The sequence below is a fragment of the Paenibacillus sp. NPDC056579 genome (assembly GCF_042793215.1).
Taxonomy (GTDB): domain Bacteria; phylum Bacillota; class Bacilli; order Paenibacillales; family NBRC-103111; genus Paenibacillus_S.
In genome coordinates, this window is sequence record NZ_JBHTVD010000005.1 from 70652 (window position 1) to 249450 (window position 178799).

Here is a 178799-nt window from a genome sequence, read left to right on the forward strand (position 1 = left end):
CGAACGGATCGTTCGTGCCCAAATGGACGGGCTTCGCGTTTATATTTATCGCCGCCTTCGATGCTACGAATTTGTTTTATGGCGGAAGCATATGGACGGCGCTGGATATTCCCCCATACTTTCAATTACTCTGGTATACATCCTCTACCTTGATTCTGATTTACTCGCAAGTATACCGTTTCCGCAAAGTATCGTCGCCGGCGCAGCGGCAGCAGACCAAGTGGGTCGTGTTCGGGGTGTCGGTAGGCGTGGTCGGATTTATCGTGCTAAGCATCATGTTCGATCCCAACCATAACGACGGTACCGCGCTGACCTACGTCTTCTTGAATGCACTGCTCAATATGTCCTTGACGGCCATTCCGTTAACGTTAACTTTGGCGGTTCTGAGGCACCGGCTGTGGGATATCGACCCGCTGGTCAAGCGGACGCTCGTTTATTTGGCGCTATCCGTCAGTGTGATAGCTCTCTATACGTTTGCCGTTCTGTATTTAAGCCGTTTGTTCCAGACCAAAGACAACTTCGTCGTCTCGCTTCTTGCCACGGCTGTCGTAGCGGTAGCGTTTGCTCCGCTCAAGGAATGGCTGCAGCGCTTCGTCAACCGATTGATGAAGGGGCGCCATGACGACCCTTACGCCGTACTGCTCGAGCTGGGCAGTCAGCTCGTTCAGCCTTTGGCGCCGGATGCAATGCTCGATGCGGTGGCCAAAACGGTCAAGGATGCGCTGAGGCTGCCGTACACGGGTATAGCGATCGGCGTAGGCGGCCAGGATACGCTGGTTGCTGCGGCAGGAGAGCCTGTCAATGAAATCATGCCATTCTCCATTATTCATCGCGGCAAAGAAATTGGAACCTTGCATTTGGCCAGCCGGTCGCCGGGCGAAGCTTTCTCGTCGGAGGACCTCAAATTTCTGGATGTGCTGCTGCACCAGGCCGGTCCGATTGTGGAAAATGTCAATATGACGCTAGGTATGAAGCTGCTGGCGCAGGATTTGCAGGAGTCGCGCGAACAGCTTGTGCTGGCGCGGGAGGAGGAACGCCGGCAAATCCGCAAAAACTTGCACGACGGCCTCGCCCCGAAGCTTGCTGCGCTTGCCCTGAATGCCGCAACGGCACAAAAGTATGTTGAGAAGGAGCCGGAGACGGCCATAGAAATGCTTACGGACCTGCGCAAGGTGATCCGCTCGACGGTAGATGAGATCCGGACGATGGTCCACGATTTGCGTCCGCCTACCTTGGATGAGCTCGGATTGATCAATGCGATCCAGGAAAGGATCGAGGAATTGACGAAGCCGGCCCGTCTGTTGGCCGATCAGGGAACGGCTGCGCTGCATGTGAAGCTGCTCGCCCCGCAGCCGCTGCCCGAGCTTCCGGCCGCCGTCGAAGTAGCGGCTTACCGGATCGTGACGGAGTCGCTGGTCAACGTCATCAAGCATGCCCAGGCGACATCCTGCACGGTTCGGCTCGACATCACGCCGTCCAGCCAGCTGATCGCCGAAGTGACGGACAACGGGTCGGGGCTGCATCCCCGGCCCCATCTCCAGCAAGCTTCAAACAAGGGCGGCATCGGCCTTGTATCGATCAAGGAGCGGGCCGCCGAGCTTGGGGGGCAGTGCACGATCGAGCGGATGGAGCAGGGGGGGACGCGGGTTTTGGCCATTATACCGCTGTAACATACGACAGCAGCAGCTGCTGGGCTGCAGGAAAAAGGAAAGGGGACATTCATTTGAACATATTAATAGCCGACGATCACCCTCTGTTCCGCAACGGGGTGCGGAATTTGCTCAAGACGACCGACGATCTTCACGTCGTGGGCGAAGCTTCTACGGGAGATGAAGCTTTGGAGCTGGCCGGAACGCTGCGTCCGGATTTGATTCTGATGGACATCCGGATGCCGGGGTTGAACGGGATTGAGGCCACCCGCCTGATCAAAGCGCAATATCCTCAGATCGAAGTGATCATTCTGACGATGTTCCGCGAGGACCAATCGGTGTTTACCGCCTTGCGGGCGGGCGCCAAAGGCTACGTGCTCAAGGATGCCGATGAGACGGAGCTGCTGCAGTCGATCCGGATGGTCGGCAGCGGCGGAGCGGTGTTCGGATCGGATATTGCTGAGCGGATGATGCACTACTTCTCCACGTCCAGAACGGTGATGGCCGATGACGATACCTTTTCCGAGCTGACGCGGAGGGAAATGGAAATATTGGAGCGGATCGCCGAAGGCGACAGCAACGCGCAAATCGCCGCCCGGCTGCATATTAGCGCCAAGACCGTGGCCAACTATGTATCGAATCTGTTGAACAAGCTTCAGGTGGAGGACCGCAATGCCGCCAAGCGGCTGCTGCAAAAATCGCGGGACGTGTAGAGAAGACTGTGCCTGAATGCTGTATGGCTTGTCGAAAGGCTGCGGGATTGAGAATACTGCAGATTTCGGAGGAGCTCCTTAGTGGTTGTTCGAATCCCTTGGTCAAGGGTGCGTAAATAAGCAGTTCATCGGAGCGGATGACAATCATCGGACAGGAAATCCGTTATTTCCTGGAATTCTCCTGCTTTTGGAGTGCGATCGGACATAGAGGTCGTTTTTTGCTATTTTTACCGGCGAACACAGTGTGTTTTGGCTACATTAAGGATCTGTAGTCCGATCACTCTGCAAATGGAGCGATGTTTGGTGAAATAACGGAACCACGGTCCGCATCGGATCCGCATGGATCTCATACGAACGCGGCAGGCGCGTTACTGAACCGGATTGGCTTGCTCGTGAGCCGATGCGATGACTTACAAAGCCGATATTCTCCAAAAGGGAATGATCGGCTTTATCATTAAAATAGGTTATTTCGGCAATGTTGCCAGCATGGGGTGAAATTCCGTTGTCATTATACCTGCAATAACAGCAGGGTCTTCAGCGATGAGCTGCGGGACTTGAGCCTCATTCTCAACTTCAATGATGGCAAGTCCATGCGGAGAGGCCGGATTTCGAACCGGTCCGAACACCAGAGCAATCCCCTGATTCTGCTTATCCGTCCAATAAGCGATGTGCTGCATCATGATGCTTCGTTCTTCATTGGTCATGTCCTGAGGAAAAGTTGTTCTTGGTGGTGTGGACCATAACATAAAGTGCATTTTTCCCGAAGGGTTAGAGATGCTTTCTGACACGGTGACTCCTCCATATTGTTAATTTGGTTTTTCCAACTTCACTTATTTCATAAATCCGACGAAGCCATCGAATCGAGATTGAGAGGAAGCCGCACCGTAACCTGGGTTCCTTCACCGGGAGTGCTTGTAATGCTGATCGTGCCCTTATGCGATTGTGCGATACGGCGAGCGATGGCGAGTCCGAGACCGCTGCCGCCCGAAGTGCGGCTTCGCGCCTGATCCACGCGGTAAAACCGGTCAAACAGACGCGGGATTTCCGATTTCTCGATGCCGATCCCCTGATCGATAACCTGCAGCTCCACAATTTCCGGATCGCGGGGATCGTGCTTAAGCGTAATGAGCACCGGCTTGTGGCTGTATTTGATGGCATTGTCCAGCAAGATGATGAGCAGCTGCTTTACTTTTTCCGGATCTCCGAACATCCGGTTGATCTCGAGCTGGTTGTCCAGCTGGATGTCCCGGTGAAACGTTCGCTTCAAGGAAGCGGCGGTTGTCCTGACGACGTCGCCAAGCTCGAAATGGATCCAGCCCTTGTTCGCCTCCGCCTCCAGATTGGCGACCGTGAGCAGGGACTGGGTCAAATTGCGAAGACGCGCCGCTTCGGATTGGATAGCCTCAATCGCCTCCTCGCGCAGAGCCGCATCGTTGCCTCCCCAACGCTGCAGCAAATTCGCATAGCTTTCGATCACGGTAAGCGGCGTTTTCAATTCATGGGAAGCGTCGGCAATGAACTGCTGCTGCCGGGTGAAGTTGTTCTCCAGCTTGCCGATCATTGTGTTGAACGTATGCGTCAGCCTCCACAGCTCGTCCTGATGCTTGGTAGGAGCGAGAACGAGCCGTTTGAAAATCCCGTTGCGCTCGATCGACTCCATAATTTGTACCAGCTCATGGATCGGACGGAGAATCACCTTAGCGAAATACATGCCTCCGATCACGGAAAGGAACGCGGCACAGGCGGTGGTGAACATCAGAACGGTTGTCAGGATCGTCAAATATTCGTTCAGCGTATCCAGCTTGCGGCCGATCTGCAGAACGCCGAGCGTTTCGTCCTCGGCGCCCATTACCGGCATTTGGATATACACGATGAGCGCCTCGCGCGTCCATAACGTTTTGGAGAATGTGCGGGTATCGAATACGGCGGGCAAGCTGTCCAGCTGTCCGGTGGAGTCAAGCTGAACGATGATATTGGACTTCGTATCGATCAGCCTTATAATCTCTTGGGGCAGCAGGAGAGGGCGAAGCCAGCTATCCCGGCCCCATAGCTCGGGACGAACAATATTCGGCTGGGACACTATCGTTTGGGCTGCATTCCATAAGAGCGTAATCTCGCTCTTGGTCGTTATTTTTACAACCATGTAATAGGTCAAAATGTTAAATAAAAAGAGCACCATCAAGATGGAGGAGGCGATCAGAAGCGATATTTTGGTCCGCAGCCTCATGTCTTCTGTTCGCTATCCTTGACGAGGTAGCCGACTCCCCGGAGCGTGTGGATCAGCTTGCTGGAGAAGCCTTTGTCCATCTTTTGCCGCAGGTTCCGGATGTAGACATCCACGACGTTCGTATCCCCAATGAAATCGTAGCCCCACACCTCGGAAACGATTTGCTCGCGGGAAAGCACTTCGCCCTGATGGCTGATCAAATAGAGTAGTAGATCGAACTCCTTCGGCGTGATGTCGATTTGCTGTCCTTCGCGCATCACTTGGCGGGTGCGAATGTTCATGGTCAAATCGTCGACGCGCACCTCTTCGTCCGACGAAGCGGCCACAGCTGCAGGCTGCTGGGCCATGCGCAGCAAATTGCGGATGCGTGCCAGCAGCTCCTCGATAGCAAAGGGCTTCGTAACGTAGTCGTTGGCTCCCAGATCGAGCCCGCTGACGCGGTCGGGCACGGCGTCTCGGGCCGTCAGCAGGATGACGGGCAGCATGATTCCGTGCTCACGCACCCGCCGCAGCACCTCCAGACCGCTCAATTCAGGGAGCATAATATCAAGCAGCATCAGATCCCATCCGCCGGCAATAGCCATTTCGAACGCTTCCCTGCCATTGCCTGCGTGCATTACGCCATATCCGTCATGCTCCAGCTCCAGCTGAAGAATACGTGCGATTTTGTCCTCGTCTTCCACTACAAAAATGGTGTGTTTCATGAAAACCCCCGGCTTATCATCGATAGCTTTAGTATGCGATGGCTGATCTGGAACTATGTGCCCTTAATGCCTTAACCGACCGTCCGGTTTGGTGCGACTCCAACGGCTGTAACAGAGCTTAGTCCAATTGTAATGAAATTGAAATCTGTTTTTCATCTGGGTTTAATGAAAGGTGCCTATAATAAACAGTGACCCCCTTTTCATATATATACATTTTAGACCCGAAACCACCGTTTGGTTTGCGGGTCTCTTTTTTTGCATCAGCTTCACTTCCGGTGGGGTTGTCAGTATAATCAGAGGGAAGAAAAGGAAAAGAAAGGGAGTACGCAGATGAAGACGCTGAACGATATCCATATTCGCGATCCGTTTATTGTTCCGGTTGAAATAGAGCGCAAATATTACTTATACGGGACGCCGGGGGCAACGGCCTGGTCGGGGCGGCCGGACGGCTTTGACGTCTATATTAGCGACGATTTAACGCAATGGGACGGACCTTATCCGGCTTTTCGCCCGGATACCGGCTTCTGGGCGGACCGCCATTATTGGGCGCCCGAGGTACACGAGTGGAGAGGGCGATACTATATGTTCGCCAGCTTCAAGTCGGAATCGCAATGCCGCGCAACGCAAATCTTGGTCTCGGACCGTCCTGCGGGCCCGTTCGAGCCGCATGGCGCCGGACCCGTGACGCCTCCCGAATGGGAGTGCCTGGACGGGACGCTGTACATAGATCGCGCCGGCGACCCATGGATCGTATTTTGTCGTGAGTGGCTGCAGGTGAAGGACGGGGAAATATGCGCTATGAGGCTATCCCCGGATTTGAAGGAGGCGGCGAGCGAGCCGTTTACGCTGTTCCGCGCTTCGCAAGCGCCATGGGTACGGCCGGCTAGGGGAGACGATACTTACGTGACGGACGGGCCTTATCTTTACACGTCCAAAACGGGCGATTTGCTGCTGCTGTGGTCGAGCTACGGGGAAGAAGGCTATGCCATGGGCATTGCAAGGTCGTTGAACGGCGACATTGAGGGGCCGTGGGTGCATGAGCAGGAGCCGGTGTACCGCAAGGATGGAGGCCACGGCATGCTGTTCCACGGGTTTCTTGGCGGCTTGCTCATGACGATTCATCAGCCTAATAAAAACCCGAACGAACGGCCGCATATTTTGGCTGTAGAGGATCGGGGAACGACGATAGCGATTGCCGCTCCCGCTGATTAGACTTGTCCCATCAGCCTTCTCGATTCCAGATACAGCACTTGAATGAATTTTTTTGCGTTGATGCGAACGGCGCTCGGGGAAGCTTCCTCGTGGTCCTCGATGTCGCGCATTTTTTTGCGGATTTCGGCCAAATCGAAAAACTTCGTTGCATACTGCTCGAATTTCGGGTTGGCGTAATCGATCAGGCCGAGCGTCGCCAAATGAATCAGCGACTGGTTAATAGCCCGTCGCACCCTTTGCTCGGAGGCTTTGATCTCTTTCTTCAAGTCAGCGGAAGCCGCGGCGGGTCCCAGCTTGGCTGCGGCCGCCCGATGGAATATTTCATTGAGCGGCGGGAAGCCTTGCTCGAGCCCGTTCTGCTGCTCATATTGGTATACGGATTCGAGGATATCAAGCAAATCCTTGCTGCCGCTTTCGCCGATCATGCCAAGCTCGGACAGCAAATAATTGCCCGCGGTCGAAATATCGTTCTTCCGGGGCGCCGGCTCCTTGCCGCCGCCAGGCTGCGGCATGCCGATGGAATTCAATGTCTGCTGGATGTTGCGGATCGATCGCTGCAGCATCATCCGTTCGGCAACCTTTTGCATGACAGCAATGACCTCCAGCCGGTTGACCGGCTTCGTTATGTAGTATTCGATCCCGAGCGAGTACGCCTCGCCGATCATCTCTTTGGATTCGACCTGGGAAATCATGATGATTTTCCCGTCGAAAGAGGGAGCCACGGCACGCACCGTCTCGATGCCGTCCCGGACGGGCATCAGCAAGTCGATCAGCAAAATATCCACCTGCTTGACGGCAAGCAGTGTAGGATCCACCTTACTGCCGTCATCCGCTTCTCCCACGACCTCGCCTATATCCGCGTCTTCGATAATTTGACCGAGCATCGAGCGAACCGCCGGATCGTCATCCGTAATAAAGCATCGCATGGATCGTTAATCTGCCTCCTTGGTTAAACTATGTATTGGGATATGCAGCGTGAATATCGTCCCTCGATCATCCTCCCCTGTTCGCAAATCTATCGTTCCCCCGAGCTGTTCCACCGCTTCTTTTACATAATAGAGACCGATCCCTGTAGACGGGTTGCCGGATGCGTCATATTTGGTCGTATAGCCGGGCTTGAATACAAGCTCACGCGCTTTCATCGGAATCCCCGGACCGCTGTCCTCAATCCGGAAGCCTACCCCATCCTTGGCCGGATAAACAAACAAGTCGATTTGTCCGGCGGAATCAATGGCTTCGACCGCATTGGCTACCAGATTATTAAGCAGCGACAGTGTGGTGTAAACGTGACAAGGAGGATACCTTCCTTGCATATGAAGCCCAAACTGTATGTCTTTGCCAAGCGACCGCGCATACTTGCGGTTCGTCGCCACAATCAGCTCCGCGAGAGCCTCCATCGGCATATAATCCGATAGCGTTTCATCCGTCATGAGATCGGACAATCCGGCGTAGATGCGCTGGTTGTCCTTTTTGATTTCGTGGACTTGTCCCGCGATGGAGAGCGCCTTTTGAGCATAGCTCCCATCGAGCGGAGGATGATGATTCTTTAACGATTGATACAGCTCATACGATTCCCGGGTAATCGATTCGGCGTTTTGCAGCGTTTTCTTCAGATGAATCGATTCCTCGTGCAGATGGGAAATAAGCAGAAGCATCTCTTCATTGCGCTGCCGCTGCAAGGCTTCGGAGGCCTGGGATTGGCGAAGCTCCAGCAGATTAATAAAGCCTACCACAACAAAGCTGCGAAAAAAAGCAATGATCAGGATCTGATTCAATATCGTCAGCGTAATCAGCCTGTCGGTCAGAGAGTAGCGGAAGAACAATTCCGTACACGAAGCGGCCATTTCCAGCACTACGCCGAGCAGTCCGACCTGGATAGGCCGGCTCTTGAATTTATGGATTTGCGTTAGCGCAAACGTGGCTGCATAGGTGACATAGTAGAAGAAAACAGGGCCGTGGTGCTGCAGCGAAGCGTACCAATCGAAGGATTCCTCCCACATCCAGTCGAGCGCAATTCGAAATACAACTACCGACAGGCCGGCCAGGAAGCCGGGGATCCATGGAGAAGGGCGGCGCATCCACAGCAAAAAGAAGAAGAAAACGGGCGGGCCGAGACTGAATCGGAAATCGTCGTAAAACGGGCGGAATTTCAACTCCCCTGCCAGCGGGATGACGATGATGATAAGAAGCAGAATGAACCGGTATTCTTTCAAAATGGATGCACCTCGGGTTTGACAATCTGTTGAGCAAAGGCCGTCTGCCGCCAACTTGTATTATCTCCATAATAGAACTTTCGCTATGTGTGACCCAAATCATTTACAAAAAGATAAAAGCGTTTTGTAGATTTTCGTAGAGTTTTGTAGGTCGCCATTTACAATGCTTTATACAAGTCATTCATCACTTATGCCGCTGGACATCCGGACCAAAAAGAAAGCGTTTTTACAAAATGAACCAAGGTGGGATGATACATGAAAAAGTTTGGACTCGCAATACAAATTGTTATCGGTCTTATTCTCGGTATTATAGTCGGCGCCATCTTTTATGGCAACCCGATGATCGGAACGTATTTGCAGCCGATCGGGGATATTTTCATCCGTTTGATCAAAATGATCGTAGTGCCTATCGTCATCGCTTCGCTGATCATCGGTGTCGCCGGGGTCGGGGACATCAAGAAGCTGGGCAAGCTGGGCGGCAAATCGATTTTGTATTTTGAGATTATTACAACCGTGGCTATTCTTCTCGGGCTCTTGGTCGCGAATATCGTTCACCCGGGCAAAGGTGTAGATATGACGCATCTGGTGAAATCGGACATCCAGCAATATGTCGATGCTGCCGATAAAGCTTCGCATTCCCACAGCTTTACCGACACGATCGTCAATATCGTTCCGAAAAATATTTTCGATGCATTCGCTAGAGGCGATATGCTTGCCGTGATTTTCTTCTCCGTCATGTTCGGCCTCGGGATTGCGGCCATCGGCGAGAAGGGCAAGCCTGTCCTGGCGTTTTTCCAAGGGACGGCGGACGCCATGTTCTGGGTTACGAATCAGATTATGAAATTCGCGCCGCTCGGCGTATTTGCTCTCATCGGGATTACGGTTTCGAAGTTTGGCGTAAGCTCCTTGATTCCGCTAGGAAAGCTGGTCGTTTCGGTGTACGGTGCCATGTTCGTGTTCGTGCTCGTCGTTCTCGGGTTCGTGGCCCGTATGTGTGGAACGCGTATCACGTCGATTATCTCGATTCTGAAGGATGAAATCATTCTTGCGTACTCCACAGCCAGCTCGGAGACGGTGCTGCCGAAAATTATGGAGAAAATGGAGAAGTTTGGCGTTCCTAAGGCGATTACTTCCTTTGTCATTCCTACGGGGTACTCGTTCAATCTGGACGGCTCCACGCTGTACCAGGCTATTGCGGCATTGTTCATCGCGCAAATGTACGGCATTGATATGCCGATCAGCGCTCAAATTACGCTTGTTCTCGTCTTGATGGTCACTTCGAAAGGCATCGCGGGCGTGCCTGGAGTATCGTTCGTCGTGCTGCTGGCGACACTCGGCTCCGTCGGGATTCCGGTGGAAGGTCTTGCCTTCATTGCCGGTATCGACCGCATTCTGGATATGGCGCGCACGGTGGTGAACGTCATCGGCAACTCTCTTGCTGCCGTTGTTATGGCGAAGTGGGAAGGCCAATACGATAAAAAAGAAGGCGAAGCCTACTTGCTTACGATCAAGCAAGCGAAGCAGGGTAGTAAAGTGGAAGCGGCGTAAAGCGTGCTGCAACCATCGGTTTGAGATTCATATTGGAAAAAAGCTGCCGGATCGATCCGCAGCTTTTTTTGTCGTTGAAGGGAGAAGGCTCACGGGTGGTTACAATGGTGTATAGTCGGTCTTTTCGACAAGCGATTGACCTTGCGGAGATAAAATCCATTGCAGCAGTGGGGCGACATTCGGGTTGCTGCTGCTAGTAGTAATTGCATAAAATTCCGCGGCAAGAGGATAATGTCCGTTTTGAATCGTGCTCCGATTCGGAGCGATCCCGTCAACCTCCAGCAGCCGTATTTCCCCTTGCTGAATCATTTGCGTAGCAAAGAACAGAAAGGAATACCCGATCGCCTGCTCGTAATTTCGGTAAACGGCAGTGCGATCGATAATTTCCCCCATCCCGGCTGCAATATCTTCTTTCGGAGGCGTCATCAGCGGCTTGTCCTCCATCCATCGCTGCAGCATCGATTGGCTGCCGCTATTTTCCGGACGCTGGAACGCACGGATTCGGCCGGGGCTGCCGCCAACCTCGCTCCAGTCCCGAATGTCCCCTGTATAGATGCCCTGCAGCTGGGCTTTGGACAGCCCCTGCACCGTATTGCGGGAATTGACGAAAAAGACGAACGCTTCGCGGCCGATAGGGGTCAGCTTCAGTTCGATGCCTTTGCTTCGCGCCGCTTCCAGCTGCTGCTTGGACGGCGCTGCGGCGAAAATCATATCGGCCTTTCCTTCCAGCAGATTGGAATAAGCGTCGGCCGTGGTGGTGCACATGACTTCGCTGTTCCGGAAATCGTATTCTTTTTCAGGGTATACGGCTCGTGCAAATGCAGCATAAAGGGGATACAGGGCGGTTGCGCCGTCCAGTCTAGGCATGTCGGCTGCTAGCATTAAGGTCGAGGGCTCATCCAAGGAGACGGCCTTCGTGTTGCTCCCGAAAGGCTGATAGACGCGAAGATCTACGCCTTGCTCGTTCACGGTTGCCAGGCTGTCGCGAACATACCGGTTATATTCATGTACCGAAACCGCCGATAAACCGGCGATAAGGCAGGTGACGAACAAGAGATTCGTCACTTTGGCTCTTACAAATGCAAACACCCACAGCACAATAAATACCGCCAGCGTACAAGCGGCTGCATCGGCAAACCGCAGGTAAAATCGTTGTCCAACCATCAGCAAAATAATAAAGCGGGCAAACACCCAACCGATAAACAAAAAGAAAAGCAGCAGTAAGCAGATCAACGACTTTTCCAGCACTAGCTTCCAGTTCATTCCCTATCCTCCCGAATCAAGCAGGCATTCAGCGGCTAAGCGCCCATAACATCAGTGTAATTCAGGATGGATTTTCCATATAGTACTAATTTTAAATAGTACTGCTGGTTACTGAAAATATTTTTACGAAAAAGTTTTAAATATTCCTTTACAGGAATATTCCCTTTAAGGTATATTATAAACATGAAAACGAAAACGGAGGAATGAATGATATGGCAGAGAGCAGCAATGCACTGAATGGCACGGTAGCGTCGGTACAGGATAGGGAGATTATCGTCAAGCGGCAGTTTCGTGCGCCTCGCGAGCTTGTATTTTCCGCTTGGACGGATCCGCAGCAGGTCCCGCATTGGTGGGGGCCGCAAGGGTTCACGATCACGATAAGTCACATGGACGTAAGACCGGGCGGCGTATGGAGCTATGTGATGCATGGTCCGGACGGAGTCGATTACGATAATAAAATCGTCTACATTGAAGTCGTAAGACCTGAACGGTTGGTTTACTCCCATGGCGACAATGAAGTAGAAGAGCAATTCCGCGTGACGGTAACGTTCGATGAGATGGGCGGCCAGACCGAGATCACGATGCGATCCATGTTCAAGTCGGCCGAGGAGCTGGAGAAGGTCGTCAGAGAGTATGGAGCGGTAGAGGGAGCGAAGCAAACGATGGAACGCCTTGCAGAACGTGTAGCTGTCATGGTTGGGCAGTAAGAAGACATTTAAACTATAAGGAGCGTGTGATTAATTATGAAAAAAACCGTTGTGTTCTACTATGTTTGTACCGTGTTGCTGTCGCTTGTTATGGGAGTCGGTTCCATCCCTAACATTATGTCCGCACCCGAAGCCGTTGTTTTATTCGAGCATCTTGGCTATCCTGCTTATCTTCTGCCCTTCTTGGGAGTCGCCAAATTGCTGGGTGTCATAGCCATTTGGATCCCAGGCTTTCCGCGGATTAAAGAATGGGCGTATGCCGGTCTGGCCTTTGATATGGCAGGTGCTATGTATTCAATTATCGCTGTAGGAGATCCAGCGAGCGGATATCTGACGTTCATTATCTTCTTCGCTATATTGGCAGGCTCTTACATTTGTCATCACCGGCTGGCTGCATTTAAAAGTCAAGCGAAGAAGCATTCGGAAGGAAACCGGATGAACGCGGAGTCGATTCAATCCGTATAATCGGATTCAGGATGCTATCTGGCATCTGCCGATAAAAAAGCCGCTTACTTCCATTGAGGGAGGTAAGCGGCTTTCTGCTTAGGTTATATAGCGCTTAGAGTGCGTCTGCGCTTTCCTTGAGCCAAGCATTGGCCAGAGCCATGGCGCCTCTCGCTGCGGCGGTCCCGGCCAGTGCATTCAGCATGACAAAGTCATGGATGATGCCCTGGAACCGGACCGCCGTCACTCTCACGCCGGCTTCGCGAAGCTTGTTGGCGTAAGCCTCCCCCTCATCGCGCAGAACATCGGCTTCCGCCGTAATGATTAGCGCCGGGGGGAGTCCGGCGAGCTGCTCTACGGAAGCGCGGAGAGGGGACGCCGTAATGTGTGACCGCTCTGCCGGATCGGTCGTGTACTGGTCCCAGAACCACTGCATGCCTTCGCGGCTCAAAAAGTATCCTTCCGCGAACTGCTTGTAAGATCCGGTATCGAACGAGGCGTCCGTTACCGGATAAAACAGCAATTGCTTATGGATCGCAGGCCCTCCGCGCTCCTTGGCCATCAGTGTGACGGCGGCAGTCATGTTGCCGCCGACGCTGTCTCCGGCGACCGTCAGTCTGGAAGGGTCGGCGCCGATTACCGGGCCGCGCTCGGCCACCCATTGGACGACGGCGTAAATCTCCTCGATAGCCGTCGGATACTTGCTCTCCGGGGATAGGCTATAGTTCGGGAAGACGACGGCGGACTGCGATCCGACGGCCAGCTCGCGGATCAGCCGGTCATGCGTGAGCGCGTTGCCGAATACCCAGCCCGCCCCATGGATGTAGACGATAACAGGCAGCGGGGCTGAGGCGTTTTTCGGTTTTACCATCGTTACCGGGACCGTCCCTCCAGGGCCACCAGGTATCGTGAGCTCGGTTATTTCCGCATCCGGCTTCGTAACCGGATCGGATTGCACTTCGTCTACCTTTTTGCGGCCTTTCTCGGGGCCGAGATCATACAGGTACGGGGGATTGGCCGCAGCCTCCACGAAGGCTTGCGCTTCCGGCTCCAGCCGGACTTTTTCATGGGACATCGGTATCGCTCCTTTCGGGTTTGGGCTATACTATGGTTTACCCGAAAGCTGAAGAGATATAACTCTGCTCCATGATTCGCATCCAACAACTGCTTGTATCGTTATGCGTTTATCCTTCCACAGGCATAGCAGGACCCTTCAAATCCAATTGATAAAAAGCAAGATCAAGCCATTGATCAAATTTGTATCCTGCTTTTTTATGACTCCGGAATATTCAAAGCCCAATTTTTCATGAAGCTTAATACTTTTCCCATTTGCAGCGTCGATTCCGGCAACTAATGTAGCGTATTCTCTGTCGGTAGCTATATGGATTAGCTCTTTTAGTAGCTTGGTTGCAATACCTTCATTTCTAATGGAGAAAGCTAAACCGAAGAGTCTATAAAACCGGATTCTAAATTTCCGCTTTTGAAATAGTTTCTAGTTGTTAGACACCATGTCATTTAGTACAAGCACGAGCATTCATTGGTTCATAAGATATCCTATCTTATTTTTAGGAGGAATCTTATGGCGGCCACAGTCAGGCAAGTATTATTTGAAATTGCTAGATTAAATACGAAATTGGCGGATGACGTACAGTTCAGAAAGAAATTTGAAGATATTATTGGCGATACGCAAACAGGCACCAACAAAAGAGTCCTGCAAATGAGAGCTCTGTTAAGATCAGCCGGCTTCAGATCACCGACTCGGGTACGGATATTTAATGATTTGGGAGAGACGCCAAGGGTTATCATTTCTTATGATGCCACCGACGTCCAGTTACAAACAGCCGTAACCCTTTCCTTTACGTTTCAATTGAACCCAGGACCATAAGGAAGATAGCGATAACGATGAACAAGGACGCCTAAAGGGTGTCCTTTTTGTTTTGAAAATTTCCATAAGAATTACATCCATCCGTATCCTGTAATGCGTTGACAGGACACTTCTTAGTGTCAATAATATGAGTAGGACGACATGCACTACATTGAGGATGATTGGAGAGGGTGGTATGGAGGACGATCAATCACAAGATATTTACGCCGCCGTCGCAGATCCAACTCGGCGTAAGCTGCTGCGTTTGCTGGCAGATGCGGGAGAGCTGCCTCTCAATGCATTAACGGTACATTTTCAGATGGGTCGTACTGCAGTTTCTAAGCATTTGACTATTCTTAAGGATGCCGGTCTCGTAACCAGCCAAAAGGTGGGAAGGGAAACGAGATATCGGCTGAATGCCGCTCCATTGAGAGAAATTGAGGATTGGTTATCGTTTTACAGGAAGTTTTGGATGGAAAGAATGCAACTTTTAAACCAGCTGTTACTGGAGGAGCAAGAATGAATCCGACCGTTCGGCATAACGCGGCTGCTGATTTGCCGGCAGCCGCTTCCTTATGATTTGCCGCTATCGAAGAATAGAGCCCAGCTGCTCCACCTCATGAACGATAAAAGTCGGATTCGCCTTATGCAGCTCGTCGAAGCTCCCATATCCGTAAGCGACTCCTATGGAGTCGATCCCCGTATTTTTCGCCCCGATGATGTCATGCTTTCTATCGCCTATCATAATAAAATCCTGCTTCTTATAGGAGCTCAGCTCATCCAGAATGTATTGAATGATTTCGGTCTTGGAGATTCTCGTACCATCGAGATGGCTGCCGACAACAAGATCAAAATAAGAATCGATATGGAAATATTGCAAAATCCGCTCCGCAAACACGGTAGGCTTCGAGGTGGCGACCGCGAGCCGCTTGCCCTCAGCCTTCAGCTGTGCCAACAGGGGTTCGATACCGGGGTACAGCTCGTTCTCAAACATGCCGGTTTCTTTGAATCGCTCTCTGTAATAATCAATGGCGAGCTTTGTCTTCTCATCATCAAATGCATAGACGGCCGAGAATGATTCCTGCAGCGGCGGGCCGATAAAGGGCTCAAGCCGATCCAGATCGGGCTCGACAACCCCTAGCTTTTCGAGGGCGTATTGAACGCTCCGGGTAATTCCTTCTTTGGGATCGGATAAGGTTCCGTCCAAGTCAAAGAGAATGATTTTGTACTTGTTCATTCGGCTTCCTCCACATTTCCTTGCTCCTTCATGCCGACAGCAAAGGTCTCAAAGCCTAAATGTAGGTAATAATCGGCTTTATCCTCCGTGCAAAACAGCTGAATATGAAGACGCGATTCCCGGCACTTGCTCACCAGTCCGCGAACGATGTCCGAGCCGATGCCCTGCCTCCGGTAATCGGGATGCACGGCGATCCCGCATAGTACGGCATTGATGACTCCATCTGAAATGACGCGCCCTGTCCCAATCAGCTTTTCATCGTCGTAAACATGGATCGCATACCAGCTTTGTTCTATGGCTTGGAACAGACGCTCTTTGGACAGCTGTAAAAATTCGTTCCACTGTACGGAATCATACAAATCGAACAAGGCTTGCGGCTCCGGGGCTAGCTCACTGAAGCGGTAATTCAAACGCGTCGCCTCCTGTTGGATTTTTCTTACAAGCATAGCAGTCCAAGGATTCTTGTACAACCGAAAATTATAATGAATTGTTCAAATGGGTATTGAATCATCATATGTTTTGTACTATATTGAAAATAGATATGATGAATTTATTATTTATGCATCGAAAATTGATTTGTGAAGAAGAGTTTGCAGGTGATGAAGCTGAGTAAAAAACTGACTTATGAAACCGTTTACGACCAAATCAAGCAAAACATCAAAGAAGGCGTTTGGAAGCAGGGAGAGCAGCTTCCGCCGTTGGAGCAGCTCTCCGCCGAGCTCGGTGTCGGCATTTCGTCCGTTCGCGAAGCGGTGCGAATTCTCGGCAAGCAAAAAATATTGCGCATCGAGCAGGGCAGAGGAACGTATGTGGACAACGAATTGTCCGATGCGCCGGCCAACCGGCTCGATTTCCTGGAGCGGGCAACGATGCTGCAGCTCACGGAAGCCCGGCTGATCGTCGAGCCGGAGCTAGCTGCGCTTGCCGCGGAGAAGGCTTCGGCCGAGGAGGCGCAAGCGATTCTGGAGGCGGCCGAGGCGATGAAGCGGAAAATCGAGAAGAAGCGCGATTTTCTGAAGGAAGATATGCTGTTTCACGAGCTTATCGCCAAAGCTTCTCACAACGAGATCATGTATCACATGCTTGACCGGATTGGCGATCTGCTGATAGACAGCAGACGGCAATCAATGAAGTGGGAGGGGATGGACGAGAAAGCGTCGTCCTACCATTTCCTGATCGCTAAGGCCATCATCGAGCGAAATCCGACGCAAGCGCGGACGCTGATGAAGTGTCATCTCGAAGATATGCTCACTGAATTCCGCAAAGGAGAGGATCATTCATGAAGATCAGATCAATGGAGTTGTTCAAGGTACCGCCGCGATGGCTGTTTCTGAAGGTGACGACGGACGACGGCATCGTCGGCTGGGGGGAGCCGATCGTCGAAGGGAAAGCCGATACGGTGCGTGCCGCCGTGGAGGAGATGAGCGAGTTTCTGATCGGCAGGGATCCGGGCCACATCGAAGACTTGTGGCAGGTGCTGTATCGCGGCGGCTTTTACCGCGGCGGGCCGATTTTGACCAGCGCCATATCGGGAATCGAGCAGGCGCTGTGGGACATCAAGGGCAAGAGCCTCGGCGTGCCTGTGTACGATTTGTTAGGCGGACCGGTGCGCGACAAGATGCGCGTCTACGCCTGGATCGGCGGAGACAAGCCATCTGATGTGGCTGAGTCCGCCAAGGAGAAGATCGCGCAGGGCTATACCGCGATCAAGATGAACGGCACCGCCGAGATGGAGTGGATCGACTCCTTCCAGAAGGTGGAGGAGGCGGTCGAGCGTTTGGCGGCGGTGCGCGAGGCGATCGGCAGCGGGCACGGCATCGGCGTCGATCTGCACGGCCGCGTCCATAAGACGATGGCCAAGGTGCTGATCAAGGAGATGGAGCCGTTCAAGCCGATGTTCATCGAAGAGCCGGTGCTCTCCGAGAACAATGAAGCGCTGCTCGAGATTACCAAAGGCTCGAGCGTACCTATAGCCACCGGCGAGCGGATGTACACGCGTTGGGACTTCAAGCGCCTCCTTACGCAGGGCGGCGTCGATATTATCCAGCCGGACTTAAGCCACGCCGGCGGCATCTGGGAAGTGCGCAAAATCGCCGCAATGGCTGAGACGTTCGACGTAGCTGTAGCCCCGCATTGCCCGCTCGGCCCGATAGCACTGGCCTCGTCGCTGCAGCTCGATTTCTGCACGCCGAACGCGTTTATCCAGGAGCAGAGCCTCGGCATCCATTATAATCAAGGCTCCGACCTGCTCGATTATTTGGCCGATCCTTCCGTGTTCGAATACGAGGCAGGCTTCGTCAAACGGCTGACCAAGCCTGGGCTGGGCATTGAGATCAATGAAGAGAAAGTGCGCGAGATGGCCGCTATAGGCCACCAATGGCGCAATCCGGTATGGCGTACGGTGGACGGCACCGTAACCGAATGGTGATAGGAAGCTCAATGGTAGTAAAGCAGCACGGTGGTAGGAACAGTGTGTAGTGGAGATAGAACAATAGTTGGTAATACGGCCAGGATGTAGATGGTGTTGAGTGACATTAGGGCTTGGATCGACACGTTGAGGCAGTGGAGTAGTAAGATAACAGAGTAACAGGGCATGAGGCAATAGTATGGTAATGAATAGCATATTCGTGTGGGAAGCAGGATATGTAATAGTATCCGATAGGTAGGAAGCTTTAGGTTAAGTTGATAGAGTAACACTAGGGTATTTAGAGTAACACATAGTAGGATGCAGCACGTAATGAGTTAGCAGATTGGTAGGGAGAAACATGAAAAGTTAATAGAGTAACAGGATGTACGGAGAGATACGTTTGGTAGAAGAGTAACGTAAGGCTATGAAGTAATTCGTAATGATAGTGGAGTAACATAAGGGCATAGATGCAATACGTATATGGTTACGGAGTAGCACAAGGTATGGAGCATTAAATAATGATAGTAGAGTAACATCAGGAGTTGTTGGGTAACACAGAATATGAGGCAGCATGTAGGTATGGAGAGACCCACTTCTAACGCGCACTGGATTCCAGTGCGCGGTTTTAGGTTGGTGATTATGACACATCGGACATGGGTTCCGCTATTTTGCCAAAATCACCACATTTGCCTACACGATCGGACAGGAAATCCGCTATTTTGCCAAATCTCCTCCGAATTTGCCCATTTTAGGGGCAAATAACGGATCCTGAGTCCGATCACCCATGCTTTTGGGGCTCAAAACGCTAAATAACGGATCTACGGTCCGCAAAGTTTCCCGTGAGGAAATCTACCCGCGAAGCAGCATGTTCCGAGCTATGCGCAAAGGCGGATCTCCTCTCGTGCCCGCCATCCCTCATTTCCGCCCACGCCCGCACCCGCGCTACCGCAGCATCCCCGAATGGATGAGATCGATATTCACATCGATCTCGGCCAACGAATCCTTTTCCAGCGTGAGCTGCTTTGCTTCGGTAAGCCTTTTCCAATCCTTGTAATGATCCAGGTACAGGGCATATTCCAATTGGAGCACGTCGGCACCCAAAGCAAGGCTTTTTTCAAAAGTGGTGCGGACTTCCTTCTTGACCGTCTCCTCGGCGAGCCGCTTTAGCATGGCTTCGTCGTTGAAGTTACCGACCATTTCGACGATGTTGCCCTTCATCGAAATACGAAGCGTATACCGCGGATGGCTGGAAGGATCGCTTACTCTGACCTGAACTGACGGGTTCTCCAGCGAAACGACGCCCAGCTTCTTATTCCGGTCTGTTACGAGCAGCGGAGAGCGGTTGGTTTGTCTTGTAACCCAACGCAGACCGTCGAGCTCGCCCATACTTAAATGGCCCTTGTATTTTTGCTCGCTCAGGAGGAGAGCTCCGTCGATCTCCATTTTGCCATGAGGTGACTTCAACTTGTACCACTGGTCCGGATTGATGGTTAACATCGGAAGGATCGCGGTCTTGGCAGGCTCCTTCAGGTCGGCCAGAAACGTCATATACTTAATCGGCGTAATGAACGATTTTTGCTTATAGCTGGCTTCGGGGGAATGAGATATGGTCTCGAGCGGCGACAGGTTGAAAAAAGCCTCCGATGTCAAAATATCCGGTATCGGCATCCGTGTTCCGAAAACCCACGGCGTTAAGCGGACTTCCCGGAAGCGGACAATGGCATCAACAAACGTGGAAAAGCCGTGCCGGATGGCCTCCTCACTAGTCAGGATCGTCGTGACATGACTCCAGATGATTTTTCGCTGAGCCGTGCTGTACAGCTCGTTCATGGCGATATTGAGCGTATCGCCTTCGCCCTTGCCGACCCAGACGGTCGCCGGAGTACGGGCTTGGGTTCCTTCTTGTTTTGCAATGGAGCCGAAGCTCATCATTTGCCCGTAGACGATAAATTTCGATTTTTGGTAATCGATACCGAGGGCGGTAATATAGTTGATTTTCTCCACACTGGTGGAATCCCAGCATCCGGTTGTAATCGTGATGATGCCAAGGAGGGCGATGCCCAGCTTGCATGCTGCTTTCATCTACGAATCTTTTCCTTCCCGCGTAGTATCTGTCGTATCGAGGATGGAGGGACGGCGTGTATCTTCCGACCGTGGTCTCGATGCAACGGCTGCGACGATTTCTTTGAGCGAACCGGGGGGCGATAACGGAGCCAGATACGGAACCCCGAACGATCGCAAGCCGGATAGGTAAACGACCGTAAAGAACATAGATAAGAAGTACCCGTACAAGCCAAGGACGGAGGAACACAGCAGAATGATCAGTCTCAAAATACTGACCGTTCCGCTGAGCGATTGGTTCACAAGCGTAAAGGTAGCTACGGCCGTCACGGATGACATAATGAGCATGGTAGGGGAAGCAAGTCCCGCACGGATGGCCGCATCGCCGATAATGAGTCCACCCACTACGGCTATCGTTTGTCCTACGGCTTTGGGAAGGCGGACGCCCGCTTCCCGGAATATTTCAAACAAGAACAGCATCAGCACGGCTTCCAACGGAGCGGAAGTAGGAAGACCGATGCGGGAGGTCGCGACGGTAGCGAGCAAAGGAAACGGTAGCTGCTCCATATTGTAGGTGCTGAGAGCGACCCAGAAGCCGGGTGTGAAGATGGCCACAAACAATCCGACCAGCCTTATCATTCTCTCAAAGCCAACGAAATAAAAGGTAAAGTGCAGGTCTTCCGGTGATTTGATTTGTTCCGTTAGGTTGGATGGAGCAATGAGCGCCATCGGAGAACCGTCCACCAGGATGGCGAACCGGCCCCGAATCAAGCTTTCCGCTACAAAATCCGGCCGGCCGATATAGTCGATTAGCGGGAACATGCTGAACGAGGAGTCGGATATGCCTTCCTCCAGCTCGGCACTGCTTAACAGCGCGTCGATATGTATGCCGTTAAGCCGTTTCCTTGCTTCCTGAATCGTATCCGGATTCGCGATATCGTTGATATACAGCAGGGAAACCCGCGTCCGGCTTCTCTTGCCGATCTCGAACATTTCATTGCACAGGGAAGGGGTGCGCAGCCGTTTGCGGATTAGCGCGATATTCGTCGACAGCTCTTCGGTAAAGGCGTCGCGCGGACCCTTCACCGAAATTTCCGTTGTCGATTCTTCAGGTGTCCGCTGCGGAATTTGCGGGATGTTAACCGAGTACATCAAGGAAAGCGACTCGAAGAACACAATAAGCTGACCGCTGAATAAACAGCTGTACAGACACGTATCAGTTCGGACGGACTGCATCTGAAGCGTAGCGGTTAATTCCGCGATATTTTCCTGCCAATCGTCCGACCGGTTCATATGATGATCCAGAATCGGCAAAGCCCACTCCATAAATTGTCTCGAGTCGATCATGCCGGTGCAGTAGATCAGCACAAGCTTCGGACACGATTCGTTCGCATACCGGTGCTCCACAATTTGAACGTCTCCGGATTTATCGAAAAAAGAACGCAGCATCTCCTCGTTCCAGTCGGACATGACCTGAGAAGGCTGCTTATCGTCAAAAGGCGTTCTGGTTTGCTGGTTCAGCCGATTGCGCATCCAACGGATAAGATTCATAGGTTGTTCCCTTTCGATTTGCTTTTTATGGATACTACGGCAAACAAGAGCAGCGAGCCGAGCAGCACGGCAATGAAAGTGGCGGCGTAATAGTGAGGAACGACGGTAAGATACTCCATGTCGTTAAAAGGCAGCATCCCGGCAATAAACAGGGCGGCACAAAGCAGATTGACGGTCAGAAAGCGTCTTTGCTTCGCCTCTATTTTCAGTACGTCCACAATTAAAAAAATCGATAAAGACACGCGCAGAAAGCTTCCGGACAACCATTGATAGATCGAAAAGAAATCGACATGCGCCACATAATCGCCGATTTGCACCAATCTCCACTGCTCATAAGCCGGATAGCGCAGCATGGCTGCTTGTTCCGGACCGAAGGAAGCGATAGACCCGATCAACGGGCCCATAGTCAGGCCGACCATTATTGCGAGCAGAATGAAATAGTGGATCCAGCGGACGCGCTGCTTCAGATGATGCTGCATAAACAAAATCATTATCAGCTCAATTAACCCTCCGCCCACATACAGCGCGCTTCTAACAATGGCGGACGGATCGTTCGTGAACAGCGGAAACAGCAGCACATACCGCTTATATTGAAAGTTGGCACCCATAACGAAGTAACCGAGCGCTATAACGAACGGCAGCAGCAGGCCGGCGGTAATGGCGATCGATTGGATGCCCTTGCGGGCTGTATAGCTGCATAGCAGCAGAAACCCTGCCACAATGACCAGCAGGGGGGTGTGAGGCAGATAGGTGACCTTGGTCCAGACGGTCGTTTCCTTCAAGGCGACGATAGCGATGGAAAATAAATATAGCGAAACGCCGCACTGCATAACAAGGGAAAACCACCGGCCGACATGGACCGTCAGCCAGTCGGCAAGATGCATTTGGTTGGTCCATTTGCCAATGGCGTACGGTATCCAGATCCAGGCGGTGAAGATGAGGAAGGCGGCGGCGACGCCAAGCCATGAGTCTCTTTTTGCCGTTTGCAGCAGCAAGGGAATCATGGTGACATGATTGGCCAGTCCGACCGTCATCATAAGGATGCAGGACATCTGAAGCACGGATATTTTATTGGAAAAGTTCATAATGGCAGGTCATCCCCCCGAATCCGACCTTATCAGTCATGTCCAAAAGGGGATGGTTTTAGACGGAGTATCTGCGTAAAGCGCGAAAGCGCAAGTGTGCGGGAGTACAGCCTTCTGAGGGGAGTATCAACGGTTCATTAAGCGCCGGATTTCGTTCAGAATCGTGCGGACCCCTTGCTCGATATCCTCTTTATTGACATTGCTAATATTCAGCCGGATTAAGCTTTCTGCAGGAACGCCGTCTAAGTAATAACCGTCAATCGATTCGATCCGAATACGCTGCTTCCTTAAGCGCTCCTTCAATGTGCTCATGGCAATAGGCGACTTCAGGACGATATGTGTATGCGCGCCTGTCGTAACCGGGGCGAACTCCATTGTGTCTGCGGACGCATGCAGGTGCAGCGCTTCGTTAAGCGTTAAGACCCGCTCTTTGTAAGTCGATTTGATCCTTTCCTTATGACGGTCGAACATCCCGCTCTTCAAATAAATTTCCAGCGCTGCCTGCGACAGCATGGAGCTGTCGATGTCGAGCAGCTTTTTGTGCTTGTTGAACGTCTCTTCCAGAATAGCAGGGATGACGGCAACGCCGACGCGCAGTCCGGGAAATAAAATTTTGGAGTAGCTCTTGAGATAGATGACGTGAGCCGAACGGTCATACGCGTAGATCGGGTCCGCTTTGGAATCGTCCTCCAGATCGGCCAAATAATCATCCTCGACGATGAACACATCGTAGGCTTCCGCCAAGGCGGCGATCGTTTTTTTCTCATAGGCGGAATACGACGTTCCGAGCGGGTTATGAAATCGCGGAACCGTATAGAAAAGCTTGATGGTGCCGGATTGGAACAGCCGCTCCAGCTCCGCCAAATCGATGCCTCGGGACGTTCTGCGGATGCCCACGGCAGGGATTTCGTAGGTCGTAAGAAGCTGGTTGAGCAAATGATATCCGGGCTGCTCGACGAGAACGGCGCTGCGTCCGTTAGGGAACGGCATGGACGCCAAAATCGCCAGCGCCTGCTGCACGCCTGATGTGATGCAAATGCGGTTCGTGCCGGGAAATACTTGATAATCGGCCAAATGCTTCGGCAGCATGCGAATGAGGGAGGGAAGGCCTCTCGGAGTTCCGTACTGGAACAGATCGTCTTTGTACATGTCGATGGCTTTATTGATGCAATGCTGAAAATCGATATAAGGAAACACGTTCGGATCGGGGGCGACCGATGCGAAATCAAGCATCGCTTCCGTCCCTTTGTCGTCCGCATGGCGGTCCTGCTTGACGACATAATAGCCGCTCTTAGGAATCGCGTAGATGATATGCTTGCGCTCCAGCTCGGCGTAAGCGCTAATGACGGTGCTTTTGCTGCAGCCGTACTGCTCCGCCAGTTCACGAATGGCCGGCAGCTTTTGGCCGTCTTTGAGCTCCCCGCGCCCGATACGCAATTCGATATCATGGATAAGCTGCGAATATTTATGCATACATGGCCTCCAGTCGCCTCTGTACCGGTACAGATCGCTTTAATTCCGATTGTTCGTAAGCCGCTCCTGACCTATAGTTAAGCTACCGGCCGGTAAATCTTAGCAGCTATCCGAATAGCGTTCAGGAGTGATTCGAATGAATGGTGAATCCAAAGGAAAAGCGTATGCAGCCGCTGTGCTGTACGCCCTCATTATAAGTTTCTCTTTTCTGTTTGTAAAACTGGCTTTGACCGTTTCCGAGCCTATGGATGCCATAGCGCACCGCTTTACCGTATCGTTCGTTGCCATTGGTATTCCTGTGCTGCTGGGATGGATCAAACTAAACATCGGTTGGAAGGACATCCTGCGCATTTTGCCGCTTTCTCTGCTCTATCCGGCGATGTTCTTCAGCCTTCAGGTGTTTGGGCTTCGCTACAGCTCCTCGTCAGAGGGCGGGATCATTCAAGCTACGGTGCCGATTTTCACCATGGTGCTGGCTTCTCTCTTCTTGAAGGAACGGTCCAATGGCTGGCAAAAGCTGTCCGTCGTTCTGTCCGTAGGAGGCGTGATGTACATCTTCCTGATGCAGGGAGCGTCGTTAGAGGGAAGCCACGTACAGGGCATCTCCCTGCTGCTGCTGTCGTGCGTGTCCTTTGCGGGCTATAGTGTGCTGGCCCGGCCTTTGAGCCGGCAATACAAGCCGATGGATTTGTCCTTTATTATGCTGACCATAGGCTTTCTGTTCTTCAACGGGGTTTCGCTCGTCAAGCACGGTCTGGAAGGCAGTATGGACAAATTCGTGGAGCCGCTCTCGAGCCCGCTGTTTATCGTTTCGGTGTTGTACCTGGGCATCTTCGCGGCACTGTTTACGACTTTGCTGCTGTCCTACGCGGTATCCAAGCTGGAGGCTTCCAAATTGAGCGTGTTCGGCAATCTGTCGACGCTGATCTCGATGGCAGCGGGAGTGGTCTTTTTGGATGAAACGCTGCACTATTATCATTGGATCGGTGCGGTAATGATCGTGGCAGGCGTACTGGGGGTCAACTTCCTGGATAATGCCGGTCAGAGAACGGAAATGAGCGTAAAGACCCGTAACAAGCCGCTGTCTTCGTAAATCATTCAATCATACGCCTTTTGCGGCTCACATATATTTATCTCATCTGAATTTACGTGGTGAGGTGAAAAGTATGGAAAAACCGCCCCGTGGTCCGCTTCCCTCCAGCTCGATACCGCAGCCTATTCGCAGCGACGGAGCAGGCTGGGTGGATAAAGGCCCGAGAGATATCATGAGGGATATGGAGAATCCCGACATGCTCGTCCCCCCGGTGACCGATGCGGGACTCATTCCGAACTTGCGATTCTCTTTTTCCGATACTCATATGACGCTGAATCAAGGCGGCTGGTCTCGAGAGGTTACCATCCGTGAAATGCCGATTGCAACTACGATGGCTGGCGTCAACATGGCCCTGACTCCCGGGGGAGTCCGCGAGCTGCATTGGCATCAGCAAGCGGAGTGGTCGTACATGCTGCTCGGTCATGCGAGAATAACCGCGGTCGATCAAAACGGGAAAAACTTCATTGCCGATGTCGGACCCGGCGATTTATGGTATTTCCCCCCGGGGATTCCTCACTCTATACAGGGGCTGGAGGATGGCTGTGAATTTTTGCTCGTGTTTGACGACGGACATTTCTCGGATTTGAATACGTTGTCGATATCGGATTGGTTTGCCCATACCCCCAAAGATGTGTTGTCGGCGAATTTCGGCGTTCCTATTGACGCGTTTGCCGGGATTCCGTCACAACAGGTTTATATTTATCAAGATAAAGTACCGGGTCCCATTGACACGCAAAAGGTGCAATCCCCCTACGGACCCATCCCGCTGAGCTTCAAGCATCAATTGCTTGCCCAAACCCCTATCAAAACGCCTGGCGGCAGTGTACGGATTGTCGACTCCGTCAATTTCCCGATTTCCAAGACCATAGCCGCCGCACTCGTTGAGATTGAACCCGGGGCCATGCGGGAGCTGCATTGGCATCCCAACAATGACGAATGGCAGTATTACCTTAGCGGGCAAGGCCGGATGACGGTCTTCTCGGGTAACGGCGCGGCAAGAACCTTCGATTACAGGGCGGGAGACGTCGGCTATGTGCCGTTTGCGTTCGGTCATTACATTCAGAATACCGGAACGGAGACGCTGTGGTTTCTCGAAATGTTCAAGAGCGACAGGTTCCAGGATGTATCGCTGAATCAATGGATGGCGCTCACTCCAACCGAGCTGGTACAGAGCAATTTGAATGTCGGGCCGGAGCTGCTTCATGCGTTGAGGAAGGAAAAATGGCCGGTCGTCAAATATCCCAGGTTCTCTTATTATCCCAAGTAACGGACTCCATGCTGGTAAAAATACCCTTGACATAAAAGTTAACTTCAGTTAATTTATTAATTGAAGTTAACTTTTTATTTTTCCACGAAAGGGTTTTGTCCGAATTGGAAGAACAACCGATTGCTTTGCGGGAGCTGAAGAAAGCCCGCGCCAAGCTTGCCCTCTATGAAGCCAGCCTTGAATTGATCGGGGAGAAGTCGTTTCGCGACGTGTACCTGGATGATATATGCCGGAAGGCGGAAGTGTCCAAGGTGACGTTTTTCAAGTTTTTCCGGCAGAAGGAGGACGTGCTCGTCTATTACATGAGAGTATGGCTTACGCTCCGGATCATCGAGCTGTCCGAGGAGCCGAAGCGGGGAATCGCGGCCGTAAGGCACTTGCTGCTTGCCGTAGCGGCAGAGGCGAAGAGGCGGTCCGGCTTGATGCTCAGCCTGATCAGCTTTTTGTCGGAAATGAGGATGCATCCGTGCATGCCGGAATTGAGCGAGGCGGAGATTTCTCTGCTGTTTCCCGAGCACAGACGGATCGGCCGTGAAGAGCCGAATTTGTTCCTGCTGTTTCAGCAGCTGGCGGAAGAAGCGGAAGCGGACGGGGAGCTGAGGGAAGGGATTACCTCCGAGACCGGAGCACAGCTGCTGCTCACGATTTTTTACGGCGGCTTTCTCACGGCTCATCTATACCAGTCGCAGGATGTGATGGAAGTGTACGAAGCCCACTTGCGTTTGTTGAGGCGGGACTAAGGCGGAGCTGCAGAGGGAGTTTGTAGACAAGCATTAGACGATAAAGGAGCGGGAAGACGTATGCCCCAGGTGATTCCGGGACGTTACATGGCCCAAAAGGATGGTTCGTTCGTCGTATTTATGATCGGGATGCGCATCAATAAGCTGTGGGCGGTTCACAAATGGCTGCCGGTCATGCAGGCGATGCCCAAGATGCTGAAGGAGCTGTACCAAAATCCCGATCTCGGTTTTTTATCGGCAAGCTATTTTATCTCATGGCGCGGTATTACAATCGTGCAGTACTGGAACTCCTTCGAGCAATTGGAGCATTACGCAAGAAAGGGTGCCATCCATATGAAGGCATGGCGGGAGTTTAACCAGAAGGTCGGCACGAGCGGCACGGTCGGCATTTACCACGAAACGTATATGATCGACGAAGGCAAGTACGAGTGCTTCTATAATAACATGCCCGTATTCGGACTGGCTCAGGCGGGCCGGCACGTTCCGGTAACCAAGAGGGCGGAGAGCGCGCGCGAGCGGCTTACCCATTCCCGGACCGGATCCGGAACTGGATCCGGAGCCGAAGCGGAGATGACATCAAAATAAAACACGCTCGAATAAAACCATTGACAACAAGATTCCGGTGTACAGCTCCGTATCCATCAAGAAAGAGCCGCTTCTTCAGGGAACATCCCTTAAGGAGCGGCTCTTTGTCCTGTCCGGACACTGATGCGAAAAGCTATGCCGGATAGGATATCAAGCTGACGGCCTGCGGCCTAACAGCAGGGTCACGACAAACAAGATCAGGAACAGCACGAACAGCACTTTGGCAATGCCCGCGGCTGCGGAAGCGATTCCCAGGAATCCGAAGACCCCGGCGATGATCGCGATGACCAGAAACAACAGTGCCCAGCTTAACATACGCCTCACCTCCCGGATTGGACCAATCGGTTTCACGTAAATTTAGCGATACGGTTTCAAGCTCCAGCTTCAGCTTACCAAATGCCTCCGGCAGGTCCGGAACGGTCGGACATGTACATCGGCGGCACGACGGTTTCATCGTTTCTTCGGAGATTTCTGCGGTAAGCTTCCTCGCGATCGTAGCGATCCGTGTCGTCATACCACGCCATCACGAGAATTTTACCCATGTCGAGCTCTTTCTCGAAATGATTGGACTCCGCTTCACTTAACCCAAGCGACTGCATTTTGGACCTTAGCTGGTCGCCCTTGGAACGGAACAAATTGGCAAAAGAGTTGGCGATACCTTCCTCATACAAGCCGACTTTGTTCGTGTTCATCAGATCGGCGAGACCTTCTGTCGTCTTGTCGTCATGGGCAAGCACGTAAATTTCCTCCAGCGCGTACCCTTCCCTTCGAAAGGCTCTGATTTCCTCAATCGCCTGCTCCTCTGTCATTACCAGTTTTACTTTGTTATCCATGGTAATCCCTCCTCAGAGTTATCGCGAGACGGCTTATCTCAATCGGTAAGCCCCCCGCTGATTTTGCGATGTTCCGCAAGCCGGATCGCCCCGGTGCTTGCTTAGAGTTCATCCAGTTGCTGGGACTGGCATGCTTCTTTTTAACCGTAACGGCGGGAGTTGAAACAAATCGCGGCTGTTTCAAACGGCCGGCCCAAGGTTACATAATTAAAGAATTACATTTATAATAGAGGATGGACACGCTTAAACATTAAGGGGATAAAGCCATGAACATTGTGATTGTGGACGACAATCCCGTCAATTTGATGGTGATTGAAAAAATATTGAAAAGCGTCGGCTATACGCATTTTATTAAGCTTCCCTCCGGACTGGAGCTGCTCGAGCTGCTGCATGCAGGAAGCGATGCGGTGCCTGAGGCGCCGATCGATCTCATTTTGCTCGATATGATGATGCCGGAGATGGACGGGCTGGAAACGTGCCGCCGCATTCAGGAGCACGAAAACTTAAGAGACATCCCGATTATCGTCGTTACGGCGATGGGCGATTCGAATTTGCTGGCGGAAGTGCTGGAAGCCGGAGCGAGCGACTACGTGATGAAGCCGGTCAATAAGGTCGAGCTGGTTGCACGGATCCGCGTCGCCCTGCGCCTGAAATACGAAAAGGACTGGCACAAGGAGAACGAAGCCCGCATCAAGAGCGAGCTGGAGCTGGCCAAACAGGTGCAGAGCAGTGTGCTGAGCCAGCCTATTGCCATGGATCGGCTGGATATTTGCGCTTCCTATCATCCTTCGTTCGAGCTCGCAGGCGATTTGTACTCATGGTACCGGATCGACGATCACCGTTACGGAATTATTTTGCTCGATATGATGGGACACGGTATTTCCTCCTCGCTTGTATGTATGTTCATCTCCTCGGTCATGCAGGACACCATCACCCGCTTCGTGTCGCCCGAGCTTGTCATTGCTGAGCTGAACCGCTATATGAATCAGCTGAACAACCGCAAGGACAACCCGATCAATTATTATTTCACGGCGATTTACCTGCTCATGGATACGTCGAACAGCACTATCGAGTATGTCAATGCCGGGCACCCTCCCGGATTGCTGTTTGAAGAAGGGAAGCCTGTCAAGCTGCTGGAAACCGGGAGCTGTGCCGTAGGCTTTTTCGAGCAGATGCATATTGAAAAAGAGCTGATCCAATATGAGCGCCCGATCCGGCTGTTTATGTTCACCGACGGTCTTCTGGAAGCGTTGGAGGAAGAGGGGCGCTGCGAAATGGACAAGCTGACGGGCTTTCTTGGGGCATCCCGTTCGGAGGAGAAGCTGGAAGCAATCGTAGAGCGGATCGTCCCGCCGGAGGTTTGGGACATGCAGGAAGACGATATTTGCATGGTCAGAGTGCAAGCAAGATAGAAGCAGGCGGGAGGAGACAAGAAGATGAAGATCAGAACCAAGCTGTTTCTTGGCTTCGGGACGCTGATGCTGTTAATGTTTATGCTGGCCGGCATCGGCATCAACCGGCTGGCGACGATAGATCAGAGCATGAAGGAAATATTCGACAACCGCTACATGAAAGTACAGCTCGCTTCGGAGCTGCGCAATAACATGACGGATTTGGCCAAGGTGATGGCCAATTTGCTGCTGAACGACAATCCTTCGGAAGTCGCCAAGCGAATGGAAGCGGTAAGGGCGACAAGCAGCAAGGTTACCAAGTCTTTGGAACAGATCCAAACCGAATTTAAAGGGATCAACGAGCAGCCGATCGTTGCGGATATAACCAATAAGGGCAGGAAATTTCTGGAGTACAAGGACGAAGTGACGAAGCTGTACGGAGCCGCCAAGCAAAATGATGCGTCGGAGCTTCGAAGCTCCGTAGGCGTGGCTGCGCAGGACGATTTCATGAATAGTATTAACGCCATGACCGACTATCAGGACAAGGCCATGAAGGAGGCGCTGCAGCAAGCTGAGGAAGAAAACTCGCGAACTTATGCGTATACAGCGGCATTGACGATCATAAGCCTCCTCCTAGGCATCGCGATTATGTTCTGGATTGTGCTGGGAGTGACCCGCGGGCTCGGGATGCTGTCGGGGATCATTGCGAATTTTGGGGCCGAGAAGGAGAATGGGAGCTGGCACGGCTCCTACCGGATCGATATTAAGACAACGGACGAGTTTGCCGACATCGCCCATATTTTCAACGAAATCGCGGAGGATCTGGAGGAATCGACGGCGAACGAGCGATCGTTAAGCAAGATGAATGCAGATCAGGCATGGATCGAGTCGAACATTTCGCACATTTCTACCGTCATGCAAGGGGCTCAACGGTACGACGAAATGGCGCAGGCCTTTATCGGGGAATTGTGCCGGATCGTCGGGGCCCAGAACGGAGCGGTATACGTTGCCGAATCGGATATGGAAGGCAAAACCGCAGTCAAGCAGCAGTACAAACTTAAAGGCGCCTATGCCCGTGCCGGAATGGCGGAATCGGCTCCGGCCGTTACGTTGGGTGAAGGGCTGATCGGCCAGTGCGCATTGGACGGCCAGCCTATCGACGTCAGGCAGGTGCCGGCTGATTATATCAAAATCAGCTCGGCTTTCGGCGAAATCGCTCCGCTGACATTAGCCATTCGCCCGGCGATTTCTTACGAAGAGGTGGTGGCGGTATTCGAAGTGGCTTCGCTCAAGCCATTCTCCGAATTAGAGCTGCAGCTGCTTGACCGCTTGAGCGATATCCTGGCGGTGACGATCCACCGCATCCGTGCCATGCTGCGCGTAGAGGAGCTGCTGCGCATTTCGCAGATGCTGACCGACGAGCTGCAAAGCCAGTCCGAGGAGCTGCTGACGCAGCAGGACGAGCTGAGAGCTTCCAACGAGAAGCTCGAGGAGCAGACCAAGGCGCTTCAGGTGTCTGAAGAGCTGCTGCAGCGCCAGCAGGAGGATCTGGAGCAGACCAACGAAGAGCTGCTGCGCAAAACGAGCCTGCTCGAGGAGCAGATCAAGGAGACCGAGGAGGTCAACCGGCAAATCGAGCAGGCTAAGGAAGCCCTTGAGAAGCAGGCGCTGGAGCTTGCTTTCGCTTCCAAATACAAGTCGGAGTTTTTGGCTAATATGTCGCATGAGCTGCGTACGCCTCTTAACAGCCTGCTCATATTGTCGCAGCTGCTGAAGGAGAACCGGGAAGGGAACTTGACCGCCAAGCAGGTGGAATATGCCGAGACGATATTTACTTCCGGTACCGATTTGCTGAAGCTGATCGACGATGTCCTCGATCTGGCCAAGGTCGAATCGGGGCGGATGGAGCTCCATACCGAGCATGTATTGGTCCGAGACATTATCGATTCGCTGCAAAAGTCGTTCATGCCGCTGGCGCGCAAGAAGCGGCTAGGTTTTGACATTCATATGGATGAAGCTGCGCCTTCGGAGCTGGTTACCGATAGCTTGCGGCTGCAGCAAATATTGAAAAACCTGCTCTCGAATGCGTTCAAATTTACCGCCCGAGGCAAGGTGGCGATACACGTCCGCCCTATGGCGGAAGACCCGTCGATGCTAAGCATTGCCATCGAGGATACGGGCATCGGCATTCCCCAGGACAAGCAGGCGATGATATTCGAGGCGTTCCAGCAAGCGGACGGAACGACAAGCCGCAATTACGGCGGGACCGGACTGGGGCTGTCGATCAGCCGTCAGCTGGCCGGACTGCTTGGCGGCTGCATCGAGCTGGAGAGCGCGGAAGGAGAGGGCAGCCGTTTTACGCTGTATTTGCCGATGACGCCGGACGCCTCATTGTATGGGGCGGCAAGACGGGAAGCGGCTCCGACAGTGGAAGCAATGGCGGAGACCATGATCCGTCAGCTGCAGCCGGAGAAGCCAGTGCCGGTCGAGTCACCGCAAACGCCATCGTGGACGGAGGAATCGCCGCAGCTGGCGGATGACCGCGATTCCATAGCCGAGAGCGATCGGGTGCTGCTGATCATTGAGGATGATGTCCATTTTGCGCAAATATTGATCGATACCGCGCGGGAACGGGGCTTTAAGACGATTGCCGCGCTTCAGGGCGATACGGGACTGCAGCTTGCGAAGGAATATAAGCCGGACGCCATCCTGCTCGATATTCAGCTACCCGTTATCGATGGCTGGTCGATTCTTGTTCACTTGAAAAACGACTCTAGCACGCGGCATATTCCTATCCACATCGTGTCGGTCGTCGATGAAATTCAGCAAGGCTTGTCGCTCGGGGCGATGGCGTATTTGCAGAAGCCTTCGAGCAAGGAAAGCCTTGAGCAGGCTTTTGTCCAGATCGAAGCGTTCCTGGATAAAGACTTCCGCAGGCTGCTGCTGGTCGGCAAGGACGAGCTGCAGCGCAACCGTCTGGTAGAGCTGATAGGGCACGACGATGTCCTGATCGTAAGCGCGGCGGACGGTCAGCAGGCTTGGAAGGAGCTGCAGGAGCAGCCTTTTGACTGTATGGTTATCGATATGGGGCCGACGGATTTGGCCGAATTCGAGCTGCTCGACCGGATTAAATCGGAGGAACGTCTGCGCCGGCTGCCGATCGTCATCTATACGGAGCACAAGTGGGAGCACAAAGAGAAGCTGCGGCTGAAGAAGTACGCGGAATCCATCATTATAAAAGATGTGAAATCGAAGGAGCGTCTGCTGGATGAGACGGCCATGTTCCTGCACAGAGTCGAAGAACATTTGCCGGAGGAAAAGCGCCGCATCCTTCAGAAGCTGCACAGCAAGGAAGAGGTGTTCGCCGGGAAACAGGTGCTCGTCGTCGACGATGACATCCGCAACGTCTTCGCCCTGTCGAATTTGCTGGAAAGCTACGACATGAAGGTTACGTTCGCGGAGACCGGCAAGCAGGCTATGGAACGCTTGGAGGAGAATCCGGACTTTGACCTTGTCCTTATGGATATTATGATGCCGGAAATGGACGGCTATGAAGCGATGCGCGCCATCCGCGGCAAGCCGGAGTTCGACCGGCTGCCGATCATCGCGTTGACGGCCAAAGCGATGAAGGACGACCGGGACAAATGCGTGCAGGCGGGGGCGTCCGATTATATAACGAAGCCGATCCATACGGAGCAGCTGTTATCGCTAATCCGCGTGTGGCTGTGTAAATAGCAGGTCAAGACGGTGTTGCAGGCAGAGAGGGGAATACATGTGGATTTTGACTTAGGAGTACCTGACATCAGAAGGCTTGGAGTCGGGTATTCCGATGATGAAACCGAGCGGGAACAAATCGAAATCGAGCTGCTGCTGGAGGGAATGTATCGTCTGTACGGCTACGATTTCCGCCATTACGCTTATCCGACGCTCCGCCGGCGCATATGGCACCGTATTTACGGGGAGCGGCTTGAGACCGTGTCCGAGCTCCAATCAAGAGTGCTTCATGACCGCAGCTGCATGGAGCGTCTCGTGTCCGACCTGGTCATCCATGTGACCGAAATGTTTCGCGATCCGGGCCTGTTCGCCTCATTCCGTAAGCACGTGGTGCCGGTGCTGCGGAATCTGCCTGCGATTCGCATATGGCATGCGGGGTGCTCAACGGGGGAGGAAGTGTACTCCATGGCGATCCTGCTGCATGAGGAGGGCTTGTACGAGCGGACAACCTTGTACGCTACCGATATGAACGAAGATGTGCTGGCCCGCGCGGAGCAGGGAATCTATCCGCTCACAAAAATGCGCGACTATACGAAGAACTATATACAAGCCGGCGGAACCGACGCCTTTTCCCGCTATTATACGACCAGCGAGGATGCGGCGGCGCTTCACCCGTTTTTACGCAAGAATATCGTATTTGCTCAGCACAATTTGGTAACGGATCGCTCGTTTAACCAGTTTCATATTATTTTGTGCCGCAACGTTCTGATTTACTTTAATTCAGAGCTGCAAAGCCGGGTGCACGATCTGATGTACGAGAGCTTGTACAAATCCGGAATTCTTGTGCTGGGCGACAAAGAGACGATTACTTTTACTAAGCATGCGCCGGAGTATGAAGCCGTGATCCCGCATGAGAAAATGTACCGGAAGATCAAATAGCAAGGATTCCATTCTGAACCAAAGGAGCACCGATAACAAGATGAAATGGAGAAACGTGTTATGAACGAAGCTGAAGCGATTCATATCATGCTTGTGGACGATCAGCCGGAAAATTTGTTGGCGCTCGAAGCGATGCTGGGCGATGAGCCTTACCGTCTGGTCAAGGCGAATTCGGGGGAGGAAGCGCTGCGGTGCCTGTTGACGCATGACTTCGCCGTTATCGTTATGGACGTGCAAATGCCGGGCATGGACGGGTTCGAAACCGCGCGTTGGATCAAGTCGCGAGAGAAGTCCAAGGCGGTCCCCATCATCTTTGTTACAGCGGCTTATCATGAGCAGGATCAATCGTTCACCGCCTACGAGGTCGGGGCTATCGATTATATGGTCAAGCCGGTGGTTCCGCATGTGTTCAAATCGAAGATCGCAGGGTTCGTCCATATTTATTTGACGCAGCAAAAGCTTCAGCAAAAGTCGGCGCTGCTACAGGAGCGGACCCGCGAGCTGCAGCTTGCCAAGGAGGAGGCGGAGCAGGCGGCTAGAGCCAAATCGGAATTTTTGGCCGTCATGAGCCACGAAATACGGACTCCGCTCAACGGCGTGCTGGCAATGGCCGATTTGCTTCTCGATACGGAGCTGGGAGCCGAGCAGCGAGAGTTTGCGGAGACGATCCGCAAGAGCGGGGCGTCCTTGATGATGGTTTTGAACGCGGTGCTCGATTTGTCCAAGATCGAATCGGGCAAAATGGCCATAGCCAAGGAGCTGTTCCATCTCCGCTCCTGTCTTGAGGAGTCCATTCACCTGTTCCAGCTGGAGAGCAGAAGCAAGTCTCTGGGTATCACCTGCGAGATTGATCCCGCATTGCCCGAGCTGCTTATAGGGGATGAAGGGCGATTGCGGCAAATTATTAATAATTTGCTGAACAACGCGCTGAAGTTCACCGAGCAGGGAGGCATCCATGTAGCGGCCCGCAAGCTGGCGCAGCTGGAGGACCATGAGCTGATGATCGAGTTCGCCGTGCAGGATACCGGCATCGGCATTCCTCCGGCGAAGCGCGACGTTCTGTTTAAGCCGTTCTCGCAGCTGGATTCTTCGACGACGCGCAAATATGGCGGGACCGGGCTCGGCCTGGCCATTTGCAAGAACATGACCGAGCTGCTCGGCGGCTCCATACGCTTGGACGAGGAATACACCGGCGGCGCCCGGTTCGTGTTCACGATCAAGAGTAGGGCCGGGGCGTTGGAGTAGCGGCGGAAGAGTAAAAGTGGAAGGCTTGGAATTGAGGCGGGGATAGCTCGGAATAATGGATTGTCTGGGCTGGAGTAGTGACGGGGAGTTTGTGAGTGGGAAGCTTGAAATTGAGGCGGGGATAGCTCGGAGTAGTGGATTGTCTGAGCTGGAGTAGTGACGGGGAGAGTATGAGTGGAAGGCTTGGAATTGAGGTGGGGATAGCTCGGAATAATGGATTGTCTGGGCTGGAGTAGTGACGGGGAGAGGATGAGTGGAATGTTTGAAATTGAGGTGGGGATAGCTCGGAGAAATGGATTGTCTGAGCTGGAGTAGTGACGGGGAGAGTATGAGTGGAAGGCTTGAAATTGAGGCGGGGATAGCTCGGAATAATGGATTGTCTGGGCATCAGAACATATAGCAGAGGGTAGAACATATTATGAAGTTTTTCGGAAGTACAAGTACAGGAGGCGACGGGTAAAACGGGTAAATGGAGTGAAGCGGTGTTCAGACTTACGGTGCATCAAAGTAGCACTAAAAGGAACAGAATTTCGTTGTATAAAACTATCGAGTATCCAGAGTACAGACCACCGTGCATCCCAGCAATAGAAGGAACGGAGAATCGGAACATGAGATCATCTGAGCTCCGAAGCATTCGAAAACAAATGCATAGGAGCAACGAGGTTACAAAGTAAGAAGTTACGGGTCATCGGAACTGAGTTTGGCAGCGCGCACCAATCAGCTTAAACAGCTCGCTGCAGCTCTGACCTGCATGAAGTTGTCAAAAAAAGGTCCAGATTCCGGGAGTCAACGATTCCGGCAGGCTTGCGGACCGTAGATCCGCTATTGCTCGAAATAAGGGGCAAAATGAGATCCTTGCGGACACAGGGTACGTTATTGTCCCTCTTTGCCTCATTTTCTCGCCTGATTTTGGCGAATAAGGGCTCCTGAGTCCGATACCATGCCGGAAACGGCGGTTTTTGGCGGGATAACGGATCTGGTGTCCGATCCCTGAACCCGATGCCTGGAACGCGACGCCCAGATCCCGACCTATGGAACCCAACCAGTAACGACGACCCGTGAATCCGGAACCGCGAATTCGAACCGGACCCGGCTGGACACGAACCCGAACCCGAACCGAACCCGGCTGGAGACGAACCCGAACCCGAACCCGAACCCGAACCCGAACCCGAACCCGAACCCGAACCCGAACCCGAACCGAACCCGACCTGAACCCGGCTGGACACGAACCCGAACCCGAATCGAACCCGACCTGAACCCGGCTGGACTCGAACGCGCTCCGCGCCCCTCCCCGACCGGACCCGACCCGGACCCGAACTGCGCCCCGCCCCCGAACCAAACCGACCCGATCCCGAACCTTACGGATAGCGCCTCTCAAGGCGCGAGTTAAGACAATTCACGGCGGTCGATCCGACCGTAATAATCAAGTACAAGCAAAGGGCTGCTCCTGAGCGGACGAGCCCCTCCCAGCTCCACCAGGATGCAACCTGTCCGGAGCAAGGAGGAGCCGTCCTATTCAGGAGACAGCCCTTTTTGATTTAGAAGAAAATAATATAGATGACCAGTGCGAGAACAATACGGTAAATAGCGAATGGAATGAGCTTGATTCTATTAATGAGCTTAAGGAAGAAACGAATGGAAATCAGGGCGAATACGAAGGAGCTGATAAAGCCGGCGATAAAAAACGGCAGCGCATCGAGCGTGAAATACTCCCAGTTCTTGAGCAGCGACAGGGCGCTCGCTCCGAACATGATCGGAACCGCCATGATGAACGTGAAATCGGCTGCGGCACGGTGGCTCAAGCCTAGCAGCACCCCGCCTGAGATCGTCGAGCCGGAACGGGAAAATCCAGGCCACAAGGAAAGGCATTGAAACAGGCCGATCGCCAGCGCTTGCTTGTACGTAATCTGGTCCGCCGTTTCCACCGTCGGCCGCTTCGGTCCGAATTTATCGGCCACAATCATCAGGATGGCGCCGATCACGAGGCCAATCAGTACCGTGGCTGACGAGAACAGGTGGTCGTCGATATAATCGTCGAACAGTACGCCGAGCACGCCCGCAGGGATTAATCCGACAATCACCTGCGACAGCTTCAACCGCTGCGTTCTCCGGCCTGCGCCGCTAGCATTTTGCATGCGTTTCAATCCTAACAGGTCCAGGAAACGGTCTTTAAAAATAATAATAACGGCCAGAATCGAGCCAAGCTGGATGACGATTTTGAATGTATTGGCAACATATTTGGTCAAAAATTGCTCCGACTGCAGCCACATGTCGTCGACGATAACCATGTGACCGGTAGACGAGACGGGAGCGAACTCGGTGAGTCCTTCTACGATACCTAAAATAATGGCTTTTAAAATTGTTAGAAAATCCATCTTGGTTAAGTTTCTCTCCTTATTTTCTATGGTATGCGAAACGGGTGCTAGGGCCGCAGGATGCCGCAGACACCCATACACATTGTAATCACTATTGGCGCGTCATACAAGCATCAAGATTCGATTGGCAATCATCTCCGAGCATGGGACGGCCTTAAGCAAGCCGCTCTACTGTTTACGCAGTCCTACAATAGACGAATCCTCATTCCGAAAACCCTCGCTGCCGGGTACCCCTCCTCCACGTATACAAAAGCTTCCAATGCGCAATATAACGTATAGTTCGGCAATAGGAGCGAGCCATAGCCTGCCTGCAGTCTGTTTTAGGAAAGAAGGTACGAGAATGAGTGATCAACCCGATGGGATGAAAGAAGGCTCACTGACGGTTACCGTCAAAAAAGAGATTTTAGCCGGCGCGGTCTCCTTTTTTACGATTGTCTATATTATTGCGGTCAATGCTTCGATATTGGAGGACGCCGGTATTCCGCTGGAAGCCGGCATTATGGCAACGGTGCTGACTTCTTTCGCGGGCTGCCTGCTCATGGGGCTGTGGGCCGACGCACCGATTATTCTCGTACCCGGAATGGGAATCAACGCGCTGTTCACTTTTACGATCGTTCAGACGATGGGGCTGACTTGGCAGGAGGCGCTGGGGGCCGTTTTCGTGTCCGGGCTGCTGTTCGCGCTGGTAGCCTTTACTTCACTCGCCCATACGATTACCGTTTCCATCCCCGACTCGCTGAAGGAAGCGACAACGGTGGGGATCGGGCTGTTTCTTACTTTTATCGGCTTGCAAAAAGGCGGAATTGTCGTCGGAAGCGAGACAACGTTCGTAGCGATTGGAAGCTTGGGATCGCCCCACACGCTGCTTACTCTTGTAACGCTGGTTATCGCACTCGTCCTGTTTATACGGAACGTTACCGGCAACTTTCTTATCACGATTGCGGCGGGCACCTTGTTAGCGATCGGTTTTGGACAGGCGGACATCAGCTCTTTGGCAGGCGCAAAGTTCACATTACAGCCTTATTTGTCCGTGGTGGGAGGATTGTCGTTCGGCAAAATAACTACGATCAGCTTCTGGATCGCTTCCTTTACGTTGGCGCTGGTTATCGTATTTGAAAATATCGGCATGGTTCACAGTCATTTGCGAATGGTCGGCGAGCCTGACAAATTCCGGCGCGCGCTGCAGGCCAACGCGATTTCCGTCATAACCGCCGGTATATTCGGGACGAGCCCCACGGTTTCTACGGTAGAAAGCGCGGCGGGCATTACGGCAGGAGGAAGAACCGGACTTACCGCGGTGACGACCGGGATGCTGTTTCTCGTTGCGATGTTCTGCATTCCCGTTATCAAGCTTATCCCGGACAGTGCAGTGGCGCCGGTGCTGATCATTGTCGGCGGACTCATGATCGCAGGCATCCAGCGGATCAACTTCAAGCAGTTTTCCGAGGGCTTTCCGGCGTTCCTCATCGTGGCGTTAATTCCGCTAACCTACAGTATTGTCGATGGCATGGCATTCGGTTTTATCGCCTATGTCATTTTGCGGATCGCGCTCGGCAAGGCAAAGCAGGTATCGCTGCCGCTGTATTTGATTGCGGCGCTGTTTCTTGTTAATTTTATTTTCCATGCCGTGTAGAAGTAAGGGTGCAGCAGCGATGAGCCCACTCCTGCTTGCCGGATGGAGGCGTGCCCGGCCGATCCGGGCTTTTTTCGAATTCATAGATTCCAAGGCTCATTCCGCAACCAAACCGGCCGTTCCTTCGTTTAATCCCTTAGGTAAATGGAAAAAGATAGGGAAACAAGGGAGGAGCCATACTTATGCTAGTAGCGACACATATGCTCGCCGCATCGGCGATTTATAAATTGTCCTCCGTCCGACAATTACCGGGCAAAACTGCTATTGCGGCCGTACCCGCCGTACTCGCATTATCTTTCGCCTCTCACTTCGCATTGGATGCGGTGCCTCATCACGAAATGCAGATGACGGGCAATGTGCTGGTCGGGTTCGCGGTGATCGTTTTTTTGTGCCGGGTCGCGTGGCGGGATAAAGACCTTCTGCTGCTGGCAGCGGCCTTCCTGGGCGCGCTGCCCGACGCGATGTGGGTGCTGAAGATCAGTCCGGCGTACGACGCCATCCATTCCGCGCTTCATTTCAGCGGAGTCCGCGTACCGTTCTATGCGCTGATCTTAGAGTTCATAGGTATGGCCGTGCTGCTCGTCATCAACAGCAAGCGCCCGGGAAGCAGAACGGCCTGAACCTACCGGGCCATCAGCATGTTTAAGCTTGTCCCGGCTGCGCTGCCTGTCGACGCCGCTGCAGATCGGCGAAGCGCGTTCGTCGAGTCGAGCTCGACCCAGGGCGAGAGCGCAAATTAACACAACAGAAGAGCCTTCCAATCGTGAATCGCGAATTGGGAGGTTTTTTTGCATGTCCAAAAACATGTTAAGCCTGTGCTCGATTTCACATGCATATCCAGAGTGAAATCAATTTTACTGACCATACTAATCGAGGGATCTGTGATCGAAATGCTTTGTTTCAACAACAACCCCTTCGTGTAATCAATAGTATGAGGTCGTTAGCCTACATAACAAAAAGAAAGGTTTGGTGATGACGGGATGACACAAAAGCAATGTGTAGCTATGCTGCTCGCCGGAGGGGAAGGGCGCAGGCTCGGAATTTTGACGCATAACAAAGCAAAGCCGGCCGTTCATTTTGGAGGCTCGGCCCGCATGATCGATTTTGCGCTCAGCAACTGCCGCCATTCCTGCCTGGATACGATCGGGGTAGTGACACAGTACCGGCCGGAAGCGCTGCACCATCACATTGGACTCGGCTCTGCATGGCTGGAGCACGCCGGGCGGGGAGAGGTTGCACTGCTGTCGTCCCGCCAAGCACATGTCGGGGCATCGGGGTACGCCGGAACGGCCGACGCCATTTTCCGCAATCGGCCTTTTATCGAGAAGCATCATCCGGAGACCGTGCTTATTCTTTCCGGAGATCATATATATCATATGGATTACCGCAAGCTGGTGGAGAGCCATTTGCAGTCGGGAGCCGACGCAACGATCGCCGTCACTCCGGTGCCTATGTCGGAAGCGAGCCGTTTTGGCATCATGAAGACGGATGGCGGAGGACGGATTACCGAATTTACGGAAAAGCCCGAGGTTCCTGCCAGCAACTTGGCTTCGATGGGCATTTATATATTCAATACGGCGTATTTATTAAAGCAGCTGGAGCAGGATGCGGAGGACGAGACATCGTGCCATGATTTCGGCAAAAATGTGATTCCGTCCATGCTGGCCCAAGGTGCGAACCTGCACGCCTATGAGTTTGCGGGGTACTGGAAGGATGTTGGGACGATTGACAGCTTGTGGGAGGCGCATATGGATTTGCTGGGAGACGAGCCGCAGTTTGCGCTGAGCCCTTCCGCTTGGCCTCTTCTTAGCTCCAGAGGGGCTGCCGGGGCAAAATATATCGATGGCGCCGAGCGCCTGCGCAGCTCCATCGTTGGCGATGACTGCCTGCTCCATGGACAGGTAGAGCGTTCCGTCATTTCTTCGGGAGTGACCGTCGGCAAAGGAAGCCGGGTCACCGACAGCATCGTCATGCCCGGAGCGCAGATCGGAGACGGAGTGACCCTCCATCGCGCGATCATCGGCGAAGGGGCGATCGTACGAGACGGCTTCACGCTTGGATCGCTAAGCGGAGGGCCGATTGCGGTCGTCGGGGACCGGGAGGTCGTAGGCATGAAAAGCGAGAAAATGCCCAAAATTTTCATCCCCGCCAAGCAGCTGCAGGCGGAGCTTATCGGGTAACGGAAGCATGAGCGTGTTTTTGGATCCTAACACCATCTTATGGAGGGGGAAGGAGCATGAACAAAGTATCATGGATGTTATCGATAGGAGTTGTTATTTTATGGGCTGGCATAGGGGTTGTTCATACGGCACAGGAAGAAACCGTCTTGGCGATGAATTTGCCGGTGGGATCGTATGAGACTAGTGCTTTGGTGAGTAGCGAAGAGCCGGGGGATCGAGCCGTCGCAATAGCTGCGGAAGCACCCTCTTCATCGTCTGCTGCCGGACTTGTGGATCGTGAGTCGGATTCGGACGCGGGCGCCGATACCGATGCATTGATGCCGCCGCTATTGTTTCACACCGTGAACGGTGTTGCCTTAACGGACGATTTGAAGACGGTGTACGAGATGAAGGGACAGCCCTCGGCAATTGTACAGGATGAGATCATTAAGAACATCAAAACCTATCAATTTGACGATTGCAGCATTACGATGATCGACGGAGCGATCGAATACGTTGTCGTTCCCGGTACGGCGAGCCGGATCGATATTGACGGGCAGCTCATTCCGCTAAACCTTGCCAGCATCAAGAAAAAGCTTGGAACGCCCTACTTCGTCAGCGAGGACGGAATCGTCTACCGAAACGGGACCAATGCGTTGAAAATTTATATCGATCCGGCCAGTAATAAACTGATGTCGGTGCATTATTTTCACACCACTTCGCAATAAGAGCAGACTCGGTTTCTGATGACGGGGGACCGGGTTTTTCTTCGTTCTCAGGACGCTGCTGCTGAAAAAAATGAGGTATATCCTAAAGGTTTATCTTATGTCACTTGATAAAAGGGAGTGCTCGGTTTATACTTTGAATAGGTATTGGTAATTGATCGATCAATAAAAGAATGTTTACAATCTGGGAAGTTTTCAACGATAGGAAGGAAGGAGAATGAACCGCTATGGCCAGACCACCCGTACAGAAAAAAAGCAAGCCAGATAGTCCGCTGCTAGCTTCCCGCAGGGAGGAAATATTGGAGGCGGCGGTCCAGGTTTTTGCGGACTACGGTTATTACAGTACAACGACTGCGCAAATCGCCGAAAAGGTCGGCATCTCTCAGCCTTATGTATTCAAGCTGTTCAAGAATAAGGAGGAGCTGTTCATCGTCGCGCTTGACCGTGCGTTCGAACGGACGCTTGCCAGCTTTGCACAGGTGCAGGCTCCTCCCGATCGGCTTGTGTTAGAGATGATCCGCGTCTATGAGCAGCTGATGGAGACACACCATCACGAGATCGTCCTGCAGGTGCAGGCGCAGGGGATCCGGGACGAGCCGATCCGCCAGGCGACTCGCGAAGGGCTGAGCAAAGTTCGCAACATGGTGTTGGAGCGGTTTCGGGAAGCGGGCGTTTCTGATCCGGAGGTAGAGGTTAGCACGTTTTTGGCTAACGGGATGCTTTGCCATGTCGCCGCGGTCATGGATATGCCGGAATTGAAGCCTAAGCATAAAAAGCCGTTGGGCTGATTGCGGGGCAGAAGCGAAGCGCTTTTGACATAGTCGGCAGCCATGCGGAGGCCTAGAGGCGCTCGATGCATCGGGCGACAGCTGAGCAGAGTCGATACGCGCTCATGACATAGTCGACTGCCGAGCGGAGGCGTAGAGCGCCAGAGGCATCGACGACAGGCAAGCAGAGGCATAGGAACACCTGAAGCAGAGCGGCGGCACTGTAATGTCGTAGAGTGCGCGAGGAGTTCGTGCGATAGCAATGGGAGCTGCTGCAGAAGCGAGGATTTTGTATGCGCCTGGCCGCGTTATTAACGCGGGCGGGAATCAATGTCACCCTGGCCGTCGGAGTTGAAAGGCCTTGATGGCGCCTTTGCCACGCTACAGGGGAGTCTCTACGATACGCTTAGCCGGATTTACGAAGAAGCCGACCGGCACAGTTTCTCCCGGTGCATAGCTCAAAAATAGAGAATATCGAACAATGATTCGGATTAGTCCGATCATTGTTTGTTTTTTCGCCTAGAAAGCCGCTTGAATTTGGAAGCAATTCGGTCCTACTCTAAGAAAAGCTGTCCTAAAAACGTTAAATCAACCAAAAACGTTCCCAGATTGTTCACAATTGTCGAAAATTGCTTTTTTCTAATTGGTGAAGGAGGAGTATAATAGAAGCTACATAGGATTCCGTTTGTCACCTGTTCTATGCGCAAGGATATGTGGGATACTCTTTCCCGCACTTGTGAAAAAAGTTACATTTGGGCTGATACCCAATGATTCATAAATCTCTTTGGGACGGAAAAGCTAAACATGGAACAGGTAAACAGACACTGGCGGTTTTCTATCTCAAAGTAAAGGAGGACGTTTTCTTATGTCAGAAGCAACACAAACGATCACTCGGGAAACACGGGAAACCATCGATGTACTCGACCAACTGATGAAGCCTGAGGTACAGCAATCGCTCACGATTCTGGTTGAAAACCTGCCTAAATTAGCGGAGCTGGTTACGATTCTTACCAAAACCTATGATGTCGTCCAAAATGTGGTGACGGACCAAGTACTGATCGACGATATCAAAGGCGGTATGGAAGAATTCGTTAAGCCGATTTCGGATAGTGCCAAAGGCATCGCTTCGGCAGCTATCGAGGCTAACGACCGTGTTCAAACGGCTCAAACGACTTCGATCGGATTGTTCGGTATTCTTAGAATGCTGAAAGACCCTCAGGTTCAAAAGATGCTTCAGGTATCCCAAGCGTTCCTGGATGTTATGGCTGAGCGTCGCGAACAAAAAGAACAGCACTAATTAGCGGATCGACATAGAACGGAGGATTACAATGTCCAAGCAAATATTAATTCTAGGCGGCGGCTACGGCGGATTGTTGACTGCTTTGACGGCGCGTAAATACATGAACGCGGAAGAAGCGACGATTACGATTGTCAACCGCTTCCCTACGCATCAAATCATTACGGAGCTTCACCGTCTGGCTGCAGGCAATTTGGCTGAGAAAGCGGTAGCTCTTCCTTTGGAAAAGCTGCTTCGCGGCAAAGACGTGAACCTGGTTATCGATACAGTAGAAACGATTCGTCCGGACCAAAAAAACGTGCTGCTGAAAAGCGGCAAAACGTTCGAATACGACGTGCTTGTCGTTGCTCTCGGCAGCGAAACGGCATTCTTCGGCATTCCTGGCTTGCAGGAAAACAGCTTCATTCTGAAATCTGCGGATGATGCGAACCGTCTGCGCGCTCATGTAGAAGCTCGTATCGACGCGTACAGCAAAACCAAAGACAAAGCCGATGCAACTTTCGTTGTAGGCGGCGGCGGTTTGACAGGTATCGAGCTCGTGGGCGAATTCGCCGATATGCTTCCTGGCCTGTGCCGCAGCAAAGGGATCGACTTCAACGAAATTTCCCTGTACTGTGTAGAAGCAGGTCCTTCCATCCTGGCTGGCTTTGCTCCAGAATTGGTTGAGCGTGCTCAAACGAGCCTTGAAAAACGCGGCGTCAAATTCCTGACCGGCGTAGCGATTACAGAAATGTCGGAAACTACGGTTTCCTTGAAAGACGGCAGTGCCATCGATACTAACACACTGGTTTGGACAGGCGGAGTTCAAGGTAACTCGGTTGTTGCGAACTGTGGTATCGAAGTAAACCGCGGCCGTGCGACGGTTACGGAATTCATGCAATCGACATCGCATCCGGATGTGTTCCTTGCCGGCGACAGCGCGGTAGTTATGGGCAAAGAAGGCCGTCCATATCCTCCAACCGCACAATTGGCTTGGCAAATGGGCGAAACGGTCGGCTACAACATCTTCGCTTATTTCAACAACGGACCTAAGCAAGAGTTCACTCCTGTGTTCTCCGGTACGCTTGCGAGCCTTGGCCGCAAAGACGGGATCGGAACGATCGGTGCGAACCAAACCCGCTTGAAAGGCTTGCCTGCGACTTTGATGAAAGAAGCGAGCAACATGCGTTACCTGTCCCACATCAACGGTCTTTTCACATTGGCTTACTAAAACATCCAGCCTTGCTTCGGATCATTCGGAGCAAGGCTTTTTTTTTCAGATTGGTGTGGAAAAAAATTATTTTGATAGCCCTGTGTTGACACGAATCACCATCATCGAATATATTAGTTGTACATACAAAATAAACGTAAAAGGAGGTTCCGGACATGAACGATAGCTTCCTTCACGATTGTTTGTTTTTCACAGCGAATCGGTTGGGGCGGGCCATTACGAAGATGGCGGAAGAGGAATTCGCACCAACCGGATTAACGCCTATGTACGGCTATCTTATCCGTCTCGTCAACGGGGCGCCGGGTATTTCGCAGAAAGAGCTGTCCGAGAAGCTGTCGATTACTCCTTCAACCTTGACCCGATTTATCGATAAGTTGGAAGGAAAGCAGCTCGTGGAACGGAAAGGACAGGGGAAAACCGTGCACGTCTATCCGACGCCTAAGGGAGAGCAATTGGAAGAGACAATCCGGGCGGCATCGAAACGGCTGCATCAGCGATATGAGAGGATATTGGGAGCGGACTTCGCCAAGCAGCTGGGCATTAACATCGAGTCGGCAAGCGAGCAGCTGGAGAAGAATTAATGCTGTTCTTCTTTCATAACTATTGTATGTACAAACAAAATATAAAGGTGAAAAGTGGAGTGATCAGGTTATGAATGCACAAGGTGCAAAGTCGAAATTGTATTACGGATGGATTGTCGTCCTTATTACCTTTGTCACTCTGCTAGTTTCCGCAGGGATTCGTTCCATGCCGAGCATTTTGATGCTGCCATTTGAAAAAGAATTCGGATGGAACCGCGGAGGCATATCCGCCGTCATTTCGGTCGGTATTTTTTTATACGGGCTCACGGGGCCTTTCTCGGCGGCGCTGCTGGAGAAATTCGGGATTCGAAGGATCGTCGCCGCATCCTTGTTCGTCCTTGCTGCAAGTCTGGCAGTAACTCCGATGATGACCTCTTTATGGCAGTTCGAGCTGTTGTGGGGCGTCGTTTCGGGGCTGGCCACAGGGATGATGGCGAACGTACTGGGCGTTACGGTGACGAATCACTGGTTCGTTCAGCGAAGAGGTCTGGTAGTGGGGCTGCTGACCGCCAGTGCCGCGACCGGCCAATTGCTGTTCCTGCCGCTGCTAGCCAAAATTATGGTGGAAGCGGGTTGGAGATTTTCCATTTATACCGCCGTTGCCGTCCTGCTTGTTATGTTTGTCGTGGTCTTGCTATGGATGCGGGATCATCCGTATGACTTGGGGCTGGCGCCGTACGGAACGGAGGAGATAGTGGAGCCGAAGAAGTTCCAGGGGAGCATTTTTTTGACACCTCTTCAAGCTCTGCGCAGCGCACTAAGTAACAAGACGTTTTGGCTGCTGGCGGGCACGTTTTTCTTTTGCGGCTTCTCCACCAACGGCCTGATCGGTACTCATCTGATACCAGCCTGTGGCGACTTCGGAATACCGGAAGTGATGGCAGCCGGCCTGCTGGCGCTCATGGGACTGTTCGACCTCGTCGGCACGACCATGTCCGGCTGGCTGAGCGACCGGTTCGATAGCCGCAAGCTGCTGTTCTGGTATTACGGGCTGCGCGGCGTTTCGCTGCTGTTCCTGCCGTATGCTTTGTCCGCAGGGCCGACGGAGCTGCTTGTTTTCAGCATCTTCTATGGCTTGGACTGGATTGCGACGGTGCCTCCGACCGTGAAGCTGGCTTCGCTGGAATTCGGCAAAGAGAAAGCGGGCATGATCTTCGGCTGGGTTGTCGTAGCTCACCAGATCGGAGCTTCGGCCGCGGCGTACGGGGCAGGCATGATGAGAGAATGGTTCGGCTCGTACAGCATTCCGTTTATCGGAGCGGGCTTCGTCTGCTTCTTTGCCGCCCTCATGGCATTGAGCATCGTCAAAAAGACAGGTCAAGGCGCCCAGCCTGCCCAAGCTTGATGAGTGCTTAATACAGACAATGGCGTCTGCGATCTGCAGCTGGCCGTTGATGATGCGCGGAAGATAACCGTCCCTTTCAATGTTCGATTATAAACGAAAGTTTCCCTTAACGGCCTAATGCTTTTCGAGTTATGATGAGTACAAATGGCTCGACTAAAAGGGAGGACGTCACAATGATTGAAATCAGGCGGATGACTTCTGACGATATCGACATGGTGTATCAAGTGTTTAACGAATTTGAAATTCGCAAACCGAGGGACTATGTGGCAAGATGCTGGGATGAAAACGAGCGCGATATTAGAACGACGCTGCTTGCCTTTTATGACGGGGCTTTTGCGGGGAGTCTGCACCTGCTTGTCACCTCGCATTACCCTCCCTTTACGGAGCAGGGCATCCCTGAAATCAACGATTTCAATGTGATTCCGCCTTTGCGGAAAAAGGGGATCGGCAGCGCCCTCATGGATGCTGTGGAGCAGCTGGCCTTGGACCGTTACGGGATCGTAGGCATAGGAGTCGGCCTGTATGACAGCTACGGCAGCGCGCAGCGAATGTATGTCAAACGGGGCTATATTCCGGACGGTCGTGGCGTGATGTACAATCAGCAGCCTGTTGTGCCGGGAAGCGAAGTGCGCGCGGACGACGATTTGAATTTATATTTTACGAAGCAGTCATAAGCTTCATGATGAAAGGGCCGCCAATTCTTAATGGGATTTGCGGCTTTTTTGCGTGGATGGGGGAACGTGGCGTTGGGTGATGCATGATCAGGGGCCGCAAGTGAGTACTCAATGCTCGATAGACTATAGTTAAGCATGTTGCCGTATGAAGTAATGTGGGACGGTGTTATCTCGTAGTTCGCCATGTGGAGGGTATGCGGACCGTAGATCCGCTATTTTGCATTATTGTGCCCAAAATCATCGATGATCGGACACAGGATCCGTTATTTGCCTCTCAGAGGGCAATTTCCTGGCGAATTTCGCCACATAGCGGATTCTCTGTCCGATGGCATCAAGGAATGAGGTCATTTTGGCAAAATAGCGGAACCAGTGTCCTATAGGGCGCGTCCCACTACCCCTTGCAGCACGGATAATCCGTGTCTCAAACAAGCTCTAAAAACGGATATGCCGGAGCTGCGTTTTTACGCGGTCATACGCTTTTCTCATACGGCCCCGGGTATCCGGCTGCAGCTGCACTCCTGCCAAAGAGGCGATAGCGGCGGCATTGTCTTCGACCGATAGATTCTCCGTATCGAGATGATGGCGGAACACTTCGTTGGACAATCCGTCGAGGCACCGGTCAATCTGCTGTGCAGCCCAGGATTGCGGGCCTTCTCCTCGGCTGCGGAGCCTTTTTAATATCGTCTCCTTGGAAGCGCACAGCGCAAAATGGTGCACAACGACTCCGTCATTCCTCAAGGTGCCGACGATCTCCTCGAAATAAACCGGATTGACAACGGTCATAGGAACGATGATTGTCCCTTGATATTCCCGATGAATATAGGCCAGCATGGTGTAATTGATCTCGCGCCACATCGGGTAATTTTGAAAATCATTCTGGAGCATGGCTTCTTTGGGAAGATTTTTACGAATATAGTAGCCCGCGTGCTCCGGATCAAATACATAGGAATCGGGCAATCTTCGGTGCAGCTCGTGTGCGGTTTGCGTCTTGCCGGAGCCAAACGAACCGTTAATCCATAGGATCATGACCATACCTCCGTCCAGCGGTTTCATATTATGCCTATCTTCCGGTATTTTTCCAATGATTTCAATACTTTCCCGCTGATAAAACGCTAATGAAAGACCGCAGCTTTTCCTCCACTAATGTTTTGCTACCTTCCTGCTATGACCGCTTTCGAAATTCGTTTCTGCTTCTCTCTACGATAATGATTCTTTACGCAAAAAAAGACCCCGTCCCGGTGGCCATCCGTCTTCGGAAAGCCAAGGAACGAAGGTCTGTATCAAGCAGGACAAGGCTCAGCCCGCCGGTCCGGCAACCTAAAATTTCGGAAACACATATTTCACAATGAAGTATAGAAAGCCGAAGAAGATAACAATATATGCCGTGTATTTGATGAAAGTCGAGGCGACGAGTCCTTTATCGTACTTTTGCTCGATATTTTTTTTCTCGATGTCCACACTTTTTAACGGTTCCATAACGCATCGCTCCTTTACATCACAAATTGGATTGGGTGAAGCGCCGATGCCTACCATTACCCCCTCTGATATCGTGCTGAAACATGGTTTCACCCCCTCGCTTCGAGGGTAATAGCCCTTCAAGGAAGCAGCAAGACGGGATTTCGAATAATAAGCTTAAGTAAATGTTGATGTCACTAATTTTTAGTAACATGTATAGCTTGCTTTGCCAATGCTTAATGGGAGTAAGTTTTTTCTTTGAAAAACTTAGCCAAGCTTACGAAGTAAGTCAGGCTGTTGAGAAACCTGATTTCTCAGAAAATACTAAGGGGGTAAGTGGGGTATCTCCTGGAAGAGTATTAGCGACCGCCTTTGTTTTCAGAAAATGACCACTAGAATGCGATAAATTAAAGATTTTCTGAAAGCAACAGCGGCTGGAGGGAGGTACCCCACCGGGATACCCTTACAGCTATTTCCGTTCTAAGGGTTTCTCAACAAGCTCGCTTACGAAGTAAGTTTTCTTCGAAAACCAGCCAATGCTTGCGAAGTAAGTTTTTCTACGAAAAACTCAGCCAATGCTTACGAAGTAAGTTTTTCTACGAAAAACTCAGCTAATGCTTACGAAGTAAGTTTTTCTACGAAAACCAGCTAATGCTTACGAAGTAAGTTTTTCTACGAAAAACTCTTAGGAGGTAAAAACTATGATCATTGAAATTAGCGTAGCGGTAATAGCCTTAGCTTTCGTCGTGTTGGTAGCCTTCCTTATCGTCACTTTGCGCTCGATGTCGGCGCTGCTTGGCCAAACGAACAATACGATCCGGGAGCTGCAGTATGATTTGAAGGATTTGTCCAAGGAAGCGACGGATTTGCTGCAGCATACGAATGAGGTGACGGTCGACGTGCTGCATAAGCTGCAGTCGCTGGAGCCGACTTTTGACTCGGTGAAGCAGGTAGGGGAAGCGGTGGAGGAAATTACCTCCTCGGTGAAGCAGGCGTCGACGACCGTGGCGCACACGATCAAGACGAAAGTAACTGAAGAAGCCCGCAAGCCGCTCAACCAAAAAATAGCCGCAGCCCTGCAGCTGACGCAGATTGTAATGGATTTATGGCAGCAGCTCAAGCAGCGGCAGCAGCCTGCAGCACCGACGGTCAAATAATCAAGGGCTGTTTCAGTTGCCGGGCAGCAGGGTAATGATACAATAAGGTTGTAATTAGGACATGGGAATGGTTGAAGGAGGAGTTAGCAAGGATGAATCGTCAGCATACGTTTGAGATAGAGAAACAGGTAACTTCTGATAGCAATATATTTTATCTGAAGGGTGAGCTCGATCTGTCCAAAGCGGCGGAGTTCCGCTCTGCGGCCGACCCGCTCGTAGCGGATACGCAACGGCAATTGGTGCTCAATTTGCGCGAGCTTGGATACATTGACAGTACGGGGATCGGCGTGATTTTGTCGCTGCTCAAAGCACGGCATGTACTGAAAGCGCCTATGCTCGTCGAAGAAGTGCCGGCCAAAATTAAACGATTGTTTGATATGACAGGCCTGACGCGCTTTATTGATGAAACAAAGAATATGGTGAACTAGAAAGGAAAGAAGAGAAGATATGAACTGGGAGAATCGTACAGTAAGTATGACGTTGCCTGCAGAAGCCGAATTTATCGATTTGGTACGGTTGACCCTCTACGGGATTTGTACGAAGATCGGTTTTACTTACGAGGAGATTGAGGATATGAAGGTCGCTGTGGCGGAAGCATGCAACAACGCTGTCGTCCACGCTTACGAGCCCGGGAATATAGGCACTATGGATATCCGCTTCGACATGCTCGATAACGGAATTCGCATTACGGTGAAGGACGAAGGAGCAAGCTTCGATTACGAAGAAAAAGCACAGCAGGCGAGCTCTCTCCACCAAAAGTCGCTGGAAGAAGCGAATATCGGAGGGCTGGGCATTTATTTGATGCAAGCGCTGATGGACGAAGTGGATGTGATGAGCGGGAGGGGAACCGAGGTCGTATTGACCAAACGTTTAAGTAAAAGCGAGGAAATGGTATGAAATTAAATTCAGAGAGACCGGCGTCCAATATCCACGCACTGATAGCTGAATATCAGGAAACGGGTTGTAACGAGGTGGCTACCACTTTGCTGCTGCAATTTGAACCGATGGTCAAGATGGCTGCGGGCAAAATGTCGCGCAACCGTCCGGACCTCTATGAAGATTTATACCAAGTGGGACAAATGTCCATGCTGAGGCTGTTCAAGCAATTCGATACGGAGCAGGGCGTCCAATTCGAAGCCTATATGATGAAGAGCATTATCGGCCATATGAAAAATTATTTGCGGGACAAGTCCTGGTATGTCCAGGTACCGCGTCGGGTCAAGGAGAAGAGCGGCCGTATTCAAGGCGCGATCGACATGCTTACGGTTAAGCTGGAGCGATCCCCCAATGTGGAGGAGATTGCCGCGGAGGTGGAGTTGTCCGTAGAAGAAACGATCGAAATATTGGCAGGCCGCGAGTATTATCATTACGTTTCTTTGGACACGCCTTTGTCCACCGAGGAGAATGGGGCTACGATAGGTGATTTGCTTAGCGAGGATAAGGATGATTTCCAGCAGCTGGAGCGCAAGCTCGATTTGGAGGATGCATTGTCTCATCTGAAAACTCAAGAACAGCAGGTGCTGCACCTTGCCTATGTCGAAGGCCAGTCCCAGCGCACGATAGCGGAGCAGCTGAACGTTTCGCAGATGAGCGTATCGAGGATTCAGAAGCGGGCCATCGATAAGCTAAAAGTATATTTCACGGAGTCCAGGGAAATTTCGGATGCCTAGATGAGTGATGCCAAATGCACGTCCGAAAGGGCGTGTTTTTGTTGTTTGGCGGCGAGCGTATGGCGGATTTCAGAGTCCGGTAAATACGGAAGCGGTAGCGGTAGGGAGGGATATCCATGACGATTCGACAGATCAGCATGCCTCAAGGCTGGACATGGCACGTTTGCGGCGAGCTGACGCCGATGGAGCGGGAGGAGCTGCGCGTCGATCATCCGCATTTTGTATACTGCCTGCAGCAGGACGACCTGCAGCGTCAGCAAAGCCCGCGCATCCGATCGCAGGAGGAAGGAAACGGCGCTCTGTACGGATCGCTGCTGTACGGCGGCATCCCGAGCCGGAAGGAGACCCGGGACGACCGGTTGTTTTTCTACGTGAACGGCGGGCATTTGTTCACCTCCCGGCTGCACTACGAGAAGATGGACGGGCTGGAGGAGAGCGAGCTGATCAAGAGGCTGCAGCGGTGCAATACGGCGGTGGAAGGGCTGTTCGCTCTTCTCGGCGAGCTTGCGATCGTATGCTTGAACGGGCTGGATCTCTTTGCGGAGCAGCTGACGGGGCTGGAGCAAGAAATGCGCGAATTCAACAATTCGCGGCTGCTCGACCAGCTGATAGAGCGGCAGTACGATCTCGTTCATTGGCAGCATCGGATCGTTCCGTTGGAGGAGCTGCTGATTGCAGCCAAGGAAGCTTTTTTACGGGAGCAGCTGGAGCGAATGGATTGCTACGTCACGACCGCCTTGCGCGTAGAACGGCTGATGATGCGGCTTGACCGTTATAACGATGAGGTCAGGTCGCTCTTGGCCATGGATGAAAATATCGCGTCGTACCGCGGCAATGAGATCATGAAGACGCTAACGGTTTTTACCGTTATTTGTACGCCTGCCACTGTCTTCGCCGCCTTGTGGGGAATGAACTTCGAGAATTTGCCGGGTGTTAAAAATCCCGTCGGCTACATTGTCTTAGGGATTCTCATTATATTGTTATCCGGTCTCATGTACGGATGGCTGCGATGGAAAGGGTGGACGGGCGATTTGATCCGGGGCAAGAAGAAAAACTCCAATATTGTGTGACGGACGGCATCTCCCGCTTGTTTCAAGCCCGGCTCCCGCGGGTAATCAACAGTATCTTCACCTACACGGTGAATAAGCACATCTCGGGAGGCGGCAAACATCCCGCTCCGGGGCGCTAAAGGGGAAATCATCCGCCTGCGCGGGCAGGCTTGTCACCGGACAATTGAACAAAAAGGCGGTGTTTATCATGACAGTTAAGCACAGCATCCCATGCGAAGGAAGCGAAGTTTCGGTAAGGGAGACCGATAAGCAAACGTATCAGGTCACCATTCAGGCTCAAGTGAACCCTCTGGGAAAGGGGAATGTTTTGGAAACGTTCCCAAGCCTGGAAGAAGCGATACAAGCTGCAGAGCTGTTCTGTAAGCTGCATGCGGCCGCCAAACTGAAGGGCTACCATCTGGAGGAAGGGCATTTCGTCAAGCCGGACCGGCCGAGGCTACATGTAGGTCTGCTGCTCTATAAGAAGACGATGCCGGAGGAACTGGTGCTCATTATCGAGGAAGCGGCCCGGCGATGATGCTTAGGCGGATATGCAGGGCAAGAGGGATCGCCAAATCCAGCAATTATTGTTGAACAAAAAAACATCCGGCAGGTAAGGCTCCGATCCTTCGGGGCCTCCTGCCGGATTCTTTGCGTTGATGGGCAAACGTCACGTTTTCTGATGAGGCTTGACGAGAGTCCCCATAAAGTCGTTGATAAGCTTCGTATCGAGCTCCTTGCTCGCTATGCTTTTGCGGAATTTCCCGGGGGTGCTGTGAAGCGTATCGGTAAATACGCGGTGAAAATAATGAACCGTCTCGAAGCCGGTTTCCCGGGCAATATCCTCCATGCTCATATCCGTGTAAGCGAGCAGGTAGGACGCGCGTTTCAGCCGCTCGGTTCTCACCCAGGCGGGAAACGTTTGCTGCAGCTCGGTACTCAGCAGGCGCGACAGCTGGCGTTCCGACACATGGACCGCATCCGCTACGTCCTTGATGGCAAGCTTGCCGGACAGGTGGGTCTGGATGTAGTCCTTCGCTTTTTGCAGGGAGCCCGATAGCGGTACTTGATCCTCCGCAGTGTCCAGAGATGAATAGCTGCTGCGTTCCGCAAACAAAGACAGCGCCGTGATGAGCATGGAGTGGGCAAGCTGGCTGATGACCTCGGGATACGGCGCTTTGACTTCCGATGCTTGGATGAGGATGGATTTCCATATAAGGACAGGAGCGGTTTCCTCGGCGTCCGGTATAAACAAATGATGATATTTCGTGATCGTTTCAAACATGCGGACAATGTCCGGAGCCGATTCCCCGTGAAGAATATCGAAGGCGACGAACAGGAGCAGCATGCCGTCATCGCTCTGGATTTGATGCTGGCTACCCGGCTTCGAGCAGTAGAGCGTCCCTCTTTTCAGCGGATAAGTTATGCCGTTGTTGATATAAATTCCTTCGCCGTCGGCGACATAGCAAATTTCGAGAAACGAGTGGGAATGCATATCGTTGCCCAAATGCCGGGGCTTGCCGCCCCAGTAATGAACGAGGAAGGAAGCGGGCGGAGCGGCCAGCCGGGTCGCATGCTGATTGAGATACAGGTTGCTTTTTTGACAGGTCAGTGGCGTCGGAATCATGCCTTCCCCTCCTTATGGCTCCTGGAGCCGCGAACAATGGAACTATCGTTTACGCTCCCTCTATTATAGCATAGCGATGCGGCAGTAGGGATGAGGCGGGTTTGCGGGGGGAAATGTGCAAAAAGTCGGCGGCAAATTATAAAGACAGCACCGTGCCTTATTTCATACAATCAGAAGTATAAAGCGTTTTCTTAATACTAAGCTGATGAGAGGGCAGGGTGGATGGAATGAATAAGACGATTAACAATTTGGAAGGCATACTCGGATTTCCGATAACACCGTTTGACGAGAATAACAGGTTGGACGAGCAAGCATTGGCGGCCAACGTCAACTTTTTGATCCAATCGGGTCTGGATGCGATCTTTATTTGCGCAGGATCGGGTGAGTTTCAATCGCTCAGCCGCAGCGAATACGAGACGATGATCGATATCGCGGTCTCCGCATCCAATGGCTCCGTACCGGTATTCGCCGGTGTCGGCGGGAATATTCAGCATGCGCTGGAGCTTACGGAGATCGCTTCGGACCGCGGGGCCGACGGCATTCTGATTCTGCCTCCTTACTTGATCGTTCCCGAGCAGGAAGGGCTGTACCGCTATTACAAAACGATTGCCGAGCACACGGAGCTTCAAGCGATTTTGTACCAGCGGGATAATGCGGTATTTACCGTGCAGACCGTGGAAAGACTCGCTTCCATTCCGCAAATCATCGGGTTTAAAGACGGACACGGCAATATGGAATTGAACATTGAGCTCGTTCATACGATCGGCGACCGGCTGAACTGGATGAACGGCATGCCTTTCGCCGAGGTGACGATGCCTGCGTACAAAGGCTTGGGCTTCCGCTCGTATTCCTCCGCGATTTCGAACTATTTGCCTCACATTTCGAGAATGTACTACAATGCATTGGCTCAGGGCGACAAGTCGCTGCTCGACGTGCTGTACCGGGAAGTGATTCTGCCTATCAATCAGGTGAGAAAGCTTCGTAAGGGCTATGCCGTTTCCTTGATCAAGGCAGGCATGGAGATCGTCGGTCTTCCGATCGGAGGCAAGGTCCGTGCACCATTGGTGGAGGTAGAGAAGGAGCATTACGCCCAGCTGGAGAAGCTCGTTACTAGAGCCAACACGCTATTCCCGCCCAAGAGCCCGATAAGCAGCGAGCAGCGTTAAGCATCGGAGTATGCCAATAGAGCAGAGAAAACAGAGATAGCGGAAAAAGGTTGCGGCAACTACTCATTCACGCGACGTCTGCATCGGTGTCGGTTGGTCATCTATGGCTAGCGGGACAAAGGTTCGATGTTCGATGCAGACGGAGCGTTCACAGGAGGCTCTTCCATAGATGAAAGTATCGATTACGGTTCAAACGTGCGATTTGTCGGATAAAGATTTGCAGCAGATGGTTCAGCTTGGCGTGGATTGCGTGGATTTCGGCAAAGGAGGCTCGTTTCCGGGCGTTCAAGAGCAGGGCTACCCCGATTTGGACAAGCTGCTTCAGCTGAAGCGTCGTATCCGCTCCTGGGGGATGGATATCAACCGGGTGACGCTTCCCGATGTGACGGAAGATTTCATGCAGAACCGGCCCGGCTCCGAAAAGCAGCTCGAGAATATCGCTCAAGCGATGAAGGTGTTCGGGGAGGCGAAAATTCCTATTGCCCGCCAGCGCCTCGCAGGCGACGTGTTCGATCAGCTGTCGGAAAGCTATAAGGCGGTGCATCGGGGAGGGATGGTGTCCCGCGGGGAAACCGTTCGCCGCAGCGTTGCGCAGGAGCCGCCGTCATTGGAGCAGCTGGACCGGTGGTGGGAGAAGTTCAACGAAGTATATTCGTTACTCGTTCCGATCGCGGACGAGTACGACATTAAGCTTGGGATGCATCCTTCGGATACGCCGCATCCGAATACGCCGTTCGGCGGCTTGGGTCTTCATCGGCTGATCGATGCGTATCCAAGCAAAAACGTAGGGCTGATTTATTGCGTAGGAAGCCGCGGAGAAGCCGGAGGCACGCCGCTTGTGCTGGATGAGATCCATCAATTTGGGCGCAAAGGCAGGATTTTCCTATGTCATTTCCGAAATGTTAGAGGAAGCCTGGCTACGGCCGGCGCCTTCGAGGAAGCAATGCTTGACGACGGGGATATGAACATGCCGCGTATTTTGCTGGAGCTCAAGAAAGTGCGGTTCGACGGATGCATCAATCCCGACCATATTGCTTTGATGGGGGATGCGCAGGCATCGGCGTCAAGCGGCAAATGGGCTCACTCCATCGGAGGATGGAAGAGCGACAATATCGGCTGGGCATATTCGATAGGCTACGTGAAGGCGCTGCTGGCGGCTATGGATGAATTTACAGGATAAGGAGAGATGTTGGGACATGACGGGACCACAGACATATCTTAACTATATTCAAGGGCAATGGAGCGCTGCATCCAGCGGCCGTACCGATGCGAGCCGCAATCCGGCTAACCGCAATCACATCATCGGGCATGTGCAATTATCCGAAGTCGAGGATCTGAACCAGGCTGCTGCTGCGGCCCAATCGGCAATGCCTGCATGGCGGCGGTTATCCGGTGCGGCGCGGGGCGAATTTTTGTACAAAACCGCAGACGCTATCGCGCGAAGAATCGATGAGATTGCCGAGACGATGACGCTGGAAATGGGCAAAACATTCGCGGAGGCCAAAGGCGAAACGGCGCGGGGCATCGCTATTTTGCGCTATTATGCCGGAGAAGGCATGCGCAAGCAGGGGGATGTCATTCCTTCCACGGACAGTGAGGCGCTCATGTTCACGACGCGGGTTCCGCTTGGGGTTGTCGGCGTCATTACACCGTGGAACTTCCCGATCGCCATACCGGTATGGAAAATGGCTCCGGCGCTCATTTACGGCAATACGGTCGTATTCAAGCCTGCACAGGAGACGTCCATTACGGCTGCGAAGCTGGTGGAATGCTTTGCAGAAGCGGGCCTTCCTGCCGGTGTCATTAATATGGTAACCGGAGACGGAGCCGCCCTCGGCCAAGCGCTGGTGGAGCACCCTGCGGTCAACGGGATCACGTTCACAGGCTCCAACGCAACGGGCAAAAAGGTCGGACAAGCCGCCTTGTCCCGCGGGGCGAAGTACCAGCTGGAAATGGGTGGCAAAAATCCGATTATCGTTGCGGCCGATGCCGATCTCGATCAGGCGGTTGAGGCTACAATAAGCGGCGGATTGAAGTCGACCGGACAAAAGTGTACGGCAACAAGCCGCGTTATTGTAGAGCGCCCGGTATACGAGGCGTTCCGCGAAAAGCTGCTTGCGGCCGTCCGAACGATTAAGGTAGGCGACGGCATGGAAACCGGAACGTGGATGGGGCCTTGCGCGAATGAGAAGCAGCTGGAGAAAGTGTTGAGCTACATTCAAAAAGGCGTTGACGAGGGAGCCACATTGCTGTGCGGCGGTCAAAGACCGGATGCTGCGGGGCTGGCGGACGGCTATTTCGTAGAGCCGACTGTGTTCGAGGGGACCACGGGAATGGCTATCTCCCAGGAAGAAATCTTCGGCCCGGTGCTCGTGCTGCTGGCCGTTGATTCAATGGAAGAGGCATTGCAGATGGCCAATGACGTCGAATTCGGCCTGAGCGCATCCTTGTACACCCGCGATATCGGCAACGCGCTTGCTTTCATCCGCGAGATGGACGCGGGACTCGTGCGCATCAACGCCGAAACCGCAGGCGTGGAGCTGCAGGCGCCGTTCGGCGGGATGAAGGAGTCGAGCTCCCACTCGCGCGAGCAGGGGCAAGCGGCGATCGAGTTTTTCACGGCGACGAAGACGGTATTCGTCAAGGCGTAATGGATACAAAGGGGATGTCCCTAGAAGCAGTGATTCTGCTCAAGGGACATCCCCTTTTTTGGTTGTCTCGCCGGGGCTTAAGCCGCCATCGCCAAGCCGGGCTTTAGTCCGCGCGAGGAAACGGCTTTACGCGGTCGAGCGTTTCATGGGCGGCATCGGCTGTCTGCTCCGCCGCTTTGTGCGTGGTATCGGCGGCGCGGTCCGCCGCACGATGTACGGAAGCCGCTACCTCGTCAGCGGCCTTATGGGCGGAGCTGACGGCCTGCTCGGCGACCTGACGGGTCTTGTCGACGAGCTCCGAGCCTTGCTCGCTTACGGCATCCACCGTATCGGCCGCTTTGGTTTTGACCATTTCCAGCCATTCCTGGCCCTTGGATTGAAGGTTCTGGGCTTTGCTGACCAAATCCTCGCGCAGCTCGCGTCCGGATTTGGGGGCAAGCAAGAGAGCGATCAGCGCCCCCGCCGCCCCTCCGATAACTGTCCCTAACAGCAGGTCATTGCGTTTGCTTTCCGTCGCTTCCATTGTCATCAGCTCCTTTGTATAGTGTCTTGCATAAGCAATGTTTGAACTTCGCCAGGCCTGCAGCGTCAGCATCATGCCGTAAGAAAGGCTGTCCTCTTTTTTGGCGATGCGTCATTGCCTGTCCTAGCAAAGAGAATCCCTTTAGACGCTGTCCTCCTCATGTCAACGAATCGGGGCACGCCTCTCGTTGTATTGGATACGTCGCCGCATGGCGGTGGTCTCCTTCCGTCTTAAGAAGGCTTGCCGTTCAATGTCCGCGACAGCAAGGTCAGCAGCAGAACGAAAATAACCGCTCCAATAATTGCCGGTACGACTGCGAAGCCTCCGATGATAGGACCCCATGTTCCTAACAGCAGGGCGCCGAGCCAAGCTCCGACGAAGCCTGCAATCATCGACCCGATAATGCCGCCCGGCATACCGCCCGGAGCGATAGCGGAACCGATAGCCCCGATGATAATCGCCATGATGATCGTTATCAGCAAGCTGATCATGGTCATCACGCTCCTTTCCATTGGGTTGTCTTGCATGATAATTAGTACCCGCATGGCGGAGGGGTGAAACAAGAAAAGCCCCTCCGGCCCATGAAGGGAGGAGAGGCGGTGAGCTGCAGCCTTGCTTAATTGACGTTCTCGTAAATGACAATCCGGTTGCCGGAAGGGTCGGTAAGCCGGATTTCCTTGCTTCCCCAAGGCGCCGTTTCCAGTCCCGGCCGGGCATACTTATATTGCTTGGCTAGAAGCCTGGAATGCAGAGCTTCGACGTGCGTAGTTTCAATCCGGATCGCAGCGCCCGGGCTGCAATCACCGAAATGCTCCGAAAGATGAAGGACGCAGCCTCCGCATGAAATTTGCATATAAAGCGGCAGCCCCTCCTCGAACCGGTGCTCCCAATCGAGCCGGAACTCCAGAAATTCCAAGTAAAACTGCTTGGTCTTATCGATGTCGAACATGCGCAGAATCGGTACGGCCGGCTTCATGTCCGGCGTGGTATTGTTCATGCGAGTCCCTCCAGATTATAGTAAAATGAAAAGATAGCTCTATCATATACTAGCCGTGGATGACATTCAAAGCTAACGATCGTTTGCAGAAAAAGCTAGAAAATAAAGGCTAGTGAATGTATAATTATTCATAATTATTTATAAATATTAATTATTCGATTGTTTGAAAAGTTTGATGAAATCCAAACGAGGTGATTCCATCTATGGGGAAAACAAGTATCAGGCTAATGCGGTCAAACGATCTGGAGCCATTGGGAGCGATTCAGCCGGAAGGGTGGAAGGATATCCGGGCGATGTTTGCCTACTATTTGACCTACCCGGCGTGTACTTCTATAGTAGCCGAGCAGGATGGACGGATCGTCGGCTCCGCCAACGGGACGTACTGGGGAGCGACCGGCTGGGTCGGACCTATCATTGTCGATCAGCGCGTGCGCGGACAAGGGATCGGCACTCTGCTAACCGAAGCCGTGATGGAGCAGCTTCACAAGCAGGGGTGTTCTACTTTGCTGCTCATCGCCACGGAGCTCGGGCAGCCCGTTTACGAAAAGCTCGGCTTCGCCGTGCAGGGGCGCTACTGCTTCATGAAGGGCGGATCCGAGCTGCTGCAAACGGTGAGGGAAGGTCCGGTCAGACCGCTGAGCCCGTCTGACCTCCCTGCAATCGAACGGCTGGACCGGGAAGCATCCGGGGAGGACCGTTCCAGTCTGCTTCGGAAGCTGCAGGCTTCCGGCGGTCTGGTTGTAACGGACGGGAACGACGGGGCCGTTCGCGGATACTTTTTGCGGAGTCCTTGGGGACTCGGTCCGATTGTCGCGGATTCTCCCGAAGCCGGATTCACTTTGCTCCAACGGGCCATGGCTATGGAAGGCCACAAATCGGCGGCGTTTCATGAAGATAACACGGCTGCTGCCGAATATTTACTGCAAGCGGGCTTTACGATAAACACCTATGCTTCGCGAATGGTGCTAGGCGAGCCTGTGGCGTGGAAGCCGCAAAACATTTTTGCTAGAATCAGCGGATCCTTCGGGTAAGAAGCACGGCCTTCGACAAGATGTTCACCCTGTCCGGTCTGTGATATAATGGGAATTGCCGTGATATATCACGATACGAGGCAAGTCGACAATTTCCGGGGAGGGATCCTTATTTCGTACTTCTTCGCAGGCTTGATTGCATTCATGATCGTTTTACTGCTGATACCGCCGCTGCGCAAGCTGGCCTTCCGCATCGATTTCGTGGACAAGCCACGGCCCGACAATGAGCGCAAAATTCATCGCGAGCCGATACCGCTAACCGCAGGCATAGCTATTTTCGCAGGCTTCGTCATTACATACTTGCTATTCATAAGAGATAATTTCAGCGAGACTCTGGCCATTTTGGCGGGAGGGCTGCTTGTCTTGATCATCGGTCTAGTGGACGACTGGTACAAGACCCACGGCAAGGAATTGTCCGCGCTGCCCAAGCTGGTCGTACAGCTGCTGGCGGCCGTGATAGTATACAAGGCGGGAATTGTGTTCCACGGCTTTACGAACCCGTTCACCGGACAAGAAGTCGTACTGTGGGAATGGGCGCAGTTTCTGCTGACCATCACCTGGATTTTCGGTGTGACGACCGTCATTAACTTCACCGACGGGATGGACGGCTTGGCGGGCAGCTTGTCCACCATTTCCGCCGTGACCCTGTTTATCGTCGCCTTGGCCAAAAATCAGCCGGATTCCGCCATGATGGCCATTTTGCTCGTAGGCGTAGGTCTGGCGTACTTACGCTACAACAAGCCTCCGGCCAAAGTGTTTATGGGCGATGCGGGAGCGTCGTTCATCGGCTTTATGCTGGCGGTTATCGCGTTGAACGGGGCCTTCAAGCAGGCGACGGTCTTGTCGCTGTTTATCCCGATTTTGGCGCTCGGCGTACCGATCTTCGACAACCTGTTCGTCGTGGTCAAGAGGTTCCTTAACGGAAAGCCGATTTACCAGGCGGATACGAGCCAGGCGCATTACCGGCTGCTTGCGAGCGGCTTGAACCAGAAGCAGGTGCTCATGTTTCTGTGCTTGATCAACGTGTGCTTCGGCCTCACCTCCATCATTATTCTAATGTTGAACGTATAGCATCAGCCAAACCGTCTTCCGGTGCCCGAGGGGCCAGGAAAGGCGGTTTTTCAATTTTGGCGCGTCATTTAGTTGGAGAGAGGTCATGTTCGTAAATCCGGCAATAAACCAAGGAATGCAGGTATGTACGCTGCGAACACGAATATGTTATATAGATTCGCTAATAGCGATCAATCGAGGTTGAGAGGGGAGTCGGCAATGCGCACAACCACCCTACCTAACGGGCTTACTATCGTCAGCAAGCATAACGAGCAGGCGGTTTCGACGCTGCTGTGCTATTGGGTCAGAGCGGGCGGTCATTATGAGCTGCAGTATCCGTACGGCATCGCGCATTTTTTGGAGCACATGCTGTTCAAGGGGACGAAGACGAGAACGAAGGAGCAAATTTCTTACGATACCGAAAACTACGGAAGCCGACTGAATGCGGCGACCGGCGTGGACCGGACAAGGTATTTTGTTCATACGCCTTACGATAAATGGAAAGAAGGCATCGGCTTGCTGACGGACATGGTGTTCCACTCCGTCTTTCCCGAGCAGGAGCTGCAGATGGAGAAGAAGGTCGTGCTGGAGGAAATCAAGCGGGCGCAGGACAATCCGCGCGAATACGGCAGCCGGACGCTGATGCGGCTCTTGCGGGGGATGCATCCGGAACGGGCGGGCAATCTTGGGACGGAGGAGACGGTATCCTCCATCACAAGAGACGATTTGCTGCGATTCCACTCCGAATATTACCGCGCGAGCAATATCGTGCTGGTGGCGACGGGATATGCTCCGCATGAGGAGCTTGTGGAGTACATCGCCGGATTGGACATTCCGGCTTCTCCTCCGGCCGCTGTCGGATTGGAGAAGCTGCAGCCTTATCAGCTGAACGGCCATGTCGTTCATGAGGCTAGAGATATCCGTCAAGCGCAGCTGCATTGGGGGATGTACGGCCCGGACGCTTATGACGATGCCAAATATGCGGGCTATGTCGCCATGCACTTGTTAGGCAACGGCCAAGGCTCGAGGCTGTGGCGGCGTATCCGCGGGGAGATGGGGCTCGCCTACGAGGTGCGCGCTTCCTTAAGCCCGATGGTGAGCGAGGGCTTTATTACCGGCTATGTCGGTACGGATCCGCTTCGTCTGGAGGATGCCAAGGCGGTTATCCTGGAGGAGCTCGAGCGGATGCAGAAGGAGCGGATCACGCCGGAGGAGCTGGAGCGGGCTCACAACTCGATCGTCGGCAGACATCTGATCTCCCAGGATCAGTCGGAGGCCGTAAATACGAGGCTGGCGTCTCAGCAGCTGTATCAGTTGAACTCCGATCCGCGTTTCTTCGCCGAGAAGATTCGCAGCGTAACGGTCGAGGATGTGCAGGCATTCGCGCAAGCGTACTTGCTGAAGGAGCGGATGCTGTTCGTGCAAGTGAGCAAGCAGGAGCCTCAGCAGCAGGCGGCCGGCGAGGAAAAGGCTGTTTAACGTCGGCGAGTTGGCGCTCGATGAAATAAAAAAAGCCGGATTCCCTTCTCTTGGGATTCCGGCTTCTTTGTGATTGTAAACACTTGTATGCCTGGTGCTGCTGCGGTTACGGCTGACCGTTCGCTCCTGCCACGGCTCCCGTAGGAGCTTTTCCGCTAAGCCCGCCGATGTACTGGTCATAAGCTTCGTAGATTTTGGCGGCGATAGGGGAAGCGCCGTAGCGGCCGAATTGCCCTTCGGGAACGACGACGGCAACGGCCAGAACGGGATTGTTCGCCGGCGCGAAGGAGATCAGCACGGCGTTGTCGACCGTGCCGCCCGGCACTTCCTGCGTCGACGTCCCCGTTTTACGTGCGACCGGATAAGGCAAATCCTCGATGCCGGCAGCGCCGCTCTTCATCCCGTTGATGACGGTATCCCAGTACACTTTCGGGAAGCTGACCTCGTCCAGCACGACCGGCTCGAAGCCTTTAACCAGCTCGCCCTCGGAGGATACGATCTTATCTACGAACTGCGGCTGCATCCGCTTGCCTCGGTTGGCGAGCGTTGCTGCGTATTGCGCCAGCTGCAGCGTCGTATATTTCTCGTTCTGCCCCCAGGAAGCGTAAACCATTGCCGATTGCGTACTGCTTCCCTTGGCATTTTTGAAAAACTCGTTCGAGCCCGCATATTCATTCGGCAAATTGCTTCCGGTCTTTATTCCAAGACCGAATTTCGCCATATATTCGGCCCATACGTCGAGCACCTTCGATTTCTCCCCGCCGTACTTGTTGTAGAGGGGAAGTGCAACCATCGCAGACATAAACGTATTGGACGACTTCTGGATCGCGCTCGTCGGATTGAGTGTACCGTTGGCGTAGCCGTCGGAATTCCGAATCGTAGCATTGCCCCCAGCTCCGAAGGAGAAGGAGCCTGAATCGTAATAGGTACTATTAGGGCTAATGACGCCTTCATTCATCCCGACCAAAATGGTCAACGGCTTGACGACCGAGCCCATGTAAACAATGGAGGAAGGGTGCTTGCCGAGCTCCTTCGCCGGGAAATCGGGATACGATGTCGTAATCGTCCCGTTATTGACGAACTGCATGATGTTGTTATACTGCTCGGTGCTCATACCGCCGGTCCACAGATTCGTATCGTAATCCGGCAAGCTGGCCATGGCGACGACCTTGCCCGTCTTGACCTCCATGGCGACGGCATAGCCGGAACGCGCATTAGGCGCATAGGCGAATTGCCCCGCAAGCGACCGGTTGCGGATAAAAGCCAGGTGATCCGTAATGGCTTTCTCGGTGGCGAGCTGAATGTCCTTGTCGATCGTCAAATACAGGTTATGCCCTTTTTGCGGAGGAACGACGGTAGCGGGACCGACGATTTTTTGCGAGGCGTTGACGGGATAGCTCTTGCTTCCTTTTTTCCCGCGCAGCTCCTCCTGGTACATCAGCTCGATGCCGTCGAAGCCGACATCCTCTACATCCAAATATTCGTCCGTTTTGCTGCGGTAATATTCAAGACCCGATTGCGGATTTCGCGCAGCACTGAACCGCTTCATATATCCGACCAGCTGGGCGGCGATCATCTGGTTGTCGTATAATCGGACGCTATCCTCGAAAATTTCAATTCCCTTCATCTGATCGCGGCGTTCGAGCAAATAGGCGATTTCCTTTTGCGACAAATCCTCTTTGATCCGCCTTGGCACGGAATAATAGCTGGGCTCCTTCGTTTTGTTCTGCTCCAAGTCGAAGCCGACGTCCATGCGCTTCAAGATTTCGGCAGCAGACAGCGGTTTGGCATAAGGGCTGCCGTAATCCGCGAACACGCCCTCCAGCATTTTGGCCAGCTCGATAATTTCTTCCTTGTTGGCCGCGCGCCCCTCCACACGGTAGTAGAGAGACTGCATCGAGCGGGACTGCGCTATCGCATAGCCCGTACGATCATAGATCGTTCCGCGAATGGGGGCGATAGGACTTTGGCTGTTGGATACGAGGTTCTCAATTTCCTTGAAATACTTGCCCTCGACAAACTGCAGTATGGCTAATTTTACGATCAGCACGCTAAATAGTACGAACGTTACAAAGAAAAACAAGTTCAGCCGGATCGAAAAGTGCCGGCGCTTCCGGACCTCCAGCTTCTCGGTCTGATCCTCTGTGTAGCGAAAAAAGCCGCCCCCCACTATGTTCACTCCTTAATCATATTAAACAAATATTGCAGCCCACATAATAAGCACCCACAACAAGACGGCAGCCAAAAATCCTCCCATCGCATAAACGGTAGCCCGTCTCCAATCCCGCTGCTTTATGTATGTACGGTCCGGCAATGATCGCTTATTCAATGGTCTTCTCTCCTTCATCTACTGCCTAGTGTACCATGGGATTGCGCTTCTGTGGCGAGAGGTTTGACGAGGAAAAAAAATTTTTTTTGCGCCTATACATTCGACGGTATAAACGGGAAAAAAGTTGCCTGAATCGGGAGGGGGATTAGAAAAATTTTCAAAAAATAAGAGTTCAAAAAGGAGGGTTTTCAGCACCGAGAAGGTTGTGAGAACCTGAAGAAGGAGGAGCGGAGTGTAGGAAAAACCTACATGAGCACCGGACTTCGAAGGTGAACGCAAGATTCGACGTCGAAACAGCTTCATGGTCAGCTTCGTGATCAAAAGCCGATTTTATGATAAACATTTCAAAAAAGGGAACCTATTCCTTTATGGATCGTCCAATTGGTTGTGAGGTGAAGGGAAGTGGCGTTTGAGTATTTAAAATCGCTCTCCGGCGGCATGGACAAGAACGCCATCCTGGAGGAGCTAATGCTTGCGTATGGCGACGATGTATGGAATTATGCTTTTTTCATGACCCGTAAAAAAGAGCTCGCGGACGATATCGCCCAGGAAGTGTTCGTCAAGGTGTACGAACGGCTGTATTCATTCCGGGGCGAAGCGTCGGTGAGAACATGGCTGCTGACGATAACCCGCAACCATGTGAAAGATCACTGGCGATCGGCCTGGATTCGCAAGGTGATTCCATTCGGGTTGCAGCGAAGGACGGAAGGAGGTCCGTCCGCAGAGGCGGAGGCGCTTGGACGTCTTGTGACGGAGGAAGTATGGCAGGCGGTGCTGGAGCTGCCGGTGAAGCTCCGCGAAGTGCTGCTGCTTCATGCACACCATCAGCTGTCGCACGCCGAAATAGCCCGGGTTCTCTCCTTATCGGAGGGAACGGTGAAGTCGAGGCTGTACCGGGCCAGGTCCAAAGCCAGTCAGCTTTTGAACAAGGAGGAAGCGCCATGAAGCGAATCGACCCGGAACCGTGGGAGAAGCTGCTTACCGGCTCGCCGGTCCGGCAGGGGGAAGCGGGCTTTTCCAAGGAGATCATGAGAAAAATAAAGGAGCGTGTTGAAGTGCGCGAACGTCCTAGAAGCCGGCGATGGCTCATAATGGGGCCGGTGCTGGCCGTCTGCTGCGCCATGCTGATCGTAGGCTTGTGGAAGCAGGAGGAGCTCGGGGGCATGCTGGCTCAGCTATCGAAGCCTATGGAGCCAGTGGCGTTGAAGCCGATGGACCGGCAAACGGAAATGACGCTGAAGGTGGCGTATTTTCATGAAAATACGTTTATGATGAATTACGGCAAAGCGTTTACGATCCGCTATCCGAACATGAGCGTGCAGGTCATCCCGACGGAGACTAACGGGAACCAAGCGTTGGATAAAGAAAAGCTGCTTGAGCTGATCGACAAGGAGAACCCGGACGTGCTCTATATGTCGTCCGAGCTGTACGGCGAGCTGGCCAAGGAAGGGCGGCTGTATCCGCTCGATGCCGTGATGAAGCAGGACCGGTACGATCTGCAGAGCCTTTACAGCGGCATGACCGGTACGCTGCGCGAGCTGGGAGGCGGCAAGCTGTACGGGCTTGCCCCTACTTACGAGATGGAGGCGCTCTATTACAATAAGGAGTTATTCGATAAATTCGGTATCCCTTATCCGAACGACAAGATGAGCTGGGAGGAAGTTCTGCTGCTCGCTGCAAGGTTCCCGGCAGGAGGGAAGCCAGAGGAGCGGATTTACGGGCTGTTGGCGAATTATTACGGTAGCCCCTCCGCTTTGGCCGCACGTATCGGAAAGACGAAGGGGATAAGTCTTCTAAGCCCCGATGGGAAACAGGCGACGGTGAACACGGAAGGCTGGAAGAACGTGTGGAGCATGGCGATCGGCGGTTTTCAGCAGGGATTTATTTATCAGCCGCAGCCGAGACCTCAGCGAAGCATGATGATGGAGGAAATGTACAAGGAAAATCCTTTTATCACGGGAAAAGCGGCTATGACGCTTTCGAGCTTCTCTCTCGCCGGCGATTTGAAGGAAGCGGTCAGTCGGTATAAGATGTCCTCGTTCCCTTGGGATATTGTAACCGAGCCTGTGGATCCGGCACGGCCGAACGAATCGTCCTCCTTCTTTATGGGAGGGGTCTATGCGGTTAGCGCCAAATCGGAGCATTTGCGGCCGGCTTGGGAGATGATCAAGCTGATCAACAGCCCGGAAATCATGAAGAAGCAGAGCAAGTCGTTCGGTGGCGGCGGATTGACGGTCCGGCTTCAGGAGATCAAGCCGGATGAAGAGCATCATTATGCGCCGTTCTACACGATGAAGCCGGCGGAGCAGCCGGATTCGGCGCTGCATCCGCGCGTCCTGCGCAAATTTAATGAGGCCTTCACGCCGCTATCGGCCCAGAAGGCGAAGGCTGTGATGGAGGGGAGCATCAAGCTGGACGAAGGGCTCAAGCAGCTGCAGGAAGATGCGCAGCGGGCGCTGTTCGAAGCGATGCTCGACAGCCGTAATTGATGATGAAGGAAGAGAGGATGTACCGATGAAAGAGGGATGTCGTAAACGTTCTTCTATAAGTTTCACAGCCATAGGGAAGATCGCGGCGTGTGCTGCAGCTGCAGCGCTTGTCCTGCTTGGGGGATGCGAGAACCGGGAAGAGACGGCGGGCGCTCAGCCCAAAGGGGTTATTCGGATCGCATACGGAAGCGAAGAGCAGTTTCAATATGCATATGCGGACTATTTTGCCGCTAAGTTCCCGCAGCTGGAAGTGCAGATCGTGCCGACCGAAGATATTTATGGGGCGGGCAAAGACCCTGTGAAGGAATATATGAAGATCATCGACGAGCAGAAGCCGGACCTGCTGTTTACGAATACGTTCGATTATGGCAAGCTTGCAGCCGAAGGTAAGCTGTACGACTTGTCCCCGCTTATCGCCAAGGACCGGTTCGATCTGGATAACCTGCTGCCCGCCTCCCTCGATTTTTTGCGAATCAAAGGGCAGGGGAAGCTGTATGGCCTGGCGCCCAGCTTTTCCAGCTCGGTGCTGTTCTACAACAAGGATTTGTTCGACAAGCACCATGTCCCCTACCCTACGGACCATATGACCTGGGAGGACTTGATCCGGCTGGCGCAGCGTTTTCCTTCAGAGGGCGGTAAGGAGGAGCGGGTATACGGGTTTCATATGGGCTATATGAAGTCGCCGTTGGAATTGATCAATTACATCGGTCAGGCCGAAGGGCTCGCAATAGTCGATTCCACAGGCAAAAAGCTTATGGCCGATACCGATGCCTGGAAGCGGACCTACCGTCTGGTGATCGACGGATACAAAACCGGACTGTTTCAATGGACATACGCACCGGACAAGCAGCGGTACGAGAAGGAGGACGTAGAAAGGGAGGATGTATTCAGCACGGGACGGGCTGCAATGACGATAAATAACATAGGGCAATTCAACGGTCTCAAGCAGCGTAACGCCTCGTTTGCATGGGATATGACGAACGTGCCCTCGGATGCCCCTGGGCGAAGCGGCAATCCGAACTTTTACCTGTACCCTATCTACAGCATTAACGCCCGGGCGGAGAACGTACTTAACGCTTGGGAAGTCGTCAAGTATTTCAACGGCGCCGAAGCGGCCAAAATCGAAGCCAAAACATCGGTGGAGCTGCCGGTCCGCAAAGCGTTCGCCCGAGAGGTCGACGGCCACAGCCTCGATGCGTTTTACAGAGTGACCTACGATGAAACGGTCCAATCCGGCTACAATGAAGCGATTCCCAGAAGCTTTGCCGAGGCGTTCGATAAGGCTTCACAGGACATCATGCAGGAGATGCTGAAGGGCGGGCTGCCCGTCGAGGAAGGGCTGAAGAGGCTGCAGGAGCAGGGACAGCATGCATTGGATGCGGCTCATGTGGCTGAGCAAGTGAAAGGGGAAAAGAAGCAGCCGTAGCCCCTGTTCCTTTTTAGTAAAGAAATGGCAGCAACTTGGCCCACTCCTTTTGGCGTATGACGACATACCATAGTGCAGATAACATACGCACAAATGGAGATGAGTAAGCGATGGGTCAACCAGAAAGTGAGAAGGTGTTGGTAAACAGCCAGGCGAAAATGGATGTCATTATTCCGGCCATAGAGAAAGATCTGGGCACGCTTCCTTATGTTATAGACTCCGTAAGAAAATACGTCCAGCATCCTATCGGCCGCATTATGGTTGTATCGCCCGACAGCCCCAAAATCAAAGCCTTATGCAAACAGAAGGGCTGTAAGTTCGTGAACGAGACCCGCGTGCTGCCTTTCACGAAAAAGAACATTCATTACAGCTCCAAACGATGGGACCGTTCAGGTTGGTTGTACCAGCAGCTGCTCAAGTTTAACGGGGACACTCTGGCTAAAGAGCGGTACTTTCTGGTTATTGATGCGGACACGATATTAATCCGGCCTCATGTGTTCCGGACGGGGAACAAGACGGTGTTCTATTACCGCAGATGGAGTCAGAACGAGTATTTCGTCACCTACCGGAAGCTGATGGGCCAAAAGCGGTCCTCCGCGCGTTCCTTCGTCGCCCATTACATGCTGTTCGACACAACGAAGCTGGCCCGGCTGAAGCGCAAAATCGAAGCCAAACACAACACGAAATGGTATAACGCCATTATTCGCAGCATTAATAAAAAGAAGCAATTCGGCTTTTCCGAATTCGAGACTTACGGCAACTACTTGCATTCCGGCGATCCCAAGAAGCTGGTATTCCGCAGATGCCTGAACAGAAGCTTCAACATGAACGCCTCGCAGCTATCCGAGAACCAAATCCAGCATTACGCCAAAACCTACCGGTCGCTATCATTTCATAAGCGGAAGGTATATTCCAAAAGATCTGCCGCAGCGCGTAAAAAGTAAGCTGTTATCATCTGGCGTGGTGGAGATTGTGGTGATCCGGCTTGGGTTACTTGGGGAGGTACAAAGTAAGGGCTTCCAGGTTGTTCTGGAAGCCCTAAGCTTGTTGCGAAACCAAACGAAATCGAATTTGGATAGTATATTCCGAGGGGATACGCCCCTCCAGCCAAACTTACGAAGATCGGACAGGAGATCCGTTATTTCCTGAAATGATGCAGCTTTTGGAGTGCGATCGGACCGAGGGTCCGTTATTTGCTATTTTTACCGGACAAAGCGGTGTATTTTTGCGAAATAAAGGATCTGTAGTCCGATCACCCTGCGAGTAGAACCATTTTTGGTAAATTAGCGGATCTACGGTCCGTATCGGCAGGGGGGGATGCTGTCCAACGAACGAGCACACTAACGTATTGGATTTGCTTTTAAAACTCTTAATTGGCTGCTTATCCTCAAAGTCTTATGTCCACTTTTCATATTGGATGGTTATATTGTCACGTGTAAGCTGTACCTTTTGCAGATGAGGGATGGGGCAGATTTTATTGTATTTGCTGATTTTTTGATTAATTTCGTCCAGTTCATCTTGTTGGTGGTCCGAATCATTCGATTGCAGCTTGGTTATGGCCCGAGCGATGTCGTCTCTAATCTCATGCTGAAGCTGGATCCATGGGGGGAGGAAGTGGGCTGTTTTCAGTACGTCATTGACTATAGCTTCCATGGAGTTTTCTTTGTGCAGATGGAGAGGTTTGCCTAAGCCCGGCAAATGATCGAGCGTACCTTTCTTCCTCTCCTCGGCGATGACCTTATCCATCCAGTCTCCACCGTATTTTCGCATGGGGGGACGCGTTTCTGTCGGATCGGAAGTCTCGGTCGATTTGGAGTTATCTGCAGAGAGCGCGTTGTCGGTAAGAGGTGCGTTTGCTGGAGATGCTTGTGAGGAATGCAAGGGTTCTGTGACTGTGTTCGGACTTGCTTCTGGTTCCGGTTGAACAGCTAATTGTGGAGAAAGCGTTTTGTTATCTTTCGTGCCTGCAGATTCCTTATTGGATCGCCACCATCGAAACATGAGAAGACTCCTCCTTATTAACATCGGCTAGTTCATGTATATTTTACCATATTAAGGATGTCGCCTCGTTGCTGCGGTTTGAATGTTTTATGACTTTATGGTTTTTAGGCGAGATGTGGTAGGGGGGTAAGCGTCAAACGCTCCCCACCTTCTACCGTTTAGCCAGCTATGAGATCATGAGTTTAACCTGAGTATGGAGGATAGCCCATGAATGCTAGAGAACAACGCAGACAAGATTGGCAAGCACGCATCGCAGCTTATCGGGCAAGTGGCCTCACAATGAAAGCTTGGTGCAACGCAAATCAATGCTCTGTCGAACAATTGAAATATTGGCTGTACAATATAAAACGTGGTTCACCCCAGACTACTCCAGACCCAAAGACTTCTCCCGTACAATTTGTACCTCTTGCTACTGTTGATCCACCGGGCAGCGTTTCTTCTAATCCTTCTCTAATCCTTCATATCGGTGAGTTCCGTGTTGAGCTTCATTCCGGCTTTGACCCGAAGCTTCTGCGCGAAGTGATTCACGTGCTTACTACATCATGCTGACCTTTTCGAGTGTGGTTCTACCGATCTGCGCAAGTCGATCGACGGACTTGCTGCCATCGTCCAGGAAAGCTTCGGTTTGGATCCCTTTTCTTCCGGCTTGTTCGTATTCTGTAACCGGGCATGCAACAAACTTAAAATTCTTACTGGGATTATAATGGATTCTGGCTTTACTACCGCCGCCTGGAACGGGGCAGATTTCAATGGCCTACTGGCAATGAGGAAGTTGTGGCTATTTCAAGCAGGGAGCTCCGCTGGCTGCTGGATGGTCTTTCACTCAGCCAACGGGAAGCTCATCTCAAGGTCAATGCCGTTTCCGTCATTTAGTCATCTTTGTAATCATTTCGCCATAGGTACTTACAGGGATTAGGTGTTTCTTATCTAATGAGTAAAGTATGGAAAAACATGCAGATACACCAACCATTGAATCTCTACAACAACAAATCATTGAACTATCGGCCAAGCTCAAATGGTACGAAGAGCAGTTCCGCTTAGCCCAGAAAAAGCGGTTTGGTGCTTCCAGTGAGCAGACGCATCCGGATCAATTAGAGCTCTCATTGTTCAATGAAGCTGAAATGCTTGCACCTCCTGTTGGTGAACAGCCGCGGTCTGAAGAAATCACCTACGAGCGTCGCAAGTCATCCGGCAAGCGAACAGAAGATCTCTCCAAGCTTCCAGTAGAAACCATTACCTATTCACTGGAGGAAGGTGAGCAAGTATGTACGTGCTGCGGTGGTTCTCTTCACGAGATGAGTACAGAGACGCGCAATGAAATTGCCGTTGTACCGCCACAAGTGAAGGTCATTCGTCACGTACGGAATGTATATGCCTGCCGCCACTGTGAATGTGAAGATATTCAGACCCCTTCGTAACAGCTGCAATGCCTAAACCTGTTTATCCGGGAAGTTTGGCATCACCGTCCAGCATGGCTTACGTCATGAGCCAGAAATACGTCGACAGTCTGCCGTTATACCGGCAAGAGCAGCATTTCGCGCGTCTTGGATATACGTTATCACGTCAGACGATGGCGAATTGGATCATCTATGGTGCAGAGAAATGGCTTACGCCATTAGTCTCAGCGATAAAAGCTTTTCTGATAAAGCAGGATGTGCTTCATGCAGATGAGACAACGCTGCAGGTACTGCGTGAGCCCGGGAAGTTTGCACAATCGTCCTCGTATCTGTGGCTTTATCGCACCGGACGTGGCGTAACGCCGGCAGTCATCTATGATTACCAGAAGACTCGAAGCGGTGAGCATCCGCAAAGCTTCCTATCTGGGTTCAAAGGTTACCTGCATGTGGATGGATATGCGGGCTACCATAAGGTGAAGGATGTGACTCTTGTGGGATGCTGGGCACATGCGAGGCGCAAATATGACGAAGCGCTGAAAGTTGCTCCGCCAGCGACGAGAGGGAACAAGAATTCAGTGGCTAATCAAGGACTGGCTTACTGCAATGCGCTATTCCAGATGGAGCGCGAGCTGAAGGATGCTTCGCCAGAAGAGCGATATGCCGAGCGAAAGAAGCGAAGCCTTTCCATTCTAGAGGATTATTCGGTATGGCTCAAGCAACAGCGCTCTCAATCCTTGCCGAAGAGTCTGGCTGGACAAGCGATTACTTACAGCCTGAACCAGTGGGAGAAATTGACCTCATTTCTGAAGGATGGCCGGCTCGAGATCGATAACAACCGAAGTGAGCGATCTATCAAGCCATTCGTGATCGGGAGAAAGAACTGGTTATTCGCGAACACGCCCCGCGGTGCGAAGGCTAGTGCGACGATCTACAGCGTCATCGAGACGGCGAAGGAAAACGAACTTCTTCCGTTCCAATATCTAAAGTACTTGTTCGAGCAACTTCCACAGCTTTCGGATCCACAAAATTCAGAGGCACTCGAGCCTTATTTGCCATGGTCATCTTCGCTTCCGATTACTTGTCGTGTGATGGGATCGGTATGATGAGGTTATGTGACGCTTACCCAGAAACGGCTTCTTTCGATGTGAAAAAGCCATGGAAAAACATTGGTGATTTCGGTATGTGCCATTGAAGTGGAGACGTTAGTACAACGACTACATGACGGCAACAGGTCACACAAATAAAAGTGCTTAACCTTGCTATGTAGCAAGTTTGAGCACTTTTATTTGTTTTAAAGCCACATGATAATCTGTGGTTGCTATCATTTGAAAAATTTATTTTCACTTTGGACATTTTGTTGGACCTTCGTTAAACATCTTTATTTTCCCTCACCATCTACATGTGCGAATTGTACAAAAAAGACCCAATGATCTAATCCCTCGTGCTTTCGAATCGTCTTAGTTTCTCCGTGTCCCGGGCTGGAGATGAACCGAAGAAGCGGGAGTACTCTCGATTAAACTGTGAAGGACTTTGATAGCCAACATGAAATGCGGCACTGGTTACTGAATAGCCCTCAAATGCAATGAGGTTTCTAGCCTCCAAAAGCCTTAATTGCTTTTGAAATTGAATAGGACTTAAACCGGTTGCCCTTTTAAACTGACGGTGAAAGGTATTTACAGCCATACCAGATTTTGATGCCAGATCACCAATGTCTATTGGCCTCATAAAATTTGCGCGAAACCATTTTACAATCTGGGAAATCATAGATAAATTACTTTCCTGCAGACCAAATTGCCTCAGATTCCATCCTTGTGGTCCCATTAGAACGCGATAAAGGATTTCGCGCTCATAAGCTGGTGCAAGAGCTGGAATATCTTTTGGTGTCTTCGATAATCGCAATAAGCGCAGCCATGCCGCCATAAATTCAATGTCTATTTCACAAGCTGCGAAATGCTCGGAAGCAGTTGGGATTAGATTCTCAGGCAGATCTCTTAATAAACTCTGAAGAACATCCTGATTTAACCTAAGACCAAGGGACATGTAAGGACGGCCTTCATGATCTGGGTGTACACTCGCCGTTGCAGGAACATGTACCGGTAACACGTAATAGGATGGCCCTTTGAGGTCAGTGCAACGCTCCCCGATGGAAAGAATCTTTGTTCCTTGAACCGTAAAACCAATCATCGGCTCGTAGAGCGCTGCAAGCTGATGTGCGGGAATGTCTCCCTTAATCATACTTAGCCCGGGTACTCCGCTTTCAATTGGTCGAGTGCCTGCACTTTTCATTAGATCAATAATTTCATCAAGGATTTTATTCATACACTTATTTTATTACACGACTTCTTATTCCTCAACACCACTCTGAAATGATTCGGCACTTTTAGGCTCTTCTTATGATAAATAATAGGGATAATCGAGGTTATTCGAACGGGTCTATGGTGTTTTTAGGCAATAAGAAGGCATGATTAGATCTATATTATCTCAGCAGATACGACTAAAATTAAATCCAGATCGAACACAAAAAAGGAGAGAACTTATGAAAATTGCAATTGTAACAGGCGGAAGTAATGGCATTGGAAAAGCGACGGCTCTTGGGCTTGGCCAGCGCGGAATTAGCGTCATTCTCACATACAATTCCTATAAGGACCGGGCGGAAGCTGTCGTTAAGGAAATTGAGAAGAATAGTGGAGTTCGGGCAGTAGCACTGAAGTTGGATCTGACTCAACTATCATCATTCGAGGGTTTCGTTCTAGAAGTGAAAAAGAGCCTCAAAGAAATTTGGAACAGAACGACTTTTGATTACTTAGTTAATAATGGCGGTATTGGCGGGCCAATGATGTTCTCTGAGATGAGCGAAGAATATTTCGACAAGATTCTTAATACGAACTTCAAAGGACCGATTTTTTTAACACAACAGCTTGTCAGATTCATGGATGATGCTGGAGCCATTGTAAATACTACAAGTTCATCAAAGAACCAATCATTTCCAGGCTACTCTGCCTACGGATCGTTAAAAGCAGCATTCTCAACTTGGACTCGCTACATCGCCAAAGAACTTGCCCCTCGCCAAATTCGGGTTAATGCCGTTTCTCCTGGTCCTACGCACAGCAATTTTGGTGATGGAGCATTCGATAAACATCCTGAATTCATTAAGCCGCTGGCTGAGCAATCTGTATTTGGCAGAATCGGCCAACCCGAAGATATTGGGAAGGTCATTGTGAACTTATTGTCCGATGATTTCAGCTGGGTTACAGCCCAGGACATTGAAGTGTCTGGCGGACATTTGCTTTAAGAAGGGTGTTCATTTGAGCAATAAGGATCAGAAGAGATAAACAGGGGTGTCCTATCGTCATTTTCATGACTTATGGGACACCCGGTTTATTATCCAGGCACTTGAACCACATTCAGTCATATATATAGGTGATAGCAGCTCGAACCTGTTGAGGAGGATTATATATAAGTGATGTTACCGAGTGAAAAGTATTTCGGTAAGTTTGAGGCGATTTTTTATTTTACGGAGCCAATGAAAGTGGGAGCATGCTTTATGGCCAGAAAAAGTCAAACCGTGGACCCCTGGGCTGGATTGAATGAGCGACAGCAAAGCTATTTAAAAGCAATCTATCAGGCTGATCAGAAGGCTGAGGCAGATGAAAAGTATGCTGCAGCTTCGAATTGGAACAGTCGCCCTGCTAATGAATGGCGTTGGTTGTTATACGGGTATGATAATTTCGGCTTCCCTACTCCTTTACTGAAGAGCATTATGGATTTGGGATTGAAAGATCAAGGTACAGGCAGCACTTTTGAAGCCCTTGAAACAAGAAAGCTTATCCTCGTAAAGTATACAGGTGCATTAGATGACATCCCTTTAATAAGGATCACTCCTAAAGGCAGAAAGCTTGTTCATACAGCGACTCAGGAGGAAAGGCCGGTCAAACTACCTGCAGGGACTCTTCGCGAATGGCATTGGCGAGCTCTTGCAAAATGTTATGAAGCATACATAAATGGTAAGTCGGGTGTTCAAAAAGATGATTATTTAAGGTTCGGAGGATTAAGCTGGAAGACCTGGTTACACCTTCTTTTTAATTAAAATACCACTTTATTTATTACACTTACGTAGGGGGAAAGTGAGATGGAGGAGGCGTCTAGATTGTTAGTGTAATATACACCGGCGACTTCTTTCCGTTGGAATTACAGATTGTATGAAAAAGAGCAGCTGCCATAAGCAGCCGCTCCAGGAGCATTTTGTAGTAAGTTATTGGGAGCTCACATTTAAATAGTAGCCGCGACTGTTCGTCCCCGGTTTGAAGTTGATATAGTATATGCCGGATTGGTTCGGGCTGAAGGTAAGTCTGCTGTCTTTGGATTGAGCCAATTCCACGCGATTTGCGTCCAGCAAGACGAGATCGGTGATGTATTCTTTTTTGGCACCATTATCATAGTTTACCTCGTCTGGAGTGTCGTTGATGATTGCATCCTCGGACCAGAATTCATATTTCCTTCCGGATTCCATAGATATTTTATAAAAAACGCTGCGTTCTTTCCCGAATTTAATGGCTGCGCCTTTGGATCTACCGTTACCGTTAGTCCAAGTGAGCTCCATTGCTCCGCCAATGGTTTTACCATCCAGAAATTTCACTTTGGCAATATTACCGGGAGTTCCTTCTAGACGTAGTAATTGGTTACTGGGGATTGTGTTAGTTGATGGGCCAAGCTGCGAACTTTTGTTTCTGGAATTAAGATCGGGATAATTCCCCGAACGCTCCATGCTATTTTGCTCTAATTCATGATAATCGACGCCTTCTACTTTTAGCTCATAGTTCTTATCTGGCGGTAAGTACAATTGCAGCCACGTTACACCATTACGGCTGATCGGGACTTCCATATAGCCTGCGACTATGGCAATTGCGGTTTCTGCACTGGCTCCTCTTTCAATTATTTTAAGGCGAAGATTAGTTTGATTATTGTCAGAGCTGAGCTTGATCACATAGGTTGTAGTTTCTGAAACGCTAAGCAGAATAGAGTCGTTGGAAGTGTTCTGTTCTACGAGTTTTCCTTCGGAATCGTAAACGTACAGACTGAGTATTTGATTCGCCTCTATATTTAGTCTCGCTGGTTGTATTAAGTATGTAGATCCCTTCAATGCCTTAAAGGAAAAATACACATCCTGATTTGCCGGCAAACGAAACATATTGTTAACCTTGGACCATGCCTCATAGTCAAGCGCCTTTTCCCGAGTTGCTCCATTGTTTGTAGAGAGCGTTGCTTTCTTATCCGCTTTAGCTTCGACAGCCAGATAATACGTGCCCACTTTTGGAGGATCGAATACAAAGTCGGCTAGGCTTTGGGTAGAAAAATATTGACCTTTATCGTCGTAGACCAGTATTTTTTCTACATTTTCCGTATGAAAAAGCACGGTATGCTGCGTTTCCAAGTCCAGACGATAAAAGACCACTTTGCCCGAAGTTGGTGTTTCCGTCGTTGTATAAACCTCATAATAGATGGCCTGCTCTCTGCTCTCGCCGTTGCCGGATGGAGGGACCGGCTTCTTGATCTCTGCTGGTTTGTCAGCGGGTGTTCCTGGTGCTGTCGTTGCCGCAGGGGCTTGGGAAGCATTCGGCTGCTGTGTTGCTGCCGCCTGCTTCATGGAAAGGGCAATGAGGGCAGCCGCATCCCCGCGAGTCATTACCTCTTGGGAGCGGTAAGGCAGGGAAGCGGTGCCTTCCGTCCGCAGGCCGTAACGAACAATCCCGCGAACCGCGTCCTGCGCCCACGGATCGGCATCCGTAACGTCCGGCTGCTTGTCCGCCGAAGCGCTGACCGCTCCATTCTGCTCCAGCCACCGCCATACGATAGAGGCCGCAGCTTGCCGTGTCAGCGGAGCTGCCGGTTGAAACTCGGTCGGTCCTGCGCCTTGAATCAGCTTATGATGATAAGCGGTCGCCACATAAGGCTTGGCCCAATCATTGGTTACATCCGTAAAGGGAGCTTCGACTCCGTCCGCTTTCAAGCCAAATGCGATAACGACCATTTTGGCGAACTGCTCCCGCGTAAGCGGTGCATCCGGGGCGAATCGACTCGTATCGACTCCGTCGAGAATTTGTTTGTTGTACAGCTCCATGATGTAGGGAGCACTCGGCAGCGTATCCGGAACATCCGTAAAGACGGAGGATGCCGCCATGGCGCTGCAAGGGACTAGCGATCCTAGCAGTAATAAGGTCGATAATGAAAGAGATAGAGGGCGCTTCATGTGGGTAACCCGTCCTTTGCTCGGCATATGTAAATAAATCGATGTTCTATTTTACTTTCCCTACCTACACACAAAACGCATCCCAGTAGGATGCTTCCGATCTTTATCATAACCCCGAATGAATCGGAGGTTTTGTCAACAATCTGAGAGCAGCTGCCGTAAGCAGCCGCTCCATGTGCATTTTGATCCAGTTATTTGGAACTCACATTTAAATAATAACCGCGACTGTTCGTCCCTGGTTTGAACTCGATGTAGTATACACCGGATTGGTTTGGGGTGAAGGTAAGTCTGCTATCTTTGGATTGAACCAATTCCACTCGATTCGCGTCCAGCAAGACGAGGTCGGTGATGTATTCTTTTTTGGAATCATTATTGGGATTTTTAGTGGACGATGCCCCATTTTGTGATACATCATAATTTATCTTGCTTGGTGTATCATTGGCAATCGCATCTTCGGACCAGAATTCATACTTCTTTCCGGCTTCCAACTGCACTTTATAGAAGGTGCTGCGATCATTCTCGATCTTAACTGAAGCTCCTTTGGATCTTCCTGTTCCATTTGTTATTTTCAGCTCTAATGCTCCGCTAATGGATTTGCCATCTAGGAATGTCACTTTGGCAATGTTCCCGGGAGTTCCGACCAGACGAAGCAATTGGTTATTGAAATATGTGGGCTTTACTTCGTCTACTGGCACTTGATAGGGCTTTTCAAATGGATAGATGTTGACTGTCCTCATTTCTACACGTTCAACACTGTTTAATTGTAAGTCATGAGAATCGACACCTTCTATACTTAATTCGTAGTTTCTATCCGTCGGAAGGTTAAGCTGGAGCCACGTTATTCCAGTCCGGTTAATCAATACTTCCTTATAGCCTGCGAATGTAGCAATAGCTGTTTCTTTGCTTATCCCCATTTCGTCCAGTTTTAAATTGAAATTACTCGGACTGTTATCTGCACTAAGCTTGACATAATAGGTTGCCGTTTCCGGTGCAGTAAGCACAATCGAACCGTTATCTTTGTTTTGTTCCACAAGCTTGCCTTCTTTATCGTAGACGTACAGGCTAAGAGCTTGGTTTAATTCTATATTAAGTAGAACAGGTTTCACCAAATAAGAAGATCCTTTCAGTACCTTAAATGAAAAGTACACATCCTGTTTTGCCGGCAAACGAAACATATTGCTAACTTTAGACCATGCCTCATAGTCAAACGCCTTGTCCCGAGTTGCTCCATTGCTTGTAGTAAGCTTTACTTTCTTATCCGCTTTGGCCTCAACAGCCAGATAATATGTGCCCACCTTTGGGGGATCAAATACAAAATCAGCCAGGCTTTGGCTGGAAACATATTGGCCTTTCTCATCGTAGATCAATATTCTTTCTGCATTTTCCGTATCAAAGAGCACCGGATGCTGCGTTTCCAGGTCCAGACGATAAAACGTAGTTCTCCCCGAAGTCGGCGTCTCTGCCGTTATGGAAAGCTCATAATAGATGGCCTGCTCTCTGCTCTCGCCGTTGCCGGATGGAGGGACCGGCTTCTTGATCTCTGCTGGTTTGTCAGCGGGTGTCCCTGGTGCTGTCGGTGCCGCAGGGGCTTGGGAAGCATTCGGCTGCTGTTTTGCTGCCGCCTGCTTCATGGAAAGGGCGATGAGCGCAGCCGCATCCCCGCGAGTCATTACCTCTTGGGAGCGGTAAGGCAGGGAAGCGGTGCCTTCCGTCCGCAGGCCATAATGAACGATCCCGCGAACTGCGTCCTGCGCCCACGGATCGGCATCCGTAACGTCCGGCTGCTTGTCCGCCGAAGCGCTGACCGCTCCATTCTGCTCCAGCCATCGCCATACAATAGAGGCCGCAGCTTGCCGTGTCAGCGGAGCTGCCGGTTGAAACTCGGCTGGTCCTGCGCCTTGAATCAGCTTATGATGATAAGCGGTGGCCACATAAGGCTTGGCCCAATCATTGGTTACATCCGTAAAGGGAGCCTCGGCTCCATCCGCTTTCAAGCCAAAGGCGATAACGACCATTTTGGCGAACTGCTCCCGCGTAAGCGGCGCATCCGGAGCGAAACGATTCGTATCGACTCCGTCGAGAATTTGTTTGTTGTACAGCTCCATGATGTAGGGAGCACTCGGCAGCGTATCCGGAACATCCGTAAAGACAGAAGATGCCGCCATGGTGCTGTAAGGGACTAGTGATCCTAGCAGTAATAAGGTCGATAATGAAAGAGATAGAGGGCGCTTCATGTGGGTAACCAGTCCTTTGCTCGGCATATGTAAATAAATCGATGTTCCTATTTTTACATACGATCGTCTCATTCGTCATCTTAATTTTTCTTGAAATTAAAAATTTTCCCATTACCACCGCAAAAAAAGAACGCACCCGGGTAGGATGCGTCTTTTTGTTAAATACCCATGCGGGTAAGCACGCCTTCGAACGACGTGTCGACTTTGTTGTCGCCGCACAGATAACGCCAGAACTTGGCGGTTTGGATCTGGTTGACGCGGGCTTCGTCCCCGCACCAAGGATGGTACGCCTTACGGAACACCTCGCGCACCTCCGGGCTGTCGTATCCGTCGGTATTAAACAGGGCGCGCTGCTCTTGACCCGGACGCAGCCTCAGCTTGAATACGTAGCGGGTCTGGTCCGTGAAGTTCGGCTGCGCACAGTGCCAGATGCCGTGGTGCAGGAAGCCGATCGTGCCGGCCTTGGACACCATGCGCTTTTGCCCGACGATGTTCTTGTGTCGTCCAATGCTGCCGTTGCTTACTTTGCGCAAATGCGAGCCGGGCAGTACGAGAGTAGGGCCCATTTCATCCGGCGCGTCATGGGAGAAGTAGAAGGCTTGGATATCGAAGCCAAACTCGCGGGTATCGATCACGGAGTCGGCGTGGTAGGTTTGGCCCTTCAGATGCTTGGCGCGGACAATATGCATAAACGAATGATCGTAGACCGGCGCTGTACCGACGAAGCTTTGAATAGCACCTTTTACTTGCGGCAGCTCAAAAATCTCACGGATCACTTTGGACTCGAACCAGTATCGGCCACCGGGTCCGGTATATTCACGCTGTTCCTTGTAAGCGGCTTCATTCAACTCCTGAGGTACGAGCTCATCGAGCTTCAGAAAGCCGTTGACAGCGAAATCAGCCATTTGCTTTGCGGTAAGGAGATGATGTTTTTCTACGCTACTCATCGATCGTCACCTTTCTTTCCAAAACGTATTCATAAGGCAGGTGTCCAAGCTCATGCTCGAATCCGGTGCGGAAAATAGGCGGCGACGGGAGTTGAATAACGTTCCAGCCGTCCCGCATGGCGTCAAGCACCGAACCGTACATAGGCTCATTGGAATCGCCCGTGTTCATTTGCAGCTGACCTTTCGGGATTGTGCTGTCATAGAGAGCCCAGGCTACAGTGCGGGATTCGAGATCGGGATCGCTTAAATGCAAAATTAAGATTTGCTGCCGGGTAACGCTCATCTTCATTTCATCCTCCTTCAATACATGGCTTACACATATAATTCTAGTATGCAAAGAGGGTTAATACGATGTATGATAATAGCAAACATTTGCACAATCCTAAGGCGTTTTTGGTCGGGTAGGAGGATGACATGGATCAGGTAAAATTGCAGCAGCAGCTGATGCGCAGCTACTTGGACAATACGCAAATCACGCTGCAGATGGCGCACTATACCAAGGTCGGCGCCAATTGGCGCACAACGAACATGATGACGGACGTGAATCGCTTCTACTTCATTCGGGAAGGCGGGGGCTGGATCCATATTCGCGGCAAAGATTATTATCCGGAGCCGGGGCAGCTGTACTTGCTTCCAGCAGGAATGAAGCTGTCTTACGCTCCCGATGCCGTCAATCCGCTCGGCAAATACTGGTGCCACTTCTCCGCAACGGTGGGGGACGTCAACCTGTTTCAAATGCTGGAGCTTCCCCATTGGATTGACGTAAAGGACGAGCCGAGGCTCGAAGCCCAGTTCAAGCAGCTGTTGGAGCTGCATACCAGTTCTGCGGTTACGGCGCCGCTGCGCATCAAATCGATTTTGTTCGAGATTATATCCGAATTTATCGAGCAGTCGGAATCGCAGCTGCATTTAGCCTCGACATCCAGCACCTCGAAGATCAACATCGTGCTGTCCTATATCGAACGGCATCTGGCCGAACCGATCACGGTGGAGGATTTGGCAAAGCTCGTTCATTTTCACCCGAATTATTTCATGCATTATTTCAAATCGATGATGGGCTTGTCCCCCATTGTATATATCAATAAAAAGCGTCTCGAAAAAGCGCGCCGGATGCTCGCTACAACGGAGATGTCCGTCTCGGCCGTTGCCGATGAGATCGGCTTGGAGCTGTATTATTTTTCGCGGATATTCAAAAAGCAGAGCGGTCTCTCCCCGTCGGATTACCGTAAAGCGTCGGGAAAAGCCTATATCGCTGAAGAGGATGATATCACTGAATCGTGATGGGATAGCTGTGAGAATATGGTTTATTATGGAAAATGGTGTGTTCTAGTGCACACGAATATAACCATAGCCATGGTATGCCAATTTCTCGCATGGGTTTTTGTGCTAGCCTTGCTTTCCTTCGAATCGCTGCAGTGGCTGCTCATTCCTAACGTCAACAACACGCCGGCGTTCATAACGGTTTCTAAATGGCTGCTGCTGGGACTGGTCGTCTCCAATTTTTTTGGCTACCTTTTGTTGAAATTCCGGAATTACGCCAAGCGCAGCCTCCATAAGCATCATGAAGAGGAGCGGTGGAGATTTTCCGTGCATGCAGGCTTTGCGGCGGTTCATATTGTTTGTATCAGCTTGATCATTTATCTTTTTGCCGGCTTCGAGGACTTATAAGGTAGCATGCGTTATCCGTAATTGTGACGACAGGTGCTGCTGCATGATCAATCGGGAACGAACGGTTATAAGCAAACCTTCTCTTCCAAAGACTGCTCGCCCGGACTACAGTGATAGTAGTAGTGGAGCTTTGGTCTGACATAAGAGGAGGAGGATAACATATGGAACGCGGAATTTTTCTCATTACCGGCATTATGGCCAGCGGGAAGTCGACGGTCGCCGAGCTGCTATCGCGGCAGTTCGATAAGTCGGTTCATTTGCGCGGAGATGTGTTTAGGAAAATGATCGTCCAAGGTCGGAAGGAGATGCTTCCCGAAGCTTCGCAGGAGGCGGTCCGGCAGCTTGAGCTCCGGTACCGGCTTGCCGCATCATCGGCCGACGCTTACTATGATGCAGGCTTCACGGTGGTCGTCCAGGACGTCGTCATTGGCCCGATGCTGCAGCAATTTGCCGACTACGTGGGCAGAACGCCTTTGTACGTCGTAGTTCTTACGCCCGATGAGGAGACAGTGGCTCTAAGGGAAGCGGGACGGTCGAAAAAAGGCTACGGCCCCTGGTCGGTTGCCGGGTTGAACGAGATTTTGCATATGGAGACGCCGCGGCTCGGCTTGTGGCTGGACACTTCGAAGCTGACGCCGGAGGAGACGGTGCAGGAGATCTTGCGGCGGGCTGAGACAGAGGCGCTGGTGAAGGCGTAGGACGAAGGAAGAGTCCAAAGCGGGGCTGGTCGAGGAAACATCAGCAGAGACTCAGGAGAAAGAGTCCCAAGGTAATACATGCGATAGAGGTCAGTGTTAATGGCCGAACCATACCGAAGCGGGGGGGAATTTAGCCTCGCTCATCGGGGCGTAGTCCGGGTTTAAACAAAACCTGGCCGAAAGCCTAGGGATCCAGGGATGCTCCTTAGTCAATTTGATCCCTAATGAGCGCTTTTAAAAAACCGCTGGTTACCGTGCGGGGCTCTCCCATCTTCCTGCTTGCACTAGAATCCTTTGGCACAAGTGTATGGGAGAGTCTCCTCCTCGGACTGGTGGGCTATCGGACAGGAGATCCGTTATTCACTGGAAATATGCTGCTTTTGGAGCGTGATCGGACATGGAGTACGTTATTTGATAATTTTCCCGGCGAAAACAGTGAATTTTGACTAAATAAAGGATCTGTTGTCCGATCACCCTGCGAATATAGCTGTTTTTGGTAAAATAACGGATCTACGGTCCGCAACAAAATCTGCAATGATCTCTATCGTGCATCTAACCCGTTTGATTCGTTTGTGGAGAAACTCACGAAACTGAAAAAAGCTGCAGGCAGAGCCCCTAAGAGAAACCTCTTGCGGGGCCTTTTCATTTATCGCCTAAAAAAGGACGCTAGCGCCCGCGCGGGGTTCGATCGGCCGCCGCTCAGTGCCGCAACGCGCGCCCACGCCGAGGATTCGCTAAACTCCACCAGGACTGCCTCGCCCCAAAATAGCAATAAGCATAGATCTTCTAGCCGGGCTTACCGACAGCCTGTCCTCCAATAGAAGCTGCACGCCGAAGCGTTCAGCACCACTCACTTGAACGAAACAACCAGCATACCTGGTTACTGAGCCGAAGAACGCTTGAAACGGTAAGGGCTTAACCCTACGTGCTTTTTGAACAGCTGGCAAAAATAAGGGAAATTGCTCAACCCGATAGAACGGCCGACTTCCTGGACGGTAAGGTCGGTAGTTTTCAACAGCCAGCATGCCTGGCGGATACGCCGCGCGGTCAAATATTCGGTAATGCTGGTGCCGACGGTTTGCCTGAAGACAGCGGATACATGATTAGGCGACAGATGGACGGCCTTGGCCAGCTCATCGAGATGAAATTCCTCCATATAATGCTCCTCGATCCATTCCATGACCTGCTCCGCTCCGGTGGATTTTTTGCGAAGGGGGAGAACCGAATGCTCTTCTTCGGGCGCCCAATAGGCTTTTAGCTTGTGCAAGAGCGTCACCAAAAAGAACATTTGTTCTTCCAGCAAATGCTCCTCCGAGGCTTTATTGATATGCTGGCGATGATGTTCGAGTAAAGCGTGCATATCGTCCTGCGGCAGGTCGGCGAACACCTGATAGGCGATAGGCTCCTTCCACACCCAATGAAAAAAAGACTGCAAGGAACCAAACGGAGCAAGATACCGCTCCAGCTCGGCAGGCTCGAACACAAAAAAAGAACGGATGTACGATTCTCCGGGATTCAGCCTGAGCTGAATTCGGTGCAGCTGAAACGGACGAAAAAAGAAGAGGCTGCCGGGACTCAGCTTCACGATCTGCTGGTTGACGATGATGCTGCCGCTGCCTTCGTGCACGTATAGCAGCTCCATTCCTTGATGGGCATGAAAAATTTCGACGAAATCGTGCGTCCGGTTTTTGGCAAAAGATAACTGTACGGGATGCCGGTTCAGATTCATGTAGTTCATAATTTTCAAGAGGAGCACCGCCTTTGTTAGCTCAACCGTAATATAACAACATTTTATCATAAACGCACCAAACAATGGGGAAGCATTTTTTGATAAGCTTATACATGATAGGCACAGCGTGCCTCCGAGTAAAATAGCCACTAAACAAGTTTACTAATCGACTAACGGAGTGTGGATACATTGATCAAGCAAAGACTGATCGAGCAATGGGAGCACCACCGGGGAAGCCTGGGTGGACCGTGGGAAGTATGGCGTCAGGACAAGCTGCAAAATCATTACAACGTGCCGTGGCATAAGGTAGAGCTGCCGCATTCGTACAACGGGCTGGATGTATTGGACCCGGACGGCAAATATTATCAGGGCCAAGGCTGGTACCGCAACAAGCTGGAAGTGAACAACCCGTACCCGCAGGGCAGAACGCTGCTTCATTTTGAAGGAGCGGGCCAGCGTACGGACGTCTATGTATATACGAACAAAATCGGGTCGCATCTGGGCGGCTACGACGAGTTCACGGTAGATATTACGGAAGCAGCCGCGCAAGCACGCGAAATCGAGCGCTACAAAGGTCTGATTCCGGTAGCTATCGCCTGCGACAACAGCCGCGAATTGGAGACGATTCCGTCGGACGCGAGCGATTTTAACCTGTATGGCGGCATCTACCGCTATCTGAATCTCGTCTATGTGCCGGCGGTATCCCTGCAGCAGGTGCATGTCGAGCCTCAGCTGTCAGCAGATCACGCAAGCTGCCGTGTGGCCGTTCGCGCCACTCTGTACAACCCGCAAGGGCTGCAGGAGGAGCTGGCTCTGAAGGTGACGCTTCGCGACCGTGAAGGCAGCGAGCTGGCTTCGTTCCAATTGAAAGAGAAGCCGTGGACGGGGGCCAAAGAGCTTGCGGTTCACGAGCTGGCCAAACCGACATTGTGGACGACGGACGCGCCGTACTTGTACAGCTGCACGGTGGAGCTGGAAGGCGCATACGGCCGTACGGAGCAGACAGAGCGCTTCGGCGTTCGCAGCTTCGAATTCGTGAAGCACGGACCGTTCAAGCTGAACGGAGAGCGATTGCTGCTGCGCGGAACTCATCGCCATGAAGACCATGCAGGCGTAGGCCCGGCGATGACCGAAGAGATGATGCGTACAGAAATGCAGCTGATCAAGGACATGGGCGCGAACTTCATTCGTCTCGGCCATTACCAGCAGTCCCGGATCATTCTGGATCTGTGCGACGAGCTCGGCATCCTCGTGTGGGAGGAAATTCCTTGGTGCCGCGGCGGCTTGGGCGGAGAGCAGTACCGTCAACAATGCCGCGACATGCTGACCGCGATGATCGAGCAGCATTACAATCATCCTTCCGTTATTTTGTGGGGACTCGGCAACGAGAACGATTGGGAGTGCGACTTCGACTATTTCGACCAGGAAGAAATCCGCCGCTTCATGAAGGAGCTTCACGATTTGTCGCATCAGCTGGATCCAAGCCGTTTGACGGCGATTCGCCGCTGTGAATTCTGCAAAGATATTATCGATGTCTACTCGCCTTCGATTTGGGCGGGCTGGTACCGCGGTATTTATACCGATTATGAATCAAGCAGCCGCCAGGCGTTCGAGAATGTCGACTCCTTTTTCCATATGGAGTGGGGTGCGGACAACTTGGCGACGCGCCATGTAGAAAAAACGTTTACCGGCTTCGAGTTCATCAAGAGCGGCGAAGGCGACACGGACGAGCGTGACGGAGATTACCTGCTGACAGGCGGGGAGCCTCGTGTATCCCGCGACGGCGACTGGTCGGAGACGTATTTCTGCGAGATGATCGACTGGTATTTGAAATCGCAGGAAAAAATGGACTGGCTGACAGGCGCGGCACAGTGGGCGTTCAAAGATTTTGCGACGCCGGTACGTCCGGATTCGCCGATTCCGTACTTGAATATGAAAGGAATCATCGAACGCGATTTCACCAAAAAAGAAGCGTACTACGTGTACCAATCGTACTGGACAGAGAAGCCTATGGCGCGGATTTACGGCCATACTATGCCGGTTCGCTGGGGTCAAGAAGGCGAGCTTAAGAGCATTAAAGTGTATTCTAACTGCACGGAAGCCGAGCTGTTCCTGAACGGAACGAGCCTTGGCGTGAAGCAGCGCAACTCGCAAAACTTCCCGGCCGCAGGCCTTCGCTGGGAAACCGTGCTGCAAAAAGGCACGAATCATGTGAAGGTAGTAGCGACCAAGGACGGCGTTACCGTAACGGATGAGCTGTCGTTCGAGTATCAGACCGAAGCTTGGGGAGCACCGGCCGATATTAGGCTGAACGCCCAAAAGCAGAACGACGGCAACATCGTTGTCGAAGCTCTAGCGTACGACGCTAACGGAGTGCTGTGCCTTGATGCGCTGAACTTCGTACGCTTCGGCTTGACCGGCGACGGCAAGCTGATCGACCGTCAAGGTACGGTGCGCGGCTCCAGCTTGATTCAGATGACCAACGGTCGCGCTCGTATCGTGATCGATCCTGACGGAGGCGCAGCGGCAAGCGTGCCGGTTACCGGCTTCGTATCCGCAGGAGGTCCTTCATCGGGCGGCGGCGCTGGCGGTGCGTCGGTAAAACGCGAGTCGGTTTCCGTTGTCAGCGTGGCAAGTGCAGGCTTGTCGACAGCTTTTATTACGATCTAATACTGCAAGCGGAATAGGGAAAACCGGATTCATCGGATGTGCCGGGCACCGGGCGGATCGGACAAGCGAAAGTCGTCATCGAAGCTTACGCTCGGCTGCCTAAGGCGCATCCCTCACTATAAAAAACGATGGACATTTCAAAGGAGGATTTCTAACCATGACAGCAGTGGATACAAGCAAGTTGAAGCAAGCAAGCAGTTTGCAGGAAGCATTGCCTCACATTTGGGAAGCATTGCAGGAAAAAGTAGACCGCATGATTACGCAAATCGGGGACAAATCCCCTCACGTAGCTCCGGCAGCTACTGGCGTATACGACGATATGCGTCACGACTGGTGGACTTCCGGTTTCTGGCCGGGCATCCTCTGGATTATGCACGAAATGACGGGCAAAGAGCACTACAAGCAAGCAGCTTGGGTATGGGACGAGAAGCTCGAGCAAAAATCGATTCAAGCGAACAACTATCATCATGACGTAGGTTTCCAATACTTGCCTACGGCTGTTATCAAATACAAGCTGACCGGCGACGAAGACGGCAAGCGCCGCGGTTTGACGGCTGCTAACTTCCTTGCAGGCCGCTTCAACATCGCAGGCAACTTCCTGCGCGCATGGAATCAGGAAAAAATCGGCTGGTCCATCGTAGACTCCTCGATGAACCTGTCGATCTTGTTCTGGGCTGCAGAGGAGATCAAAGATCCTCGCTTCAGCCATATCGGTAAAGCTCATGCGGATACAGTAGTCAATCACTTCATCCGCGAGGACGGCTCTGTGAACCACATTGTCAGCTTCAATCCGGAGACTGGCGAATTCATCGAGTCGCTCGGCGGCCAAGGCGCAGCACCTCTCTCCTCCTGGAGCCGTGGTGCTGCATGGGCGCTGCACGGCATGGCGAACACCTATCGCTTTACGGGCGAAATGAAATATTTGCGCGCTGCACAGCGCGTTGCGCATTATTTCCTTTCTATGCTGCCGGAAGACCATGTGGCGCATTGGGATTTCCGTGCAGCCGAGTCGTTGGCTGAAGAGCCGCGCGACACATCCGCAGCATCCTGCGCAGCCTCCGGCTTGATCGAGATCGCTGACGCGCTGCCAGGCATTGAAGGCAAGCCATACCGTGATGCGGCAGAGCGCATCCTGCTGTCGCTGACGCAAAACTATGCGACTTGGGATCGTCCCGAGCACGAGGCGATTTTGGTAGAAGGCACCGGCAACAAGCCGGCTAACCAAAACGTCAACGTCTCCCTGATCTACGGAGACTACTACTACGTTGAAGCTATCGCCAAGCTGTTGGGCTGGAAAAACCGTATTTTCTAAGATTTGGAGAAAAAGCTCCCTCTTGTTGTTTTTTGACAAGAGGGAGCTTGTTTTTTGAGAAACCCGTGAGGGGATGAAAATGCAGCAGGGTATCCCGGTGGGTACCTTCTTCCGGCCGCTGTTGTTTTCAGGAAATCTTTAATTTATCGCTTTTCAGCGGTATTTTCCTGAAAACAAAGGCGGTCGCTTACGCTCCTGCAGAAGGTACCTCACCTAACCCCATTAGCATTTTTGAGTTAGACGGGTTTCTTCAAAGGCTGAGCTCCCTCTTGTTCGAGATAACAAGAGGGAGCTTTTTTTGTTGGGCAGTGTAAGAGCGAGGCAGAAGGCTGTGCTTGCCTCGGAGGCATGACTGTAAAGCGGATTTTCCGCTTTACAGAGGAAACCCCGATCGAGGCGAGCGGCTGTAGCGCGGAATTTCCGACTTACGGAGTCGGAAGAAGGCCGCCTGCGCCTCGCAGGCCTGTTGTAAAGCGGATATTCCGCTTTACAGAGAAAATCTGAGCGAGGCGAGCGGCCGTAACGCGGAATTTCCGACTTACAGAGTCGGAAGAGGGCCGCCCGCGCCTCGCAGGCAGTTTGTAAAGCGGATATTCCGCTTTACAGAGAAACCCCGAGCGAGGCGAGCGGCCGTAACGCGGAATTTCCGACTTACAGAGTCGGAAGAGGGCCGCCCGCGCCTCGCAGGCCTGTTGTAAAGCGGATATTCCGCTTTACAGAGAAACCCCGAGCGAGGCGAGCGGCCGTAACGCGGAATTTCCGACTTACAGAGTCGGAAGAGGGGCGCCTGCGCCTCGCAGGCAGTTTGTAAAGCGGATATTCCGCTTTACAGAGAAACCCCGAGCGAGGCGAGCGGCTGTAACGCGGAATTTCCGACTTACAGAGTCGGAAGAGGGCCGCCCGCGCCTCGCAACACCAAAAGCCCGCACCAAACGTGCGGGCTTCCCTAACCTTGCCACCGTTGATATCAACACGGTGCACTGCTTTACCACATTCACTTCTTCACATAATACGTGAAGATCGAGCTGATCTTGCCGCTCAGGTAACGGCTGCCGCCGTGGTCCTGGACGTTTTCGACCATCAGCGCGACGAGCAGGCGCGGATTGTCGGTGTTGAAGGCGACGAACCAGCCGTTCTCCTGTCCGGCGGTGTCTTTCTTTTGCTTCAGCTCGGCCGTGCCGGTTTTTCCGGCGAGCTTGATGCCGTTGATCAGCGCGGAGTGCCCAGTACCGGCCGGGTTTTCGATGACCTCGACCATTTTGTCGGTCACCGTCTGGACGACGTCGGGCCGCAGCAGCCCGCTTTTCCAAGGCTCAGGCTTCGTTCCCTCACTAAGAATCAGCAAAGGCTTGAGCATCGTGCCGCCGTTCGTGAATACGGTGTAGGTCGTCGCGACATGGAGCGCGTTCATTACGACCTCGCCCTGGCCGTAGCCGGAGTCCGCGAGCTGGACGTCATTTTTCATCTTCGGCGTGTTGGACAGCGACGATGTATCGAAGGCGAGCGGCAGAGACAGCTTTTCTCCGAAGCCGAATTGTCCCGCGTCCTTCATGAACTTCTGCTCGCCCATGTCCAGAGCGACCTGCGCGAAATAAATATTGTCCGAATACATCATCGCCTTGGACAGATTGACCGCGCTTTGCGACGACGATACCCGGGTCACATAGTAATTCCCCCAGGAGGAGTCTTTTTTCCACTGCTTGCCTTCAATCGTTTTCTCCGCATTGGGGTCGAGCAGGTTCTCCTGCAGTGCAATGGCGGCGGTAATCGGCTTAAAGGCAGAACCCGGCGCATAAGCGCGGGCGAACCGGTTCAACAACGGCTTGTTCGGGTCTTCGTTCCACTGCTTCCACTGCTCGGCGGTCACGCCGCTGATAAAAAAGTTCGGGTTATACGAAGGAGCGCTAACCAAAGCCAGCACTTCGCCCGTCATCGGATGAATGGCGCTCGCCGCGCCGGAGTCCTGAGCCAGCTGCTGATACATCATCGATTGCAGATGCGAGTCGATGGTTAGCTTGACCGTTTCACCGTTGACCGCATCGCGCTTGGCGAGGGTCGCCTTCTCCTTGCCGTCGGCATCGACGATGTAGATACGCCCTCCGGCGGTTCCGCGCAGCTTCGATTCGAGTGACAGCTCAAGTCCGGCTTTACCGATCCAGTCGTCGGTCCCGTAGCCTTTGTCCTTGTATTTCGTGAGCTCTTCCTGATTGACTTTGCCTATGTAGCCGACCATATGCGCTGCCGCTTCCTCCAGCGGGTAGGAGCGGACCTTTTTCTTGCGGTAGGTAACGCCTGGAATGGCAGCGAGCGCTTCGAGCCGGTTATCGCCTTCCGGAACAATGGTCACGGGCACGAAGTAATCCGGTTTGACCCAAGTCGCTTTCAGCTGGGCTTGGATATCCTTCGGATTCAGCTTCAACAGCTCGGCGAGCTTGGCGATGGCTTCATCGGACTGCTCAGGCAGCTTTTTCGGGATGATGCCGACCTCCAGCTTTTCCGCGTTAACGGCAAGGCCGAAGCCTTCGCGATCGAGGATTTCCCCGCGTTCCGGACGCGTTTCCTCCACCCGCACTTTATCCTTGTCCCCAAGCTTCGGGTGAATATAGGTCGAATCCCACTGGATGCGCCAATTTCCTTCTTCTTTCATGACGAGAGCCGTCTGATCGAAAGCGACCGGACCGTAGGTGGTATCCATTTTGACGTGCAGAGTATACGATTTGCGGTCCTTCAATTCTCTGCTGCTCGGGTCCTGCTCGACAGGCTGCCAATCCAGGGCGAATCCGCTCATCCCGATGCCTTCATAAATAGCCTTGTGCCGGGTGACGAACGCCTCTTGGGCGATCTTTTGCTTCGCTTCGGCTGTGAGCCAGTCGTACATCGCTTCGTACCGTTTTTGCTGCCAGGCGTCCGTGAACGCCCGCATCGCTTCCTCTGGAACAGGTTCGTTATGTTTGCAGCCGGCAAGGGCTGTCAAAACGCATACTAAAGCAAACAAGCGGCTCCACGCCGCTATAGGGTTCTTTTTCATCCAAACACCATCCCTTACGTTTCCTTCGCAATTCATTGTATAGATAATTATGGAAAGGAAACATGGCTGTACTCTGATATTCCCCTTATAAAACGCTGATGACGCGTACAGGCATGCCGATACGAGATACAGGATAAGGCATTTTTTCGTGAAAATGGTTGAGGCATTGGATTCACTGCTAGTTGAATCGATCAAGATAGCTCCATCAGGACTAACATGATGCAGAACAAGAGGAGGAAGGTAACGACCGATCCGAGCAGGATCGGCCTCAACGTGTCACGATTATGCTTGAGCTTGGTCAGAAAGCTGGTCAAACAGGCGAACCACACGACTCCAAGCGCTGGAATGACCAGCAGCATGAATAAGGCCATCATACCCACTCCTTCGAAATGATTGATAAAAGGATTCGGCTTTCTGTTCATTTCGGGTATACGGCAACTGGAGGTAAAAGGCACCCTGTTTTCAATTCTTATAGTCTAGCTAAGAGGGCGGGGGAGGAGCCGCAAAAAAAGGAGAACATAGCATTGCCGGCAGACAGGATCTGCCCGTACAAAAATAATGCTTGCTGAAGTAATTACCTGATTATATTAAGTCTATTAAGCAAATTAGAGCTGCTTCTTCATACATCGCTTACCGCAGAGACGGTATCCAAACTGACCTCTCCTCGCATCCGATGCTTGAACTCCTTCGGAGAGCACTGGTTATGGCGCTTAAATAGCTTGTAAAATTGCGCCATATTCGGAATCCCGACCGCTTCTCCGACTTCCATTATGGAGACATCCTGGGTTAGCAGCAGCCGCTCGGCTTTTTTAATCCGTTTATAATTCACGTAGTCAATGAAGGAGAGACCCATAACCTTTTTGAAATACTTGATAAAATAATGATAGCTCAAATTGAGTACCGCACAGGCCTGCTCAATGCTAATTTTCTCGGCCAGGTGGGCGTCCACATAGTCCAAAGCAGGCTGCAGCCGCATCAGCTCGGCATTATCCGCCCCATGCAGCATATCTCTGCTGTCGTTGCGCAGCAATAGAAGGAGAAGACGACGGATCGCAGCGGTGATCGCCAGCTCGTAGCCTTTGGATTTGTGTTGCGTTTCGTGATAAATGTCCATAATAAGGTCGTAGGCTTGCCGCTGCACGTCCGGCTTCTCGCGAAATATGTAATTCAACTGTCCAAGCGGCGTGCGGGCCTCGCTGAAATAGTGCAAATAAGGCATCGTGCTCTCGTCAAAATGCTGTGACAAATCGAACTGGCACACTATATAGCTGAGCGGTATAGGAAGCGCCTTCCATGTCCGGTGCAGCTGGGAAGAGCCGAACAAATACACGTCCCCGGCCTGCATCAGGCGCGTATCGTGCTTCGTCTGGATGTTAAGACCGCCTTCCTGCATGATGAGGAATTCCACTTCCTTATGATAATGCCAGCGGTGCACCTTGTAGACGGGAATCGTGGTGCCGGGACCTTGAATTTGCCATATTTTCAGGCGGAGCAAAGGATTCTGGTAATCGACGAGCTCGTTGTGAACGTCCGTTTCGTCATGCTCGAGTAGCGTCATTGTCGTGGCGAACCTCCGTTTCCATAAAAAGGGAGACAGTATTGCATAACTATAGCGATTGCTCTTGGTAAGACCAGTATAGCATGTTTGGACGGGTCATGACATTTTTGCATACAGATCCGGCAGTTTTGAGAATATATTTTGCAAGCGGTGTCTTATATAATCAAGGAAACGAACGCCATACCAATATGGAGGGATTAAACTCATGAGTCAAAAACTGAGAGTTACTGTCTGGAACGAATTCCGTCATGAAAAAGAAAGCGAAAAGGTTCGTTCCGTTTATCCGAACGGCATCCATCAAGCGATCGGCGAAGGACTGGGCGCTGACGTAGAAGTATCCTACGCTACGCTCGATGAGCCTGAGCACGGCTTGACCGAAGAAAAATTGAAAAACACCGACGTATTGATCTGGTGGGGACATAAAGCGCATGGCGTGGTAGAGGATGCTATCGTGGATCGCGTTCAACAGCGCGTACTCCGCGGCATGGGCTTGATCGTGCTGCATTCCGGCCACTTCTCCAAAATTTTCAAAAAGCTGATGGGCACCTCCTGCGATCTCAAATGGCGCGAAGCCGACGAGAAAGAGCGCATCTGGGTTGTCGCTCCTAACCACCCGATCGTGGAAGGCATTGGCCAGTACATCGAGCTGGAAGCCGAAGAAATGTACGGCGAGCACTTCGACATTCCGCAGCCGGATGAGCTGATTATGGTAAGCTGGTTCGAAGGTGGAGAAGTATTCCGCAGCGGCTGCACGTTCCATCGCGGTCAAGGCAAAATCTTCTACTTCCGTCCGGGCCACGAAACGTACCCGACTTATTACAACGAGCAAGTGCGCCGCGTCATCCGCAACGCTACTCAATGGGCGGCTCCGTCGACCCGCGAGTATCCGGTATATGGCAACCACAAACCGCTGGAGCCGATCAAGGCGAAGCAAGCTCAGCAAGGGTAAGGCCGCCTTAGAGCCACAACCCGTGTATGAATAAAATAGTCCGGCCGGAGCGGTCAATCCGTTTCTGCCGGGCTTTTTTGTGTTACAGTGGAAGTAACGAGTTGATGAGCATGCTCGAGCGGGAGACGGATGAACGTTACGAATTATGGAGCGGGGAAAAGATCGTGCTGCCCTTATGCGGCACAGATCATGAATCTATCTTTAGCAACTTAACGGGGTTAATGGTTCAGCATGTTCGCAACAATAAGCTTGGGAAAGTGTTTGGGTCCAATACCGCTGTGTTCCTTCATGGCGATGTAACCCGTAAAGAGTTCCGGTTGCCGGATGTATCCTTTGTCGCAACGGAACGTTTGGATAGGGTTCAACACAAGGGGATATTCGGAGCACCTGATTTGTTGGTTGAGATCGTATCGCCAGGTAAAAAGTATGCGGATAGGGATCTAATCGAGAAATTTGCTGTTTATGAGCAGTTTGGTGTGACCGAATACTGGATTGTAAAACCTTATGTAGAAGAAATGGAACTATACCATCTCCGGGACGGCAAGTATGTGCGTGTTGAACAATCGATCCTCTTTGCTGGCATACAGCTGGCTCACGAGGAGATTTTCGAATAAAGCCGTTTAATGTACGGCATAAATGGTTAAACAGGTAAAAGAGCCGCCCGAAACCGTTCGGTGCAGCTCTTTTTTTGTCTTACTAAGCTATTTCCCATTAAAATGGTTACGACCCATCCCCGTTCGAAACGTTCGGTCAGGGCGGGCCGCAAGCTTTGCGAGGAGCCGAATTATTCGGCTGCGCGCTTCTTCACTCTGGTTTTGCCGGCAGGGGCCGCTGCTTTGCGCTTACGCTTTCTGCGGCGTTTGGGAGCCGCATCCGAATCGTCCTTGGATTTGCTTTTGCCGAACGATCCCAACAGCACCTTGACGAGCGGAGCTACTTGTTGTACAGTTTGCACCATGCGCTGTACTTTGGTTACTGTGTCAACAATGCCTTCGATACCGCCGAGACGGTCGATGACCTGCTTGATTTGAGCAATGTTGAAGCCGGAGCCTGCAGCTCCCGCATCAGCAGCAGCACCGCCGCCGCCAAATCCGCTAAACAGCGAGGCCAAGCCGCCGCCACCTCCACCGCCGGAAGGAACTGCGGGTGATTGAGGTTGTGCGAAGCCGCCCATATTCATATCCATTCCTTGATATGGGACGGGGAATTGTCCTTGTGCACCGGAAAACGGAGCTTGCTGGAAGCTGCGTGTCGGTACCCCTTGGTTGCCTATCGTTGGTCTTTGATGATAACTCACGGGTTTCACGATCCTTTGTTATGGATTTCAAGCTGCAACAGCCGAGTTTGGCCGGTATACAATGCGGGCCGGAAAAAATGGTCATAGACATTTTACCTAATTTAGTCTATGTGGTAGGCGAATGTAGTGATTGGACTCCTGTCACGGTTTTGGTATCATTTCTAGGTTTTAGCCCGTCACCGCATAAAAATAGTACAGAATTGCTAATCTTAACGGGAGGATTTCCCCTGTTAATGTCGAATAGTTTGAACAAGGAATGCAGCAGACCATCAAGGGGTTGAATGAACGATGCAATTGAAAAAGTTGAACGACAAAGCGATCGACCAGCTGTTCGAGGCGGTTTTGACGCTTAAAGATATTGAAGAGTGCTATGTATTTTTTGACGATTTGTGTACGGTAAACGAGATTCAATCGTTGTCCCAGCGTCTGGAGGTAGCCCGGATGCTGCGCAAAGGCAACACCTATAACCAGATCGAGGCGGAGACCGGAGCCAGCACGGCTACGATTTCCCGTGTGAAGCGGTGCCTGAATTATGGGAACGACGGTTATAAAATGACGCTGGAGCGTCTCGGACGCTAGCGCCCGGAGTGAGCATAAGCAGCGAGATCATCCTTCTCGATCGAATGACGGGAGGGATTTTCTTCGTGCAGTCATTTTGCTGTTGTTTGCCGGGGACCGCATCTGCGTGGGGTGGGGAGTCGTGATCGACCGAAACGGAAGTCGAGCTGTGCCGCAACAGACATAGTCATTTTATGCTATAATAGGACATAGTTGTGTCCGTACGGAACGGGAGGCACCGGAGCGCCTTCTTTTTTGTTGCATGGCGGATGATGACGCTTGAGCGTTTTTCCGGCATATAGAGTATTTGTGCTTTCCATTTCAGGGATTTCTGTTCGGAGGAGAGGATACTCAGTGGAAAAATACGGCATATTAGTCATAAGCCACGGCTCGCGCAGCGAGGAGTGGGTTCGGCTGGTCGACGAGGCCGTCGGCGCGATGCGGGTGCCCGAAGAGGTCCCAGTGTTTTCCTCCTTTCTCGAAATTGTGAAGGGCCGGCTTATCCAGGACGGGATTACGACGCTGGAATCGCTTGGAGTCACGGATATCGTGGTCATCCCGCTATTCGTATCTTCGGGCAGTACGCACATCGATGAGATCAGCTACGCGCTTGGGGTGAAGCCTGAGCCGCTGCTGCCGACGGACATGGAGCCTTTTGCCATTCGTGCGCGAATTCATTGCACTTCTTCGATCGATGACGATCCGGACATTGCCGCCATTTTATATGAAAAAATGAAGCCGCTGTCAACCGACCCGTCGCGGGAAATCGTAATGCTTGTCGGGCACGGCAGTGTAGAGCAGGGGTTTCATGAGCAGTGGCAGGACGGACTGAGCAAGCTTGCAGCGCGCATTCAGCAGATGGGCAGCTTCGATGCCGTCGATACGGCGATGCTGCTTCCGGATCAAATCCGCAGCAAAATGGAGCTGTGGAAACAGTGTAAGCCGCAGCATACGGTGCTGGTGGCTCCGGTATTTTTAAGCGAAGGCTACTTTACGAATGAAGTGATTCCTTCCCGATTGGAAGGGTATACGTATACATACAATGGAAGGGCGCTGCTGCCGCATCCTTTGATCGCAAGGTGGATGGAACGGCAGGCGGCTGACCACTTGAGCGGGAACAACGCAGTAAATCGAGGCGAACGGGTGATTAATGAATGTCCAAACGTGCACGACTGATCTATAATCCGACTTCCGGCCGGGAAGAAATGAAGCGACGGCTGCCGGAAATTTTGCAGCGTCTGGAACGCGGCGGCTTAGAGACGTCCACGCACGCCACTATAGGCGAGGGGGATGCTACGCTGGCTGCGGCCGAAGCGGTCGAGCGCGGCTTCGACGTTGTTATCGCGGCGGGCGGGGACGGTACGCTGTATGAAGTCATCAACGGCTTGGCTGAGAAAAGCTACCGCCCGCCGCTCGGCATCCTGCCTCTCGGCACGACGAACGATTTTGCCAGAGCGCTCAACATTCCGCGCAGTTGGGATGCGGCGGTCGATGTGATACTGCAGCAGCATACGCGCGAGATCGACGTGGGCAAGATGAACCAGCGGTATTTCATCAATATTGCCGGCGGCGGCTCTTTGACCGAGCTGACCTACGAAGTGCCGAGCAAGCTGAAGACCATGATCGGCCAGATGGCCTACTATATGAAAGGGCTCGAGAAGCTGCCGCGGCTGCGGCCTATCGAGCTGTACATCCGCACGGACGAAGGAGATCTGCACGAGGAAGTCATGCTGTTCCTCATCTCGAACAGCAACTCCGTCGGCGGCTTCGAGCGCCTCGCGCCAGACGCGTCGCTGAACGACGGCCTGTTCGACGTACTGATCCTTAAGAAATGCAATCTCGCCGAATTCATCCGCGTCGTGTCGTTGGCACTGCGCGGGGAGCATCTGGGCGATCCGAATATTATTTATTTGCAGACACGCAACATTCAAGTCACGTCTCCGGACTATGTGCAGATCAACCTCGACGGCGAATTCGGCGGCACGCTGCCTTGCGTATTCACCAACTTACCTTCGCATCTGCATATTTTCGTAGACGAGAGCGGACAATCGGTATACAAGACCAATCCTTTGCAGCAGATCAAGCTGCCTTGGAAAATCAAACCTGGAGTGGACGGACATGAGCAAGAAGATCAGCAATCAGAGTAAGAGGGAAGCTGGGAGCGGGGGAGTTAAGCGCGGCGGCCAGACTGAGAGACCAGCAGGACGAGGACCAAGCGGCGCCGGCAAGCCTCTGAATGCCGGAGGGGACCGAGGAAAGCCGTTTGGCGAAAGCGGCGGCCGTGTTTCAAGGAAAGGCAATAACCGGCCAAGCGCGGATTTGAGCGGCCTGCCGGTGGCGAAAAACGAAGAATACGAGGCCGAGATCGTCGGTATCGGCCACGAGGGCGAAGGGGTAGGCCGTGTGAACGGCTTTACCCTTTTTATTCAAGGTGCGCTCCCCGGCGAACGGGTGCTCGTCAAGGTGTTGAAGCTGAAGAAGCAGTACGGCTACGCCAAACTGCTCAAGATCCTCCAGCCGAGCCCCGACCGCATTGCGGCTCCCTGTCCTATCTACAGCCAATGCGGCGGTTGCCAGCTGCAGCATCTGAGCTACGAGGCGCAGCTTCGCTTCAAGCGCCAGCTCGTGGTAGATAATTTGGAGCGGATCGGGAAGCTGAAGGTGGCGGAAAGTGAAGCGCCTGCTTCGGAGAAGGGAATCCTCGTGCATCGTACACTCGGAATGGATGATCCTTGGCGCTATCGGAACAAGGCGCAGGTGCCTATCGGCTTTGAAGCTGCTAACGCCGACAGAGAGGGCGGTTTGATCGGGGGCTTCTACGCTCAAGGAAGCCACCGCATCATCGATATGGATGAGTGCCTCATCCAGCAGGAAAACAATGACCTCGTCGTAGCCGAGGTCAAGCGCATTGCCCGCGAGCTGGGCATCCGCGCCTACAACGAAGAAACCCACAAAGGCCTGCTGCGCCACGTAGTTGCGCGGTATGGATTTAATACAGGAGACATCATGGTCGTCCTGATCACGAACGGCGAGAGCATGCCGCACAAGGACGAGCTGGTCGGCCTGCTGCGCCAGGCGATTCCTGGCCTCAAAAGCATCTGCCAGAACGTCAATAAAGAACGGACGAACGTCATCTTCGGCGACAAGACGAACGTGTTGTGGGGCGACGATGTGATCTACGACACCATCGGCGACGTCCGATTCGCGATCTCCGCGCGATCGTTCTATCAAGTGAACCCCGTACAGACCGAGGTGCTGTACGGCAAAGCCCTCGACTTCGCCGGCTTGAGCGGCGAAGAGACAGTGATCGATGCCTACTGCGGCATCGGCACGATCTCTCTCTTCTTGGCGCAGCGTGCTCGCCAAGTGTACGGCGTCGAGATCGTCGGCGAAGCGATCGACGATGCTCGGCGCAATGCGCTGCTGAACGGCATCCGCAACGTTCAGTTCGAGGTCGGCGCGGCGGAGGTGGTCATCCCCGAGTGGCGTCGTCAGGGCATCGCCCCCGACGTCATCGTGGTTGACCCGCCCCGCAAGGGCTGCGACGCTGCGCTGCTCGCCACCATCCTCGAGATGCACCCTGCTCGCGTGGTCTATGTGTCGTGTAACCCGTCGACACTGGCCCGCGATCTTCGGGTGCTCGAGGATGGCGGCTATTCCACCGTCGAGGTTCAGCCGGTGGATATGTTTCCGCATACAGTTCATATCTGATTTTATCGCGTATGTATTAAAAAAAGAAGCTCAGACCCTACAACTCGGTCTGAGCTTCTTTTCACATTCACCACGACTGCCTCAGAGTAAACAAATCCCTTAACTCCTCATTCGAAAGCTCCGTAATCCAGCCTTCGGACGTCGAGATGACGTTCTCGCTCAAGCTCATCTTGCTCTCGAGCATCTCGTCGATCTTCTCCTCGAGGGTGCCGAGGGAGATGAACTTGTGCACCTGGACATTGCGCTTCTGACCCATCCGATAGGCACGATCGGTGGCCTGGTTCTCGACCGCGGGGTTCCACCAGCGGTCGAAGTGGAACACATGGTTGGCGGCCGTCAGATTGAGGCCGACGCCGCCGGCTTTCAGCGACAAGATAAAGATGCCGGGGCCGCTGCCGTCAGCGGCCTGGAAGGCATCGATCATCTTGTCCCGGTCCGCCTTGGACGTGCTGCCGTTCAGGTACAGCACGGGCTCGTTCCGGTGCGTGCCGAGGACATCGGCCAGCATGCGGCCCATGCCGACGTACTGGGTGAAGATCAGGCACGAGTCGCCTTCATCCCGCAGCTCGTCGACCATGGCGACGAGCCGTTCCAGCTTCGCGGAGCGCGTGACGAACGCTTCCCGCCGCTCCTCGGAGCGAAGGACCTCCTCGGACAGCGCATCCTCCTTCGTCAGCAGCACGGGATGGTCGCACAGCTGCTTGAGCTGCGTCAAGGCACCGAGGATGGCGCCTTTTCGCTCGATGCCCTCGAGGTTCTTCATCCGCTCCATCAGATCCTTGACCGCCCGCTCGTAGAGAGCGCCTTGCTCGGCGCTAAGGTTGATGTAGACCTTCATCTCCAGCTTGTCCGGCAGATCCAGCTGGATCGCGGGGTCTTTCTTCTTGCGGCGCAGCATGAACGGCTTGACGAGCTTTTGCAGCTGCGCGGTGCGCTCTTCGTCCTGATGCTTCTCGATAGGGTTGGAAAAACGATGCTGAAACCCGCGAGAGCTCCCCAAGTAACCGGGATTGAGGAAATCGTATATCGACCAGAGTTCGGACAGCCGGTTCTCAATCGGCGTTCCGGTCAGCGCTATGCGATGTCCCGCCTTGAAGGTGCGGATGGCAGCGGACTGCTTGTTCTGCGCGTTCTTGATATTCTGGGCTTCGTCCAGACAGAGCGAGCTCCAGTGAACCTCCTGCAGCAGCTCTTGATCGAGCAGCGCCGTCGTATAGGAGGTGATAACCACATCCGCGTCTTGTATAGCGTCATGCAGCGTGTCGCGGTTCAACCGCCCTTTGCCGTAATGGAGCAGCACCCGTAGATCGGGTGCGAAGCGGGCGATTTCCTTCTCCCAGTTGCCGAGCACGGAAATAGGGCAGATGAGCAGCGCAGGAGTCTTGGACTCCTGCCGGTGCTGCAGCAGGTAGGTGATGAACTGGATGGTTTTGCCGAGACCCATGTCATCGGCCAAGCAGGCGCCGAGCCCGAACTTCCGGAGGAAGCTGAGCCAGGTGAAGCCTTCGCGCTGGTAGCTGCGCAGCTCGGCATGCAAGCCTGCTGGAACGGGCAGCTCCGTTAATTCAGACGGCTGTCCGAGCTGGCGGAGCAGCGCAAGCAGGTGGGAGTTAAGCTCTACCTCCAGCTGGACGCGTTCTTCATCGTCCTCCGCATCGCCTACCTTCGCACCACCGCTCGCTGGAGGCCCCGGCCGCTGCTCCTGCTCCAGCTCGCTAAGCAAATGCAGCTGGAGCACATCCTGCAGCGACAACCCTTCGTCCGGGTTGACGCTGTCCATAAGCCTGCGGATCTGCTCCAGAAGCGCAGGATCCAGGTACACCCATTCGCCGCGGAAGCGGATAAGCCGCTCCTTGCGGCTGAGCAGCTCGGCGAATTCGGCCTCGTTCAGATCGGCGTCGCCGATCGCGATCCGCCAGTCGAAGTCGACGAGGGCGTTCAGCCCGAACAGCGACTGGCCGCGCCCGCCGCCGCCCGCCTCCGACGCAATCTGCGCGCGGAGGCGGGGCTTGCGCTTCGATGCCGCCTCCCACCAGGCCGGCAGCATCACGTTCCAGCCGTCGCTCAGCAGCTGACGGCTGTCCGCGGTCAGGAACCGCCAAGCGGCTTCGTCGCTTAGCGGTTCCGCGAAGAGCTCGCCGTCGCCGGTGCTCCGCGCCTGCGGAAGCGCCGCGGCCAGCCTGGTCGCCCATCCGGGGGCACGCTCCCGGATGTAGGGGCTCCATTCGGCCGCCCAGGCGCCGGATGCATGCCCGTCCGCCGCGAGGCGGACGGGGACGAGCGTCGTGCCTTCGCCTTTGTCCTGCAGGACGAGCCGAAGGCGCCAGTCGAACTGCTCCTCATCCGGCTCGAGCAGCTGCAGGGCAGGGCGGAACGGCGCCGTGTCCGGCTTCCAGCCAAGCGACACGAGCCACTCTTCTTCCGTGAAGGCCTCCGCCGCGGCGGACTGTGTCTGCGGAAGCTGCAATAGCGCCGGGTAATCGCGGCGCAGATCGGCGATGGAAGCTTCGTCGGTATAATGCTCCCCGGTTACCGTAGCGGAGAAGGCCGACCGCAAGCCGCTCAGGTCATCGCTTAAGACGTCCAGCTGCTGCAGCGCCACCCAGTCCACTTCTTTCAGCTCCTCGGCTTCGGTGTCCCATGTCCACTGCAGCTTGCCGCTGCGAAATGACTTATAGCTCGGCGCATAACGGCCTTCCTTGGCGGCCTTATACAGGAGCGGGGCGGCCTTGAGCAGCCCGTTCACGCCATCATTGCCGTTCTCCCACCGGACAATATCCATGAAATTCCGCTCGGCGAAGAAGGGGATCACCATGTCGGCAGGCAGGACGGTCACCGTAAGGTCTCCTGCCTGCTGCAGCTCCAGCGTCGTTCCGTAATAGGACGGCTCGTGCCAGGCGAAGAGCAGCTTGCGGAATTTCTCGCCCTGGACGTCTTGTCCGTTCTGCTGTCCCCACAACAGGGCATCCCCGCCATCCGTCAATATTACGTTCAGCGTTATGTCATACCATTGTTTGCTCATTGCAGCAGCTTTCCTTTCTTCAATTCCTCTTGCAGCGCCCTCAATCGGCTGTTCCGTATGCTGAAGCCGGCCAGGAAGAAGTCCCAGCGCTCGGTTTGCTTTAGCTTCTTGTACACTTTCTCCAGCCGTTTCAGCAATTTGACCGCCAGCTTATAATCGTGACGGTTTTTCTGGGTGACATAATGCTCGATCGCTTGATGGTAATAGGGCAGCAGCAGCTCCGGTGCTTCCTTCTCGATCGGCTGCAGTACGCTGACCCGGTGGTACAGGGGATCGTGGCCTTGCACCATTTGCATTTCCAGCCATGGCTTCCACTTATGCTGCTCGTACAGCAGGTCCTCAATAATCCGGATCGAATGGGGCATCATCTCCTCCAGAGCGTCCCACATCGCCGGCTCCGCATCGGGAGCATGCTCGATGGCTGCCCTCCAGTACCCCATATAGGCGCCGAGCTCCGAGGAATTTCGTCCGTAAAAGGCGGCGGAGGTTCGAGTTAACCAATCCGCGAGTCCGTCCCAGCTCCGGGAACCGGCCAGCTGATTCAGGAAAGGAAGCAGCAAGCTGGGCTGCAATTTGTTGATGGGTCCTATCGCTTCCACAGCCGCCCAGGCTTCCTTGCTTTGCGACTGATGCAGGTACAGGAAAGCTTTGGCCGCTGCAAGCGAGGCCGACATCGAACCGGACGGCACCTTCTCCATCTCCCCGATTTCCCGGGAAGCCCAATCATCCGCATCGGGAGAGGAGGCTATCCAGTGCTTCCACAGCGACGTATACAGTCCGTAGTCCAAATACGTTTGCCCGGTTTCTTCCGCCATCCGCTGTCTCACATACGATAACGTTTGCTCCAGCCGCTCCTTGGAGTGGGTAAAAAGGAGCTGGGCCGATTTCTGCTTCAACCACGTCTGAATGTCGTCGTACATCCGGTGCAGGGCGAACGAGGTAAAGAAGGAGGCGCTGCTCTGAACGCCGCCGTTGTTCATTTTGTACAAAATGAACAGCATCTGGTGCAGCTCGAAAAAAATCCAGTCCACCTCGGAAAACGAAGCCGAATTCTTCCGGATCATCTGCAGCCGATGCTTCAGCATATCTGCATAAATCCCCTGATCGTTGGGCGGCCGGATATAGGCTGTCGCTTGTTCGAGATATTCGTGCCAGCCGGCAATATCTTTGCCGGGCAATCCCTTGATTGCCGATTCCGATCCCGGCCCCGGCTTCGGTGCGGAAGCGGTCCGCTTCACATGCTGCTTGGCGTTCACGATCTGGGTTGCCGGATAGCCTAACCGGTCGGCAAGCTCCATTAGTACTGCGGCAAGATGCTTGCAGTAAGTTTGGACCGGACAAGTGCAGTAGCTGGATTTGAACTTATTTAGATTCAGCGTAACCGAATAATCCTCCGTGCCTGTCACCCTCGCCTGAATCACACGATCTTCGGAAGCGCTCAGCTTCACCACGTACTGTTGCTTGAAATAATTGAACCCCCGGCTGAGGGTCACTTCATTAAAGGCGGAAGCCACTTGCTCCAGCAGCTCCGACCACTGCTCATCGTTTAATGCAGCGAATACACTCATAGCCAAGCTCCTTGCTCCCTCAAAAGAATGGTATCTTTCCATTATAGATCGATACGAACAAAAATTCGATATTTTCATAAAAGAAGAGGCATGAAAGAGAAAAAATTTACATTGTAGGTTACGAATTGCCTATCTGATGATATACTTAGTATATTAGCGATTATAATTAGGGTGGGTCGAAATGGAAGCACATTTATATGAACGGCTTTATATGTTTATTGTCCAAGAGATTGAGGAGGGGCGATTGAAGCCGGGTGACCGCGTTTTCTCCGAGAAAGAGCTCGCCGAACGGTTCGGCGTCAGCCGAATCACCTCCAAGAAAGCGCTGGAAAAGCTGGCCGATGCAGGGATCATCCGGCGCATTCAAGGAAAAGGCTCTTTTGTAACCGACAGAAGCACACCAGAGGTTGGACCGCCGCACCATTCAGAACCAAGATTGAGCCTTGCGCCGGATGAGCAGGACCGACCGGTTATAGGTCTTCTTATTCCTAACTTTTCCGACGAATTCGGCCTGCAGCTGCTGCGATCGATGGAGGTGCGGTGCGCTGAGCTTCAGTACGATCTTATTATTAAGCGGACTTATGGCGGCAGGGAGGAAGAGAAGCGGGCGATCCGCTTGTTCGTCCATCTCGGCGTCAAGGGGCTGATTGTGGTTCCGATCCACGGAGAGCATTATAATTCCGAGCTGCTCCGTCTCGTGTTGGACAAATTTCCGGTTGTATTGGCCGACCGGTACTTGAAGGGGATTCCGGTATGCTCCGTATATACGGATAACAAGAAAGCATCGATGGATCTCACGCTGTACTTGATCAGACGAGGCTACGATCAAATCGCCTATTTGTCCTCACCGGTGGAGAACACGCCGACCTTGGAGGAAAGGCTGTACGGGTATACGCTGGCCTGTACGCTCGAAGGGCTGAAGCTGAATCAGGACTACTGCCTGACGAATTTCAAGAGCGTGCTCCCTATGAATCAGAATGGTACGGAGACGGATGGGGACAAGGAGATGATGAAACGGTTTTTGGTGCAATATCCCGACATCCGAGCCTTCGTCACGTCGGAATTTCTGATTGCGACCATGCTCGCTCAGGTCATCGATTCGATGGGACTGCCGCTTGAGCAATACGAGATTGCCTGCTTCGACTCCCTGGGCGACAGTCTGGGAAAGCCGATCTTCACTCACATTCAGCAGGATGAGAAGCGGATGGGCCAGGAGGCGGTAGATATGCTCGTCTCGCAATTGAACGGAGAGACCGTTCCGGAACGTAAAATTATTGAACATCGTTTGGTTGTAAAAGACGGCCGATAACGCCGGCTGCAATCCGTACAGATCCAATCCAAAACGCCTTCATGCCGCCTATCCGGCGAAATAAGGCGTTTTTTGCCGTCCAACGACTGCCGTCCGTCCCATTTTCAGGACTATTCGCTCCTTGCCCCCAATGCGTGAAAAGGACGGGATACTCAAAAAAAGTGACATTCTTTTCCTTTTGCTCAACTTAGTATGTCATGAAAATGAAATTGACATGTTAAAGGTCATATCAATATACTAACTATACGCACATGATGTAATTTACTGTAAATGATGCTGGGGGGTGCTCTTACGTTATTTATTTGGATGTCCGTGTTTGCATTTTGTTGAAGCGCTTTCAGCTTGGCGGTGAACAGCATCCATTCATTGCATCGTTAACTCTTATACTCACTTCTTAGCGGGATGCTTATAGGGCGGCGGTTCATCGGAGATGGATCGATGTTTGCAAGTAGGCTACGGAATCGACAAATCCATGTGAAAGGGGATATTGGCATGAGAAAAACGAACAAACCCGTATTTCTGGCACTGTTGTCTCTTCTTATGATTTCGCTCTTGGCATCCGCTTGCTCTCCAACAGCTAAGGGGGGCGCAGACACTCCCTCTAAGGACGCTTCGGGGAAAGTCACGCTCACCCTGTGGCACGGTCTTACTTCGATAGATTTGGACAATATGCAAAAAGTCGTGAAAGCGTTTGAGGAGAAAAATCCGACGATCAAGATCAATCTGGTTTACACCGAATCCAACGAGGGAGCCGATCAGAAGCTGCTGACCGCCGTTGCGGGAGGCAATCCGCCGGATATGGCGCTGTTGGACCGATTTAAGGTAGGGACCTGGGCGTCGCAAAACTCACTGACGGACCTATCCGCCATGGCGGCGCAATCCGGAATTAACCAAAGCTCATACTATCCGTTCGTATGGGAGGAGTCGAGCTACAAAGGAAAGCTGTACGCGATTCCGATCGATACCGATTCCCGGATGCTTTTTTACAACAAGGACCATTTCAAGGAAGCGGGGCTTGATCCGAACAAGCCGCCGAAGACCATCGCCGAGCTGGAAGCGGCCGCCGAGAAGCTGACGATCAAGGAAGGCAAACGGTTTAAACGAATCGGTTTCATTCCCTGGTATTCGCAAGGCTGGCTGTATACATGGGGATGGTCGTTCGGAGGGAAGTTCCAGGATCCGGCGACGGGCAAAATTACGGCTAACGACCCGAAAGTCGTTGAAGCGCTGCAGTGGATGACGGACTTCGGCAAAAAGTACAACGTCGAGGACATTGCCGGCTTCACCAGCGCAGCCGGTACGGAAGAGATGGACCCGTTCATCTCCGGCCAAATCAGCATGAAAATAAGCGGCAACTTTACGATTGCGGGCATCAAGAAATTCAAGCCCAATTTGAACTATGGGGTTACGCCGATACCGACTCCGACAGGAACGAACTTTACGACTTGGTCTGGCGGCGGCTCCATTATTATCCCGAAAGGCGCCAAGAACGTCGAAGCGTCCTGGAAATTCCTCGAATTTCTGGGCAAGGAGGAGGGGCAGTATCTGGTTAACGCCAACTCCGATTTCGCGGTTATCGATTCTGTAAACATCAAGTACGGCTACAAGGACGATCCGATAATGAGGGAATTCATCAATATTTTACCTAACTCGCACAACCGCCCGGTCATACCGGAAGGACAGCTGCTGTGGAACGAGCTGGCGTCGGCAACGGAAAACTCCACTCGCGGCAAAGGAACCCCGAAGGAGAATCTGGACAAAGTGACGGAGACGGTCAACAAAGCGCTGGAAAAATATAAATAAGCCGTGCGGCAGGCAGGGGGAGACTCTTTTTCCTTGCCTGTCGGCGTATGACGATTCGGAAGGAGAATGTACATGGCGAAACTGGTTGATCAGGCTCATGCCAACATCGTTCCTGCAGCGGACAAACGAAGTTCGTTCCACCGGACCAACTGGACGGGGTGGCTTTTTGCTTCGCCCTGGGCTTTGGGCCTGCTCTGCTTTTATGCGGTTCCGATCCTCATGTCGATCTATTTCAGCTTTACCACCTACAGCATTTTGCAGCCAGGCGAATATGTCGGCTTGACTAATTATATCGATCTTTTCCGCGATCCTTTGTTCTGGAAATCGATCTACAACACGGTGTATTTTGCCGTATTTTTCGTCCCTCTAAGCATATTATTTGGAGTGGCGCTTGCGATGATGCTCAACATGAAGGTCAAAGGCATGGCGGTCTACCGAACGATCTACTTCCTGCCCACCCTGGTTCCCCAAGTAGCGATGGCCGTGCTTTGGATGTGGCTGCTGCATCCGAACTTCGGTTTGGTTAACGGGATGCTGTCCGCGATCGGTATCGACGGGCCGCCGTGGCTTAGCGGGGAAGCCTGGTCCAAGCCTTCCCTTATTCTCATGTCGCTTTGGGGGATCGGCCACGCCGTCGTCATTTATCTGGCCGGATTGGGAGACATCCCGGACGAGTACTACGAAGCGGCCGAGATTGACGGGGCCAGCTGGCTTCAGAAGACGAAATCGGTCACCTTGCCGCTGCTGACGCCCGTTATTTTCTACAACCTGGTCATGGGAACGATCGGTGCGTTTCAACAATTCACGCTTCCTTATACGATGACGAAAGGCCAGGGAACCCCAGCCAATTCCATGACTTTTTACGTCATGTACTTATATGAGAACGGATTCAAATATTTTAAAATGGGCTACGCCTCGGCGATGGCGTGGATTTTATTCGTGATCGTGATGGGGCTGACGGCCGTCATCTTTGTAACATCCAAACGCTGGGTTCATTATCAGGGCAAATAAGGAGGGGGAAGAGCATGAATCCTATCGTTGTCAAAAGAGTGCATCGCATTCTGGCTCATTGCTGTCTGATTGCCGCCTCGATTTTTTTCATCGTTCCGTTCATTTGGCTGTTATCGACCTCCCTAAAGCCGCTTACGCAAATTTTCACGTTTCCCCCGGAGTGGATTCCGCGGCCGTTTGAATGGAGCAACTATTCCCGTGCCGTAGACTATATCCCTTTTTGGACCTATTTGCGAAATACCGCGATCATTACCGTATGCAGTACGATCGGCGTTATTATCTCCTGCCCCTTGGTTGCTTATAGCTTTGCCAAGCTGGAGTGGCGCGGGCGCGGTCTGTTGTTTGTTGCTACTCTAGCGGTGATGATGATCCCCGGACAAGTGACGATGATCCCGCTTTTCCTTTTGTTCACCAAATTAGGCTGGGTCGGCACTTCTCTTCCTCTCATCATCCCTCAATTTTTCGGAGTGCCATTCTATATCTTTCTGCTGCGGCAGTTTTTCCTCGGGCTGCCCGACGCATTGCGTGAAGCGGCCCGCATAGACGGAGCCAGCGAGTTCCGTATTTATCTTCAGATCATGTTTCCGCTCGCGAAGTCGGCGGTCCTGGCTGTGGCGTTGTTTCAATTTATGGCAAGCTGGACAGATTTTATCGGCCCCCTGCTGTACTTGACCAATGAGCCTTCCTACACGGTGTCGCTCGGCTTGCAGCAGTTCCAGAGTCAAAAGGGCTCGGAGTGGGGCATGATGATGGCCGTATCCACTATGATGGTGCTGCCCGTGATCGTACTATTCTTTTTCCTTCAGAAAACGTTTATTAGCGGGATTACGTTTAGCGGGATCAAAGGGTGATGCGCTCCTATATTGCGCTGTACTGTATATTGCCTCAATAAAGCCTGGAGAATCAAGGGAGGAAACTGCATTCAAATGAAAAGATTCGATCAGCACCGTTGCACTTTGGACGGTGTTTTTCTTCGTTTAAAGCTCTCTCATGTAACATTCATGTGAAATATGAAACGTTCTAATAGATTCGTTGTAGAATCAATCGCTTTCATTTTCATAATTATTTTCATAATTTGCAATGGTGTTATTTATATTGACATCTTTTAAGGGTATCCATTATTATTAATATCACTGGAGAATATAATTGAAAAAACAACAAAATATCTTAACATTCTACATGAATTCCATTCAAAATCCGTAGGAATTGTCAGTATTTAATTCATTGGTGAAAATAATGGGGAGATGGACAGTGAAAAAGCACGATCAAGATTTTATGAAGCGGCAAAACCGGCTCACCGTGTTTGAGATCATCAAAAACCAGCAGCCGATCTCCCGCGCTTCCATCGCCAAGCAGACAGGGATGAGTCCTACTACTATCAGCCGCATCGTAGCGGAGCTGACCGAAGAAGGGTACCTGTTGGAGACGGAGCAAGTATCCGCCGGCTTGGGCAGGAAATCGACGCTGCTTGCCATGGTAGATGCTGCGGTGCTCTCTGTCGGCGTCGAGCTGGATCGCCATCAAATCAATATCGGCATTGTAGATTTGCAGGGGAATGTCGTTGTGAGCGGCAACTATCCCCGCTCTCCGGAAGAAAGCGCGGAGGTTACGCTCGCTCGCATCGGCGCTGAGATCGACCGGTTAACGAAATCGAACGACATCGACTGCGGCCGTCTGATCGGCGTCGGTATCGGGCTTCCCGGAATTGTCGACAATGATAGCGGAGTCGTCATTTTCTCCGTCCAGCTCGGCTGGAAAAATGTCGATCTGGCCAAGCGGCTGAAGGAAATTACCGGCTATGACGTGGCGGTGGACAACGAGCTGAAGGTGAAGGCGCTGGCCGAGCATTTGAAAGGCGCCGCCATAGGCTCCGAACGGACGGCATTGCTCGGCTTCGGTAACGGTGTTGGATCAGCTCTTATTATTGAAGGGGAGATTTACCGGGGCCAAACGAACAGCGCCGGGGAAATCGGACATACGACGATCGATCCGAACGGCATGATGTGCGACTGCGGGAAAGCGGGATGCCTGCAAACCTACATCAATATCAGCTCGCTGTTGTCGGAAGCGAACAAAATGCGTCCGGTCCGCTCCATCGAGGAGCTTTTCGAAGCAAGACGGGCAGGGGAACGGTGGGCGGAATATTTGATCGACCGCGCCCTGATGTACATGGCCATTACGATCAACAATATCGTCTGCATGTACAACCCGGACACGGTAATCTTGAGCGGCGAGCTGGCAGACAAGTTTCCGGAAATTTATGAGGAAGTCGGGAACCTTTGCTTCACCAGATTCGTTTGGGAGCCGCTGCGCGGATCGTTCCGCATTATACGTTCCGAGCTGCAGGAGCAGGGCGTTGTGATCGGTTCGGGACTGATGTCGCAAAATTGTTTTTTCGCGCTTGAATAATGAAGTGAAATCATAGTGAAGTTGAATGCAGCAAGGCACAATTGGGAGGGAAACACCATGGGCAATGTTGGCTTTACGCCATTAGTTGAAGAATACCGCGGCGGTGTGCTGGAGAACGTACACTACGGGGCAATCACCATCGTTGATGAGAATGGCAAGGTTTTGTACTCGGCTGGAGATCCGGAGCATATGACGTTCTTGCGGTCGGCGGCGAAGCCGTTCCAGGCGATACCGGCCATGAAACGGAAGATCGATGAGGTGTACGGGCTTACGGGACATGAAACGGCGCTGTTTGCAGCATCCCACAGGGGTGAAGCGTTTCATATCGACGCATTGGAGATGATGCTGCAGAAGACCGGCATTGAAGAGGAGATGCTTCATTGCTGCGCAACGTATCCGCTCAACGAAGATGCCAAGGCGGAGCGGCACCGGGCCCATGAGGCGAAGCGGAGAATTTTCCACAACTGCTCGGGCAAGCATACCGGCATGATCGCTCTGGCCAAGCATATGGGCTGGGACGAGCACACGTACTACGATCCGGAGCATCCGCTTCAGAAGGAAATCGTGCAGACGCTGGCCTATATCGCCGAGGTGCCGGAAGCTTCGATTCCGCAAGGTGTGGACGGCTGCGGCCTCCCGATCTTCGCGCTTCCGCTGCACAAAATCGCGTATTCCTTCCTGAAGCTGGCGTGTCCTGATCTCATTGAGGATGCCGAAACGCGGGATGCCGCCGCGAGAATGGCGAAGCTGATGAACGAATATCCCGATATGATCGCGGATACGAGATTCGTCTGCTCGGAGCTGCTCAAGGATCCGAACCTGGCTGCCAAGGGCGGAGCCAAAGGTGTATACGGCATCGGCTTGAGGAAGGAACGGCTGGGCATTTCGCTGAAAGTATCCGACGGCTCCGAGCAGGTGTGGCCGTGCATTATCGCCACGATTCTCGAGCGTCTCGGCTATGACAACCAGGATACGATCGACCGGCTGTACAAGCTCGTTCCCAATGCCATCGTCAATGATGGAGGAACGCTCGTCGGAGAGCGCAAGCCGGTTTTTCAGCTGAAGGCTTGATCCTGCGCAAATTTTTACTCAAGAGAATAATCTCCAATCCTGCATGTAAGCAACCGGGGGCGCGGAGCGATTCTAATACAACATACTTTGGGGAGTGAAACAAATGAAGTTTAAAGGAAAAACTTGGTCCACACTCATGCTGATGCTGATCATTGCGATCGTGGCAGCGGGCTGTGGAGGCAACGCCGGCAAGGACAACGCGAACGCCGGCAAAGACGAAGGCACCAAGGCGGTCTCCAAAAACAATAAAGATGTCGTGATCGCCATCAACGCCAACTTCATTACGCTGGATCCGCACAACGCAAGCGATACCCACTCGATCAGCGGCGCAAGAACGATGTATGAAGGTTTGATGGGCTTCGACGAGAACATGAACGTGGTGCCGGTGTTGGCCGCGTCCCACAAAATCAGCGAAGACGGTCTGGTTTACACGTTTACATTGAAAGAGAACGTCAAGTTCCACGACGGTACCGATTTCAACGCGGAAGCGGTAAAAGTCAACCTGGATCGCATCCGTGACGAGAAAAACAACCTGAAGCTGCGCAAAAGCTTTGCCAAAGTAACAAAAGTAGAAGCTCCTGACGCCAAAACAGTCGTCATTACATTGAGCGAGCCGTACAACGCGTTCCTGAACAAAATGGCTATGGCCCTTATGGTCAGCCCGAAAGCTTTGAAGGAGCAAGGCGAGAATATCGCGAAAAACCCGGTAGGTACAGGTTCTTTCAAATTTAAGGAATGGGTGCAAGGCGACCGTCTCGTTGTCGTGAAAAATGAGAGCTACTGGCAAAAGGATTTGCCGAAGGTTGACAGCATTACCTTCAAGCCGGTTCCGGAGAACGGTTCCCGTATCGCTATGCTCAAAACCGGCGAAGCGGACTTCATCTATCCGATGCCGACCGAGCAAGTATCCGAAGTACAAGGACAGAAGGATATCGTTGTAGACAAGATCGATTCCACTATCGTTCGTTACGTAACGCTGAACACCATGAAAAAACCGTTCGACGATGTAAAGGTTCGTCAAGCAATCAACTACGCTATTAATAAAGAAGCTTATATTAAAGTCGTTAAATCCGGTCTCGGCTCGAAGCTCGATTCCACAATGTCGTCCAAAACGCAATATTATTCCAAGCAAACCGGCTACGATTACGATGTAGAAAAAGCGAAAAAGCTGCTTGCCGAAGCAGGCTATCCTACCGGCTTCTCCGCTGAAATCTGGGGCGAGAACGATTCCGAAACGATGAAAGGCATGCAGTTCATTCAACAGCAGCTCGCTCTTGTAGGCATCAAGCTGGAAGTGAAATCGATGGAAGGCGGCACATTGTCGCAGCAAATCAACTCGGCGAAAACGCCTCAAGAAGCTAAAATCCAAATGTGGTACGTAAGCTGGTCCCCGTCTTCCGGCGATGCGGACGGCGCAACAAGAGGCTTGTTCAGCTCCGAAATGTTCCCTCCTGCGGGATCGAACACGGCATATTACAAAAACGCCAACGTAGACAAGTGGATCGCCGACGCCAACAAATCGATCGATCCGAAGCAAGCGAAAACCATCTACGCCGATATTCAAAAAACAATCTGGGAAGACGCGCCTTGGGCATTCATGGGTGTTGACCAGGTTATCACAGGCAAGAGAGCTTACTTAAACGGCGTGAAAGCATTCCCGGACGGCTCCATCAGCGTTCGCGATGCGGAAATTAAGCAATAATAAGAGCAATCATGTGAGAGTCATGAAATGATATCGGGGCCGTTTCTGCAGGTTGCTAAAGAAGCGGCCCCTGTTCTTTACGTTTTCGAATGAAGGGAGGCTCACGAGTTGGGCAGATATGCATTACAAAGGCTTCTGGGAGTAATCCCGCTGCTGTTTGTCGTATCGGTACTGGTCTTCATGTTCATCCACTTAATTCCCGGCGATCCGGCCCGGCTTGTTGCCGGCAAGGACGCTACGCTGGAAGAGATCAACGGCATTCGCGAGCAGCTCGGACTGAATCTGCCGCTCTGGCAGCAATACATCAACTACATGGGCAATCTGCTGCAAGGGGATTTGGGCAACTCGCTGCGTTCCGGTCTGCCGGTCTCGGATATGCTGCAAAGCCGCTTTATGCCGACGATCATCCTGACGTTCACGAGTCTAGGCTGGGCGCTTATCATCGGTCTTGTCATCGGCACGATCTCTGCGGTCAACCGTAACCGCTGGCCGGATTATGCAGGGATGCTGACCGCGATATCGGGTATTTCCGTTCCCGGCTTTTGGCTCGGGCTTGTATTGATTCAAATCTTTTCGGTTGAGCTCGGCTGGTTCCCGACTGGGGGGATCGATTCTTGGAGCTCCTACGTGCTTCCGTCGCTTACTCTAGGAGCGGGCATCATGTCGATGCTGGCGCGCTTTTCCAGAGCTTCGATGCTGGAAACGATGCGGGAGGATTATATCCGGACGGGACGGGCGAAAGGCCTTCGCGAGACTATCGTTGTCGGACGTCACGCCTTGCGCAACTCCTTGATTCAAGTCGTAACCGTTGCCGGACTGCAGTTCGGATTTTTGCTGGGCGGCTCCGTCATGGTAGAGACCGTATTCAGTATTCCGGGACTCGGAAGACTGCTGGTCGACTCCATCGCTTTTAGAGATTACACGGTCATTCAAGCGCTGCTGCTGCTGTTTGCCACTCAATTCATACTTATTAATCTGATCGTCGATATGCTGTACGGTGTACTGAATCCGAAAATCCGGTATGCGTCGAATTAGGAGGGGATATTATGAACAACAATCCGACGATGGCAGGGGCCGGTTCCTCCGATCCTCGAGAGACGCTTGCGGCGGGACGGACCAAAGGCCGTGCAGCGGTATTTTTCCGAAAGTTCTGTAAGCAAAGACTGTCGCTCATTGCAGGCATTTTTATCGTTATACTCTTCATTATCGCCCTGTTCGGGCCTTACTTGACACCATTCGATCCTAACGAGCCGGATTACGACGCGTTGATGTCCACTCCGTCTGCCTCGCATTGGGCGGGTACGGACGAGTACGGCCGGGATATTCTAAGCCGGCTTATCGCAGGCACCCGGTTGACCTTGTCGGTCAGCTTGAGCGCCGTGCTCATTGCGGCGGTATGCGGAACGGTTCTCGGGCTGTTCAGCGGCTATTACGGCGGATGGCTGGACCGGCTCATCATGCGAAGCAGCGACGTGCTGTTCTCGTTTCCGGATCTTTTGCTCGCCATCGGGATCGTGGCTATACTGGGTCCCGGCTTGTCCAACGTGGTCATCGCGGTAGCCGTATTCGGCACGCCGTCGTTTGCAAGAATTATCCGAAGCGTTACGCTGTCGGCCAAAGAAACGTTGTTCGTAGAAGCGGCCCGTTCCATGGGCGCCAAAAACGGACGTATTATATGGAAGCATATTTTTCCGGAGACTCTCTCCAGCGTGATCGTCAATGTGACGATGAAAATCGGCGGTGCCATCTTGGCCGCATCCTCCCTGAGCTTTCTCGGCATGGGCGCGAAGCCGACCGAGCCTGACTGGGGCGCGATGCTGAGCATGGGACGCGACTATTTGAGCATTGCTCCGCATATCGTGTATATTCCCGGCGCGGCGATCTTTTTGACAGTACTTGCTTTTAACCTGGTTGGGGACGGACTGCGTGATGCTCTTGATCCCAAGACGAAAAATTAAAGGGGGGGCCAGACCGTGACGCCTAGATTGCTTGATGTGCAAGGATTGAAAACGGAGTTCCGACGCGATGGCGGCAGCGTAATGGCGGTGTCCGGCGTTGACTTTCATATAAATAAAGGCGAAGTGCTGGGTCTTGTTGGCGAATCCGGCTGCGGCAAAAGCGTGACCTCCTTGTCGATCATGCGTCTGCTCAAGGATACGCCGGGGCGGATTAGCGGAGGCGCTGTTCTTTTTGAAGGTACGGACTTGACTCAGATTCAGGAAAAAGAGATGCGTCGGTTCCGCGGCAATGAGCTGGCGATGATTTTCCAGGAGCCGATGACGTCGCTGAATCCGGTGCTGCGGATCGGCAAACAGCTCGAAGAACCGATTATGCTGCATCTTGGATACAGCCGAAAGCAAGCAAAAGAGCATGCCATTCATATGCTCAGGCTTGTAGGGATTCCCCGGGCGGAGGAAGTGGTGAACGACTACCCGCACCAGCTGTCCGGAGGAATGAGGCAGCGTGTAATGATCGCGATGGCGATGTCGTGCAGCCCGAAGCTGCTGATCGCCGATGAGCCGACGACGGCGCTGGACGTGACCATCCAGGCGCAAATTCTCGATCTGATGAAGCGGCTGAAGGAAGAGCAGGACATGGGAATGCTGCTCATCACCCATGATCTCGGGGTTGTTGCTGAAATGTGCGACCGGGTCGTCGTCATGTATGCCGGACGTGTCGTAGAAGAGGCGTCGGTGAAGGATTTGTTCGAAACGCCTCAGCATCCGTATACGAAGGGGTTAATTCATTCGGTGCCGAAGCTGCGGCAGAAGGTTCGCCGGCTGGAGTCCATTCCGGGCAACGTGCCGGATTTGAGCGCCATGCCGCAAGGCTGCAAGTTTGCGCCGCGCTGCCCTCATGCGATGGCGCGATGTCTTACCGAGGAGCCGCAGCTTCTGCCGATCGAAGGGGAAGCGGAGCGCAAAAGCCGCTGCTGGTTGACGCAGCCGGAAGGAGGAGAAAGCGCATGATAGAGACTCCGCTGGTTGAAGTAAAAGGATTACAGAAATCGTTTACGATAAAAAAGGGCTGGTTCGGTACAACCAAATCGCTGCGCGCGGTAGACGGCATCAGCTTCGCCATCCGCAGAGGAGAAACATTCAGCCTTGTAGGCGAGAGCGGCTGCGGCAAGTCTACGACGGGGCGTCTCGTCACCCGGCTGTTGATGCCGAACGGCGGGGAAGTATGGTTTAACGGGCAAAATATTAGCCGCCTTAACGATAATCAAATGCGGCCGATCCGCAAGGATATGCAGATGGTGTTCCAGGATCCGTACGCCTCGCTTAATCCGCGAATGAAAGTAAAGGATCTCGTAGCCGAGCCGCTGCTCATTCATACGAAGCTCAGCCCGCAGGAGCGGGACAAGCTGGCGCGGGAGCTGCTCGAGACCGTCGGTCTGAACAGCGTCCATGCCGAGCGCTACGCTCACGAGTTCAGCGGCGGCCAGCGGCAGCGGATCGGCATTGCACGGGCGTTGTCCGTACGCCCGAGCCTGATCGTAGCGGATGAGCCGGTATCGGCTCTGGACGTGTCGATTCAGTCGCAGGTGCTGAACCTGCTGCAGGATTTGCAGGAAGAGTATGGACTTACGTATTTATTTATTTCCCACGACTTGAGCGTCGTAGAGCATATCAGCGACCGCATCGGCGTCATGTACTTGGGGACGCTGGTGGAGACGGCGGACAAGGACACGCTGTATGATCGTCCGCTTCATCCTTATACGCAGGCGCTGCTATCGTCGGTGCCGGTTCCCGATCCGACCTTGAAGAAGGAGCGGATCATTCTGAAGGGCGATTTGCCGAGCCCGGTCGATCCGCCGTCCGGCTGCCGGTTCCATACCCGCTGCCCGTCCTGCATGGAAGTGTGCAAGCAGAAGGAGCCGGTATTCCGGGAGGTCGAGCCGGGCCATCAGGTGGCTTGCCATTTGTACGACGAAGAGATTATGAAGAGCCAGTAAGTAGATGGTTCAGTTTAAAAGCTCCGTCGGAGCTTTGGGGTGTTGGGGTTGCCCTTTTTATAGAAATTCAACATGTATGCAGGTGGAGTATTTCACGGAGGAGCGGTAGCGTCCGCCTTTGAAATCCTTAAAAATACCGATAAATCTAATCAAGTTTTATGGATTTCAACAGTGGCCGGAGAGAGATATTCCACTGGAGTATACTGGGGAATTTCAAGCATTTTTGGGCATCACAACAAGCCTAGGGCTCCTCGGGAGCCTCATCTTATTGCCGAAGAAGGGATCGCTATGCGTATTACAATCGATAAGTCCGAATCGCCGGACGTCCTCATTCATCCGGCCTATGCCGGAGAATCGCTTCCTTATCCGCTCGGCGAAAGCCGCAAGCGGCCGGGGACGATGACCTGGCTGTACGGCCGGTCGGAAGGCGAGAGGGATGCTCTCGCCGCAGGAATGGGCGAGCGCCGCAGCGTAACGCTGGAGCGGGTCCGCCGCGCAGGCGGTGCTGCGGCTCGCGCACTGCTCCAGGAAGGACGGAGCAGCGGAGCGCTCGTCAGGGCCTCGTCCGCTGCCGCCGCGCAGGATGGCAAAGAAGCGGCGGCAGCGTGGCTGCAAGCCTGGATCGAAGGCTGGCTGCTCGGCCTGTACCGGTTCGATAAATACCGCAGCGCAACGAAAATCCAGGGCGATGTCGAGCTCATCCTTCGCTCGGAAGAGTGGGTCGAGCTGACGCGCACCGAGATGGAGGCCGTCGTCGAGCTCGCCCTTCATCGGGCGGAGGGCACCAATCTGACGAGAGATTGGGTGAATGAGACGCCCGATACATTGAACCCGGATGCTTTCGTCCAATGGACCCTTGATTTATTCAAGGACCGGCCTGTAAGCATCCATGTATACCGCGGTCAAGAGTTAACCGACCGCGGCATGAACGGATTGATTACCGTAGGAGCGGGCAGCAAGCACGCTCCAGCGTTGATAGAGCTTCGCTACGAAGCGGCTGCCGCCGCGGATGCGCCTATGCTGGCATTGGTCGGCAAAGCCATCACCTTCGACATGGGCGGCATGAACTCGAAGACGGGCAGAGACATTAGCGACGCCCGAATGGATATGGGCGGCGCGGCTGCCGTTATCGGCGCGATGGACATCCTTGTCCGGCAGCAAGCCCCGGTCCGCGTGACTGCGCTGATCGCCGTCGCGGACAATCTTCCCGACGCCCGCGCGACGCTGCCGTCCTCCGTCATCCGCTACCCGAACGGCTTGACCGTTCAGGTTGCGAACACGGACGGAGAGGGCCGGCTCGTGCTGGCCGACGCGCTGCTTCACGCTGCCAAGCTCGGCGCAGCGCAAGCCATCGACATTGCCACGCTGACGGGCAATGTCGGGGACGCCCTTGGCTTGGGCATCGCCGGCATCTGGGGCGATGCGGACATGGCGCGCAGCCTGGTCGAGATCGGCGAGCGCAATGGGGAGAGGCTGTGGCCGATGCCTCTGATGGACGAATACGAATCGGAGCTGCGCAGCAGCTATGCCGACCTGCGCAATGTCGGCACTTCGACGCTCGCAGGCGCGATTATAGCGGCGTTGTTCATTCGGCGCTTCGTAGCCGAATCGATGGGCTGGGTGCATATCGATATGGCCGGCACCGTGCAGTACAAGCAGGACGTCGGCTATGCCGAGGTAGGAGCTACCGGATACGGAGCAAGGCTGCTCGCGGACTATGCGGTGCAGTACGCCGAGAAACATACTGCAGGAGATCGGGAGGTTTCGCAATGATACTGGAGGTCATCGCCACTTGTATAGACGATGCTCTAAGAGCTGAAGAGAACGGGGCCGATCGGCTGGAGTTAATTACCGCAATGACCGAAGGCGGTTTGACTCCCGGTATCGGATTGGTCCAACACGTTGTCCGGTCCGTGCAAATACCGGTTCATGTCATGGTCAGGCCGCACAGCCGGTCTTTTGTCTACGACAGCCATGATCTGGAGACGATGATTGCCGAGATCAAGGCTATCTCCGCAGCGGGAGCGGCCGGCATTGTTGTCGGCGCTTTGACGGCGGAAGGCCGGATTGACGAACAAGCTTTGGAAGCGATGCTTGCTCATGCGAAAGGGATGCAAGTGACCTTCCATCGGGCGTTCGATGAGCTGGAGGATCAGCTGGCCGGTTTGCAGACGCTCATGCGCTACCCGCAAATTACCCGCGTGCTGACTTCCGGCGGGCTGAAGCCGGCTCCACAGTCGGTGCCGGCGATACAGAAGCTGGTTGAAGCGTCACAGGGCAGCTCGCTGCGCATTCTGGCGGGCAACGGCCTGACACCGGAAACCGTTGAAGCTTTTATTGAGCAAACCGGGGTGAGCGAAGTGCATTTCGGATCGGCCGTTCGTGTCGGCCGGGCTGGACTGGCGCCTATCGATCCCGTACAGCTGCGGGCGTTATCCGACAGTCTGCATCAATAAATTTTGTTTATAGGCACGCTCGGGCTTTGAAAGGCCAAGAGGATGCTTTTGCCGAGGTTCTGACACTGGACTTTATAACCTTTGGAACTCGCACTTATAACAGATTTGAAAAAAGGTGAATCATATTGCAAAACACAGATAATTATGTAGTAGGAATAGATCTCGGCGGGACGAAAATCGCGGCGGCGCTGTTCGATTCGAAGGGCGAGATTCTGAACCGCGAACGCATGGAAACCGCGAATGCGCGCACGGCGCAAGAAGTCGTCCAGAGGATGGTTGAGATGATCCGCTCCGTCTCCCAAGGCCGTACGTTGTCGGGAGTAGGTCTTGCCTCGCCGGGCGCGGTCAACAGCCGGGACGGCATCGTGCTGCATGGCACCAATCTTCCGGAATGGGACAACGTTCCATTGAAGAAGTGGATGGGAGAGGCGCTCGGCGTCGAGGTGCAGGTAGTTAACGACGCGAATGCGGCAGCTTGGGGCGAATATGTCCGGGGAGCGGGCAAAGGCTCCGAGAATATGGTATACGTCACGTTCAGCACCGGCATCGGAGCAGGGATCGTACTGGATGGCAAGATGCTGTTGGGCACGTCTTCCTTCGCCGGAGAGCTTGGCCATAATATTATCGATCCTAACGGACCGGAATGCAGCTGCGGAAGCAGCGGCTGCTGGGAAACGTTCGCTTCAGGTACGGCGATCCGGGACGCGGCGCTGCAGCTAATGCAGACTAGGTCATCCCTCATTACAGAATTGGCGGCATCCCAGGATGAAGCGGCATCGGCCAAGCATGTGTTCGAGGCATATAAGCAGCAAGACCCGGTTGCCGTTGAAGTCGTTGACAGGGCGATTCATTACATGGCTCTCGGCTTGGCGAATGCGGTCCATACGTTCAACCCTGACCGTATCGTCATCGGCGGCGGCGTGAGCAAAGCGGGCGATCTGCTCTTCCCTGCGCTGAAGGCAAAGACGGAGCAGCTCGTTATGAAGCCTTATCGGGGCACTTATGAAATTGTCCCGGCTGGCTTGCGGGACGATGTAGGCCTTATCGGCGCGGCAGCTTTATTTCATACATCCTGATAACTAAGATTGAGTGTTTATAACGTAAGCGATAACGGTTATGGAGACGGAGGATGTTCCAGATGAGTACGAGAGAGCAAAGAACCCGCTGGTTTATGCACGATCGGTTCGGGATGTTCATTCACTGGGGGCTGTACTCGATTCCCGCCAGAGGGGAATGGATTCGGGGCAACGAGCGGATGAGCTACGAGCAGTATAAGGTATATTTCGATGAATTCGACGCATCCCGTTACAATCCGAAGGAATGGGCCAAAGCGGCGAAAGCCGCAGGGCAAAAATATGCCGTGCTGACGACGAAGCACCATGACGGCTTCTGCTTGTTCGACAGCAAGCTGACGGATTTCAAGGCGACGAATACGCCGGCCGGACGGGATCTGGTCCGCGAGTATGTGGATGCTTTCCGTGAGGAAGGCCTGAGCGTTGGCCTTTATTATTCCATTATCGACTGGCACCACGACGATTACCCGGGCTACGGAGACAAGGCTCATCCGGATCGGGACAATATAGCGGCCAAGGATAAGCCTATTGATTTTGACCGCTATTTGACTTATATGCACGGCCAGGTGAAGGAGCTGCTGACGAACTACGGCAAGATCGACATCATGTGGTTCGATTTCTCTTACGATCAAATGACCGGAGAGAAATGGAAGGCGACCGAGCTTGTGCGGATGATCCGGTCTATCCAGCCGGACATTATCATCGACAATCGTCTCGGCGGCAATATCCGCGCGGCGGAGCCGGAGGAATACGCGGGAGACTTCTTCTCGCCGGAGCAGATCATTCCTCCCGGAGGCATCGTCGATGTCAACGGCAAGCCGGTCCCTTGGGAAGCCTGCATTACGTTGAACGACCATTGGGGCTACCACTCCACGGACAAAAACTACAAGTCAGCCAAGCAGGTCATCCGCACGCTGGCCGAATGCGTCAGCAAGAACGGGAATTTGCTGCTGAATGTAGCGCCGGATGCCAAAGGAGAGGTTAACCGCGAAACCCTGGACGTTCTGTACGAGGTCGGGGAGTGGCTGAGACTCAACGGCGACAGCATCTATGGCTGCGGAGCGGCGGCTCTGCCGAAGCCGGAATGGGGCCGTTATACGCAAAACGGCAAAAAGCTGTATGCCCACGTCTACGACCGCGGCATCGGCCCGACTTACTTCGAGGGCTTGAAGGGCAAAGTCGAGAGGGCGAGATTGCTGCGGGACGGAACCGAGCTGAAGGTGGAAACGCCTTGGATGGCGGAAGAATATTCCGACATTGAGGGCGGCGCGTTCATTACCCTGGCGGGTGCCGAGCTGCCGGATGAGCGGGATACGGTGATTGAGCTTCATTTGAAGTGAGTGCTGCGGCGGCAGCCGATGCGTTAAGAAATGAAAGACACGGAGGGGTTCTCCGTGTCTTTTTAAGTTTTATCAGTCCGGGGTCATCGGATAATATATTTGCAATAAACCAAGCGAGTCTTGTTATCGCAGAGTCAAACCAGGATTCTATCGTCTACGTGTTAGTTCCAGAATCCTGTGGCTGGTACGCAGGTACCCATCGGACAGGAGATCCGCTATTTGTTGACATGCTGCTGCTTTTGCAGTGCGATCGGACAGGGAATCCGTTATTTGCTTGTTTTACTGGCAAAAACCTTGTTTTTTTGCGAAATAGCGGATCTAAAGTCCGATCACCCTGCGAATAGAGCCATTTTTGCCAAAATAACGGATCCACGGTCCGAATCGACTCAACGATGCTCTCCAACGCCACGTGCACACTAACGAAATGCATCTGCTTGCTAAAAACCTCATGCAGCTTAAAAAGGCTGCAGAGGACCCGGCGTGGGACCTTCTTCCGGAAGCCTTCTTCATAAGCCTTTTGAGACGGCAATTCCCAGAAAACAATGGGGGCATGTCGCTTCTCCTGGAGAAACCTCGCTTAACCTCGCATTAGTATTACAGGGTGAAACGGGATTCTCAACAGCCCGTCCTCCGATAGGGTGTTTCTCACTTGCCCGGTAAGAGAGCAGAACCCTGCAAATCATAAAGGCCCTGACCACAACGGTCAAGGCCTTTCTCTCTACGGTCTCGTTACGAGGCACGAAACGTCATGCCACCAAGTATTTCCTGAAATTGCTTGCTTGACTCTTTATAGGTTACCTCGTAGGAAGAGTTGATAATGGTATAAAATTGGGAATTCGCCTCAAACACCAGGATGGTGTCAATTCGTTTGTCCCAATCGTTATTATTGACATAAGTCAGCTGCAGCGCATCGAATCCAAGAGCCTTCGTCTGCTTCTCTTCTATAATGCTTTCCTTGTCGATGAGAAGCTCCTGTTTAAGCAGCTCCAAATATTGACGCTGTAAATCCTTGCTAGCAGGATCAACGACAGATTTGGGATGAGCATAGATGTACAGCTCGGTATAGTTAAAATAGCGAATAGCCAGCTGAGTGGTGTCATCCATTTCCATCATGGAAGAGAGATCTCTCCATAGTCCGTAAGCCGTAAAGCGGATTTTGCCGTCTTTGGTTGCAAATTGTTTTTTGCTGTTAATAATAACGATACGCCGTTCGGCATCCCATTCGACTTGCGCCTCTACGGCTTCTGAAATAAACCTTACAGGTACAAAGGTAGAGCCGTCTACTAAAACCGGGGCTGCGGGCAGGGTAACTTCTTTGCCGATAACAACGGCAACCGGATTGTCTAATTGCAGCTCGATTTGTATGCCTTCTTTTTTACCTTGGATGGTACGAGTGGCTTCATCCCAGCTGATTTCAATCCCCAGTCGGTCAAATACAGGTCTGAATGGAACGAAAGTCGTGCCATTGGCTATAAAAGGCGGAGCGCTGAACGGAACGGTATTGGCGTCGAGACTGACTCTAATATCTTGTTGTTCCTTTTGCTTATCTTCTTTAACCGTTTGTACTTTAACCCCTTTATTTTTTAGGGCATTAATGACGGATGCTGCATGCTCGTCCAAAGGATTATTTTCCAGATGGACCTCCTTCAATTTCGGCAGCTCCAGTAATACATCAATGTTACGTATTTGATTATTGCCCGCATATAGCGTTTCAAGAGAAGCAACCTTCTGTAAAGGAGTCAGATCTTCGATCTGATTGTTGCTCAAATCCACCCATCGAAGCGGAAGCCCCTGCAATGCGGAAATCTGTTTAATGTTATTGTTTCCAATCAGTAGATCCGTAAGGTTAGTTAAACCGGATAATGGCTCGATATGTTCTATCTCATTTCCATCAAGCAGCAGGCGCCGTAAGCTGACGAGGTCGGCTAATGGTTGAATGTCTGAAATGTCGTTTCCGCTCAGGACAAGAAAGCTAAGCTTATTCAAGCCATGCAGCGGTTCGATTTGTTGAAGCTGGTGCCCCGGAACAATAAGTGTATTCAGGTTGGCTGCATATTGCATTCCTTCGAGGGACTGCACTTTTTGTGTCGGATCGCTTAGATATAAGGAGTCTAGCTTTTGCAAATCGGCTTCTTCCAAAGATTTTTGCAATAAGTTCAATTCCGTGCGAACAGCCGCCTCCAGATTCTGATCCGGTATGAGCTTTGATTCCGCTTTACTATTTTCCGGGAAAAACAATAGCATTATGAAGGCGAAAAAGATAAGCAATCGATTCCAAGCTGGTTTAGACACTGGGTACACTTCCTTATTATGTAATATCATTACTTCATTATAATAGGAAAAGATGTATAGTAAAGAAAAAAAGGAGCCGCCCATGCAGTTCCCTTACTATTAAAAAGGGTTCGGGCTGTACAGATCCGCAACGAACATCAGTGCGCCTGGATTGAAAGTTCCTCCGACGTAGTTTTGAACCTCGAAGCTGACGACGACTTGTTGGTCCTGTGCGGTATTTCGGAATATTTTCGAATAGTAGCGGACATTTTGCCACTCGAATGGAGGGGAAGATGCGCCGGAAGTTACTACGAATGAGTTATCCAGTAGGGAGCCGTTCGTGATATCGACTTGTTCCGTTGGATAGCGCCTTTGTGTCTTCGTTCAAGCGTCTACTCTTTCATAGGCTGTAGGCTGTACAGCAGCTCGCGGTAAATGGCGTAGTTCTCATCGTCGAAACAGACGAAGAGAATCCCATCCAACCTGTGATCACCTGCAGATAAGGAACGAATATAAGAAAGTACTGTGTTTATAGCAATTTCGGCTGCAAGAGCTTTGGGGAAACGGTAAATGCCCGTGCTTATATTCGGAAAAGCAATGCGGTTCAACTTATATTCAGAAGCAAGAGCTAGAGAACGCAAGTAGCAGCTTTCCAGTTTGGCCGGCTCATCATGCTGTCCTCCGTTCCACACAGGTCCCACCGTATGGATAACATAGGAGGCAGGCAAGCTTCCAGCCGTAGTAATGACCGCTTCGCCAACCGGGCAGCCTCCTTGCTTTTGTCTTATTTTGATGCATTCCTCGAGGATTGCTTTGCCTCCCGCTCTATGTATAGCGCCGTCGACCCCGCCTCCGCCAAGCAGGCTTGTGTTAGCCGCATTGACAATAGCATCCGCTTCGATTTTGGTAATATCGCCTTTTAGAACCGTAACGGACGTTTGGTTTATAGTAATGGTGTCTTTCACAGCAACCCTCCTCGAACTAGCAGCATATTTGACAACGCTTCTATTTCTTCCGGAAACGCCAATTCTTGAAGGGCTCGATCTACTTTCATCCATTCCACAGAAATTATTGATTTGTCTTCTTTTGCGATAGGTGTCGTATTGGTTAGCTTAGCAAGAAAGAATTGTGTCGTAATCATAAGGTAAGGTTCTTTACGCTGCCTTAGTCCTGTTACCGTAACAGGGGTTGCATTAAGTATTTCGACCGAATAGCCGGTCTCTTCCAATACTTCCCGAATCGCCGCTTCTTGAGCGCTTTCATTGGATTCGATTTTCCCTTTAGGCAAAGCCGGTTTGTCTTTGTTTGCATTCCAGATGACTAGAACCTCGTCACGTGTATGATTATTGAAAATAATGCACCCGGACGATACACGTGTATCATATTCCTTTTTCATAAGAAGGCTCCTTTGATTGAAATATCTCACAATGTGTTTACATTACAATATCATTCCAACTCTTTCAAATTCATACTGGGATCAAAAGCAAGAACGGCACAATGAATCTGGAAGAGGGAGCTGTAAGAATGTATTTCTTAAAATGAATGTTGAAATATCCGTTTATCTGCGTCATGATAAAACTAAGTACACTAGTGCGTCAGGAGGTTCCGATGCAGCTTATTGCGATGTTAACGATGCTCGTAGATCATATCGGGCTTGTGTTTTTCGAGGATCAAATGATGTGGAGAATCATCGGCCGGATTGCCTTTCCGATCTATGCTTACTTTATCGTACTGGGCTACCGGCGTACCAGCAATTTGAAAGGATATATGTACCGGCTCTTGGGGATTGCCCTCTTGTCCCAGATTCCTTACATGGTCGCTTTGGATGAAATAGGCGTGAATGCCGTCGGAACGCTGCTCGTTTGTATCGTTATTTTGTATCTGATCGATCATCATGCGAAGGTCGTCTGGATTCCGGCCGCTATTGCCGCCGTCGCGCTTATGGAATGGATGAATTTCGATTACGGCCTGTATGGGCTGCTGCTTGTTCTGATTTATAAGTATACGCAAAGCCATGTTACGGTGCTGAGCCATTTTGCTTTAAATTTGCTGTTTCTGTTTCTGAAAGGCTGGGTTATCGAGGCATACAGTATTGTTACGACGGTAGGCATTGTGTATGCGCCAGCGGCTTATCGGTTGTTCGAGCGGATGAAGGTGCCGAAATGGCTGTGGAGAAGCTTTTATCCTGCGCACTTGACGATTATCGCCATCATTGAATTTATTATCGCATTGAACAAATAATTGCGGATGAATCCGCAGCATAAGACCAGGATGCAGACACGGGAGAGGAATCTTCGGTGTCTTTTTTTATGCAGTGACTGCCCAGGTGTTACAATAATGATAATCAAGGGAGGTACCCCACAGGAGTACCCTTACAGCTTTTTCTATTCTAGAGGTTTCTCTACAAGCTCAGCACGGACCACGGTTCCGTGCTTTTTCTATTGCGGGGAGCCGAGAGCTTGCCCATTGATCGAAGCAAAGGGAAAGCCAATAGATTCATGTTACAATTGACAATGAGAATCATTATCATTTAATATTAGGGAGAGCTTTAGATGATCTTTGAATTTTAACAACATGAAGAGGTGTTTTCCCTATGGGAATTTTATATGAAACGATCGCACAGCTCCGGCGAAATGATGAGCAAGCATCAAGAGCGGAGCAAATGCATTCAGGGGATGAGACGGCACATCACCGCCACGAACAGGAGAGCACAGTCGCGCGGACCGACGCTGGTACGAAAGGGCAGCCGGCGGATTCCCGTCCGCAGTGGCTTTCTCATGCGGATGTGCATTCGCGTTGAACGGAGGAGAGAGGATGAACACCAACACCAATACGATTGCACAGCAGCCGTTATGGAGCAACGAGATGGATTGGACTGCGGCGCTGTACAAGCTGCGGCATGCGGAGCACGTGAAGGGGGAGCATGGTTTTTCGCTGCGGCAGCAGCTTTCGTTCTCTTATTTGCTCATAGTAGCAACGCACGGGAAAGGAACGCTGACGCTCGATACGGGCGAACACCGGCTGTCGGGAGCAACCGCCTATTGGTGCTCGCCTGAGCAAACGTTCGGCATCAAGGCGGAAGATGGGGACGGGCTGGAAGTGTATTTATTCCATTTCGACATGTACATAGAGCCGTCGGTGTCGAAGGGGGAGAGGCTTCTCCATTTGATTGAAGAGAAGCGGGGCGAACAAGAAATCGCTGTGCATTCCCCGGGCGAGACGGCTATGCTATGCGAGGCGGTAATGAACAGCTATGCCAGCGAGCAGCGGGCGGAACGGTTTCGCCGCCAAATAGCGTTTCAAGAGCTGCTGTATGAGCTCATGAAGGAAGAAGCTCCACCTGCGGATGGGACAGATTCGGCGATGGATCGGGCCAAGGAGCATATGGAGCGCCATTATGGCGACAGCTTGATGATTGATCAGCTGGGGAAGATCGCCGGGGTGAGCCCGAAATATTTTGTCGAGCTGTTCAAAAAGCTGTACGGGATCAGCGCGATCGACTATTTAACGGAGCTGCGGATGAACAAGGCGAAGCAGTACCTGATTCAGTCGAATGCCAGGCTGAGGGATATCGCTCATCAGGTAGGGTACCAGGATGAGTTTTATTTTAGCCGCAAGTTCAAGCAGCAGGTCGGCGTCTCTCCGTCGGTGTATGTGAAGAAGAGGCAGCGGAAAATCGCCGCGTACGGCGCTTGGACGACCGGACATTTGCTGGCGTTGAATATCATCCCGTACGCTGCGCCGCTGCATCCCAAATGGACCGCTTACTACCATAACAAGTACCGCAACGAGATTCCCGTTCATCTGAGCGCCTTCAAAATCAACGAGCATTGGGAAGCCAACATCGAGAAGCTTCGCCAATCCGTACCGGATATGATTGTAAGCATGGATGGATTGCATCCGGAGGAGAGGGAGCGGCTAGAGCAGATTGGACATGTTCATTATGTGCCGCAAGCCGATCTGAACTGGCGGCAGCAGCTGAAGCTGACTGCAGACTACGTAGGAGAAGCGAAGGAGGCCGACGAGTGGCTGAGCTCTTTTGACCGGCAAGTTCACTCCGTGCGGGAACGGTTGAGGCCGATCGTGCACAATGATTCGTTTCTGATCGTCAAAATCCACAAAGGGCAGCTGTACGCTTACTGCAATCGCGGGATCACGGACATCTTTTATGGCGAATTGCAGATGAAGCCTGCTTATGCGTGCGCGTCTTCCGCATACAGCCACAAGCTTACGATAGAGCAGTTGCGCATGCTGCAGCCGGATCGGCTCATTTTGAACATTTGCCATGAAAGTGAAACGCTGGCCGCCTGGCAGCAGCTGCGTGACTCCATGGAGTGGCAGGAGCTGGATGCGGTGCGCAGCCAAAAGACGTATGTGATCGACTCCGATCCATGGCGGGAATATTCTCCCATCGCCCATGGGCGGATGGTTGAGGATACGCTTCGACTCCTTTCCGGAAATCGTCCATGACGATTCCGGATATTTTCCATGTTCTAAGGCAGGAAAACTCTCTATCATTATCGATGAGAATGGTTATCAATTACAGGGCCATAGATTCATATTAAGAAACAGAAAGGCGAAGGTGGGCAAATGAAAAGCAAATGGACAGCCGGAGGGCTGGCTTTACTAGTGACATTATCGTTAACGGCATGCGGTACGAGCAGCGGAGGAAGCGCTCAAGGAGCTAACGGCGCGGGTTCGGCAGGAGGAGGCGCAGCGCAGACACCGACGCAAACGCAAGCTCCGGTAGCGGGCGGCCAGGAGGCGAAGGCGAAGACCAAGACGATGACTTTTTTGGATAAAACGTACACGGTGCCGGAGAAAGCCGAGCGGATCGTCATTACCGGAGCATTGGAATCAATGGAGGATGCGATGGTGCTGGGTATCAATCCGGTAGGCGCGATCAGCGTCTCCGGCAAGTTTCCCGATATGTTCAAGAGCATTACGGGTAAAGCGGTGTCGATCGGGGAGAAGACGGAGCCGAATTTCGAGAAAATATTGAGCCTCAAGCCGGATGTTATCCTTGGCTCGTCGAAATTCAAGCCCGAGGTAATGGAGCAGCTGTCCAAAATGGCACCGACCTTGCCGATGTCCCACATTTCGACAAACTGGGAAGCGAATTTGCTGGCACTCGGGGAGCTTACGGGCAAGAAGGCGGAGGCTGACAAAGTGATCTCCCAATACCAAGCCGATTTGAAAGCGGCGAAGGCGCAGCTCGGAGAGAAGATGAAGGATAAGAAAATCGTCATCGTCCGCGTGCGGGCCGGCAGCCTGTACATCTATCCGGAATCCGTATTCTTCAATCCGTCGCTGTACGGGGAGCTGGGCTTTACCGTTCCTGCCGAGGTGAAGGCGGCGAAAGCGCAGGAGCTGATCTCCCTGGAAAAGTTCTCGCAGATGAACCCGGATTATGTGTTCGTGCAATTCTCTGAGGACGAGAATAAGGATGCGCCTAAAGCGCTGGAGTCGCTGCAGAGCAATCCGATTTGGAAAAGCATTGCAGCTGTGAAAAACAACAAGGTGTTCGTCAACGTAGTCGATCCTTTGGCGCAAGGCGGAGCTTCGTGGGGCAAAATCGAGTTCCTGAAAGCGGCAGTCGCGAAGCTGTCCGGATCTTGATGCAGGTTGATGGGATATGCTATCTAAACGCGCATTAGCGATAGGAATATTGGCAGCAGCCCCGTTCGCTATGGCAGCACTCGTTGTATTGTCGGTGCTGTACGGGGCCAAGCAGATTGACGCCGGAACCATCGGGGACGCGTTCTTCCGCTTCGATGCGGATAATGTCAATCATCAAATTATTATGCACTCCCGACTGCCCAGAGTGCTGGGAGCGCTGCTCATCGGAGCATTCCTGGCCGTATCGGGAGCCTTAATGCAGGGGATGACAAGGAACTATCTTGCGTCCCCTTCTATTATGGGCGTGTCCGACGGCTCGGCGTTTCTCATTACGCTCTGCATGATCGTCCTTCCGGGAGCTTCGTCGATGAGCATGATCTGGTTCTCGCTGATCGGCTCGGCCTTGGGCGTCGCCATCGTGCTCGGTGTCGCATCGGCGGTTCCCGGAGGCTTGTCGCCGGTTCGTATGGCCGTAGTCGGCGCGGTCATCGGAACGTTCCTGAGCAGTATTTCGGCTGCGATGGCCGTCTACTTCCAAATTTCGCAAAATATCGGCTTTTGGTATAATGCCCGATTGCATGAGATGGAGCCTCAGCTGATCTGGCTGGCGATTCCTTTTGCGATAGTCGGACTTGTGATCGCGCTTCTCGTGTCCAAGTCCGTGACGATCCTATCACTTGGTGAAGAAGTATCCGCCGGTCTAGGGCAAAGAACGTTGCTGGTCAAATTGGCGGCAACCGCTTCCGTCGTTATATTGACGGGAATCTCGGTGGCTCTGGCGGGAAAAATCGGCTTCGTCGGACTGATCGTGCCGCATATCGCCCGGTTCCTGATCGGGCTCGACTACCGCTGGATCGTTCCTTGCGCAGGAGTACTCGGGGCGCTGTTTCTCGCATTGGCCGACCTGCTGAGCCGGTTCATGAACTATCCTTTCGAGACTCCGATCGGTATTGTCACTTCGATTATCGGCGTCCCTTTCTTCCTTTACTTGATCCGCAAGAAAGGGGGCGGGGCACATGCCTAGAAACTCGATGCTGCGTTTCTGGACGGTTGCGGCGACGGGGCTGCTCCTGTTTCTGGCGGTAGTGTATATCAGTATAACGAACGGAGCCTTCGACATTCCGGTGAAGGATGTGTTCGGCACGCTGCTGCGAATTCACCCGAACCCGGACTATGATCTCGTTCTGTTCGATTTCCGTCTGCCCCGAATTGTCATTGCGGCGTTGGTCGGGCTCGGGCTCGGCATTGCCGGCGCCGTCATTCAAGGCATAACGCGCAACGGGCTGGCGGATCCCGGCATTCTGGGGATCAACGCCGGAGCGGGGTCGGTAGTGGTTCTGTTCATGCTCCTGTACCAAGGAAAAATGAGCGGAATCGGCTGGGCTTCTGCGATGGCTATGCCATTGTTTGGCTGGGTGGGAGGCGTCGGCGCCGCCGTACTGATCTTCCTGTTCGCCTGGAGCAACGGAAGGCTTGACTCGCAGCGGTTGATTTTGTCCGGGATCGCCATTGCATCCGGTCTGGGCGCCTTCACGATGTACATTTCGCTAAAGATGAATCCGCAGGATTTCGAAATGGCCACCGTTTGGCTGTCCGGCAGCGTCTGGAACGCGAACTGGCGGTTCGTCGCGGCCGCCTTGCCTTGGCTCGTTGTGCTCGTTCCGTTCATCTGGTGGAAATCGCGCCTGCTCGATTTGTTCCAATTGCAGCAGGACAGTGCAGTAAGCGTAGGCGTAGCCGTCGATAAAGAAACGGTATTGCTGCTCTTGGCCAGCGTAGGCATTGTAGCCGCGTGCGTCTCCGTATCGGGAAGCATGGGCTTCGTCGGCTTGATGGCGCCTCATATCGCCAAGAGGCTGGTCGGTATTCAGCACAAGAAGGTCATTCCGGTGTGCGGACTTGTCGGGATGGTGCTCGTGGTGGCGGCTGATTTTATCGGCAAGACGATCTTTGCCCCGGTTACGCTTCCGGCGGGCATTGTCATTGCCATCCTGGGCGTTCCTTATTTCATTTATTTGTTGTTCCGCGCCAAAAGCCAGTAAGGAGGATAAGCCATTGAGAGGAACGATTTACAAGCAGTGGTTCGTCAATCGCGACATCTACGTCTATTTGCCGCCTTCCTACGAATCGAGCAGTGCGGCGGCTTATCCTGTCGTCTATATTCAGGACGGAGATTATTTAATAATGGGAGCCGCCGAGCAGCTGGAGGAGAGGTTTGATTGCGGTGTTTTGCAGGAGCTGATTCTCGTAGGCATTGAGCCTATTGACCGCAACGATGAGTATACGCCATGGTATACGGACCCGATCTCGGACCGGTTCCCGACTCCATGTCAGGGCCAAGGCGAAACGTATTTGCGTTTTGTCGTTGAACAGCTCAAGCCTTATATCGACGGCGCTTGCCGTACGAAGCGGGAGCCTGAAGCGACCGGAATAGCCGGAGCTTCCTATGGAGGGTTGATCACGCTGTATGCCGCCTATTTGTTCCCTGAAGTATTCGGCCGGTTCGGCCTGCTATCCGCTTCGTTCTGGTACGAAGGTATGATCAAATACGTGCGCAGCCAGCCTCTTCCGTCCAACGACAAGCGCTTGTTCATGTATGTGGGCAGTGAAGAAGGGGCCGGCAAAACAACGATTCAGATGCATATGGTGCCATACACGAGAGAGGCTCATCAGCAGTTTTTGGCTGGCGGATTTCCCGGGAAATCAATGAAATTCGTCGAAGAGCCGGGCGGGGTACACACCCATGAGTTTTTCATAAAATATTTCCCCGATGCGATGGAATGGCTGTATCCAGGCACGGATGAGACGAGAAATCCAAGGGAGTAGGGAGTGCAACCTATGAAAGAGCAGGTGCTGGTAACAGGAGCGTCATATTTCGACCTGACCTCCGTGTCGAATCAGCGGGAGTATCGGATCTTCGTCGGCGCTCCCGACGGAGAGGCGCCCGAGGAGGGCTATCCGGTGCTGTACGTGCTGGACGGCAACGCTGTATTCTCTATCGTAGCGGAAACGGCAAGACTGCTTGGCGGCAACCATCCTCGCGCTTTCGGCTCGCTGCTGGTCGTAGGGATCGGATACCCTTCGGCCGATTCCAGATCCGTTGAGCGCGTGTACGACTACACTCCTCCGGCTGACCCGTCTGTCCTGCCGCCGAGGAAAGACGGCAAGCCGTGGCCGCCTACCGGAGGATGCGATGAGTTTATTCGATTCATCGAGGAGCAGGTCAAGCCGCAGATCGAGCGCCAATATCCGGTCAACCGCAGCCGGCAGTCGCTGTTCGGCCACTCGTTAGGCGGGCTGTTTACGCTGTATACGCTGTTCCGCAGGCCCGAGCTGTACCGCTCCTATATTGCGGGAAGCCCGTCCATCTGGTGGAATAACGGCAGCTTGCTGCAGGAAGAACAGGCTTTTGCCGACCGTATACAGCAAGCCCCGGCGGATGTAAGGCTGCTGCTATCGGCAGGAGAGCTGGAGCTGCATCATCCGATGCGGATGCTCGGTAACGCCGAGGACATGTATAACCGGTTGGCGAGCCATAGCGGAGCGGGAGTAGACGCATCGTTCCATGCTTTTGCCGGTGAAGGACACCTTTCCGTGCTGCCTGCGTTGATCGGACGGACCGTGCAGTATGCATTGGAGAGAGAACACAAGTAAGCCATAGTTATGACGGATTCGCGCAACGCACTTGTACTTGCACTTGCCTTTGACGATAAGGCAGGTGCATTTTTTCATATATAGCATTAATAAGCTCGGGGGCTCCCCCACAAAGCATCTGAGGGACTTCACACGAAAGCTCCACTTTGTTGGTTTATTTATCGCCGAAGGCCTGTGTTCAGCGGTCTCAACCTGCGGTGCCCGGATTCGGGAAATACGAGACGGCGGGTTCGCCCAGTTCATGGATTTTCAGGATCCGTTCGGATACGAGTGGACGGTTATGCGGGAGAAATGATAGCAGACCGGTAGAGCGGAACGGGAGTGGAGTTGCCGAATCTGATTGAATAAAATAAAAGAATGTAACGTCACCTTGTCCATCATTGTCATGGGCAAGGTCTTTTTTTTATGTAAAAAAATGGGTAATGATTCACTCGTATATTAATAAAAAGTAAATCGGCGATAAATCTCATTAAACTCTTAATATCCGTTTGATTCTATGAAAACATTAGCTCCCTATACTCATAAAGTGCAGTTCAGTTTTGGAAGGGAGATCAGCCATGTCGTTAATAGACAATAATATATCGCTCCAGGCAGCACAATCCGCCCGTAAGCCAGCGGTCAAAAAACGCAGCCTTACATCGGTGCAATGGCGGGAGATCATACTCGCTTATGTGTTTCTGGCCCCGTCGCTGGCGTTGTTCGGCATCTTTCTGTTTTATCCCATGATCAAATCGGTCTATCTCAGCTTTCAATTGACCGATCCTCGCGGACGCGTCGCTGCTTTCGCCGGATGGGACAATTACATCGAATTGTTCACCTCCGACAAATTTTATCAAAGCTTGAAGGTAACGCTATCGTTCACGCTGCTGACCGTGCCGCTCGGTATCCTGATCGCACTCGTGCTTGCTGCGCTGACCCACAATAAGCTTCGCGGCATGCGCTGGTTCCAGCTCGCGTTCTCGATGCCGGTCGCAGTATCGGTCGGAACGGGCTCGATCATCTGGATGGTGCTGTTTCATCCGACGCTCGGCACGCTGAACTATTTCCTTACGCTCATCGGCCTGCAGCCTGTAGGCTGGCTGACCGATCCGGCTTTGGCGATTTTTGCGGTCTCCATGATGACCATATGGATGAACCTTGGCTTCAACTACATCGTGCTGCTGAGCGGACTTCAGGGAGTGCCTGACGAGATTTACGAGAGTGCGAAAATCGATGGCTCCGGCCCGCTGCGGACGTTTTTCCGGATTACGCTGCCGCTCGTGTCTCCGACGCTGTTTTTTGTCGGTATCGTGTCCGTCATCTCCGCTTTCCAATCGTTCGGTCAAATTCACATCCTGACCAAGGGCGGACCTATCAATACGACGGACGTTATCGTCTTTAACATATATCAGGACGCCTTCGTTAATTTCCGCTTCGGCATCGGAAGCGCTCAGGCGCTCGTGCTGTTCGCGATCATTTTGATCTTGACGATAGTGCAGTTCCGCTACTTCGAGAGGAAGGTGCATTATCAGTGAATTCCATCGGCTCACGGCTGCAAAATACACTGCTCTATGTTTTGTTAACCGCCGCTGCTGCAGTGATGCTGTTTCCGCTGCTGTACGCGTTATCCAACTCGTTCATGACGACGGCCGAGTCGGCGTCGTTCCCGCCGAAGCTGCTGCCGGGCAGCTTCAACTGGCACAACTATTTGGACGTGACACGTACCATTCCGGTCGGAAGATTTATTTCGAACAGCTTTTTGGTCGCCGGGGCGATTATGATCGGCCAAGTGCTGACGGCCAGCCTCGCGGCCTATGCCTTCACCTTCTTGAGGTTCCCCGGCCGCAACGCGCTGTTTGCGCTGTTCCTCTCCACTATGATGATCCCGTGGGAAGTAACGGTCATCCCGAACTATCTGACGATCAAAAGCTGGGGCTGGATGGACAGCTACCAGGCTCTGATCGTACCGTTTCTCGCTTCGGCTTTCGGCACGTTTTTGCTGCGCCAATTTTTCCTGCAGCTGCCGAAGGAGCTGTTCGAAGCGGCTCGTATCGACGGCTGCGGCCACCTTCGGATGTTTGCGCAGCTCGTCATGCCGTTGTCGCGGCCCGCGATCGGGACGCTCGCCGTGTACTCGTTCCTGAGCCACTGGAACATGTACCTGTGGCCGCTGCTTGTGACCAACACACCGAACATGCGCACCGTACAGATCGGCGTCGGGATGCTGCAGTTCGAGGAGAACACCTCGTGGAATCTCGTGCTGGCGGGGATTATGACGATGCTCCTGCCGTCGCTGCTGCTGTTGTTCGTAGGCTTGAAGCAGCTCGTGCGCGGTATGACGGCCGGCGCCGTCAAAGGATGAGCAAGTGTTTTAATGGTTCTAATGCATCACAACATACACTTTTTTTAAGATGAAAAGGGAGAGATGGAGAAGATGAAGCGTATGAACAAAAAGACATTGCCGTTGGCGGTATTGGCTGCCACGATGTTGATGACCTCGGCCTGTGGAGGAGCCGCAACCGGCGGTACTGCTACACCTGCTGCCGCTAACGATGCCGCAGCTCCGGCCAAATCCGGCGAGCCTGTGAAAGTCGTATGGTGGCACGCGATGAGCGGCGAGCTCGGCAAAGCGGTGGACAAGCTTGTAGCGGATTTCAACGCGTCGCAGAAGGATGTTGTGGTTGAGGCGATTTTCCAAGGCACCTACGATGAAAATCTGAACAAGCTGAAAGCTTCTCTTGATTCGAAGAGCGGCCCGACTATGGTGCAAATGTACGAGATCGGCAGCCGGTTCATGATCGATACGAAGGCGATTACGCCGGTGCAGCAGTTCATCGATGCGGATAAATACGATGTTTCCCAATTGGAAGAAAATATTTTGAACTACTATAGACATGACGGCAAGCTGTATTCGATGCCGTTCAATACGTCCAACCCGATCTTGTACTACAACAAAACGATGTTTAAAGCGGCAGGCCTCGACCCGGAAAAACCGCCGGCTACGTACGAGGAAATGGCCGAATATGCCAAAAAGCTGACCAAAGACAACGCTGCGGGCGGCTCGATCGCCATCTACGCGTGGCTTGTTGAGCAGTTCTTCGCTAACCAAGGCGCAGAGCTTGTGAACAACGGCAACGGCCGGACTTCTATGGCTACTGAATCTTTGCTAGCGAGCGATGCCGGTGTGAAGACGTTGACCTGGTGGAAGCAAATGGTCGACGACAAATCGATGCTGAACCTCGGCCGCAAATCCGACGATACGAAGAAAGCGTTCCTCGCCGGCCAAATCGCTATGACGCTTGACTCCACGGCCGGACTTCGCGGTGTCGTCAATGCAGCCGAAGGCAAATTCGAAGTGGGCACCGGCTTCCTGCCTAAACCGGCAGGTGCCAGTGACGGCGGCGTGATCATCGGCGGCGCGAGCAACTACATCATGAACAACCGTTCCGAAGCCGAGCAAAAAGGCGCGTGGCAGTTCATGAAATTCTTGGCCGATCCGAAGCAGCAAGCGTACTGGAGCGTCAACACGGGCTACTTCCCTATTACGAAGAAGGCGTATGACGATCAGCTGGTGAAGGACAATATGGCGAAATATCCGCAGTTCAAAACCGCTGTAGACCAGCTGCACGCATCGAAGCCTAGCAAAGCTACGCAAGGCGCTGTCATGGGCGTATTTCCGGAAGCCCGCCAGCTTACGGAAACAGCTATCGAAGAAGTGCTGAACGGCAAAAAGGCTCCGAAAGAAGCGCTGGAAGGCGCCGCGAAGGAGATTACGACGAAAATCGGGCAATATAACAAAACGGTTGGGAAGTAACAAGGAAAGGAAGCTATGCCCCGATATCGTATGAACATCGGGACAAAGTGAGAGTAAGTAAGCTGATGCCGCTATAGCAGGCGTCAGCTTTTTTTGTCGTATAGGAAATTATGCGTAGCAAATTCCGGTGTCTAGTCGGGGGCTCCCCCAAAAGTAATGTCCAACCTTTTAACGGTTAGACGCCGATCAAGCTATGGCTTGATGCGGACGAAATAAGCTTTCTTCAGAGCTTGCTTTCACTTTTGGGGGACTTTGTTCTCGTTCATTCCCCTTGACACATCGGCTAATAATGATTAGTATGAAAGAGCGGATAATTGGGTGATCCAATTTACCGCAAGTCACGTCAACACGGGAAGGTTAATTACAATGACCATTAAGAAGATTAAATACCATCGTGTCTATGAAGATGTCATTGAGCAGATCGAGAGCTTGATTCTGGAAGGAAACCTTGCTCCTGGCGATGTTCTGCCGACAGAGAGGGAGCTGGCTCAGGCGTTTGGCATCAGCCGCGGGACGCTGCGCGAGGCGTTCCGGATACTGGAGCGGGAAGGCTTGATCGAAACCCGTCCCGGCGGCGGCCGGTTCTTAAGCAAGAACCTTAACAAGACCGAGGATACGAAGCAAATTATCGAGAATATCGAGAGAGCGACCATTATCGAGCTGCTGGAAGCGAGAGAGATTTTCGAAACCGGCATTGTCGAGCTGGCGGCGATTCGGGCGACGGAGCAGGATATTGCCGAAATTGAAAGCGCTCTTGAAAGCTGGGGGACCATCGACACCGACTCCGACGACCCGGTCAATCCCGATCAGGCGTTCCATCTCTCGATAGCGAAAGCTACGCATAATGTGGTTCTGGTCAATCTGATCGATCTTCATATGGATCTGCTTCAGAAAACGCTGGTGAAGACGGTGGAAATTCCCGGCCGGAAAGCGGAAGTGTACAAGGAGCATTTTCAAATTGTCCAGGCGATCAAGGAAAAAGACCCCGGCAAAGCGAAGGAAGCACTGCTGTACCATATTAGTCAGGTTAAGCAAAATATTTTGCGGAAAGCAGAATCAAACGGATGAATCCCATCCTTTTGACCACATAGGGATTTATAAGTTTTGTGCAGCAAACTGGTAATATTCCTATTGGCGATAAAACCTACCATTAACCGCGGTCGTTCATCATCGAAATGCCTCGATAGAGGTGTTCTCATGCTCAAATTGGATCACCCAATTATCCAAATACCAGATTTATGAAAACGATTGCAGCAGATTCAGCAGTAAGAAGCACGCGGCGGACTGCGATTCGCTTTTTTTAAGTACACAATGCTTGGGATAACGGAGGGTGCATATGACACAACAACAATTCAAAATACTGGCCCCTTGCGGGATGCTGGGCTACGGATTTCCGAAAGCGTCCTTCATGAATGGAATGGCTCATCAGCCGGATGCGATCGTAGTGGACGCAGGCTCTACCGATGCAGGACCTCACAAGCTCGGCGCCGGCACGGCGATTGTCAGCAGGCAGGCTTGCAAAAAAGACCTCGAGATCATTATCACCGAGGGTACGAAGGCCGGCATTCCGATCATCATCGGATCAGCCGGAGGCAGCGGCGCCAAGGTCCACGTGGAATGGACGAAGGCAATCATCATGGATATTTTGCGGGAGCACGGAATCGGCGGCGTCAAGATAGCGACGATATGGGCGGATATCCCCCATGAGGTGGTGGAAGCGAAGCTGGCTGCCGGTCAATGCGAGCCGCTCGGCTTATCTGTGGCACCGCTTACCGGAGAAAGGCTTGCGGCCACCGGCAGCATCGTCGCGCAAATGGGGCATGAGCCGATCATCGAGGCGCTTGAAGCGGGAGCCGACATTATCCTTTGCGGGCGCGCCTATGATCCGTCGCCGTTCGCTGCGGTCGCGATGTACCATGGCTACGATACGGCGCTTGCCTACCATTTGGGCAAAATATTGGAGTGCGCCGCATTGTCGGCCGAACCCGGAACAACGAAAGACAGTATGCTAGGCACGCTCAAGCAGGACTCTTTCATCGTCCAGCCTCTGAACGACGCCCGCAAATGTACGGCGGTTTCGGTCGCCGCGCATACGTTTTACGAGAAGGATCACCCGTATATTTTGCACGGGCCGGGATTAGTGCTTGACCTGGAGCAGTGCGTTTTTACAGAGCTCGGGGACGGCAGCGTGGAAGTGCGTGGCAGCAAAATAGCCGAGACGCCGGTGTACAAGATCAAGCTGGAAGGTGCCATGAAGGTCGCCTATCGGACATTCGTCGTCGCCGGAGTGCGCGATCCGCTGCTGATTCAACGCATCGAGCAGGTGGAGGAGCTCGTCAAGCAGCAGGTCAGGGACTATTACAGTGAAATACCGCCGGAGGATTACAGCATTCATTTCATTAATTACGGCTTGAACGGCGTACTGGGAGACTTGGAGCCGCAGCGTACGCCGGGTCACGAATTGGGCGTTGTGTTCGAAGTCGTAGCGAAGACGCAGGAGCTCGCGAACGCCGTCTGCAGCTCGGTGAGATCGACTTTCCTGCATTACGGCTACGAGGGCCGTAAAGCGACTGCCGGCAATCTGGCGTTCCCGTTCGCTCCAAGCGATGTGCCGTTCGGCGCGGTGTACGAGTTTTCCGTGTATCACTTGATGGAGGTTTCCAACGGGCTGGAAATGTTTCCTATCGAATATATCGAGGTGCAGCCATGAAGCTATATGACGCAGCAACCGTTTTGCGAAGCAAAAACAGCGGGCCTTTTGAGATTACGGTGGATGTTCTGTTTACCGAGCCCTCCGTGTATTACAAGATCAAGGAACACGGACTTATCAATAAATCATTGATTGCCCGGCTGTATAACATCAAAGAAGACCATATTATGCATATCGTGTTTTTCGATCAGGCGCTCGGGTTTAAAATTACGTTCGCAAGGAAGGTTTCCTCCGGCACGTTTCTGGATCGGGATGTGTACGGAGCCCAGCAGCACGCGCCGCTTATGGAGCTGGAGCTGAACCTGTGAACGAGGCATCAGGAGGTGTACAATGAAAGCCAATTCGCTGATTAAAAGAATGTGGTCGGATAGAGTGCTGTATCTCATGCTGCTGCCCTGCATGGCATACTTTATCATTTTCCACGTGCTGCCGATTATCGGCATGAAGCTGGCCTTTTACGATTACCGGATATTGGGCGATCACGAGTATGTCGGACTCAAATATTTTAAGGAGCTGTTCAGTACTCCGGTATTCGTCAACGTATTGCAGAACACATTAATTATTAGCGCCATGAAAATGTTTCTTATTTTCCCTATCCCGATCTTATTCGCATTGATGCTCAATGAGTTTGCCAACGGGAAATTCCGCAAAGCGGTGCAGATCGTATCGTACCTGCCGCATTTTCTGTCCTGGGTCGTTATTGCGGGAATCTGGTTCGAATTTTTGTCGCCTTCCACGGGAGCGGTCAACGAATTCGTGAAAGCGCTTGGCTTGCCGGCCAAAGATTTTCTGACGGATAAAGACAGCATCCGGTGGGTGCTGCTTGCGAGCGAGGCTTGGCGGAGCATCGGGTGGGACTCGATTATTTTCCTTGCGGCGATCATGGGGGTTAGCCCTAGCCTATACGAAGCCGCATACGTGGACGGAGCAAGCCGGTGGCATATCGTTACACGAATCGTATTACCGCATTTGTACGTACCGATGGTTACTATTTTTATTCTCAATGTCGGATTCATCATGAACGCCGGACTGGATCAGGTGCTTAACTTCACTAACGATTCCGTCAACAGCCACATCGATATTATCGATACGTATGTGTATCGCGTCGGTTTGATTAACGGGCAATATTCGTTTGCGACGGCGGCCAATTTGTTCAAGAGCTTGATCGGGGTCATCCTTGTGCTGTCGACGCATTTTATTTCGAAAAAATTAACTTCCAAAGGGGCATGGTAAGGAGGTGGTCGGTTCATGCCGGAAAGAAAGCTAACCCTTTCCAAAGGGATTATCGCGCTCATTCTGTCGGTTCTTACATTAACGATGTTCGTGCCGATCGTGAACTTGTTCGCCAGAGCGTTATCGCACCCTGACAAAGTTCATTTGCTGCATGGCTATGAAATATGGCCGAGAGGCTTCAGTCTTATTAACTTTCAAGTGGTTCTGAGCAATCCGATCGTAGGCAGGGCGCTGCTCAACTCGTTGTTTATTACGATTGTGGGTACTTGCTTGAGCATCTTTTTTACGACGATTGCCGCTTATGTACTGACCCGCAAAAACCTGATCGGCAAAACACCCATCATGATTTTTCTAATTATCATCATGATCTTCGAGCCTGGGATCGTTCAAGAGTATATGGTCATCAAGGATTTGCATTTGCTCGACAGCTTGTGGGCGATGGTGCTGTACCGGATGATTAACGTGTACTACCTGATCATTATGATGCGTTTTCTCGAGGAAATTCCGGATTCTCTGATCGAAGCGGCCAAAATCGACGGGGCGGGGCATATGACCCTGTTCATGCGGATCGTTATGCCGCTGGCGCGAATTCCTCTGCTGACTATAGGCATGTTTTATGCGATTACGAAGTGGAACGAGTTTTTCAAATCGAGTATTTTCCTGTCCAGCCGTGAAAACACAGTGCTGCAGGTGCTCCTGAGGCAGTTTGTCGTCGAAAGAGATACGACTGCGCTAGTAGGCGTCACCGATCTGCTGAAAAACAACAATATAGCTCAGCTCGATTTCTCATCGCTGAAAGCGGCTACAATCGTCATTGCGATGATACCGATTCTCATGCTCTATCCGATCATCCTGAAGTATTACACCAAAGGGGTCATGGATGGCGGCGTCAAAGAATAATTCCATTGAAAACTGGGGAGGTAACAGAAATGAGAAAAATGTTTACCCTGATGGCAGCCGGCTTAATGGCGGCAACAACCGCCTGCAGCTCCGGCGATACGAAAGCTCCTGCGGATAATGCGGCGGCGGGAGCGTCCGGCCAGCCCGTAACGATCACGATTGTCGACAAGGATCTGGCGGCCGACGACAAGCTGCTCAAGGGCATCGAGGAAGGGTTGAAGGCCGAGGGCAAAAACGTAAAGCTGCAGCTTGTTCCGGTGCAGTCCGGCACGTACTCCGAGAAGCTCGGTCTTTTGCTGCAAAGCGGCAATATCCCGGATTTGATCTATTTCCAGGGCGGAGACCTTCAGTTCGCGATGACTCAAAAAATTCTCGAGGATTTGACTCCTTATATCGATAAATCCACTCACGTAAAAGCATCGATGAACCCTTTCAACAAAGAGAGAACGAAGAACTATCCGTATCTCGTCTGGTTGTCGCCGACCAGCAGCTCGATTCCGGTTGTCCGCCAGGATTGGCTGAACAAAACGGCATCCGGCAAAGACCTGCTCGCGAACCCTACTATCGACAACTACTATAATTTCTTCAAGGAAGTGAAGGAAAAGAACGGCGCCAAGTTCGCCTATACGACCGCGGGCACGCTCGACGAGCTCGATGCGACGTTCGGTCAAGCATTCGGCCTGACGTCCACTTGGCTCAAAGGCTCCGACGGCAAGTACGCTTTCGGCAAAACGACATCGTTTGAGAAAGAAAAGCTGGAATTTTACGCGAAGCTGTATAAGGAAGGCTTGCTCGATCCGGAATTTCTGACCAAGAAATGGGATACGAAGGAAAAAGCGTTCTACGACGGCCAATCGGCGGTTATCGCCGGTACGCAGGGCAAAGTTATTGACCTTTATAATGCGAAAGCGACGTCCCAGAACGGTGCGAATGCCAAAATTACGCCATTGCCGCCTGCCAAAGGAAAAGGCCAAGGCTATACGCCGATTGACGTGAGCAAGGAAAGCCGCGGCTTCGCGATCAGCAAAACGTCCAAGAACAAAGAGACGGCGTTCGCCGTGCTGGAATTCCTGGCCAGTCCCAAGGGGCAAATGCTGGATAAGCTCGGCGTCGAGGGAGACACTTATCTGGTCGAGAACAACAAAATCAAGCTGACGGCCAAGTCCGCCGAATGGTATCCGCGTTTCGTCGAATCGACCGTGAATTTCAAGCCGGACAAAGAATTCGATCCGTCGACGCCTTACTTATCCGAGCCGGCTGCGAAGTCGCTGGAAATGATGGCTTCACTCTCTACCAAAGACAACAGCTTCATTATCCCTTCCGATCTGGCGGCCAAATGGGATGCATGTAACGCGCTGTACAAGGAATTCGCAGCCAACATGGTGACAGGCAAGAAAACGAGCGCCGATTTCGATAAATTCGTGCAGGATTGGAACGCGGCGGGAGGTAAAGAAATTACCGAATACGCTAACAAAACGATCAAGTAAGGAGACTGATCGGAGCGCGGACGCAAGGTGTCTGTCAGGATTCGGGATTTGGATTGGTAACATTAGATTCCCGGACAGGGCAGATTCGCAGTATCGCGCTCCGGATACGAAAGGGGAGAAGGTCGGCATGATTTCGTTTGCGGATCGGGTGAAAGGGGTCGTCTTCGGTACGGCGTTCGGCGATGCGATGGGCGCGGTTGTGGAGAAAATGACCTACAGCCAGATCAAGGAAAAGTACGGCCGGGTGGAGACGACGAGAACGAAATGGTGGAAGGCGGATTGGCCGGAAACCGCACGGCTCGGGAGAATGCGGGGGCAAGGCATCATTACCGACGATACGCTGATGACGCTGGCTCTAATGAACGTGTACTGCACCGAGCGCCGCCATCTGGACGCCTACGATATGGCGAATGAATTTGTGAAGGAAATCGGCTTCCGCCCCCGGTATATTCCGGAGCTCGGGCGGGAGGCTTTGATTCTGGACCGGTTGTTTTACCCGGAGAAGCATATTTTTAACCGCCATGTGCTGGCGAATTGCGAGCCGCGCGAAGGCGGATATGGCAATATGGTCAACTGCGGAGCGGCAATGTATATTGCTCCGGTAGGAGTTGTCAACGCGTGCAATCCGAAGGCTGCGTACGATGAAGCGATCTTGTTCGCCTCCGGCCATCAGATCAGCTATGGGCTGGAAGCGGCGGGAGTGCTGGCTTGCTGCGTTGCCAAGGCGTTCGAGCCGGGCGTTACCGTGCAGGACATCGTGGATACTGCGCTTCGCTATGCGAAGGACGGTACGAAACGGGCGATTCAAGACCTTTGCGAGAAGGCGATGGAGCTGCGTCCCGCGAAGCAGGAACGGGATCGTGTCGTGCAGGCGTTCCATGAAGCGATAGCCCGCTATTCGCCGATGGGTGACGATGTGAACCGCAGCATGGATAAGCTCGGCATTCCGTCGAACCATTACACGCCGAGCCGGTTGTTCTCCATCGAGGAGCTGCCGATGGCGCTTGCTTACATCGTGCTGCATGACGGAGATTTGCTCGAAGCGGTCAAGGACGGCGTCAGCTCCGGACGCGACACGGACTCTATCGGCGTCATGATCGGAGCTATCTTGGGAGCGATGCAAGGCGTAGCAGCCATACCTGCCGATGAAATCTCCACTCTTGAAGAGGCGAACAAGCAGGATATGGAGACACAGTGCAGCCGATTCATCGAAGCGGCGGCAGCGATACTTAAGGAAGACCTGGAATTCAGCGAACGCAGGCAGCAACAGCTTCGTTCAATACAATAAAGGCGGTGCACATGCAATGATTCCATCGAATTATCTGGAAAAAGTTTACTCCGGTTACTTGGGCATGAATATTGGCATAAGGATTGGCGCTCCGGTTGAGCCGACAATCTGGACTTATGAGAGAATAAAAAACACCTACGGCGAAATCACCGATTATGTCAAGGAATTCAAAAACTTCGCGGCTGACGACGATGCGAACGGTCCGTACTATTTCTTGCGCGCGCTCTATGACGACGCGGTCGACCGGGATATTACTCCGAACGATGTAGCGCGCGCTTGGCTGAACTATGCCCGTGAAGGCATCGGCATGTTCTGGTGGGGCGGTTATGGCGTCAGCACCGAGCATACCGCGTTTATCAACTTGAAAAATGGCATCCCGGCTCCGCAATCGGGCTCCATCGAGCAAAACGGCTTGATTATCGCCGAGCAGATCGGCGGGCAAATTTTTATCGATACATGGGGGCTCGTGAATCCATGCAATCCTAAAAAAGCGGCCGATTTCGGCGAAGCGGCGGCACGCGTGTCTCACGACGGCGAAGGTGTCCTGGGTGCGAGATTCTTCTGCGCGGCGATTGCCAAAGCGTTCGAAACGTCGGACATCAACGAAATTATCGAAGCGGGACTCGGGCAGCTGCCTCCCGATTCGCTGTACACGCAGGTGGCAAGAGCCGTACTGGCTTTCCATGCCGAGCATCCGGACGATTTCCGCGCCTGCCGCGATATGCTGGAGAAAGATTGGGGCTACGACAAATATAAAGGCGTTTGCCACATCATCCCTAACGCAGGCGTCTGCGTACTGGCCATGATTTATGGTCAAGGCGACTTCAACCGGACTGTTGAAATTGCCACCATGTGCGGCTGGGATACCGACTGCAACGCAGGGAACGTCGGCACCGTGCTCGGCGTAGCTTGCGGTCTGGAAGGTATTGCGGACAAGTATCGCAAGCCGATCAACGATTCGATCGTCATGTCCGGTATTTCCGGCTACCTGAACATTCTGGATATTCCTACGTACGCGAAGGAGCTTGCTATTCTGGGCTACCGTCTCGCGAAAGAGCCTTGCCCGCAAGAGCTCACAGACAGCTTCAAGGAGCAGGAAATCTACTTCGACTTCGAGCTGCCGGGATCGACGCATAATCTTCGCGTGTCCGATCCGTTTTTCTGCCAAGCCCGTCACTCCACGGAAAAAGCGTTCAAGGGAACCGGCTCCCTTGAAGTGATCTTCGACCGCATGACCCGCGGCGAGAAGTCCAAGGTGTTCTACAAGCCGTTCTATACCCGCGCGGATTTCAGCGACGAGCGGTATTCGCCGACCTTTGCTCCAAGAGCTTATTCCGGCCAAAAAGTATCGATGAATATGTTCCTCGACCAATGGGGCGGGAATGAAACAATGGGTATCGCACCTTATGTACGTCTCGCCAAGAGCAAAAAAGAGCTTGTACAAGGTTACGTCAAGCTCGTGGATCAGGAATGGATTCATGTCGAATTCGAGATCCCGGATTCCGAAGGCGAGCTTATCGACGAGGTCGGCATCGTGCTCGAAGCCTATTCGACCCGCAAACCGAAAAGCTTGGGCCGCGTCTTCATCGACGAGTTCCGCATTTACGGCAAAGCAGACTATTCCATCGATTTCGGTAAGCAATCGTCGGATTTCGGCTGCGTTACGCCATTTGCCCATAACCATGGTGCTTGGAGCCTGGTCGACGGCAGCATGTATCTGATGACCGCCGAGCCGAGCGAGGCGTATACGGGCAATTATTTCTCGCGCGACTATTCGGTATCGGTGAAGATCAATCCGCAAATCGGGGATTCGCATCTGGTTGCGATCCGTGCGCAAGGAGCTATGCGCGGCTATCACGCGGGCTTCGACGGAAAGGGGCAAGTCGCGATTTATATCAACGACTTTGGCTTTAAGAAGCTTGCCTCGGGCAGCTATGATTGGCAACTGAATCAAGAGTATGATGTTACGGTGACGGCTCTAGGGAATACGATTACACTGAGCGTGAACGGAGAGCAAGTATTGGCGCACACGGACGATACTTGGGGTTACGGGATGTACGGCGTAAGTACGTTAGGAGCGGCTAGAGCTTATTATAGCGATATTCGAGTCAGGGAGAATTAGGAGATTATCGTCGTCCTCAACTCCTAGGATAGGAAGGTAGTAAAAATCATGGGGAAAATCATAGTATTGGGCAGCGCCAATATGGATATGGTGATGCGGACAAGTCGGGTGCCGGAAATTGGCGAGACGATGCGCGGCGAAGGCTTTTTCCTCTCGCCCGGCGGCAAAGGAGCCAATCAGGCGGTTGCTTGCGCCAAGATGGGCGCCGACACTTGGTTCATGGGCAAGGTCGGAGATGATCTGTTCGGCCAGTCCCTGCTTGACGGGCTTGCGGGTTATGGCGTACACACCGGCTATCTGAAGCGCGAACCGGGCGTTACCACAGGTGTCGCCGCTATCACCGTATGCAACGGCAACAACAGCATCATTCTGGATGGCGGCGCTAACAATCTCGTGACGCCGGAGTGTATCCGCGGCTATGAGCAGGAGCTGTTATCCGCATCGGCTGTGATGCTGCAGCTGGAGATACCGATGGAGACCGTATACGAAGCCGTTCGTTTGCTCAAAGGCAAAGTGCCTATCTTCCTGAATCCGGCGCCGGCGATGCCGATGGATGAGGAGATTTTACGCGGCGTGGATTATTTCACCCCGAATGAGATCGAATGCCGTCTCTATACGAATGTCGAGATACACAGCGTGGATGATGCGATTAACGCTTTGAATATTTTGCGTAATAAAGGAATCCGATACCCGCTCATTACACTCGGTGAGAAAGGAATCGTGTACTTCAACGGAACGGAGAACGTGTACAAGGAAGCACGGAAGGTTGAGGCGATTGATACCACCGCAGCGGGAGACACGTTCTCCGGTACGCTGGCAGCGATGATTATCGCCGGGAAAAGCATGGATGATGCGGTCGATCTGGCGCAGCGGGCTTCCGCTATTGCAGTGACCCGCCTCGGCGCTCAGGAGGCGATTCCCGGGGTCGAGGAGATTTCGGAGTAGAAACAAAGTGCTGGTAAGAGAAGATTCCTGATCTCTTATCAGCACTTTTTATAACCTTTTCAAGAATATTTCTCCATCATTTGAGTTAAATAATTTCGAAAGTCTTCAACATAGGCTTTCGGCTCTACGATCTCTAGATTTGTACCGAAGCTTGCTAAAAATTGAAATCCCGTACTGTTTTGAGGGACATGAATTGTTGCTAATAAATATTCAGAACTATAGGTTTCAATACTCTTTCGACCGTACCTTTCAATGAATTGATCTTTTACGCTGGGCGAAATCAATGCCTTAATAGCGACTAATTCCGGTTGATATCTTGCGTCGCGTTCTTGTTCTAACAAATTTTCTCTAGGGTTAAATGTGTTTTCGTCCATATTCAGATTATCGACCCGAGACAATTTGAACGTTCTAAATCTCATACGATGTAAACAGAATGCTTTCAGATACCAGCTCGTTTCGCTAAAATGAAGCTGATATGGCTCGACGATTCTATTCGTCGTAGTGCCATTTTTATCTATATAATCAAATGAAACTAACCTTCTCATTACTATGGATTCTTGACATGTCTTCAAGGTTTGAAGAATCTCTGACCGTCCCTCCCAATCATAAAATGACAGTTGAATTGAACTTCTCAGAGACAATGGACTAACCATTGCTTCTATTTTTTTTATCGTCATTTCAACTTCTTCGCTAAATAGTATTTGTTCCAATCCGCTCAACGCAGTTAATATATTCTCTAAGTCGGAGCTGCTTAAAAGCCGTTTATCAACCTTATATTCATCCATAATACCGTAGCCGCCATTAACTCCATTGATAGCATAGATCGGGATGTTTGATAAGCTCAGTGCTTCCATATCGCGAAGAATCGTTCTTTTGGAAACGTTAAATAATTGCGCGAATTCTTTTGTTGAAACGACATCTTTTTTCAGCAATATCATGATTATAGAAATAAGTCTCTCAACCTTGTCCATGATGTTTGCCCTCTTTTCTCCTACTTTATTCTATGAATGGTGACATATAGATGTCACCTTTTATGTATTATACTTCATTTATCACAAGAAGGAGGTATTGACTTATGTCGGCTATTGCCTATTTGAACTTTGATGGAATTGCAGAGCAAGTGATTGAATTTTATTCGGAGGCTTTAAACGCAAATGAAGTGAAGAAAGTGAAATTTAAGGATTTTCCTCAAGATCCAGACTATCCATTGCCAGACAATGAGTTGAAGATGATCATGGAGTCTTTAATAGAATTCGCAGGAGGCAAGATCATGATGTCGGATATTTTGCCTTCGATGAAGATGGTAACAGGTGAATTGGTGAAAGGAAATAACGTTCTGATTAGTCTAGTCATTGATGATAAACAAAAACTGAAGGAATACTTTACTAATTTGTCCGTTGGCGGCAATGTTATGATGCCGTTATCCAATACTCCTTGGTCTTCATGCTTTGGAATGCTGGTTGATAAGTTTGGAGTTACCTGGAAATTCAATAGTGATGCAGATATTTTTCTTGATAAAGTCATTTCCAACAAAAAGTAACTCATTTTAAAAAATGGTCATGCAATTGCAGACCATTTTTTTTTATGAATTTAGAAAGGAGGATGTATTTTATCTATAGTAATGAGCAGATTGGACAAATTCATTGCAAACATTAGAGAAAATAAAATGTACCGTCAATAGAATGATAATGGACGTTTATTAGATTATTAACGAATTCGAACAAAGCTGCTTAAAGATAGCGCTTTTATTTGTATCTTTCCATCTATGTTAAAAAATCAATGCTAACAGTTTGATATTTTTGTGTTATGATAGTACTAACCCTCAAATGCTATAACCGTACCTGGTTTTAGCAGCTTATTGAGCGGTCTAATCGATTTGATTTTCTGCTGTTGAGATTGTCGTTAGTGAGTAGGTTTATTGAAAATAATAGGCAATCCCGAACTAGTGGCTCCACATGGTTGATGATTCTGCTGAAGAAGGCAGAATGGTGTTTCACTGGAAGCGGCAAACCAAAGCTACAACCTCGCAAGAAGCTGGGTTAAGGCCTTGGTTTTTGTATGTTCCTAGGGTTTTGTAGTCTTTACCGACTTTTAATTAAATTTTAACTATCATATAATAGTAGATATCTGAATCTATCAACATTGTAAACACTACGATCACTCTGATCGGAAAAGGTGCATGAACTAGGTCGTACCCTGGCTTGCTGTGGAGCCTAAGCAGGCGCGCCTACATCTTTTCTTAAAATAATAGCGTGTAAGGGACGGTAAACATGAGTAACAGACAAACTAGAACAGACGTTATCTTAATTGGTGCCGGAATTATGAGTGCGACTCTCGGGTCATTGTTGAAAGAATTGATGCCGAAATGGGACATTAAAGTGTTTGAGAGACGCGGAACGGCAGGAGAAGAGAGCTCTAACGAATGGAACAATGCGGGTACGGGGCATGCTTCCTTGTGTGAGCTTAACTACACCGTCGAGAAACCGGACGGATCCGTAGACATAAGCAAAGCGATTAAAGTAAATGAAGAGTACCAGCTTTCAAGACAGTTTTGGTCTTATCTCGTGGACAGCAAGCTGATCCGTAACCCTCAGGACTTTATTATGCCGGTACCTCATATGAGCTTTGTTCACGGGGAGCAGGATGTAAAGTTTTTGAAAAAACGGTTTGAAGCGATGTCCGCAAATCCGCTGTTCCAAGGAATGGAATTCTCCGACGACCCGGATAAATTGGCGGAATGGATTCCGTTAATGATGAAAGACCGTTCTTTGAATAAACCGATAGCGGCAACCAGAATTGAATCCGGGACGGATGTCAACTTTGGTGCTTTAACGCGATTACTGTTTGATCATTTAAAGAGTAAAAATGTGGATATCCAATACAACCGCAATGTGGACGATATTAAACGTGCGAGCGACGGCTCGTGGGAATTGAAAGTACGCGATGTCCATAGCGGTACGGTTGAACGCCATACGGCAAAGTTCGTCTTTATCGGCGGCGGCGGCGGAAGTCTGCATTTGCTGCAAAAATCCGGTATTCCTGAAGGAAAGGGAATCGGAGGCTTCCCGGTAAGCGGGCTGTTTATGGTGTGTCAAAACCCGGATGTTGTAGCGCAGCATCATGCCAAAGTATACGGCAAAGCTTCCGTCGGTGCTCCTCCCATGTCGGTTCCGCATCTGGACACAAGATTCATCGACAACAAAGAATCGCTGCTGTTTGGGCCGTTTGCCGGCTTCTCGCCGAAGTTTTTGAAATTCGGTTCCATGATGGATTTGGTCACTTCCGTAAAACCGCATAACCTGGTAACGATGATGGCGGCAGGCGTGAAGAACGCTTCCTTGACTACCTACCTGATCAAGCAGGTAATGCTATCGAAAGAACAGCGCATGGAAGAGCTGCGTGAATTCGTTCCGAACGCCAAGAGCGAGGATTGGGATCTGCTGGTAGCGGGACAGCGCGTGCAAATTATTAAAGATACGGCTGCCGGCAAAGGAACGCTTCAGTTCGGTACGGAAGTTATTAACGCCGCGGATGGCTCGATCGCTGCATTGCTCGGCGCTTCTCCGGGTGCTTCTACCGCCGTTTCCGTAATGCTTGAGGTCATGAATAAATGCTTCCCGCAGCATATCAAAGCATGGGAGCCGAAGATCAAAGAAATGATTCCTTCTTATGGCGTGGCTTTGCTGAAAAATCCGGATCTGATCCGCGAAATTCATGCTTCAACCGCGCGGACACTAGGTCTTGCTAGCGAGCTTCAACCTGTATAGTTGACAGAAACGATACTAAATATGTGGCAGCCTTATCCTGAAATCAAAGGATGAGGCTGTTTGTTTTTGTCTAAAGCCTGTTAAAAGAAGAGTGTGGGGAATACGGTGGAGGGCGAGGAGGTATAATAGAATTGCTGTAAAGTCTTCGAACGGGTACGGGTCCAAGCACAATCCTTCTTACGGCAGGTAGGCATCCACGACCTCAAATTTTTGCTCATTGTTAATCGTCATGTATTTCACTTCGATCACATTGCCTTTTTGAAATGCAGGAATATGAATGATAGGGATGACGGTCTTTACCACGGTATGGAGTATCGTGTCATTCTGCAAAGTGACGGTTAGATCGAGTAATACCTCCGGCTGGTCGTCTACTTGCACATTGGTTTGCTGAATGGAGTTAATAACAGCTTGTGCTGAGATACCGCCCTCAAGAATGGCCTTGCGCTGCAAATTTTGTTCTCTGCGATCCCGTAATCCCCTGACAAGCATGATAATTGTTAATAATGTCGTACATAGTGAGAAAATAACAATGATCCATATAATAACAGCCATTTAGTATTCACCTCGCTATTCCACCAATTATTTAGTGTGGGAAAATATCCCTTTTTATTAAGTTTAAATTAGTGAAAAAGAGAAGTCTATGGACTGTGGGATTATTTCTCGCAGGACTATATAGTAAAAAAGAAAAAGCCCTTCCGCTATAAATCGGGCGAAAGGGCATGTCGCATGTCAAGCCTAGCGCGCTTAGCTCGGGATTTTCGCTAACAAATGGGCGAACTCAGCCCGGGTTGCCTTTTCCTTCGGCGCGAACTGGCCGGTCGATCTGCCTTCCACGAGGCCGGCTTGAACCAGTGCCGCTACAGCGGGTTTGAAGCCGCCGGCGATTTGTGCATCGTCGGCAAAGGTTGTGCTCGCCGCGCCTTGCAGCGGCTTACCCGTCTTCGTCTCATAGAGCCAGCGGATGACAACCGCCAGTTCCTCCCGGGACAAAGCAGCCGATTCGTCGCCCGTGCCGAGTCCCGATCCGGTCCAGACGGAGGATGCAGACGCCTCCGGGAGCAGCTTGGAGATGGCAGCGCCGGCTTCCCTGCGGGTTACACTAGCCTGAGGCGCGAAGCGGCCCTCATCAATGGAGGTGAGGATGGCTTTGTCCGTCAAAGCCTTGATCGCCGGCTGCGCCCAGTGGGAAGCAGGCACGTCCGCATAGCCTCGAACCGTTATGCGGGCTTCCGGCTTAGCGTCAACGGTTTTCAGCTTGGAGGCGTACGCCGCCAGCAGCTCAAAATCAGTAAGCGCTTCGTTCGCGCCTACAAGGGCTTTGGCATTGGTAAACATCGTGTAATTGTCACCGCCCGTGTACATAAAGCTGGACATAGCCACTTTGTACTTGGCATCCTTTTGGATAGGCTGCCGGTTGATCGAGGCTTCCACTATTCGCGATCCAACGGGCTTGTTCGCATCGTAGACATAGGTAAGACCCGAAACCTGCAGGAAGCCTCCCGCCAGCCGATCGACACCGGCTACGCTATTCTCCAGCGCGGCAAGCAACATATCGCCTGTTACTTCCGCCACAACGATCTTGTTGCCGAAAGGCAGGATGGCTTTTGCGTCCTTCAAAGTGAAGTCGCCTTTCTTTGCACTCGCGCGGATCCCTCCGCCGTTGGCGAACGCAATATCCGTATGGTAGTAATCGCGGTAAGCATCCGCTATCAGATTGCCGATAGCCGTTTCCCGGAAACGAGATTCGTGGTTGTCGCCGTAGGGCAGATCGTTCGCAAGGACAGCGACCTTTTTCCCGAGCTCCGTATCCAGCTTCGTCTGATAGTCCGCGGCCAGCTTCGCTAGAGCTTCCTCCTCGGCTACCGTCTCATCGGCCTTCAAAATTTCATGCGATAGCTTCACGCCGTCCTGAGCTTTGTTTAGACGGAGATGGACGATCGATCCCATGTTGCCCTGAGGCGCGAAAATGAATTTGTTCCCGGCCTCAACTTCATGGACAAATGTTTGCTCCTCCGCTTCTTCCTCGGTGAATATCACTTGAATATCCGGAACGGCAGCCATCAGCGCTTTATCGTCGGCCACCGGCTCTTGAGTCAGAGCCATAATGATGTCGACCTTTTGCTGTTTGATTTGCTCAACGGCTTTTTTGGCCGACTCGATCACATCCCGCTGTTGAACGGAGCCGTCCTTTGTGGTCGTTTCCATGGCACTGGTGAGCCCGATCACGCCGATACGGATCCCTTGCTTTTCAATGACCGCATATTCAGGGACTTGTCCGAACGGCTTGCCGTCAGAGCCTGTCAGGTTGGAGCTGATCCAGGAAAACTTCGAGGCTTCTACCAGTTTCTTGGTATTTTCGGCACCTGCGTCGAAATCATGCTGACCGAAGTTAGCCAAATCGATGGGAATTTGGTTGAACGCTTCCACCATCGGAAATCCTTTAAATACGCCTCCGAACAAAGTGCCTCCGCCCAAATCGCCGCCGAAGGCAACGATTTTCTCGCCTTGCACACTATCCACCAGCGTTTTGATACGAGCCACACCACCACGGGTGCCAAGCTTATCACTGACCGGGCTTATCTCGTGACCATCGTTAAAGTAAAGAAAGGATACCATTCTGTCGGATTCTGCGGCTTGTACATTCGGTGCGTAACTCCATAAGGGGGCCATCAGGGATGCGGACAGCAGGGCGGCAGCGGCAGAACGTCTAAGTTTACTCATCGAGTACATCTCTCCTTTTGATCCATCTGCTAGATTTTCACATGCCATTATAATATAGACATCCCCGCGGCGGTGTTAAGTTTGTGTGAAGTCTCACACCCTCACCCGGCTGGGAGAACACCCGAACTGCCTTGTAAAGGCCCTCGTAAACGAGAACAAATCCGGATAACCAACCGTCAAAGCAATCTCGGTAACCGACAGCGATGTCTCCTTTAGCAATTGAGTGGCCTTGTCGAGGCGTACATTTTGCAAATATTTCACAGGAGGGATGCCGACATGGTCGGTGAATGTTTTGGAGAAATGGGTGCGATGAATGTTCACGTAGGCTGCGATATCGTTCACGGTTATCTGTTCCGCATAGCATGTGTGGATAAAGTCAAGGCTCTTTCTCAGCCAGAAGTCCGGTGAGCGCGGCGCGGCTGTCTGTTCTTGCTCCGGCAATAGCTTGGCAAAGATGCGGAACATATAGCTATTCCATTGAATGAGCTGCTTTCTGCCCAAGTTTTTGGGTAGTTGAATCATTTGGTGGAAGACCGATTCGAGATCCGGATCGACGACTTTGCGCTGGTATGTATTGTCATGGGTGAACCCGACCATGGCCATCAATTCGGGGACTTGGCTGCCGTTAAAGGCGAACCAGATCATTCTCAGCTTGGAATCGGACGGCGCAAGCCGATACGTGTAGGTCGTGTTGGGAAATTTGCAGAACATATCTCCTTTGCCGAGCACGACCTCGTTGCCTCCATACAGAAACTGCAGCCGTCCTTCCCTCACAAAATGTATAGTGTAATGCCCGGTCTGGCGCGGACCGTGGCTGTAATTCGGCTTAGCGATGTTATGCCCCATATGCAGCAGGTATAGCCCGCTGTTCTTATCGAAGGAATCGGTCTCGTGAATCCACCTTTCGGCGTATTCATGCGCATATTCTTGCATGGAGGTCACCTGCCGTTCTGAATTGGCTTATTATGTAAGCGCTTAATATTTACATCATAGCGTACTTTTTCCGTTTTCGAAAGGGTCTTTACAAAAACAAAATATAATGGCTCTATTCCATAAATACTAATGCCGATTTCAAACCGATCCCTACGAATTGCCAAAAAACAGACTACCGTTTGATATTCCTAAATACCGTAAGGCTGTTGGATAATAGGTCCAGAAGCTAAATACTGGAAAGAGGAGCCCGGTTCATGAAAACAAAGCTCGCATTCGTTTGTGGAACCGTAATGACCCTGCTGGCCTTGACAGCGTGTGGAGCCCCGAACAACGTCTCACAAGAGGGAGGAGGCAAGCCGAAGGTCAAAGACCCTGACCCGGTGACGCTGAAGCTGTTTGCGTACAATCCGATGTCGGAGTCCGACTTCAAAAAGCTGATCGCGGAGCCTGTGAAGAAGAAATACCCTTACATCACGGTCGAGCTGCTGAGCAAAAATTCGACGCAGTTCGAAAGCACCATTGCCGCCAAAGAGGATATGGATTTGATTCTCATGTGGAACGGCAGTGTTAACAGCAACAAGCAATACGGCATTTTCGAAGACATGACTCCGCATGCCCGCAAGGCCGGCTTCGACTTCGGCCGGTTCGATCCGAAAGCGATGGAAACGATCAAGGAGCTGTCGGACAAAGGCGAGATTTACGGGGTCCCGTACCAAATCCAGTTTTACGCGCTCTATTACAACAAAGATCTGTTCGACAAGTTCGGAGTTCCTTATCCGAAGGACGGCATGACATGGGAGGATACGGTTGAGCTTACGCGCAAAATGTCCCGCATGCAGGACGGGGTGCAGTACAGCGGATTCGATACCGATACGCTGTCGAGGTTTACGTACCCGCTGTCGCTTGTCCCTGTGGATGGCAAGACCGACAAGGTGCTGGTGAACAGCGATGCTTACAAGAAAGCGTTCGAGCTGGGCAAGCAGCTGTACTCGATTCCGGATAATCCGGGCAAGCTTAGCACCGGACGGTTTACGAAGGAGAAAACGCTCGCGATGGTAGGGACGGTCAACCTGTTCGACCAGCTGGAGAAGACGCCGGACTTGAACTGGGACATGGTCCAATTCCCCAGCTACAAGGAGAAGCCGAATACGTACGGCATGTACGACCTGAATATCGTCATGATGACGAGCACGAGCAAGCATAAGGATGAGGCGATGAAGGCCATCGAGGTGTTCTTGTCCGATGAGGTTCAAACCTTGAGCTCCACGATGGGCAAGCTGTCCGCATTGACCAATCCGGAAATCCGCAAGCAGTTCGGAATCGGTCTGCCGATGCTGAAGGGGAAAAATTTGCAGGGGATTTTCAAAAGCAGCCCTGCATATGCCCCGCCGTTCTCGATGCACCATTCCAAAGGAAATGAGATTTTGAAAAAAACATTCCTGGATTACATCGGGGACAAGAAGGATGTCAATACCGCCCTGCGGGACGCGGAGGAAGAGATCACACGATATATTAAATCCCAAGGAACCAAATGATTCAATTCAGGAGGATACATTCAGAATGAATATTTCTACATCGTTAAACGTGTTCGGAACCGATTATGAGCAGGCGATACCCGTATGCAAGGAGGCGGGCTTCCGAGCACTCGATTTCAACTACTGGGATCACCAGAAGGACGTGTTGGCCAAATCGTGGGAAGAGGAGGAGGCGTGGGCGCACCGCATTCGCGCAGCAGCGGACGAGAGCGGACTGCCGTTCACCCAGATGCACGGGCCGGTTCATGGGCGTTCGTTTCAGGAGATGGTGCTGGGACTGAATGCCGAATCGTTCCTGGATATGGCGAAAAGATCGCTTAGAACAGCATCGATTCTTGGAGTGCCGTGGGTCGTGCTGCATGCGAGCGCTATTTCCGGGAATGGGGAATCGTACGGCGAGGTGAAGGAGTTTAACGTGAAGTTTTTCCGGCAGCTGTTTCCTGTGATGGAACAGACGGGCGTCGGCATTGCGCTAGAAAACTTCTATGACCGGGCAGCCCGCCCGCATACGGCACGCCGGACCTACTGTGCATTGCTGGATGAGCTTGTGGAGCTGATCGACACGCTCGATCATCCGTTGGTCGGAGCTTGCCTGGACACCGGCCACGCTCATGAGCAGGGGATACATCCTAACGAAATCCGCAAGCTGGGAAAACGGCTTAAGGCTACGCATATTAACGACAATGACGGGCTGCACGATCAGCATTTACTGCCCTACCAGGGCTCTGTCGACTGGCCTGCGGTCATGAGTGCTCTTCATGATATTCAGTACGAAGGGGACTTGACTTATGAGACACATCAAGCGATTCGGTTCCTGCCGAACGCTTTGCGGCTTGAGGGACTCAAGTATGCCGTGGCGGTGGGGAATTACCTGATTGGATTGAAAGGAGACCCGAAGGGAGCATGAGGCTGATTGCAGTGGACTTGGACGGAACGTTGCTTGGGGGCACTAGCGACAAATATGGATTTTTGCCTGCCGGGGTGGACGCACTGCGTCAAGCGGTTGGCCGTAGTAAGCTGGCAGCCATTGTAACAGGGCGGGATTTGCCGTTCATTCTCGAATTGCTGAGGCGAGAAGGGATTGTACCGGAGCAAGAAGGCTGGCCCCAGCTCATTATATCGGAGGAGCGTCTGATCCACTATTTGGATGAGCATGGTGACTATGTGCCTGAGACCGAGTGGAATGAAGCAGTCGAACGGGCGGAGCGATCCAGGTTCGCCGACATTGTGCCTGCGGTTGCCTCCCTACTGGAGGGCAAGCTGGCCGAAGTTGACGCTGCCTCGCGGAGATGTGAAGGGGCGAAGGAAGAGGCGAGAGGCTTCGTAGAGGTGCTGTTCAGCAATGCCGATTCAGCGAGGGCGGGTGAGGCGGTACTGGCCGATTGGCTGCGCCAAAGCGGGCTGCCGTATTACACCGTGCGCAACGTCGCGGGAGTGTCCATCCGTCACTCGACGGTCGGCAAAGGACCGGTGCTGTTCCGTGCGTGCCAAATGCTCCAGGTGCCTCCGGGAGAGGCGCTCGTCATCGGCGACAGCTGCAACGATCTTTCTATGCTGGACGGCGGTTTCGGCTTCAAGGCCGCCGTTCCCGGCAACGCCGAAGAGGAGGTGAAGGCCCGCATTAGGCCGCCTCAAGGGTATATTGCAGCAGGACGGTACGGAGACGGAGTGGCGGAAGCGATTTTGTACCACATCGGTAGTTAAGTTGACTGCAGCGAAGCGGACAGGCGATGACAAAACTATGGGAGGGATCATGATGGAGGAGAACAAAGACACCGAAGTGAAGGAGAAAAGAATCAGTCGGCGGGAGGTGCTGACCGCCATCGGGATGACAGGCGCTGCTGCCGTCACCGGAGCGCTGTTGAACAATGGCGTCGCTCATGCCTTGAGCGGCCAAAAGTCCGTGTCGGAAGCGGTATACGGAAGCGGGAGCTCTGCGCAGCAGCTTCTCAGTATTGGCGACGCCGACGACGTAACGTTCCTGTACGCTGCGGGCTTGACCGGCCGCACGGTCGGAGGCAAGCTGCGCGAATGGATCAGCGTCAAGGATTTCGGCGCTGCCGGCGATGGCGTCACGGACGATTCGGCGGCCTTCCAAGCGGCGATTGCCTATGCCGAGAGCAAGGCGGTAACGAATCCGGGGCCGGGCGCTACCGGAAGCAAGCTCGGCCGAGTGCAGCTGTTCGTGCCTCCGGGCTCCTACGTCATTACCCAGCCGGAGTCGCTCCTTCGCAGCAGCTATAAGACGAGTACCGTCGGATTGCAAATTCAGGGCGCCGGACAAGGCGTCACTCAGATCATCTACAATCCTGCCGCCACCGGGACGTATTTGGCCAAAAACAATAACGCCTGGCTGTTCTGCGCCATTTCCGACATCGAGTTTTACTCCAACAGCTCCACGAACCATTTCATGTATTCTTATTCCACGGGTCAAGCCCAGAGCTGGACGTTCGAGAGAATCCGGTTCCGTGGCAAATGGGGCTACACGTTCCATCTGGAAGGAACGGACACGAACAGTGAGATGACCTGGCGGGAAATCGATTGGGCCGGTTACATAGCCAAAGGGGTGTATGTGCCTGCAGCAACGGGCTCGGACCAGTTTTTGAACTACAATTTTTATTCGTGCAACTTCGAGGTGCAGGAAGGGGATTTTCTGCATTTCGAGAAGGGCGGCAACATTAACGTATGGGGCGGCAGCTTCATTCATATCGGAGCGAATGCAGGCACCTTCTTCAAGCTGCTGGGCAGCACGCATTCTTACGGTGTGGAGCGGTTCTTATGTATCGGCGCCAGAATGGAGCACCGCAACGCCAACAGCAAGCTGATTTATTGCGAATGGAGCGCAGGTATCGTCTCGTTTATCAATGTCGATACGTCAAGCTCCGTACCTCTGCGCGCTGCTGCCGAGCTAGTCGCTACGTTTTACAGCAACAATACGAAAATGCCCGTTATTAAATTCGATAACTGCCGGCTGCTCGGCAAGCACGAATATATGTACAGGGTCAACAGCTTTCAATATCCGCACAATATCCGTTATGAAAATTGCGAGATTAATCAGCATACGAGCCCTTCCGATTTTATCGTCTTTACGGCGGAAGGCGGAAACGGCAACGCGGGCGGGACGCCAACGATTCATTTCACGAACACACGCGGTCAAGGGGACCCTTCGCGCAAATCGTGGGAGTGCGATTACGGATTCCAGAAAAGCTCATTCGGCATAACCAAAAGAACCGCGATTTCGGTGAAACGGGCGGACGGCAAGTTCCCTTATTCCGCCTCGACGACAGTCGGCTTCACTGTGCCGGTCAACGCGCGCATCGTCAACATCTGGCTGCAATCGCCGGCAGGCGCGGTCAGCTCTACAGGAGCCGCAACGTTCACCGTGCAGACGACGGAGGCGACGCCTACCGTCTTGGCTACGCTGACGGCAGCGAACCATTCCCAGGGCTTTATGCTGCAGCAGGATTTGTATTTCCGCTGCGATACGGCCGAGAAATGCAGCCTGCAGCTCGTGGCCGGCTCGAATGTAACTCAGGCGAATCCGGAAGCGGAGTGCATTGTCGAGTATATTGGTTAATCCCAGTCCTGCTTTTGATGCGACTCAAAGATAAACAACAGACCTCATTACCACTTAAGGAGCATTAGATAAGTGGCAAGGGGGTCTGTTTTGTTATTAGGCTACTTCATATTTCAGTTGATTCACTACTGCCTGAGCGTTGCTATTCATCGCTGCTGCTGCTTTCATCGGGTCCGCCCTGCGGCAGCTGCAGCCGTTTTTTGCGAAATTCGGACGGCGTGCAGCCGTTGTACCGTTTGAAAATGCGGATAAATTGGGTGACGTTAGGAAAGCCGGATTGCAGGCCGATATCTGCAATGCTGAAGGGCTTGGTCAGCAGCAAACGTTCCGATACCTTAATGCGCCTTAGATGCAAATAATCGACGAAGGACATGCCGATGTGCTGCTGAAAATATTTGATAAAGTAATGATATTCCAAATGGACGAACGGAAGCACGTCCTGAATGCGGATCGGCTCCTTGTAGTGGCCATCCACATAATCGAGGACAGGCTGCAGCCGCAGCCAGTCTGCCGACGATATCCGTCCGGTTAACGGGAGATGGCGGATCATGAGAGCGATCAGCTGCTTGAACGCGCCGCTGATCGTCAGCTCGAAACCGGCCTCCTTGCGGCTCGATTCTTCATAGATGGCCATCAGTAAACCATATATCTTCGCTTTCACGTCGGGATTCATGTTCAAAATGCGGTTTAAGCGGTCCAGCGGTTCTGACAGCTCAAGCAGGACGGGTGCATAATCTTTGGTAAACGGCTCCAGCTGTGCCGACATGTCGAATTGAAGTACGATTTGCTTGACGGCTTGCGTACGTTTGGTGCGATGGAGCCGCGACGCTCCGATGATCAGCAAATCTCGCCCGTTCATCTCATATACGGTGTCGACCGTCTCAACCTGCATCGAACCTTCCGATAGTAGCAGAACTTCCACTTCTTTGTGATAATGCCACGGGTTCCATGCCTCTGAAGGGGAGATAACAATATCCCATATTTTGTAGCGCAGCAGCGGATGGTGGTAATCGACCTGTTCGTTTCTGGCTTTCTCTTCCAAGCAGCATTCCTCCCGTCATCCATAATGACAGTTTTGTACGATTATTAGACAGTTCTGTATCTGGAGCGCACCTGCGTGCGGATTTACAATGGAAGAACAAGAAAGCGCTAACAAATTGACGAGCCCCTCCGGCTCGAAGGAGGAAGCAAAAGACGTGTTCAGATTAGGATTAATGGGCTGCGGTGCCGTTGCAGGTTACGGACATCTTCCCGCCATCACGAAATCGCCCGATTTCGAGCTTGCCGCAATTTACGAGCCGGATCCCGCTCGAACGAAAAAGCTGCAGTCGGATTACGGCGTGCCGGTGTATACGGATGTCGACGCTTTTTTTCAAGCTGGGTTCGAAGCGGTGGTCATTACGTCCCCGGCCCCGCATCATTGCCGGAACGTACTGGATGCCGCACGCTTCGGCAAGCATGTATTATGTGAAAAACCGTTGGCTGCGGATGAGTGGCAAGCGGTGGAAATGATCGAGACGATGGAGAAGCAGGGTTTGTTGTTGTTTACCGCTTTTGACTACCGGTTCAGCCCCGTCGCCTTGACGATTAAAAGGATGGTGGCGGAAGGTCTCATCGGGGAAGTACGCTCCTTGCGACTCTGCTACATTTGGAACCTTCACGGCAAGTATGCAAGCAGCGAAGCGCCGCCCTACCAGTTGAATATGCGGCGGTCGGGCCGAATGCTGGAAGGCGGGCCTATGGTGGATTGCGGCGTACACCAGATCGATCTGGCCCGGTGGTGGCTCGGCTCCGAGGTGACGAGTTATACCTCGGAAGGAGCCTGGGTCGACGAATATGAAGCCCCGGACCATATGTATCTTCATATGCAGCATGCCAGTGGCGCACACACGATGGTTGAGATCAGCTATTCTTATTGCTTTACCGCCAAAGAACCTATCTCTCATTTTACATATCAATTGGTCGGAACGGAAGGAATCATTTATTACGACCGGGAAGCGAAGCGATTCGAGATGAGAACTTCTGCAGGTACGACAACATTTCCTTTTGCCAAAGAAAAACATTTTTCCGGGATGTATGACGAGTTTGCTAAAGCGCTAGAAAGCCGTTCGCCGCAAAACATGCCCACCGGTGAAGACGGGTTGATCGCTACACGAATCGCCCGATCGGCAACGGAAGAGCTGATTCGTCGCCGTCATAATCGAATTGAACAATAAAATTGAAGGGGGAGTTCCGTGGTGAATAAGAAAACGCCGATTGCCTTGCTTTCGTTTCTTCTCGCTTCAGTGTCTGCTCTGACAGGCTGCTCGGGGAAAGAAGCGGGGATGGTCCCGAACGATACAGCACCGTCCAAGGAGGTGAAACCGGCCGTCAGCAGCGAGCCCATGACCATTAAGATGTACCACAAGGGAGGAACGATTTCCGATGAAGAATTCAAAGCCTACTTCGTGGAACCCGTCGCCAAAAAGTATCCGAACATTACGCTTGAATTGGTCCGGGAAGGCAAAGGCAGCTCACCGGAAGAGCTTCTCACCAGCGGCACTTTCCCGGATCTGATCTATACAAGCAATCCGAGCATTCCGATCTTTCAGAATTTGGACATTATCGAGGATCTGAATCCGCTAGTCAAAAAGCACGGGCTCGACTTAAGCAAGTTTCAGCCGATAGGATTGGATATGATGAAGGGCTACGATGCGAATAAGCTGGTCGGGCTTCCGCTGTCGATGAATATGTCGGCTATGATTTATAACAAAGACATTTTCGATAAGTTCGGCGTTCCGTACCCGAAAGATATGATGTCATGGGACGATGCGATTGCGCTGGCCAAGAAGCTGACGATCACTGACGGCGGCACAAGCTATATCGGCCTCGACCCGTGGAGAGTCGAATCGGTCGGCAGCCAGATGACGCTTCCGCTCGTGGATCCGAAAACGAATAAGTCGACCATCAACAATGAAGGCTGGGCCCGCGTCCTTGACCTGTTTAAACAGGCCGTCGAAATCCCCGGGTATGTGACGAACGATAAATTCGAGTACGATTTCTTCAAAGACAACTTGGCGATGGCTCCGATGTGGGCAACGGATCTGGTAGGGAAATTAACGGACCCGGCGGCCGCCAATCTGAAGAACTGGGACCTGGTCTCGATTCCTTACGTCAAAGGATATGAAGGAAAAGGAAGAAACGTCGACGCGCACATGCTGATGATTACGAATGTGAGCAAGCATAAGGATGAAGCCTTTGCCGTTATGAAGGAAGTACTGTCCGATGAGGTGCAGATGACGATGGCCAAAGCCGGCAGAATCAGCCCGCTCAAGGACGAATCTTTCAAGAAAAATTATTTGCAGTCCAATGCGTCCTTCAGCGGTAAAAACGTGGAAGCCTTGTTTAAGCTGGCTTCAACGCCGCTTCCGCCGAGCTCGAAATATGAGAGCCAGGTGAGAACCATTGTGAGGGGGGCCAAAAAGCAGCTGGCTGTCGACCGTAAAGACATCAACACGATCATGAGGGAGCTTCAAGAAGAAGCGGACAAGTGGATCGAGTCGCATCCTTAACGGTTTTCGCCGATATAAACAGACGGGCAGCGGAACGATCGGTTCTTGCCCGTCTTTTCTTACCACAATAGAATTTATAAGATTCCGAGGTCATCGGATGTGAAAATTCTATTTGGCGATAAAAACAACCTCTTAACGCGGTCGCTCCTCCGTTAAAGGACGTCGATAGACGGTTTTCTCATTCTGTTCGTATGAATCAGAGGGAACGTTCATGCAGACGATAATTGGAGGGAGCGACGCCTTCCTTGTTTTTGAAAGCACGGCTGAAGGTATGGATATTCGCGTAGCCCAGCTGATCGGCTATGCTTTGAATCGTGAGCCCAGTGAATTGGATTAGCTGCTTCGCCTTTTCGATCCGAACCGTTTGATGGTATTGAATCGGACTCATATGGAAGGCATCCCGGAACAGCCGGGTCAAATAATATTTGCTGATATGAAATCGGGTGGACAATTCGTCGAGCGAAATATCGGTATGGGTATGTTCGGTTATGAAATGCCGCACGCTTAATAACAGCGATTGATGGGCATGGATTTGCGGTGTCTCGGACCAGTGCCGTTCCCGGATGAGGTAGGTCAGCAGCTTGAGCAGCTGGCTTTTCATTTGAAGGTGATAATAGGGAAGCCGAAGATGATATTCATGGATCAGGTCGAACAGCATTTGCTCCATTACGGCGGGATGGGTGAGCCGGATCCGGTTGGGCAGCGCGAACGGTCCCACCGATAGCAAATCAGGGCGAAACCAAGTAAGCTCCTGCTCGTTCATTTCCTCTTCCGTTATAAAAGATACCGGGATATACGGGCTATCGCTCTGCTCCACCAGATCGAAATGAATGTGAGGCTGCCTGACTCCGAGGGAGCTGTTAGAGCGGATGGAATGCCTCTGTCCGGGCTTGAACAGAAACAAGTCGCCGGGTATGCCCTCATAGGCGATGTCTTCTATGGTAATAAGCAATTGGCCTTCCTTGATATATAGCAGCTCGTAGTCCCATAACGTGCGGGGACGAACGGACCAGGGACTGGAGGCGGAATGATCCCAAGCCCGCCGGACGTAAGGAGACAATATCATATCGGACATAGCAATGAACCCTCCTTTAGTGCCATTATAGCAATAATTGATAAATGAACAACGGTTTGCGCTAAATTCACGGACCGCTTCCTTCAGCTATACTTAGAGCAGAAATGAATGGAATGAGCTCAAAGCTCGGAGGAGGATGCAGGATGCATGGACCGCTCGCCAACATTGCCGCATTACAAGAAAAGGTAAGGACGAAACGCATCTCCAGCTATGATCGGACAGGCGGGAATAAAGACAAGATTACTATTGCTCCCGGTGAGACGGCGGAGCTGGCAGCCATTCAAGGAGCGGGGATTATTAAGCACATTTGGATGACGCTCAGCACCAAAGATCGTTTCATCCGGCGCAACGCCATCATTCGCATGTATTGGGACGGGGAAGACAAGCCGAGCGTCGAATCGCCGTTAGGGGACTTTTTCGGTCAAGGGTGGGGAGAGGAGTACAACTTCCAGTCGCTTCCACTGGCAGCGGCTCCGGCGCAGGGGAGAGCACTAAACTGCTATTTTCCCATGCCTTTCGGTCACGGGGCCAAGATTACGATCGAGAACGACTCCGAGCATGAGCTATCCTCGTTGTACTATTACATTGATTATGAGGCACACGAATCGATGCCTGACCATATGGGACGTTTTCACGCATGGTGGAACCGGGAGGTTACGGAGGTGCATCCGGAGGAGGGGGAGACGGAGTGGGATGTCATTGCACCCCAAGGGATGAACGTATCGGATAAGCACAACTATTTATTTGCCGATCTGGAGGGGAAAGGACATTTTGTCGGCATTAATTATTATGTCGATAGCCCGGGGCCGATGTGGTATGGAGAAGGGGACGATATGTGGCTGATTGACGGCGAGGAATGGCCGGGCTCCCTCCACGGCACGGGGACGGAGGATTTCTTCAACAGCTCGTGGTGCCCTAACGAACTGTATTTGCACCCTTACTTCGGATATGCGCGGGTACCTAATAAGCTCGGGTGGATGGGACGCACGCATTGCTACCGCTTCTTCCTTGAAGATCCGATCCACTTCGATAAGTCGCTTAGAGCCAGTATAGAGCACGGACACAATAACAACCTGGCGCTGGATATCAGCACGGTCGCCTATTGGTACCAAGCGGAGCCGCATAAACCGTTCCCGGCAATGCCGCCAAAAGAGCGCAGGGCCAACATGCCGGAGATCACCGTTCAGGACGTTCATCGCTGGCGGCACGAATGGAGACTCGCTATGGGCGGGGCGAAATCGTTATGGGGCAACGAAAGGAAGCCGAAACCGGAGTAATCTGCGGCCGAAAGCAGTTCAGGTCATCTGCGCGGGGGCGGGCAACACTCATCTGCGAAGCGCACCGAAAGGAAGGAATGGTTCGTTTTTAAAACTTCCCTTTGCAAGATCACTTGACGCTTGGCCTTGACGGGCTGGGCGGAAGTGATCTTTTTTTTCGTTCCGGTACAAGCCCCGCTTGTTTACACAAAATTGATGCTTCCTTCGGCTGCGTCATGGTATAATTCACCAAAGGCTACCGTAACGGAGGTCGGAAAACGGCGTCATGGGTTATTACTTTTCAATATGCTCCATGGAGAGGTACCAGGAGAAATATATCGAATTTCTGCTCGAGCATTATAGTCAATTGCGGCTTCCATACTCTTTCCCCGTCTCCCTCAGCTTTATCGCAAGTCCGGTGCTGATGAACAAGGAAGCTATTTTATGCTTTGATGAGGAGAACGATGAGATTGTCGGCGCGGTCGGCTTGATTTTTGGAACCGGCGAAAATCATTATCAGGATACGCACGTCGTGCAAATTCAGATTGCTTACATTGTGAAGGAGCATCGCAGCACCCGCTTGTTCCTCGAAGGGCTTCAGTTTGTAACGCAATATTTGGCTCATCTGGACGAAGGGGTCAAGGAGCTGCGTTTCTGGGCACCGGCTGACAGCACATTGCGGGAGCTGTTCGGCAAGCTGGCGAAAAGAAGCGCATCGCACGAGACCGAATTCGGAGCGTTGGACGAATATTACGGAACGTTAGCGGACTGGCAGGAATATGCGGCGAAGTTTCGGCAAATCACGTATTTTTGACCGCCGAAGTCGTGAGCACCAAGTATAGTAGGAGGTGGGCAGCCGATGCTTGTACGATTCAGACGGTGTGAAGGCGACGAGGATTTGGCGCGGTTTACGCTGTATTTTATTCGAAATCGGAATGATTTTTCCAATGATTTTACAGTACACGATACGCTGCTTCATGTTTTGGAAGAGGTCCGTGATTCCCATATTATTATGATTGAAGACGACCGGCATCATATGATTGGCTGGGGGCATTACTGTTATGTAGACGAAAACAACGAGAAAAGGCCTGACGGAGAGATTGCTTTCGTGTACTCGGTTATTTTGCAAGAGGCCTACCGCAGCAGCCGTATCTTTTGGCAGGGCTTCCGCCATATGGCCAATCAGATTGCGGCGGAGAATACCCACGTGCGGCATTTTCGATTCCATGCCCGTCAGGATAACCAGTATTTGAACCGGATGTACTCCAAATTTGCAAGGATTATTGGAAGCCGAGAAGGCGTGCATGGGACTGAAAACGTGTACTCGACGGAGATTTCTGAGCTTTATCGCTATTTGAACCGTTCATAAACGTGAAATTTGACACGAATAGCAAAATAAGGATTGACCCTCCTTTACTCTGGATGATAATGTAAGATTAACCCCATTAAAGTTAAAGGAGATGTTCATATGTATCCAGCAAAACCTGCTATTAAAGAAATTGTAAAAGGATCCGGCTTTAAAAAATTTGATATTTTGCTTAAGGCTAGTGAGCAGCTGAGAACTTCCGCTTCTGCCACTACTGCTGTAGCTGCTGCAAAGTAAGACTTTTCCGCATAACTGGAAAATGCACGGCATGGACAGGCTGATGACGATACGTTTCGTCTCGGCTTGTTTTTTGTTTCTGCAGGTCTGCAGTATAAGAAATAATTTCCGGCTGGGTCAAAATGGGTTCGGACTACGTCTAAGTTACATGAAGGTCGTATAAAAAGATAGTACTTTCAGCTTTTGAGGTTTTCATTACAATAGAGTATAACAAGGTTCGACATGCTTGCTATGGCGTCATCATGGATTCCCTTCTTGGACAGAGCGTTCGGTAAGTCAGCATGGGGAGGTACAGACATTATGCAAATCCGAAAGGTGAAAATACTAGGTTCCGGAAAATATATGCCCAAACGGGTCATCACAGCGCGGGAGATGGATGAATTGCTGGATGTTCCGGCCGGCTGGGTGGAGAAAAAATCGGACGTATTGCAGCGGCATTTCGTCGAGGATGAGACGGCTTCCCAGATGGGGGCATTCGCTGCCCAAGAAGCGTTGAAGCAGGCTGGACTGGCATTCAGCGATATCGATTGTCTCGTCTGCACGAGCGGCACCATGGAGCAGCCGATTCCAAGTACGGCTTCCTTGATTCAAAGAGCGATGGGAGAAGATCACTCCGGGGTACCGTCCTTCGATATCAATTCGACCTGCCTCAGCTTCTTGACGGGCTTCGACGTCATGTCCTATATGGTCACATCGGGAAGATACCGGCGCGTTCTGCTTGTGGCAACCGAAATTGCTTCGGTCGGATTGAACTGGGCGCACAAAGAAAGTGCGGCACTATTCGGCGACGGAGCGGCGGCTGTCGTGATCGGACCCGCGGAGGAGCAGGAGAGCTCGCGCATTGTCTGCTCCGCGATGCAGACGTACAGCCAAGGAGCGCATTTGTCGCAAATCCGCGGCGGGGGAACGGGTGCGCACGCCCTGACCGAGCAGGAGGAGGCAGCGTTCCTGTTCGAAATGGACGGTCAAGGCATTTACAAAATGGCATCCCGGATTCTGCCCGGCTTCGTCGCGTCCCTGCTGCAGCAGGCTTCGTGCGCGATGAAGGATATTCAACTGGTCGTCCCGCATCAAGGCAGCGCCATGGCAATGAGGCTGATCAGCCGCAAACTGGGCATATCGCAGGAGCAGCTTATGTTCATTACGCCGACGCATGGCAACACGATTGCCGCGTCCATTCCGATGGGGCTGCACGAAGCGATCAGGGAGCGGCGGATCGAACGGGGCTCAAGGGTGCTGCTGCTCGGAACGTCCGCAGGATTGTCCGTCGGAGGGATGATCCTTGACTACTGAGGCGAGCCGGGATGAAGCGAGCGGGAGCAAGCGCGTTTTGCTCACCGGAGGCAGGGCGCCGGCGGCATTGGAGCTGGCCCGGCTGCTGGCCGCGGGAGGGCACGAGGTGTATATGGCCGAGAGCTGCCCGGAGCAGCTGTGCCGGCAGGCTAAGGATGTTCGGCGCAGTTACATCGTGCCCGAGCCAGCAGCCAATCCCAGGGCCTATGTGGATGCCCTGCTGCAAATCGTTCAAGCCGAGCGGATCGATTGGCTGGTGCCTACCTGCGAGGAGCTGTTTTATGTGGCGAGCGGGCTGGAGACGCTGAGCATCCATTGCCATGTCTTCACGGAACCGCTCGATAAGCTGCGCCGTCTGCACAGCAAATGGGAGTTTATCCAGCTGGTGCTGCGGCTGGGCTTCACAGCTCCGCCGACGTATTTGCTCACATCGCGTGAGGACGGCATCGAATTTATGAAGCGGGCGGAACGGCAAGCCGCCTCGACGGACGGAGCTTCAGGGAATGGGGGCACCCGCTGGGTGCTCAAACCGGTGTTTTCGAGATTTTCCAGCAAGGTCGTCATCACGGAGGCGCAAGGCAAAAAGGCTTTGTCTGCTGCGCTGCTGGATCGGCTTGACGCTTCCGAGGCTGTCCCATGGGTTGCCCAGCAATATGTTGCCGGGCAGGCCTTTTGCAGCTATAGTGTGGCGCATCAAGGACGGATTGCGGCCCATGCGGTCTATCCGGTCCGATTTACGGCGGGACGGGGCGCTTGCATCAGCTTCGAGCCCGTCTCGCATCCGGGGATTGATCGATGGGTGGAGCGGTTTGTGCAGGCGGAGCGGTTCACGGGGCAAATCGCTTTCGACTTTATCGTTGATGAGGCGGGAGATATTTACCCGCTGGAATGCAACCCGAGAGCGACGAGCGGGATTCATCTGTTTCGGCCGGAGGACCGGTTGGATACGGCTTTTTTCCCGGAGCTTACGGAAGCGAAGCCGCCCATTGTGCCGCAACCATCTCGGAAGGCTATGATTTCCGTTGCGATGCTGGTTTATGGTATATTCGGGATTCGCTCGCGGGAGCGGCTGAAGCAATGGACGCAATATGTCGTACAAGGCCAAGATGCGGTGTACCGGTCGAACGATAGGAAGCCCTTCTGGCAGCAGTTTCGGCTGCTGTACTGGAACTGGAGAAAAGGCGTGCGCCGACGAATCTCTATAATGGAAGCATCGACGCACGATATCGAGTGGAACGGCGGTGAACTGAAATGAAGGTGCTGGTCACCGGAGCGACGGGTTTTCTCGGCAGGCATCTCGCGCTTGCTTTGCATAAGCAGGGCCACGAGGTGACGGCAGCGGGAAGAAACGATACGATCGGCGAGGAACTAAGGCAGGAGGGCATTTCGTTCCTCCCATGCCATCTGGAGGATACGATAAGAACGGAGCAGAGCTGCGCCGGGCAGGACATGGTGTTCCATTGCGGAGCCATGTCGTCGCTGTGGGGCAGCTATCACGATTTTTACGACAGCAATGTGACGGGGACGCGCAACATCGTTCGAGGTTGCCTGGCCCACGACGTGCAGCGTCTTATTTATGTATCCACGCCGAGCATTTATTTCGACTATACCGATCGTACGAATATACGCGAGTCGGCCCCGCTGCCCCGCAAGGCGGCGAATCTGTATGCGGAGACGAAACGGCTTGCGGAGCTGGAGATCGATAAAGCCTTCGTGAACGAAGGGCTTCCGGTCATTACGCTGCGCCCGCGGGCGATCTTCGGTCCCGGAGATCCGGCGATTGTCCCGCGATTAATCGAGGCGAATCGGCGGGGCAAGCTGCCGCTTATTAACGGCGGGCAGGCGGTTATCGATTTGACTTATATCGATAATTTGGTCGATGCGCTCTTATTGTGCATGACGGCTCCGGAATCGGTGTTTGGACGGAAGTACAATATTACGAACGGGGAGCCTGTACGATTTATCGATGTGCTGCAACACCTGTTCGAGCAGCTGGGAGAGCCGATGAGAGCGAAGCGCATTCCTTATGCAGCCGCCTATACCGTCGCTTCGATAATGGAAGGCGTGGCCCGTATGACAGGCAGTGCGAAAGAGCCTCTGCTTACCCGCTATTCCGTCGGTTTGCTTGGCAAAACGCAGACGCTCGACATCTCGGCTGCGAGAGAACAGCTTGGATATGCTCCGCGACGTACGATCAGAGAAGGGATTGACTTGTATGCCGACTGGTACAAGCAGCAGTAAAGTACATACACGGTGTACCGTGCTCTCGGGAGGCTACTGCACGCATAAGGAATGGGTTACGATCCAGGGGGGAAGCAGCCGGACGGTACCGTTTCCTGCGCTGTTCGCGCTGATCGAGCATCCTCGCCTCGGCCCTGTCTTATTCGATACCGGGTATACGGAACGTTTTTTTCAGGAGACGGTACGCATGCCTTATTCGTTATACCGCAGGATGACGCCGGTTTACTATACACCGCAAGACAGCGCAGCTTATCAGCTGCGGCAAAGGGGGATCGAACCGGAGGATGTGCGGATCATTATTTTATCGCACTTCCACGCCGACCATATCGCGGGCTTACGGGATTTTCCCAACGCCGCTTTCGTCTATTTGCAGGAAGCTTACGATGCGGTACGCTTCCGTTCAGGCTGGAGCGCAGTGCTCGCCGGTTATTTGCCCGGGCTGCTGCCTGACGATTTCGAGACCCGTTCCCGGCCTATAGACGAGAGCCGTCTGGCGGAGCTTCCGCCGGATTTTCCATTCAGGCGGGGGATGGATCTGTTCGGCGACGGCAGCGTCATTGCCGTCGATGTGCCTGGCCACGCCGCAGGCCAGATCGGCATCCTGCTGTCGACCGGGAGCGGCGACATTTTCCTGTGCGCGGACGCCGTTTGGAGCAGCCGTGCCTTTCGCGAACGGCGGCCGCCTCATTGGCTGGCCGGCTTTATTATGTCGAGCCGCAGCGAATACATGAAGAGCTTCGATAATATTGTTCAAGTCCATAAGCGGTATCCGGAGCTGCAGCTTATTCCGTCGCATTGCAGCGAAGTATGGCGATCGCTTGCTCAAGGCGGTGATGACGGCACATGATCGGGAAGCTGATCTTGATCTGGTATTATCTCTTGACCCGGTGGGGTTCTAGAACGGCAGCGTCCCGGGAGGTAGTGGAGCGCCGGCAGGAGCGGCGCATCCGGCGCCATCTCCGGTTCGTGCGCAAGCACTCGGCCTTTTATAGGGAGCACTGGGGCGAGCTTTCCGATGCGCAGTGGCGGCAGTTTCCGATCATCGAGAAGCTGGAGATGATGGAGCAGTTCGACCGGCTGAACACGGCCGGTGTGAGCAAGGACGAGGCTTTTGCGCTGGCGCTTGCGGCCGAGCAAAGCCGAGACTTCACCCCGACGATCGGCCCGGTTACGGTCGGGCTGTCGTCGGGAACCTCCGGCAACCGCGGACTGTTTCTCGTCAGCGGGCGCGAGAGGATGGCATGGGCCGGCATCATGCTGGCCAAAGTATTGCCCCGCTCGCTGCTTCATGCGGAGCGGGTCGCTTTTTTCCTGCGTGCCGACAGCAACCTGTACGGCAGCGTGGGCAGCCGCAGGCTGCAGTTCGCGTTCTACGATATGCTCCAGCCTCTGGCTGAGCATATCGTGAACTTGAACCGGCAGCAGCCTACGATCGTGGCTGCGCCGCCTTCGATGCTGCGCGCTCTGGCGGAGGCGCAGCAGGACGGACGGCTGCGGCTCGGGCCCCGGCCGCGCAGGATCATCTCGGTCGCCGAGGTGCTCGATCCGCTGGATCGCGTCACGATTGAGGCGGCCTTCGGGCAATCCGTACATCAAATTTATCAATGTACGGAAGGGTTTATCGCGAGCACATGCAAGTATGGTACACTGCATGTGAACGAGGATATTGTCGTCGTCCAGAAGGAAGTCTTGGACGACGGCTTGCGCAAGTTCGTGCCGATCGTCACGGACTTGTCACGGACGATGCAGCCGATTGTACGGTATCGGCTGAACGATATTTTGACCGAGCGGGCGGAGCCCTGCCCGTGCGGCTCGGCGTATATGGCCCTTGAGCGTATTGAAGGGCGGTGTGACGATCTGTTTTATTTTCACAGCTTGGCGGATCGGCAGCTGGTTCCTGTCTATCCCGACTTTATTACCCGGGCGATCATATCGTCGGCTCCGGACGTGGCGGAGTATAAGGTTGTGCAGCACGCTCCGGCTGCTGTGGAGGTTTCGATCCGGCTAAAGCAGGAGCAGGAGCAGGAGCAAGGGCAGGAGCAGGAGCAAGGGCAGGAGCAACAGCAGAAGCAAGAGCAACTGCAAAGACAAGCCCGTGCGGTTGGTTCCTCGAGAGAGAAGGTACACCAGCAAATTTCTGATTCGATTCAACAATTATGCGATAAGTTAGGTTGTGAGGCGCCGCACTTGGAGTTTAGCGAGCTTCATCATGAACCGGGTCTCAGGAAGCTGCGGCGGGTGGAAAGACGTTTTCAACCTTAACGATAGAAAGGCGGCATGAACGGTTTGGTACAGCGTAGGGACGAAAGGCTGGAATCGGGCAACGGCGGCAGACCTGTTGCTTTCATAACGGGGGCATCGAGCGGCTTCGGGCTGTTGATTGCATTGGAGCTGGCAAGGAAAGGGTATCGGGTCATTGCTGCTATGCGCGATATTTCCAACAGCGGATTGCTGACGCAGCGTGCCCGAGAAGGCGGGCTTGAGGGGCTTATTGAATGCCTGACTCTCGATGTAACGGACCGTCAGGCGATCCAGGATGCTGCGGACTACGTGATCGATACCTATGAGAGGGTCGACGTTCTGGTCAACAATGCCGGCATGGCGATTGGCGGCTGCATCGAAGAGATCCCGATGGACGACTGGGAGAAGCAGATGGAGGTCAACTTCTTTGGTGTCGTTGCCATGACGAGAGCATTTCTGCCCCTTATGCGTGAGCAGCGCCACGGCAAAATTATTATGATCAGCAGCATCAGCGGGAGAATGGGCTTTCCGGGCTATGGCCCTTATGCCGCCTCGAAGTTCGCCGTCGAGGGCTTTAGCGAATCGCTGCGCCTCGAAATGCTGCCGTTCGGCGTCCATGTTGTTCTGGTTGAGCCCGGCGCTTACCGGACCGATATATGGTCCAAAGGGTTCCGGCATATGGATTCCCGGCAATCGGAGCGGTCGCCCTACAGCCGATTTTTGGCGGCGGTTCTCCGCTATTCACGCCATACCGCTCAAAATGCCGACGACCCTCAAGATGTTGCCCGCGCCGTCGGGCGGATAGTACTATCCCGGTATCCACGGCTCAGGTATCCGTTAGGCAAAGGGGCGGCTCTTACCATTCTGGGCATGACGATGCTGCCTTGGAAGTGGTTCGAGCGTATCTTGCTGCGGGAGCTGGAAAAGGAAGCGGGAAGAACTGAACCTTGACCGGTGGAATATCCGAAACCGCAATGGATGAAGGTCTTCTCGAAAGATTTGAATGGAGTAGAGCGTCTTTACGAGGAAGCTGAAGCATTCCATGAGCCCCGCTGCTTGGCAGCTGTAAGCCGGAAAAACTAGAGAAGCCGAACCGTCTTACGAAGGGCTCAAAGCCTTGAATGCCCCACCTCTCTACAGCTGTAAGCCGGAAAACCGTCTTACAGCCCACCAAAATGCGAAAACGTTAGTTGTAAGTCGGAAAAACCGTCTTACGAAGGGCTCAATGCCT

General features: G+C 52.5%; 157 protein-coding genes and 4 pseudogenes. 113 read left to right on the forward strand and 48 right to left on the reverse strand.

The window, feature by feature from the left end; genetic code table 11:
• Positions 1–1670 (forward strand): sensor histidine kinase (locus ACFQ88_RS20055; RefSeq protein WP_379456006.1); only part of this gene is annotated, 1670 nt, incomplete at its 5' end.
• A 53-nt stretch (positions 1671–1723) separates the two neighbouring features.
• Entirely contained in the window at positions 1724–2362 is a 639-nt protein-coding gene (locus ACFQ88_RS20060) for a response regulator transcription factor (protein WP_239631413.1), read from the forward strand.
• Between the two features lie 464 nt (positions 2363–2826).
• Here the strand turns inward: ACFQ88_RS20060 and ACFQ88_RS20065 are convergent, their stop codons facing one another.
• From ACFQ88_RS20065 to ACFQ88_RS20075, 3 genes are read right to left on the reverse strand one after another with little or no spacing between them, the layout of a single operon-like run.
• A complete protein-coding gene (locus tag ACFQ88_RS20065) occupies positions 2827–3150 on the reverse strand; it encodes a YciI family protein (RefSeq protein ID WP_379456008.1) in 324 nt (107 codons plus the stop codon).
• A 47-nt stretch (positions 3151–3197) separates the two neighbouring features.
• The gene (locus ACFQ88_RS20070; protein WP_379456010.1) at positions 3198–4589 is read right to left on the reverse strand and encodes a sensor histidine kinase; all 1392 of its coding nucleotides are present in this window, start codon (positions 4587–4589) and stop codon (positions 3198–3200) included.
• On the reverse strand, positions 4586–5293 hold the full coding sequence (locus tag ACFQ88_RS20075) for a response regulator transcription factor (protein ID WP_239631421.1): 708 nt from the start codon (positions 5291–5293) through the stop codon (positions 4586–4588). Before ACFQ88_RS20075 ends, ACFQ88_RS20070 begins: the two co-directional genes overlap by 4 nt.
• A gap of 330 nt (positions 5294–5623) precedes the next feature.
• On the opposite strand from ACFQ88_RS20075, the gene ACFQ88_RS20080 reads away from it, so the two are divergent.
• Complete coding sequence (locus ACFQ88_RS20080) at positions 5624–6505, forward strand: glycoside hydrolase family 43 protein (RefSeq protein WP_239631423.1); 882 nt, start codon at positions 5624–5626, stop codon at positions 6503–6505.
• On the opposite strand, the gene ACFQ88_RS20085 is transcribed toward ACFQ88_RS20080, so the two are convergent.
• Together ACFQ88_RS20085 and ACFQ88_RS20090 are read right to left on the reverse strand one after the other, a co-directional pair.
• Positions 6502–7431 (reverse strand): response regulator, encoded by a 930-nt coding sequence (locus ACFQ88_RS20085; RefSeq protein WP_239631426.1) that lies wholly within the window; start codon positions 7429–7431, stop codon positions 6502–6504. The two genes, ACFQ88_RS20080 and ACFQ88_RS20085, sit on opposite strands and share 4 nt — an antisense overlap.
• A gap of 6 nt (positions 7432–7437) precedes the next feature.
• Positions 7438–8718, reverse strand: coding sequence for a sensor histidine kinase (locus ACFQ88_RS20090; protein ID WP_379456014.1), 1281 nt, complete (start codon positions 8716–8718; stop codon positions 7438–7440).
• 255 nt (positions 8719–8973) lie between these two features.
• Here ACFQ88_RS20090 and ACFQ88_RS20095 point away from each other — a divergent pair, with 255 nt between their 5' ends.
• The gene (locus ACFQ88_RS20095; protein ID WP_239631432.1) at positions 8974–10266 is read left to right on the forward strand and encodes a cation:dicarboxylate symporter family transporter; all 1293 of its coding nucleotides are present in this window, start codon (positions 8974–8976) and stop codon (positions 10264–10266) included.
• A gap of 99 nt (positions 10267–10365) precedes the next feature.
• Here ACFQ88_RS20095 and ACFQ88_RS20100 read toward each other — a convergent pair whose 3' ends face one another.
• Positions 10366–11529 (reverse strand): PstS family phosphate ABC transporter substrate-binding protein, encoded by a 1164-nt coding sequence (locus ACFQ88_RS20100; RefSeq protein ID WP_379456016.1) that lies wholly within the window; start codon positions 11527–11529, stop codon positions 10366–10368.
• 212 nt (positions 11530–11741) lie between these two features.
• Here ACFQ88_RS20100 and ACFQ88_RS20105 point away from each other — a divergent pair, with 212 nt between their 5' ends.
• Positions 11742–12236, forward strand: a complete 495-nt coding sequence (locus tag ACFQ88_RS20105) for an SRPBCC family protein (RefSeq protein WP_379456018.1) — start codon at positions 11742–11744, stop codon at positions 12234–12236.
• A gap of 36 nt (positions 12237–12272) precedes the next feature.
• On the forward strand, positions 12273–12701 hold the full coding sequence (locus ACFQ88_RS20110) for a DoxX family protein (RefSeq protein WP_239631440.1): 429 nt from the start codon (positions 12273–12275) through the stop codon (positions 12699–12701).
• A 94-nt stretch (positions 12702–12795) separates the two neighbouring features.
• Here the strand turns inward: ACFQ88_RS20110 and ACFQ88_RS20115 are convergent, their stop codons facing one another.
• Positions 12796–13755: an alpha/beta hydrolase gene (locus tag ACFQ88_RS20115; protein ID WP_379456020.1), complete on the reverse strand. Its 960-nt coding sequence runs from the start codon at positions 13753–13755 to the stop codon at positions 12796–12798.
• A gap of 109 nt (positions 13756–13864) precedes the next feature.
• A pseudogene (locus ACFQ88_RS20120) lies at positions 13865–14106 on the reverse strand (N-acetyltransferase family protein); the annotation flags it as partial.
• Positions 14107–14259: 153 nt separating this feature from the next.
• On the opposite strand from ACFQ88_RS20120, the gene ACFQ88_RS20125 reads away from it, so the two are divergent.
• Together ACFQ88_RS20125 and ACFQ88_RS20130 are read left to right on the forward strand one after the other, a co-directional pair.
• Positions 14260–14565: a hypothetical protein gene (locus ACFQ88_RS20125; protein WP_239631445.1), complete on the forward strand. Its 306-nt coding sequence runs from the start codon at positions 14260–14262 to the stop codon at positions 14563–14565.
• Between the two features lie 175 nt (positions 14566–14740).
• Positions 14741–15067 carry an ArsR/SmtB family transcription factor gene (locus tag ACFQ88_RS20130; protein WP_239631448.1) on the forward strand — a complete coding sequence of 109 codons (327 nt, stop codon included), beginning with the start codon at positions 14741–14743 and terminating at the stop codon, positions 15065–15067.
• A 63-nt stretch (positions 15068–15130) separates the two neighbouring features.
• Here ACFQ88_RS20130 and ACFQ88_RS20135 read toward each other — a convergent pair whose 3' ends face one another.
• Both ACFQ88_RS20135 and ACFQ88_RS20140 read right to left on the reverse strand, forming a co-directional pair.
• Positions 15131–15781, reverse strand: coding sequence for an HAD family hydrolase (locus ACFQ88_RS20135; RefSeq protein ID WP_379456023.1), 651 nt, complete (start codon positions 15779–15781; stop codon positions 15131–15133).
• Positions 15778–16191 carry a GNAT family N-acetyltransferase gene (locus ACFQ88_RS20140; protein ID WP_379456025.1) on the reverse strand — a complete coding sequence of 138 codons (414 nt, stop codon included), beginning with the start codon at positions 16189–16191 and terminating at the stop codon, positions 15778–15780. The genes ACFQ88_RS20135 and ACFQ88_RS20140 overlap by 4 nt, the downstream gene beginning before the upstream one ends.
• Positions 16192–16380: 189 nt before the next feature.
• On the opposite strand from ACFQ88_RS20140, the gene ACFQ88_RS20145 reads away from it, so the two are divergent.
• Both ACFQ88_RS20145 and dgoD read left to right on the forward strand, forming a co-directional pair.
• The gene (locus ACFQ88_RS20145; protein WP_239631454.1) at positions 16381–17064 is read left to right on the forward strand and encodes a FadR/GntR family transcriptional regulator; all 684 of its coding nucleotides are present in this window, start codon (positions 16381–16383) and stop codon (positions 17062–17064) included.
• Entirely contained in the window at positions 17061–18209 is a 1149-nt protein-coding gene (gene dgoD / locus ACFQ88_RS20150) for a galactonate dehydratase (protein WP_379456027.1), read from the forward strand. The genes ACFQ88_RS20145 and dgoD overlap by 4 nt, the downstream gene beginning before the upstream one ends.
• A 921-nt stretch (positions 18210–19130) precedes the next feature.
• Here the strand turns inward: dgoD and ACFQ88_RS20155 are convergent.
• From ACFQ88_RS20155 to ACFQ88_RS20170, 4 genes are all read right to left on the reverse strand, one after another.
• On the reverse strand, positions 19131–20270 hold the full coding sequence (locus tag ACFQ88_RS20155; protein WP_379456029.1) for a Ger(x)C family spore germination protein: 1140 nt from the start codon (positions 20268–20270) through the stop codon (positions 19131–19133).
• Positions 20271–21800: a spore germination protein gene (locus ACFQ88_RS20160; RefSeq protein WP_239631461.1), complete on the reverse strand. Its 1530-nt coding sequence runs from the start codon at positions 21798–21800 to the stop codon at positions 20271–20273.
• Complete coding sequence (locus ACFQ88_RS20165; protein WP_379456032.1) at positions 21797–22885, reverse strand: GerAB/ArcD/ProY family transporter; 1089 nt, start codon at positions 22883–22885, stop codon at positions 21797–21799. Before ACFQ88_RS20165 ends, ACFQ88_RS20160 begins: the two co-directional genes overlap by 4 nt.
• A 126-nt stretch (positions 22886–23011) precedes the next feature.
• Positions 23012–24358: an aminotransferase-like domain-containing protein gene (locus ACFQ88_RS20170; protein ID WP_379456034.1), complete on the reverse strand. Its 1347-nt coding sequence runs from the start codon at positions 24356–24358 to the stop codon at positions 23012–23014.
• Between the two features lie 136 nt (positions 24359–24494).
• On the opposite strand from ACFQ88_RS20170, the gene ACFQ88_RS20175 reads away from it, so the two are divergent.
• The 4 genes from ACFQ88_RS20175 to ACFQ88_RS20190 all read left to right on the forward strand — a co-directional run bounded on the left by ACFQ88_RS20175 (position 24495) and on the right by ACFQ88_RS20190 (position 28043).
• The gene (locus ACFQ88_RS20175; RefSeq protein WP_379456036.1) at positions 24495–25451 is read left to right on the forward strand and encodes a DMT family transporter; all 957 of its coding nucleotides are present in this window, start codon (positions 24495–24497) and stop codon (positions 25449–25451) included.
• 73 nt (positions 25452–25524) lie between these two features.
• On the forward strand, positions 25525–26718 hold the full coding sequence (locus ACFQ88_RS20180) for an oxalate decarboxylase family bicupin (protein WP_379456038.1): 1194 nt from the start codon (positions 25525–25527) through the stop codon (positions 26716–26718).
• A 104-nt stretch (positions 26719–26822) separates the two neighbouring features.
• Positions 26823–27458 (forward strand): TetR/AcrR family transcriptional regulator, encoded by a 636-nt coding sequence (locus ACFQ88_RS20185; RefSeq protein WP_379456040.1) that lies wholly within the window; start codon positions 26823–26825, stop codon positions 27456–27458.
• A 60-nt stretch (positions 27459–27518) separates the two neighbouring features.
• On the forward strand, positions 27519–28043 hold the full coding sequence (locus ACFQ88_RS20190) for a DUF4188 domain-containing protein (RefSeq protein WP_379456042.1): 525 nt from the start codon (positions 27519–27521) through the stop codon (positions 28041–28043).
• A gap of 150 nt (positions 28044–28193) precedes the next feature.
• On the opposite strand, the gene ACFQ88_RS20195 is transcribed toward ACFQ88_RS20190, so the two are convergent.
• Positions 28194–28358, reverse strand: coding sequence for a DUF1328 domain-containing protein (locus ACFQ88_RS20195; protein WP_239631481.1), 165 nt, complete (start codon positions 28356–28358; stop codon positions 28194–28196).
• 74 nt (positions 28359–28432) lie between these two features.
• A complete protein-coding gene (locus tag ACFQ88_RS20200) occupies positions 28433–28876 on the reverse strand; it encodes a YflT domain-containing protein (RefSeq protein ID WP_239631483.1) in 444 nt (147 codons plus the stop codon).
• A gap of 266 nt (positions 28877–29142) precedes the next feature.
• Here ACFQ88_RS20200 and ACFQ88_RS20205 point away from each other — a divergent pair, with 266 nt between their 5' ends.
• From ACFQ88_RS20205 to ACFQ88_RS20220, 4 genes are read left to right on the forward strand one after another with little or no spacing between them, the layout of a single operon-like run.
• Positions 29143–30288 (forward strand): PP2C family protein-serine/threonine phosphatase, encoded by a 1146-nt coding sequence (locus tag ACFQ88_RS20205; RefSeq protein WP_379456045.1) that lies wholly within the window; start codon positions 29143–29145, stop codon positions 30286–30288.
• Between the two features lie 24 nt (positions 30289–30312).
• The gene (locus tag ACFQ88_RS20210) at positions 30313–34002 is read left to right on the forward strand and encodes a response regulator (RefSeq protein WP_379456047.1); all 3690 of its coding nucleotides are present in this window, start codon (positions 30313–30315) and stop codon (positions 34000–34002) included.
• A 39-nt stretch (positions 34003–34041) separates the two neighbouring features.
• Complete coding sequence (locus ACFQ88_RS20215; protein WP_379456049.1) at positions 34042–34920, forward strand: CheR family methyltransferase; 879 nt, start codon at positions 34042–34044, stop codon at positions 34918–34920.
• Between the two features lie 60 nt (positions 34921–34980).
• The gene (locus ACFQ88_RS20220; RefSeq protein ID WP_379456051.1) at positions 34981–36165 is read left to right on the forward strand and encodes an ATP-binding protein; all 1185 of its coding nucleotides are present in this window, start codon (positions 34981–34983) and stop codon (positions 36163–36165) included.
• Positions 36166–37703: 1538 nt separating this feature from the next.
• On the opposite strand, the gene ACFQ88_RS20225 is transcribed toward ACFQ88_RS20220, so the two are convergent.
• Entirely contained in the window at positions 37704–38540 is an 837-nt protein-coding gene (locus tag ACFQ88_RS20225) for an undecaprenyl-diphosphate phosphatase (protein ID WP_379456053.1), read from the reverse strand.
• 340 nt (positions 38541–38880) lie between these two features.
• On the opposite strand from ACFQ88_RS20225, the gene ACFQ88_RS20230 reads away from it, so the two are divergent.
• The 10 genes from ACFQ88_RS20230 to ACFQ88_RS20275 all read left to right on the forward strand — a co-directional run bounded on the left by ACFQ88_RS20230 (position 38881) and on the right by ACFQ88_RS20275 (position 48931).
• Positions 38881–40173, forward strand: a complete 1293-nt coding sequence (locus tag ACFQ88_RS20230; RefSeq protein WP_239631494.1) for an NCS2 family permease — start codon at positions 38881–38883, stop codon at positions 40171–40173.
• Between the two features lie 182 nt (positions 40174–40355).
• On the forward strand, positions 40356–40793 hold the full coding sequence (locus tag ACFQ88_RS20235) for a hypothetical protein (protein WP_379456055.1): 438 nt from the start codon (positions 40356–40358) through the stop codon (positions 40791–40793).
• Between the two features lie 360 nt (positions 40794–41153).
• The gene (locus ACFQ88_RS20240; RefSeq protein ID WP_239631498.1) at positions 41154–42353 is read left to right on the forward strand and encodes a glucose-1-phosphate adenylyltransferase; all 1200 of its coding nucleotides are present in this window, start codon (positions 41154–41156) and stop codon (positions 42351–42353) included.
• Positions 42354–42409: 56 nt separating this feature from the next.
• Positions 42410–43060 carry a hypothetical protein gene (locus ACFQ88_RS20245; RefSeq protein ID WP_379456058.1) on the forward strand — a complete coding sequence of 217 codons (651 nt, stop codon included), beginning with the start codon at positions 42410–42412 and terminating at the stop codon, positions 43058–43060.
• 224 nt (positions 43061–43284) lie between these two features.
• A complete protein-coding gene (locus ACFQ88_RS20250) occupies positions 43285–43845 on the forward strand; it encodes a TetR/AcrR family transcriptional regulator (protein ID WP_379456060.1) in 561 nt (186 codons plus the stop codon).
• Between the two features lie 844 nt (positions 43846–44689).
• Positions 44690–45121, forward strand: coding sequence for a helical membrane plugin domain-containing protein (locus ACFQ88_RS20255; protein ID WP_239631504.1), 432 nt, complete (start codon positions 44690–44692; stop codon positions 45119–45121).
• Positions 45122–45152: 31 nt separating this feature from the next.
• The gene (locus ACFQ88_RS20260) at positions 45153–46331 is read left to right on the forward strand and encodes an NAD(P)/FAD-dependent oxidoreductase (RefSeq protein WP_379456090.1); all 1179 of its coding nucleotides are present in this window, start codon (positions 45153–45155) and stop codon (positions 46329–46331) included.
• A gap of 155 nt (positions 46332–46486) precedes the next feature.
• Complete coding sequence (locus tag ACFQ88_RS20265) at positions 46487–46912, forward strand: MarR family winged helix-turn-helix transcriptional regulator (protein WP_379456092.1); 426 nt, start codon at positions 46487–46489, stop codon at positions 46910–46912.
• 70 nt (positions 46913–46982) lie between these two features.
• Entirely contained in the window at positions 46983–48257 is a 1275-nt protein-coding gene (locus ACFQ88_RS20270) for an MFS transporter (protein ID WP_379456094.1), read from the forward strand.
• Between the two features lie 173 nt (positions 48258–48430).
• Positions 48431–48931, forward strand: coding sequence for a GNAT family N-acetyltransferase (locus tag ACFQ88_RS20275; RefSeq protein WP_379456096.1), 501 nt, complete (start codon positions 48431–48433; stop codon positions 48929–48931).
• Between the two features lie 432 nt (positions 48932–49363).
• Here the strand turns inward: ACFQ88_RS20275 and ACFQ88_RS20280 are convergent, their stop codons facing one another.
• Together ACFQ88_RS20280 and ACFQ88_RS20285 are read right to left on the reverse strand one after the other, a co-directional pair.
• Positions 49364–49963 carry an AAA family ATPase gene (locus ACFQ88_RS20280; RefSeq protein ID WP_379456826.1) on the reverse strand — a complete coding sequence of 200 codons (600 nt, stop codon included), beginning with the start codon at positions 49961–49963 and terminating at the stop codon, positions 49364–49366.
• Between the two features lie 285 nt (positions 49964–50248).
• The gene (locus ACFQ88_RS20285) at positions 50249–50407 is read right to left on the reverse strand and encodes a hypothetical protein (RefSeq protein ID WP_379456098.1); all 159 of its coding nucleotides are present in this window, start codon (positions 50405–50407) and stop codon (positions 50249–50251) included.
• Between the two features lie 680 nt (positions 50408–51087).
• On the opposite strand from ACFQ88_RS20285, the gene ACFQ88_RS20290 reads away from it, so the two are divergent.
• The 6 genes from ACFQ88_RS20290 (at position 51088) to ACFQ88_RS20315 (ending at position 54800) form a co-directional block, all read left to right on the forward strand.
• Complete coding sequence (locus ACFQ88_RS20290; RefSeq protein ID WP_379456100.1) at positions 51088–51543, forward strand: DUF948 domain-containing protein; 456 nt, start codon at positions 51088–51090, stop codon at positions 51541–51543.
• Positions 51544–51635: 92 nt separating this feature from the next.
• Complete coding sequence (locus ACFQ88_RS20295; protein ID WP_239631521.1) at positions 51636–51971, forward strand: STAS domain-containing protein; 336 nt, start codon at positions 51636–51638, stop codon at positions 51969–51971.
• 19 nt (positions 51972–51990) lie between these two features.
• On the forward strand, positions 51991–52440 hold the full coding sequence (gene rsbW / locus ACFQ88_RS20300) for an anti-sigma B factor RsbW (protein WP_379456102.1): 450 nt from the start codon (positions 51991–51993) through the stop codon (positions 52438–52440).
• The gene (locus tag ACFQ88_RS20305) at positions 52437–53213 is read left to right on the forward strand and encodes a sigma-70 family RNA polymerase sigma factor (RefSeq protein ID WP_239631526.1); all 777 of its coding nucleotides are present in this window, start codon (positions 52437–52439) and stop codon (positions 53211–53213) included. The genes rsbW and ACFQ88_RS20305 overlap by 4 nt, the downstream gene beginning before the upstream one ends.
• 116 nt (positions 53214–53329) lie before the next feature.
• Positions 53330–54283, forward strand: a complete 954-nt coding sequence (locus ACFQ88_RS20310) for a magnesium transporter CorA family protein (protein WP_379456104.1) — start codon at positions 53330–53332, stop codon at positions 54281–54283.
• A gap of 187 nt (positions 54284–54470) precedes the next feature.
• The gene (locus ACFQ88_RS20315) at positions 54471–54800 is read left to right on the forward strand and encodes a hypothetical protein (protein WP_239631531.1); all 330 of its coding nucleotides are present in this window, start codon (positions 54471–54473) and stop codon (positions 54798–54800) included.
• 132 nt (positions 54801–54932) lie between these two features.
• Here the strand turns inward: ACFQ88_RS20315 and ACFQ88_RS20320 are convergent, their stop codons facing one another.
• Positions 54933–55889 carry a helix-turn-helix domain-containing protein gene (locus ACFQ88_RS20320; protein ID WP_379456107.1) on the reverse strand — a complete coding sequence of 319 codons (957 nt, stop codon included), beginning with the start codon at positions 55887–55889 and terminating at the stop codon, positions 54933–54935.
• A 227-nt stretch (positions 55890–56116) separates the two neighbouring features.
• Between ACFQ88_RS20320 and kdgD the strand changes: the two genes are divergently transcribed.
• The 3 genes from kdgD (at position 56117) to gucD (ending at position 59706) form a co-directional block, all read left to right on the forward strand.
• Positions 56117–57055 carry a 5-dehydro-4-deoxyglucarate dehydratase gene (gene kdgD / locus ACFQ88_RS20325; RefSeq protein ID WP_379456109.1) on the forward strand — a complete coding sequence of 313 codons (939 nt, stop codon included), beginning with the start codon at positions 56117–56119 and terminating at the stop codon, positions 57053–57055.
• Positions 57056–57224: 169 nt separating this feature from the next.
• On the forward strand, positions 57225–58235 hold the full coding sequence (locus tag ACFQ88_RS20330) for a mannonate dehydratase (protein WP_379456111.1): 1011 nt from the start codon (positions 57225–57227) through the stop codon (positions 58233–58235).
• A 16-nt stretch (positions 58236–58251) separates the two neighbouring features.
• Positions 58252–59706 (forward strand): alpha-ketoglutaric semialdehyde dehydrogenase GucD, encoded by a 1455-nt coding sequence (gene gucD, locus ACFQ88_RS20335; RefSeq protein ID WP_379456113.1) that lies wholly within the window; start codon positions 58252–58254, stop codon positions 59704–59706.
• A 103-nt stretch (positions 59707–59809) separates the two neighbouring features.
• Here gucD and ACFQ88_RS20340 read toward each other — a convergent pair whose 3' ends face one another.
• The 3 genes from ACFQ88_RS20340 to ACFQ88_RS20350 form a co-directional block, all read right to left on the reverse strand.
• Complete coding sequence (locus tag ACFQ88_RS20340; RefSeq protein WP_239631545.1) at positions 59810–60229, reverse strand: YtxH domain-containing protein; 420 nt, start codon at positions 60227–60229, stop codon at positions 59810–59812.
• 230 nt (positions 60230–60459) lie between these two features.
• Positions 60460–60720: a GlsB/YeaQ/YmgE family stress response membrane protein gene (locus tag ACFQ88_RS20345; RefSeq protein WP_239631547.1), complete on the reverse strand. Its 261-nt coding sequence runs from the start codon at positions 60718–60720 to the stop codon at positions 60460–60462.
• Positions 60721–60845: 125 nt separating this feature from the next.
• Positions 60846–61226 carry a glyoxalase superfamily protein gene (locus ACFQ88_RS20350; protein ID WP_379456116.1) on the reverse strand — a complete coding sequence of 127 codons (381 nt, stop codon included), beginning with the start codon at positions 61224–61226 and terminating at the stop codon, positions 60846–60848.
• A gap of 203 nt (positions 61227–61429) precedes the next feature.
• Between ACFQ88_RS20350 and ACFQ88_RS20355 the strand changes: the two genes are divergently transcribed.
• The 3 genes from ACFQ88_RS20355 to ACFQ88_RS20365 all read left to right on the forward strand — a co-directional run bounded on the left by ACFQ88_RS20355 (position 61430) and on the right by ACFQ88_RS20365 (position 64786).
• On the forward strand, positions 61430–62257 hold the full coding sequence (locus tag ACFQ88_RS20355; RefSeq protein WP_379456118.1) for a GNAT family N-acetyltransferase: 828 nt from the start codon (positions 61430–61432) through the stop codon (positions 62255–62257).
• A gap of 144 nt (positions 62258–62401) precedes the next feature.
• Positions 62402–63328: an MraY family glycosyltransferase gene (locus ACFQ88_RS20360; protein ID WP_239635276.1), complete on the forward strand. Its 927-nt coding sequence runs from the start codon at positions 62402–62404 to the stop codon at positions 63326–63328.
• A gap of 198 nt (positions 63329–63526) precedes the next feature.
• Positions 63527–64786, forward strand: a complete 1260-nt coding sequence (locus ACFQ88_RS20365) for a M16 family metallopeptidase (RefSeq protein ID WP_379456120.1) — start codon at positions 63527–63529, stop codon at positions 64784–64786.
• 106 nt (positions 64787–64892) lie between these two features.
• Here the strand turns inward: ACFQ88_RS20365 and ACFQ88_RS20370 are convergent, their stop codons facing one another.
• Together ACFQ88_RS20370 and ACFQ88_RS20375 are read right to left on the reverse strand one after the other, a co-directional pair.
• On the reverse strand, positions 64893–66956 hold the full coding sequence (locus tag ACFQ88_RS20370) for a peptidoglycan D,D-transpeptidase FtsI family protein (protein ID WP_239631555.1): 2064 nt from the start codon (positions 66954–66956) through the stop codon (positions 64893–64895).
• Positions 66957–66977: 21 nt separating this feature from the next.
• Positions 66978–67115: a hypothetical protein gene (locus ACFQ88_RS20375; protein WP_379456122.1), complete on the reverse strand. Its 138-nt coding sequence runs from the start codon at positions 67113–67115 to the stop codon at positions 66978–66980.
• A gap of 402 nt (positions 67116–67517) precedes the next feature.
• Between ACFQ88_RS20375 and ACFQ88_RS20380 the strand changes: the two genes are divergently transcribed.
• The 4 genes from ACFQ88_RS20380 (at position 67518) to ACFQ88_RS20395 (ending at position 71974) form a co-directional block, all read left to right on the forward strand.
• Positions 67518–68060: an RNA polymerase sigma factor gene (locus tag ACFQ88_RS20380; RefSeq protein ID WP_239631559.1), complete on the forward strand. Its 543-nt coding sequence runs from the start codon at positions 67518–67520 to the stop codon at positions 68058–68060.
• Positions 68057–69604: an extracellular solute-binding protein gene (locus tag ACFQ88_RS20385; protein WP_379456125.1), complete on the forward strand. Its 1548-nt coding sequence runs from the start codon at positions 68057–68059 to the stop codon at positions 69602–69604. Before ACFQ88_RS20380 ends, ACFQ88_RS20385 begins: the two co-directional genes overlap by 4 nt.
• Positions 69605–69629: 25 nt before the next feature.
• A complete protein-coding gene (locus tag ACFQ88_RS20390) occupies positions 69630–71030 on the forward strand; it encodes an ABC transporter substrate-binding protein (protein WP_379456127.1) in 1401 nt (466 codons plus the stop codon).
• Positions 71031–71140: 110 nt separating this feature from the next.
• Positions 71141–71974 (forward strand): DUF6492 family protein, encoded by an 834-nt coding sequence (locus ACFQ88_RS20395; RefSeq protein WP_239631565.1) that lies wholly within the window; start codon positions 71141–71143, stop codon positions 71972–71974.
• A 451-nt stretch (positions 71975–72425) separates the two neighbouring features.
• On the opposite strand, the gene ACFQ88_RS20400 is transcribed toward ACFQ88_RS20395, so the two are convergent.
• Positions 72426–73031, reverse strand: coding sequence for a DnaJ family domain-containing protein (locus ACFQ88_RS20400; protein WP_379456130.1), 606 nt, complete (start codon positions 73029–73031; stop codon positions 72426–72428).
• A gap of 207 nt (positions 73032–73238) precedes the next feature.
• Between ACFQ88_RS20400 and tnpA the strand changes: the two genes are divergently transcribed.
• From tnpA to tnpC, 3 genes and pseudogenes are all read left to right on the forward strand, one after another.
• Entirely contained in the window at positions 73239–73580 is a 342-nt protein-coding gene (tnpA, locus tag ACFQ88_RS20405) for an IS66 family insertion sequence element accessory protein TnpA (protein WP_379456132.1), read from the forward strand.
• A gap of 19 nt (positions 73581–73599) precedes the next feature.
• Positions 73600–73904: pseudogene (gene tnpB / locus ACFQ88_RS20410) on the forward strand (IS66 family insertion sequence element accessory protein TnpB); the annotation flags it as partial.
• Between the two features lie 68 nt (positions 73905–73972).
• Positions 73973–75531, forward strand: a pseudogene (tnpC, locus tag ACFQ88_RS20415) (IS66 family transposase).
• Between the two features lie 328 nt (positions 75532–75859).
• Here the strand turns inward: tnpC and ACFQ88_RS20420 are convergent.
• Positions 75860–76747, reverse strand: a complete 888-nt coding sequence (locus ACFQ88_RS20420) for an AraC family transcriptional regulator (RefSeq protein WP_379456134.1) — start codon at positions 76745–76747, stop codon at positions 75860–75862.
• A 217-nt stretch (positions 76748–76964) separates the two neighbouring features.
• Between ACFQ88_RS20420 and ACFQ88_RS20425 the strand changes: the two genes are divergently transcribed.
• Both ACFQ88_RS20425 and ACFQ88_RS20430 read left to right on the forward strand, forming a co-directional pair.
• Complete coding sequence (locus ACFQ88_RS20425) at positions 76965–77720, forward strand: SDR family NAD(P)-dependent oxidoreductase (RefSeq protein WP_200632362.1); 756 nt, start codon at positions 76965–76967, stop codon at positions 77718–77720.
• 168 nt (positions 77721–77888) lie between these two features.
• Positions 77889–78515, forward strand: coding sequence for a hypothetical protein (locus ACFQ88_RS20430; protein WP_379456136.1), 627 nt, complete (start codon positions 77889–77891; stop codon positions 78513–78515).
• Positions 78516–78680: 165 nt separating this feature from the next.
• Here ACFQ88_RS20430 and ACFQ88_RS20435 read toward each other — a convergent pair whose 3' ends face one another.
• From ACFQ88_RS20435 to ACFQ88_RS20455, 5 genes and pseudogenes are all read right to left on the reverse strand, one after another.
• Positions 78681–80675 (reverse strand): S-layer homology domain-containing protein, encoded by a 1995-nt coding sequence (locus ACFQ88_RS20435; RefSeq protein ID WP_379456138.1) that lies wholly within the window; start codon positions 80673–80675, stop codon positions 78681–78683.
• Between the two features lie 191 nt (positions 80676–80866).
• On the reverse strand, positions 80867–82690 hold the full coding sequence (locus tag ACFQ88_RS20440; RefSeq protein ID WP_379456829.1) for an S-layer homology domain-containing protein: 1824 nt from the start codon (positions 82688–82690) through the stop codon (positions 80867–80869).
• A gap of 15 nt (positions 82691–82705) precedes the next feature.
• Positions 82706–82981, reverse strand: a pseudogene (locus ACFQ88_RS20445) (S-layer homology domain-containing protein); the annotation flags it as partial.
• An 86-nt stretch (positions 82982–83067) separates the two neighbouring features.
• Positions 83068–83856 (reverse strand): phytanoyl-CoA dioxygenase family protein, encoded by a 789-nt coding sequence (locus ACFQ88_RS20450; RefSeq protein ID WP_379456140.1) that lies wholly within the window; start codon positions 83854–83856, stop codon positions 83068–83070.
• Positions 83849–84145, reverse strand: coding sequence for a hypothetical protein (locus ACFQ88_RS20455; RefSeq protein ID WP_379456142.1), 297 nt, complete (start codon positions 84143–84145; stop codon positions 83849–83851). Before ACFQ88_RS20455 ends, ACFQ88_RS20450 begins: the two co-directional genes overlap by 8 nt.
• 125 nt (positions 84146–84270) lie before the next feature.
• On the opposite strand from ACFQ88_RS20455, the gene ACFQ88_RS20460 reads away from it, so the two are divergent.
• The 3 genes from ACFQ88_RS20460 (at position 84271) to ACFQ88_RS20470 (ending at position 86222) form a co-directional block, all read left to right on the forward strand.
• A complete protein-coding gene (locus ACFQ88_RS20460) occupies positions 84271–85137 on the forward strand; it encodes an AraC family transcriptional regulator (protein WP_379456144.1) in 867 nt (288 codons plus the stop codon).
• A gap of 48 nt (positions 85138–85185) precedes the next feature.
• Positions 85186–85524 carry a hypothetical protein gene (locus ACFQ88_RS20465; RefSeq protein WP_379456146.1) on the forward strand — a complete coding sequence of 113 codons (339 nt, stop codon included), beginning with the start codon at positions 85186–85188 and terminating at the stop codon, positions 85522–85524.
• A gap of 161 nt (positions 85525–85685) precedes the next feature.
• The gene (locus tag ACFQ88_RS20470) at positions 85686–86222 is read left to right on the forward strand and encodes a P-loop nucleotide/nucleoside kinase family protein (RefSeq protein ID WP_379456148.1); all 537 of its coding nucleotides are present in this window, start codon (positions 85686–85688) and stop codon (positions 86220–86222) included.
• A gap of 880 nt (positions 86223–87102) precedes the next feature.
• On the opposite strand, the gene ACFQ88_RS20475 is transcribed toward ACFQ88_RS20470, so the two are convergent.
• Complete coding sequence (locus tag ACFQ88_RS20475) at positions 87103–87960, reverse strand: AraC family transcriptional regulator (protein ID WP_239635277.1); 858 nt, start codon at positions 87958–87960, stop codon at positions 87103–87105.
• Between the two features lie 171 nt (positions 87961–88131).
• On the opposite strand from ACFQ88_RS20475, the gene ACFQ88_RS20480 reads away from it, so the two are divergent.
• Positions 88132–90621, forward strand: a complete 2490-nt coding sequence (locus ACFQ88_RS20480; RefSeq protein ID WP_379456150.1) for a glycoside hydrolase family 2 protein — start codon at positions 88132–88134, stop codon at positions 90619–90621.
• Between the two features lie 157 nt (positions 90622–90778).
• A complete protein-coding gene (locus tag ACFQ88_RS20485; protein ID WP_379456152.1) occupies positions 90779–91933 on the forward strand; it encodes a glycoside hydrolase family 88 protein in 1155 nt (384 codons plus the stop codon).
• Between the two features lie 994 nt (positions 91934–92927).
• Here the strand turns inward: ACFQ88_RS20485 and ACFQ88_RS20490 are convergent.
• The 3 genes from ACFQ88_RS20490 to ACFQ88_RS20500 form a co-directional block, all read right to left on the reverse strand.
• A complete protein-coding gene (locus ACFQ88_RS20490) occupies positions 92928–94961 on the reverse strand; it encodes a penicillin-binding transpeptidase domain-containing protein (protein ID WP_379456154.1) in 2034 nt (677 codons plus the stop codon).
• A gap of 191 nt (positions 94962–95152) precedes the next feature.
• The gene (locus tag ACFQ88_RS20495; protein WP_379456156.1) at positions 95153–95332 is read right to left on the reverse strand and encodes a hypothetical protein; all 180 of its coding nucleotides are present in this window, start codon (positions 95330–95332) and stop codon (positions 95153–95155) included.
• Positions 95333–95580: 248 nt separating this feature from the next.
• Positions 95581–96519, reverse strand: a complete 939-nt coding sequence (locus ACFQ88_RS20500) for a helix-turn-helix domain-containing protein (protein ID WP_379456158.1) — start codon at positions 96517–96519, stop codon at positions 95581–95583.
• A gap of 205 nt (positions 96520–96724) precedes the next feature.
• Between ACFQ88_RS20500 and ACFQ88_RS20505 the strand changes: the two genes are divergently transcribed.
• Together ACFQ88_RS20505 and ACFQ88_RS20510 are read left to right on the forward strand one after the other, a co-directional pair.
• Complete coding sequence (locus ACFQ88_RS20505; protein ID WP_379456160.1) at positions 96725–97468, forward strand: ThuA domain-containing protein; 744 nt, start codon at positions 96725–96727, stop codon at positions 97466–97468.
• A gap of 104 nt (positions 97469–97572) precedes the next feature.
• A complete protein-coding gene (locus ACFQ88_RS20510; RefSeq protein WP_379456162.1) occupies positions 97573–98082 on the forward strand; it encodes a Uma2 family endonuclease in 510 nt (169 codons plus the stop codon).
• Between the two features lie 170 nt (positions 98083–98252).
• Here the strand turns inward: ACFQ88_RS20510 and ACFQ88_RS20515 are convergent, their stop codons facing one another.
• Entirely contained in the window at positions 98253–98765 is a 513-nt protein-coding gene (locus ACFQ88_RS20515; RefSeq protein ID WP_379456164.1) for a hypothetical protein, read from the reverse strand.
• 288 nt (positions 98766–99053) lie between these two features.
• Between ACFQ88_RS20515 and ACFQ88_RS20520 the strand changes: the two genes are divergently transcribed.
• The 4 genes from ACFQ88_RS20520 to rlmD all read left to right on the forward strand — a co-directional run bounded on the left by ACFQ88_RS20520 (position 99054) and on the right by rlmD (position 103034).
• Complete coding sequence (locus tag ACFQ88_RS20520; protein WP_028549983.1) at positions 99054–99344, forward strand: YerC/YecD family TrpR-related protein; 291 nt, start codon at positions 99054–99056, stop codon at positions 99342–99344.
• Between the two features lie 333 nt (positions 99345–99677).
• The gene (locus ACFQ88_RS20525; protein ID WP_379456166.1) at positions 99678–100499 is read left to right on the forward strand and encodes a sirohydrochlorin chelatase; all 822 of its coding nucleotides are present in this window, start codon (positions 99678–99680) and stop codon (positions 100497–100499) included.
• A complete protein-coding gene (locus ACFQ88_RS20530) occupies positions 100478–101470 on the forward strand; it encodes a diacylglycerol kinase (RefSeq protein WP_239631611.1) in 993 nt (330 codons plus the stop codon). The genes ACFQ88_RS20525 and ACFQ88_RS20530 overlap by 22 nt, the downstream gene beginning before the upstream one ends.
• Complete coding sequence (gene rlmD, locus ACFQ88_RS20535; RefSeq protein WP_379456169.1) at positions 101442–103034, forward strand: 23S rRNA (uracil(1939)-C(5))-methyltransferase RlmD; 1593 nt, start codon at positions 101442–101444, stop codon at positions 103032–103034. The genes ACFQ88_RS20530 and rlmD overlap by 29 nt, the downstream gene beginning before the upstream one ends.
• Before the next feature lie 67 nt (positions 103035–103101).
• Here the strand turns inward: rlmD and ACFQ88_RS20540 are convergent, their stop codons facing one another.
• Positions 103102–106056 (reverse strand): DEAD/DEAH box helicase, encoded by a 2955-nt coding sequence (locus ACFQ88_RS20540; protein ID WP_379456171.1) that lies wholly within the window; start codon positions 106054–106056, stop codon positions 103102–103104.
• A complete protein-coding gene (locus ACFQ88_RS20545; protein ID WP_379456173.1) occupies positions 106053–107624 on the reverse strand; it encodes an SWIM zinc finger family protein in 1572 nt (523 codons plus the stop codon). The genes ACFQ88_RS20540 and ACFQ88_RS20545 overlap by 4 nt, the downstream gene beginning before the upstream one ends.
• Before the next feature lie 181 nt (positions 107625–107805).
• Here ACFQ88_RS20545 and ACFQ88_RS20550 point away from each other — a divergent pair, with 181 nt between their 5' ends.
• The 15 genes from ACFQ88_RS20550 to ACFQ88_RS20620 all read left to right on the forward strand — a co-directional run bounded on the left by ACFQ88_RS20550 (position 107806) and on the right by ACFQ88_RS20620 (position 125753).
• Positions 107806–108933 (forward strand): GntR family transcriptional regulator, encoded by a 1128-nt coding sequence (locus ACFQ88_RS20550; protein ID WP_379456175.1) that lies wholly within the window; start codon positions 107806–107808, stop codon positions 108931–108933.
• Positions 108934–109425: 492 nt separating this feature from the next.
• Positions 109426–110736: an ABC transporter substrate-binding protein gene (locus ACFQ88_RS20555; protein WP_379456177.1), complete on the forward strand. Its 1311-nt coding sequence runs from the start codon at positions 109426–109428 to the stop codon at positions 110734–110736.
• A 72-nt stretch (positions 110737–110808) separates the two neighbouring features.
• Positions 110809–111747, forward strand: a complete 939-nt coding sequence (locus ACFQ88_RS20560; RefSeq protein ID WP_379456179.1) for a carbohydrate ABC transporter permease — start codon at positions 110809–110811, stop codon at positions 111745–111747.
• Between the two features lie 14 nt (positions 111748–111761).
• Positions 111762–112598, forward strand: coding sequence for a carbohydrate ABC transporter permease (locus ACFQ88_RS20565; RefSeq protein WP_379456181.1), 837 nt, complete (start codon positions 111762–111764; stop codon positions 112596–112598).
• Positions 112599–112998: 400 nt separating this feature from the next.
• The gene (locus ACFQ88_RS20570) at positions 112999–114156 is read left to right on the forward strand and encodes an ROK family transcriptional regulator (protein ID WP_239631679.1); all 1158 of its coding nucleotides are present in this window, start codon (positions 112999–113001) and stop codon (positions 114154–114156) included.
• Positions 114157–114213: 57 nt separating this feature from the next.
• Positions 114214–115227, forward strand: coding sequence for an asparaginase (locus tag ACFQ88_RS20575; protein WP_379456184.1), 1014 nt, complete (start codon positions 114214–114216; stop codon positions 115225–115227).
• Positions 115228–115330: 103 nt separating this feature from the next.
• Complete coding sequence (locus ACFQ88_RS20580) at positions 115331–116929, forward strand: glutathione ABC transporter substrate-binding protein (RefSeq protein ID WP_239631683.1); 1599 nt, start codon at positions 115331–115333, stop codon at positions 116927–116929.
• Between the two features lie 108 nt (positions 116930–117037).
• Positions 117038–117964, forward strand: coding sequence for an ABC transporter permease subunit (locus ACFQ88_RS20585; protein WP_239631685.1), 927 nt, complete (start codon positions 117038–117040; stop codon positions 117962–117964).
• 11 nt (positions 117965–117975) lie between these two features.
• Positions 117976–118887, forward strand: coding sequence for an ABC transporter permease (locus ACFQ88_RS20590; protein ID WP_239631687.1), 912 nt, complete (start codon positions 117976–117978; stop codon positions 118885–118887).
• A gap of 15 nt (positions 118888–118902) precedes the next feature.
• On the forward strand, positions 118903–119898 hold the full coding sequence (locus ACFQ88_RS20595; protein WP_379456187.1) for an ABC transporter ATP-binding protein: 996 nt from the start codon (positions 118903–118905) through the stop codon (positions 119896–119898).
• Entirely contained in the window at positions 119895–120884 is a 990-nt protein-coding gene (locus ACFQ88_RS20600) for an ABC transporter ATP-binding protein (protein ID WP_379456189.1), read from the forward strand. Before ACFQ88_RS20595 ends, ACFQ88_RS20600 begins: the two co-directional genes overlap by 4 nt.
• 288 nt (positions 120885–121172) lie before the next feature.
• A complete protein-coding gene (locus tag ACFQ88_RS20605; protein WP_379456191.1) occupies positions 121173–122657 on the forward strand; it encodes a M17 family metallopeptidase in 1485 nt (494 codons plus the stop codon).
• A complete protein-coding gene (locus ACFQ88_RS20610; RefSeq protein WP_379456193.1) occupies positions 122654–123340 on the forward strand; it encodes a copper homeostasis protein CutC in 687 nt (228 codons plus the stop codon). Before ACFQ88_RS20605 ends, ACFQ88_RS20610 begins: the two co-directional genes overlap by 4 nt.
• Positions 123341–123465: 125 nt before the next feature.
• Entirely contained in the window at positions 123466–124416 is a 951-nt protein-coding gene (locus ACFQ88_RS20615) for an ROK family protein (RefSeq protein ID WP_379456195.1), read from the forward strand.
• A 62-nt stretch (positions 124417–124478) separates the two neighbouring features.
• Complete coding sequence (locus tag ACFQ88_RS20620; RefSeq protein WP_379456197.1) at positions 124479–125753, forward strand: alpha-L-fucosidase; 1275 nt, start codon at positions 124479–124481, stop codon at positions 125751–125753.
• 729 nt (positions 125754–126482) lie between these two features.
• On the opposite strand, the gene ACFQ88_RS20625 is transcribed toward ACFQ88_RS20620, so the two are convergent.
• The 3 genes from ACFQ88_RS20625 to ACFQ88_RS20635 form a co-directional block, all read right to left on the reverse strand.
• Positions 126483–128045, reverse strand: coding sequence for a stalk domain-containing protein (locus ACFQ88_RS20625; RefSeq protein ID WP_379456199.1), 1563 nt, complete (start codon positions 128043–128045; stop codon positions 126483–126485).
• 371 nt (positions 128046–128416) lie between these two features.
• Positions 128417–128989: an O-acetyl-ADP-ribose deacetylase gene (locus ACFQ88_RS20630; RefSeq protein WP_379456201.1), complete on the reverse strand. Its 573-nt coding sequence runs from the start codon at positions 128987–128989 to the stop codon at positions 128417–128419.
• On the reverse strand, positions 128986–129420 hold the full coding sequence (locus ACFQ88_RS20635) for an NUDIX domain-containing protein (RefSeq protein ID WP_379456203.1): 435 nt from the start codon (positions 129418–129420) through the stop codon (positions 128986–128988). The genes ACFQ88_RS20630 and ACFQ88_RS20635 overlap by 4 nt, the downstream gene beginning before the upstream one ends.
• A gap of 212 nt (positions 129421–129632) precedes the next feature.
• On the opposite strand from ACFQ88_RS20635, the gene ACFQ88_RS20640 reads away from it, so the two are divergent.
• The 20 genes from ACFQ88_RS20640 (at position 129633) to rbsK (ending at position 151775) form a co-directional block, all read left to right on the forward strand.
• Positions 129633–130265: a TraX family protein gene (locus tag ACFQ88_RS20640; protein ID WP_379456205.1), complete on the forward strand. Its 633-nt coding sequence runs from the start codon at positions 129633–129635 to the stop codon at positions 130263–130265.
• 352 nt (positions 130266–130617) lie between these two features.
• Complete coding sequence (locus ACFQ88_RS20645) at positions 130618–130824, forward strand: hypothetical protein (RefSeq protein WP_379456207.1); 207 nt, start codon at positions 130618–130620, stop codon at positions 130822–130824.
• 14 nt (positions 130825–130838) lie between these two features.
• On the forward strand, positions 130839–132494 hold the full coding sequence (locus ACFQ88_RS20650; RefSeq protein ID WP_379456209.1) for an ABC transporter substrate-binding protein: 1656 nt from the start codon (positions 130839–130841) through the stop codon (positions 132492–132494).
• A gap of 120 nt (positions 132495–132614) precedes the next feature.
• The gene (locus tag ACFQ88_RS20655) at positions 132615–133643 is read left to right on the forward strand and encodes an iron-hydroxamate ABC transporter substrate-binding protein (protein ID WP_379456211.1); all 1029 of its coding nucleotides are present in this window, start codon (positions 132615–132617) and stop codon (positions 133641–133643) included.
• A 16-nt stretch (positions 133644–133659) separates the two neighbouring features.
• The gene (locus tag ACFQ88_RS20660) at positions 133660–134667 is read left to right on the forward strand and encodes a FecCD family ABC transporter permease (protein ID WP_379456213.1); all 1008 of its coding nucleotides are present in this window, start codon (positions 133660–133662) and stop codon (positions 134665–134667) included.
• A complete protein-coding gene (locus tag ACFQ88_RS20665; RefSeq protein ID WP_379456215.1) occupies positions 134660–135685 on the forward strand; it encodes a FecCD family ABC transporter permease in 1026 nt (341 codons plus the stop codon). Before ACFQ88_RS20660 ends, ACFQ88_RS20665 begins: the two co-directional genes overlap by 8 nt.
• A 13-nt stretch (positions 135686–135698) precedes the next feature.
• The gene (locus tag ACFQ88_RS20670; RefSeq protein WP_379456217.1) at positions 135699–136469 is read left to right on the forward strand and encodes an alpha/beta hydrolase; all 771 of its coding nucleotides are present in this window, start codon (positions 135699–135701) and stop codon (positions 136467–136469) included.
• 12 nt (positions 136470–136481) lie between these two features.
• On the forward strand, positions 136482–137297 hold the full coding sequence (locus ACFQ88_RS20675; RefSeq protein ID WP_239631718.1) for an alpha/beta hydrolase: 816 nt from the start codon (positions 136482–136484) through the stop codon (positions 137295–137297).
• A gap of 557 nt (positions 137298–137854) precedes the next feature.
• On the forward strand, positions 137855–138811 hold the full coding sequence (locus ACFQ88_RS20680; RefSeq protein WP_239631722.1) for a carbohydrate ABC transporter permease: 957 nt from the start codon (positions 137855–137857) through the stop codon (positions 138809–138811).
• Positions 138812–138816: 5 nt separating this feature from the next.
• Positions 138817–139638: a carbohydrate ABC transporter permease gene (locus ACFQ88_RS20685; protein ID WP_239635280.1), complete on the forward strand. Its 822-nt coding sequence runs from the start codon at positions 138817–138819 to the stop codon at positions 139636–139638.
• A 72-nt stretch (positions 139639–139710) separates the two neighbouring features.
• A complete protein-coding gene (locus tag ACFQ88_RS20690; protein WP_379456220.1) occupies positions 139711–141090 on the forward strand; it encodes an ABC transporter substrate-binding protein in 1380 nt (459 codons plus the stop codon).
• A 366-nt stretch (positions 141091–141456) separates the two neighbouring features.
• On the forward strand, positions 141457–142158 hold the full coding sequence (locus tag ACFQ88_RS20695; protein ID WP_379456222.1) for a FadR/GntR family transcriptional regulator: 702 nt from the start codon (positions 141457–141459) through the stop codon (positions 142156–142158).
• 268 nt (positions 142159–142426) lie between these two features.
• Positions 142427–143800, forward strand: a complete 1374-nt coding sequence (locus ACFQ88_RS20700; RefSeq protein ID WP_379456224.1) for an acyclic terpene utilization AtuA family protein — start codon at positions 142427–142429, stop codon at positions 143798–143800.
• On the forward strand, positions 143797–144108 hold the full coding sequence (locus ACFQ88_RS20705) for a DUF4387 domain-containing protein (RefSeq protein ID WP_379456226.1): 312 nt from the start codon (positions 143797–143799) through the stop codon (positions 144106–144108). Before ACFQ88_RS20700 ends, ACFQ88_RS20705 begins: the two co-directional genes overlap by 4 nt.
• A gap of 22 nt (positions 144109–144130) precedes the next feature.
• Entirely contained in the window at positions 144131–145033 is a 903-nt protein-coding gene (locus ACFQ88_RS20710) for an ABC transporter permease (protein ID WP_239631733.1), read from the forward strand.
• A 15-nt stretch (positions 145034–145048) separates the two neighbouring features.
• Positions 145049–145933 carry a carbohydrate ABC transporter permease gene (locus tag ACFQ88_RS20715; protein ID WP_379456228.1) on the forward strand — a complete coding sequence of 295 codons (885 nt, stop codon included), beginning with the start codon at positions 145049–145051 and terminating at the stop codon, positions 145931–145933.
• A 29-nt stretch (positions 145934–145962) separates the two neighbouring features.
• Positions 145963–147420 (forward strand): extracellular solute-binding protein, encoded by a 1458-nt coding sequence (locus ACFQ88_RS20720; RefSeq protein ID WP_379456230.1) that lies wholly within the window; start codon positions 145963–145965, stop codon positions 147418–147420.
• Positions 147421–147547: 127 nt separating this feature from the next.
• Positions 147548–148708: an ADP-ribosylglycohydrolase family protein gene (locus ACFQ88_RS20725; RefSeq protein WP_379456232.1), complete on the forward strand. Its 1161-nt coding sequence runs from the start codon at positions 147548–147550 to the stop codon at positions 148706–148708.
• A 16-nt stretch (positions 148709–148724) separates the two neighbouring features.
• Positions 148725–150830, forward strand: coding sequence for an ADP-ribosylglycohydrolase family protein (locus ACFQ88_RS20730; RefSeq protein WP_379456234.1), 2106 nt, complete (start codon positions 148725–148727; stop codon positions 150828–150830).
• A 48-nt stretch (positions 150831–150878) separates the two neighbouring features.
• Positions 150879–151775 carry a ribokinase gene (gene rbsK, locus ACFQ88_RS20735; protein WP_379456236.1) on the forward strand — a complete coding sequence of 299 codons (897 nt, stop codon included), beginning with the start codon at positions 150879–150881 and terminating at the stop codon, positions 151773–151775.
• Between the two features lie 59 nt (positions 151776–151834).
• Here the strand turns inward: rbsK and ACFQ88_RS20740 are convergent, their stop codons facing one another.
• Entirely contained in the window at positions 151835–152746 is a 912-nt protein-coding gene (locus ACFQ88_RS20740) for a helix-turn-helix transcriptional regulator (protein WP_379456238.1), read from the reverse strand.
• A gap of 104 nt (positions 152747–152850) precedes the next feature.
• On the opposite strand from ACFQ88_RS20740, the gene ACFQ88_RS20745 reads away from it, so the two are divergent.
• Both ACFQ88_RS20745 and ACFQ88_RS20750 read left to right on the forward strand, forming a co-directional pair.
• Entirely contained in the window at positions 152851–153315 is a 465-nt protein-coding gene (locus ACFQ88_RS20745) for a VOC family protein (RefSeq protein WP_379456241.1), read from the forward strand.
• Positions 153316–154045: 730 nt separating this feature from the next.
• Positions 154046–155542 carry a malate:quinone oxidoreductase gene (locus ACFQ88_RS20750; RefSeq protein WP_239631750.1) on the forward strand — a complete coding sequence of 499 codons (1497 nt, stop codon included), beginning with the start codon at positions 154046–154048 and terminating at the stop codon, positions 155540–155542.
• Positions 155543–155719: 177 nt separating this feature from the next.
• Here ACFQ88_RS20750 and ACFQ88_RS20755 read toward each other — a convergent pair whose 3' ends face one another.
• From ACFQ88_RS20755 to ACFQ88_RS20765, 3 genes are all read right to left on the reverse strand, one after another.
• Entirely contained in the window at positions 155720–156094 is a 375-nt protein-coding gene (locus ACFQ88_RS20755) for a hypothetical protein (RefSeq protein WP_379456244.1), read from the reverse strand.
• Positions 156095–156286: 192 nt separating this feature from the next.
• Positions 156287–158263 (reverse strand): 5'-nucleotidase C-terminal domain-containing protein, encoded by a 1977-nt coding sequence (locus ACFQ88_RS20760; RefSeq protein WP_379456246.1) that lies wholly within the window; start codon positions 158261–158263, stop codon positions 156287–156289.
• A gap of 93 nt (positions 158264–158356) precedes the next feature.
• Positions 158357–159196: an AraC family transcriptional regulator gene (locus ACFQ88_RS20765; protein ID WP_379456248.1), complete on the reverse strand. Its 840-nt coding sequence runs from the start codon at positions 159194–159196 to the stop codon at positions 158357–158359.
• A 254-nt stretch (positions 159197–159450) separates the two neighbouring features.
• On the opposite strand from ACFQ88_RS20765, the gene ACFQ88_RS20770 reads away from it, so the two are divergent.
• Genes ACFQ88_RS20770 through ACFQ88_RS20785 form a run of 4 tightly spaced genes read left to right on the forward strand, consistent with a single transcriptional unit; the run spans position 159451 to position 164308 of the window.
• Entirely contained in the window at positions 159451–160731 is a 1281-nt protein-coding gene (locus ACFQ88_RS20770; protein ID WP_379456250.1) for an ABC transporter substrate-binding protein, read from the forward strand.
• A 25-nt stretch (positions 160732–160756) separates the two neighbouring features.
• The gene (locus tag ACFQ88_RS20775; RefSeq protein ID WP_379456252.1) at positions 160757–161638 is read left to right on the forward strand and encodes a sugar phosphate isomerase/epimerase family protein; all 882 of its coding nucleotides are present in this window, start codon (positions 160757–160759) and stop codon (positions 161636–161638) included.
• Positions 161635–162435: an HAD family hydrolase gene (locus ACFQ88_RS20780; protein ID WP_379456254.1), complete on the forward strand. Its 801-nt coding sequence runs from the start codon at positions 161635–161637 to the stop codon at positions 162433–162435. Before ACFQ88_RS20775 ends, ACFQ88_RS20780 begins: the two co-directional genes overlap by 4 nt.
• 52 nt (positions 162436–162487) lie before the next feature.
• Positions 162488–164308 carry a glycosyl hydrolase family 28-related protein gene (locus tag ACFQ88_RS20785; RefSeq protein ID WP_379456256.1) on the forward strand — a complete coding sequence of 607 codons (1821 nt, stop codon included), beginning with the start codon at positions 162488–162490 and terminating at the stop codon, positions 164306–164308.
• Positions 164309–164450: 142 nt separating this feature from the next.
• On the opposite strand, the gene ACFQ88_RS20790 is transcribed toward ACFQ88_RS20785, so the two are convergent.
• On the reverse strand, positions 164451–165350 hold the full coding sequence (locus tag ACFQ88_RS20790; RefSeq protein WP_379456258.1) for an AraC family transcriptional regulator: 900 nt from the start codon (positions 165348–165350) through the stop codon (positions 164451–164453).
• Positions 165351–165504: 154 nt separating this feature from the next.
• On the opposite strand from ACFQ88_RS20790, the gene ACFQ88_RS20795 reads away from it, so the two are divergent.
• Both ACFQ88_RS20795 and ACFQ88_RS20800 read left to right on the forward strand, forming a co-directional pair.
• Positions 165505–166524, forward strand: a complete 1020-nt coding sequence (locus tag ACFQ88_RS20795) for a Gfo/Idh/MocA family protein (protein ID WP_379456260.1) — start codon at positions 165505–165507, stop codon at positions 166522–166524.
• Positions 166525–166545: 21 nt separating this feature from the next.
• The gene (locus ACFQ88_RS20800) at positions 166546–167859 is read left to right on the forward strand and encodes an ABC transporter substrate-binding protein (RefSeq protein ID WP_379456262.1); all 1314 of its coding nucleotides are present in this window, start codon (positions 166546–166548) and stop codon (positions 167857–167859) included.
• A 196-nt stretch (positions 167860–168055) separates the two neighbouring features.
• On the opposite strand, the gene ACFQ88_RS20805 is transcribed toward ACFQ88_RS20800, so the two are convergent.
• Positions 168056–168934: an AraC family transcriptional regulator gene (locus ACFQ88_RS20805; protein WP_379456264.1), complete on the reverse strand. Its 879-nt coding sequence runs from the start codon at positions 168932–168934 to the stop codon at positions 168056–168058.
• Positions 168935–169077: 143 nt separating this feature from the next.
• Here ACFQ88_RS20805 and ACFQ88_RS20810 point away from each other — a divergent pair, with 143 nt between their 5' ends.
• From ACFQ88_RS20810 to ACFQ88_RS20855, 10 genes are all read left to right on the forward strand, one after another.
• Complete coding sequence (locus ACFQ88_RS20810; RefSeq protein WP_239631779.1) at positions 169078–170211, forward strand: glycoside hydrolase family 172 protein; 1134 nt, start codon at positions 169078–169080, stop codon at positions 170209–170211.
• Positions 170212–170476: 265 nt separating this feature from the next.
• Positions 170477–171004: a hypothetical protein gene (locus tag ACFQ88_RS20815; RefSeq protein WP_239631781.1), complete on the forward strand. Its 528-nt coding sequence runs from the start codon at positions 170477–170479 to the stop codon at positions 171002–171004.
• A gap of 45 nt (positions 171005–171049) precedes the next feature.
• Entirely contained in the window at positions 171050–171559 is a 510-nt protein-coding gene (locus tag ACFQ88_RS20820) for a GNAT family N-acetyltransferase (protein WP_239631784.1), read from the forward strand.
• Between the two features lie 99 nt (positions 171560–171658).
• The gene (locus ACFQ88_RS20825; RefSeq protein WP_379456267.1) at positions 171659–171793 is read left to right on the forward strand and encodes a hypothetical protein; all 135 of its coding nucleotides are present in this window, start codon (positions 171659–171661) and stop codon (positions 171791–171793) included.
• A 300-nt stretch (positions 171794–172093) separates the two neighbouring features.
• Positions 172094–173086, forward strand: coding sequence for a beta-ketoacyl-ACP synthase III (locus ACFQ88_RS20830; protein WP_379456269.1), 993 nt, complete (start codon positions 172094–172096; stop codon positions 173084–173086).
• Positions 173076–174341: an ATP-grasp domain-containing protein gene (locus ACFQ88_RS20835; RefSeq protein ID WP_379456271.1), complete on the forward strand. Its 1266-nt coding sequence runs from the start codon at positions 173076–173078 to the stop codon at positions 174339–174341. The genes ACFQ88_RS20830 and ACFQ88_RS20835 overlap by 11 nt, the downstream gene beginning before the upstream one ends.
• The gene (locus ACFQ88_RS20840; RefSeq protein WP_379456273.1) at positions 174338–175327 is read left to right on the forward strand and encodes an NAD-dependent epimerase/dehydratase family protein; all 990 of its coding nucleotides are present in this window, start codon (positions 174338–174340) and stop codon (positions 175325–175327) included. The genes ACFQ88_RS20835 and ACFQ88_RS20840 overlap by 4 nt, the downstream gene beginning before the upstream one ends.
• Positions 175302–176174: an MBL fold metallo-hydrolase gene (locus tag ACFQ88_RS20845; RefSeq protein ID WP_379456275.1), complete on the forward strand. Its 873-nt coding sequence runs from the start codon at positions 175302–175304 to the stop codon at positions 176172–176174. Before ACFQ88_RS20840 ends, ACFQ88_RS20845 begins: the two co-directional genes overlap by 26 nt.
• Positions 176171–177589, forward strand: a complete 1419-nt coding sequence (locus ACFQ88_RS20850; RefSeq protein WP_379456277.1) for a F390 synthetase-related protein — start codon at positions 176171–176173, stop codon at positions 177587–177589. The genes ACFQ88_RS20845 and ACFQ88_RS20850 overlap by 4 nt, the downstream gene beginning before the upstream one ends.
• A gap of 24 nt (positions 177590–177613) precedes the next feature.
• Complete coding sequence (locus tag ACFQ88_RS20855; protein ID WP_379456279.1) at positions 177614–178519, forward strand: SDR family oxidoreductase; 906 nt, start codon at positions 177614–177616, stop codon at positions 178517–178519.
• The last annotated feature ends 280 nt before the right edge of the window (positions 178520–178799 follow it).

Bases quoted from the DNA above. Each gene is read 5' to 3' on its own strand.
- ACFQ88_RS20195 (WP_239631481.1), bottom strand. From the start codon at position 28,358: ATGTTAAGCTGGGCACTGTTGTTTCTGGTCATCGCGATCATCGCCGGG.
- ACFQ88_RS20135 (WP_379456023.1), bottom strand. From the start codon at position 15,781: ATGAACAAGTACAAAATCATTCTCTTTGACTTGGACGGAACCTTATCC.
- ACFQ88_RS20815 (WP_239631781.1), top strand. From the start codon at position 170,477: ATGGGTTATTACTTTTCAATATGCTCCATGGAGAGGTACCAGGAGAAA.
- ACFQ88_RS20395 (WP_239631565.1), top strand. From the start codon at position 71,141: ATGGGTCAACCAGAAAGTGAGAAGGTGTTGGTAAACAGCCAGGCGAAA.
- ACFQ88_RS20600 (WP_379456189.1), top strand. From the start codon at position 119,895: ATGATAGAGACTCCGCTGGTTGAAGTAAAAGGATTACAGAAATCGTTT.
- ACFQ88_RS20765 (WP_379456248.1), bottom strand. From the start codon at position 159,196: ATGCAAGAATATGCGCATGAATACGCCGAAAGGTGGATTCACGAGACC.
- gucD (WP_379456113.1), top strand. From the start codon at position 58,252: ATGACGGGACCACAGACATATCTTAACTATATTCAAGGGCAATGGAGC.
- ACFQ88_RS20720 (WP_379456230.1), top strand. From the start codon at position 145,963: ATGAGAAAAATGTTTACCCTGATGGCAGCCGGCTTAATGGCGGCAACA.
- ACFQ88_RS20345 (WP_239631547.1), bottom strand. From the start codon at position 60,720: ATGATCAGCTTGCTGATAACGATCATCATGGCGATTATCATCGGGGCT.
- ACFQ88_RS20105 (WP_379456018.1), top strand. From the start codon at position 11,742: ATGGCAGAGAGCAGCAATGCACTGAATGGCACGGTAGCGTCGGTACAG.
- ACFQ88_RS20680 (WP_239631722.1), top strand. From the start codon at position 137,855: ATGTCGTTAATAGACAATAATATATCGCTCCAGGCAGCACAATCCGCC.
- ACFQ88_RS20225 (WP_379456053.1), bottom strand. From the start codon at position 38,540: ATGGATTTTCTAACAATTTTAAAAGCCATTATTTTAGGTATCGTAGAA.
- ACFQ88_RS20845 (WP_379456275.1), top strand. From the start codon at position 175,302: ATGCCGACTGGTACAAGCAGCAGTAAAGTACATACACGGTGTACCGTG.
- ACFQ88_RS20470 (WP_379456148.1), top strand. From the start codon at position 85,686: ATGGAACGCGGAATTTTTCTCATTACCGGCATTATGGCCAGCGGGAAG.
- rlmD (WP_379456169.1), top strand. From the start codon at position 101,442: ATGAGCAAGAAGATCAGCAATCAGAGTAAGAGGGAAGCTGGGAGCGGG.
- ACFQ88_RS20460 (WP_379456144.1), top strand. From the start codon at position 84,271: ATGGATCAGGTAAAATTGCAGCAGCAGCTGATGCGCAGCTACTTGGAC.
- ACFQ88_RS20820 (WP_239631784.1), top strand. From the start codon at position 171,050: ATGCTTGTACGATTCAGACGGTGTGAAGGCGACGAGGATTTGGCGCGG.
- ACFQ88_RS20665 (WP_379456215.1), top strand. From the start codon at position 134,660: ATGCCTAGAAACTCGATGCTGCGTTTCTGGACGGTTGCGGCGACGGGG.
- ACFQ88_RS20520 (WP_028549983.1), top strand. From the start codon at position 99,054: ATGCAATTGAAAAAGTTGAACGACAAAGCGATCGACCAGCTGTTCGAG.
- ACFQ88_RS20840 (WP_379456273.1), top strand. From the start codon at position 174,338: ATGAAGGTGCTGGTCACCGGAGCGACGGGTTTTCTCGGCAGGCATCTC.
- ACFQ88_RS20740 (WP_379456238.1), bottom strand. From the start codon at position 152,746: ATGGACAAGGTTGAGAGACTTATTTCTATAATCATGATATTGCTGAAA.
- ACFQ88_RS20545 (WP_379456173.1), bottom strand. From the start codon at position 107,624: ATGAGTGTATTCGCTGCATTAAACGATGAGCAGTGGTCGGAGCTGCTG.
- ACFQ88_RS20575 (WP_379456184.1), top strand. From the start codon at position 114,214: ATGGGCAATGTTGGCTTTACGCCATTAGTTGAAGAATACCGCGGCGGT.
- rbsK (WP_379456236.1), top strand. From the start codon at position 150,879: ATGGGGAAAATCATAGTATTGGGCAGCGCCAATATGGATATGGTGATG.
- dgoD (WP_379456027.1), top strand. From the start codon at position 17,061: ATGAAGATCAGATCAATGGAGTTGTTCAAGGTACCGCCGCGATGGCTG.
- ACFQ88_RS20145 (WP_239631454.1), top strand. From the start codon at position 16,381: ATGAAGCTGAGTAAAAAACTGACTTATGAAACCGTTTACGACCAAATC.
- ACFQ88_RS20250 (WP_379456060.1), top strand. From the start codon at position 43,285: ATGGCCAGACCACCCGTACAGAAAAAAAGCAAGCCAGATAGTCCGCTG.
- ACFQ88_RS20320 (WP_379456107.1), bottom strand. From the start codon at position 55,889: ATGATTCCGACGCCACTGACCTGTCAAAAAAGCAACCTGTATCTCAAT.
- ACFQ88_RS20770 (WP_379456250.1), top strand. From the start codon at position 159,451: ATGAAAACAAAGCTCGCATTCGTTTGTGGAACCGTAATGACCCTGCTG.
- ACFQ88_RS20255 (WP_239631504.1), top strand. From the start codon at position 44,690: ATGTCAGAAGCAACACAAACGATCACTCGGGAAACACGGGAAACCATC.
- ACFQ88_RS20850 (WP_379456277.1), top strand. From the start codon at position 176,171: ATGATCGGGAAGCTGATCTTGATCTGGTATTATCTCTTGACCCGGTGG.
- ACFQ88_RS20775 (WP_379456252.1), top strand. From the start codon at position 160,757: ATGAATATTTCTACATCGTTAAACGTGTTCGGAACCGATTATGAGCAG.
- ACFQ88_RS20505 (WP_379456160.1), top strand. From the start codon at position 96,725: ATGAGTCAAAAACTGAGAGTTACTGTCTGGAACGAATTCCGTCATGAA.
- ACFQ88_RS20750 (WP_239631750.1), top strand. From the start codon at position 154,046: ATGAGTAACAGACAAACTAGAACAGACGTTATCTTAATTGGTGCCGGA.
- ACFQ88_RS20075 (WP_239631421.1), bottom strand. From the start codon at position 5,293: ATGAAACACACCATTTTTGTAGTGGAAGACGAGGACAAAATCGCACGT.
- ACFQ88_RS20565 (WP_379456181.1), top strand. From the start codon at position 111,762: ATGAATCCTATCGTTGTCAAAAGAGTGCATCGCATTCTGGCTCATTGC.
- ACFQ88_RS20260 (WP_379456090.1), top strand. From the start codon at position 45,153: ATGTCCAAGCAAATATTAATTCTAGGCGGCGGCTACGGCGGATTGTTG.
- ACFQ88_RS20755 (WP_379456244.1), bottom strand. From the start codon at position 156,094: ATGGCTGTTATTATATGGATCATTGTTATTTTCTCACTATGTACGACA.
- ACFQ88_RS20180 (WP_379456038.1), top strand. From the start codon at position 25,525: ATGGAAAAACCGCCCCGTGGTCCGCTTCCCTCCAGCTCGATACCGCAG.
- ACFQ88_RS20785 (WP_379456256.1), top strand. From the start codon at position 162,488: ATGGAGGAGAACAAAGACACCGAAGTGAAGGAGAAAAGAATCAGTCGG.
- ACFQ88_RS20280 (WP_379456826.1), bottom strand. From the start codon at position 49,963: ATGGTCATGATCCTATGGATTAACGGTTCGTTTGGCTCCGGCAAGACG.
- ACFQ88_RS20440 (WP_379456829.1), bottom strand. From the start codon at position 82,690: ATGGTCGTTATCGCCTTTGGCTTGAAAGCGGATGGAGCCGAGGCTCCC.
- ACFQ88_RS20550 (WP_379456175.1), top strand. From the start codon at position 107,806: ATGGAAGCACATTTATATGAACGGCTTTATATGTTTATTGTCCAAGAG.
- ACFQ88_RS20265 (WP_379456092.1), top strand. From the start codon at position 46,487: ATGAACGATAGCTTCCTTCACGATTGTTTGTTTTTCACAGCGAATCGG.
- ACFQ88_RS20485 (WP_379456152.1), top strand. From the start codon at position 90,779: ATGACAGCAGTGGATACAAGCAAGTTGAAGCAAGCAAGCAGTTTGCAG.
- ACFQ88_RS20275 (WP_379456096.1), top strand. From the start codon at position 48,431: ATGATTGAAATCAGGCGGATGACTTCTGACGATATCGACATGGTGTAT.
- ACFQ88_RS20385 (WP_379456125.1), top strand. From the start codon at position 68,057: ATGAAGCGAATCGACCCGGAACCGTGGGAGAAGCTGCTTACCGGCTCG.
- ACFQ88_RS20825 (WP_379456267.1), top strand. From the start codon at position 171,659: ATGTATCCAGCAAAACCTGCTATTAAAGAAATTGTAAAAGGATCCGGC.
- ACFQ88_RS20725 (WP_379456232.1), top strand. From the start codon at position 147,548: ATGATTTCGTTTGCGGATCGGGTGAAAGGGGTCGTCTTCGGTACGGCG.
- ACFQ88_RS20285 (WP_379456098.1), bottom strand. From the start codon at position 50,407: ATGGAACCGTTAAAAAGTGTGGACATCGAGAAAAAAAATATCGAGCAA.
- ACFQ88_RS20235 (WP_379456055.1), top strand. From the start codon at position 40,356: ATGCTAGTAGCGACACATATGCTCGCCGCATCGGCGATTTATAAATTG.
- ACFQ88_RS20610 (WP_379456193.1), top strand. From the start codon at position 122,654: ATGATACTGGAGGTCATCGCCACTTGTATAGACGATGCTCTAAGAGCT.
- ACFQ88_RS20605 (WP_379456191.1), top strand. From the start codon at position 121,173: ATGCGTATTACAATCGATAAGTCCGAATCGCCGGACGTCCTCATTCAT.
- ACFQ88_RS20355 (WP_379456118.1), top strand. From the start codon at position 61,430: ATGGGGAAAACAAGTATCAGGCTAATGCGGTCAAACGATCTGGAGCCA.
- ACFQ88_RS20640 (WP_379456205.1), top strand. From the start codon at position 129,633: ATGCAGCTTATTGCGATGTTAACGATGCTCGTAGATCATATCGGGCTT.
- ACFQ88_RS20555 (WP_379456177.1), top strand. From the start codon at position 109,426: ATGAGAAAAACGAACAAACCCGTATTTCTGGCACTGTTGTCTCTTCTT.
- ACFQ88_RS20760 (WP_379456246.1), bottom strand. From the start codon at position 158,263: ATGAGTAAACTTAGACGTTCTGCCGCTGCCGCCCTGCTGTCCGCATCC.
- ACFQ88_RS20425 (WP_200632362.1), top strand. From the start codon at position 76,965: ATGAAAATTGCAATTGTAACAGGCGGAAGTAATGGCATTGGAAAAGCG.
- ACFQ88_RS20175 (WP_379456036.1), top strand. From the start codon at position 24,495: ATGAATGGTGAATCCAAAGGAAAAGCGTATGCAGCCGCTGTGCTGTAC.
- ACFQ88_RS20635 (WP_379456203.1), bottom strand. From the start codon at position 129,420: ATGAAAAAGGAATATGATACACGTGTATCGTCCGGGTGCATTATTTTC.
- ACFQ88_RS20190 (WP_379456042.1), top strand. From the start codon at position 27,519: ATGCCCCAGGTGATTCCGGGACGTTACATGGCCCAAAAGGATGGTTCG.
- ACFQ88_RS20110 (WP_239631440.1), top strand. From the start codon at position 12,273: ATGAAAAAAACCGTTGTGTTCTACTATGTTTGTACCGTGTTGCTGTCG.
- ACFQ88_RS20540 (WP_379456171.1), bottom strand. From the start codon at position 106,056: ATGAGCAAACAATGGTATGACATAACGCTGAACGTAATATTGACGGAT.
- ACFQ88_RS20095 (WP_239631432.1), top strand. From the start codon at position 8,974: ATGAAAAAGTTTGGACTCGCAATACAAATTGTTATCGGTCTTATTCTC.
- ACFQ88_RS20500 (WP_379456158.1), bottom strand. From the start codon at position 96,519: ATGACGCTACTCGAGCATGACGAAACGGACGTTCACAACGAGCTCGTC.
- ACFQ88_RS20290 (WP_379456100.1), top strand. From the start codon at position 51,088: ATGATCATTGAAATTAGCGTAGCGGTAATAGCCTTAGCTTTCGTCGTG.
- tnpA (WP_379456132.1), top strand. From the start codon at position 73,239: ATGAATGCTAGAGAACAACGCAGACAAGATTGGCAAGCACGCATCGCA.
- ACFQ88_RS20660 (WP_379456213.1), top strand. From the start codon at position 133,660: ATGCTATCTAAACGCGCATTAGCGATAGGAATATTGGCAGCAGCCCCG.
- ACFQ88_RS20745 (WP_379456241.1), top strand. From the start codon at position 152,851: ATGTCGGCTATTGCCTATTTGAACTTTGATGGAATTGCAGAGCAAGTG.
- ACFQ88_RS20245 (WP_379456058.1), top strand. From the start codon at position 42,410: ATGAACAAAGTATCATGGATGTTATCGATAGGAGTTGTTATTTTATGG.
- ACFQ88_RS20130 (WP_239631448.1), top strand. From the start codon at position 14,741: ATGGAGGACGATCAATCACAAGATATTTACGCCGCCGTCGCAGATCCA.
- ACFQ88_RS20295 (WP_239631521.1), top strand. From the start codon at position 51,636: ATGAATCGTCAGCATACGTTTGAGATAGAGAAACAGGTAACTTCTGAT.
- ACFQ88_RS20560 (WP_379456179.1), top strand. From the start codon at position 110,809: ATGGCGAAACTGGTTGATCAGGCTCATGCCAACATCGTTCCTGCAGCG.
- ACFQ88_RS20690 (WP_379456220.1), top strand. From the start codon at position 139,711: ATGAAGCGTATGAACAAAAAGACATTGCCGTTGGCGGTATTGGCTGCC.
- ACFQ88_RS20210 (WP_379456047.1), top strand. From the start codon at position 30,313: ATGAAGATCAGAACCAAGCTGTTTCTTGGCTTCGGGACGCTGATGCTG.
- ACFQ88_RS20330 (WP_379456111.1), top strand. From the start codon at position 57,225: ATGAAAGTATCGATTACGGTTCAAACGTGCGATTTGTCGGATAAAGAT.
- ACFQ88_RS20490 (WP_379456154.1), bottom strand. From the start codon at position 94,961: ATGAAAAAGAACCCTATAGCGGCGTGGAGCCGCTTGTTTGCTTTAGTA.
- ACFQ88_RS20205 (WP_379456045.1), top strand. From the start codon at position 29,143: ATGAACATTGTGATTGTGGACGACAATCCCGTCAATTTGATGGTGATT.
- ACFQ88_RS20170 (WP_379456034.1), bottom strand. From the start codon at position 24,358: ATGCATAAATATTCGCAGCTTATCCATGATATCGAATTGCGTATCGGG.
- ACFQ88_RS20310 (WP_379456104.1), top strand. From the start codon at position 53,330: ATGACGATTCGACAGATCAGCATGCCTCAAGGCTGGACATGGCACGTT.
- ACFQ88_RS20115 (WP_379456020.1), bottom strand. From the start codon at position 13,755: ATGTCCCATGAAAAAGTCCGGCTGGAGCCGGAAGCGCAAGCCTTCGTG.
- ACFQ88_RS20435 (WP_379456138.1), bottom strand. From the start codon at position 80,675: ATGAAGCGCCCTCTATCTCTTTCATTATCGACCTTATTACTGCTAGGA.
- ACFQ88_RS20350 (WP_379456116.1), bottom strand. From the start codon at position 61,226: ATGAACAATACCACGCCGGACATGAAGCCGGCCGTACCGATTCTGCGC.
- ACFQ88_RS20810 (WP_239631779.1), top strand. From the start codon at position 169,078: ATGCATGGACCGCTCGCCAACATTGCCGCATTACAAGAAAAGGTAAGG.
- ACFQ88_RS20455 (WP_379456142.1), bottom strand. From the start codon at position 84,145: ATGAAGATGAGCGTTACCCGGCAGCAAATCTTAATTTTGCATTTAAGC.
- rsbW (WP_379456102.1), top strand. From the start codon at position 51,991: ATGAACTGGGAGAATCGTACAGTAAGTATGACGTTGCCTGCAGAAGCC.
- ACFQ88_RS20080 (WP_239631423.1), top strand. From the start codon at position 5,624: ATGAAGACGCTGAACGATATCCATATTCGCGATCCGTTTATTGTTCCG.
- ACFQ88_RS20125 (WP_239631445.1), top strand. From the start codon at position 14,260: ATGGCGGCCACAGTCAGGCAAGTATTATTTGAAATTGCTAGATTAAAT.
- ACFQ88_RS20475 (WP_239635277.1), bottom strand. From the start codon at position 87,960: ATGAACTACATGAATCTGAACCGGCATCCCGTACAGTTATCTTTTGCC.
- ACFQ88_RS20655 (WP_379456211.1), top strand. From the start codon at position 132,615: ATGAAAAGCAAATGGACAGCCGGAGGGCTGGCTTTACTAGTGACATTA.
- ACFQ88_RS20590 (WP_239631687.1), top strand. From the start codon at position 117,976: ATGAACAACAATCCGACGATGGCAGGGGCCGGTTCCTCCGATCCTCGA.
- ACFQ88_RS20780 (WP_379456254.1), top strand. From the start codon at position 161,635: ATGAGGCTGATTGCAGTGGACTTGGACGGAACGTTGCTTGGGGGCACT.
- ACFQ88_RS20155 (WP_379456029.1), bottom strand. From the start codon at position 20,270: ATGAAAGCAGCATGCAAGCTGGGCATCGCCCTCCTTGGCATCATCACG.
- ACFQ88_RS20200 (WP_239631483.1), bottom strand. From the start codon at position 28,876: ATGGATAACAAAGTAAAACTGGTAATGACAGAGGAGCAGGCGATTGAG.
- ACFQ88_RS20530 (WP_239631611.1), top strand. From the start codon at position 100,478: ATGTCCAAACGTGCACGACTGATCTATAATCCGACTTCCGGCCGGGAA.
- ACFQ88_RS20620 (WP_379456197.1), top strand. From the start codon at position 124,479: ATGAGTACGAGAGAGCAAAGAACCCGCTGGTTTATGCACGATCGGTTC.
- ACFQ88_RS20510 (WP_379456162.1), top strand. From the start codon at position 97,573: ATGAGCATGCTCGAGCGGGAGACGGATGAACGTTACGAATTATGGAGC.
- ACFQ88_RS20705 (WP_379456226.1), top strand. From the start codon at position 143,797: ATGAAGCTATATGACGCAGCAACCGTTTTGCGAAGCAAAAACAGCGGG.
- ACFQ88_RS20700 (WP_379456224.1), top strand. From the start codon at position 142,427: ATGACACAACAACAATTCAAAATACTGGCCCCTTGCGGGATGCTGGGC.
- ACFQ88_RS20580 (WP_239631683.1), top strand. From the start codon at position 115,331: ATGAAGTTTAAAGGAAAAACTTGGTCCACACTCATGCTGATGCTGATC.
- ACFQ88_RS20315 (WP_239631531.1), top strand. From the start codon at position 54,471: ATGACAGTTAAGCACAGCATCCCATGCGAAGGAAGCGAAGTTTCGGTA.
- ACFQ88_RS20070 (WP_379456010.1), bottom strand. From the start codon at position 4,589: ATGAGGCTGCGGACCAAAATATCGCTTCTGATCGCCTCCTCCATCTTG.
- ACFQ88_RS20450 (WP_379456140.1), bottom strand. From the start codon at position 83,856: ATGAGTAGCGTAGAAAAACATCATCTCCTTACCGCAAAGCAAATGGCT.
- ACFQ88_RS20160 (WP_239631461.1), bottom strand. From the start codon at position 21,800: ATGAATCTTATCCGTTGGATGCGCAATCGGCTGAACCAGCAAACCAGA.
- ACFQ88_RS20830 (WP_379456269.1), top strand. From the start codon at position 172,094: ATGCAAATCCGAAAGGTGAAAATACTAGGTTCCGGAAAATATATGCCC.
- ACFQ88_RS20715 (WP_379456228.1), top strand. From the start codon at position 145,049: ATGCCGGAAAGAAAGCTAACCCTTTCCAAAGGGATTATCGCGCTCATT.
- ACFQ88_RS20695 (WP_379456222.1), top strand. From the start codon at position 141,457: ATGACCATTAAGAAGATTAAATACCATCGTGTCTATGAAGATGTCATT.
- ACFQ88_RS20675 (WP_239631718.1), top strand. From the start codon at position 136,482: ATGAAAGAGCAGGTGCTGGTAACAGGAGCGTCATATTTCGACCTGACC.
- ACFQ88_RS20420 (WP_379456134.1), bottom strand. From the start codon at position 76,747: ATGAATAAAATCCTTGATGAAATTATTGATCTAATGAAAAGTGCAGGC.
- ACFQ88_RS20100 (WP_379456016.1), bottom strand. From the start codon at position 11,529: ATGAACTGGAAGCTAGTGCTGGAAAAGTCGTTGATCTGCTTACTGCTG.
- ACFQ88_RS20650 (WP_379456209.1), top strand. From the start codon at position 130,839: ATGAACACCAACACCAATACGATTGCACAGCAGCCGTTATGGAGCAAC.
- ACFQ88_RS20240 (WP_239631498.1), top strand. From the start codon at position 41,154: ATGACACAAAAGCAATGTGTAGCTATGCTGCTCGCCGGAGGGGAAGGG.
- ACFQ88_RS20495 (WP_379456156.1), bottom strand. From the start codon at position 95,332: ATGGCCTTATTCATGCTGCTGGTCATTCCAGCGCTTGGAGTCGTGTGG.
- ACFQ88_RS20085 (WP_239631426.1), bottom strand. From the start codon at position 7,431: ATGCGATGCTTTATTACGGATGACGATCCGGCGGTTCGCTCGATGCTC.
- kdgD (WP_379456109.1), top strand. From the start codon at position 56,117: ATGAATAAGACGATTAACAATTTGGAAGGCATACTCGGATTTCCGATA.
- ACFQ88_RS20400 (WP_379456130.1), bottom strand. From the start codon at position 73,031: ATGTTTCGATGGTGGCGATCCAATAAGGAATCTGCAGGCACGAAAGAT.
- ACFQ88_RS20365 (WP_379456120.1), top strand. From the start codon at position 63,527: ATGCGCACAACCACCCTACCTAACGGGCTTACTATCGTCAGCAAGCAT.
- ACFQ88_RS20360 (WP_239635276.1), top strand. From the start codon at position 62,402: ATGATCGTTTTACTGCTGATACCGCCGCTGCGCAAGCTGGCCTTCCGC.
- ACFQ88_RS20710 (WP_239631733.1), top strand. From the start codon at position 144,131: ATGAAAGCCAATTCGCTGATTAAAAGAATGTGGTCGGATAGAGTGCTG.
- ACFQ88_RS20645 (WP_379456207.1), top strand. From the start codon at position 130,618: ATGGGAATTTTATATGAAACGATCGCACAGCTCCGGCGAAATGATGAG.
- ACFQ88_RS20805 (WP_379456264.1), bottom strand. From the start codon at position 168,934: ATGTCCGATATGATATTGTCTCCTTACGTCCGGCGGGCTTGGGATCAT.
- ACFQ88_RS20270 (WP_379456094.1), top strand. From the start codon at position 46,983: ATGAATGCACAAGGTGCAAAGTCGAAATTGTATTACGGATGGATTGTC.
- ACFQ88_RS20730 (WP_379456234.1), top strand. From the start codon at position 148,725: ATGATTCCATCGAATTATCTGGAAAAAGTTTACTCCGGTTACTTGGGC.
- ACFQ88_RS20230 (WP_239631494.1), top strand. From the start codon at position 38,881: ATGAGTGATCAACCCGATGGGATGAAAGAAGGCTCACTGACGGTTACC.
- ACFQ88_RS20305 (WP_239631526.1), top strand. From the start codon at position 52,437: ATGAAATTAAATTCAGAGAGACCGGCGTCCAATATCCACGCACTGATA.
- ACFQ88_RS20220 (WP_379456051.1), top strand. From the start codon at position 34,981: ATGAACGAAGCTGAAGCGATTCATATCATGCTTGTGGACGATCAGCCG.
- ACFQ88_RS20340 (WP_239631545.1), bottom strand. From the start codon at position 60,229: ATGGAAGCGACGGAAAGCAAACGCAATGACCTGCTGTTAGGGACAGTT.
- ACFQ88_RS20390 (WP_379456127.1), top strand. From the start codon at position 69,630: ATGAAAGAGGGATGTCGTAAACGTTCTTCTATAAGTTTCACAGCCATA.
- ACFQ88_RS20165 (WP_379456032.1), bottom strand. From the start codon at position 22,885: ATGAACTTTTCCAATAAAATATCCGTGCTTCAGATGTCCTGCATCCTT.